Annotated in this window: 212 protein-coding genes and 1 tRNA gene (2 of these 213 cut by a window edge); 113 read left to right on the top strand and 100 right to left on the bottom strand. The window is 66.5% G+C overall.

Annotation, left to right across the window (positions count from 1 at the left end; all coding sequences use genetic code 11):
• Together ACNI3R_RS13680 and ACNI3R_RS13675 are read right to left on the bottom strand one after the other, a co-directional pair.
• Positions 1 to 258: the 5' portion of a choice-of-anchor A family protein gene (locus ACNI3R_RS13680; protein ID WP_426184189.1), read on the bottom strand. The gene continues 807 nt to the left of window position 1, outside the view; the window shows 258 of its 1,065 coding nt (coding positions 1–258); its start codon is at positions 256 to 258; the stop codon falls past the left edge of the window.
• Positions 259 to 547: 289 nt separating this feature from the next.
• Positions 548 to 1,198 (bottom strand): TerC family protein, encoded by a 651-nt coding sequence (locus ACNI3R_RS13675; RefSeq protein ID WP_426184187.1) that lies wholly within the window; start codon positions 1,196 to 1,198, stop codon positions 548 to 550.
• Between the two features lie 109 nt (positions 1,199 to 1,307).
• Here ACNI3R_RS13675 and ACNI3R_RS13670 point away from each other — a divergent pair, with 109 nt between their 5' ends.
• Positions 1,308 to 2,480, top strand: coding sequence for a hypothetical protein (locus tag ACNI3R_RS13670; RefSeq protein WP_426184185.1), 1,173 nt, complete (start codon positions 1,308 to 1,310; stop codon positions 2,478 to 2,480).
• Between the two features lie 10 nt (positions 2,481 to 2,490).
• Here ACNI3R_RS13670 and ACNI3R_RS13665 read toward each other — a convergent pair whose 3' ends face one another.
• Positions 2,491 to 3,402, bottom strand: a complete 912-nt coding sequence (locus tag ACNI3R_RS13665) for a zinc transporter ZntB (RefSeq protein ID WP_426184183.1) — start codon at positions 3,400 to 3,402, stop codon at positions 2,491 to 2,493.
• Positions 3,399 to 4,172, bottom strand: a complete 774-nt coding sequence (locus ACNI3R_RS13660; RefSeq protein ID WP_426184181.1) for a precorrin-2 dehydrogenase/sirohydrochlorin ferrochelatase family protein — start codon at positions 4,170 to 4,172, stop codon at positions 3,399 to 3,401. The genes ACNI3R_RS13665 and ACNI3R_RS13660 overlap by 4 nt, the downstream gene beginning before the upstream one ends.
• An 87-nt stretch (positions 4,173 to 4,259) precedes the next feature.
• Here ACNI3R_RS13660 and ACNI3R_RS13655 point away from each other — a divergent pair, with 87 nt between their 5' ends.
• Positions 4,260 to 5,255: an aldo/keto reductase gene (locus ACNI3R_RS13655; protein ID WP_426184208.1), complete on the top strand. Its 996-nt coding sequence runs from the start codon at positions 4,260 to 4,262 to the stop codon at positions 5,253 to 5,255.
• Positions 5,256 to 5,286: 31 nt separating this feature from the next.
• Here the strand turns inward: ACNI3R_RS13655 and galU are convergent, their stop codons facing one another.
• The 4 genes from galU to argH all read right to left on the bottom strand — a co-directional run bounded on the left by galU (position 5,287) and on the right by argH (position 9,166).
• Positions 5,287 to 6,156, bottom strand: coding sequence for a UTP--glucose-1-phosphate uridylyltransferase GalU (gene galU / locus ACNI3R_RS13650; protein WP_426184179.1), 870 nt, complete (start codon positions 6,154 to 6,156; stop codon positions 5,287 to 5,289).
• A 10-nt stretch (positions 6,157 to 6,166) separates the two neighbouring features.
• Positions 6,167 to 7,438, bottom strand: a complete 1,272-nt coding sequence (lysA, locus tag ACNI3R_RS13645; RefSeq protein WP_426184177.1) for a diaminopimelate decarboxylase — start codon at positions 7,436 to 7,438, stop codon at positions 6,167 to 6,169.
• 100 nt (positions 7,439 to 7,538) lie between these two features.
• Positions 7,539 to 7,793: a hypothetical protein gene (locus ACNI3R_RS13640; RefSeq protein WP_426184175.1), complete on the bottom strand. Its 255-nt coding sequence runs from the start codon at positions 7,791 to 7,793 to the stop codon at positions 7,539 to 7,541.
• Entirely contained in the window at positions 7,790 to 9,166 is a 1,377-nt protein-coding gene (gene argH, locus ACNI3R_RS13635) for an argininosuccinate lyase (protein ID WP_426184173.1), read from the bottom strand. The genes ACNI3R_RS13640 and argH overlap by 4 nt, the downstream gene beginning before the upstream one ends.
• Positions 9,167 to 9,182: 16 nt before the next feature.
• On the opposite strand from argH, the gene ACNI3R_RS13630 reads away from it, so the two are divergent.
• The gene (locus ACNI3R_RS13630) at positions 9,183 to 9,731 is read left to right on the top strand and encodes a TlpA family protein disulfide reductase (protein WP_426184171.1); all 549 of its coding nucleotides are present in this window, start codon (positions 9,183 to 9,185) and stop codon (positions 9,729 to 9,731) included.
• Between the two features lie 128 nt (positions 9,732 to 9,859).
• Positions 9,860 to 10,930: an AI-2E family transporter gene (locus ACNI3R_RS13625; protein ID WP_426184169.1), complete on the top strand. Its 1,071-nt coding sequence runs from the start codon at positions 9,860 to 9,862 to the stop codon at positions 10,928 to 10,930.
• Between the two features lie 47 nt (positions 10,931 to 10,977).
• Here ACNI3R_RS13625 and ACNI3R_RS13620 read toward each other — a convergent pair whose 3' ends face one another.
• Positions 10,978 to 11,355 carry a VOC family protein gene (locus ACNI3R_RS13620; protein WP_165323448.1) on the bottom strand — a complete coding sequence of 126 codons (378 nt, stop codon included), beginning with the start codon at positions 11,353 to 11,355 and terminating at the stop codon, positions 10,978 to 10,980.
• A 143-nt stretch (positions 11,356 to 11,498) separates the two neighbouring features.
• On the opposite strand from ACNI3R_RS13620, the gene ACNI3R_RS13615 reads away from it, so the two are divergent.
• Both ACNI3R_RS13615 and ACNI3R_RS13610 read left to right on the top strand, forming a co-directional pair.
• Positions 11,499 to 12,284, top strand: a complete 786-nt coding sequence (locus ACNI3R_RS13615; RefSeq protein WP_426184166.1) for a DODA-type extradiol aromatic ring-opening family dioxygenase — start codon at positions 11,499 to 11,501, stop codon at positions 12,282 to 12,284.
• Positions 12,285 to 12,440: 156 nt separating this feature from the next.
• Positions 12,441 to 13,223, top strand: a complete 783-nt coding sequence (locus ACNI3R_RS13610) for a sulfite exporter TauE/SafE family protein (RefSeq protein ID WP_426184164.1) — start codon at positions 12,441 to 12,443, stop codon at positions 13,221 to 13,223.
• A gap of 101 nt (positions 13,224 to 13,324) precedes the next feature.
• Here the strand turns inward: ACNI3R_RS13610 and ACNI3R_RS13605 are convergent, their stop codons facing one another.
• On the bottom strand, positions 13,325 to 13,669 hold the full coding sequence (locus tag ACNI3R_RS13605) for a PilZ domain-containing protein (protein WP_426184162.1): 345 nt from the start codon (positions 13,667 to 13,669) through the stop codon (positions 13,325 to 13,327).
• Between the two features lie 226 nt (positions 13,670 to 13,895).
• Here ACNI3R_RS13605 and ACNI3R_RS13600 point away from each other — a divergent pair, with 226 nt between their 5' ends.
• From ACNI3R_RS13600 to ACNI3R_RS13580, 5 genes are all read left to right on the top strand, one after another.
• Complete coding sequence (locus ACNI3R_RS13600; RefSeq protein ID WP_426184160.1) at positions 13,896 to 14,387, top strand: hypothetical protein; 492 nt, start codon at positions 13,896 to 13,898, stop codon at positions 14,385 to 14,387.
• A gap of 95 nt (positions 14,388 to 14,482) precedes the next feature.
• Positions 14,483 to 14,785 carry a YggT family protein gene (locus tag ACNI3R_RS13595; protein WP_426184158.1) on the top strand — a complete coding sequence of 101 codons (303 nt, stop codon included), beginning with the start codon at positions 14,483 to 14,485 and terminating at the stop codon, positions 14,783 to 14,785.
• 26 nt (positions 14,786 to 14,811) lie between these two features.
• A complete protein-coding gene (locus ACNI3R_RS13590) occupies positions 14,812 to 15,099 on the top strand; it encodes a DUF167 family protein (RefSeq protein ID WP_426184156.1) in 288 nt (95 codons plus the stop codon).
• Positions 15,096 to 15,989, top strand: coding sequence for a bifunctional methylenetetrahydrofolate dehydrogenase/methenyltetrahydrofolate cyclohydrolase FolD (gene folD, locus ACNI3R_RS13585; RefSeq protein WP_426184154.1), 894 nt, complete (start codon positions 15,096 to 15,098; stop codon positions 15,987 to 15,989). The genes ACNI3R_RS13590 and folD overlap by 4 nt, the downstream gene beginning before the upstream one ends.
• A gap of 21 nt (positions 15,990 to 16,010) precedes the next feature.
• Positions 16,011 to 16,652: a MarC family protein gene (locus ACNI3R_RS13580; RefSeq protein ID WP_426184205.1), complete on the top strand. Its 642-nt coding sequence runs from the start codon at positions 16,011 to 16,013 to the stop codon at positions 16,650 to 16,652.
• A gap of 21 nt (positions 16,653 to 16,673) precedes the next feature.
• On the opposite strand, the gene ACNI3R_RS13575 is transcribed toward ACNI3R_RS13580, so the two are convergent.
• The gene (locus ACNI3R_RS13575) at positions 16,674 to 18,488 is read right to left on the bottom strand and encodes an AcrB/AcrD/AcrF family protein (protein ID WP_426184152.1); all 1,815 of its coding nucleotides are present in this window, start codon (positions 18,486 to 18,488) and stop codon (positions 16,674 to 16,676) included.
• 273 nt (positions 18,489 to 18,761) lie between these two features.
• Between ACNI3R_RS13575 and ACNI3R_RS13570 the strand changes: the two genes are divergently transcribed.
• The 3 genes from ACNI3R_RS13570 to ACNI3R_RS13560 are packed head-to-tail and all read left to right on the top strand — an operon-like array spanning position 18,762 to position 20,898.
• Positions 18,762 to 19,178 carry a GtrA family protein gene (locus ACNI3R_RS13570; protein WP_426184150.1) on the top strand — a complete coding sequence of 139 codons (417 nt, stop codon included), beginning with the start codon at positions 18,762 to 18,764 and terminating at the stop codon, positions 19,176 to 19,178.
• Complete coding sequence (locus tag ACNI3R_RS13565; RefSeq protein ID WP_426184148.1) at positions 19,175 to 20,167, top strand: glycosyltransferase family 2 protein; 993 nt, start codon at positions 19,175 to 19,177, stop codon at positions 20,165 to 20,167. The genes ACNI3R_RS13570 and ACNI3R_RS13565 overlap by 4 nt, the downstream gene beginning before the upstream one ends.
• Positions 20,167 to 20,898: a class I SAM-dependent methyltransferase gene (locus ACNI3R_RS13560; RefSeq protein ID WP_426184146.1), complete on the top strand. Its 732-nt coding sequence runs from the start codon at positions 20,167 to 20,169 to the stop codon at positions 20,896 to 20,898. Before ACNI3R_RS13565 ends, ACNI3R_RS13560 begins: the two co-directional genes overlap by 1 nt.
• On the opposite strand, the gene ACNI3R_RS13555 is transcribed toward ACNI3R_RS13560, so the two are convergent.
• The 4 genes from ACNI3R_RS13555 to ACNI3R_RS13540 form a co-directional block, all read right to left on the bottom strand.
• Complete coding sequence (locus ACNI3R_RS13555) at positions 20,826 to 22,442, bottom strand: hypothetical protein (RefSeq protein ID WP_426184144.1); 1,617 nt, start codon at positions 22,440 to 22,442, stop codon at positions 20,826 to 20,828. The two genes, ACNI3R_RS13560 and ACNI3R_RS13555, sit on opposite strands and share 73 nt — an antisense overlap.
• A 71-nt stretch (positions 22,443 to 22,513) precedes the next feature.
• Positions 22,514 to 24,283, bottom strand: coding sequence for a hypothetical protein (locus ACNI3R_RS13550; RefSeq protein WP_426184142.1), 1,770 nt, complete (start codon positions 24,281 to 24,283; stop codon positions 22,514 to 22,516).
• A gap of 55 nt (positions 24,284 to 24,338) precedes the next feature.
• Positions 24,339 to 25,898 carry an NAD(P)/FAD-dependent oxidoreductase gene (locus ACNI3R_RS13545; RefSeq protein ID WP_426184140.1) on the bottom strand — a complete coding sequence of 520 codons (1,560 nt, stop codon included), beginning with the start codon at positions 25,896 to 25,898 and terminating at the stop codon, positions 24,339 to 24,341.
• Positions 25,899 to 25,974: 76 nt separating this feature from the next.
• A complete protein-coding gene (locus tag ACNI3R_RS13540) occupies positions 25,975 to 27,603 on the bottom strand; it encodes a histidine kinase famiy protein (RefSeq protein ID WP_426184138.1) in 1,629 nt (542 codons plus the stop codon).
• A 215-nt stretch (positions 27,604 to 27,818) separates the two neighbouring features.
• Here ACNI3R_RS13540 and ACNI3R_RS13535 point away from each other — a divergent pair, with 215 nt between their 5' ends.
• Positions 27,819 to 30,119, top strand: a complete 2,301-nt coding sequence (locus ACNI3R_RS13535; protein WP_426184136.1) for an FdhF/YdeP family oxidoreductase — start codon at positions 27,819 to 27,821, stop codon at positions 30,117 to 30,119.
• 9 nt (positions 30,120 to 30,128) lie between these two features.
• Here the strand turns inward: ACNI3R_RS13535 and ACNI3R_RS13530 are convergent, their stop codons facing one another.
• Both ACNI3R_RS13530 and ACNI3R_RS13525 read right to left on the bottom strand, forming a co-directional pair.
• Entirely contained in the window at positions 30,129 to 33,068 is a 2,940-nt protein-coding gene (locus ACNI3R_RS13530; RefSeq protein ID WP_426184134.1) for a PAS domain-containing protein, read from the bottom strand.
• 211 nt (positions 33,069 to 33,279) lie between these two features.
• Positions 33,280 to 35,595: a TonB-dependent receptor gene (locus ACNI3R_RS13525; protein WP_426184132.1), complete on the bottom strand. Its 2,316-nt coding sequence runs from the start codon at positions 35,593 to 35,595 to the stop codon at positions 33,280 to 33,282.
• Positions 35,596 to 35,775: 180 nt separating this feature from the next.
• Here ACNI3R_RS13525 and ACNI3R_RS13520 point away from each other — a divergent pair, with 180 nt between their 5' ends.
• A complete protein-coding gene (locus ACNI3R_RS13520; RefSeq protein WP_426184130.1) occupies positions 35,776 to 36,624 on the top strand; it encodes an SDR family NAD(P)-dependent oxidoreductase in 849 nt (282 codons plus the stop codon).
• Between the two features lie 26 nt (positions 36,625 to 36,650).
• Here ACNI3R_RS13520 and ACNI3R_RS13515 read toward each other — a convergent pair whose 3' ends face one another.
• The gene (locus ACNI3R_RS13515; RefSeq protein WP_426184128.1) at positions 36,651 to 37,886 is read right to left on the bottom strand and encodes an MFS transporter; all 1,236 of its coding nucleotides are present in this window, start codon (positions 37,884 to 37,886) and stop codon (positions 36,651 to 36,653) included.
• Positions 37,887 to 38,048: 162 nt separating this feature from the next.
• On the opposite strand from ACNI3R_RS13515, the gene ACNI3R_RS13510 reads away from it, so the two are divergent.
• Positions 38,049 to 39,605, top strand: a complete 1,557-nt coding sequence (locus ACNI3R_RS13510; protein WP_426184126.1) for a glycosyltransferase family 39 protein — start codon at positions 38,049 to 38,051, stop codon at positions 39,603 to 39,605.
• A gap of 45 nt (positions 39,606 to 39,650) precedes the next feature.
• Here ACNI3R_RS13510 and ACNI3R_RS13505 read toward each other — a convergent pair whose 3' ends face one another.
• Positions 39,651 to 40,868, bottom strand: coding sequence for an argininosuccinate synthase (locus tag ACNI3R_RS13505; RefSeq protein ID WP_165325166.1), 1,218 nt, complete (start codon positions 40,866 to 40,868; stop codon positions 39,651 to 39,653).
• 147 nt (positions 40,869 to 41,015) lie between these two features.
• Between ACNI3R_RS13505 and ACNI3R_RS13500 the strand changes: the two genes are divergently transcribed.
• On the top strand, positions 41,016 to 41,474 hold the full coding sequence (locus tag ACNI3R_RS13500; RefSeq protein WP_426184124.1) for an EF-hand domain-containing protein: 459 nt from the start codon (positions 41,016 to 41,018) through the stop codon (positions 41,472 to 41,474).
• Between the two features lie 23 nt (positions 41,475 to 41,497).
• On the opposite strand, the gene ACNI3R_RS13495 is transcribed toward ACNI3R_RS13500, so the two are convergent.
• A complete protein-coding gene (locus tag ACNI3R_RS13495; protein WP_426184122.1) occupies positions 41,498 to 42,229 on the bottom strand; it encodes an energy transducer TonB in 732 nt (243 codons plus the stop codon).
• Positions 42,230 to 42,373: 144 nt separating this feature from the next.
• On the opposite strand from ACNI3R_RS13495, the gene ACNI3R_RS13490 reads away from it, so the two are divergent.
• Positions 42,374 to 43,006, top strand: a complete 633-nt coding sequence (locus tag ACNI3R_RS13490; protein WP_426184120.1) for an EF-hand domain-containing protein — start codon at positions 42,374 to 42,376, stop codon at positions 43,004 to 43,006.
• Between the two features lie 55 nt (positions 43,007 to 43,061).
• Here ACNI3R_RS13490 and ACNI3R_RS13485 read toward each other — a convergent pair whose 3' ends face one another.
• The 3 genes from ACNI3R_RS13485 to rlmN all read right to left on the bottom strand — a co-directional run bounded on the left by ACNI3R_RS13485 (position 43,062) and on the right by rlmN (position 45,784).
• A complete protein-coding gene (locus tag ACNI3R_RS13485; RefSeq protein WP_426184118.1) occupies positions 43,062 to 44,288 on the bottom strand; it encodes a class I SAM-dependent methyltransferase in 1,227 nt (408 codons plus the stop codon).
• A gap of 129 nt (positions 44,289 to 44,417) precedes the next feature.
• On the bottom strand, positions 44,418 to 44,600 hold the full coding sequence (locus tag ACNI3R_RS13480; protein WP_165323471.1) for a hypothetical protein: 183 nt from the start codon (positions 44,598 to 44,600) through the stop codon (positions 44,418 to 44,420).
• Complete coding sequence (gene rlmN / locus ACNI3R_RS13475) at positions 44,600 to 45,784, bottom strand: dual-specificity RNA methyltransferase RlmN (protein WP_426184116.1); 1,185 nt, start codon at positions 45,782 to 45,784, stop codon at positions 44,600 to 44,602. Before rlmN ends, ACNI3R_RS13480 begins: the two co-directional genes overlap by 1 nt.
• A gap of 156 nt (positions 45,785 to 45,940) precedes the next feature.
• Between rlmN and ACNI3R_RS13470 the strand changes: the two genes are divergently transcribed.
• From ACNI3R_RS13470 to ACNI3R_RS13460, 3 genes are all read left to right on the top strand, one after another.
• Positions 45,941 to 46,120: a hypothetical protein gene (locus tag ACNI3R_RS13470; protein ID WP_426184114.1), complete on the top strand. Its 180-nt coding sequence runs from the start codon at positions 45,941 to 45,943 to the stop codon at positions 46,118 to 46,120.
• Between the two features lie 101 nt (positions 46,121 to 46,221).
• Positions 46,222 to 46,620 carry a hypothetical protein gene (locus ACNI3R_RS13465; protein ID WP_426184112.1) on the top strand — a complete coding sequence of 133 codons (399 nt, stop codon included), beginning with the start codon at positions 46,222 to 46,224 and terminating at the stop codon, positions 46,618 to 46,620.
• A gap of 154 nt (positions 46,621 to 46,774) precedes the next feature.
• Complete coding sequence (locus ACNI3R_RS13460) at positions 46,775 to 48,184, top strand: methyl-accepting chemotaxis protein (RefSeq protein ID WP_426184110.1); 1,410 nt, start codon at positions 46,775 to 46,777, stop codon at positions 48,182 to 48,184.
• 66 nt (positions 48,185 to 48,250) lie between these two features.
• Here ACNI3R_RS13460 and ACNI3R_RS13455 read toward each other — a convergent pair whose 3' ends face one another.
• From ACNI3R_RS13455 to ACNI3R_RS13440, 4 genes are all read right to left on the bottom strand, one after another.
• Positions 48,251 to 48,853 (bottom strand): hypothetical protein, encoded by a 603-nt coding sequence (locus ACNI3R_RS13455; RefSeq protein ID WP_426184108.1) that lies wholly within the window; start codon positions 48,851 to 48,853, stop codon positions 48,251 to 48,253.
• Complete coding sequence (locus tag ACNI3R_RS13450; RefSeq protein ID WP_426184106.1) at positions 48,850 to 49,488, bottom strand: hypothetical protein; 639 nt, start codon at positions 49,486 to 49,488, stop codon at positions 48,850 to 48,852. Before ACNI3R_RS13450 ends, ACNI3R_RS13455 begins: the two co-directional genes overlap by 4 nt.
• A gap of 202 nt (positions 49,489 to 49,690) precedes the next feature.
• Positions 49,691 to 50,341, bottom strand: coding sequence for a hypothetical protein (locus tag ACNI3R_RS13445; protein WP_426184104.1), 651 nt, complete (start codon positions 50,339 to 50,341; stop codon positions 49,691 to 49,693).
• Positions 50,342 to 50,662: 321 nt separating this feature from the next.
• On the bottom strand, positions 50,663 to 51,661 hold the full coding sequence (locus ACNI3R_RS13440; protein WP_426184102.1) for a DUF4272 domain-containing protein: 999 nt from the start codon (positions 51,659 to 51,661) through the stop codon (positions 50,663 to 50,665).
• A 226-nt stretch (positions 51,662 to 51,887) separates the two neighbouring features.
• Here ACNI3R_RS13440 and ACNI3R_RS13435 point away from each other — a divergent pair, with 226 nt between their 5' ends.
• The gene (locus ACNI3R_RS13435; RefSeq protein WP_426184100.1) at positions 51,888 to 52,226 is read left to right on the top strand and encodes a hypothetical protein; all 339 of its coding nucleotides are present in this window, start codon (positions 51,888 to 51,890) and stop codon (positions 52,224 to 52,226) included.
• A 47-nt stretch (positions 52,227 to 52,273) separates the two neighbouring features.
• On the opposite strand, the gene ACNI3R_RS13430 is transcribed toward ACNI3R_RS13435, so the two are convergent.
• The 3 genes from ACNI3R_RS13430 to ACNI3R_RS13420 all read right to left on the bottom strand — a co-directional run bounded on the left by ACNI3R_RS13430 (position 52,274) and on the right by ACNI3R_RS13420 (position 56,940).
• On the bottom strand, positions 52,274 to 54,049 hold the full coding sequence (locus ACNI3R_RS13430; protein ID WP_426184203.1) for an AMP-dependent synthetase/ligase: 1,776 nt from the start codon (positions 54,047 to 54,049) through the stop codon (positions 52,274 to 52,276).
• 82 nt (positions 54,050 to 54,131) lie between these two features.
• A complete protein-coding gene (gene ggt, locus ACNI3R_RS13425) occupies positions 54,132 to 55,838 on the bottom strand; it encodes a gamma-glutamyltransferase (protein WP_426184098.1) in 1,707 nt (568 codons plus the stop codon).
• A 67-nt stretch (positions 55,839 to 55,905) separates the two neighbouring features.
• Entirely contained in the window at positions 55,906 to 56,940 is a 1,035-nt protein-coding gene (locus ACNI3R_RS13420; RefSeq protein ID WP_426184096.1) for a quinone-dependent dihydroorotate dehydrogenase, read from the bottom strand.
• 306 nt (positions 56,941 to 57,246) lie between these two features.
• Here ACNI3R_RS13420 and ACNI3R_RS13415 point away from each other — a divergent pair, with 306 nt between their 5' ends.
• From ACNI3R_RS13415 to dapD, 12 genes are all read left to right on the top strand, one after another.
• Positions 57,247 to 57,651, top strand: a complete 405-nt coding sequence (locus ACNI3R_RS13415; protein WP_296618729.1) for an SUF system Fe-S cluster assembly regulator — start codon at positions 57,247 to 57,249, stop codon at positions 57,649 to 57,651.
• A gap of 4 nt (positions 57,652 to 57,655) precedes the next feature.
• Positions 57,656 to 59,128, top strand: a complete 1,473-nt coding sequence (sufB, locus tag ACNI3R_RS13410; protein ID WP_426184093.1) for a Fe-S cluster assembly protein SufB — start codon at positions 57,656 to 57,658, stop codon at positions 59,126 to 59,128.
• A 186-nt stretch (positions 59,129 to 59,314) separates the two neighbouring features.
• Entirely contained in the window at positions 59,315 to 60,058 is a 744-nt protein-coding gene (sufC, locus tag ACNI3R_RS13405; protein ID WP_426184091.1) for a Fe-S cluster assembly ATPase SufC, read from the top strand.
• A gap of 157 nt (positions 60,059 to 60,215) precedes the next feature.
• On the top strand, positions 60,216 to 61,298 hold the full coding sequence (locus ACNI3R_RS13400; RefSeq protein WP_426184089.1) for a SufB/SufD family protein: 1,083 nt from the start codon (positions 60,216 to 60,218) through the stop codon (positions 61,296 to 61,298).
• Positions 61,295 to 62,509, top strand: coding sequence for a cysteine desulfurase (locus ACNI3R_RS13395; RefSeq protein WP_426184087.1), 1,215 nt, complete (start codon positions 61,295 to 61,297; stop codon positions 62,507 to 62,509). Before ACNI3R_RS13400 ends, ACNI3R_RS13395 begins: the two co-directional genes overlap by 4 nt.
• A complete protein-coding gene (locus tag ACNI3R_RS13390; RefSeq protein WP_426184085.1) occupies positions 62,506 to 63,009 on the top strand; it encodes an SUF system Fe-S cluster assembly protein in 504 nt (167 codons plus the stop codon). The genes ACNI3R_RS13395 and ACNI3R_RS13390 overlap by 4 nt, the downstream gene beginning before the upstream one ends.
• A gap of 26 nt (positions 63,010 to 63,035) precedes the next feature.
• Entirely contained in the window at positions 63,036 to 63,398 is a 363-nt protein-coding gene (locus ACNI3R_RS13385) for a HesB/IscA family protein (protein WP_426184083.1), read from the top strand.
• Between the two features lie 157 nt (positions 63,399 to 63,555).
• Positions 63,556 to 64,194, top strand: a complete 639-nt coding sequence (locus ACNI3R_RS13380; RefSeq protein ID WP_426184081.1) for a cytochrome b/b6 domain-containing protein — start codon at positions 63,556 to 63,558, stop codon at positions 64,192 to 64,194.
• Positions 64,195 to 64,203: 9 nt separating this feature from the next.
• Positions 64,204 to 64,728, top strand: a complete 525-nt coding sequence (locus ACNI3R_RS13375) for a helix-turn-helix transcriptional regulator (protein WP_426184079.1) — start codon at positions 64,204 to 64,206, stop codon at positions 64,726 to 64,728.
• Positions 64,725 to 65,417, top strand: a complete 693-nt coding sequence (locus tag ACNI3R_RS13370) for a VIT1/CCC1 transporter family protein (protein ID WP_426184077.1) — start codon at positions 64,725 to 64,727, stop codon at positions 65,415 to 65,417. The genes ACNI3R_RS13375 and ACNI3R_RS13370 overlap by 4 nt, the downstream gene beginning before the upstream one ends.
• Positions 65,418 to 65,481: 64 nt before the next feature.
• On the top strand, positions 65,482 to 66,150 hold the full coding sequence (locus ACNI3R_RS13365) for a pyrimidine 5'-nucleotidase (RefSeq protein ID WP_426184075.1): 669 nt from the start codon (positions 65,482 to 65,484) through the stop codon (positions 66,148 to 66,150).
• 11 nt (positions 66,151 to 66,161) lie between these two features.
• A complete protein-coding gene (gene dapD / locus ACNI3R_RS13360; protein ID WP_426184073.1) occupies positions 66,162 to 66,986 on the top strand; it encodes a 2,3,4,5-tetrahydropyridine-2,6-dicarboxylate N-succinyltransferase in 825 nt (274 codons plus the stop codon).
• A 119-nt stretch (positions 66,987 to 67,105) separates the two neighbouring features.
• On the opposite strand, the gene argB is transcribed toward dapD, so the two are convergent.
• Positions 67,106 to 68,011, bottom strand: coding sequence for an acetylglutamate kinase (gene argB, locus ACNI3R_RS13355; RefSeq protein ID WP_426184071.1), 906 nt, complete (start codon positions 68,009 to 68,011; stop codon positions 67,106 to 67,108).
• A 68-nt stretch (positions 68,012 to 68,079) separates the two neighbouring features.
• Positions 68,080 to 68,736, bottom strand: coding sequence for a queuosine precursor transporter (locus ACNI3R_RS13350; protein ID WP_426184069.1), 657 nt, complete (start codon positions 68,734 to 68,736; stop codon positions 68,080 to 68,082).
• A gap of 102 nt (positions 68,737 to 68,838) precedes the next feature.
• Here ACNI3R_RS13350 and ACNI3R_RS13345 point away from each other — a divergent pair, with 102 nt between their 5' ends.
• Together ACNI3R_RS13345 and ACNI3R_RS13340 are read left to right on the top strand one after the other, a co-directional pair.
• Positions 68,839 to 70,095, top strand: coding sequence for a NupC/NupG family nucleoside CNT transporter (locus ACNI3R_RS13345; protein ID WP_426184067.1), 1,257 nt, complete (start codon positions 68,839 to 68,841; stop codon positions 70,093 to 70,095).
• Positions 70,096 to 70,158: 63 nt separating this feature from the next.
• The gene (locus ACNI3R_RS13340) at positions 70,159 to 70,284 is read left to right on the top strand and encodes a hypothetical protein (RefSeq protein ID WP_426184065.1); all 126 of its coding nucleotides are present in this window, start codon (positions 70,159 to 70,161) and stop codon (positions 70,282 to 70,284) included.
• Positions 70,285 to 70,394: 110 nt separating this feature from the next.
• Here the strand turns inward: ACNI3R_RS13340 and rpoN are convergent, their stop codons facing one another.
• From rpoN to ACNI3R_RS13310, 6 genes are all read right to left on the bottom strand, one after another.
• Positions 70,395 to 71,933, bottom strand: coding sequence for an RNA polymerase factor sigma-54 (gene rpoN / locus ACNI3R_RS13335; RefSeq protein WP_426184063.1), 1,539 nt, complete (start codon positions 71,931 to 71,933; stop codon positions 70,395 to 70,397).
• A gap of 23 nt (positions 71,934 to 71,956) precedes the next feature.
• Complete coding sequence (lptB, locus tag ACNI3R_RS13330) at positions 71,957 to 72,733, bottom strand: LPS export ABC transporter ATP-binding protein (protein WP_426184061.1); 777 nt, start codon at positions 72,731 to 72,733, stop codon at positions 71,957 to 71,959.
• 158 nt (positions 72,734 to 72,891) lie between these two features.
• Positions 72,892 to 73,404 (bottom strand): LptA/OstA family protein, encoded by a 513-nt coding sequence (locus ACNI3R_RS13325; protein ID WP_426184200.1) that lies wholly within the window; start codon positions 73,402 to 73,404, stop codon positions 72,892 to 72,894.
• 20 nt (positions 73,405 to 73,424) lie between these two features.
• The gene (gene lptC / locus ACNI3R_RS13320; RefSeq protein WP_426184059.1) at positions 73,425 to 74,114 is read right to left on the bottom strand and encodes an LPS export ABC transporter periplasmic protein LptC; all 690 of its coding nucleotides are present in this window, start codon (positions 74,112 to 74,114) and stop codon (positions 73,425 to 73,427) included.
• A 42-nt stretch (positions 74,115 to 74,156) separates the two neighbouring features.
• Complete coding sequence (locus ACNI3R_RS13315; RefSeq protein ID WP_426184057.1) at positions 74,157 to 74,774, bottom strand: ribonuclease D; 618 nt, start codon at positions 74,772 to 74,774, stop codon at positions 74,157 to 74,159.
• Positions 74,775 to 74,810: 36 nt separating this feature from the next.
• Positions 74,811 to 75,572 (bottom strand): TerC family protein, encoded by a 762-nt coding sequence (locus ACNI3R_RS13310; protein WP_426184055.1) that lies wholly within the window; start codon positions 75,570 to 75,572, stop codon positions 74,811 to 74,813.
• Between the two features lie 376 nt (positions 75,573 to 75,948).
• On the opposite strand from ACNI3R_RS13310, the gene ACNI3R_RS13305 reads away from it, so the two are divergent.
• Entirely contained in the window at positions 75,949 to 76,761 is an 813-nt protein-coding gene (locus ACNI3R_RS13305) for a cold-shock protein (RefSeq protein ID WP_426184053.1), read from the top strand.
• Positions 76,762 to 76,863: 102 nt separating this feature from the next.
• On the opposite strand, the gene msrB is transcribed toward ACNI3R_RS13305, so the two are convergent.
• Complete coding sequence (gene msrB, locus ACNI3R_RS13300; RefSeq protein WP_426184051.1) at positions 76,864 to 77,349, bottom strand: peptide-methionine (R)-S-oxide reductase MsrB; 486 nt, start codon at positions 77,347 to 77,349, stop codon at positions 76,864 to 76,866.
• A gap of 149 nt (positions 77,350 to 77,498) precedes the next feature.
• On the opposite strand from msrB, the gene queG reads away from it, so the two are divergent.
• Entirely contained in the window at positions 77,499 to 78,647 is a 1,149-nt protein-coding gene (queG, locus tag ACNI3R_RS13295; protein ID WP_426184049.1) for a tRNA epoxyqueuosine(34) reductase QueG, read from the top strand.
• A 37-nt stretch (positions 78,648 to 78,684) separates the two neighbouring features.
• Positions 78,685 to 79,557 (top strand): 3-hydroxyacyl-CoA dehydrogenase family protein, encoded by an 873-nt coding sequence (locus ACNI3R_RS13290; RefSeq protein ID WP_206335947.1) that lies wholly within the window; start codon positions 78,685 to 78,687, stop codon positions 79,555 to 79,557.
• A 34-nt stretch (positions 79,558 to 79,591) separates the two neighbouring features.
• Here ACNI3R_RS13290 and ACNI3R_RS13285 read toward each other — a convergent pair whose 3' ends face one another.
• The gene (locus ACNI3R_RS13285; RefSeq protein ID WP_426184047.1) at positions 79,592 to 81,010 is read right to left on the bottom strand and encodes a helix-turn-helix domain-containing protein; all 1,419 of its coding nucleotides are present in this window, start codon (positions 81,008 to 81,010) and stop codon (positions 79,592 to 79,594) included.
• A gap of 134 nt (positions 81,011 to 81,144) precedes the next feature.
• Between ACNI3R_RS13285 and ACNI3R_RS13280 the strand changes: the two genes are divergently transcribed.
• The 8 genes from ACNI3R_RS13280 (at position 81,145) to ACNI3R_RS13245 (ending at position 92,486) form a co-directional block, all read left to right on the top strand.
• Entirely contained in the window at positions 81,145 to 82,677 is a 1,533-nt protein-coding gene (locus tag ACNI3R_RS13280; protein ID WP_426184045.1) for an acyl-CoA carboxylase subunit beta, read from the top strand.
• A 30-nt stretch (positions 82,678 to 82,707) separates the two neighbouring features.
• Positions 82,708 to 83,895 carry a beta-ketothiolase BktB gene (gene bktB, locus ACNI3R_RS13275; RefSeq protein WP_426184043.1) on the top strand — a complete coding sequence of 396 codons (1,188 nt, stop codon included), beginning with the start codon at positions 82,708 to 82,710 and terminating at the stop codon, positions 83,893 to 83,895.
• Positions 83,896 to 83,966: 71 nt separating this feature from the next.
• Entirely contained in the window at positions 83,967 to 84,404 is a 438-nt protein-coding gene (gene mce / locus ACNI3R_RS13270; RefSeq protein WP_426184041.1) for a methylmalonyl-CoA epimerase, read from the top strand.
• Positions 84,405 to 84,423: 19 nt separating this feature from the next.
• Entirely contained in the window at positions 84,424 to 86,571 is a 2,148-nt protein-coding gene (gene scpA / locus ACNI3R_RS13265; RefSeq protein ID WP_426184039.1) for a methylmalonyl-CoA mutase, read from the top strand.
• A gap of 145 nt (positions 86,572 to 86,716) precedes the next feature.
• Positions 86,717 to 87,838, top strand: a complete 1,122-nt coding sequence (gene bioB / locus ACNI3R_RS13260) for a biotin synthase BioB (RefSeq protein WP_426184037.1) — start codon at positions 86,717 to 86,719, stop codon at positions 87,836 to 87,838.
• 62 nt (positions 87,839 to 87,900) lie between these two features.
• Positions 87,901 to 89,883 (top strand): acetyl-CoA carboxylase biotin carboxylase subunit, encoded by a 1,983-nt coding sequence (locus ACNI3R_RS13255; RefSeq protein ID WP_426184035.1) that lies wholly within the window; start codon positions 87,901 to 87,903, stop codon positions 89,881 to 89,883.
• A gap of 254 nt (positions 89,884 to 90,137) precedes the next feature.
• Positions 90,138 to 92,057, top strand: coding sequence for a methyl-accepting chemotaxis protein (locus tag ACNI3R_RS13250; RefSeq protein WP_426184033.1), 1,920 nt, complete (start codon positions 90,138 to 90,140; stop codon positions 92,055 to 92,057).
• Positions 92,058 to 92,135: 78 nt separating this feature from the next.
• On the top strand, positions 92,136 to 92,486 hold the full coding sequence (locus ACNI3R_RS13245) for an energy transducer TonB (protein ID WP_426184031.1): 351 nt from the start codon (positions 92,136 to 92,138) through the stop codon (positions 92,484 to 92,486).
• 31 nt (positions 92,487 to 92,517) lie between these two features.
• Here the strand turns inward: ACNI3R_RS13245 and eda are convergent, their stop codons facing one another.
• The 5 genes from eda to zwf are packed head-to-tail and all read right to left on the bottom strand — an operon-like array spanning position 92,518 to position 98,188.
• On the bottom strand, positions 92,518 to 93,129 hold the full coding sequence (gene eda / locus ACNI3R_RS13240; RefSeq protein WP_426184029.1) for a bifunctional 4-hydroxy-2-oxoglutarate aldolase/2-dehydro-3-deoxy-phosphogluconate aldolase: 612 nt from the start codon (positions 93,127 to 93,129) through the stop codon (positions 92,518 to 92,520).
• The gene (locus tag ACNI3R_RS13235) at positions 93,126 to 94,091 is read right to left on the bottom strand and encodes a glucokinase (protein WP_426184027.1); all 966 of its coding nucleotides are present in this window, start codon (positions 94,089 to 94,091) and stop codon (positions 93,126 to 93,128) included. Before ACNI3R_RS13235 ends, eda begins: the two co-directional genes overlap by 4 nt.
• Entirely contained in the window at positions 94,091 to 95,911 is a 1,821-nt protein-coding gene (edd, locus tag ACNI3R_RS13230; protein WP_426184025.1) for a phosphogluconate dehydratase, read from the bottom strand. The genes ACNI3R_RS13235 and edd overlap by 1 nt, the downstream gene beginning before the upstream one ends.
• A 55-nt stretch (positions 95,912 to 95,966) precedes the next feature.
• Entirely contained in the window at positions 95,967 to 96,671 is a 705-nt protein-coding gene (gene pgl, locus ACNI3R_RS13225; protein WP_426184023.1) for a 6-phosphogluconolactonase, read from the bottom strand.
• A 59-nt stretch (positions 96,672 to 96,730) separates the two neighbouring features.
• Positions 96,731 to 98,188 (bottom strand): glucose-6-phosphate dehydrogenase, encoded by a 1,458-nt coding sequence (gene zwf / locus ACNI3R_RS13220; RefSeq protein ID WP_426184021.1) that lies wholly within the window; start codon positions 98,186 to 98,188, stop codon positions 96,731 to 96,733.
• A gap of 161 nt (positions 98,189 to 98,349) precedes the next feature.
• Between zwf and ACNI3R_RS13215 the strand changes: the two genes are divergently transcribed.
• From ACNI3R_RS13215 to galE, 9 genes are all read left to right on the top strand, one after another.
• Entirely contained in the window at positions 98,350 to 99,141 is a 792-nt protein-coding gene (locus ACNI3R_RS13215) for a GNAT family N-acetyltransferase (protein WP_426184019.1), read from the top strand.
• Positions 99,142 to 99,261: 120 nt separating this feature from the next.
• Positions 99,262 to 101,262: a TonB-dependent receptor plug domain-containing protein gene (locus ACNI3R_RS13210; protein ID WP_426184017.1), complete on the top strand. Its 2,001-nt coding sequence runs from the start codon at positions 99,262 to 99,264 to the stop codon at positions 101,260 to 101,262.
• A gap of 78 nt (positions 101,263 to 101,340) precedes the next feature.
• Positions 101,341 to 102,639, top strand: coding sequence for a dicarboxylate/amino acid:cation symporter (locus ACNI3R_RS13205; protein ID WP_426184015.1), 1,299 nt, complete (start codon positions 101,341 to 101,343; stop codon positions 102,637 to 102,639).
• 33 nt (positions 102,640 to 102,672) lie between these two features.
• Positions 102,673 to 103,782, top strand: a complete 1,110-nt coding sequence (locus tag ACNI3R_RS13200) for a sensor histidine kinase (protein ID WP_426184013.1) — start codon at positions 102,673 to 102,675, stop codon at positions 103,780 to 103,782.
• The gene (locus ACNI3R_RS13195; protein ID WP_374648618.1) at positions 103,779 to 104,579 is read left to right on the top strand and encodes a LytR/AlgR family response regulator transcription factor; all 801 of its coding nucleotides are present in this window, start codon (positions 103,779 to 103,781) and stop codon (positions 104,577 to 104,579) included. Before ACNI3R_RS13200 ends, ACNI3R_RS13195 begins: the two co-directional genes overlap by 4 nt.
• A gap of 73 nt (positions 104,580 to 104,652) precedes the next feature.
• On the top strand, positions 104,653 to 105,504 hold the full coding sequence (locus ACNI3R_RS13190; protein ID WP_426184010.1) for an HpcH/HpaI aldolase/citrate lyase family protein: 852 nt from the start codon (positions 104,653 to 104,655) through the stop codon (positions 105,502 to 105,504).
• 134 nt (positions 105,505 to 105,638) lie between these two features.
• Positions 105,639 to 107,693 (top strand): PAS domain S-box protein, encoded by a 2,055-nt coding sequence (locus tag ACNI3R_RS13185; RefSeq protein ID WP_426184008.1) that lies wholly within the window; start codon positions 105,639 to 105,641, stop codon positions 107,691 to 107,693.
• Complete coding sequence (locus tag ACNI3R_RS13180) at positions 107,690 to 108,316, top strand: response regulator transcription factor (protein ID WP_426184006.1); 627 nt, start codon at positions 107,690 to 107,692, stop codon at positions 108,314 to 108,316. The genes ACNI3R_RS13185 and ACNI3R_RS13180 overlap by 4 nt, the downstream gene beginning before the upstream one ends.
• 67 nt (positions 108,317 to 108,383) lie before the next feature.
• Entirely contained in the window at positions 108,384 to 109,394 is a 1,011-nt protein-coding gene (gene galE / locus ACNI3R_RS13175) for a UDP-glucose 4-epimerase GalE (protein WP_426184004.1), read from the top strand.
• Here galE and ACNI3R_RS13170 read toward each other — a convergent pair whose 3' ends face one another.
• Both ACNI3R_RS13170 and ACNI3R_RS13165 read right to left on the bottom strand, forming a co-directional pair.
• Positions 109,395 to 111,386, bottom strand: coding sequence for an O-linked N-acetylglucosamine transferase, SPINDLY family protein (locus ACNI3R_RS13170; protein ID WP_426184002.1), 1,992 nt, complete (start codon positions 111,384 to 111,386; stop codon positions 109,395 to 109,397).
• Between the two features lie 233 nt (positions 111,387 to 111,619).
• The gene (locus ACNI3R_RS13165; RefSeq protein ID WP_426184000.1) at positions 111,620 to 112,276 is read right to left on the bottom strand and encodes a glutathione S-transferase; all 657 of its coding nucleotides are present in this window, start codon (positions 112,274 to 112,276) and stop codon (positions 111,620 to 111,622) included.
• A 135-nt stretch (positions 112,277 to 112,411) separates the two neighbouring features.
• Here ACNI3R_RS13165 and ACNI3R_RS13160 point away from each other — a divergent pair, with 135 nt between their 5' ends.
• Both ACNI3R_RS13160 and ACNI3R_RS13155 read left to right on the top strand, forming a co-directional pair.
• A complete protein-coding gene (locus ACNI3R_RS13160; RefSeq protein ID WP_426183998.1) occupies positions 112,412 to 113,629 on the top strand; it encodes a polyhydroxyalkanoate depolymerase in 1,218 nt (405 codons plus the stop codon).
• Positions 113,630 to 113,929: 300 nt separating this feature from the next.
• Entirely contained in the window at positions 113,930 to 115,900 is a 1,971-nt protein-coding gene (locus tag ACNI3R_RS13155) for an OPT family oligopeptide transporter (protein WP_426183996.1), read from the top strand.
• Positions 115,901 to 115,915: 15 nt separating this feature from the next.
• Here ACNI3R_RS13155 and gluQRS read toward each other — a convergent pair whose 3' ends face one another.
• On the bottom strand, positions 115,916 to 116,773 hold the full coding sequence (gluQRS, locus tag ACNI3R_RS13150) for a tRNA glutamyl-Q(34) synthetase GluQRS (protein WP_426183994.1): 858 nt from the start codon (positions 116,771 to 116,773) through the stop codon (positions 115,916 to 115,918).
• A gap of 173 nt (positions 116,774 to 116,946) precedes the next feature.
• Between gluQRS and ACNI3R_RS13145 the strand changes: the two genes are divergently transcribed.
• Together ACNI3R_RS13145 and ACNI3R_RS13140 are read left to right on the top strand one after the other, a co-directional pair.
• Positions 116,947 to 117,513 (top strand): HNH endonuclease, encoded by a 567-nt coding sequence (locus ACNI3R_RS13145; protein WP_426183992.1) that lies wholly within the window; start codon positions 116,947 to 116,949, stop codon positions 117,511 to 117,513.
• Between the two features lie 120 nt (positions 117,514 to 117,633).
• Positions 117,634 to 117,972, top strand: a complete 339-nt coding sequence (locus ACNI3R_RS13140; RefSeq protein ID WP_426183990.1) for a PilZ domain-containing protein — start codon at positions 117,634 to 117,636, stop codon at positions 117,970 to 117,972.
• Positions 117,973 to 117,990: 18 nt separating this feature from the next.
• Here the strand turns inward: ACNI3R_RS13140 and ACNI3R_RS13135 are convergent, their stop codons facing one another.
• Positions 117,991 to 119,133 (bottom strand): M14 family metallopeptidase, encoded by a 1,143-nt coding sequence (locus ACNI3R_RS13135; RefSeq protein WP_426183988.1) that lies wholly within the window; start codon positions 119,131 to 119,133, stop codon positions 117,991 to 117,993.
• A complete protein-coding gene (locus tag ACNI3R_RS13130) occupies positions 119,130 to 119,744 on the bottom strand; it encodes a DUF4136 domain-containing protein (RefSeq protein ID WP_426183986.1) in 615 nt (204 codons plus the stop codon). Before ACNI3R_RS13130 ends, ACNI3R_RS13135 begins: the two co-directional genes overlap by 4 nt.
• 264 nt (positions 119,745 to 120,008) lie before the next feature.
• Between ACNI3R_RS13130 and ykgO the strand changes: the two genes are divergently transcribed.
• The 3 genes from ykgO (at position 120,009) to ACNI3R_RS13115 (ending at position 121,245) form a co-directional block, all read left to right on the top strand.
• Entirely contained in the window at positions 120,009 to 120,134 is a 126-nt protein-coding gene (gene ykgO / locus ACNI3R_RS13125) for a type B 50S ribosomal protein L36 (protein WP_003046794.1), read from the top strand.
• An 8-nt stretch (positions 120,135 to 120,142) separates the two neighbouring features.
• The gene (locus tag ACNI3R_RS13120; RefSeq protein ID WP_426184197.1) at positions 120,143 to 120,757 is read left to right on the top strand and encodes an HAD family hydrolase; all 615 of its coding nucleotides are present in this window, start codon (positions 120,143 to 120,145) and stop codon (positions 120,755 to 120,757) included.
• A 194-nt stretch (positions 120,758 to 120,951) separates the two neighbouring features.
• Positions 120,952 to 121,245: a carboxymuconolactone decarboxylase family protein gene (locus ACNI3R_RS13115; protein ID WP_426183978.1), complete on the top strand. Its 294-nt coding sequence runs from the start codon at positions 120,952 to 120,954 to the stop codon at positions 121,243 to 121,245.
• Positions 121,246 to 121,277: 32 nt separating this feature from the next.
• Here the strand turns inward: ACNI3R_RS13115 and ACNI3R_RS13110 are convergent, their stop codons facing one another.
• The 4 genes from ACNI3R_RS13110 to pyk all read right to left on the bottom strand — a co-directional run bounded on the left by ACNI3R_RS13110 (position 121,278) and on the right by pyk (position 125,516).
• Entirely contained in the window at positions 121,278 to 122,870 is a 1,593-nt protein-coding gene (locus ACNI3R_RS13110; RefSeq protein WP_426183977.1) for a S10 family peptidase, read from the bottom strand.
• Positions 122,871 to 122,926: 56 nt separating this feature from the next.
• Positions 122,927 to 123,073, bottom strand: coding sequence for a hypothetical protein (locus tag ACNI3R_RS13105; protein WP_426183975.1), 147 nt, complete (start codon positions 123,071 to 123,073; stop codon positions 122,927 to 122,929).
• 162 nt (positions 123,074 to 123,235) lie between these two features.
• Complete coding sequence (locus ACNI3R_RS13100; RefSeq protein WP_426183973.1) at positions 123,236 to 124,024, bottom strand: hypothetical protein; 789 nt, start codon at positions 124,022 to 124,024, stop codon at positions 123,236 to 123,238.
• 34 nt (positions 124,025 to 124,058) lie between these two features.
• Positions 124,059 to 125,516 (bottom strand): pyruvate kinase, encoded by a 1,458-nt coding sequence (pyk, locus tag ACNI3R_RS13095; protein ID WP_426183971.1) that lies wholly within the window; start codon positions 125,514 to 125,516, stop codon positions 124,059 to 124,061.
• 212 nt (positions 125,517 to 125,728) lie between these two features.
• Here pyk and ACNI3R_RS13090 point away from each other — a divergent pair, with 212 nt between their 5' ends.
• The 7 genes from ACNI3R_RS13090 (at position 125,729) to ACNI3R_RS13060 (ending at position 131,720) form a co-directional block, all read left to right on the top strand.
• The gene (locus tag ACNI3R_RS13090) at positions 125,729 to 125,992 is read left to right on the top strand and encodes a DUF2312 domain-containing protein (RefSeq protein WP_165323549.1); all 264 of its coding nucleotides are present in this window, start codon (positions 125,729 to 125,731) and stop codon (positions 125,990 to 125,992) included.
• Positions 125,993 to 126,441: 449 nt separating this feature from the next.
• Positions 126,442 to 127,299, top strand: coding sequence for a 3-methyl-2-oxobutanoate hydroxymethyltransferase (gene panB, locus ACNI3R_RS13085; protein ID WP_426183969.1), 858 nt, complete (start codon positions 126,442 to 126,444; stop codon positions 127,297 to 127,299).
• A 118-nt stretch (positions 127,300 to 127,417) separates the two neighbouring features.
• Complete coding sequence (locus tag ACNI3R_RS13080; RefSeq protein WP_426183967.1) at positions 127,418 to 128,137, top strand: tetratricopeptide repeat protein; 720 nt, start codon at positions 127,418 to 127,420, stop codon at positions 128,135 to 128,137.
• A gap of 5 nt (positions 128,138 to 128,142) precedes the next feature.
• Positions 128,143 to 129,477, top strand: a complete 1,335-nt coding sequence (locus tag ACNI3R_RS13075) for a PQQ-like beta-propeller repeat protein (RefSeq protein ID WP_426183965.1) — start codon at positions 128,143 to 128,145, stop codon at positions 129,475 to 129,477.
• An 85-nt stretch (positions 129,478 to 129,562) separates the two neighbouring features.
• Positions 129,563 to 130,939, top strand: coding sequence for a ribosome biogenesis GTPase Der (der, locus tag ACNI3R_RS13070; protein ID WP_426183963.1), 1,377 nt, complete (start codon positions 129,563 to 129,565; stop codon positions 130,937 to 130,939).
• Positions 130,940 to 130,941: 2 nt separating this feature from the next.
• Positions 130,942 to 131,193, top strand: a complete 252-nt coding sequence (locus ACNI3R_RS13065; protein ID WP_426183961.1) for a sulfurtransferase TusA family protein — start codon at positions 130,942 to 130,944, stop codon at positions 131,191 to 131,193.
• An 83-nt stretch (positions 131,194 to 131,276) separates the two neighbouring features.
• Entirely contained in the window at positions 131,277 to 131,720 is a 444-nt protein-coding gene (locus ACNI3R_RS13060) for an Hpt domain-containing protein (RefSeq protein WP_426183959.1), read from the top strand.
• A gap of 87 nt (positions 131,721 to 131,807) precedes the next feature.
• Here the strand turns inward: ACNI3R_RS13060 and bfr are convergent, their stop codons facing one another.
• Positions 131,808 to 132,287, bottom strand: coding sequence for a bacterioferritin (gene bfr, locus ACNI3R_RS13055; RefSeq protein WP_426183957.1), 480 nt, complete (start codon positions 132,285 to 132,287; stop codon positions 131,808 to 131,810).
• A gap of 203 nt (positions 132,288 to 132,490) precedes the next feature.
• Positions 132,491 to 132,661: a (2Fe-2S)-binding protein gene (locus ACNI3R_RS13050; protein ID WP_296622516.1), complete on the bottom strand. Its 171-nt coding sequence runs from the start codon at positions 132,659 to 132,661 to the stop codon at positions 132,491 to 132,493.
• Positions 132,662 to 132,788: 127 nt separating this feature from the next.
• Here ACNI3R_RS13050 and ACNI3R_RS13045 point away from each other — a divergent pair, with 127 nt between their 5' ends.
• Complete coding sequence (locus tag ACNI3R_RS13045; RefSeq protein WP_426183955.1) at positions 132,789 to 133,574, top strand: methyltransferase domain-containing protein; 786 nt, start codon at positions 132,789 to 132,791, stop codon at positions 133,572 to 133,574.
• 9 nt (positions 133,575 to 133,583) lie between these two features.
• Here the strand turns inward: ACNI3R_RS13045 and ppc are convergent, their stop codons facing one another.
• Both ppc and ACNI3R_RS13035 read right to left on the bottom strand, forming a co-directional pair.
• Positions 133,584 to 136,265, bottom strand: a complete 2,682-nt coding sequence (gene ppc / locus ACNI3R_RS13040; protein ID WP_426183953.1) for a phosphoenolpyruvate carboxylase — start codon at positions 136,263 to 136,265, stop codon at positions 133,584 to 133,586.
• Between the two features lie 64 nt (positions 136,266 to 136,329).
• Positions 136,330 to 137,043 (bottom strand): dienelactone hydrolase family protein, encoded by a 714-nt coding sequence (locus tag ACNI3R_RS13035; RefSeq protein WP_426183951.1) that lies wholly within the window; start codon positions 137,041 to 137,043, stop codon positions 136,330 to 136,332.
• A 169-nt stretch (positions 137,044 to 137,212) separates the two neighbouring features.
• Between ACNI3R_RS13035 and gpmA the strand changes: the two genes are divergently transcribed.
• From gpmA to ACNI3R_RS13020, 3 genes are all read left to right on the top strand, one after another.
• A complete protein-coding gene (gene gpmA, locus ACNI3R_RS13030; protein ID WP_426183949.1) occupies positions 137,213 to 137,899 on the top strand; it encodes a 2,3-diphosphoglycerate-dependent phosphoglycerate mutase in 687 nt (228 codons plus the stop codon).
• Between the two features lie 137 nt (positions 137,900 to 138,036).
• Positions 138,037 to 138,525, top strand: coding sequence for a 5-(carboxyamino)imidazole ribonucleotide mutase (purE, locus tag ACNI3R_RS13025; protein WP_426183947.1), 489 nt, complete (start codon positions 138,037 to 138,039; stop codon positions 138,523 to 138,525).
• On the top strand, positions 138,522 to 139,592 hold the full coding sequence (locus tag ACNI3R_RS13020) for a 5-(carboxyamino)imidazole ribonucleotide synthase (protein WP_426183945.1): 1,071 nt from the start codon (positions 138,522 to 138,524) through the stop codon (positions 139,590 to 139,592). The genes purE and ACNI3R_RS13020 overlap by 4 nt, the downstream gene beginning before the upstream one ends.
• Positions 139,593 to 139,613: 21 nt before the next feature.
• Here ACNI3R_RS13020 and ACNI3R_RS13015 read toward each other — a convergent pair whose 3' ends face one another.
• The 3 genes from ACNI3R_RS13015 to ACNI3R_RS13005 form a co-directional block, all read right to left on the bottom strand.
• The gene (locus ACNI3R_RS13015) at positions 139,614 to 140,099 is read right to left on the bottom strand and encodes a PAS domain-containing protein (RefSeq protein ID WP_426183943.1); all 486 of its coding nucleotides are present in this window, start codon (positions 140,097 to 140,099) and stop codon (positions 139,614 to 139,616) included.
• A gap of 108 nt (positions 140,100 to 140,207) precedes the next feature.
• A complete protein-coding gene (locus tag ACNI3R_RS13010) occupies positions 140,208 to 140,504 on the bottom strand; it encodes a hypothetical protein (protein ID WP_426183941.1) in 297 nt (98 codons plus the stop codon).
• Entirely contained in the window at positions 140,501 to 143,392 is a 2,892-nt protein-coding gene (locus ACNI3R_RS13005; RefSeq protein WP_426183939.1) for a M16 family metallopeptidase, read from the bottom strand. The genes ACNI3R_RS13010 and ACNI3R_RS13005 overlap by 4 nt, the downstream gene beginning before the upstream one ends.
• A 195-nt stretch (positions 143,393 to 143,587) precedes the next feature.
• Between ACNI3R_RS13005 and clpB the strand changes: the two genes are divergently transcribed.
• Positions 143,588 to 146,167 (top strand): ATP-dependent chaperone ClpB, encoded by a 2,580-nt coding sequence (gene clpB / locus ACNI3R_RS13000; protein WP_426183937.1) that lies wholly within the window; start codon positions 143,588 to 143,590, stop codon positions 146,165 to 146,167.
• Positions 146,168 to 146,221: 54 nt separating this feature from the next.
• Here clpB and ACNI3R_RS12995 read toward each other — a convergent pair whose 3' ends face one another.
• From ACNI3R_RS12995 to ACNI3R_RS12980, 4 genes are all read right to left on the bottom strand, one after another.
• Entirely contained in the window at positions 146,222 to 146,524 is a 303-nt protein-coding gene (locus tag ACNI3R_RS12995; protein ID WP_426183935.1) for a hypothetical protein, read from the bottom strand.
• Between the two features lie 49 nt (positions 146,525 to 146,573).
• Positions 146,574 to 147,755, bottom strand: coding sequence for an aspartyl/asparaginyl beta-hydroxylase domain-containing protein (locus ACNI3R_RS12990; protein ID WP_426183933.1), 1,182 nt, complete (start codon positions 147,753 to 147,755; stop codon positions 146,574 to 146,576).
• Positions 147,752 to 149,785, bottom strand: coding sequence for a tetratricopeptide repeat-containing sulfotransferase family protein (locus ACNI3R_RS12985; protein ID WP_426183931.1), 2,034 nt, complete (start codon positions 149,783 to 149,785; stop codon positions 147,752 to 147,754). Before ACNI3R_RS12985 ends, ACNI3R_RS12990 begins: the two co-directional genes overlap by 4 nt.
• A 138-nt stretch (positions 149,786 to 149,923) precedes the next feature.
• Positions 149,924 to 153,034, bottom strand: a complete 3,111-nt coding sequence (locus tag ACNI3R_RS12980) for a TonB-dependent receptor domain-containing protein (RefSeq protein ID WP_426183929.1) — start codon at positions 153,032 to 153,034, stop codon at positions 149,924 to 149,926.
• 264 nt (positions 153,035 to 153,298) lie between these two features.
• Between ACNI3R_RS12980 and ACNI3R_RS12975 the strand changes: the two genes are divergently transcribed.
• Entirely contained in the window at positions 153,299 to 153,838 is a 540-nt protein-coding gene (locus ACNI3R_RS12975; protein WP_426183927.1) for a hypothetical protein, read from the top strand.
• A 31-nt stretch (positions 153,839 to 153,869) separates the two neighbouring features.
• Here ACNI3R_RS12975 and ACNI3R_RS12970 read toward each other — a convergent pair whose 3' ends face one another.
• Genes ACNI3R_RS12970 through xseA form a run of 3 tightly spaced genes read right to left on the bottom strand, consistent with a single transcriptional unit; the run spans position 153,870 to position 156,476 of the window.
• Complete coding sequence (locus tag ACNI3R_RS12970; RefSeq protein WP_426183925.1) at positions 153,870 to 154,760, bottom strand: M23 family metallopeptidase; 891 nt, start codon at positions 154,758 to 154,760, stop codon at positions 153,870 to 153,872.
• A complete protein-coding gene (locus tag ACNI3R_RS12965) occupies positions 154,757 to 154,954 on the bottom strand; it encodes a DUF2093 domain-containing protein (RefSeq protein WP_296622224.1) in 198 nt (65 codons plus the stop codon). The genes ACNI3R_RS12970 and ACNI3R_RS12965 overlap by 4 nt, the downstream gene beginning before the upstream one ends.
• 43 nt (positions 154,955 to 154,997) lie before the next feature.
• Positions 154,998 to 156,476, bottom strand: a complete 1,479-nt coding sequence (gene xseA / locus ACNI3R_RS12960; protein ID WP_426183923.1) for an exodeoxyribonuclease VII large subunit — start codon at positions 156,474 to 156,476, stop codon at positions 154,998 to 155,000.
• Here xseA and purD point away from each other — a divergent pair.
• From purD to ACNI3R_RS12945, 3 genes are read left to right on the top strand one after another with little or no spacing between them, the layout of a single operon-like run.
• Complete coding sequence (purD, locus tag ACNI3R_RS12955; protein ID WP_426183921.1) at positions 156,475 to 157,755, top strand: phosphoribosylamine--glycine ligase; 1,281 nt, start codon at positions 156,475 to 156,477, stop codon at positions 157,753 to 157,755. The genes xseA and purD overlap by 2 nt on opposite strands.
• A gap of 49 nt (positions 157,756 to 157,804) precedes the next feature.
• Positions 157,805 to 158,347: a hypothetical protein gene (locus ACNI3R_RS12950; protein WP_426183919.1), complete on the top strand. Its 543-nt coding sequence runs from the start codon at positions 157,805 to 157,807 to the stop codon at positions 158,345 to 158,347.
• A gap of 7 nt (positions 158,348 to 158,354) precedes the next feature.
• Complete coding sequence (locus ACNI3R_RS12945) at positions 158,355 to 159,410, top strand: glycosyltransferase family 61 protein (protein WP_426183917.1); 1,056 nt, start codon at positions 158,355 to 158,357, stop codon at positions 159,408 to 159,410.
• A gap of 29 nt (positions 159,411 to 159,439) precedes the next feature.
• Here the strand turns inward: ACNI3R_RS12945 and thiE are convergent, their stop codons facing one another.
• The 6 genes from thiE to tkt all read right to left on the bottom strand — a co-directional run bounded on the left by thiE (position 159,440) and on the right by tkt (position 166,036).
• Positions 159,440 to 160,153 carry a thiamine phosphate synthase gene (gene thiE, locus ACNI3R_RS12940; RefSeq protein ID WP_426183915.1) on the bottom strand — a complete coding sequence of 238 codons (714 nt, stop codon included), beginning with the start codon at positions 160,151 to 160,153 and terminating at the stop codon, positions 159,440 to 159,442.
• Between the two features lie 165 nt (positions 160,154 to 160,318).
• Positions 160,319 to 161,215 (bottom strand): fructose bisphosphate aldolase, encoded by an 897-nt coding sequence (locus tag ACNI3R_RS12935; protein ID WP_426183913.1) that lies wholly within the window; start codon positions 161,213 to 161,215, stop codon positions 160,319 to 160,321.
• A gap of 66 nt (positions 161,216 to 161,281) precedes the next feature.
• Entirely contained in the window at positions 161,282 to 162,475 is a 1,194-nt protein-coding gene (locus ACNI3R_RS12930; protein WP_426183911.1) for a phosphoglycerate kinase, read from the bottom strand.
• Between the two features lies 1 nt (position 162,476).
• Positions 162,477 to 162,932, bottom strand: a complete 456-nt coding sequence (locus tag ACNI3R_RS12925) for an MOSC domain-containing protein (RefSeq protein WP_426183909.1) — start codon at positions 162,930 to 162,932, stop codon at positions 162,477 to 162,479.
• A 104-nt stretch (positions 162,933 to 163,036) separates the two neighbouring features.
• A complete protein-coding gene (gene gap / locus ACNI3R_RS12920) occupies positions 163,037 to 164,044 on the bottom strand; it encodes a type I glyceraldehyde-3-phosphate dehydrogenase (protein WP_426183907.1) in 1,008 nt (335 codons plus the stop codon).
• Positions 164,045 to 164,068: 24 nt separating this feature from the next.
• Positions 164,069 to 166,036, bottom strand: coding sequence for a transketolase (gene tkt / locus ACNI3R_RS12915; protein WP_426183905.1), 1,968 nt, complete (start codon positions 166,034 to 166,036; stop codon positions 164,069 to 164,071).
• 143 nt (positions 166,037 to 166,179) lie between these two features.
• Between tkt and ACNI3R_RS12910 the strand changes: the two genes are divergently transcribed.
• From ACNI3R_RS12910 to ACNI3R_RS12870, 9 genes are all read left to right on the top strand, one after another.
• Positions 166,180 to 166,392, top strand: coding sequence for a hypothetical protein (locus tag ACNI3R_RS12910; RefSeq protein ID WP_426183903.1), 213 nt, complete (start codon positions 166,180 to 166,182; stop codon positions 166,390 to 166,392).
• The gene (locus ACNI3R_RS12905) at positions 166,392 to 166,724 is read left to right on the top strand and encodes a cell division protein ZapA (RefSeq protein ID WP_426183901.1); all 333 of its coding nucleotides are present in this window, start codon (positions 166,392 to 166,394) and stop codon (positions 166,722 to 166,724) included. Before ACNI3R_RS12910 ends, ACNI3R_RS12905 begins: the two co-directional genes overlap by 1 nt.
• 201 nt (positions 166,725 to 166,925) lie before the next feature.
• A complete protein-coding gene (locus ACNI3R_RS12900) occupies positions 166,926 to 167,552 on the top strand; it encodes a 5-formyltetrahydrofolate cyclo-ligase (protein WP_426183899.1) in 627 nt (208 codons plus the stop codon).
• Positions 167,549 to 167,761 carry a DUF2842 domain-containing protein gene (locus ACNI3R_RS12895; protein ID WP_426183897.1) on the top strand — a complete coding sequence of 71 codons (213 nt, stop codon included), beginning with the start codon at positions 167,549 to 167,551 and terminating at the stop codon, positions 167,759 to 167,761. Before ACNI3R_RS12900 ends, ACNI3R_RS12895 begins: the two co-directional genes overlap by 4 nt.
• Before the next feature lie 81 nt (positions 167,762 to 167,842).
• Positions 167,843 to 168,874 (top strand): GGDEF domain-containing protein, encoded by a 1,032-nt coding sequence (locus ACNI3R_RS12890; RefSeq protein ID WP_426183895.1) that lies wholly within the window; start codon positions 167,843 to 167,845, stop codon positions 168,872 to 168,874.
• A 124-nt stretch (positions 168,875 to 168,998) separates the two neighbouring features.
• The gene (locus ACNI3R_RS12885) at positions 168,999 to 171,062 is read left to right on the top strand and encodes an NAD(+) synthase (RefSeq protein ID WP_426183893.1); all 2,064 of its coding nucleotides are present in this window, start codon (positions 168,999 to 169,001) and stop codon (positions 171,060 to 171,062) included.
• Positions 171,063 to 171,094: 32 nt separating this feature from the next.
• Positions 171,095 to 171,757: a hypothetical protein gene (locus ACNI3R_RS12880; protein WP_426183891.1), complete on the top strand. Its 663-nt coding sequence runs from the start codon at positions 171,095 to 171,097 to the stop codon at positions 171,755 to 171,757.
• Positions 171,754 to 172,251, top strand: coding sequence for a hypothetical protein (locus tag ACNI3R_RS12875; protein ID WP_426183889.1), 498 nt, complete (start codon positions 171,754 to 171,756; stop codon positions 172,249 to 172,251). The genes ACNI3R_RS12880 and ACNI3R_RS12875 overlap by 4 nt, the downstream gene beginning before the upstream one ends.
• On the top strand, positions 172,248 to 172,688 hold the full coding sequence (locus ACNI3R_RS12870; RefSeq protein WP_426183887.1) for a hypothetical protein: 441 nt from the start codon (positions 172,248 to 172,250) through the stop codon (positions 172,686 to 172,688). Before ACNI3R_RS12875 ends, ACNI3R_RS12870 begins: the two co-directional genes overlap by 4 nt.
• A 28-nt stretch (positions 172,689 to 172,716) precedes the next feature.
• Here the strand turns inward: ACNI3R_RS12870 and gspD are convergent, their stop codons facing one another.
• From gspD to gspG, 5 genes are read right to left on the bottom strand one after another with little or no spacing between them, the layout of a single operon-like run.
• Positions 172,717 to 174,768, bottom strand: coding sequence for a type II secretion system secretin GspD (gene gspD, locus ACNI3R_RS12865; protein WP_426183885.1), 2,052 nt, complete (start codon positions 174,766 to 174,768; stop codon positions 172,717 to 172,719).
• Positions 174,769 to 174,779: 11 nt separating this feature from the next.
• Positions 174,780 to 175,607, bottom strand: coding sequence for a type II secretion system protein N (locus tag ACNI3R_RS12860; protein WP_426183883.1), 828 nt, complete (start codon positions 175,605 to 175,607; stop codon positions 174,780 to 174,782).
• Positions 175,604 to 175,990 (bottom strand): type II secretion system minor pseudopilin GspI, encoded by a 387-nt coding sequence (gene gspI / locus ACNI3R_RS12855; protein WP_426183881.1) that lies wholly within the window; start codon positions 175,988 to 175,990, stop codon positions 175,604 to 175,606. Before gspI ends, ACNI3R_RS12860 begins: the two co-directional genes overlap by 4 nt.
• Positions 175,987 to 176,433 carry a prepilin-type N-terminal cleavage/methylation domain-containing protein gene (locus ACNI3R_RS12850; RefSeq protein ID WP_426183879.1) on the bottom strand — a complete coding sequence of 149 codons (447 nt, stop codon included), beginning with the start codon at positions 176,431 to 176,433 and terminating at the stop codon, positions 175,987 to 175,989. Before ACNI3R_RS12850 ends, gspI begins: the two co-directional genes overlap by 4 nt.
• Before the next feature lies 1 nt (position 176,434).
• Positions 176,435 to 176,911, bottom strand: coding sequence for a type II secretion system major pseudopilin GspG (gspG, locus tag ACNI3R_RS12845; protein WP_426183877.1), 477 nt, complete (start codon positions 176,909 to 176,911; stop codon positions 176,435 to 176,437).
• A gap of 79 nt (positions 176,912 to 176,990) precedes the next feature.
• On the opposite strand from gspG, the gene gspL reads away from it, so the two are divergent.
• From gspL to ACNI3R_RS12825, 4 genes are read left to right on the top strand one after another with little or no spacing between them, the layout of a single operon-like run.
• Complete coding sequence (gene gspL / locus ACNI3R_RS12840; RefSeq protein ID WP_426183875.1) at positions 176,991 to 178,025, top strand: type II secretion system protein GspL; 1,035 nt, start codon at positions 176,991 to 176,993, stop codon at positions 178,023 to 178,025.
• Positions 178,022 to 178,528: a type II secretion system protein GspM gene (gspM, locus tag ACNI3R_RS12835; protein WP_426183873.1), complete on the top strand. Its 507-nt coding sequence runs from the start codon at positions 178,022 to 178,024 to the stop codon at positions 178,526 to 178,528. Before gspL ends, gspM begins: the two co-directional genes overlap by 4 nt.
• Positions 178,525 to 179,979: a type II secretion system ATPase GspE gene (gene gspE / locus ACNI3R_RS12830; RefSeq protein WP_426183871.1), complete on the top strand. Its 1,455-nt coding sequence runs from the start codon at positions 178,525 to 178,527 to the stop codon at positions 179,977 to 179,979. The genes gspM and gspE overlap by 4 nt, the downstream gene beginning before the upstream one ends.
• A gap of 6 nt (positions 179,980 to 179,985) precedes the next feature.
• Positions 179,986 to 181,206 carry a type II secretion system F family protein gene (locus tag ACNI3R_RS12825; protein ID WP_426183869.1) on the top strand — a complete coding sequence of 407 codons (1,221 nt, stop codon included), beginning with the start codon at positions 179,986 to 179,988 and terminating at the stop codon, positions 181,204 to 181,206.
• A 29-nt stretch (positions 181,207 to 181,235) separates the two neighbouring features.
• Here the strand turns inward: ACNI3R_RS12825 and gspN are convergent, their stop codons facing one another.
• Positions 181,236 to 181,991 carry a type II secretion system protein N gene (gspN, locus tag ACNI3R_RS12820; RefSeq protein WP_426183867.1) on the bottom strand — a complete coding sequence of 252 codons (756 nt, stop codon included), beginning with the start codon at positions 181,989 to 181,991 and terminating at the stop codon, positions 181,236 to 181,238.
• Between the two features lie 17 nt (positions 181,992 to 182,008).
• Here gspN and ACNI3R_RS12815 point away from each other — a divergent pair, with 17 nt between their 5' ends.
• The 4 genes from ACNI3R_RS12815 to ACNI3R_RS12800 are packed head-to-tail and all read left to right on the top strand — an operon-like array spanning position 182,009 to position 184,807.
• Positions 182,009 to 182,998 carry a penicillin-binding protein activator gene (locus tag ACNI3R_RS12815; RefSeq protein ID WP_426183865.1) on the top strand — a complete coding sequence of 330 codons (990 nt, stop codon included), beginning with the start codon at positions 182,009 to 182,011 and terminating at the stop codon, positions 182,996 to 182,998.
• Entirely contained in the window at positions 182,995 to 183,564 is a 570-nt protein-coding gene (locus tag ACNI3R_RS12810; protein WP_426183863.1) for a PulJ/GspJ family protein, read from the top strand. The genes ACNI3R_RS12815 and ACNI3R_RS12810 overlap by 4 nt, the downstream gene beginning before the upstream one ends.
• Positions 183,561 to 184,448, top strand: a complete 888-nt coding sequence (locus ACNI3R_RS12805; RefSeq protein ID WP_426183861.1) for a type II secretion system minor pseudopilin — start codon at positions 183,561 to 183,563, stop codon at positions 184,446 to 184,448. Before ACNI3R_RS12810 ends, ACNI3R_RS12805 begins: the two co-directional genes overlap by 4 nt.
• Before the next feature lie 14 nt (positions 184,449 to 184,462).
• Positions 184,463 to 184,807 carry a gamma-glutamylcyclotransferase family protein gene (locus ACNI3R_RS12800; protein WP_426183859.1) on the top strand — a complete coding sequence of 115 codons (345 nt, stop codon included), beginning with the start codon at positions 184,463 to 184,465 and terminating at the stop codon, positions 184,805 to 184,807.
• A gap of 42 nt (positions 184,808 to 184,849) precedes the next feature.
• Here the strand turns inward: ACNI3R_RS12800 and ACNI3R_RS12795 are convergent, their stop codons facing one another.
• The 13 genes from ACNI3R_RS12795 to metX form a co-directional block, all read right to left on the bottom strand.
• Complete coding sequence (locus ACNI3R_RS12795; protein ID WP_426183857.1) at positions 184,850 to 187,018, bottom strand: TonB-dependent receptor; 2,169 nt, start codon at positions 187,016 to 187,018, stop codon at positions 184,850 to 184,852.
• A gap of 45 nt (positions 187,019 to 187,063) precedes the next feature.
• Positions 187,064 to 187,243, bottom strand: a complete 180-nt coding sequence (locus ACNI3R_RS12790; RefSeq protein WP_426183855.1) for a hypothetical protein — start codon at positions 187,241 to 187,243, stop codon at positions 187,064 to 187,066.
• Positions 187,240 to 188,400, bottom strand: a complete 1,161-nt coding sequence (locus ACNI3R_RS12785; protein WP_426183853.1) for a PepSY-associated TM helix domain-containing protein — start codon at positions 188,398 to 188,400, stop codon at positions 187,240 to 187,242. Before ACNI3R_RS12785 ends, ACNI3R_RS12790 begins: the two co-directional genes overlap by 4 nt.
• Before the next feature lie 141 nt (positions 188,401 to 188,541).
• Positions 188,542 to 191,238, bottom strand: a complete 2,697-nt coding sequence (locus ACNI3R_RS12780) for a TonB-dependent receptor domain-containing protein (RefSeq protein WP_426183851.1) — start codon at positions 191,236 to 191,238, stop codon at positions 188,542 to 188,544.
• A gap of 79 nt (positions 191,239 to 191,317) precedes the next feature.
• On the bottom strand, positions 191,318 to 192,841 hold the full coding sequence (locus tag ACNI3R_RS12775) for a hypothetical protein (protein ID WP_426183849.1): 1,524 nt from the start codon (positions 192,839 to 192,841) through the stop codon (positions 191,318 to 191,320).
• Positions 192,842 to 192,969: 128 nt separating this feature from the next.
• Positions 192,970 to 193,608: a prolyl hydroxylase family protein gene (locus ACNI3R_RS12770; protein ID WP_426183847.1), complete on the bottom strand. Its 639-nt coding sequence runs from the start codon at positions 193,606 to 193,608 to the stop codon at positions 192,970 to 192,972.
• A 78-nt stretch (positions 193,609 to 193,686) separates the two neighbouring features.
• The gene (arsH, locus tag ACNI3R_RS12765; protein WP_426183845.1) at positions 193,687 to 194,442 is read right to left on the bottom strand and encodes an arsenical resistance protein ArsH; all 756 of its coding nucleotides are present in this window, start codon (positions 194,440 to 194,442) and stop codon (positions 193,687 to 193,689) included.
• The gene (arsB, locus tag ACNI3R_RS12760; RefSeq protein WP_426183843.1) at positions 194,439 to 195,497 is read right to left on the bottom strand and encodes an ACR3 family arsenite efflux transporter; all 1,059 of its coding nucleotides are present in this window, start codon (positions 195,495 to 195,497) and stop codon (positions 194,439 to 194,441) included. The genes arsH and arsB overlap by 4 nt, the downstream gene beginning before the upstream one ends.
• Positions 195,498 to 195,499: 2 nt before the next feature.
• A complete protein-coding gene (locus tag ACNI3R_RS12755) occupies positions 195,500 to 196,024 on the bottom strand; it encodes an arsenate reductase ArsC (protein ID WP_426183841.1) in 525 nt (174 codons plus the stop codon).
• Positions 196,025 to 196,034: 10 nt separating this feature from the next.
• Complete coding sequence (locus tag ACNI3R_RS12750) at positions 196,035 to 196,367, bottom strand: ArsR/SmtB family transcription factor (RefSeq protein ID WP_426183839.1); 333 nt, start codon at positions 196,365 to 196,367, stop codon at positions 196,035 to 196,037.
• A gap of 84 nt (positions 196,368 to 196,451) precedes the next feature.
• A complete protein-coding gene (locus ACNI3R_RS12745) occupies positions 196,452 to 198,113 on the bottom strand; it encodes a M28 family metallopeptidase (RefSeq protein ID WP_426183837.1) in 1,662 nt (553 codons plus the stop codon).
• Between the two features lie 82 nt (positions 198,114 to 198,195).
• Positions 198,196 to 198,783, bottom strand: a complete 588-nt coding sequence (metW, locus tag ACNI3R_RS12740; RefSeq protein ID WP_426183835.1) for a methionine biosynthesis protein MetW — start codon at positions 198,781 to 198,783, stop codon at positions 198,196 to 198,198.
• Positions 198,780 to 199,907, bottom strand: a complete 1,128-nt coding sequence (gene metX / locus ACNI3R_RS12735; protein ID WP_426183833.1) for a homoserine O-acetyltransferase MetX — start codon at positions 199,905 to 199,907, stop codon at positions 198,780 to 198,782. The genes metW and metX overlap by 4 nt, the downstream gene beginning before the upstream one ends.
• Before the next feature lie 91 nt (positions 199,908 to 199,998).
• Here metX and hisC point away from each other — a divergent pair, with 91 nt between their 5' ends.
• Positions 199,999 to 201,105, top strand: coding sequence for a histidinol-phosphate transaminase (gene hisC, locus ACNI3R_RS12730; protein WP_426183831.1), 1,107 nt, complete (start codon positions 199,999 to 200,001; stop codon positions 201,103 to 201,105).
• Positions 201,105 to 202,010 (top strand): prephenate/arogenate dehydrogenase family protein, encoded by a 906-nt coding sequence (locus ACNI3R_RS12725; RefSeq protein WP_426183829.1) that lies wholly within the window; start codon positions 201,105 to 201,107, stop codon positions 202,008 to 202,010. Before hisC ends, ACNI3R_RS12725 begins: the two co-directional genes overlap by 1 nt.
• A gap of 20 nt (positions 202,011 to 202,030) precedes the next feature.
• Here the strand turns inward: ACNI3R_RS12725 and ACNI3R_RS12720 are convergent, their stop codons facing one another.
• Genes ACNI3R_RS12720 through ftsE form a run of 4 tightly spaced genes read right to left on the bottom strand, consistent with a single transcriptional unit; the run spans position 202,031 to position 204,853 of the window.
• Entirely contained in the window at positions 202,031 to 202,717 is a 687-nt protein-coding gene (locus ACNI3R_RS12720; RefSeq protein WP_426184195.1) for a lysophospholipid acyltransferase family protein, read from the bottom strand.
• A complete protein-coding gene (locus ACNI3R_RS12715) occupies positions 202,717 to 203,250 on the bottom strand; it encodes a YdcF family protein (protein WP_426183827.1) in 534 nt (177 codons plus the stop codon). Before ACNI3R_RS12715 ends, ACNI3R_RS12720 begins: the two co-directional genes overlap by 1 nt.
• Positions 203,247 to 204,158 carry a cell division protein FtsX gene (locus ACNI3R_RS12710; protein WP_426183825.1) on the bottom strand — a complete coding sequence of 304 codons (912 nt, stop codon included), beginning with the start codon at positions 204,156 to 204,158 and terminating at the stop codon, positions 203,247 to 203,249. Before ACNI3R_RS12710 ends, ACNI3R_RS12715 begins: the two co-directional genes overlap by 4 nt.
• Complete coding sequence (gene ftsE, locus ACNI3R_RS12705) at positions 204,158 to 204,853, bottom strand: cell division ATP-binding protein FtsE (protein ID WP_426183823.1); 696 nt, start codon at positions 204,851 to 204,853, stop codon at positions 204,158 to 204,160. Before ftsE ends, ACNI3R_RS12710 begins: the two co-directional genes overlap by 1 nt.
• A 99-nt stretch (positions 204,854 to 204,952) precedes the next feature.
• Here ftsE and ACNI3R_RS12700 point away from each other — a divergent pair, with 99 nt between their 5' ends.
• The 3 genes from ACNI3R_RS12700 (at position 204,953) to ACNI3R_RS12690 (ending at position 207,079) form a co-directional block, all read left to right on the top strand.
• Positions 204,953 to 205,717 carry an MJ0042-type zinc finger domain-containing protein gene (locus ACNI3R_RS12700; protein WP_426183821.1) on the top strand — a complete coding sequence of 255 codons (765 nt, stop codon included), beginning with the start codon at positions 204,953 to 204,955 and terminating at the stop codon, positions 205,715 to 205,717.
• A 76-nt stretch (positions 205,718 to 205,793) separates the two neighbouring features.
• Complete coding sequence (locus ACNI3R_RS12695) at positions 205,794 to 206,894, top strand: 6-phosphofructokinase (RefSeq protein ID WP_426183819.1); 1,101 nt, start codon at positions 205,794 to 205,796, stop codon at positions 206,892 to 206,894.
• A 98-nt stretch (positions 206,895 to 206,992) separates the two neighbouring features.
• Positions 206,993 to 207,079, top strand: a tRNA-Leu gene (locus ACNI3R_RS12690).
• Between the two features lie 129 nt (positions 207,080 to 207,208).
• Here ACNI3R_RS12690 and ACNI3R_RS12685 read toward each other — a convergent pair.
• Together ACNI3R_RS12685 and ACNI3R_RS12680 are read right to left on the bottom strand one after the other, a co-directional pair.
• Complete coding sequence (locus tag ACNI3R_RS12685) at positions 207,209 to 209,158, bottom strand: alpha/beta hydrolase family protein (RefSeq protein ID WP_426183817.1); 1,950 nt, start codon at positions 209,156 to 209,158, stop codon at positions 207,209 to 207,211.
• Positions 209,159 to 209,312: 154 nt separating this feature from the next.
• Entirely contained in the window at positions 209,313 to 209,708 is a 396-nt protein-coding gene (locus tag ACNI3R_RS12680; RefSeq protein WP_426183815.1) for a hypothetical protein, read from the bottom strand.
• Positions 209,709 to 209,817: 109 nt separating this feature from the next.
• Between ACNI3R_RS12680 and ACNI3R_RS12675 the strand changes: the two genes are divergently transcribed.
• Both ACNI3R_RS12675 and ACNI3R_RS12670 read left to right on the top strand, forming a co-directional pair.
• Positions 209,818 to 210,276 carry a helix-turn-helix domain-containing protein gene (locus tag ACNI3R_RS12675; protein WP_426183813.1) on the top strand — a complete coding sequence of 153 codons (459 nt, stop codon included), beginning with the start codon at positions 209,818 to 209,820 and terminating at the stop codon, positions 210,274 to 210,276.
• Positions 210,276 to 211,559, top strand: coding sequence for a type II toxin-antitoxin system HipA family toxin (locus ACNI3R_RS12670; protein ID WP_426183811.1), 1,284 nt, complete (start codon positions 210,276 to 210,278; stop codon positions 211,557 to 211,559). Before ACNI3R_RS12675 ends, ACNI3R_RS12670 begins: the two co-directional genes overlap by 1 nt.
• Before the next feature lie 432 nt (positions 211,560 to 211,991).
• Here the strand turns inward: ACNI3R_RS12670 and ACNI3R_RS12665 are convergent, their stop codons facing one another.
• Complete coding sequence (locus ACNI3R_RS12665) at positions 211,992 to 212,471, bottom strand: Lrp/AsnC family transcriptional regulator (RefSeq protein WP_426183809.1); 480 nt, start codon at positions 212,469 to 212,471, stop codon at positions 211,992 to 211,994.
• A 268-nt stretch (positions 212,472 to 212,739) separates the two neighbouring features.
• Between ACNI3R_RS12665 and ACNI3R_RS12660 the strand changes: the two genes are divergently transcribed.
• From ACNI3R_RS12660 to ACNI3R_RS12620, 9 genes are all read left to right on the top strand, one after another.
• Positions 212,740 to 214,236: a S10 family peptidase gene (locus ACNI3R_RS12660; RefSeq protein ID WP_426183807.1), complete on the top strand. Its 1,497-nt coding sequence runs from the start codon at positions 212,740 to 212,742 to the stop codon at positions 214,234 to 214,236.
• Positions 214,237 to 214,250: 14 nt separating this feature from the next.
• Entirely contained in the window at positions 214,251 to 215,219 is a 969-nt protein-coding gene (locus tag ACNI3R_RS12655; RefSeq protein WP_426183805.1) for an ornithine cyclodeaminase family protein, read from the top strand.
• On the top strand, positions 215,216 to 217,321 hold the full coding sequence (locus ACNI3R_RS12650; RefSeq protein WP_426183803.1) for an amidohydrolase family protein: 2,106 nt from the start codon (positions 215,216 to 215,218) through the stop codon (positions 217,319 to 217,321). The genes ACNI3R_RS12655 and ACNI3R_RS12650 overlap by 4 nt, the downstream gene beginning before the upstream one ends.
• Complete coding sequence (locus tag ACNI3R_RS12645; RefSeq protein ID WP_426183801.1) at positions 217,311 to 218,804, top strand: S10 family peptidase; 1,494 nt, start codon at positions 217,311 to 217,313, stop codon at positions 218,802 to 218,804. Before ACNI3R_RS12650 ends, ACNI3R_RS12645 begins: the two co-directional genes overlap by 11 nt.
• A complete protein-coding gene (locus tag ACNI3R_RS12640; protein WP_426183799.1) occupies positions 218,801 to 220,135 on the top strand; it encodes an APC family permease in 1,335 nt (444 codons plus the stop codon). The genes ACNI3R_RS12645 and ACNI3R_RS12640 overlap by 4 nt, the downstream gene beginning before the upstream one ends.
• 80 nt (positions 220,136 to 220,215) lie before the next feature.
• Positions 220,216 to 221,409, top strand: a complete 1,194-nt coding sequence (locus ACNI3R_RS12635; RefSeq protein ID WP_426183797.1) for a pyridoxal phosphate-dependent aminotransferase — start codon at positions 220,216 to 220,218, stop codon at positions 221,407 to 221,409.
• Positions 221,410 to 221,671: 262 nt separating this feature from the next.
• Positions 221,672 to 223,945 carry a TonB-dependent receptor gene (locus ACNI3R_RS12630; RefSeq protein WP_426183795.1) on the top strand — a complete coding sequence of 758 codons (2,274 nt, stop codon included), beginning with the start codon at positions 221,672 to 221,674 and terminating at the stop codon, positions 223,943 to 223,945.
• Positions 223,946 to 224,146: 201 nt separating this feature from the next.
• Positions 224,147 to 225,814, top strand: coding sequence for a peptidase M61 (locus ACNI3R_RS12625; protein ID WP_426183793.1), 1,668 nt, complete (start codon positions 224,147 to 224,149; stop codon positions 225,812 to 225,814).
• 45 nt (positions 225,815 to 225,859) lie between these two features.
• Positions 225,860 to 226,118, top strand: the 5' portion of a protein-coding gene (locus ACNI3R_RS12620; RefSeq protein WP_426183791.1) for a calcium-binding protein. It continues 392 nt past the right edge of the window; 259 of the gene's 651 nt are visible here — the first part of the coding sequence; it begins with the start codon at positions 225,860 to 225,862; its stop codon lies beyond the right edge, outside the window.

Here is a 226,118-nt window from a genome sequence, read left to right as displayed (position 1 = left end):
CGTGCCATATTGGCTGGCGGGGATATTGTTGTTCTGGATCGTGAAGTTGCTGCCGGCCGTGAAGCTGCCGCCGACATAGACCCTGCCGTCGACATGGTTGTACGACTGGAAATTGTTGAAGGAGACGACGTTCCATTCCTTCATCGCCGCGATGCCCGTCGAGATCGACTGTCCGACCAGCGCAGCTTGCGCCGCTCCCGCAGACAGGATGGCCAGGGCTCCGGCGATGAGCATCGGAAGCTTGAGGAACGGACGCATTACAATACTCCACGGCGTCGGTTGCGAGGCAGAGCCCCATCAGTCGAGAACAGCCAATACTCCATTCCCGGTATCATTTCCAGTAACAAATGCAGGAACTGGCGAAGATTGGCGCCACTTGAGTTGTAAAAAACTCCGACACTTTTGTATCAAGAAGCCGCAATCATGTATAGCTGAAGTCATAACGAAGTAAAAAAACGAATAAACCGTAAACTATTGCAACGGCAAAGCGCAAAAAAAGCCCCCGCACGGGAGTGCGAGGGCGGAGAATGCGGTACCGAAGGCCTGGTCAGGTCAGAAGCGGGACGACCTGGTGCCAGCCTTCCCAGATCATCTTCACCGCGACATAGAGGATCACGATGAGGCCGACATAGGCGATCCAGCGATAGCGCTCGATATATTTGGCGATGACGTTGGCGGCGACGCCCATCAACGCGACCGACAGCAGCAGGCCGATCACCAATATCCCGGGATGCTCGCGTGCAGCGCCGGCGACCGCGAGCACATTGTCCAGGCTCATCGACACGTCCGCGACCGCGACCGCCCAGGCGGCGCCGAGGAAGGTCTTGGACTGCGGGATGCCGTCATGCTCGGTCGGATCGTCGCCTGCGTGCATGCCCGAATGTCGGATTTCGCGGAACATGCGCCAGGCGACCCACAGCAGCAGCAAGCCGCCGGCGAACACCAGTCCGACGATGTTCATCAACCTGCTGACCGACACGGCGAAGATGATGCGGAGCACCAGCGCGGCGACGATACCGATCAGGATGACCTTGCGACGCTGGCCTGCAGGCAGGCCCGCAGCAAGCGCGCCAACGACAATCGCATTGTCGCCGGCCAACATGACGTCGATCATCAGCACTTGCAAAAAGGCCGACATGGCCGCCGGGCTGGTGATATTCGCGAAATCCGCGACGATATGGTTCCAGAGTTCGAGCATGTGACCTCAGTAGCCGAAACGCCATTTCTGTCGAGACTGTTCCGGCGTCCGCTTGCATAAGCCGGGCTTGCGCGCCATGGGGCGCGCTAGCTCTCTGACAGGGACCAGGATGCCGTCGATCATGGTGGCGAAGCGCGATACCCCCTTCCGCCTGTGCTTCCTGTTCAACGCCCAGCGTCATCAGATGCTGCACGGCCTGTCGACCGCCGCCTTGCTCGGCCGCCGCAGCGACATGGAGGTGTCCATCCTCTCGCCGGCCCCAGGCCATCTCGACTATGCCCGCTGGCTGGTCGATCGCCTGGGCGGAAGTTCGATCCGCTATGAAGGCTTGCAGTCGTCCCTGCTCGAAGGCGCGCGGCGCCTGACCGGCGCGGCGGTTCCGCCGAAGATATTGACGCTGATGGTCCTTGCCCGCCGCTTGCGGCATTATGATGCCATCGCCCTGCCCGAGCGCACGTCGATCGTCCTGAAACGGCTGGGCGTGCGGCATCCGCGCTTCATTCATCTTGACCATGGTGCCGGCGATCGCGCCGCCGGCTTCGATCCGCGCATCCGTCTGTTCGATTTCGTTCTGATGGCGGGGTCCAAGCACCGCCGGCGGATGCTGCGCGACGGGCTGATCCGGGAAGGCGCGCATGCGGTGGTCGGCTATCCCAAGTTCGAAGCCGCCGACGCCGCGCGCGATCCGGCCTGGACACCCTTCCCCGGCGATGATCGGCCGGTGGTTCTCTACAACCCTCATTTCTCCGAGCTGGGATCCTGGCAAGTCATGGGTGCCAAGCTCATGGCTGCCTTTGCCGCGCAGGATCGCTATAATCTGATCGTCGCCCCGCATGTCAGACTGCTCGACGGGCAGCGCGCGCGCGCGCGGTGGCAGCCGCTGTTCGACCGCTATCGCGGCCATCCGCGCATCCATGTCGATCCGGGCAGCGACCGCTCGATCGACATGAGCTATACCAGCCTGGCCGACCTCTATGTCGGCGACGTCAGCAGTCAGGTCTATGAATATCTGCGCGAGCGGAGGCCCTGCCTGTTCCTCGATGCGCATGGCGTCGACTGGCGCGAAGACGAGAATTACGCGCATTGGCATTTCGGCCCGGTCGCAGGTGCCGACGCCGACATCATCGCTGCCGTCGACCAGGCGTTCGCCTCGCACGAATCCTATCGGGCGGTGCAGGACCAGGCCTATGACGAAACCTTCGATGCATGGGGCGAGAGCGGTTCGCAGCGGGCGGCCGACGCCATTGCCGGCTATCTCCAGAGCCTGACCGTCGTCCGCTGAACCCCGGCTGCTAAACCCGAAACCAGCGCGCCGCCACAAAGCCAAGCCCAACCGCGAGCCCGACGAAAAGGCTGAACCCCGTCACCACCCAGAAGGAGGCGGGATGATGGGCATAGGGAATGCCGTCGACATTCATGCCGAACAGTCCGGTGACGAAGGTCAGCGGCAGGAAGATCAGCGCGACGATCGCGACGATCAGCGAGCGGCGATCGATCTTCTCGGCGCGCAGGTCGGTGATCTGCTCGTGCAACAGCGCCGACCGCTCGCGTACCGCCTCGAGCTCCTCGCTCATCCGCGCGAAACGGTCCGCTGCTTCGCGCAGGTGGACCCGGTCGTCATCTTCCAGCCAGTCCTGTGGCAGCTGCGCCATCGCCTCCAGCGCCTGCCGCTGGGGCACGATGAAGCGGCGATAGCCGATCGCCGCCGAGCGCGCGCGAGCTATGTGGCGGCGCAGGTGGAGCGTGTCACCCGACAGGGAGAGCTCACACTCATCGACCTGGTCGCCCAGATCGGCGACGACCGGATCGAGCCGGAGGCTGATTTCGAGCGCCAGTGCGGCGATCAGGTCGCCGGGATCGCAATAGGCCCCCTGCTCCATCCGTTCGCGGAGCTCGTCGAGCCCCGCCAGCTGGCGGAAACAGACTGAGACGACGCGGCCCCGCTCCGCCCACATCCGGATCGAGACGAGCGCATCGCCGTCGTCATCGGGGTGGAGGCGCAGGCCGCGCAGGTTGATGAGAACTCCCTCGCCCATCGACTGGCAGCGGGGCCGCGTTTCCATCGCCAGCAGATTCTGGCGGACTGTGTCGGGCAACGCCATGTCCGCTCGATCGAGCGCCGCCGTCGCCTCGCTCTCGCGGCCGTCGATGTGGATCCAGCGAAAGGGCGCGACATCCTTGCCGATCGACCATCCCGGCGTCATCGCACCCTCTCCAGATCGAGCGACAGGCCGGGGCCGGGCGCGGGTGGCGGTGCATCGCAGGCCAGCCGCTCCGCATCGGCGCGGGCGCGGTGGAGGATGGCGGGCGCGATATCGGCGCGGTGGAAGATACGGTCGGCCTGCCCCAGCAACCGCGCCTCGCGCAGCGTCAGATCGTCGGGATGATCGGAACGGAGCCGGATCCGCACGAGCCGGTCACCGACCTCCTCGGCTTCGGCCACCAGCCAGTGCGACACCGAGGCTGCGGCGCCGTCGCGAAAGGGATCGATCGGGCCGCCTTCGGCCAGCCCGGCGTCGATGGCGCGCCGCCGATCGTCGGGGGCTGGCCAGCGGCGGCGGATCGCCTCACGGGCTTCGTAGAGCGCTTCGGCAAGCCGCCCTACCCCGGCGGGCAGCAGCGTCTCGAGCCGCTGGCGCAGCACCTTGCCCAGCCCGGCCGAGCGGCCGCCGGTGCCGATCGCGACGATCACCGGATCGCGGTCGACGATGGCGGGTGTGGTGAAGTCGCACAAAGCCGGCCGGTCGACGACGTTGACGAGCAGGCCGCGCGCCTTGAGCCGGGCGGCGACGGCCTCGCCCTCCGCAGCCTCTTCGCAGGCGACGAAGGCGATCCGGGCAGCACGATCCTCTTCGCCGACCGGGATCGCCCCGGCACGCTCGATAAGCCGTCGCTTGGCATCGGCGGTCCCGCCCTCGCCGACCAGGATCACGGGACGTCCTTGCAATGACAGGAAAAGCGGCAGGCTGTGCATGATCCGCTTGTCGCCCGCACAGCCTATTTTGCCAAGCTGCTTCCGCCGTGGCAGGGCAGAGCAGGTGTAGCACAAAAGGAAATCATGATGCAGGCGAAGCGCGCAGTCGGCCCCTTTTCGGTCAACCCCATGGGCCTGGGCTGCATGAGCCTGAGCGCTTCCTATGGACCGCAGCCCGACGAGGCCGGATCGGAGCGTCTGCTCCACCGTGCGCTCGATCTGGGCGTCGACTTCCTCGATACGGCAGCGATCTATGGCAACGGCCATAATGAGACGCTCGTCGGACGGACGCTGAAGGCGCGCCGCAGCGAGTTCGTCCTCGCCTCCAAATGCGGCTTCCGCGCCACGCCGGACAATCCGCGCGCGGTCGACGGATCGCCGGCCTCGATCGCCGAGACGCTCGACAAGAGCCTGCAGCGGCTCGGCCTCGACCATATCGACGTCTATTATCTCCACCGCCCCGATCCCAAGACCCCGATCGAGGAGTCGGTGGGGGCGCTGGCGAAGGCGGTCGAGGCGGGCAAGATCGGGTCGATCGGCCTGTCGGAATGTTCGGCCGACCAGCTGCGCCGAGCGCATGGCATCCACCCCATCGCTGCGCTGCAGACCGAATATTCGCTGTGGACGCGCAATCCGGAAATCGCGGTGCTCGACGCCTGCCATGCGCTCGGCACGACCTTCGTCGCCTTCTCGCCAGTCGGGCGTGGCTTCCTGGCGGGGGCGATGGCGCCGGGCTGGCAGCCGGCCGACGGCGACCTGCGCGGCACGATGCCGCGCTTCCAGGAACCCAATCTCAGCCATAATCTCGAACTTCTGCGCCAATTCGCAGATATCGCGACGCAGATCGGATGCACTCCGGCGCAATTGTCGATGGCGTGGCTCCTGCACCGCGATCCGACGCTGGTGCTGATCCCCGGCACGAGCAGCGTCGCCCATCTCGAAGAGAATATGCGCACCGTGGACGTGCGGCTCGACGCCGGACGGATGGCCGCGCTCGACGCGCTGATCAACGAGCGGACGGTGGCGGGCAGCCGTTATGGGCCCGCCATGCAGGCGACGGTCACTACCGAAGAGTTCGCCTGAGCCCGGCTGCGGCATTCCGCCGCGCGCCCCGTCAGACCAGCGTCTTGATGAAGGCCTGGATCGACTCGCGCAGTTCGGGGCGCTCGAGCGCCAGCGCGATATTGGCCTGGATGAAACCGGCATTGTCGCCGCAGTCGTGGCGCTCGCCGTCGAAGGTCAGCGCGTGGAAGGGCTGCGTTCCGATAAGCTTGGCCATGGCATCGGTCAGCTGGATCTCCCCGCCGGCCCCACGCTCGCCCTTGTCGAGCAGCGCGAAGATTTCGGGCTGGAGGATATAACGGCCGACGATCGCAAGACGCGACGGCGCGGTCCCGGCGGCTGGCTTTTCGACCATCCGCCGGACCTCGGTCACCGCGCCTTCGCTCATGCCCGGATCGACGATGCCATAGCGGTGGGTATGCTCCTCGGGCACTTCGAGCACCGCAACGACATTGCCGCCCTTGGCTTCATAGGTCTCGACCATCTGCTGAAGGCAGGGTGAAGCCGGGTTCCACAGCAGCTCGTCCGGCAGCAGCACGGCGAACGGCTCGTCGCCGACCAGATCGCGTGCGCAGGCGACCGCATGGCCGAGGCCCAGCATCTGCTGCTGGCGGATGAAGGCGGCGTGGCCGGGCGTCAGCCGCGTGGCTTCGAGCCGGTCGAGAAACTCGGTCTTGTTCTTGGCCGCCAGATCGCTCTCGATCTCATAGGCGGAATCGAAATAGTCCTCGATCGCATATTTGTTGCGACCGGTGACGAAGATCATCTGCTCGATCCCGGCGGCGCGGGCCTCGTCGACCGCATATTGGATCAGCGGACGGTCGACCACCGGCAGCATCTCCTTGGGCACGGCCTTGGTGGCCGGCAGGAAGCGGGTGCCGAAGCCCGCGACCGGGAAGATCGCCTTGCGAACGGGTTTCATCGTCTCTCCCTCACATCCACGGCGGAAGCTGGTCGGCGGCGATCAGCGCCTCGATCGGCTGGCGCTCGCGCACCACCGCCCAGTCGTCGCCCCGAACCAGCACCTCCGGGGTCAACGCGCGGCTGTTATAGGTGTTGCCCATGGTCGCGCCATAGGCGCCTGCCGTCATGAAGCTCACCAGATCGCCCGGCTCGACCGCATCCATGACGCGCTTCTTGGCGAAAGTATCCCCGCTTTCACAGATGGGACCGACGATGTTCGCCGTCATGTCGGCACCGTTCGGCGTAACGCTGCGGATATCGTGCCAGGCGTCGTAGAGGCTCGGCCGCATCAGATCGTTCATTGCGGCGTCGACGATCACGAAAGGATCGGTCACGCCCTGCTTCACCCGGATCACCCGCGTGAGCAGCACGCCGGCGTTGCCGACGATCACGCGGCCCGGCTCGAACAGCAGGCGCACGTCCCAGCCGGCCGTCACTTCGCGCACCATCGCGCCATAAGCGGCGGGGAGCGGCGGCACCGGCTTGGCGGGGTCATAGGGCACGCCGAGTCCGCCGCCGAGGTCGGCGGTGACGATCGCATGGCCGGCGGCGCGGAGGTCCGCGATCAGTGCGCCGATCTTCTCGAAGGCGGCGCGCGACGGGGCGAGGTCGGTCAGCTGGCTGCCGATATGGACCGCCACGCCCCGCACCGACAGGCCGGGCAGCTCGGCCGCGCGGGCATAGGCGGCAAGCGCGCGGTCATAGGCGACGCCGAATTTGTCCTCCGAGCCGCCGGTCGAGATCTTGGCATGGGTGCCGGCGACGACATCGGGGTTGATCCGGAAGGCGATCGGCGCCTCGACGCCCATGGCGGAGGAGACCTCCGACAGCATCTCGGCTTCGGGTTCGGACTCGATGTTGAACTGGAAAATGCCCTCGGACAAAGCGAGACGCATCTCGTCGGCGGTCTTGCCGACGCCGGAGAAGACGATCTTCTCGGCGGGGATGCCGGCTGCGCGGGCGCGCAGCAGCTCGCCACCCGACACCACGTCGGCGCCCAGGCCGAGGCCGGCGAGCGTCGCCAGCACCGCCTTGTTGGGATTGGCCTTCACCGCGAAGGCGATCAGCGGGCCGTCGGGACCCGATTCGACCTGCGCCAGCGCCTCGCGAAACACCGCCACATGGCGTGCTATCGTCGCCGAGGAATAGACATAGACCGGGGTGCCCACCGCCTCCGCGATCGCCGGCAGCGGCACGCCCTCGGCATGCATCACGCCGTCCTTAAGCTCGAAATGGTCCATCTCGTCCCCGTTGTCGGGCGGGTCAGGCCCTGCCCGCAAATGGCCGCGTACCGAGTCCTTCGGCACGGGCGGCGTTGGATATCGTCTGCCGGTGTTGCGATCAGCCCGGCGGCGGCAGGTTGAAACGGTCGTCCGGCCGCTCTTCCGACCGGCGTAGCACGTCGTCGCTGCGCACCGGCCGCGACTCGACGGGAGGGGTCAGCAGGTCCTGCACCGTCGGCTGGGTCGCGGCCGTTGCGGGCTTGGACGGCAGGGCCTTGCCCTCGGGCGGGCGCAGCACATCGCGCTTGCCGCACCCGGCGAGCAGCAGCAGCGCGATGGCTGCGGCGCAGGCGGCGTAGCGGCGCGCGCTCATGCCGCGATCCCCAGGCGTGCCTTGGCGTCGGCGATGCGCTGGCGCACCTGCGACGGCGCGGTGCCGCCATGGCTCGCGCGGCTTTCGACCGAGGCGTCGACCGACAGCGCCCGATAGACGCGCTCGTCGATCCGTTCGTCGATCGACTTGAGCGCCTCGATCGGCAGCTTGTCGAGCGCCAGCCCCTCGCGCTCGGCGAGCTTCACGGCGGTACCGGTAATGTGGTGCGCCTCGCGGAAGGGGATGTCGGCGACGCGGACCAGCCAGTCGGCGAGGTCGGTCGCGGTCGAGAAGCCCTGCTCGGCCGCCTGGCGCAGGCGCGGGGCGACGAAGGTCGCGGTCTCGATCATGCCGGTCATCGCCGCGATCGACAGAGCGAGCAGGTCGTGCGCCTCGAACACCGGCGGTTTGTCGTCCTGCATGTCCTTCGAATAAGCGAGCGGCAGGCCCTTCATCGTCATCACCAGCGCGGTCATGCAGCCGGCGATGCGCCCCGAATGGCCGCGCACCAGCTCGGCCGCGTCGGGGTTGCGCTTCTGCGGCATGATCGAGGAGCCGGTCGAATAGCTGTCGGGCAGCTTGACGAAGGCATAGGGCTGGCTCGCCCAGATGATGAACTCTTCGGCCAGCCGCGACAGGTGCAGACTCAGCTGGGTCGCCGCCATCAGATAGTCGAGCGCGAAATCGCGGTCGCTGACCGAGTCGAGGCTGTTGTCGGTGGGGCCATCGAAGCCCAGCGCTTCGGCAGTGCTGTGACGGTCGATCGGAAAGCCGGTGCCCGCGAGCGCCGCCGCACCGAGCGGGCAGCGGTTCAGCCGCTTGCGCGCGTCGGCGAAGCGGCTGCGGTCACGGCCGATCATTTCATAATAGGCCATCAGATGATGGCCGAGGGTCACCGGCTGGGCGACCTGCAGGTGGGTGAAGCCTGGCATGACGCTCGCGGCATGTTCGTCGGCGCGCGTCACCAGCGCGACCTGCAGCGCCTGGAGCCCGGCGTCGACCGCATCGATCGCGTCGCGCACCCACAGCTTGAAGTCGGTCGCGACCTGGTCGTTGCGCGACCGTGCGGTGTGAAGCCGTCCCGCCGGCGCGCCGATCAGTTCGGCCAGCCGGCCCTCGGTCGCCATGTGGATGTCCTCCAGCGCGAGGTCCACCGGCACGCCCTTCTCGGCATATTCGGCAGCGACCGCGTCCAGCCCGCGCACGATCTCGGCGGCATCGGCCTCGCTGACGATCTTCTGCGCAGCCAGCATCGCAACATGCGCCTTCGATCCGGCGATATCCTGTTGCCAAAGTCGCTTGTCGAACGGGATCGAAGCGTTAATCTCGCGCATGACTGCAGCGGGGCCTTCGGCGAAGCGCCCTCCCCACATCTTGTTGGAGTTGTTCGTGCGGCCGTTGATTGCCTGTCTCCTCGCTCTGGCGCTGGCCGCCTGCGATAGTAAACCCAAGGACGCCCCGCAAGGCGGCGTACCCGCCGAATCCGTAGGCCGCGTCGATATTTCGCAGCGCGGCAAGGAAATGCCCGCGATCCCCTTCGCCGACGAGAAGGGCGGCCCCGCGACCCTGACCCAGTTTCGCGGCAAGCCGCTGATGGTCAATCTGTGGGCGACCTGGTGCGCGCCCTGCGTCGCCGAGATGCCCGCGCTCGACCGGATGGCCCAGGAAGAAGAACGCTTCCGCCTGATCACGGTCAGCCAGGATCTCGAAGGCGCCAAGGTCATCGGCCCCTTTTTCGAGCAGAAGGGCTTCAAGGCGCTGACCCGCCATTCGGACCAGCAGAATGTCCTGATGCAGGCGCTCGGTACCGAGACGCTGCCGACGACCGTCTTCTATGACGCGCAGGGCAAGGAGCTGTGGCGCGTCTATGGTGCGATGGACTGGAATGGCGCGCCCGCGAAGAAGCTGATCGCCGACGCCGTCGCCCCGGCCAGCTGATCCGCCCCCGCGCGCAACTCTGCCCGGTCGGAGGGAAAATATGCGTCCGATGGAACCGTCACGAAAGCCGTGGCATTTTGCCTGACAGGAGCGGTCCCCGACGCTGGGGATCAGGGTGGGAGTGACGCATGGACGCGGGGGAACGGAAGCCGATTCGCTATGAGCAGGGGACTTTCCTGCTGATCGTGCTGCTGGTGAGTGTCGGTTTCGCGGTGGTCATCGCCCCGCTTTTCGCATCGATCCTGTGGGCACTGGTGCTCACCATCCTCTTCTATCCGGTCAACAAGGCGCTGCAGGAGCGCATGCCGGGCAAGGAAGGGTGGGCAGCGTTCCTTACCCTGTTGCTGATCACGGTGATCGTCGTGCTGCCGGCGCTGTTCCTCGCCTCGGCGCTGATCGACGAACTGCTGACCTTCTACGCGAAGATGCAGTCGGGGCAGGTCGACCTGGCCCAGCTGTTCGGCCAGATGACGGCGGCCTTGCCCGACTGGGCAGAAAATCTGCTGCGGCGTTCGGGCTGGACCGACTTCGATCAGGCCCGGCGCCAGCTGACCGAGGCGCTGAGCGGGAGCTTCGGTGCGCTGGCAGGACAGGCGCTGCTCGTCGGACAGCAGGCGCTGCATTTCACCCTGATCATCGGCGTGATGCTCTACCTCGCCTTTTTCCTGCTGCGCGACGGCGAAGCGCTGGGCAAGACGGTGGTCGAGTCGGTGCCGCTCGAACCGCATCAGCGCAATGCGCTGGTCCGCAACTTCATCGTGGTCACCCGCGCCACTATCAAGGGCAGCATGGTCGTCGCCATCGTCCAGGGCGCGATTGGCGGCGTGGCGATCTGGGCGCTGGGGCTGCAGGGCGCGCTCTTGCTCGGTACGATGATGGGCATTGCTTCGCTGATCCCCGCCGTGGGCGCCGGTCTCGTCTGGGTCCCGGTCGCGCTCTATCTGCTCGCTACCGGCGCGGTGGTGAAGGCGATCATCCTCGTCGGCCTCGGCGTGCTGGTGATCGGCATGGTCGACAATATCCTGCGCCCGTTGCTCGTCGGTCGCGACACGCGGCTGCCCGACTATGTCGTGCTGATCACGACGCTGGGCGGTCTCGAGGTGTTCGGGATTCATGGCCTGGTCGTGGGGCCTGTCATCGCCGCGATGTTCATCAGCGTCTGGACCATCTTCGCCGACGCCCGCGCCCGCGAAGCCTGATCCCGACATAAAGCCCCCGGCGCCGTGAAAGCGCCGGGGAACCATCGTCAGCCCATGCGGTGCAGGGCGCAGAGCTTGTTGCCGGCGGGGTCACGCAGATAGGCGAGATAGAGGTCGCCCATGCTGCTGGGACGGACGCCCGGGGGATCCTCGCAGGCGCTGCCACCTGCGGCCAGACCGGCGGCGTGCCAGGCATCGGCCTGCTCGGGGCCGGACACGGAGAAGCCGATCGTGCTGCCATTGCCGGGGCCGGCCGGCTCGCCATTGATGGGCTTGGTGATGGCGAAGATGCCGGTCGGGGTCATCCAGAACACGCGGTCATCGCCGCCCGCACCGGGGGCTACGCCCAGGACGCCGAGAATGGCGTCGTAGAATTTCTTCGATGCCGCGATGTCGTTCGCACCGAGCATGATATGGCTGAACATGGAACGTCTCTCCTTGTGCCGGCGACCCCCCGGCCGCCGCGCGGCAAGGATTGGCACGGACTTCGGGACCTGTCGATGATCCCTGCGGGGAAGATCGGGACAGCTGCCTTGCAATGCGCGACAGGCCGACCGATCTTCCGCGCATGACGATGCCCAGTCTCTACATTCCGCATGGCGGCGGCCCCTGTTTCTTCATGGACGATCCGCAAGGCATGTGGACCGGCATGGAGCGCTTCCTGCGCGACCTTGCGGGCCTGCTGCCCGAACGCCCGCGCGCGATCCTGATCGTCACTGGCCATTGGGAGACCGAGGGGTTCCGGCTGACCGGAACCGCGCGGCCCGATCTCGTCTTCGACTATTATGGCTTTCCCGAGCACACCTATCGGCTGCGTTATCCGGTACCGGGAGATCCGGCGCTGGCCTCACGCGCCGCAGCGCTGCTGGAGGGCGCCGGACTTGCAGCCGGCGTCGATCCCGATCGGGGGCTCGACCATGGCGCGTTCGTACCATTGATGGTCGCTTTTCCCGATGCCGATATACCGGTGGTCGAGATGTCGCTCGACCGGAAGCTCGATCCGCTGCTCGCGGCGCGGGCCGGTGCGGCGCTGCAGCCGCTGCGCGACGAGGGTGTGCTGATCGTCGGCGCGGGCATGAGCTTCCACAATATGAAGGCCTATCGCCAGGCCGGCGCGGCAGAGCCTTCGCGCCTGTTCGACGACTGGCTCGGCACGGCAGTCGAAGGGCCGGCCGGCGCGCGCGCCCAACGTCTGGCCAGCTGGGCCGACGCCCCCGCCGGTCGCTATGCCCACCCGCGCGAGGAGCATCTGCTGCCGCTGATGGTGGCGGCGGGCGCATCGCAAGGCCCCGGGAAGAAAATCTATGGCGAACCCGTAATGGGGACGATGATATCCGGTTTCCGCTTCGACTGAGGCGGTCGCCGCCTGGCGCATTCGAAGTTTCTCTTGCGGCTGGCGAAGAAGAACTGGCCCGCCTTTGTCTTGTCGATTAATTTGATTGAGATAAGGACGGAGACATAGCGGGGGTGGCATTCGGCCTATCGTCCGGTGCTGGGGAGAAAAGCTGCCATGTTCGTGTTGCCCGAACTGACGATGGAGCAAGTCCACTCGATCCTGCCCTTCATCGGCGTCGGCTTCGTCGCGCAGCTGGTCGATGGCGCGCTGGGCATGGCGTTCGGCGTGATCACCAACACCCTCCTCGTCAGCATCATGGGCGTCGCCCCGGCGCGCGCCTCGGCCAGCGTCCATCTGGTGGAAAGCTTCACGACGGCGGCGTCGGCGATCAGCCATGTCTATCACCGCAATATCGACTGGAAGCTGTTCAGCCGGCTGGCCGTGCCGGGGATGCTCGGCGGGATCACAGGGGCCTATCTGCTCGCCAATGTCGACGCATCGGTCGCGCGGCCCTTCGTCATGGCCTATCTGACGGGCATCGGCGTCTATCTGCTGTGGCGGTCCTGGCGGATGAACCATGGCGGCGAATATAAGGCGGCCAAATTCGTCGAGCCGCTCGGGCTGACCGGCGGCTTTCTCGACGCGGCCGGCGGCGGCGGCTGGGGCCCGGTGGTGACGTCCAACCTGCTCGTGCAGGGCACCGAGCCGCGTTACACGATCGGCACGGTCAACACCGCCGAGTTCTTCCTGACGACGACGATCTCGCTGACCTTCATTCTGACGCTGGGCCTGGAGGCCTTCTCGATCGCGGCGGTCGGCCTGATCATCGGCGGCCTGCTGGCCGCGCCGCTCGGGGCGATATTGGCGAAGAAGATCGAGGCGAAGCGCCTGTTGCTGCTGGTCGGTATCGTCTTGACGGCGACCAGCCTCTACAGCCTGTGGCGTGCGCTGCACTGAGGCAGCGGACGGTACGCAATGCTACACTTACCGGATTCCGGCGGCGTCCTCTCCATTGCAGCGCGCTGGCCTGAGCACCGCTGGCGGAAAGAACTCGGGACTTAAGCCGCCAGGATCGATTGCAATTCATGCGGACCGAGCGGCTGGGCGAACTTGACGCCGATCGACCGGCCTTCCGCCCACATCACCCGGCCGAGCCGTTCGAGACGCGGCCAGTGCAGCCAGACGAGGTCGCGGATATTCTGCGTCTCGGGCAGTTCGATCCGCGCGCCGCCGCGCGACAGATCGAGCACGCGCACAGGCACCATCTGCCCGCCCGACATGACCGTCCCGAAGATCAGCGTCTCGTTGCGCTCGCTGCGCCGCCGGTCCGCATCGTTGGCTTCCGACTGGCCGGTGATCCGGGCCAAAGCGTGGCGGGAAATATCCTTCAACCGTTCGAGCATCCGTCTCTTCCTCGCGGATATCGTGGATCCGCCGCTGTCGTTCCTGTTGATGCTCCAGTCGCACAAGCGGGCCTTGCGCGGCCATTCGGGATTACCCGCAATCCTTTGCGGATTGTACGGAGGAGCGGGCGGGGCGTTGGCCTATCCTGTGTCCACTGTCGGCATTGCGCCACGGCGATGGCCTGATATGTTCCGGTCTTGTTCCAAAGCGACTCGGGGGAAGGCCATGGCCGAGGACGACAGTTACGATCCGCATCATGCCATGGTGAGTGGGCACCGGATCCCGCTGCCGGTGCTCGGCATCCTCCGCGACAACGAGCTTTGCTATTTCGACGATGCGTGGTTGCTGCGCGAATTTCCCGAATATGTCGCGGCAGACGACATCCTGACCGGGATGGAGATGTTCGACGACGATGGCGGCCATTGGCGGGTGCGCGCGGTGCGGCGGGTGTCGCCGGCGCCGGGGCCGCGCCGCTGGTGGCAATTCTGGCCCTTCTGGAAAGCGCCCAATGCGATCCTGGAGTTCGATCTCGACCGGCTCGACGATGTCGATTTCAAGACGGTGCGCGACAGGGTGATCAAGCTCACCAAGGTCGCGATGGCCGACGACGAGCCCGAGGACCGCAAGGAGGTGCTGGCCAATCTGCGCCGCGCTGAGGACCTCAAGGATCTCGCCGAGGAACTGGGCCTGCCCGATTGCGTGGGTTTCTTCGACTGACGCGCGACGTCGGCGGGCTCTGACGGTTGCCCCATCGCCCGCGCGCCCTTACATCGGGCGATGACGCCATGAGGGTCATTCGCGAAGGGGCTTAGATGCTGGTTCTCCTGTTGCAGATCGTGAACAAGCTGCTGGATGTGTTCACCTGGATCGTGATCATCCAGGGAATCATGTCCTGGCTCGTCGCCTTCAACGTGATCAACACCTATAACGACTTCGTCCGGCAGGTTCTTTTCGCGCTGCAGAAGATCACCGAGCCCGTCTATCGCCCCGTGCGCCGCATCATGCCGGACTTCGGCCAGCTCGACCTGTCGCCGCTCGTCGTCCTGCTGCTGATCTACATCGTGCAGATGGTAATCCGCTACGGCATGGTCCAGGCGGCTGCGGCGGGCGTCTGACGGCCTGGACTCAGACGGCGGACGGATTGAAGCTCGCCGTCCGCGTCACGCCGCGCGCCGGTCGGGACGCGATCGAAGGCGTGGTGCGCGGCGATGACGATCGCAGCTGGCTTTCGGTCAAGCTCTGCGCAGCACCGACCGATGGTGCGGCGAACGAGGCGCTCGTCCGGCTGCTGGCCAAGGCGCTGGCTATTGCACGTCGGGACGTGACGCTGGCCAGCGGCGCCACATCGCGTCTAAAGAGGCTCGAAATACAGGGTGATCCGGCGCGCCTCGCGGCCGCACTCGAAACCATCGTCAGGGACAAGGCATGAGCGCGGACATCATCGACGGCAAGGCATTCGCGGCAGGGCTGCGCGGGCGGGTGGCGGCGCTGGTCGGCCCGTTTCGCGCGGCGACGGGACGTGCGCCCGGCCTCGCGGTCGTGCTCGTCGGCGAGGATCCGGCCAGCCAGGTCTATGTCCGCTCGAAGCACAAGGCGACGGTCGAGGCGGGGATGGAGAGCTTCGAGCATCGCCTGCCGGCCGATGCGACGCAGGACCAGCTTCTCGCGCTCGTGCGCCAGCTCAACGAAGACGAGCGCGTCGACGGCATCCTTGTCCAGCTGCCGCTGCCCGCGCCGCTCGACGAGCAGCAGGTGATCGCGACGATCGACCCCGACAAGGATGTCGACGGATTCCATGTCGTCAACGCCGGACGGTTGGCGGTGGGCCAGCCCGGCTATGTCCCCTGCACCCCGCTCGGCTGCCTGATGCTGCTCAAGGATCGGCTCGGCGATCTGTCGGGCCTGAACGCGGTGGTGATCGGCCGCTCCAACATCGTCGGCAAGCCGATGGCACAGCTGCTGCTGGCCGAAAGCTGCACCGTCACCGTCGCGCACAGCCGCACCCGCGATCTGCCCGAGGTCGTCCGGCGGGCGGACATCGTCGTCGCGGCGGTCGGCCGCCCCGAAATGGTGCGCGGCGACTGGATCAAGCCCGGCGCGGTGGTGATCGATGTCGGCATAAACCGCGTCCCCGGCGCGGAGCCCGGCAAGACCCGGCTGGTCGGCGACGTCGCCTATGACGAGGCGGCGGCGGTCGCCTCCGCCGTCACCCCCGTCCCCGGCGGGGTCGGGCCGATGACGATCGCGGTCCTCCTGCGCAACACGCTGGTCGCCGCCCACCGCCGCGCGGGCGTCGAGCTGGCTTCGGACGCGATCTGAATGTCGCTGTTCGAGCCCGATATGCTCGCGCTGTTCCTGTCGGCCTTCGTGACCCTGTTCGTGGTCATCGACCCGCCGGGCTGCGCGCCGATCTTCGCCAGCCTGACGCGCGACGCACCGCATGGGCAGCGGCGCTCGATGGCGATTCGCTCGACCGCGATCGCGACGGTGCTGCTGCTCGTCTTCGCGCTGGTGGGGGAGAAGTTGCTGGCGACGCTGGGCATCAGCCTCGACGCCTTCCGCATCGCCGGCGGCATCATGCTGTTCCTGATCGCGCTGGAGATGGTGTTCGAGAAGCGCACCGAGCGCCGCGAGGGCCGCGCCGACGAGATCAGCCGCAAGGCCGCCGAGGAGCGCCGGCCGATCGAGGACATCTCGGTCTTCCCGATGGCGATACCGATGATCGCCGGCCCCGGCTCGATCGCGACGGTCATGCTGCTCGTCTCGCGCAGCCACGGGCTTCAGCAGACCTTCGTCGTCCTCGCCGCTCTGGCCGCCGTCCTCACGCTCACCCTAGCCGCCCTTCTCGCGGCGGGCCCGCTGATGCGCGTGCTGGGGCCGAAGCTCGAAGCGATGATCACCCGCGTGCTCGGCGTGCTGCTCGCCGCGCTTGCCGCGCAGTTCGTGATCGACGGGATCAGGACCTCGTTCGGCATCGCCTGAGCGGCGCGCGCCCGCCTTCGGTCAGCGGACCATCTTCCACAGGCGGAAGGGCGAGTTGGCCGGCAGTTCGACCGGCTGGAGCCAGTCGGGTACCGCTCCGTCGATCAGCTGACTGTAGAAGCCCTGCGGCGCACGCGCGCGGTAAATGGTCGATTCGGCCATGCCGGGGCAGAGCAGCAGCATCGTCGCACCCCGCCGTCGCATGACCTCGTGCGCCACCTCGGGCGAGGTTGCGCGGAAAGCGTGGTGGACGTCGAGAATCGCAGCTCCATTGCGGTGATAGGGGCCGGCGACCGCACTGTGTTTCGTGATCGCGATCAGGCGCGGTCCCAGGTCGACGAAGGTCAACATCGTCGCGCGGGGCAATGCGTCGAGCTGGGCGAGCGCGGGCAGCGTCACGCAGCGGCGCGGCTTGCCTTCGGTGCGCGCGACGACCTTCTCGCGTTTCTGCTCCTTGGCCGACTTGGGCAGCATCGCGGCGAACTGCGCAAGCTGTCCGGAGAGCGCGAAGAAGACGAGCAAGGTCCCGCCGACGCGGACGAGCGAGGAGCCCGAATCGAGAAGGCGCGGCAGCAGCTGCCAACCGAGCCAGGTCGCGCCGAACACCGCCAGCAGCTGCGCCTGCGGGCCGAAGCGCGACTGCCAGGCGAGGCCGGCGGTCGCCAGCAGGCTGAGCAGCGCCAGCGTCGCCCAGACCGGCCCGGCGGCGGTACCGCGCGAGCGCCATGCCGCCAGCATCGCGCCGATCGTTCCGATGATCGGCAGCCAGCTGGTCTGCAAGGCGTCGCGCCAGGGCTTGGCATAGATCGGCTTGACCTCGCGGATGTGCGAGAACCAGAGCCGCTCGAGCTCGGGCGAAATCGCTTCGGGCCGCCCCAGACATTGCGGGAAGCTGCCCGCGTAGAAGCCGGCAATGGCCGCACCGGCGAGGAACAGCAGCGCGAGCCTGAGCATCCGGCGGTCGCCGCGCAGGAAGCTGAGCGCGGTCATCAGCGCCGATGTCAGCAGCAGGGTCGACAGATAGACCGGCGACAGCACGTCGCAGACCATCGCGCGATTGTCGTTGGATGCGAAGGCCGCGAAGCCGATCGCGCAGCCACCGCCGAGCGACACCGCATAGCTGCGCAGCCGCTGCGCGTCGTCTGATGCGCCGATGATCGCCCAGCGCAGCGCGATCGACGCCCCCGCCACCGCCATCAGCGGAATCAGTTCGAGTCCGATGCTGAGCGAGAAGGCGCTCGCCGCACCGGCTAGCACGCCGCCGCGCCGGGCCGAGGGATCGGCGATGCCGGCCACGACGACCAGCAGCGAGGCCAGCTGCCAGCCATGATGGTCGATCCGCAGCGGCATCCACATGAACAAGGTCGTCTGGGCGCACATCAGGATCGCGAAGGCGACCGGGTAGGCGCGCGGATGGATGACCCGCCGGGTGGTGATCACCAGCGCCCACAGCGCGGGGGCGAGCGCGAGCATCGGCGCGACCGCGACCGCAATGCGTTCTGCGGTGAACGCCCCGAACAGCGGCTGGAACAGCAGGATCAGCCCCGCGATCGGCAGGTCGACGATCCGCGACCAGTGGACGTTGAGCCCCTCGGGGGGCGCCAGCTTGTACTGGCGCAGGTCGAACCAGCCCTGCCCGCCCAGCCAGGCTTTGACCTCGGCGAGGCGCAGATTGTCGTCGGTGTCGCTGAGCGCCAGCCAGCGGATCTGGCCCCATTTATAGGATAGGAAATAGAGGCAGGTGCCGAGGAAGAGCACGACCAGCATCATCCGCCAGTGCCGCTCGATCCACGCCATCATGCGGTCTTCGAAAGCGGTCTCGGGCTGGTCCTGCATCGCGCCCGCTTAGGACGAGCTTGCACCTGCCGCAACGGCCTTGGCGCTCCTTCGCAAGGCTCGTTGCGCTATTGTTAGGCTGGCGTTCAGCTTCGGAATGCTGTGTTTCCGCTCATCCGGAAACGGACACGCGGGGATCGGACTGGCAATTTCCACCCCACGGGAGGCGCTCCTTCGGGGTTCCCTTGCCCCGGGGAGCGTGTTCCTCCGATGTCGGCACCTCCGGTCGCGGACCGCTTGTCGCTCCAGCGCTTTTGTGGAAGAGCGCGACCGATGTCCGACATCCCGATCCTGTCCCGCGAGCGCATGGCCCTGCTCGGTCAATTGGTGCGCTACGGCGTCACCGGTGCGCTGGCCTCGGTCGTCAACATCGGCATCTATCATGCGCTGGTGCGGCTGGCCGGGATGCACCCCAATCTGGCCTGGACCTTCGGCTTCGTCGGGGCGGCCGCCACCGGCTATGTTATCCATGGCAAATGGAGCTTTCGCGGCCATGGTTCGCGCGACCGGCAGACGGTCCGCATCCTGCGCTTCGCGATCGTGTCGCTGATCAGCTTCGCGCTCAACAGCCTGTGGGTGTGGCTGCTGGTCCAGCATATGGACCTTCCGATCTGGGCCCCCTATCCCCTGGTGCTATGCGTGACCCCGCTTCTCGTCTTCTGGCTGAACCGCCAATGGGTGTTCGAATGAGCACCCCGCTTGCCTCGGTCCCACTCCTGTCGGTGATCGTCCCCGTCAAGGACGAGGAGGAGGCGATCGCGCCCTTCGTCGCGCGCATGTCGCGGGTGCTCGACGCGCTCGCCGATCCCGAGGGGCGGCCGATCGCGTGGGAAATCCTGTTCGTCGACGACGGCAGCAGCGATCGGACGATGGCCGCGATTCTGGTCGCGCACGAGGCCGACTCCCGCGTGATGGCGCTGTCGCTGTCGCGCAACTTCGGCAAGGAAGCGGCTTTGTCTGCGGGCATCGACAATGCGCGCGGCCAGCTGGTCATTCCGATCGATGTCGACATGCAGGATCCGCCCGAGGTGATCGGGGAGATGATCGCCAAATGGCGCGAGGGCTATGACGTCGTCTATGGCGTGCGGCGCAGCCGCATGACCGACAGCCTGCCCAAGCGGCTCACCGCCGATCTCTATTATCGGGCGCACAACTGGCTTTCGAAGGACAAGATCCCCGAACATGCCGGCGACTTCCGCCTGCTCGATCGCCGCGTGGTCGAGGTGATCAAACGGATGCCCGAGCGCAACCGCTTCATGAAGGGGCTGTTCGCCTGGTCCGGCTTCCGTCAGACGGCGGTCGAATATGACCGGGCGGAGCGCGCGGTGGGCACCACCAAGTTCAACTATTGGAAGCTGTGGCAGCTGGCGATCGACGGGATCACCTCCGCCTCGACCGCGCCGCTCCGGGTCTGGTCCTATGTCGGCGCGCTCATCGCGGTCGTGGCCCTGGTCTATGCGGTGTTCATCGGCGTCCGTACGCTGATCTACGGTGCCGATGTCGCGGGCTATCCCTCGCTGATGGTCGCCACCCTCTTCCTCGGCGGCGTCCAGCTGCTGTCGCTCGGCATCCTCGGCGAATATGTCGGCCGGATCCTCGTCGAAACCAAGAAGCGGCCGATCTACATCGTCCGCGACCGGATCGGCTGCCCCGATCCCGAAGCCAGGGACCTCGCCTGATGGACCGCGCCGCCTATGACCGGATGGCCGAGATCGACAAGGACCATTGGTGGTTTGTCGCGCGCCGCAAGATCATCGCCGCGCTGATCGAGCGCCACCGCCCGAAGCCGGGCCCGCTCCGCATCCTCGAAGTGGGTGCCGGCACCGGCTCCAATCTCGCTTTGCTCCAGCGCTTCGGCACGGTCGATGCGATCGAGCCCGATGACGATGCGCGCGCCTTCGCCGAACAGCGCAGCGGGCTGTCGATCAAGGGCGGCTATCTGCCCCATGTGCCGCTCGACGATGGCGCTTATGATCTGATCGTGCTGCTCGACGTGCTCGAGCATATTCCGCAGGACGTCGATGCGCTCGCCTATCTGCGGACCAAGCTCGCGCCGGGCGGGCGGATCCTCGTGACCGTGCCGGGCGCGCCGTGGATGTGGAGCGCGCATGACGTCGCGCACCATCATCAGCGCCGCTACACCGGACAGCAGCTGCGCGAGACGTTCGAGCGCGCCGGCCTCGCGCCGCGCTTCCAGTCGCATTTCAACACGCTGCTCTTCCCGCTGATCGCGCTGGTGCGCCTGGTCGGCAAGATCACCGGCAAGGAGGGCGGCGACGATGCGATGCCGTCGCGTCCCGTCAATGCCGTGCTGACCGCCCTGTTCGGGGCGGAACGTCACTGGGTAGCGAGCTTGAGCATGCCCTTCGGCGTGTCCATCGCGATGGTGGCGGCCCCGACGATACGGTAGAGCGCCCCGCGCTCGCCGCCGTCCCAGACCAGCTTCAGGGTCGGGTCGTTGACCGGCCAATGGTCGCGCGACGCGTTGATCAGCCACAGATAATCGAACGCCTGGCGCGGGAAAAGCGCCAGCGAGCTTTCGATGCTCCGCGCCCAGCGCGCGCGGCAATGGCGCGGGCGCATGACCTGGGTCGGATCCTCCGCATAGCCCTTGGCGGGGGCATAGGCGATGCTGAGCAGTTGCGCGCCCGGCATCGTCCACTGGCCGTTTACGAAGGCCTCGCGCCGGACGATCGCCATCGCGCCGAGATGTTCGAGGCGCGGCGACTCCCAGCGCGACAGGCAGGGCAGTTCGACCAGCGCGAACACCCGGCTGTGGCGTTCGACATGGTCGAGCGCCTTGAGCTGGCTTTCCTGGAAATCGGAGAAGGCGGCGAAGCGGTCGGTCGACTGCCACACCCGCACGCCGAAGATCAGCAGCGCGAGGATGGCGACCGCGTTCAGCGCGGTCCGGTTGGTGAAGCGCGGGACCAGCCCGATCACCCCGACCGCGACGACATAGGGGGCCAGCCGCATATCGGCATAGGCCGATCCGATCACGATGCGCGGCATCAGCACATAGGCGATGACGAGGACCAGCGTCGCCACGCCCAGCGTGCGGCGCATGTCGAAGCCGATCTGGCGCCAGCCGATCGTCGTCAGTCCGAACAGCACCAGCAGGATCAGCGCACCGACCAGGGTGATGTCGAATGTCATCCAGTGGTTGCGCAGCGACGAGATCAGATAGACATATTTGGCTTTCCAGTTGAACCAGTCGGTCGTCTGGCCCTGCACGTCGCCTGAGCGCCAGGCGATCATCAGCAGCATCGGCGGTGCGAGCGGCAGGCAGTGGAGGCTGCCCCGCCACAGCGATTCGACGAAGCCGCGCCCCTCGACGTCGCGCATGCGGACGATTTCTGCGGAGAAAGCGAGCAGCCCCAGCACGCCCCAGGCGAAACCATGCGCCAGCCAGATCAGGCAGCCGAGCGGAAGGAAGATGATTGCGCGCAGCCGGATCCGGCTCATCCGCGCGAGGCAGAGCCATAGCGCGAAGGCGTTGAGCGCCAGCGCCATGGCGAAGACATAGTTGATGAAGCCCCACTGGAAGGGCCAGCAATAGGCGAAGGGCAGGACGAGCCCGGCGGTCGCCGGCAGCCGGCCATGGACTTCGCGCGCTACGAGAAGCAGGCCGGTGACGGTCAGCGCCGGGACCGACATCACGATCAGCTTCACGCCCAGCTCGAGCCCGAACAGCTTCGACATCGGGATGATCAGCAGGTCGACGCCGAGATTGCCCATCAGCGCCCAGCGGAATCGATAATATTCGGTCAGCAGCGGCGAGGACGGGTCGGCGAGCTCGACGCGGTAGCGGCCCATATGGCCCATCAGATCGACCAGCGGCGGCACCGGCGGATGGATCAGCGGCACGACCGCCAGCAGCGCCACGAGGACGATGTACCAGCTGCTCGTCCACCAGCCGGACGGGGGCGTTACAGGTGGGGTGGACCGGAACATCGCGCTTCGCCCTTATGTCGGGGCGCGGGCGACGGCAAGGGGGCAGCGACGGGGGCGGAACCGCGTTCGCCTCAGCCGATACGCCGCCACAGTCTGAGGGTGCTGCCCGGAAGCGGTATCGGGCGCAGCCATGCGGGCGGACGCCCGGTCAGCAGCATCGCCATCAGCCCATGGGGCGCCGCCTTGGCATAGATGCCGGCTTCGCTGCCCGCCGGGTCGATCAGCAGCAAAGTCATCGACCGCTCGATCATCAGGCGGTGGGCGACTTCGGGCGGGCCCGTGAAGGCATCGATCACGCGTCGCATGGCCGGCGCGCCGCGATGGTGGCTACTCGCCGCATAGCTGTGTGGCGTCAGCAGCAGCAGACGCGGGGTCAGGTCGAGCCCGGTCAGAACCCGGCTGGGTGGCAGCTGTGTCAGTACCGACAGGCCGGTGCAGGGCGAGAGGCAGCTTTGAGCGGGCGTAGCATCTGCTACAGCAGGCGCCTCGCGGAATTGAGCGCGGAGCAGCAGCAGGCTTTCCCCGACGGCCATCGCCCCGATCGGCGACAGCGCCATGATTGCGAGCACACTGCCCGCGATGCGGACCGGGGACAGAGGGTGTCGTCCGGTGCGGTCGAGCGCCCGCGCCAGCAGCCAGGCCGCACCCGGAAGCGCGCAGGCCTGCGCGAAGCCGCCGGTTCGCTGGACGAGCACCGACAGCAGGAAGGAGCCGGCGGCCAGCGCCAGCATCGTTGCCCAGTCGCGGACTCCGGCGTCGCTGCGTGGCGCCGCACGCCAAGCGAACAAGCTGCCGGTCAGACCGACGAGCGGGAAGAGCAGCAACAGCATGGCGTTGCTCGGCGCCTGCTGCCAGATCGGCAGGCCTTCCGGAACATTCTCGTACCAGAAGCGCCGGACGACCGGATCGAGCTGGCCGAAGGGGCCGGCGAGACAGGCGGGCGCCATCGTCATCAGCAACCCGGCGCCCACCGCTGCGGCGGCGGCAAGAAGGAGCAGCTTCGCCCTTAGGCCTCTCTCTTCTGCCGACCATCCACCGAGTCCCGCCACTAGCGGTGTCGCAGCCAGCGGACCCAGCCAGGCCGGACTCACTGCGTCGCACCAGGGGCGTGACCACGCGGCCAGATCGTGGGTCGCAGCGAACAGCGCAAGCGTCCCGCTCCCAAGGGCGACAGCGAAGGCGGGGAAGCGGCCATCCTCCTTGCCCGCCGTCCAGCGCAGCGCCAGCAGCAGGCCGAGCAGCCCTGCCATCGGCAGCGCTTCCAGCGACACGGCGAGCCACAGCGCGGTGGCGATCCCCGACAGCAGCCCGCCGCGCACCGCCCTGCGATCGAAAGCGGCGGCAATGGCGGTCAAGCCCAGCATCGTCTGCCAGCCATGATGGTCGATCCGCAGCGGCAGCAGGTGAAACAGCATCAGTGGCGCGGTGGTGCCCAGCATCGCAGCGAGCAGCGCCGTGCGCCGGTCGGCCAGCCGCGCCGTGAGAAGGGCGATGGCGCCGAGGAGCCCGCCCAGCGTGACCAGCGGGACGAGCATCGACGCGAGCCTTTCGGCCGCGCCGCTCCCGATCAGCGGCTTGGCGAGCAGGATGATCGCGGCGAGCGGCAGGTCGACGAGGCGCGACCAGTGCATCGGAACGCCACCCGGCGGATCGATCCGATATTGGGTGACGTCGAAGAAACTCTGCCCGTTCAGCCAGTCGCGCACCTGCTGCAGCCGCAGATAATCGTCGGGGTCCCACATTTCGAGCGGACCGACATGCGGCCACGCCATCGCGGTCAGGATGGCGGAGGCAAGCAGCCACAGCGCAACCACGCCCAGAATGAGGCGCGAGCGCGACATGGCGTCCTTCGCGTCCGGGTCATCGGCTAGCGCCGCCATGGCGGTACGATCGGAATCAGGCGGCCTTGCGGCCCGGCAGGCGGGTCGGCACCAGCCGTTCGGAGGCGAGCGCGGCCTTTACGCCCGCTGCATCGGTCCCGTCGGCCAGCGCCTCCTCGCCCTCGCGGCCGGCCTCGTGATATTCGGCGTCCTCGTTGACCGACCAGACATCGTGGCGGCGCGTGCCGGCGGCGATGTTCCGTGCGGTCAGCATCGCCGTCATCATCGCATGGTCCTGGTTGTTGTAGCGGTGCATGCCGTTGCGGCCGACGAAATGCAGCGTCGGATAGCGGCCTTCCAGTTCGGTGCGGACCGTCGCGACATTGTCGGCATAGGCGTCGTCATAGACCGGATAGGCCTTTTCCTGGCGGACGACGGCGCCGCCGACGACCTGCCGGGGATCGCACAGACCGAGCTCGGCCAGTTCGCGCTTGGCGAGTTCGACCAGCGCCTCGTCGGACGAGGACCAGAGCCCATCGCCTTCGAAGCAAAAATATTCGAGCCCGACGCAGGCGAGCGCGGGATCGGGCACCATCTCGGGCGACCAGCTGCGGAAATTCTGGATGCGGCCGACCTTCACCCGGTCGTCGTGGATGTAGATCCAGTTGTCGGGGAACAGATCCTCCGACCGGATCATCAGCGCGACCGTCAGGAAGTCGCGATAGTTGAGCGACATCGCCTGGGGCAGGCTCTCGGGCAGCGGGTGGAGACGCGTGGCAAGCTCGCGCATCGGCGCCGAGCTGATCACATGGTCTGCGGTCATCAGCGTCAGCCGCCCGGCCTCGTCCATCGCCGCGATCCGCCACAGGCCGGCGGTCTCGTCCCACGACAGCTGGTGGAGCCGGTGGCCCATCAGCAGGCAATTGCCCTGGTCGAGGATGCGGTCGCGCGCGGCGTCCCACATCATGCCGGGGCCCTTGCGCGGATAGCGGAAGCTTTCGAGCAAGGTCTTGGCCTGCATGCCGTCATTGGGCTTGCGGTTGAGGCCCAGCGACCGGCGGATGCCGTCGAGCACGGCCTTGCCGAGGCTCAGCCCCTTGATCCGCTGCGCCGCCCAGTCGGCCGACATCTCGCTGCACGGCATGCCCCAGACCTTCTCGGTATAGGTCTTGAAGAAGATGCCGAACAGGCGCGACCCGAACTGGTTGACCACCCATTGCTCGAAGCTGCGCACCTCGCGGTGCGGGAACAGCTTCCAGCGGAAGAAGCTCGCCATGCACAGGGTCGACTGGATCAGCCCCAGATTGCGCAGCGCTTCGAAGGCGCGCAGCGGGTAGCTGTAGAATTTGCCGCGATAGAAGATGCGGCTCATCCGTGGCCGCTCGATGAAGTCGTCGGGAAGCAGCTCGTTCCACAGATCGACCACCTCGCGCGACTTGGAGAAGAAGCGGTGCCCGCCGATGTCGAAGCGAAAGCCGCGATGCTCGACGGTGCGGCTGATTCCGCCCACCTGCTTCGGGTCTTTCTCGACCAGGGTGACGGTGAAGCCCTGCTTGCCGAGCAGATAGCCCGCCGTGAGGCCCGCCGGCCCCGCTCCTATGATCGCGACGTCGACATGATTGGTGGCGCGGGCCATCTGGCTTCCCCGAAATTCCTATGGGGACAGCCATGGCCGCAGAGCCGTTAGAACATGGTTAACAGCGACGATCCGCTCAGCCGACTCCGGTCGGCCCGTCCATGACGATGCGGATCTTGGTCGCGAGATCGGAACGTCGATAGGGCTTGTTCAGAATGTCGAACTCGTCGGCCCGCACGTCGATCCGTTCGAGCGCGGTTTCGGCATAGCCGGTGGTCAGCAATATCTTGAGATGCGGCCTTTGCCTGCGCGCCTGGCGGGCGAGTTGGACACCGTTGAGCCGACCCGGCATGACCAGGTCGGTGAACAGCATCTCGATATCCTCGTCGCTGTTCAATATCTCGCTCGCCTCCATCCCGTTGGCGGCGCGCAGGATATGGTAGCCGAACTGTTCGAGCACCTCCTGCGCATAGGCGGCGACATCGGGCTGGTCCTCGACCAGCAGGATCGTCTCGGCGCCCCGTGCGCGCTCGCCCCGGCGCGAGGGACGGCTTCCTTCGGGTTCGATCGGGCCGTCCTCGCATGGGAAGAGCAGGCGAACCTTGGTACCGGCGCCCTCGTCTGATTCGACCAGCAAGGCGCCGCCCGACTGGCGCGCGAAGCCATAGACCATCGACAGGCCGAGGCCGGTGCCCTTGCCCTGTTCCTTCGTGGTGAAGAAAGGCTCGGTCACTCGTGACAGCACGTCGGGGGTCATGCCGGTCCCGGTGTCGCTGATCGTCACCTGCGCATAATGGCCGGGTGGTAATTGGGCGAGGGTCACGCTGCCGTCGCGCACCGCCACGGTTGCTGTTTCGATCGAGATGGTGCCGCCGCCGGGCATCGCGTCACGGGCGTTGATCACCACGTTCATGATGGCCAGTTCGGCCTGGGTGGTGTCGATGCGTGCATTGCAGGCATGGTCCGAAAGGCGTCGTTCGATCTTCACCTTGTCCGGCAGCGTCCGCTCGATCACGGGCATCAGCTGATCGACCATCTCGTTTATGTTGATGATCCGCCCGTCGAGCCGCTGCTTGCGGGCGAAGGCCAGCATCTGCTGGGTCAGCGAGCTGCCGCGCTCCGCCGCCTGCGAAATCGCCTCCATCTGGCGCCGGGCCTTGGTGAAGTCGAACCGGTCGGGCTGTTCGAGCCGGTTCTTCAATATGTCCGAAAATCCCTGAATCACGGTCAGGAGATTGTTGAAATCATGCGCGATCCCGCCGCTCAGCTGGCCGATCGCTTCCATCTTCTGCGCCTGGCGCAGCGCGTCCTCCGCATCGCGCCGGCGACTGACGTCGAGCTGCGAGCCGAAATAATAGATGAGCTTGCCGTTGCGGTCGAACACAGGCGAGACGAACAGCGCATTCCAGAAGCTGGCGCCGCTTTTCTTGTAGTTGAGGATCTCGACGGCGGTCTCGCGGCGCTCGGCGATCGCGCGGCGGACCTCGGCGACGGTGTCCCGGTCGGTGTCCGGCCCCTGCATCAGCCGGCAGTTCTTCCCGATCAGCTCTTCCCGCGTGTAGCCCGTCATGTTCAGGAAGGCCGGGTTGGCGAAGACGATCGGATGGTCCGGCGCATGCGGATCGGTCACGATCATCGGCATGCGCGTCGCCCGCACCGCCGCGAAGAAGATCGCGTTGTGCTCGTCGCGCATGTCCGGATTGGCGCCCGCGCTCTGCAACGGGGCGGGTCCGCCGGGTGGCATGTCCGAACGATCGTGCGTCACATATCCTCGCTGTACACCGGGGCCCATTACGCCGGGCCCGTTCTGAACGTTCAAAGCCCCCGATGGTTCAGCGGCTTGCCCCGTCAAAAGGAACAGGTAGGTTCGCATCGAGGGCGCCGGAACAGTCGATCGGCGCCGCTGGTTCCGCCTTCGTGCGGCAGGGGCCGGAAGCCTCGCCGGGCAAAGAGGTGGACTGATCGAGGATGAGGTGCAGCATGGCGGACGACCAACCGGCACAGGCGGCCCTCATCGCGCCGACGGTGGCCTATCGCGGGCCGGTCGGCGGCTGGGGCTCGGTGCGCGGCATGATCGGGACACTGAGATCGTCCGGCGCCAGCGCTGGCGCGCTTGCGACCCTGGCCGACCTCAACAAACCCGGCGGGACGATGTGCACCTCCTGCGCCTGGACCAAGGTCCCCAATCCTGGCCTCGTCGAGTTCTGCGAAAATGGCGCCAAGGCCACACTGTGGGATCTGACCAGCGATCGTTGCACGCCGGATTTCTTCGCAAGCCACCCCGTATCGGAGATCGCGCGCTGGTCGGACTATGATCTGGAGCGAGTGGGCCGGCTGACCCATCCGATGCGCTACGACGCGGGGACCGATCGCTATGTCGAAACCGGCTGGGACGAAGCCTTCGCCGCGATCGGCGCCGAACTCCGGCGTCTCGAGCCCAAGTCGACCACCTTCTACGCCTCGGGCAAGGCGGCGCTCGAAGCCTCCTATCTCTACGCGCTGTTCGCCCGCATCTATGGGCACAACAACCTGCCCGACAGTTCGAACATGTGCCACGAGACGACCTCGGTCGCGCTCAAGGCGGTGTTGGGCACGCCGGTCGGAACCTGCACCTTCGACGACCTCGCGCATTGCGATGCCATTTTCTACGTCGGCCAGAATCCCGGCACCAATTCGCCGCGCATCCTGCACCCGCTCAAGGATGCGGTCGATCGGGGCTGCCGGATCGTCGCCTTCAATCCGCTCAAGGAGAAAGGGCTGATCGCCTTTGCCGATCCGCAGAGCCCCGCCGACATGCTGCTGGGGCGTTCGACCCCGATCGCCAGCCAGTATGTGCAGGTCCGTCCTGGCGGGGACATCGCCGCGCTGACCGGGGTGGCGAAGCATGTTCTCGCGCTCGACGCCGAAGACCGCGCGCGGGGTGGCGCCGGCGTGCTCGATCGCGCCTTCCTGGACCACCATTGTCATGGTCTCGACGACTGGCTCGCTTTCGTCGAACGCAGCGATTGGACCGATATCGAGCGACAGTCGGGGGTCGGCCGGGCGGAGCTGGAGACGGCCGGCGCCATCTATGCAGCCTCCGAACGGGTCATCGGCATCTATGGCATGGGCCTGACCCAGCATGTCCACGGGTCGCAGGCGATCGGCGCTCTGGTCAACCTGCTGCTGTTGCGCGGCAATGTCGGGCGGCAGGGCGCCGGGTGCCAGCCGATCCGGGGCCATAGCAATGTCCAGGGGCAGCGGACGGTCGGCATCACCGAAAAGCCCGAACTCGCCCCGAACGACAAATATCGCGAGCTGTTCGGGTTCGAGCCGCCGATGGACAAGGGGCATAATACGGTCGAGTTTCTCGAAGCCTTGCTGGCGGGCGAGGCCCGGGGATTCATCGGCCTCGGTGGCAATCTGGTGCGGGCGGTGCCTGATCAGGATCGCGTCGCCAAGGCGTGGAGCCAGCTGGACCTGACCGTCCATGTCGCGACGCGGCTCAACCGGACGCATCTGCTGCCGGGGCGTTCCTCCTGGCTGCTGCCCTGCCTCGTCCGCGCCGAGGAGGATATCCAGGCCGGCGGTCCGCAACAGGTGAGCATGGAGGACAGCTTCAGCCATATCCATGGCTCGATCGGCAGGCGCACCCCCGCCAGCCCGCACCTCCGGTCGGAGGTTGCGATCGTCGCCGGCCTCGCCAAGGCCACGCTCGACCCTCATGACAGGCTGCGGTGGGACGAATGGACCGCCGATTATGGCCGCATCCGCGACCTGATCGCGCGCACCTGGCCCGACCAGTTTGCGGACATGAACCGCCGGATCAACGAGCCCGGCGGCTTCTATCGCGGCAACAGCGCGCATGACCGGATCTGGAAGACCGAAAGCGGGAAGGCGCAGTTCACCCTGCCCACCTCGCTCGACAGCGCCGATCTCGCTGATCGCCCAGGCCGATTCCGGCTGATCACGCTGCGATCGAACGACCAGTTCAACACCACCGTCTATGGCATGTCCGATCGGCTGCGCGGCATCGAGGGCGATCGCATGATCGTGATGATGGCACCGGCCGACATGGCCGCGCTGGGACTGGAGAGGGGGCAGCGCGTGACCCTGGTCGGGGACGCTGCCGACGGCATCGCCCGGACGGTCGAGGGGCTGGCGGTGATCCCCTATGACCTGCCGCGCGGCGCGCTCGCCGGCTATTTCCCCGAGCTCAACCCCTTGTCACCGCTGTCGCGGCACGATCTGGCCTCGGGTACGCCAGCCGCCAAGGCAATCCCGGTCCGCATCCTCGCCTGACCGTCGTGTTCAGCGGCCTGAGCGGTCTGCCATGATGTCCTGAATCCGGGCTGCGAGCGTGTCCATCGGGAAGGGCTTGGTGAGCAACGCCATATTGGGTGCGAGCTGCCCATTGCCGATCACGGCGTTCTCGGCATAGCCGGTCATGAACAAGATGCGGAGATCGGGGCGCAGCTGCAGCGCCGCATCGGCGACCTGCCGTCCGTTCATCCCATTGGGCAGGCCGACGTCGGTGATCAGCAGATCGATATGCGGGGTGGCATAGACCGCAGCAAGCGCCCCAGCCCCATCGGCGGCCTCCACGACGTTGTAGCCGAGCTCCTCGACCACCTCGACGACCAGCATTCTTACGGTCGGCTCGTCGTCGACCACCAGCACACAGCCCGCGCCGCGTTTGGCCTCGGCCAGGGGCGCGGTCGGCGGCGGCCCGGCTTCGCTGTCGGCGACGCTGCTTTCGGCGTGGCGCGGCAGATAGATGCACATCGTCGTGCCCAGTCCGGCCTCGGTGTAGATGCGCACCTGCCCACCCGACTGGCGTGCGAAACCGTAGATCATCGACAGGCCGAGTCCGGTCCCCTCGCCCATCGGCTTGGTCGTGAAGAAGGGGTCGAAGGCGCGGGCGGCGACTTCGGGCGGCATTCCCGTGCCGGTGTCGGTGACGCAGATCGACACATATTGGCCGGGGTCGAGATCGCGTTCGCGCGCGGCGCGCTGGTCGAGCCATTTGTTGGCGGTTTCGATCGTGATCCTGCCGCCCTCAGGCATGGCGTCGCGTGCGTTGATGCACAGATTGATGATAGCGTTTTCGAGCTGGTTGGGATCGACCAGCGTCGTCCATAACCCGGCCTTGCCGACCGTCTCCACCGTGACCTCTGGGCCGACTGTGCGGCGGATCAGTTCCTCGAGGTCGAAGATCAGCCGGTTGACGTCGGTCGGCTTGGGATCGAGCGTCTGGCGCCGGGAGAAGGCGAGCAGCCGATGGGTCAGTGCCGCTGCGCGCTTCACCGCGCCCTGCGCGGCGATCGAATATTTCTCCAGCTCGTACACGCGACCCTGGGCGATGCGGATCTGCATCATCTCCAGAGCGCCCGATATACCGGTCAGCAGATTGTTGAAATCATGCGCGAGTCCGCCGGTCAGCTGGCCGACCGCTTCCATCTTCTGCGACTGGCGCAAAGCCTCCTCGGCACGGTCGCGCTCGGCGGCCGTCGCGGCGACTTCGGCCTGCAGGCCGATCTTCTCGCGGTGCAGCTGGCGTTCGACGGCCTTGCGCGCCGAGACGTCCTGCATAGCACCGACCATGCGCAGCGGCGTTCCCGTCGCATCGCGCAGCACATAGCCGCGGTCGAGCACGTCGGCATAGCTGCCATCCGCCCGGGCGAAGCGATATTCGTCGGTCCAGTCGGTGCCCGATGAGTCGATCACCGCATGGATGCTGCGATCGATACGGTCGCGATCTTCCGGGTGGATATTGGCGATCCACCAGGCGCCGGTCGGCTGCACTTCGGAGGGCAGATGGCCGTAGGCCCGATGAACCGCCTCGTTCCAGATCACCGTGTCGGTGCGGAAATCCCAGTCCCACACCGCGTCATTGGTAGCGCGCCCAGCCAGGCGCAGACGCTCTTCAACCTCGCGCATTGCGGCGTTGGCCAGGCGGTCGCGGGTCACGTCCTGCACCGTCCCGATCAGGCGAACCGGTCGGCGCCCATCGAAAAAGGCGAGGCCGTGGGCCGCTACGTGGCGCAGCTTGCCATCTTCGATGCCGATCGTGCGATATTCGACCTCGAAATCGTGGCTGCCGTCGGGATCGAGCGAGGCCACGACGGCCTTGTGCGCGTGCTCGCGGTCGTCTGGATGCAGGCCGGCGAGAAAGGTCGTCTCATAGGATATGTCCTTGCCGGGACTGACGCCGAACAGTTCGCGGCAGCGATCATCCCATTTCAGCGTCTGTTCGCCCGGCCGATAGTCGAACCGGCCGAGCCGCGCGGCGCGTGTCGCGAGTTCGAGTTCCTCGCGGCTGCGTTCCAGCGCCCGCTCGGTACGACGGCGCTCGGTGATGTCGTAGAAGAGTACGGCGACATGGTTCTTGTCGGGATCGTCGATCCGGTAAGCGCTGACGAGATACCAGCGATCGTCGAGCGCCTTTGCGGGCAATTCGATCTGCGCGGTCCGTCCGCTCCGCGCGACCTCGCCATAGAAATCGAACCAGTGCTGCTCGTGCTGCGGCGCGATCTCGCGCATCCAGCGCCCGGATGCGTTGGCGATGCCCGTATAGTGCGCGAAGGATTCGTTGACCTCGAGGAAGCGGTAATCGAGCGCCTCGCCCTGCTCGCCGAACATTACCTCGATGACGCAGAAGCCGGCATCGATCGAGTTGAACAGGCTGCGATAGCGATGTTCGCTGAGGCGCAAGGCTTCTTCGCTGCGAACGCGGTCGGCAGCTTCGCGGATGCGTACAGCGACATCCTCGACCAGCGAGACCTCGGCGGTTTCCCAGCTCCGGGGTGCCTGCATGTTGACGTAGAGCAGGCTGTCCAACTGGCCATTGCGCATGATCGGACAGACGATCGCCGCGCGGGTGTCGATGGCGGTCCAGCTCCGGTCATGGCCGGCACTCAGCGGATGGATCGTCACATCGTCGATAACCAATGTCCGGCCGGCGCGGAGCTCGGCCATCAGCGCGTCGCCATAGCCATCCATCGGGCGCAGCCGGCCGTGGAGATTTTCGAGCCGTCCGCCCGAATCCGCTTCAATGCGGCTCAAGCCGCCATTCATGCCGAGCGTGGCGAAGCCGCAGCGATCGGCCCCGAGGCGATCGGCGAGCATCCGCGATGCGGCGTCGAGAATCGCCTGCGCATCGGTGAGACCGCGCAGCCTGTCGAGGAAGGCGAGCTGGAACGCCTGTCTTTCGAGCAGTTGCTCGCGGCTCAACTGTTCCGATCTCGGCATTCTTCCCCCAACGACCCCAGCCCACGACGGGTTCCTCCGGCGGATTAGCACCAGCGCAACCGTCATGGGAGCCGACAGATGGATCGGCCTGCGCCGCGCCCGCAAGGAGCGGCAAGGCAGAAATGTGCAGGCGTCGCGATTGTTCCGCTGCCGAAGAGAGAAGGGCCGCCCACGCGAACGGGGGCGGCCCTTCGGAGCTTTCTGCGCCGTTTTAGAACTCGGCGGTCAGCCTCGCACCCCAGGTCCGGGGCCGGTTGAAGATCGCCGTTGCCAGCGAGCCGAAGTCGGTCGCGAAGCTGTAAAAGCGGTTGTTGGTCAGATTTTCGCCGAACAGCTGAGCGGTCAGCTTCACATTGTCGCCGGCAGGAATGTCGGACAGGATCACCCGGGCCGACAGCTCCTTCTGGGTTCCCGTCCGGAAGCCCTGCAGCGTGGGCGCGAGCGAGTCGATCACCGCCAGACGCGCGCTGCTCTTGGTCGAATAGTCGACCCGGAAGGTCGCGACGCCCATCGGCATGGGTGAGGTCTTCACCTGTGCCCCGACATGGGTCGACCATTTGCTCAGATAGGCGAAGTGCGCGGTCGAACCGACATTGGTCACCACGCCACCGACGATCTGGTTATACTCCTTATATTTGGGATCGACATAGCCGACATTGCCGTCCAGCTGGACATGCTCGCCCAGCAGCAGTGCGCCTTCGAGTTCGAAACCGCGATAGCGCGCCTTCGCCGCGTTCACGATGAAGTTGGTGCGTGTCACGCTGTTGAACTGGTTCACCTGCAGATTGTCATAATCGATCTGGAAGACGTTGCCGTCGAAGCGCAGATGGCGATTGAGTGCGGTCAGCTTCCAGCCCAGTTCATAGGTGATCGCCTTTTCGGGATCCCAGCCGGGCGACCCTGGTGCCAGGGCGTTGAAACCGCCCGCGCGGAAGCTCGACGCGATCCGGCCATAGGTCATGAAGCCGGGGACCCAGCGATAGCTGATCGAGCCGCTATAACCGAAATTGCCCCAGTCGTTCTTGCCCGTCTGGTTGGTGGTCGTGGTCGTGGTCGTCGTCTGGACGATACCCGTCGCGATCTCGCGCTTGTCCTTGGTATAGCGGCCGCCCAGCGTAACCTCGAGCTTCTCTTCGAGCGAAGCGGGCTTCCACTTCACCTCTCCGAAGGCCGCATAGGACCTCGTGGTCTGCTCATAGGTCACGCTGCGGTCGAGACGGATCCAGGCCGCGCCGACCGGCGAGTTGAGCACGGTGGTGACATTCTCGTTCACCTTCTCCCACCAATAATAGAGACCCAGCACATATTCGAAGTCGGCGAGGTCGCCGGCGACCTGGACCTCCTGGCTGAACTGCTTCTGCGTGCCTGCGTTGGTCGGCGCCGCATGGACGCTGATCGGCTCGACGCGCTGGGCGGGATTGCGCGGGTTCAGGACGGTGCCGAGAATGAAGCTGCCGCCCAGATAGTTGCGCAGATGCTGATCGATTTCGGCATAGTTGCTGATCGACTTGAGCTGCGCGGTTTCGGCGATCGGATAGGTCAGCGTCAGCGTGTCGCCCCAGCTCTTGATCACCGCATTGCCCTGCACGCGGGGATCGCGAAAGCTCAGGTCGAGCGCCTTGCGGCTGAGCACCAGCGGCGGACCCGACGGATTGGCTGCGGCCGAGTTGGTATAGGCCGTAATGGCTGCCGGCGTGCCGCCGATCGCCTGCCAGGCGGTGAAGGACTCGTTGCGCGCATAGCGGAAGCGGTTGTCTATCTCGAGATCGCCGAGCGATCCCGCAAGGGCCGTGGTCAGGCCCAGATCCTTTTCGTTGCCGCCCCAGTCTGACCTGGACAGTCCGGGCGTGCGCACCCAGCCGTCGCGCTGGCGCCAGTTGGCGGCGATCTTCAGGCGCCAGTCGGACTGCCCGATCGCACCGGTCTGGAGTACGCCCGAGAGCATCTTGTCGTCATAGCGGCCATAGCCGACCGAGATCTTGGCGCTGGGTTCGTCGGTCGGCGCCTGGGTGACGAGCATGATCGCGCCGCCGGTCGTGTTGCGGCCGAACAGCGTGCCCTGCGGCCCGCGCAGCACCTCGACCCGTTCGAGATCGGGCAGATCGAAGGCGCCGCTGGTCGCACGCGGCGTATAGACGCCGTCGACATAGAGAGCGACGGCAGGTTCGGTGTAGAGCGTGGTCGACAGCGTGCCGATGCCGCGGATGAACACGACCGGCGCGTTGGCGCTGCCCGACCCTTGCGTGATCTTCAGGTTCGGGGCGAGGTCCGCGAGCGCGCTCAGCCGGGTGAGGACCCGCTGCTCGATGTCCCTGCCGCTGATCGCGGTGATCGGCAGCGGGGCAGTTTCGGCCCGCTCGGCGCGCCGCCGCGCCGTCACGATGATGTCGGCGAGACCGCCTTGGCTCGCGCCGGTGTCGGCCTGATCCTCGGCCATCGCCGGGACCGACAACATGCCGAGGAAGGCGGCGGACAGCGCGGTACCACCGCGCAGTACGGACGTGATTCGACTCCTGGTAGCTTTCATCTTCCCCTCCTTTGGCGCGTCCCTGCGGGCGTCGCCTTTCTCCTGTGCCGGAAGCCCACCGGCCTTGCTTCACATCGCTTCTGTCCGGTCTCTCGCCGCCGTCGATGATCTCGCGATTGACAACCTATCAATCATGATAATCTTATCAAGAATAAACATAGCAACGACGAGAGGCTGGACATGAAGGATTTCAAAGGTCGCGTGGCCGTGATCACCGGTGCGGCGAACGGCATCGGCCGGGCGCTGGCGGAGCAGCTGGCGGCGGAAGGTGCGCGGCTGGCGCTCATGGATATCGAGGCCGACACGCTGGAAATGCTGTGCGCCGAGCTGTCGGGCAGGGGCGCCGAGGTGTTCGCGCGGGCGTTCGACATTGCGGACTGGGAGGCCAGCGAGGCCTTCGCGAAGGACGTGCTGTCCCATTTCGGTACCGTCAATCTGGTCATCGCCAATGCCGGGGTGACGACGGTCGGCCGCCCTGCGGTGACCCTGTCGATCAACGACTGGCGCTGGGTGCTCGGCACCAACCTGTTCGGCGTGATCCATGCGATCCAGCCCTTCCTGCCGACGCTGATGGGGCAGGAAGGCTCGCACATCGCGATCACCGCCTCGGGCGTCTGTTCCTTCACCGGCGTGGCCCTCAACGGCCCTTATTGCGCCAGCAAGGCGGCGGCGATTTCCTATGCCGAGACGCTGTACCGCGAACTGGCCGCTGCCAACCCGCCGGTCGGCGTCACCGCGATCTGCCCCGGCACCACGCTCGCCACCTTCCAGCGCTCGGAAGAGCGGCGGCCGGCGCATCTGCCCGATCTTGCCGAAACCGACCCGATCCCGCCGGTCTTCCGCGAGATGCTGGCCAAGATCCGGGCGGATGGTCTGACCTCGGACGAGGTGGCGCGTCAGTCGATCGCGGCGATCCGGGAAAACCGCTTCTACGTCATCACCCATCCCGAGAACGGCCATATCGCAGCGGCGCGCGGCAATGATGCGGCGGCGGCACGCAATCCGTCGGTCGGATTGCCGGGGTCCTGAAGACCGGTCCGGGCGGGGCGTCGCGATCAGGCGACACCCGCCGGGGCCTGGGCCGCCTTGGAACGCAGCCCTGAAACGAGCGCCAGAATGCATCCGGCGAGGGTCAGCAGGCCCACCCAGGCGATCGCTGTTCGCAGACCGAACAGGATGATCACCGGCCCCAGGACCAGCGGATTGATCGCATCGGCGAGAAATTGACAGCTGACGACCAGTCCGGCTGCCTGCCCGCGAAGCTCTGGCTGGGCGCGCTGGAGCAGCAAATTGCTCTGATAAGGAAAGAGCAGCCCATTGCCGATGCCGAGCAGGGCCAGGCCGATGGCAGCGGCCGCCATGTCCTGCGCCCGGGCGAATAGCAGCAGGCCACTGCCGATGATCGCGAGGATCGCGAAGGGCAGCATGCCCATGCCGATCAGGCGGCGTGCCACCGGAAACAGGATCGCCGTTGCAAAGATCAGCCCCTGGTTGATGCCCATCATCTGCGCGCGGCCTTGCGCGCTGTCGATGCCGATCTCGGCGAGCAGGAAACTCGACTGCGAATTGGTGGTGAAGGCGGTCATGTTGACCAATATGACGAAAGCGAAGACCGGCCAGAGGGCGGCTAGCCCACGCCAGTCGCGTCCCTGCGCGCTTGCTTCCCGTGGACCCTGAACAGATGGGGCAGAGCAGGTCGCGACCAGCGCGAACATCAGCCCGGCGATCAGCGGGAAAAGCAGGAAGGACGAGCGCCAGCCATAGGCGTCGGCGATCCGTCCGGAGGCGATCATCGCGATGATGCCCAGCGCGGCGGCGCCCGCGACCGACCAGCCGAGGACGCGCGGGCGCATCGCCTCGGGCACGCGCTCGCCGACCAATGCGGTCGATGCGGCGGCGATGACGGCAGCGACGATCCCGATCAGCAGCCGCGAGCCCACCAGCAGCGGCAGGCTGAGGCCATAGCCCGCAACGCCGATCAGGCCATAAGCGATGAGCCCGCCGAGAAAGACCGTGCGCGGCTGGAAATGGCGGAACAGGAACCCTGCGACGAAGCCGCCCATAACGAGCCCCAGCATCGGCATGGCAATGAGCATCTGCACCGCCACCGCGACATCCGACCCGCCGCCGCCGCCCATATCGCGCGCGATATTGGGCAGAACGGGAATGACCACGGTCAGCATCGCGCCGACCAGGAAGGACCCGAGCGAGAGGGTCGCGATGCCCAGGATGGCACGGGGCGACAGCGGCACGGCCGGCACCGGCTGTTCGTCGGGCGGAATGGCTACCATCGACACCCCTCCATCATCTGTCGGCCGTCTGTCGCGGCTCGATCCTAGCGATGACATGTGGGCCCAGGGCGTACCCGCCCAATATCGGCATTGTTCCGATCGCAGCACGCGAACGGCGTCCCCCTCTGGCGCGGGTGGGGTCGACTGGCCTATGCGCCGGTCATGACTCCGTCGGCCCCCGCTCGCTTTCTCTTCTGGCCGCTGCTGCTGGCGATCGTCCTGCTCGCCTCATGGGCGCGCGGCTGGGGCATCTGGCTCGAGCCGATGTGGCTTGACGAGGCCTATAGCGCCTATGCCGCTGCGCAAGGCTGGGATTTCCTGTGGCATGTGGTTCCGCGCTACGAGACGCACCCGCCCTTCTACTATTCACTGTTGCGCGCCTGGACGCTGATCGCAGGGGATGGTCTCGTTGCGCACCGACTGCTCGGGCTGGTCTGCGGGATGCTCAGCCTGCCGCTGATCGGGCTGGCCGCCGCCCGCCTCGCGCGCATCGCGGGGGCCGATCGCCGTCTTGTAGTGCTTGCTACGTTGCTGCTCGTCGCGGTCTCGCCCGTAGTGGTCGAAATGACCCGCGAGATCCGTCCCTACCCCGCGATGATCCTGACCTACGCCGGGGCCTGTCTCGCGCTGCTGCACATCGCCGAACGGCGCGAGGCGGATCTGTCGCTCCTCAGCCGGGCCTATCTCGCCTATCTCGGCTGCACCGCGTTGATCCTGTGGCTGCACAATCTCGGTCCGCTTTATGCCGCAGCGCTTGGCCTCGCTCTGCTCTGTGTGATCCGGTTGCGCACGATGGCAAAGGCCGACTGGCTCTGGCTGGCAACCGGGGGACTTCTGGTGCTCGCTGTCTGGTTGCCGGCGCTGTTCATCCTGCTCGATCAGGCGCCCGAGTGGATCAAGGCTACCTGGCTGCATTTCTCCACGCGCGACCTGTGGCGCCGCGCGACGATGCTCTACACCGGGCCGCGCGATGACATGCGGGCAGCCGCTGCAATCCTCCTGCTCCTCGGCGGGGCGCTGCTCTGGCGCGCACCGCGCGGGCGTCCGCTGCTGGCTGCGCTGGCGGTGCTCGCCTTTCTGCCGCTGCTGCTGTCGCTGCTGATCTCGGCGACGATCACCCCGGTGTTCATCGTCCGGACGATGACCGCATTGGCGACGCCGGCGCTGCTCCTCATGGGGCTGGCCATGGGTTGGAGCCGGGACCGGTTCGGCTGGATGTTGCCCATCGCCGCGCTGCTGTGGCTCGCCATCGCCCAGTTCGGCATGGTTGCCGCGACGCGGGCGCATCCGCAGGGCGACTGGTATCGCGCGGTCGCCTGGCTGGAGCCGCGCTTCTCATCGGGCGATCAGCTGTTCGCCTATCCGAACGAGGGCGCCCTGCCCTTTGACCGCGCCGCGCGCGATCGGGGTCTGGCGATGCCCAGCCGGCCGATCCCGACCGCGATTCCGACGCTGAACCCACCTCCCGGCAGCTGGTATGTCAGCGGGTCGCGCGGCGTGCCGTCGCTTGACCGCGCCCATCTGCGTGGCATAGCGCAGGAGCCGGCGACGCGGGCGGTGCCGACGATCTGGCTGCTGCGGCTGGGACCCTGGGCCTATGACAAGGGCGACGTCTTCCTCGAGGAACTGTCGCGCGGCCGGGTCGAGGTCGGGCGCTATCGTGAGGGGCCGATCGATATCGTCGGCCTGCGCCGGGCCGATCTCGCACCCGAACGATAGAGGTCGAACGGAGCGACGGCGCCCGGAAGCGCCGCCACCTGAAGCTCAACGCCCGTCGCGACGGCCGAGCAGGCGCAGGCGCAGCGCGTTGAGCTTGATGAAGCCCGCCGCGTCGCGCTGGTCATAGGCGCCGGCGTCGTCCTCGAAGGTGACGACTTTTTCCGAATAGAGCGTGTTCGGCGACTTGCGGCCGACGACATAGACGCCGCCCTTGTACAGCTTGAGCCGGACCGTGCCGGTCACCTTCTCCTGGCTGTGGTCGATCGCGGCCTGCAGCATCTCGCGCTCGGGCGAGAACCAGAAGCCGTTGTAGATCAGCTCGGCATAGCGCGGCGCGAGCTCGTCCTTGAGGTGGGCGGCGCCGCGGTCGAGGGTGATCTGCTCGATACCGCGATGGGCGAGGTGATAGATGGTGCCGCCCGGCGTCTCGTACATGCCGCGCGACTTCATGCCGACGAAGCGGTTCTCGACGAGGTCGAGGCGGCCGATGCCATGCTTGCGGCCATAATCGTTGAGCGTCTCGAGCAGCGTCGCCGGGCTCATGCCGACGCCGTTGATCGCCACGCCGTCGCCGCGCTCGAAGTCGATCGTGATGAACTCGGGCGCGTCGGGCGCGTCCTCCGGGTTGACGGTGCGCGAATAGACATAGTCGGGCACCTCCTCCCACGGATCCTCGAGCACCTTACCCTCGGACGAGGTGTGGAGCATGTTGGCGTCGGTCGAGAAGGGCGATTCGCCGCGCTTGTCCTTCGGCACCGGGATCTGGTGCGCTTCGGCGAAGGCGATCAGCGCGGTGCGGCTGGTGAGGTCCCATTCGCGCCACGGCGCGATCACGCGGATGTCGGGAGCGAGACCATAATAGCCGAGCTCGAAGCGGACCTGGTCATTGCCCTTGCCGGTCGCGCCATGGCTGACCGCATCGGCGCCGACCTGGCGCGCAATCTCGATCTGGCGCTTGGCGATCAGCGGGCGGGCGATCGAGGTGCCGAGCAGATAGAGGCCTTCATACAAGGCGTTGGAGCGCATCATCGGGAAGACATAGTCCCGCACGAATTCCTCGCGCAGGTCGTCGATGAAGATGTGATGATCGGGCACGCCCATCAGCTTGGCCTTGGCGCGCGCCGGCTCCAGCTCTTCGCCCTGGCCGAGGTCGGCGGTGAAGGTGACGACCTCGCACTGGTAGGTCTGCTGCAACCATTTCAGGATGACGCTCGTGTCGAGCCCTCCCGAGAAGGCCAGAACCACCCGCTTCACGTCGCTCATCTCGATCTCCAAGCCGCATCAAAGGCGCGGCGCCCTTGCCATGCGGGGCGCTGCCATTCAAGCTGATAGCGTTTTTCCATGGCGGAGCAGTGTCGGGTGTCGTCTCTTCGGTGGCTTTTGTCGTTGGCGGTGGGGGGAATCACCGCGATGCTGACTGCGACGTCTGCTGCCCAGGCCCAGCAACTGCCGATGACCCGCGAGGGGCTGGATGCAGCGCTCGTTCAATATTTCGCAGGCGCGGATCGCAATGGCGACCGCCGCATCGACCGGCCCGAGGCCGCCGAAGCGCTCGGCTACGCCCGCACTTTCCTTACCACCAAGCTGGATCTGGAGCCCTTCGTAATGGACGTCGCTCCCGATGGCAGCGCGCGCCTCTCTGTCAACGGTAAGGGACCCCTGAGCACTGCTGGGATTATGGACATCGCCTACCGCATTGTCGATCGTGACGGCGATGGCACGCTGTCCATCCATGAGATCCAGGCTGCCGGCCGTGCGGCTTTCGACGCAGCCGACCGCGACCATGACGGCATCCTCGACGAACGAGAGCGCGCGGCCGCTGTGGAAAAGATGACGTTGTTTCGGAAGACATTGTCCGCAGTTCAGTGAGCAAGGCCCGCGGCGGTCAAACCTTACCAATTCTCCGGCACCTGCCAGCGCACATTCTGCCAATCCACAGCTTCCACCGGGTTTCCCACTGCATCCCGCGCCGGCTTGTATCGTCCGCGCAGCTGGAACAGCCGGCAGGCATAGGCATCGAGATCTGGCCTTTCGCTCGATACGGAGGCGGTGCAGTGTTTCACACGCCCGTCGGTCGAAACCAGAAGCATCAGCCGGGATGTCACTATCTCATCCCTTCGCATCGCGCCCTTAGGAAGATCATAGAGCGAGACCCAGTCCCCATAGCCTGCGGCAGGTTGTGGGCCAGCTGCCTTGCTGGAACCGGCATCGATCGCCGTTTCGCGCGCTTCCCAAGTCTTTGTGAACTCGAATATGCCATCGACGGGGCGCTTCTTGTCGTCAAGCGCCGGCCGAAACCGACCCTGCACCATAAAGACCGAGCATGTAAGGGTATCGAACACGGTTGATCCACTGGGAACGAGCGGTGCGCAGTCCGTCGCGCGCCCTTCTGCTGAGACTGTCACCTTAACATGAACGCGAATGCGTTCACCGCGCTTCAGCAACCCTGGTGGAACCTCCTGCCATTTCATCCAGGCACTTGGATTGTACGCCGTGGGCGGCAGGGCAAACGCGCCGGGGCTCAAGCATAGTGCGATCGGCAACCAAAATCGTTTCACCATACACCCCCTGAGAGCTGAAAAGCTTCCGGCATCCGTTAATTCGGTATATTTCAGCTTCGACACAAGAATTTCAGTCGCGAACTATGGCTGCAAGTTTCCTCCTTCAAAAGGCATCACAGGACGGACCGGCATCTCCCCCCTGTTCATGCCGCTCCGTCCACCCTTTTCCCGTCTTCGGACGTTTGGATCGCAGGAAGGATGCAGGACATGACCAGGACAAGATTGATCGGCGCGACGGCGCTCGTTTCCATGCTCGTGGCGGGAGTGGCGGTTGCCGCGCCCGGCCGGGACGGGCCGCCCCCGCCACCCAAGACCCGCGCAGAGGCGCAAACGCGTGTCACCGAGATGTTCAAGCGCCTCGACACCAATGGCGACGGCTTCGTCACCAAGGCCGAGATGGATGCTTCCCGGGCCAAGATGCGCGAGGCTTTCGCCGAGCGGCGCGACGAACGCCGGGGCGAGAAGTTCGCCAAGCTCGACAAGGACGGCAGTGGCAGCGTGTCGAAGGACGAGTTCCTCGCACCCCCGCCGCCTCCCCCGCCCGGTGAGGGCGACGGTCCGCGCGGCCGCCACAAGGGTATGAAGCGCCACCATGGCGGCATGATGATGGGCGGCGGCGGCTTCTGGTTCGACCGGGCCGACGCGAACAAGGACGGCAAGGTCAGCCTCGCCGAGGCGCAGTCGTCTGCGCTCGCCATGTTCGACAAGGTGGACAGCAACCGCGACGGCACGATCAGCCCGGACGAGCAGCGCGCGGCGCGGGATGCCATGCGCGCAGAGTGGAAGGCGAAGCGCGGCGAGCGCGGGCCGGATGCTCCGCCCCCGCCCCCGCGCGGCTAAATCTCACGGCCACGAATGAAAAGGGCCCGTGCTCCGGCGCGGGCCCTTTTTCGCGTCAGCGTGGCAGTCGCCTTTCGGTGTCGATCATATAGTCGCGCGTGATCGGCAGGGTCCGCCGGTTGCGGACATATTGAACCTGATAGTTGCACAGATTGCCGTGGTAGAAGGCGGCGCGGGCACCCGCGAGGTAAAAGGTCCACATGCGGTAGAAGCGCTCGTCGTACAGCGCGACGATCGCGTCGCGGGCAGCGACGGTGCGGTCATACCAGCGGTCGAGCGTCATGCCATAATGGAGCCGCAGCGTCTCGACGTCGGTCACGATCATCCGTGCGGGCTCGCTTGCGGCGACGATCTCGGACAGGGCCGGATTATAGCCGCCGGGGAAGATATATTTGAGGGTGAAGGCGTCGGTCTTGCCGGGTACGCCCAGCCGCCCGATCGTGTGGAGCAGCATCACCCCATCCTCGGTCAGCAGGTCGCGGCACTTGGCGAAGAAGGTCTCATATTGCGGCACGCCGACATGTTCGAACATGCCGACCGAGACGATCCGGTCGAACTTGCCCTCCAGCGCGCGATAATCGATCAGCTCGAACTTCACCCGGTCCGATACGCCGGCATCCGCCGCGCGCTGGCGTGCGACCTTCAGCTGTTCCTCCGACAGCGTGATGCCGAGCACGTCCACGTCGGCAGCACGGTTCAGATAGAGCGCCATGCCGCCCCATCCGCATCCGATGTCGAGCACCCGCTGGCCGGGGCTGAGGTGGAGCTTGGCGGCGATATGCGCCTTTTTGTCGGCCTGCGCCGTGTCGAGATCGACATCGGGACCGGTGAAATAGGCGCAGCTATATTGGCGATCGGCGTCGAGGAAGAGGTCGTAGAGCCGGTCGTTGAGGTCGTAATGATGCGCCACGTTCGACTTGGACCGCGTCGCCCAGTTCACGCTCTGGACCATCGCCCGCAGCCGGTCGCGTATGAGATGGCGGAAGGTGCCGCGCAGCGTGATGCGGCCCTCTTCCCAGCGGCCATTGGCGCGAACCAGGTCGACCAGGTCGCGAATGTCGCCCTGCTCGATCACGAGGCGGCCTTCCATGAAGGCTTCGGCTGCATGCAGATGCGGGTTGCGGGCGATGAAGGCGGGAACGCCCCGGTCGACGAATCGGATCGTGACCGGCTTGAGGGCGGGATCGGGCGTGCCGTAATGGCGGGCTTCACCGTCGGCGAGGATGATTGTCATCTCCCCACGTTTGAAGAGATGGCCGGCAAAACGATCGAACAGCGACATGGGCAGCCTCCAGCCACGCCATAAGAACGTCGCCGGGCGCCCGGCGCAAGAGGCGCGTCGGTTAAAATAGCGTAATAAAGCGGCGGAATATCCGGGGCTTGGCTGCGTAGCCAGCCCCTGCTGAAGCGATCAGCGCAGCTTGGCGATCGACAGTCCGTCGGCCTTGGCGCGGTCCTTGGTCGATTCCTCGGACCGCTTGAGCGCCTTGGCGATGGCCTTCAGTGCCATGCCCTTCTTCGCCAGCGTGTGCAGCTTCTGGACCTCGTCGGTGGTCCAGGGCTGGCGATGCCGTTCGAAGCGATCGCCCGACATCAGCCCAGCGCCGCCTGCTTCTCGGCGGCCATGCGGTCCAGTTCGGCGCGGCTCTTCTTTTCGGAGGCCGATTTGAGCTGCCCGCAGGCCGCCATGATGTCGCGGCCGCGCGGCGTGCGCACGGGGGCGGAAATTCCGGCCTTGAAGATGATGTCGGAGAAACGCGCGATCCGGTCCGGATCGGAGCAGGCATAGTCCGCGCCCGGCCAGGGGTTGAAGGGGATCAGGTTGACCTTGGCCGGCAGCTTATACTTGCGAATCAGCCGGACGAGTTCGTGCGCGTCCTCGTCGCGGTCATTCTTGTCCTTGAGCATCACATATTCGAAGGTGATGCGCCGGGCATTATTGGCGCCGGGATAGTCGGCACAGGCCTGCAGCAGTTCCTCGATGCCATATTTGCGGTTGAGCGGGACGATCTCGTCGCGCACGTCCTTGGTGATGGCGTGGAGCGATACCGCCAGATTGACGCCGATCTCCTCGCCGGCGCGCGCCATCATCGGCACCACGCCCGCAGTCGACAGGGTGATGCGCCGTTTCGACAGAGCGAGCCCGTCGCCGTCCATCACGAGCTTGAGGGCATCGCGGACATTGTCGAAATTGTAGAGCGGCTCGCCCATGCCCATCATGACGATGTTGGTGAGCATGCGCCCCTCGGGCTGCGACGGCCATTCGCCGAGCGCGTCGCGCGCCAGCATAACCTGCCCCACAATCTCGGCCGGGGTGAGGTTGCGGACCAGGCGCATCGTGCCGGTGTGGCAGAAGCGGCAGTTGAGCGTGCAGCCCACCTGACTCGACACGCACAGCGTGCCGCGGTCGGCGTCCGGGATGAACACCATCTCATAATCCTGGCCGTCGTCCGACCGGAGCAGCCATTTGCGCGTGCCGTCGGTCGAGACCTGCGCCTCGACCACTGCGGGGCGCGAGACGACGAAGCGCTGCTCAAGCCAGACCCGCATGTCCTTGGCGATGTCTGTCATCACCCCGAAATCGGTCGCGCCGCGATTGTAGATCCAGTGCCAGAGCTGTTTCGCGCGCAGCTTGGCCTGGCGGGGTTCGAGCTGGGCGGTCTCGAGCGCCATGCGCAGATCGTCGCGCGACAGCCCGAGCAGATCGATGCGACCGTCGCTGCGTGGCTTCAGATCGCGCGGAACGGGCACAGGATCGATGTGGCCGGGAATCGGCATGGCGACAGGCTGGGGGTGATTCATGCAGCGCATATAGGCGATTCGCCCACATTTTGCCACTGCGCCCGGTCCTGCGGTCCTGCGCGGCATAGGTTTAGGAACAATACTAATCGTTCGGCGGACCGCCGCCCTGCATTCTGAAGCTCAGGAAAGCGCATGGACCGAAACGACATCATCGCCTTTTTCAACCTGCGCCGCGCCGAGGAGGAGCGGTTGAAGGCCGCACGCGCCACGTCCTCGCGGGCGCGCGAAGCGCATCTGGAAATGGCCCGGATGTTCGAGGACCGTGCCCAGCAGGTGCTCGCCGCCGAACCGGCCGACGTCCGCCCCGCCTGATTTCACGCCCCGACCGACGCTCCGCCGCGCGCATTTTGCTTCCGCGCCGCCGTACAGCCTGTATAGCGGCGCGTCGGAGCCGAGCCCCACGGAGAGACGAAGTGACCAGATCCGCCGCCGAGGTTATGCACGACGTGATCGTCGCCGCCGTCATTGACGGCCTCGGTGCCTTGCGTACGGCGTCCAAGGGGGTACCGAACGCGCTGCTGCGCGATCTGGCGGCCATTCATCCGAACACCACCTTCAAGGACCTGCCGGCCGACCTGCAGGCCTCGATCCAGACCAGTGTCCGCTCGGCTTTCACCAAGCTCCAGTCGGAGGGCTATACGGTCCTCAATCCCAAGGTCGCTGGCGTGAGCCCGCGCCAGCCGCGCCCTCAAGGCACTGCCCCGTCGGGACGCGGGCCGGGTGGACCCGGACATTCCGCAGGTGCTCGCGACCAGCAACGGCGTCCGCGCCCGGACCGGGGGCCGTCAGGACGTCGCACGCCGCAGAAGTAATCGACTTGCCGGCACCGAATCGATGGCTCCTGGCGTTGAGCAATATGTACCATGGTGCATGTAGGAACACCCCCGGACCTGAGCGGTGATTCATGCTTTGCAAAGGATGCCTGACCTACAAGTCCTGCCGGGAAACACTTGGGTGGGGATTGTGATGCTGTGGTTTGAGAAGCATCTGCCTGTCAGGCGCAAATTGTCCGTGGCCTTTGCGAGCATCATCGCGATCCAGGCCGTTCCGTCTCTGATAGTAGCAACGTCGTTGGGGCGTCCGCTGTTTGGCCTGTCCTATGGCGGGGCCCTGCTGATCCTTGCGGTCACGGCCTTGGCGGCGGGACTTGCCGTGTCCTTCCGCAAGGCGACCGCCGATCCTTATGTGTCGACCGTCGAACGCATGGAGGCTTTGGCCGAAGGCGATCTCGATACGCCGGTCGATTATGTCGACTATCAGGATTGCGTCGGCCGCATGGCCCGCGCGATGCACAAGTTCAAGGAAGCGGCGCTGGCCCGCATCCGCGCCGAGGCCGAACTGCGCGCCTCGATGCAGCAGCAGGACGTCGTGGCCTCGCTCAGCGAAGGGCTTCGCAATCTCGCCGCCGGCAATTTCGGCCATCGCCTGTCGAACCCTTTCCCGACCGAATATGAGGCGGTGCGGATCAACTTCAACGAAGCTGGCGACGCGCTTCAGGCGGCGATCGGCGAGGTCAACGAAGCCGCACAGCGGATTCGCACCGGCTCTGCCGAGATCAGCCAGGCTTCCGATGACCTGGCACGCCGGACCGAGGGTCAGGCCAGCTCGATCGAAGCCACCGCGCTGACGATGGAGCAGCTGGCCACGGTCGTCCGCAGCTCCGCCAAAAGCGCGGCGGAGGCCGAGAAGGTCAGCGCCACCGCACGGGTCAGCGCCGAAAATGGCAGCGACGTCGTCCGCGACGCCGTCCGCGCCATGGGGGCAATCGAGAAGTCGAGCCAGGAGATCGCCCAGATCGTGACGGTCATCGACGGCATCGCCTTCCAGACCAATTTGCTGGCGCTGAACGCGGGCGTCGAGGCGGCGCGTGCGGGCGACTCGGGCAAGGGTTTTGCCGTGGTCGCCAACGAGGTTCGCGCCCTCGCGCAGCGTTCTGCGGACTCCGCGAGCGAGATCAAGTCGCTGATCGAAAAGAGCGCCCAGCAGGTGAAGCAGGGCGTGGAACTGGTCAGCCGTTCGGGCAAGGCGTTCGACACGATCCTGGAAGGTATCGGCACGACCTCATCGCTGGTCCGCGACATAGCCGGCTCGGCCACCGAGCAGGCCGAGGGGATCAGCAAGGCCAATGTGGCGGTTTCGGATATCGAGAAGGCGACCCAGCAGAACGCCGCGATGGTCGAGGAGGCCAGTGCCGCCGCCCGCAGCCTGTCGTCGGAAGCCGATACGCTCGGGCGGCTGGTGCAGCGCTTCGGCTTTGCCGAGCAGGCGGCGCCGATCGCGCAGCCGGCTCGGCGCGCAGCAGCCCCCGCGCCTCGCTTTCAGGGCAACGCCGCGTTGAAGACGATCCCGGAGGTCGACGGCTGGCAGGAATTCTGATCCGACCGATCGGACTAGGTTGACGACGGGCGGGGCTGCTCCATGCGGCTTCCGCCCGTCATCGATTCAGGCGACCGGACCTTGTCGCCGCTCGCCCCAGGCGATGCGCCCCAGGCTCAGCAACACCAGCCCGCACAGCGCCGCGACGCTATAGGCGTTGAGCCGGAAGAAATCGGCATATTGGGCGGCATCGAAGCGACCGAACGGCGTACCATAATGGTCATGGAGCAGCGCCGCTCCAGCTGCCGCAGCCCAGATGCCGATTGTCCAGCGCCGTTCCCGGCCGCGAAAGGCGAGCAGGCCGATCAACGCGCAGGCGATCAGGAACAGTTCGACCCCCGAGGCTACGCCGAACGCCTTGGCGCTGACGACGCCATTGCCGATTCCCGCCAGCGGCAACAGCGCCCGGCCCGCCGCGGCATGGCGCCGGGCGACCGCCGGCACGGCAAGGAAGAACGGGGTCGACAGGAAGGTCCAGACGGATACCCACCAGTCGCCACCGACAGCCCAGAGCAGATAGAGCGGATAGATTGGCTGGTTCGATGCCACCGCCAGGGCGATCCAGTTGCAGGATTCGGCGCGCGGATCGGGATGCGCCGCATAGCTGCGCAAACGGCCGAGCAGACCGGTTGGCCCGGCCGGCGGCACGTTCCCGGACTGGTCGTTCACCGCTCGCCGATCAGGTCGGGAAAGCCGTAGCTCTGCGCCACCAACATGGTGTGGGTGCCCGCCACGTGCGGCGCGACCTGCACCACCTCGCGGGTGTAGCGCAACAGGTTGTACGGGTTGCGATATTGCGCCGAGATCAGGATGTCGAAGGCGTTGGAGCCGTGGATGATGCTGGCGTTGACCAGCAGCAGCGGCAGCTTGCCGTCGTCGAGATTGTCGGAGATCCACCCGCGCGACCGGCGGACGATCTCGCGCACGATCGCCTCCTGGCTCGGCTCCTCGCCCTCGCGCCGAGCCTCCCAGGCCAGCCGCTCCTCGCGCAGCGAGCCAAGGTCGACCGACACGGCGATCATCCCCTGTTCGGGCAGTTGCACCTTGTCGGCATGGCCGCGCGGCCAGAGCAGCTCGCCCACCGTGCCGTCGCTGACCATGCGCGTCAGTGTCCGCGCGGCCGCCTGCCGTTCGTGATCGCTGAGCGCTTCGCCCTCGCTCCGGCCATGGACTGCGGCCAGCGCCGCGCTGTCGAGCAGGCCCTGCCGATCGTGCAGGCGTGGAAACTCCGCCGCGATCGCGCGCAGGATGCGCTCCGAAGCCGCCGCCGGGCGCTCTTTGCCTGATTCGCCATCGTTCTTCATGCGCCCCCCAGAGACATGCTATTTTGGAACCTGCCAATCGAAAAGGATGCGGAAGCCTCTTCTATTCCCAACTGTATGATGCAGGCAGTACAGCGAGCGCGTAAGACTGTCCATCACGACCATTCCCGGCGGGGAGGGGATCGTTCGATCACTGACCGGGTGCCGGGCTGTGCAGCGCAGTATCTTGGCGCACACAAGTGGATCACCGCGCCTCCTGACGTCTGGGTTGCTCCGATTTCAAACGTTTCACGCCGTCCACTGCGTCCGCGGCAACCGCTCCTGTCGCGAGAGCGACGGTCTTCTGAACGTCGTTAGTGCCATGCCAGAGTTTGCCGGCGACACCATAAGCGGGCAATGGCCCACGCCCGTGAAGCCGGTCGTGGATCTCCATCGGCACGACCTTCAAATTGATCGGATGATTGCGCCAGAGCCCTTCGGCGTTGCGCTGGGCGGCCTGGATCGGTCCCAGCTGCGTGAACCCTATCGTGTGATGGACCTCATATCGACCGTCAGGATGATAGCGGGTCGAGCCATCCGGAGCGAGCCTGGAGCGGACCTCTCTAAGGGGAGGCTGCAAGTTTGCGGCACGAGCCCCTCTCGGGCGAGCCAATCCTTCGACTTTTCGAATTCGCTGTTGTTGCGTAGCGGCTCTCGCCAGAAACTCACCCCTGCGAAACTTGTTGATCGCCTGTACCTGCCGCGCGACCCGCGCCATGGGGCCCATCGGCGTCATCTCCAGTGCCAGCATGGCAGCATTGAAGGCCGCTCCCCGATAATCGCCCTTTCTATAGTCCCGTTCCATTTCCCGAAGCGGACCGACGACGGGTATGAAGGGTTCGACGGCGCGTGCCATTTTCAGCCCTGCTTCGGCGTAATCTTCGAGGGTCCAATCGACTTGCTTGGGTACAGGGAAGACTGGATTCTTCGGTTTTGGGTGGTAATGCCATCGTGTCGCTCCGAAACTGAACGCCGACGGGCGCAGGCGACAACGGTGGCTGTCGACGCAGGCTGCCCTCGGCAGATCAAGGGGATGTTTCGAAGCAGGGGACCTGTCCGTCCAACCGGATGTCCCGCAACTGCTCCGTTAGGCAGTGCGTGACAGGCCATTCCCTACATAGAAAGAACAGACGCTGAAGGGCTGCTAACCGCGCGGCCGTATGCGTGCAGTCGCCGTTCAACTCCAGTCGATACGATCGGGATTGATGATCCATTGCAGCGCGATGGAGCGGCCCTCCGCGACATAAGCGACCAAAGCCTGCCCTTCATCGTCCTTATTCTGTGCCAGCATGCGATCGGCTGCGCGCATGAGCTCGGTTTGCCGCTCGGCGAGCGCCGCGATCTCCTCGGCCGGGCGAAGGGTCGATGCGCGAATCTCTTCTGCGGTCCGGTTCCCACCCGGCGGCATCATCGAGACGATCGCCGGAAGATCGGCTTCGATCTCGGTAGGCTGTTGCGACACCGGCAGGTCGTATAGGCCGAGCGCCCAGAGCAGCGCGGCCAGACGTTCGATTTCGATCGCCGAACCAAAGCGCTGCTCGTCCGGCAGATTGTCTACGGTGAGCAGGTCGAGTTCCGACGGGGTTATGTCCGCAAACTGCTCTTCGATGATCCAGTCGAGCAAGGGCGCGCGATCGGCCCCATGGACCGCCAGCACCACCGCCGACAGGACGAGCGCCCGCGTCGCAACCTCGGCCTGCGAGCGGACTGCGACAGGGCCGTCACCGCGCAGCAGGCGGCGGCCCTGCGCACGGACCAGCAGCGGAAACGCGGCGCTGGCGAGCGCCTCCATCGTCTCGGCCGACCGCGCGGCGAGCACGTCGTCATCGTTCGCCTCGAACAGGGAATCGGCAAAGGCAAGGATGCGGGCGCGCGTGTCATCGAAGGATCGGACGGGCCCGGGCGTGAGCATCACTTCGGCCGGCGCATCGTCGTCTTTCGCTCGGCCGAACTGCCACCATTTGCGCGGCGCCGGCGTCCTTTCGACGACCCCCGTCACGGTCCAGCTACGGCCAGCGGAATCGACTATCTCAAGGCCGAGATGACGACCACGCTCGGACAGCCAGCCGGTCTTGCCGCGGAGCAAACCGATCGCCTGAAATGGCATCGGATCGCCATCGACAGGAAAGCCCAGCACCGGAAAGCGGAGGTCCGCATCGATCAATCCTAGCGTCATAGTTGCCCTCCGAATCGGAACATAGGAAGAACGATAACGCCATCACGAGTTTATTCCAGATGGGAGAGGTGATTCCCCGACCTTCTTGTTGAAAATGGCTCGCGGCATGGGAAACGCTGCCGATCCGCAGTCAGTTATGCCGCCATGCATAAGCTCGGCATTTCTTCTATCCTGCCGGTTCTGCTGCTCGTCGGTTGCAACGATCGAGAGACCGCAGGCGTGAACAATGCCACGACGGCCCCCGCCATCGATAGCGGGCGGACGGAACCGCCACCTCCGTCCCACCATGCTGGTGCCGACATTTCCGAAGCGCGTTCGGGCCTGCCACCGGTCTCCCACCATCCACCTGACGATTCTCCCAAATCTGCTGCAGGGCAGGACGGAAGGCGCGGCCGGGTCATCATGGTACACCCTGCCCATCATCGTCAGTGGCCATGACCGCGATGGCCGGTCAATTCGCTATGAAGGTGGTGCCGTGCCCAGGCGGGTCAACACTGTTGATGGTGCCAGCGCCGCGCAGCGACGCTGGTATTTCGAGCGGCTGACGCTCGATCGGACGCACTGACGCTGCTCGCCCTGCGGGAGGCCGTATCGGGTCCCGTCCGAAGCGACTCATGCCCGATAGAGCGCGTCGAGCCGTTCCCCATAGATCGCCCGGATCGCGTGGCGGCGGTTCTTGAGCGATGGGGTCATCTGCTGGTTCGCGATCGAGAAGGGCTCGTCGGCGATGACGATGCGGCGGACCTTCTCGATCACCGACAGGTCGACATTGACCCGGTCGACCGCCGCCATCAGCGCGCGGTGCAGTTCGGGGTTGTCGCGCAGCTTGGCGAGCTCAGGCGACAGGCCGCGCTCGGCGGCCCAGCCGGCCAGCCATTCCTGGTCGGGGACGATCAGGCCGACGATATAGGGGCGGCGGTCGCCCGAGACCATCGCCTGGGCGATCTCGGGCTGGAGCGTCAGCATGCCTTCCAGCTTCTGCGGCGCGACATTGTCGCCCTTGTCGTTGACGATCAGATCCTTCTTGCGGTCGGTGATCTTGAGGCGGCCCTTCTCGTCGAGATGGCCGACATCGCCCGAATGCAGCCATCCGTCCTTCAACACGCGCTCGGTCTCGGCCTCGTTGCGCCAGTAGCCGGCCATCACCAGCTCGCCCCGGATCAATATCTCGCCATCCTCGGCAATCCTGACCTCGACGCCCTTCATCGGGGGGCCGACCGTGTCGAGCTTGATCCCGACCTTCGGCCGGTTGCAGGAGACCACCGGGCCGGATTCGGTCTGGCCATAGCCCTGAAGAAGGGTCAGCCCGAGCGAGGAGAAGAACTGCCCGACCTCGGGGTTGAGCGGCGCACCGCCCGACACCAGCGCCTTGATCCGGCCGCCGAACCGCTTCTGAACCTTCGGTTTCAGCAGAGCATCGATGGCGAGCTTATAGGGATAGTCGGTCAGGCGCAGCTTCTCGCGCGTGCCGAGTTCGAGCGCCTTGTCGAGCAGCTTCTTGCCGATCCCGCCCTGTTTCTCGACTGCCTTGATCAGGCGCGCGCGCAGCATCTCGAACAGGCGCGGGACCACGACCATGATTGTTGGCCGCACCTCCTCGATATTGGCGGCGAGCTTCTCCAGTCCCTCGGCATAATAGATCTGCCCACCCAGCCCGATCGGCAGAAACTGCCCACCCGAATGTTCATAGGCGTGGCTGAGCGGCAGGAAGGAGAGGAACACCTCATCGCCCCAGCCGAAATCGGTCTGGAGGATGTCCAGGCACCCTTCGACATTGCACAGGATCGCGCCGTGATGCTGACGCACCCCGCGAGGCGCCCCGCCGGTGCCGCTGGTGTAGATCAGGCACGCCAGATCCTCCCGCCGCATGTCGAGGGCCCGGGCGGCGGCGGCCTGCACATCGGCCGCTGGATCGCCCGCGAGCGTGGCGAAGTCGAGCGTGCGGACGGCGGTCTGCGGCATCGGCTCCATGCCGATCAGGAATTCGCAGGTCGATGAGCGCACGATCGCCGGCAGCAGCATCTGCGCCAGCTTCGCGGTCGACACGATCGCCGCGCGGGCGCCGCTATTCTCCAAGATATGGGTGTGATCGCGCTCGGTGTTAGTCGTGTAGGTCGGCACGGTGACGCAGCCGGCGGCCATGATCGCCAGGTCGGCGATGCAGAATTCGGGGCGGTTCTCGGAGACGAGGACGACACGGTCCCCGTCCTTCAGGCCCTGCGCGCGCAAAACGGCGGCGAGCGAGGCGACGCGCCGGGCGACCTCGCCCCAGCTCAGCGCCTGCCATTGGCCGCCTTCCTTGGCCCACAGGAAAGGCGCGTCGCCCTTCTCCGCCGCGCGCGTGAAGAACATGGTGACGAGGTTGGGAAAACGCTCGAAGCTACGCATCATCTCTCCTGCCCCCGCGGATCTGGCCGCTCTGAAGCGGGGTATAACGCCGAAATCGGCCTTTGCACCCGCTTCCTGCGGCTTATTGTGACAGGGCGACGCCCGGACTGCGGGGGTCGGCCGCGCCGGTCCAGCCGGTCTTGGTGCTTTGCAAGATGGTCAGTTTCGACGGTATGTCGCCGACGCTGACCGTCTCGCCCAGCTGGGTGAGGCCCGGCACCAGCGCCTCGAGCGGGCTGTTGCGTTCGACCACCAGCGCGGGACCCCGGAAGAAGATATTGGGCAGCGCGATCGCCTGGTCGGCGGGCAACCCCCAGTCGATCGCCCCGATCATGGCTTTCAGCGTGTGCATGATGATCGTGCGCCCGCCGGCCGAGCCGAGCGCGAGCCACGGCTTGCCGTCCTTGCCATAGACGATCGTCGGCGCCATCGACGACAGCGGCCGCTTGCCCGGCTGGACATGGTTCGGGACCAGACGGCCCTTGTCATAGGGATCTTCGTTGAAGTCGGTCAGCTCGTTGTTGAGGAAGAAGCCGCCTGCGACGAGCGAACTGCCGAACGGCCCCTCCACCGTCGAGGTCATCGAGACGATGTCGCCGCGATCGTCGACAGCGACGAAGTTGGTGGTGCCCTGCTCGGCGGGTGCTTTCGTCATCGCGAGCGGCTCGGCGCCGGGCGGCGTTCCGGGTGGATAGCTGCCCAGTGTCTTGTCGGGCGAGATCAGCTTCGACCGCTCGGCGAGATAGGCCGGGTCGAGCAGGCCGGCGACCGGCACCTTCACGAAATCGGAATCGCCGAGCCAGGCGTCGCGGTCGGCATAGGCCAACCGCATAGCTTCGCCGATCAGATGCCAGGCGACCGGCGAGTCTTTGCCGAGTTTGGCGAGGTCGAAGCGCTTGAGCATGCCGAGGATCATCAGGTCGGTGATCGCGCCCGACGACGGCAGGCCCATCCCGCAGATGCGGTGGCCGCGATAGCTGCCGCAGACCGGCGCGCGCAGCTTGGCGCGATAGGCCGAGAGGTCGCCGACCGTCAGTGTCGTCGGGTTGCGCTTCGACCGGCCGACCGCCTGGCTGATCTGGTTGGCGATCTCGCCCTTGTAGAAGGCGTCGGGACCCTTGGCGGCGATCGTCCGCAGCGTAGCGGCGAGCGCCGGATTGCGCACCGTCTCGCCGGTCGTGAGCGGGCGGCCATCCTTCCAGTAGATGGCGCGGGCCTCGGGGAAATCGGCCCAGAGTTTCTCGAACTGCTTGAGGCGATAGGCGAGGGTGCCCTGCACCGTGAAGGGGCCGGGTCTGTTGTCGGGCAGCAGCGTATAGCCCTGTTCGGCCAGGCGGATCGCCGGTTCGAACAGCTTGGCCCAGGGCAGCTTGCCCCAGCGTTTGTGGGTTTCCGCCATCAGCGCGATGTTGCCGGGGATGCCGACCGAATAGCCACCGGGCACCGCCTGCATATAGGGCAGCGGCTTGCCGTCGGCGCCGAGGAAGCGGTCATGGCCGGCCGAAGCGGGGGCGGTCTCGCGTCCGTCGACCGTTTCCAGCTTGCCGGTCTTGCCGTCATGGTGAAGCAGGAAGCCGCCGCCGCCGATGCCCGAGGACATCGGTTCGGTTACGGTCAGGGCAAGCATGATCGCCATGGCGGCGTCGGCAGCGCTGCCGCCTTTGCGCAAGATTTCCTGTCCGGCGGCGGCGGCGCGCGGTTCGGCGGCCACGACGGTGCCGGCTTCGGCGGTGACCGGCGCGACGAGAAGCGCGACGGCGGCGAGAGCGGTGAGGGCGCGGTGCAGCATGGCCCGAGCTTAGAGCCGGATCAGGCCCGGCGGAAGCGCTTTGCGCGCGGCTGCGGCGACGGTGCGATCAGCCCTGGCCGACGGCCTCGGCGACCGAAGCGAAGCCGTCGCGCTCGAGCAGTTGCGCCAGCCCCCGGTTTATCCGCCGCGCAAGGCCGGGCCCTTCATAGACGAGCGCCGAGTAGAGCTGGACGAGGCTCGCCCCCGCGCGGATGCGGGCATAGGCGTCCTCGGCCGAGGCGATCCCGCCGGCGGCGATCAGCGGCATCGTGCCGCCCGTCGCCCGGCGGAAGTCGGCGAGCCGGCGCGCGGCCAGTTCGCGCAGCGGGGCGCCCGACAGGCCGCCGGTCTCCTGCCCATGACGCGAGCGCAACGGCGGGCGTGAAATGGTGGTGTTCGACACGATCAGCCCGTCGAGCTCGAACTCGGCTGCGATCTCGGCGATGTCGTCGATGTCGGCGGGTTCGAGATCGGGGGCGACCTTCAGGAAGACCGGCGGGCCGCCGGCGGGGCGGGCTTCCATCACGGCAGCCAGCAATTCGGTCAGCGCGCCGCGATCCTGCAGCGCGCGCAGCCCTGGCGTGTTGGGCGAAGAGATGTTGACCGTCAGATAGCGTGCCACCCCGGCCATCACACGCACGCCATTGGCATAGTCGGCAATGCGGTCGGCGGCGTCCTTGTTCGCGCCGATGTTCACCCCGACGATACCGGGCCGGTGGTTGCGGCGCAGCAGCCGCTCGAATGCCGCTGCCTGGCCGCCATTGTTGAAGCCCATGCGGTTGATCACCGCCCGGTCCTCGACCAGGCGGAACAGCCGGGGGCTGGGGTTGCCCGCCTGCGGGAAGGGGGTGAGCGTGCCGACCTCGGCGAAGCCGAAGCCGAGCGACAGGATGGCGTCGGGGACCTGCGCGTCCTTGTCGAAGCCGGCGGCGAGGCCGACCGGATTGGGGAAGCGCAGTCCGGCGACCGTGCTGGCAAGGCGGAGATCGTCGACCGGCAGGGCGCCGTGCGGCTTCAGCCGCAGTGCCCGGATCGTCGCCCGGTGCGCGCGTTCGGCTTCGAGGGTGAACAGGAGCGGGCGGAGGGCGGCGTAGAGCGACATGGCGGCCGCTTAGCGCGCCCTGTCGCCGGCGTCATGCCCAACTTGCCGATAGCGACTGTCTACCGCCTAAAAATGCCTGCCTGCGGGAATAGCGACCCCGTCGCCGCGTACATCCGCTGCACGCTCTCGAAAGAGGGTGGGCGATCCCCACCCGGCTGCGTACGGCCCCCGAAGCAGCCGGACCGAGCCGCCCTGCCTGGCCCAAGAGGCAGGGCGGTTCACCCCCACTTTCCCTTGACGGGAACCGGGTGAGCGCCCATCTGCCTAATCGGATCGAATCAGTCCGATTGGAAGCGAAACCCCGCAATGCGCCTGTCCAGCCTTGCCGACTATGCCGTCGTGATGCTGTCTGCCGCCGCCCGGCACGGGCAGGGCGAAAGGCTGACCGCGACCTTGCTGTCGGACGAGACGGGCGTGCCTCTGCCGACCGCGCAGAAGCTGATGGGCCGGCTGGCCCAGGCCGGCTTGCTGGTCTCGGCGCGCGGCACCGGCGGTGGCGTCCGCCTGGCGCGCGATCCCGCGGCGATCAGTCTGGCGGACATCATCGAGGCGGTCGAAGGCCCGATCGCGATGACCGCCTGTGTCGACGATCATCGCCACGACTGCAGCCTCGAAGGCGCCTGTCGGGTGAAGCCGCACTGGTCGGTGGTCAACAACACCATTCGCGGCGCCCTGGGCGGCGTCAGCCTCGAAACCCTGTCGAGGGCATGAAATCATGAGCGACGTACGCAACAAGGCGGCCCATGAGGCCGCAGAACGCGCCTCCAACTATGAGTGGGGCTTCTCGTCGGAGATCGAGCAGGACTTCGCGCCCAAGGGGCTGAGCGAGGACACCGTCCGCTTCATCTCCGCCAAGAAGAACGAGCCCGAGTGGATGCTCGAATGGCGGCTGAAGGCCTATCGCCACTGGCTGACCATGACCCCGCCCGACTGGGCGAAGCTCAACGTCCCGCCGATCGACTATCAGGACGCCTATTATTACGCCGAGCCCAAGGCGAAGAAGGCGCTCGGTTCGCTCGATGAGGTCGATCCCGAGATCCTCAAGGTCTATGAGAAGCTCGGCATCCCGATCGAGGAGCAGAAGGTGCTCGCCGGGGTCGAGGGCAGCCGCAAGGTCGCGGTCGACGCCGTGTTCGACAGCGTGTCGGTCGCCACCACCTTCCGCGCCGAATTGGAGAAGGCCGGGGTCATCTTCCGCTCGATCTCCGAAGCGATCCGCGAATATCCCGATCTGGTCCGCAAATGGCTGGGCAAGGTCGTGCCGATGCACGACAATTATTTTGCGACGCTCAACTGCGCGGTCTTTTCCGACGGCACCTTCGTCTACATTCCCGAGGGCGTGCGCTGCCCGATGGAGCTGAGCACCTATTTCCGCATCAATGCGGAGAATACGGGGCAGTTCGAACGCACGCTGATCGTCGCCGACAAGGGCAGCCACGTTTCCTATCTCGAAGGCTGCACCGCGCCGATGCGCGACGAGAACCAGCTCCACGCCGCCGTGGTCGAACTGGTCGCGCTCGACGATGCCGAGATCAAATATTCGACCGTGCAGAACTGGTACCCCGGCGATGCCGAGGGGCGCGGCGGCATCTATAATTTCGTGACCAAGCGGGCATTGTGCCAGGGGCGCAACAGCAAGGTCAGCTGGACCCAGGTCGAGACCGGCAGCGCGATCACCTGGAAATATCCGAGCTGCGTTCTCGCGGGCGAGAACAGCGTCGGCGAATTCTACTCGGTCGCGGTCACCAACAACCGCCAGCAGGCCGACACCGGCACCAAGATGATCCATCTCGGCAAGGGATCGAAGTCGACGATCGTGTCGAAGGGCATCTCGGCCGGCCACAGCGACAACACCTATCGCGGGCTCGTTCGCGTGGCGCCCACCGCCGAGGGCGCGCGCAACTTCACCCAGTGCGACAGCCTGCTGCTGGGCGACCGCTGCGGCGCGCACACCGTGCCCTATATCGAGGTCAAGAACCCCTCGGCGCAGATCGAGCATGAGGCGACGACCTCGAAGATCAGCGACGACCAGCTCTTCTACGCGATGTCGCGCGGGCTCGATCAGGAAGCCTCTGTCGCGCTGATCGTCAACGGCTTCGCCAAGGAAGTGCTCCAGCAGCTGCCGATGGAATTCGCGGTCGAGGCGCAGAAGCTGCTCGGCATTTCGCTCGAAGGCAGCGTCGGATGATCGACCGCCGTCCCCACCCCAACCCCTCCCCTGAAGGGGAGGGGCTTTATCCCACACACATGATTGAGCTTCGCGATGAGGCGCGCCGTCTGATCACCCCTCCCCTGAAGGGGAGGGGCTGCAGACGAATGCCTTCATCCAGCACACCACGAATAGCGCGGTCTCCTTTTCACCCGAGTGCAAACCATGTTGAAGATTGAAAACCTCCACGCCGAAGTCGACGGCAAGCCGATCCTCAAGGGGCTGACCCTGTCGATTGGGCCGGGCGAGATCCATGCGATCATGGGCCCGAACGGCGCGGGCAAGTCGACCCTGTCCTATGTCCTCGCCGGTCGCCCCGGCTATGAGGTCACCGAGGGCAGCGTGTCGTTCCAGGGCGAGGACCTGCTGGAGAAGGCGCCGCACGAAAGGGCTGCCGCCGGCCTGTTCCTCGGCTTCCAATATCCGGTCGAGATTCCGGGCGTGTCGAATGTCCAGTTCCTGCGCGAGGCGCTCAATGCGCAGCGGCGGCTGCGCGGTGAAGAGCCGCTTTCGGGCGCTGACTTCCTCAAGCGCGCGCGCGCCCAGGCCGATGCGCTGGGGCTGAACATGGACATGCTCAAGCGGGCGGTGAACGTCGGCTTCTCGGGCGGCGAGAAGAAGCGCAACGAGATGGTGCAGATGGGCATCATCGACCCGGCGCTGGCGATCCTCGACGAGACCGATTCGGGCCTCGACATCGACGCGCTGCGCACCGTCGGCGAGGGCATCAACATGATCATGCGCAAGCCCGACAAGGCGGTTCTGCTGATCACCCATTACCAGCGCCTGCTCGACTATGTGAGGCCGGACTTCGTCCACGTCCTCGCGGCCGGCCGGATCGTCCGCACCGGCGGCGCCGACCTCGCGCTCGAGCTCGAACGCGAAGGCTATGGAGCGATCGCGGCGTGACGACGACGATCCAGATCCTCCCCGGCACGGGGAGGGGGACCATCCGCAGGATGGTGGAGGGGGCGTCCGACCTCCCGTCCATCGCTGCCGGGCTGGTTCTGCGCTGCCCCTCCACCGGCTTTGCCGGTTCCCCTCCCCGTTCCGGGGAGGAATGGGCATGACGCTGAGCCTTCCCTCTGCTCGTGACGAGGCCTGGCGCTGGTCCGATCTTTCGGGGCTCGAAGCGCTGGCATCCTCGCCTGCGCGCGGGCTTGCGGTGGACGTCGCCGGTCTGTGGATCGGCAGTGGGCCGCGCCTGCTGTTCGTCGACGGGCGCTATGACGCCGAAGGCAGCAGCCCAGGCCCGGTCATGATCGGCGTGGTCGATGCGGCGTCCGCCCATCCGCTCGGCCGTCTCGCGCAGGGCGCCGGCTGGACGCTGACCCTCGCCAGGGATGCTGTCGCGGGCGCGCCGTCGATCGAGATCGTCCATGTGGCGACCGGCGGGGCTAACCATGTTCCGGCCAGCATAGAGCTCGCCGAGAATGCCCAGGCCTCGATCGTCGAAACCCATGTCGGCGACGGCTGGGCGAACCGGCTGACCCGCATCGCGCTGGGCCGCTCGGCGCGGCTGATGCGGGCGATCCGGGTCGTGCAGGAAAGCGGCTTCGTCTCGCTGCGCGACGAAGCGCGGCTGGATGCAGGGGCCAGCATCGTGACCACGCTGCTCGGTGCCGGCGGAGCGGGAACCCGGCTCGACGCCGAGATTCGCATCGAGGGGCCGGGCGCCTTCGCCGAACATGGCGGTGCGCTGCTGGCGCGCGGCGAGCAGCGTCATGACGCTGCTGTCGTGGTCCACCATGCCGCCGCCGAGGGCACGAGCCGCCAGCTGTGGCGAGCGGTCGCCGACGATCGCGCGACGACCAGCATGGCGGCGCGGGTCGAAGTGGCGCGTGATGCGCAGAAGACCGACGGCGAGCAGAGTCTGCGCGGGTTGATGCTCAAGCGCACCGCCACGGTGAACCTCAAGCCCGAGCTGGAGATTTTCGCCGACGACGTGAAATGCGCGCATGGCGCCACGGTCGGCGAGCTCGATGCACAGGCGCTGTTCTACATGACGTCGCGTGGGATCACGCCCGATCGCGCCCGCGCGCTGCTGACCCAGGCCTTCATCGCCGACGCGCTGTCGCGGATCGGCGACGAGGCCGTGCGCGAGGCGTTCCAGGCGGATGCCGAGGCCTGGCTGGAGGAGAGAGCATGAACGCGATCGCCGACATCGCCAAGACGAGCCGCCGGGCGGACTTTCCGGGAATCCCCGATGGCTGGCACTATCTCGACACCGCTGCCACGGCGCAGAAGCCGCAGGCGGTGATCGATGCCATCGCGCGCGGTTATGGCGAGGACTATGCGACCGTCCATCGCGGCGTCTATCGCCGCTCGGCCGACATGACGATCGCCTATGAGGCGGCGCGCCAGCGGGTCGCCCGCTTCCTTAACGCGCGCAGCAACGATGAGATCGTCTTCGTGCGCGGTGCCACCGAGGCGATCAACCTGGTGGCGCAAAGCTGGGGCGTGTCCACGCTCAAGGCCGGCGACCGCATTCTGCTGTCGCAGCTCGAGCATCATTCGAACATCGTCCCCTGGCAGCTGCTGCGCGAGCGCACCGGTGTGGAGATCGACGTCTGCCCGCTGACCGCCGACGGCCGGATCGACCTCGACGCGGCCGAGGCGATGCTGACCGATCGGCACCGGCTGGTGGCGCTGGCTCATGTCTCCAACGTGCTGGGCTCGACCCTCGATGCGCGTCGGGCGGCCGATCTGGCGCACCGCGTCGGCGCCAAGATACTGATCGACGGCTGCCAGGCCGTGCCGCGCATGACGGTCGACGTGCAGGCGCTCGATTGCGACTTCTATGTCTTTTCCGGGCACAAGCTTTACGGCCCGACCGGCATCGGCGCGCTGTGGGCGCGGGGCGAGCTGCTCGAGGCGATGCCGCCTTATCAGGGCGGCGGCTCGATGATCGACCGCGTAACCTTTGCTGCGACCAGCTGGGCGCCGCCACCACAGCGTTTCGAGGCAGGGACGCCGCACATCGTCGGCGCGCTCGGGCTGCACGCCGCGATCGACTATGTCGCCGCGATCGGGCTCGACGCGATTGAGGCGCATGAAAAGGCGCTGGTCGCGAAGGCGCGCGATGCGCTGTCGGCGATCAACAGCGTACGGCTGTTCGGCCCCGCCGATTCGGCCGGTATCGTCAGCTTCGCGATCGAGGGGGTGCATCCCCACGACATCGGCACCATATTGGACGAGGAAGGCGTGGCGATCCGCGCGGGGCATCATTGTGCTCAGCCGCTGATGGACCATCTCGATCTGCCGGCGACGGCGCGGGCGAGCTTCGGTATCTATAATGACGAGGATGACGTGGCCGCTCTGGCGCGCGGGATCGAACGTGTGACGCGGATATTCGGATGATGGACGAACAGACCAACGACAGCGGCAAGATCCTGACCGAGGAGGTCGAATCGGTGACGCCACCGCCCCGGGCACGGGTCGATCTCGACGCACTCGAGGCCGAGGCGCCGGCGGCACAGCCCGCCCGCAAGCCCGACTATCTCGATGGCTTCCTCGCGCAGCGGCCGCAGGCCGAAGCGGCGGCGGGCGAGCCGGGCGGTGAAATCTACGAGGGCGTCATCACGGCGCTCAAGGAGATCTTCGATCCCGAGATACCGGTGAACATCTACGACCTCGGGCTCGTCTATGGCGTCGAAGTCGCCGACAATGCCCATGTCGTCGTCACGATGACGCTGACCACGCCGCACTGCCCGGTGGCCGAGTCGATGCCGGGCGAGGTCGAACTGCGCGTCGGCGCGGTGCCGGGAGTCGGGTCGGCCGAGGTCAACCTGATCTGGGATCCGCCCTGGGACCCGCAGAAGATGTCCGATGAAGCGAAGCTCGAACTGGGAATGCTCTGAACGCCCCGCTGGGGATGGAGACTGAAATGACCGCGACCACCACCACGACCCGCGCCCGCCCCGCCGCGCTGATCCTGACGCCATCGGCAGAGGCGCGCATCGCCAAGCTGATGGAGACGGCGCCGGAGGATGCCATCGGCGTCAAGCTGTCGACCCCGCGTCGCGGCTGCTCGGGGCTTGCCTATTCGGTCGACTATGTGACCGCGGCCGATCCGTTCGACGAGAAGATCGAGACATCCGGTGGCGACTTCTATGTCGATGGCGGTTCGCTGCTTTATCTGGTCGGCTCGACGATGGACTGGGTCGAGGACGATTTCTCCGCAGGCTTCGTCTTCCAGAACCCCAATGCCAAGGGCATGTGCGGCTGCGGCGAGAGCTTCACCGTCTGACTCGATACGGCTCGGGGCGAGGGTGGCCCGGATAGCCGCGCTTCACCAGAATGCGCCGGTAAGCGGCTGCTTATACCCCCTCCCGTAAGCTCCTTGCGGATGGCGCGGACCCGTGCCCCGACAGAGATGGTCTCCCACGATGTACAGGAGACCGCCGATGACGACGAACCATCATGACGAGACCCGCGAAGTAGCGCTGCGACCGCGCCGCTGGGATCCATTGGTCAAGCTCACCCACTGGTCGATCGTCGCAGCGATCGTCGCCAATGCCCTCTTCACCGGGGAAGGCAGCTACGCCCATGTGCTGGTTGGCTACGGCCTGGCGGCCCTATTAGCCCTGCGGCTCGTCTGGGGCCTGGTGGGGCCGGCCGAGGCCCGGTTCACGGCCTTCCCGCCAAGCCGCCGCCGCGCGATCGCGCATATCCGTGAAATCGCCAGCGGGGATCGCAGGCCTCATCCCTCGCACAATCCGCTCGGGGCGCTGATGGTCTATGCCATCTGGGCGACCCTGCTGGTGATCATTGCGAGCGGCGCCATCATGACTGAACCGCGCCTCTTCAGTCCGGCGGCGACGGCCCAAGCGATCCCGTCCACCGCAGCAAGCGCGCTCAGCGACGAGTCCGAGGATGAGGACGAAACTGGCGAAGAGCGGGAGGAGGGCGCGCTCGGCGAGGTTCACGAGGCAGCCGTGACGCTGCTCTACGGATTGATCTTGCTGCATATTGGCGGCGTCCTGTTCGAAAGCCGCCGGCAGGGCCGGAACCTGACGCTGGCGATGCTACCGGGGCGGGGCTAGGCTGTCGCCATGCCGAGCGCCAGACAAGCACAGCTGCACCGCAGGACCTTCGCGACGACGCTGGTGGTGGCGCTTCAGGCACTCGCGACGATGCTGTTCCTGCTGGACTTGCTCGGCGACATCGCTGCGGAGGGCTGGAGCGCCCATCTGGCGGTGGAAGCCGCCGCTGCGGTAGCGCTGCTCGTCGGAGCGGTAGCCGGAGCGCTGCAGATTCGCGCGCTGATCGAGCAGGCGCGGCAGGACGACCTCGCCGTGGCGCTCGCGCGCGGCACTGTCGCCGCGTTGGTGCAGCTGCGCTTCACGGAATGGCGACTCACGCCTGCCGAGGCCGATGTCGCGCTGTTTGCGCTGAAAGGTGCCGACGTCGCCGAAATTGCGCGGCTGCGCGGGGCGGCCGAAGGAACGGTGCGGGCTCAACTGTCGCGTATCTATGCTAAGGCCGGGGTCGGAGGTCAGTCGGCGCTGGTTGCATCGTTCCTGGATGACCTGCTCGACCCGGGGCCTAACACTGCCGGGAAGGACGAGATTGCATGAGGCGGCACAAGGAATCGCATCTCGTTTCGCGGATCGGCTGGCTGCGCGCCGCCGTTCTCGGGGCGAATGACGGCATCGTCTCGACGGCGAGCCTGATCCTCGGGGTGGCGGCTTCCGGAGCCGAGCGACCGGCGCTGCTGGTTGCCGCGACGGCCGGTCTCGTGGCCGGCGCCATGTCCATGGCTGCGGGCGAATATGTCTCGGTGAGTTCGCAGGCCGATACCGAAGCCGCCGATCTCGGGCGCGAGCGGGTCGAGCTGGCAACCGATCCGCTGATGGAGCAGCGCGAACTCGCGGCCATCTATGTCGGTCGCGGGGTCGATCCGGAAACCGCCGACAGGGTGGCGGCGCAGATGATGGCGCACGACGCGATCGGCGCCCATGCGCGCGACGAGCTCAACATCACCGAGGTGACCGCCGCGCGGCCCGTCCTCGCCGCGCTGGCGTCGGCCGCGACTTTCACCGCCGGGGCGCTGCTGCCGGTTCTGCTGGCGGCGGTCCTGCCGATGGCGTGGATGGTGGCGGGCGAGGCCACGGGCTCTATCCTGTTCCTCGCCTTGCTCGGCGCGCTCGGTGCCCGCGCGGGCGGGGCGACGATCGGCAGGCCGGTGCTGCGGGTGGTGTTCTGGGGCGCGCTCGCCATGGCGCTGACTGCCGGCATCGGGCGACTGGTGGGCACGGCGGTCTGACGACAGGCGGGGCGACGTGCCTGTACGGTTGCCACCCCTTGTCCAAGCGGCTACTCGCGCGGCCATGGACACAGCGCTTCGCCACATCGACGCCTGGATCTTCGATCTGGACAACACGCTTTACCCGGCGTCGGTGGATCTGTTCGGGCTGATCGACGTGCGTATGGGCCTGTATGTCCAGCGGCTGCTGGGGGTCGACCCGGTCGAGGCCAAGCGCGTCCAGAAGCAGATGTTCCGCGAGCATGGCACCACATTGTCGGGGCTGATGCAGAGCCACGGGATCGACCCGCACGAATTCCTCGCCTTCGTTCACGACATCGAGATGGACGTGCTGTCGGAGGATCGCCGGCTGATCGACGCGATCGCGAAGCTGCCCGGCCGCAAGCTGATCTTCACCAATGGCGATGCCGATTATGCCGGCCGGGTGCTGCAGAAGCTGGGCCTGTCGAAGAGCTTCGAGGCGATCCACGACATCCACGCCTGCGCCTATCAGCCGAAGCCGCATGCCGCGAGCTATGCGTCGATGGTCGAGGCCTTCGGCATCGACCCGCGCACGTCGCTGTTCGTCGAGGACATGGCCCGCAATCTGAAGCCGGCCAAGGCGATCGGCATGACCACCGTGTGGGTCAACAACGGCTCCGAATATGGCGACCACGAGGCCGACCACAGCTTCATCGATTATGAGATTCGCGATGTCGGGCACTGGCTCGACGAACTGACAGCCACGCTTTGAGGGGAAACGACATGAGCGCCGATCTGCAGCAGATCATCGAAAAGGCCTGGGACGAACGCGAGGGCATCGGCTTCTCGACCAGGGGCGAGGTCCGCGACGCGGTCGAGACCGCGCTGGGCCTGCTCGACTCGGGTGAGCGGCGCGTGGCGGAGAAGGGCGAGGGCGGCTGGACGGTCAACCAGTGGCTCAAGAAGGCGGTGCTGCTGTCCTTCCGCCTCAACGACATGGAGCTGATCCCCGGCGGCTGCGGCGGCACCAGCTGGTGGGACAAGGTCCCTTCGAAGTTCGCCGGCTGGGGTGAGGCCGAGTTCCGTTCCGCCGGCTTCCGCGCCGTGCCCGGCTCGATCGTCCGCCGCGGCGCGTACATCGCCAAGGGTGCGGTGCTGATGCCCAGCTTCGTCAACCTCGGCGCCTTCGTCGGCGAAGGCACGATGGTCGACACCTGGACGACGGTCGGCAGCTGCGCGCAGATCGGCCGCAACGTCCATCTGTCGGGCGGCGTCGGCATCGGCGGCGTGCTCGAGCCGCTGCAGGCCGGCCCGGTCGTGATCGAGGACGACTGCTTCATCGGCGCCCGCTCGGAAGTGGCCGAGGGCGTGGTGGTCGAGCAGGGCGCGGTGCTGTCGATGGGCGTCTATCTCGGCGCCTCGACCAAGATCGTCGACCGCGCGAGCGGCGAGGTCTTCATCGGCCGCGTGCCGAGCTATTCGGTGGTCGTCCCCGGCACTTTGCCCGGCAAGGATGGTGGCCCCGGCCTCTATTGCGCGGTGATCGTCAAGCGCGTCGACGCGAAGACGCGGTCCAAGACCGGCATCAACGAACTGCTGCGCGACTGAGGCTTGGGATGTCCCTCCCTTCCGGGGGAGGGATGTCGCGGGGTGCGCAGGAAGAGCTCGCTGTCGCTCGCACCCACCCCTTCCCCCTCCCTTGAAAGGGAGGGGCTTATTCTTTTTTGTCAGCCCATGCCGATCAGGGTGCCGGCGCCGCGCTTGGTGAAGGCTTCGATCAGCATCGCGTGGGGTACGCGGCCGTCGAGGATGACGGCGGCGTCGACCCCACCCTCGACCGCATCGACGCAGGTTTCGAGCTTGGGGATCATGCCGCCCTGGATCGTGCCATCCTCGCGCAGTTCCGCGATCCGGCGCGGGTTGAGTTCGCGGATCAGCTGCTTTTCCTTGTCGAGCACACCGGCCACGTCGGTGAGCAGGAACAGGCGTGCCGCACCGAGGGCAATCGCGATCGCGCCGGCCATGGTGTCGGCGTTGACATTATAGGTGTGCCCGTCCTCGCCGATCGCGATCGGCGCGATGACCGGGATCATGCCGGCCCTGGACACGGTGTCGATCACGCGGCGGTCGATGTCGGCCGGCTCGCCGACGAAGCCGAGGTCGACGACCTGCTCGATATTGCTGTCCGGATCGCGCCGCGTGCGGCTGATCTTCTCGGCCACGACCATGCGGCCGTCCTTGCCCGACAGACCGACCGCGCGGCCACCCGCCTGGGAGATCCAGGAGACGATCTCCTTGTTGATCGAGCCGCACAGGACCATCTCGGCCACGCGCGCGGTCTCCGCGTCGGTCACGCGCAGGCCGTCGACGAAGCTGCTCTCGACGCCCAGGGTCTTCAGCATGCGGCCGATCTGCGGGCCGCCGCCATGGACCACGACCGGGTTGATCCCGACCGCCTTCAGCAGGACGATGTCCTCGGCGAAGTCGCGCGCGGCCTCGGGGTCGCCCATGGCGTGGCCGCCATATTTCACCACGAAGGTCTCGCCCGCATAGCGCTGCATATAGGGCAGTGCTTCGGTGAGGGTCTCCGCCTTGGCGAGGAGGATCGGGTCGGGGCTGTGATCGGTCGACATGGCGCGCCCCTTAGCGGAGCCGGGCCCCGGGATAAAGCATCGCTTTCGGCCTGTACTGGCTCGTTCGGTCAGCCGCGTGCGTCGATCCGGCGGCCGGCGACGACGAAGGCGGTGATCAGCGGCGGCACCAGCACGATCGACAGGACGACCTTGGTCAGCATCTGCCCGCCCATCAGGCCCAATATCTCACGCTCGCCGTAAAAGCTGATGGTGATGAACATGATCGTGTCGGCGATCTGGCTGATGACGCTGGCGATCATGCCGCGCAGCCAGACGAAGCGTCCGACGCCGCTGCCCTTCAGCCGGTCGAAGATCAGGACGTTGAGCGTCTGCGACAGGCCATAGGAGATCAGCCCGGCGATCATCATCCGCGCGCCCTGGCCTACGACGATCGGGAAAGCCTCGACCGCCGGCGGATACATGCCGGGATCGGTCGGCAAAGCGAGGACCAGCTGGATCAGCAGCGCAGAGATGATCAGTGGCAGGAAACCCCAGCGGACGAGCGAGTCGGCCACCGTCCGGCCATGGAGTTCGGCGACCGCGCTGCCCATGACGACCAGCAGCAGGAAGGCGAAGATGCCGGCCTCTACGGCAAGCGGGCCAAGCGCCACCTGCTTCACCCCGAGCACGCCGGCGATGCAGACCATCCCGCCATAGAAGATCGAGATGATGAAGAGCGAGCGGGGCGGGCGGGCGTCCTGCGCCGGCGGGGTGGGGGCGGTCATGCCGCACTGCTAACGGCTTTGCGGCGGCGGCGAAAGAGCGCTTGACCGGCGCTGCGCGCTCGACAAGGTGGGCCTTTCTTGGCGCTTTGGGGATGTTTCCGGATGACGAAATGGCTGACCGGGCTGGCCGGCATCGTGCTGATCCTGCTCGTGGCGGTGGCGCTGTCGTCCGACCGGAAGGCGATCCGCCTGCGCGTCGTCGGATCGGCCTTCGCGCTGCAGGCGGGAATCGCCGTGCTCGTCCTCTACGTTCCCTGGGGCCGTGCGCTGCTCGGCGGAATGGCGGCAGGCGTGTCGAGCCTGCTCGGCTATGCCCAGTCGGGCACCGATTTTCTGTTCGGTTCGCTGGTCAAGCCCGAGATCGGCGGGAACAGCTTCGCGCTAGCCGCTCTTCCGGTGATCATCTTCTTCGCCTCGTTGGTCTCGATCCTCTATTTTCTCGGCATCATGCAGTTCGTGATCCGCTGGGTCGGCGGCGCGATCGAGAAGGTGACCGGCGTGTCGAAGGTCGAGTCGCTGTGCGCGGCGGCGAACATCTTCGTCGGGCAGAGCGAGTCGCCGCTCGTCATCCGGCCCTATCTGGCCGGCCTCGCACCGCACCAGATGTTCGCGGTGATGGTCACCGGCATGGCCGGCGTCGCGGGCACGATCCTTGCGGCCTATGCGGCGATGGGAATCAGCGTCGACCTGCTGCTGGCGGCGAGCTTCATGGCGGCGCCGGGCGGATTGCTGATGGCCAAGATCATGATGCCCGATCCGGTCCAGCCCGAGGGGCGCTCGGCCGACGCGCTGGAGGAGGAGGCGATCGCGATCGCAGAGGCCAATGAAGAGGGCGAGCGGCCCGACAACATCATCATGGCGGCGGCGCTCGGTGCGCAGACCGGCGTGCGGATCGCGGTTTCGGTCGGGGCCATGGTTCTGGCCTTCGTCGGTCTCGTGGCGCTTGCCAATGGGCTGCTCGGCCAGGCAGGGGCGCTGTTCGGGCATCCGACGCTCAGCTTCCAGCAGATATTGGGCTTCATCTTCGCGCCGATCATGGTCCTGCTCAACATTCCCTGGGACCAGGCGCAGATCGTCGGCGGCCTGTTCGGCGAGAAGGTGACCCTCAACGAATTCGTCGCCTATATCCATCTCGGCCAGATCAAGGACACGCTGAGCCCGCACAGCGTCGCGGTGACCACTTTCGCCTTGTGCGGTTTCGCCAATTTCTCCTCGATCGCGATCCAGATGGCGTCGGCCGGCAGCCTCGCGCCCAACCAGCGTCCGATGATCGCGCGGCTGGGTATCAAGGCGCTCGTCGCCGGCAGCCTTGCGAACCTTATGTCGGCGGCGCTGGCGGGACTTCTCATCGCCTCCTGAACCCGACCCCGCCTGCTCCGTTACGCCTCTATCGTCACGCAGGTTTCCGGCAGGAGCAAGGACATGAAATGCGCATTGGCGATCGGCGCGGCTGTTGTCGTGGCGGTGCCGATCATGAGCCTGTCGGCGAGCCCGGCGCAGGCGCCCGGGGGCAGTCGGGTCGCGCTCGATCTGTCGGGGCTCGGATGAACGGCGGATTCCGCTGCTCAGGGTGAACGGGTCCGCGCGGTTACCGTGGAAGGCATAGCGACGCTCGCAGGTCTGTCCGGCTGATGTCGAACAGGGCGGTGTAGCGCCTGCTACGCCGCCTTCATCGCCCGTTGACGGCGACGCTGGACCGAAGAGCCGAGGCCGATCGCCTCGCGATATTTGGCGACGGTGCGGCGGGCGAGGTCGAAACCCTTCTCGCGCAGCAGTTCCACCAGCTTGTCGTCGGACAATATGTCGTCGCCCTCGGCGGCGATGAGCTTCGCGATCTGGCTCTTCACCGCTTCGGCCGACACCGCATCGCCGCCATCGGCGGCGGCAACGCCCGAGGTGAAGAAATATTTGAGTTCGTGCAGCCCGCGCTCGCAGACCAGATATTTGTTCGACGTCACCCGGCTGATCGTCGATTCATGCATGCCGACCGCATCGGCGATCGTCTTCAGCGTCAGCGGGCGGAGATGCTCGACGCCGTGCAGGAAGAAGGCTTCCTGCTGCTTGACGATCTCCTGCGTGACCTTGACGATCGTCCGGGCGCGCTGGTCGAGCGCCTTGACCAGCCAGTTGGCGGAGGTGAGGCATTCGCCCAGCCAGGCCTTGCTGCTCTTGTCCTGCGGCCCGCTCGACAGTTCGCTATAATAGCTGCGGTTGACGATCAGCCGGGGCATGCTCGCGCTGTTGAGCTCGATCGCCCAGCCGTCCCCTTTGCGGCGGACGAAGATGTCGGGCGTCACCGGGGCCGCCGGTTCGCCGCCGAAGCGCAGACCGGGCTTCGGGTCATAGCCGCGCAGCTCGCGGATCATGTCGGCCATGTCGTCTTCGTCGACGCCGCACAGGCGGCGAAGCTGCGGAATGGCGCCGCGAGCGAGCAGGTCGAGATTGTCGATCAGCTTGGCCATGGCGGGGTCGTAGCGATCGGCCTCGCGCGCCTGCAGCGCGATGCACTCGGCGAGCGAGCGGGCGCCGACGCCGGTCGGGTCGAGCGTCTGGATGACCGAGAGGACGCGCTCGACATCGAACAACGGCACGTCGAGCGCCTGGGCGATGTCGAAGGTCTGCCCTTCGAAATAGCCGGCCTCGTCGATCAGGTCGATCAGCCGGACCGCTATGGCGAGGTCCGCGCCGGACAGCAGCTCACCGGCCTGGGCGAGGAGATGATCGTGGAGCGACAGCCCGGCCGAGGCGCTCTCGCCGGGATCGGGTGCGTCCTCCGACAGTCCTCCGGAGGCGCCCTGGACGCCGAGCGAACCATCCATGCCCTGCATCGAATCGCTGGGGCTGTCATGGTGGAAGGTTTCGGACACGTAATCGGCGTCCAGCGGGGCGTCGGTTACGCCATTGCCGGCCTCGATCAGCCGGTCTGCGGTCGGCGCATCGTCGAAATCGCCGAAGCCGTCGGGAGCCTCCCCGCCGTCGCCGCTATCGAAATCGGGCACCTCGAAACTGTCGTCGGCATCTCCGCCGTCGCCGCGCTCGCCACCCGATTCGAGCAGCGGATTCTTCTCGATCTCCTCGGCGATGAACGCCTCGACTTCGAGGTTCGACAGCGCCAGCAGCTTGATCGCCTGCTGCAGCTGCGGCGTCATCACGAGCGACTGGCTCTGCCGCAGATCGAGGCGGGGCCCCAGTGCCATGGTTCAGAGCGCCGGTGGCATCGTCAGAGCGAAAAGCCCTCGCCCAGGTAGAGGCGACGGACATTGGGATCGGCGACGAGCGCGGCAGGGCTGCCCTGGAACAGCACCTTGCCGTCATAGATGATGCAGGCACGATCGACGATGTCGAGCGTCTCACGGACATTGTGATCGGTGATCAGCACGCCGATGTCGCGACTCTTGAGGTCGCGCACCAGATCGCGGATGTCGGCGATCGAGATCGGGTCGATGCCGGCGAAAGGCTCGTCGAGCAGCATGATCGACGGATCCGCCGCCAGCGCGCGTGCGATCTCGCAGCGGCGCCGTTCGCCGCCCGACAGCGCCATCGCCGCCGAATCGCGCAAATGGGTGAGGTGAAACTCTTCGAGCAGCGAATCGAGTCGCTCGGCCCGCTGCTTCTTGTCGGGCTCGACCAGCTCGAGCACCGCCATGATGTTCTGGCTGACCGACAGGCCGCGAAAGATCGAGGTTTCCTGCGGCAGATAGCCGAGCCCCAGGATCGCCCGGCGATACATCGGCAGAGTCGTGATGTCGTCGCCATCGAGCAGGATGCGGCCTGCATCGGGCCGGACCAGGCCCATCACCGAATAGAAGCAGGTCGTCTTGCCCGCGCCATTGGGGCCGAGCAGGCCGACCACCTCGCCGCGCGCGACGTCGAGCGAGATGTCGCTGAGCACCTGTCGCCGGTCGTAGCTCTTGGCGATCGACACGACCGACAGACCGCGCACCACGCCGGTGCCGTCGGAGCCGGCAGGTCGTTCGAGGGTGGCAGAGTCGGTCATTGTCGGATCATCCCGGCGAAGGCTTCGCGTTGCGCCTGATTAGACGACCCCGCTGCCCATGGAAACTGGCAAGCTTCGTGCATGGATATTTTTGGCGCCGGTCGGGGGAGCGGGTGCGACGGTTCGAGCCGAGCCGGACGGTATCGCCCGGTCGAGCGTCAGTTCTGCGACCGCGGCGGGGGCGTGAAGCGGCCGGTCACGCGACCGCCGCCGCTGCCCGAACTGCCGCCGTCGAGCGAGGCCTGGCCGCTGTTCATGTTGATGACCAGCCGGTTGCCCTTGGTCTCGCCCTTGCCCGCACGGCTGACGGTGACGCCACCGATCATCGTGACCAGGCGGGAGCGCAGGTCGTAGATCGCATATTGCGAACGCGCGGTTTCGGTCGCGGTGGTCAGGACGACGCTGCCCGATGCATCCATCCGGTTGACCTGGGTCTGGTCGGCCGAGGTGTAATTGATCGTGACGCGGGCAGCGCGCAGCGTCATGTCGCCCTGCTTGACCTCGACATTGCCCGTCAGGATCGCCCGGTCGCTGCGGTCCTGCAACTCGATGCGGTCTGCGGCGAAGTCGACCGGGGCGTTGGCATTGTGGTTCTTGAGCGAGGTCGCGGTCTGCGCGGCGAGCGGAAGCGCGGCCAGCGACAGCGTCGCGACCAGCAGCCTTTTCGCCATCCGCACCCGTCCGATCACGCTCAGCCTCCGTTGTTCGCCCCAGCGCCCTTACGAGCGGGAGCCTTGGGCGCTGCTGTGGCGCTTCGCTGGTCGATATGCAAGCGCGCTCGGCCTTCGAGCACCACGACGCGGGCGTTCAGATCGGCGGTGAAGCGGTCGCCCGAAAAGGTCCCGACATTCATCCGGCCGTCGACCGGTCCCTCGCTCGCCACCTTGCGGGTCTTGAGGTCGATGCCGACGTCGCGTGTCTCGATAGTGTAGCCGTCGGCCGAGTTGAAATGGACAGGTCCGTCGATCGCGACCTTCTCGCTGTCCATGTCGTAGCGGCCATTATTGGCGATGATTCGGGCCGGACCCTCGGGAAGCTGGATCTGTGCTGCGAGCTTCTGCATCCGCACCACCGGATCGCGCGAGGTGGTCTGCACCGCCGAGCCGGCCGTCAGCTGGAAGGCCTGCCCCTTCGCGTCCTGGCCGCGATAGGTTGCCGTGGTCACCCGCATCCGCTCGCGCGCCACCGCGACGCGGTCCTTTGCCAGCACGAAGCTGATATCGCGTCCTACGGTCAACGGGGCGATGGCGAGCAGGATCACCAATGCTCCGACCGCAACGGGCAGCACCAGACGCAGGATCCCGATCAGCCGGTCGTGCCGGCTGCCGCTGGCAGCCCAGAGCTGGCGCTGGCTGCGGACACGATCGGCGAGTTCGGACATGCGTCGGAGCTCCGTCAGGCGTCGGCGCGGGTGCGCCGGCGATCACACATGCGCGAAGATGTCGATCTCCGGCCAGCCGGCGAGGTCGAGCTCGGCGCGGGCCGGAAGGAAATCGAAACAGGCCTGGGCCAGCGCGGTGCGACCCTCGCGGGCCAGCCGTTCGTCCAGAATCGTCCGCATCGCGTGCAGATAGCGCACGTCGGAGGCCGCATAGTCCTTCTGCGCGTCGGACAGGTCGGGCGCGCCCCAGTCCGAAGACTGCTGCTGCTTCGACACGTCCTGACCGAGCAGTTCGCGGACCAGTTCCTTCAGCCCATGGCGGTCGGTATAGGTGCGGATCAGGCGCGACGCGGTTTTGGTGCAATAGACCGGGGCCGCCATCACGCCGAGATAATGCTTGATCGCGGCGAGGTCGAAGCGGGCGAAGTGGTAGAGCTTCAGCCGCTCGGGATCGGCGAGCACCGCGCGCAGATTGGGGGCCGCATAATCGCTGCCGGCGGCGAAGCGCACGAGATGCTCGTCGCCGCGTCCGTCCGAAATCTGGACGAGGCAGAGCCGGTCGCGCGGGGTGATCAAGCCCATCGTTTCGGTATCCACCGCGACCGGGCCGGGGCCCAGCGCGCCCTCGGGCAGGTCTTCCTGATGCAAATAGACTGTCATCGCGTCGCCATAAGGCGCGGAGCGACCGAGGGCAACTTACTTCCCGGTCCCGTCGTCGGCCGCGCGCTTGCGCCGCCGCCGGTTCCGCTGGACCATGTTGAGCCCCTCCACGCCCGCCGAAAAGGCCATCGCGGCGTAGATATAGCCCTTGGGTACATGCACCCCGAAGCCTTCGGCGATCAGCGTCATGCCGATCATGAACAGGAAGGCGAGCGCGAGCATGACGATCGTCGGGTTCTTCTCGATGAAGCGCGACAGCGGACCGGCGGCGGTCATCATCGCGATCACGGCGGCGATCACCGCGACGAACATGATCGGGACATGATCGGTCATGCCGACCGCCGTGATGATCGAATCGATCGAGAAGACGAGGTCGAGCAGGATGATCTGGAAGATCACCGCGCCGAAGCCGAGCGCGGCACTTTTGCCGTCGAACATCTCGCCTTCATCGTCCTGGTCGACATTATGATGAATTTCCTTGGTCGCCTTCCAGACGAGGAAGAGGCCGCCTGCGATCAGGATCAGGTCGCGCCAGGAGAGCGGCTGGCCGAACAGTTCGAACAGTGGGCGGGTCAGGGTCACGATGAACGCGACCAGGCTCAGCAGCGCCAGGCGGAGAACCAGCGCCAGCGAGATGCCGATCATCCGGGCCTTGGCGCGATAGGCGTCGGGCAGCTTGTTCGTCAGGATCGAGATGAAGATCAGATTGTCGATCCCGAGCACCACCTCCATCGTGACCAGCGCAGCCAGCGCGGCCCAGTTGGCGGGATCGGCGAAGATGGCGAAGATGTCCGACATGATGTCCTTGCGGATTCGGGGGGATTCGCGGCCGGTAACGTATTCGCCGTCGCGAAGGTTCCGGGCACGTAAAGACCGCAATGTTCTGCCCGCTGCGACTCGGGGGATCAAGACCCCCGACAGCGGTGCCGGAACGCCGCTGCTTCATGGATAATCTACGAAAATACGGTAACATTTTCGGTCTGTCGGCCTTTTGGACCGAATTGACGTGAGCTGAACGGGCGCCATGCCATGAAACCGCTCGCAGTATCGCCCTCTTTGCTTTATGTCTGTTGGATGGCGCGGATGGTTTTTGCGTGCCGGAAGGATGACGTGCCCACGCCCGGCGCCACGTCCTTTCGTTGAATGGGGCGAGATTCGGGAAGAATTGCAAGGCATGGGTTTCGATAGAGGTAGGCGCGGTCCGCGCGGCGGCAGGGACAAGCGCGATGGCTTCGGTGACGACAGCTTCGGCGGTTACGGCGGCGGCGGCGGCGGCTATGGTGGCGGCGATCGTTTCGGCGGTGGCGGCGGCTACGGTGGTGGCGGCGGTGATCGTTTCGGCGGTGGCGGCGGCTACGGTGGTGGCGGCGGTGATCGCTTCGGCGGTGGCGGCGGCTACGGCGGCGGCGGCGGCGGTGGTTTCCGCGGCGGCGGTGGCGGCGGCGGATTCCGTGGCGGCGGTGGCGGCGGTATGCCGGCCCAGGTCATCGGCGAAGGCAAGGGCGTCGTTAAATTCTTCAACGGACAGAAGGGCTTCGGCTTCATCGTTCGTGACGATGGCGGTGAGGACGTTTTCGTTCACATCTCTGCCGTCGAGCAGGCTGGCCTGACCGGTCTTGCCGAAGGACAGCCGCTCGAGTTCACGCTCGTCGATCGTGGCGGCCGTATCTCGGCAACCGACCTGAAGATCGATGGCGAGCCGATGGCCGTCGAAGATCGCGGTCCGCGTCCGGCAGCCGGCGCAGGAGCCGGCCCGGCCCGTCAGCTGACGGGTGAGAAGGCCAGCGGAACGGTCAAGTTCTTCAACGCAATGAAGGGCTTCGGCTTCATTCAGCGCGACGACGGACAGCCCGACGCATTCGTTCACATCTCGGCCGTCGAGCGTGCCGGCATGACGAATCTCAACGAAGGCGACCGCCTCGAGTTCGAACTTGAGGTAGATCGTCGCGGCAAATATGCCGCGGTGAACCTTTCGCCGCTCAGCTGATCCTCGGACCAGCGAGACAAGATAGGCCCGGCTTCCCCAGGGAGCCGGGCTTTTCTTTGTCCGGTTTCGCGCGAAAACCGCGTCCGTTCAGCCGCGCTGACCTCAGGCCGTCTTCGGCACGAAGTGCATCGCCACGCCGTTCATGCAGTAGCGCTTACCCGTCGGCGGCGGCCCGTCGTCGAACACATGGCCCAGATGGCCGCCGCAGCGGCTGCAATGCACCTCGGTGCGCGGATAGCCGATCTTGTAATCGGTCGTGGTGCCGACCGCGCCGGGCAGCGGTCGGAAGAAGCTCGGCCAGCCGGTCCCGCTGTCGAACTTGGTGAGCGACGAGAAGAGTGGCAGATCGCAGCCTGCACAAAGGAAGGTCCCCGAGCGCTTCTCCTTGTCGAGCGGGCTCGTATAGGCGCGTTCGGTCGCCTGCTCTCGCAGCACGGCATAGGCTGCGGGGCTGAGTTTCTTGCGCCATTCCGACTCGCTCATCGTCACCGCGAAGCGCTTGCCGGGAGCCGAGAAGGCGCGCCCGCCCAGAGCTGCGCCGATGACAGTAACTATGCCCGCGCCGAGCATCATCCGCCGATCGATCATGACCTTGTCTCCTCTGGAGCGTTTTCCCGTCAGGTGAGCCCACCTGACGATCCGGAAAGCGCGCTAAACCGCTCGGGCCCGGATATGGGCACAGGGAAGATACGCGACAAGCGTGGCCCCGGTTACGTTCGCCCCTTAAAGAGGCGGTGATGACCCTCGATCCGAACAATGTGCGCGATGCGATCCGGGCCCAGGCGGAGGCGCTCGGCTTCGCTGCATGCGGCTTCGCCCGGGCGGATGCCGCACCCGAGGCGGCAGAGCGTCTGGACCGCTGGCTCGAATCGGGTGCGCATGGATCGATGGAATGGATGGAGGCCCGGCGCGACCAGCGCGCCCGGCCGCAGGCGCTGTGGCCCGGCGCGCGCAGCCTGATCATGCTCGGCATGAGCTACGCGCCGAAGGAAGATCCGCTGCGGCTGGCCGGCGAGGCGGGGATCGGTCGGATATCGGTCTATGCGCAGGGCAGCGACTATCATGACATCGTCAAGAAGGCGCTCAAGGCGCTGGCCCGCTGGCTGGTCGATCAGGCCGGCGGTGAACTGAAGGTTTTCGTCGACACTGCGCCGGTGATGGAAAAGCCGCTCGCAGCTGCCGCCGGAATCGGCTGGCAGGGCAAGCACAGCAACCTCGTCTCGCGCGACCACGGCAGCTGGCTGTTCCTCGGCGCGATCATGACCAGCCTCGACCTGCCCCCCGATCCGCCGCATGACGACCGGTGCGGCAGTTGCGACGCCTGTCAGCGGGCCTGTCCGACCGATGCTTTTCCGCGACCCTATGTTCTCGATGCGCGACGCTGCGTCTCCTATCTTACCATCGAGCATAAGGGACCGATCCCCCCCGAGCTGCGTGAAGGCATCGGCAACCGCATCTATGGCTGCGACGATTGCCTGGCAGTCTGCCCCTGGAACAAGTTCGCGCAGGCGGGCGCTGCCAACCGCGCCTTTGCGGCGCGCGCGGAACTGGCCGTGCCCGCGCTGGAAGACCTGCTCGGGCTCGACGACGCCGGCTTTCGCGCCGTTTTCGCGGGTTCGCCGATCAAGCGTATCGGGCGCGACCGGATGATGCGCAACGCGCTGGTGGCGGCGGGCAATGACGGGGGCAGGGAGCTCGCCAAGCCGGTGGCTGCGCTGCTCGCCGACCCCGCTCCGGAGGTTCGGGGCGCCGCGATCTGGGCGCTGGCCCGCATCGATCCGATCCGGCTCGCCGCCGAGGCCGGCGTCCGCCGGAACTGTGAAAATGACCAGCAGGTCCTGAGCGAATGGGATGTTGCGATTGCGAAGGCGTCCGAGCGGAGATAACAGCCACGCCGAGTCAGTGAAATCGGGAGACAGGATGATGGTGGATATCGTCGGGGTCGTCGGCGCGGGGCAGATGGGTGCGGGTATCGCGCAGATCGCCGCACAGGCCGGAATCAAGGTGCTTCTCTCCGACGTGTCGCTCGAGGTCGCGGCCAAGGGCAAGGCGGGTATCGTCAAGCAGCTCGATCGCGCCGTGGAGCGCGGCAAGCTCGACGCCGCCAAACGCGATGCGACCGTCGCCCTGCTCGAGCCGGTTGCCGATCTGGAGCCGATGCGCGCCGCCGACCTGATCATCGAGGCCGCGACCGAGCGTGAGCCGATCAAGCGCACCATCTTCGACAATATCGGCAAGGTGCTCGCTCCCAATGCTATCCTCGCCACCAACACCTCGTCGATCTCGATCACACGTCTGGCGCAGGCCGCGCCCGATCCCGCGCGCTTCATCGGCATGCACTTCTTCAATCCCGTGCCGCTGATGCCGCTGCTCGAGCTCATCAAGGGCCTTGCCACCGGTTCGGCCGCCGTCGAGATCGCCGAGGAATTCGGCCGCAAGACCGGCAAGACCACGATCCTGGCCGCCGACAGCCCCGGCTTCGTGGTCAACCGCATCCTGTTGCCGCTGCTCAACGAAGCCTGCTTCGCGGCGGGCGAGCGTCTGGCCTCGATCCCCGATATCGACGCCGGCATGAAGCTCGGCTGCGGTCACCCGATGGGCCCGCTGACGCTGGCCGACATGGTCGGCCTCGACACGATCGTCGAAGTGCTCAAGGTGTTCCAGGCCGATTTCGGAGATCCGAAGTACCGCCCGGCGCCGATCCTGGTGAAGATGGTCGAAGCCGGCTGGCTCGGTCGCAAGACCGGCAAGGGCTTCTATGATTATTCGGGCGAAACCCCGGTCCCGTCCTTCTGATGACAAACAGGGCGCGACTATGTGGTCGCGCCCGTCAGGCGAGCCGATAGGGGACGACGTCGCGATTGTCGGCGTCGACCGTGATCGGCTGGCCCGCCGGGGGAAAGGCTCGCTGGTCGCAATGCGGCCGCGGGCACAGCCGGCACGAAATGCCGATCGGGGTGGCTGCTCCCAGATTGGCGACGTCCAGCGCATCGGCATAGATGAAGTCGCGCGCATGCTCGACCTCGCAGCCGAGCGCCACCGCGAAGCGACGCGGTGCACGGGTGAAGCTGCCCGACGGCTTCACCAGACCCTTGGCCATCGAGACATAGCGCACCCCATCGGGCATCTCGGCCAGCTGGACCAATATGCGGTCGGGGATCGCCACCGCCTCGTGCACGATCCACAAGGGACAGGCGCCGCCGAAGCGGGCGAATTGCAGCCGCGTGGCCGAGTGCCGCTTGGTGATGTTGCCGGCCATGTCGACCCGGCAGAAGAAGAAAGGGATGCCCCGCTCGCCGGGTCGCTGCAGCGTCGACAGGCGATGGCAGGCCTGCTCGAAGCTCACCCCGAAGCGCTGGCACAGTCGGTCGATGTCATGGCGCAGCGCCCGCGCCGTCTCGCGGAAGCGGCCATAGGGCATCAGCAGCGCGCCCGCCGCATAATTGGCAAGGCCGACCGACAATAGCGGGTGCGCCTCCTCCGCCCTCAGCCGCGCTTGCGCAGCGACGGCGGCGATCTGCCAGCGGAACTCCAGCTGGGCCAGCTGATGCGCCATGGTGAAGCGCCGCGTTTCGGGCGGCTGGGCCGAACCGATGGTGAGGAGCCCGCGGGCCCGGTCGAAGCGGCGCAGCATGCCGCCATCGTCGGCGGCAATCACCGTGTCGACGCCGTGGCGCTTCTTCAGCGCATGGGCGAGCAGCGCCTCGGGCAACGGCTCTGCGGCGAACTCGTCGGCCAGCGCCTCGGCCGCGCGGTCGATATTGTCGACATAATTGCCGGCCTCGTGAAACCAGTCGCGCACCTCTTCCCAGGGCAGGCGATCGTCCCCCGGCACGCCGCTGGCGAAGCGGTCGTCGTTGAGCTGCAGGCGCTCCTCGGCCCGGCGCTTGGCATCGTGCAACCGGATGAACTGGTCGGCGAACAGAGGCTGCTGCTCGATCAGCCTGTGCAGTACCTGCGGCTCGACCCCGGCCCCCGCGAACAGCGGATCGGCCAGCGCCTCGCGCACGCCGGCGAGGCGTCGGTCGCTGTCCTCGGCCGCGTTGTTGGCCCAATCGATCGGGAAGGCGGTGGCGAAGGCCTCGTTCACGGCGGGCGTGATCGGGCGGTCATCATTTTCGAGTTGCGACAGATAGGAGACCGACAGGCCGACGCGTGCGGCCATCGCCGCCTGGCCGAGCCCGACTTTCTGTCGCAACTGCTTCAACTCGTGGCCCGCGAAGAGACGGGTACCGGTTCGCCGTGCCATGACTCCTCCCGAGACTCGCCTGTGCAAGTATTTGCAAACTGGCAATTCGCAAATCCGCAAGTTCACATTTGCCTTATCGGCGAAAGCTTGGAAAGGGGGCGCCACTACGAATCCGAAGGGAGCATTGGACCCGAATGCTGGCGATCCTGCAGAAGCTCGAGGAAAAGCGCGCGGCGGCGCGGCTCGGTGGCGGACAGAAGCGCATCGATGCGCAGCACGCGAAGGGCAAGCTGACGGCGCGCGAGCGCATCGAGGTGCTGCTCGACGCCGACTCGTTCGAAGAGCTCGACATGTATGTCGAGCATAATTGCACCGACTTCGGCATGGAGGCCGAGCATATTCCGGGTGACGGCGTCGTCACCGGTTCGGGCACGATCAACGGTCGCCTCGTCTTCGTCTTCAGCCAGGACTTCACCGTCTATGGCGGCGCGCTGTCCGAGCGGCACGCGCAGAAGATCTGCAAGATCATGGACATGGCGCTGAAGGTCGGCGCCCCGGTCATCGGCCTCAACGATTCGGGCGGCGCCCGCATCCAGGAGGGCGTGGCCTCGCTCGGCGGCTATGCCGAGGTGTTCCAGCGCAACATCCTCGCTTCGGGCGTGGTGCCGCAGATCAGCGTGATCATGGGCCCGTGCGCAGGCGGCGCGGTCTATTCGCCGGCGATGACCGACTTCATCTTCATGGTGAAGGACAGCTCGTTCATGTTCGTCACCGGCCCCGACGTGGTGAAGACCGTCACCAACGAGGTCGTCACCCAGGAGGAACTGGGCGGTGCGGTGACCCACACCACCAAGACCTCGGTCGCCGACAACGCCTTCGAGAACGACATCGAGGCGCTGCTGAGCGTGCGCGATTTCGTCGATTTCCTGCCGCTGTCGAACCGGCACGAACTGCCCACCCGGCCGACCGACGATCCCTGGGATCGCCTGGAGCCGAGCCTCGACACGCTGATTCCGGACAGCGCGTCCAAGCCCTATGACATGAAGGAGCTGATCGCGAAGGTCGTCGACGAAGGCGATTTCTTCGAGGTTCAGCCCACCCACGCTCCGAACATCGTCATCGGCTTCGGCCGTATCGAGGGGCGCCCGGTGGGCATCGTCGCCAATCAGCCGATGGTGCTGGCGGGCGTGCTCGACATCAATTCGTCGAAGAAGGCCGCGCGCTTCGTCCGCTTCTGCGACGCCTTCGACATTCCGATCGTGACCTTCGTCGACGTGCCCGGCTTCCTGCCCGGCACCGCGCAGGAGCATAACGGCATCATCAAGCATGGCGCCAAGCTGCTCTTCGCTTATGGCGAGGCGACCGTTCCCAAGATCACCGTCATCACGCGCAAGGCCTATGGCGGCGCCTATGACGTGATGGCCTCCAAGCATCTGCGCGGCGACCTCAACTATGCCTGGCCCACCGCCGAAATCGCGGTGATGGGCGCCAAGGGCGCGGTCGAGATCATCTTCCGCAAGGACATAGGCGACGCTCAGAAGATCGCCGAACGCACCAAGGAATATGAGGATCGCTTCGCCAACCCGTTCGTGGCGGCGTCGAAGGGCTTCATCGACGAGGTGATCATGCCGCATTCCACGCGGCGGCGGATTGCCCTGGGTCTTCGCAAGCTCAAGAACAAGAGCCTCGAAAACCCCTGGAAGAAGCACGACAACATCCCGCTCTGAAGAAGCGGGGGTCATTTGCAGGAACCGAACATGGCCCAATTCGAAGACATCTACATCGTCGGCGGCGTACGGACCGCGATCGGCGACTTTGGCGGCGCGCTGAAGGGCTTTTATCCGTCCGACCTCGGCGGCCTCGTCGCGACCGAAGCGTTGTCGCGGGCCGGCGTGGCGCCGGCCGATGTCGGCCATGTCGTGTTCGGGCAGGTCATGCCGACCAGCGCCAAGGATGCGATGCTGGCGCGCACCATCGCGCTCAATGCCGGCGTTCCGGTCGAAGTCCCCGCGATGACGCTCAACCGCCTGTGCGGCTCGGGCATCCAGGCGATCGTCTCGTCGGCGCAGATGATGCAGCTGGGCGAAGCCACCATCACCCTCGCCGGTGGTGCGGAATCGATGTCGAACGTGCCCTATCATGACCATGGCGCCCGCTGGGGCGTGAAGATGGGCAACAACACCCTCGTCGATGCGCTGGTGCAGGGCCTGCAGGACGCGAGCGGCGGCTATCATATGGGCATCACCGCCGAAAATTGTGCCGATCGTCACGGCATCAGCCGCGAGGAGCAGGACGCACTCGCGGTCGAAGGCCATCAGCGGGCGGCCCGCGCGATCGCGGAAGGGCGCTTCAAGACGCAGATCCTCCCGGTCGAGATCAAGAGCCGCAAGGGCACGACCGTCTTCGACACCGACGAGCATGTCCGTGCCGAGACGAGCCTCGAGACCCTCGCGAAGATGAAGCCGGCCTTCAAGAAGGACGGCAGCGTCACCGCCGCCAACGCCTCGGGCATCAACGACGGTGCGGCCGCAGTCGTGCTGGCGACGGCGGGCGAAGTCGAGAAGCGCGGCTTGAAGCCGCTGGCGAAGATCGTCGCCTGGGGCCATGCCGGTGTCGAGCCCGACTATATGGGCGAAGGCCCGATCAAGGCGGTGCCGATCGCGCTCAAGCGCGCCGGGCTGACGCTCGCCGATATGGACGTGATCGAGGCCAACGAGGCTTTCGCTGCGCAGGCGCTGTCGGTCGCCAAGGTGCTCGGCTTCGACCGCGAGAAGCTGAACCCCAATGGCTCGGGCATCGCGCTGGGCCATCCGGTCGGCGCCACCGGCACGATCCTGACGGTCAAGGCCGCCTATGAGCTCGAGCGGATCGGTGGACGTTATGCGCTGATCACCATGTGCATCGGTGGCGGCCAGGGCATCGCCCTGATCATCGAACGCGTCTGACGAAGGGCCGGATCGGCCGGCGCTTGGGCGTTTCCGGTCCGGGACCCGCAGGGATATAACGGGATATCGAGATGAAACTGGGCCGTCTTAATCATGTCGGGGTCGCCACCCCCTCGATCGAGAAGAGCATCGCCTTCTATCGCGACGTGATGGGCGCGGAGGTCATCCGCGAACCGTTCGACCTGCCCGCGCAGGGCGTGAAGGTCTGCTTCGTCGATACGCCGAACACGCAGATCGAGCTGATCGAGCCGCTGGGCGAGGCCTCGCCGATCCACGGCTTCCTCGCCAAGAACCCGGCCGGCGGCCAGCATCATCTCTGCTATGAGGTTCCCGACATCCATGCCGCCAAGGCCTGGTTCGAGGACAAGGGCGCCAAGGTGCTCGGCGAGCCGCGCATCGGCGCGCACGGTACCTATATCTTCTTCGTCCACCCCAAGGACATGGGCGGCGTGCTGACCGAGATCATGGAATCGCCCGGCGGCCCGAACGACCCCGGCGCCGGCCACTGAGAAACCCGAGGAAGCTGCGATGAGCGACAAGACGCCCGATCTGGCCCAGTGGGAGGCCGCTGCCGCCAAGGAGGTCAAGGGCAAGGACCTGACCTGGAACACGCCCGAGGGCATCGCCGTGAAGCCGCTCTACACGGCGGACGACGTGGCCGATCTCGACCCCGGCCTGCCCGGCTTCGCGCCGTTCACGCGCGGCGTGCGCGCGTCGATGTATGCCGGACGTCCCTGGACGATCCGCCAATATGCGGGCTTCTCGACCGCCGAGGAATCGAACGCCTTCTATCATCGCAACCTGAAGGCCGGACAGAAGGGCCTGTCGGTCGCCTTCGACCTTGCCACCCATCGCGGCTATGACAGCGATCACCCGCGCGTGACCGGCGACGTCGGCAAGGCCGGCGTCGCGATCGACACGATCGACGACATGAAGATCCTGTTCGACGGCATTCCGCTCGACCAGATGTCGGTGTCGATGACGATGAACGGCGCGGTCATTCCGATCCTCGCCTTCTTCATCGTCGCCGGCGAGGAGCAGGGCGTGCCCATGGCCCAGCTCGACGGGACCATCCAGAACGACATCCTCAAGGAGTTCATGGTCCGCAATACCTATATCTACCCGCCCGAGCCGAGCATGCGGATCATCTCGGACATCTTCGCCTTCACCTCGGCGAACATGCCCAAGTTCAACTCGATCTCGATCTCCGGCTACCACATGCAGGAAGCCGGGGCGACGCAGGTGCAGGAGCTGGCCTTCACCATCGCCGACGGCATGGAATATGTGAAATATGGCGTGGCCTCGGGCCTCGACATCGACAAATTTGCCGGCCGGCTGAGCTTCTTCTTCGCGATCGGCATGAACTTCTTCATGGAGATCGCCAAGCTGCGCGCCGCGCGCGTGCTGTGGCACCGGGTGATGACGAAGCTCGGCGCCAAGGACGAGCGCTCGAAGATGCTGCGCACCCACTGCCAGACGTCGGGCGTGTCGCTGACCGAGCAGGATCCGTACAACAACGTCATCCGCACGACGATCGAGGCGATGGCGGCGATGCTCGGCGGCACCCAGTCGCTTCACACCAACGCGCTCGACGAGGCGATCGCGCTGCCGACCGATTTCTCGGCCCGCATCGCGCGCAACACCCAGATCGTCATCCAGGAAGAGACCGGGATGACCAAGGTCGTCGATCCGCTGGGCGGCTCCTATTATATCGAGAGCCTGACCCAGCAGCTGGTCGACCGCGCCTGGGAGATCATCGAGAAGGTCGAGGCCGAGGGCGGCATGGCCAAGGCGGTCGCCGCGGGCTGGCCCAAGGCGATGATCGAGGAAGCATCGGCCGCCAAGGCCGCGCGGATCGACCGCGTCGAAGAGGTGATCGTCGGCGTCAACAAATATAAGCTGGCCGAAGAAGATCCGATCGACATTCTCGACGTCGACAATGTCGCGGTGCGCGAGGCGCAGATCCGTCGCATCCAGATGGTCAAGGCCGGTCGCGACGAGGCGAAGTGTCAGGCGGCGCTGGCCGCGCTGACCGAAGGTGCGAAGGGCGGAGACAATCTCCTTGCGCTTGCCGTCGACTGTGCCCGTGCCCGCGCCACCCTTGGCGAAATCTCGTCGGCGATGGAGGCTGTCTTCGGCCGCTTCGACACGACCCCGAAGCCGGTCAAGGGCATCTATGGCGCCGCTTATGGCGACGACCGCGCCTGGGCCGGCCTGATCGACGGGGTCGACGCGATTACCCGCCGCAAGGGCCGCAAGCCGCGCATGCTGGTCGCCAAGATGGGCCAGGACGGTCATGACCGCGGCGCCAATCTGGTGTCCTCGGCCTTCGGCGATCTCGGGTTCGAGGTCGTCGCCGGACCGCTGTTCCAGACCCCGAAGGAAGCCGCCGATCTGGCGCTGAAGGCCGATGTCGACGTGGTCGGCGCGTCGAGCCTCGCCGCCGGCCACAAGACGCTGATCCCCGAGCTGATTCAGCATCTCAAGGATGCCGGCCGGTCGGACATCAAGGTGATCGCGGGTGGCGTCATCCCCGCGCAGGACTATCAGTTCCTCCGAGATGTGGGCGTGCAGGGCATTTTCGGCCCTGGCACCAATCTGGTCAGCGCGGCGACCGAAGTGCTGCGGCTCCTGGGCCATAATCAGCCCCCCGAGGGCGTGGAGGCGGCCGAGTGACCCTGCGATTGGCTCCAGCAAGTTTTTGGTTAGCGCTGTGGGTTGGCCCTTTGCTATTCGCTGGGCAGCGATATCCGCTTTGCCGGTCGGATGAAGACATGCTCGTTCCCGGCTGCACCTTTGCTCTCTTCAGGAAGTGGTTCCGATGACGAACAGCGCCGATATGAGCCCCGCCCCTTCAGGGGAGGGGTTGGGGTGGGGTCTCTCCACCAGCTCCGACCTTGCCTTTGCGGGGAGGCCCCACCCCCCGACCCCCTCCCCTGAAGGGGCGGGGGAGGTACGCCACGACTGGACCCGCGAGGAGATTGCGGGGCTGTTCGACATGCCCTTCAACGACCTGCTGTGGCAGGCGCAGACGGTGCACCGGCAGTATCACGATGCCAATGCCGTCCAGCTGTCGACGCTGCTGTCGATCAAGACCGGCGGCTGCGCCGAAAATTGCGGCTATTGCAGCCAGGCAGCGTCGAACGAGACCGAGCTCAAGGCCTCGAAGCTGATGCAGGTCGAAGAAGTGCTGGCCGCCGCCCGAGAGGCCAAGCAGTCCGGATCCGAACGTTTTTGCATGGGCGCAGCCTGGCGCAGCCCCAAGGACCGCGACATGGACGCGATCGTGGCGATGGTCGAGGGCGTCAAGGCGATGGGCCTGGAGACTTGCATGACGCTGGGCATGTTGTCCGACGATCAGACCGAGCGCCTCGCTGAGGCCGGCCTCGATTACTACAACCACAATCTCGACAGTTCGCCGGAATATTACGACAAGGTCGTCACCACCCGCACCTATGACGACCGCCTCCAGACGCTGGAGCGCGTGCGCAAGGCCGGGATCAACGTCTGCTGCGGCGGGATCGTCGGCATGGGCGAAGACCGCGCCGACCGCGTCGGCTTCATCCACGCGCTGGCGACCCTGCCCGATCATCCGGGTTCGGTGCCGATCAACGCGCTGGTTCCGGTGAAGGGCACGCCGCTGGGCGACATGCTCGAAGGCCTGCCCGAAGCGCGGATCGACGATATCGAGTTCGTCCGCACGGTCGCGGTCGCGCGGATCACCATGCCCGCTTCGGTCGTGCGCCTGTCCGCCGGCCGCGAGAGCATGGGCGATGCGACCCAGGCGCTCTGCTTCCTCGCGGGCGCGAATTCGATCTTCACCGGCGACCGATTGCTGACCACGGGCAACCAGGGCAGCGACGCCGACAGCCGCCTGTTCGACAAGCTGGGCCTGAAGGGCTCGATCAACGACACCGCGCCGGAAGCCCTGGCTGCGGAATGACATCACGCCGCCGTCCCTTGGGGCGGAGGACACTGATACGGGATAGGGAAGCGACGACGCCCATGTTCAAGAAGATCCTGATCGCCAATCGCGGTGAAATCGCCTGCCGCGTCATCAAGACCGCCCGCCGCATGGGCATCAAGACGGTCGCCGTCTATTCGGATGCCGATGCGCGCGCACCGCATGTCGAGATGGCCGATGAGGCGGTTCACATCGGCGCTTCGCCCGCTTCCGAATCCTATCTGATCGCCGACAAGATCATCGCCGCCTGCAAGGCGACGGGCGCCGAAGCCGTGCACCCCGGCTATGGCTTCCTGTCCGAGCGGACGAGCTTCGCCGAGGCGCTCGACGCCGCCGGCATCGCCTTCATCGGCCCGCCGGTCGGTGCGATCGCGGCGATGGGCGACAAGATCGAATCGAAGAAGCTGGCCAAGCAGGCCGGCGTCAACGTCGTCCCCGGCTTCGTCGGCGAGATCGAGGACACCGACCACGCGGTGCGCATCGCCAACGACATCGGCTATCCGGTGATGATGAAGGCGTCTGCGGGCGGCGGCGGCAAGGGTATGCGCCTCGCCTATAGCGAGAAGGATGTCCGCGAGAATTTCGAGAGCGTGAAGCGCGAAGGCCTCGCGAGCTTCGGCGACGACCGCGTTTTCATCGAGAAGTTCATCGAGAGCCCGCGCCACATCGAGATCCAGGTGCTCGGCGACAAGCACGGCAATATCCTCTACCTGAACGAGCGCGAGTGCTCGATCCAGCGGCGCCACCAGAAGGTCGTCGAAGAGGCGCCCTCGCCCTTCGTTTCGCCCGAGATGCGCAAGGCGATGGGCGAGCAGGCCGTCGCTCTGGCGCGCGCCGTCGGCTATTACAGCGCGGGCACGGTCGAACTGATCGTGTCGGGCGCCGACAAGACCGGCCAGGGCTTCTACTTCCTCGAGATGAACACCCGTCTCCAGGTCGAGCATCCGGTCACCGAATATATCACCGGCCTCGACCTGGTCGAACAGATGATCCGCGTCGCCTATGGCGAGAAGCTCGCCCTCACCCAGGACGATGTGAAGATCAACGGCTGGGCGGTCGAGAACCGTGTCTATGCCGAGGATCCCTATCGCGGCTTCCTGCCGTCGACCGGCCGCCTCGTCCGCTATCGCCCGCCGGCCGAGGTCGATCATGTCCGGGTCGACGACGGCGTCTATGAGGGCTCCGAAATCTCGATGTTCTACGACCCGATGATCGCCAAGCTGGTGACCTGGGGCGAGACGCGCGAGGCCGCGATCGACAAGCAGATCACCGCGCTCGACCGGTTCGAGATCGACGGCATCGGCCACAATATCGATTTCCTCTCGGCGCTGATGCAGCATCCGCGTTTCCGCTCGGGCAACATCACCACCGGCTTCATCGCCGAGGAATTCCCCGAGGGCTTCCAGGGTGCGCCCGCCAGCGACAAGCTCAGCCTGCAGCTTGCGGCGATCGCCGGCGTGCTCGCCAGCATCGACGCCGCCCGCGCCGCACATATCGACGGACGCCTCAACGGCCCGGCCGAGCCGTCGGCCAGCTGGGTCGTCACGCTGGACGGTGTCGAACGCACGGTCGAGATCGCGGGTGATGCGGTGACCGTGGATGGCACGTCGGTGGTGGTCGACGCCCCCTATATTCCGGGCCAGCGCCTGGTCGAGGCGGTCATCGATGGCGAGGGCCTGTCGCTGCGTGTCGAACGCAAGCGGACCGGCTGGACGTTCACCACGCGTGGTGCAAGCCACAGCCTTCGCGTGCTGACGCCGCGCGTTGCCGCCTTGTCGCACCACATGATCGACAAGGTGCCGCCGGATCTGTCACGTTTCCTGCTGTGCCCGATGCCGGGTCTCGTCACCGCGATTCACGTGGGCGAGGGTGCCAAGGTCGAGGCAGGCCAGCCGCTGGCTGTAGTCGAGGCGATGAAGATGGAGAATATCCTGCGCGCCGAGAAGGCCGGAACGGTCAAGTCAGTGGCCGCCAAGCCGGGCGACAGCCTGGCTGTCGACGCCGTCATCCTCGAATTCGAATAAACCGCAATCGGCAGAGTCTGCCCACCGGGCGGGCGCCATCATCGACGATATCTTGCTGACCCGGGGCGGAATTCCGCTCCGGGTCATGGTTTATGCGGTGTTAGCCATAAGTCATGTAAGCATAAGAAATGGCGGCATCTTCGCGAACCGCCCGCGCCGGCCCTTACGAATAATCAATAATCTTGCGGTTACTACCTTGTCCGAAGCGGAGGGGACGATTCGCATCGTCTTCCCTGGCCAAGATGGAGGTAGAGATGGGACTACTGGCCCGGTTCGGGATCGGTGCGAAAATGGGGCTGGCATTCCTGCTTATGCTGGGAATGCTGGCGGGCCTCGGCGCCTTCGCGGTCATGAAGATCGGCGAAGTCAACGAGCGGTCGAACGAGATGCGGACGCAGTGGCTTCCCGCTACGAAGCTCGTGGGCGACATTCACGCCTATACGTCGCAATATCGCATCAGCCAGGGCCTCCACGTCATGTCGGAGGACGAGGCAGGACGCCGCAAGGCCAGTATCCAGCTGCGCAACGCCGACAAGGCGATCCGCCGCATGCTCGACGACTATGCGCCCTATGCCAAGGGTCCCGAGCAGACCGCCGCCTATGACGCGTTGAAGTCGAGCTGGGAAGAGTATCTCGCGTCCAACGCCCAGCTGACCCAGACCGCCGAATCGGGCGATGCGGCCGCAGCCGTGGCGCTGTTCCGCGGCGACAGCCTCGACAAATTCTACGCCGTTGAGGACAATATCCTCGCGCTGGTCGATCTCAACGACAAGGGCGGCCAGACCGCTTCGCAGTCGGCCGCCGCCATCTACGCCAAGACTCGCACATTGGTCATCCAGCTGATCGCTGGCTCGCTCGCTCTCGCCGTCATCCTGATGATCATGCTGCTGATCGGCATCGCCCGTCCGCTATCGAAGATGAGCGCCGCCGTCCGTTCGCTGTCCAATGGCGACCTGTCGGTGTCGATCCCAGCGCTCCGTCGTCATGACGAGATCGGTGGCCTGGCCCGCGCTCTGGATGGTTTCAAGGCGCTGTTCGCCGCCGAACAGGAGCGTGCTCTGGCCGACCAGCGCCGCGCTGCCGAGGAACTGGCCCAGGCCCAGGCGACGCAGCGTACGGTCGAGCTCATCGGCGCCGGCCTGTCGGCGGTGGCCCATGGCGACCTCACCGTCCGCGTGCCGAACGATGCCCAGGGACCGCTCGCCCAGCTGCACCACGATTTCAACGAGGCACTCGACCGTCTGTCGACCACGATCACCGAGATCATCGATGGCTTCGGCACGATCCGCTCGGGCACCGGCGAAATCGCCCAGGCGGCGCAGGACCTGTCGCAGCGCACCGAGAGCCAGGCCCACTCGCTGGCGCGGACGGCCAGTGCGCTCGAGCAGTTCATGGGCACCGTCCGCCTGACCGCCGGCAACGCCCGCGAAACCAGCGAGAAGGTTGCGGCAGCCCGCTCGGCCGCCGAATCGATGGGCACGACCGCTCGTCAGGCGATCGAAGCGATGCGCACGATCGAATCGTCGAGCCGCGAGATGGAGGAGATCGTCTCGACCATCGACAACCTCGCCTTCCAGACCAACCTCCTGGCGCTCAATGCGGGCGTCGAGGCGGCCCGCGCGGGCCCGGCCGGTGCCGGCTTCGCGGTGGTCGCGACCGAGGTCCGTGTTCTCGCCCAGCGTTGCACCGACGCAGCCGGCAAGATCCGCGACCTGATCGCCACCTCGGGTCACCAGGTCGTCAGCGGTGTGGAACTGGTCGAGCGTTCGGGTTCCGCCCTGGGCACGATCGTCGAGGAGTTCGGCCAGGTCGCCGACCTGATCGCCGAGATCGCCGCCGCCAACGAGCAGCAGGCCACGGGCCTCAACGAGATCAACGCCGGCGTGTCCTCGATGGACAATGCGACCCAGCAGAACGCCGCGATGGTCGAGGAAACCAATGCCAGCGTCCAGAGCCTCTCTGCCGAGGCGCAGCGGCTCGCCGATCGTGTCGGCGGCTTCCGCACCGGCCAGCAGGCTCCGACGCGCCGGGCACCGGCGCGACCGGCACCGGCTCCGCGGGTTTCCGCACCGGCACCGACGCGCGCTGCTGCCCCGGCCAAATGGGCCAGCCCCGCTCCGGTTCACGGCGCGCTCGCACTGAAGGTCGAGGAAGACGACTGGACCGAATTCTGATCCCCCTCGGACGGCGGAGTATCCGGATCCGTCGCTCCACCCACCCCACCCCCAATAGTTCCAATCACGGAGGGCAATGTGACTGTACGCTTTCGTAATCTCCTCATCGGTTTGACGGCTGCGACGATGGTCGCCGGCGCGGCGAATGCCGCGGCGACGCCCGAATGGACGGCGCGCATCCGCCAGATGATCGCCTCTAAGCAGGATTATCCGAACGCTGCCCAGATGCGTGGCGATGAGGGTACCGCCAAGGTCAAGCTCGACGTCTCCGACGACGGCTCGGTCGCTGCGGCTTCGATCGTGCAGCCCTCGGGCTCGGCCCTGCTCGACAAGGAAGCCCTCGCCGCGATCAAGCGCGTCGGCAATTTCCCGGCTCCTCCGGGCGGTGCGGTTTCGGTCGTGGTCCCGCTGACCTGGAAGCTTCAGTAAGCTTCACAGGTCGCAAGACGAAGGCGGGCGGTCAGCGCGGCAGCAATGCCGCGGCGGCCGCCCGCTTGCGTATTTCGGCCACATCGGGTTCGCCCGCCGGCACCACCCAGCTGCCGCCGACGCATAGGACGGCGTCGAGCGCCAGCCAGTCGCCGGCACTCTGTTCGGTGATCCCGCCCGTCGGGCAGAAGCGCGCCTTGAACAGCGGCGCCGCGAGCGCCTTGAGCGCAGGAATGCCGCCATTGGCGGTGGCCGGGAAGAATTTGAAATGGGTCAGCCCCATGTCGAGCCCGCGCATGACGTCGCCCGCATTGGCGGTGCCGGGGAGGAAGGGTATGCCGCTGGCGATCGCGGCATTGGCCAGCGGATCGGTCAGCCCGGGCGAAACCAGGAAGCGCGCGCCGGCATCGACGCTGGCCTTTACATCGTCGGGGTTGAGCACCGTGCCGGCGCCGACGACCGCGCCCTCGACCTTCGCCATCTCCCGGATGACGTCGAGCGCTGCGGGGGTCCGCAGCGTGACTTCGAGTGCGGGCAGGCCGCCCTCGACCAAAGCCTCGGCGATCGGCCGGGCATGGGCCACGTCGTGAATCACCAGCACGGGGATCACCGGTGCCAGCATCATGATGTTTTCGACGGTCATGCCAGTTCCTCTTGATAAGCGGCGGCGGCACCCAGCAATCCCGCTTCGGGATGACGGGCGAGCCTGATGGGAAAATGGCCCATGCGGGCCTCGAACCGTCCCTTGGCGCGGAACCGGTCGTGGAAGAGCGGCCCTTTCAGCCGGGCCTCGATGCGGTTGGCGAGGCCGCCGGTCACCACCACGGCGTTAGCGCCATGCGCGAGCGCGAGATCGCCGGCGACCGCGCCGAAGGACATGACCAGACGGTCGAGCGCCTGTGCCGCCAGCGCATCCTCTCCGTCGATCGCAGCCTGCCAGAGCGAGGCATCGTCGCGCGGCACGATGGCAAGCCCGCCGACCATCGCGAGCGTCTCGTGAATGTCCGACAGCGCCGGGCCCGAGACGATCCGTTCGATCGAGACGCGGCGATGCCGCTCGCGCAGGCGGGCCAGCAGCCTCTCCTCGAACCCGTCCAGTGCGGCGAAGTCGAGGTGGCCGCCCTCGGTCGGCAGGACGATGCGCCGTCCATGGCGACGGACGAGCTGAGCGACGCCGAGGCCCGTGCCGGGTCCGATGACGGTGGTCACGCCGGTCTCGGGCACGGGTCCGTCCGGTCCGCCCAACGGCACCAGCTCCTGTTCGGTCAACACGCCCACCGCCGCCGCCATGGCGGCGAAATCGTTGATCAGGGTCAGGCTGCGCAGCCCCAGCTCGTCGGCCAGGGTCGAGGGGCGGATCGTCCAGCTGTTGTTGGTGAAACGGATCAACTCACCCTCGATCGGGCCGGCGATGGCGATGCAGGCGGCATCGGGCAGGCTGCCGCCTTCGTCGCGCGCGAAGGCCGCCCAGGCGTCGGCGAGGCCGGCATGGTCGGCGGTGCGATATTTGCGCGGCGTGCCGAGCGTAGGGCGCCGGTCGCTATGCAGCTCGGCGATGGCGAAACGGGCGTTGGTCCCGCCCAGGTCGACGGCGACGAGCTTCATCAGAGCCCGGCCGCTGCCAGCATCGCCGAAGCCCCGCGCTCGGCCGCATCGGCGCCCGCGCGCATGAAGGCGAACAGCTCGCGCCCGGTTCCGCTCGCCGGGGGTGGGGGCGATGCCGGTTCGCGCGCTTCCCATTCGGCCGCATCGACCAGCACGCTGATCTCGCCTTTGTGACCGCACAGGCGGACGATGTCGCCGTCGCGCAGTCTCGCGATCGGGCCATGCGCCAGCGCCTCGGGGGTCAGGTGGATCGCCGCCGGCACCTTGCCGCTCGCCCCCGACATGCGCCCGTCGGTGACAAGCGCGACGCGATGGCCGCGATCTTGCAGCACCCCCAGCGGGGGGGTCAGCTTGTGCAGTTCGGGCATGCCATTGGCCTGCGGTCCCTGGAAGCGGACGACGACGACGACGTCGCGGTCGAGTTCGCCCGCCTTGAAGGCCGCGGTGACCTGATCCTGATCGTCGAAGATGCGCGCGGGCGCCTCGATCGTCCAGCGTTCGGACGCGACCGCGCTGGTCTTGAACGTGCCCCGGCCGAGATTGCCCTGAACGAGACGCATGCCGCCATCGGGCTGAAACGGATTGGAGACCGGACGCAACATGGTCTCGTCGCGCGGCAGGGCAGGGGCGGGCGCCCAGGTGAGGGTTTCGCCGTCCAGCGTCGGATCGGCGGCATAGTCCCCCAGATCCTTGCCGGCGACGGTCAGTATGTCGCGGTGGAGCAGCCCGCCGTCGATCAGCGTGGCGATGACATAGGCCATGCCCCCCGCCGCCTGGAAATGGTTCACGTCGCCCGAACCGTTGGGATAGACCCGCGCGATCAGCGGCACCGCCGCCGACAGCCGGTCGATATCCTCCCAGTCGATCACGATGCCCGCTGCGCGCGCGATGGCGGGCAGGTGGATGACATGGTTGGTCGAGCCGCCCGTCGCCAGCAGGCCGACGGCCGCGTTGACGATCGCCTTTTCGTCGACGCAGCGGCCGAGCGGGCGATAGTCGTCGCCGTCCCAGCCGATCTTGCCGAGCCGGTGGACAGCGGCACGGGTCAGCTCCTGGCGCAGCCTGGTGCCCGGATTGACGAAGGCCGCGCCGGGGATGTGGAGGCCCATCACCTCCATCATCATCTGGTTGGAATTGGCGGTGCCATAGAAGGTGCAGGTGCCCGCGCCATGATAGGAGGCGGATTCGGCCTCGAGCAGTTCCTCGCGGCCGACCTTGCCCTCGGCATAGAGCTGGCGGACGCGCTGCTTTTCCTTGTTGGCCAGACCGGAGGGCATCGGGCCGGCGGGGATCAGGATCGTGGGCAGATGCCCGAAGCGCAGCGCGCCGATCAGCAGCCCCGGCACGATCTTGTCGCAGATGCCGAGCAGGGCTGCGCCTTCGAACATGCCATGGCTCAGCGCGACGGCGGTCGAGAGGGCGATGGTGTCGCGACTGAACAGCGACAGCTCCATGCCTTTCTGCCCCTGGGTGACGCCATCGCACATGGCGGGGACGCCGCCTGCGACCTGCGCGGTCAGGCCGGCCTCGCGCGCCCACAGCTTCATCTGGTCGGGATAGCGACCATAGGGCTGATGCGCCGACAGCATGTCGTTATAGGCGGTTACGATGCCGATGTTCATCGCGCGGCCGTCGCGGATCGCCGCCTTGTCCTCGCCCGAAGCGGCGAAGCCATGCGCCAGATTGCCGCAGGACAGGCGCGGACGGTCCACGCCCGTGTCGCGCTCGCGCTCGATCAGGTCGAGATAGGCCTGACGGCCTGGCCTGGACCGCTCGACGATCCGGGCGGTGACGGCCTCGACGGCCGGATGCAAAGTCATCGTTCCCACTCCCTCGCTGGGACCGGGCCGGGCGCGCCTCGTCGCCCGTCGCCGGTCATGCGCACCAATGAATGTCGATCGCCTGCTCGGCGTCGGCCAGAACCCGTCCGATCGGCAGCGGCGAGCCTGCGCCGTCCTTGATCGCGCGTTCGAGCAGCGTCTTCTTGTCCTTGCCGGTGACGACCACGGTCAGCGTGCGCGCCGACAATATGGCGGCGCGGGTCAGCGTCACGCGGGCGACGGGCGCCTCGGCGGGCAGCGGATCGGGCAGCACGCCCACCGCGCGACGCGCCTTGGGTGCGTCCAGCGCCTCGTCGAGATCGGGACCGGCGAAGATCGAGGCGGTGTGCCCGTCATTGCCCATCCCCAGCCAGACCAGATCGGGCGGCCAGGGCAGTTCCTGCAGCCGCGCATCGGCGGCCCGACCGGCGGCCTTATGGTCGGGGGCCTTCTCGCTGATGAAGGGGATGACGCGGGCGCCCTTGGGCAGGAAAATGCGCGCCAGCATCGCCGCGTTCGACAGCGGATCGGTCATCGCCACGATCCGGTCATCGGTCGGGACGATCATCACCTTCTTCCAGTCGATCCTGGCCTTGGCCAGCTTTTCGTAGATCGGGACAGGTGTGCGTCCGCCCGGCAGGGCGAGCAGGCATTGTCCGCGCGCATCGAGCGCCGATTCGACGATGAAACCGATATCGCCGGCTACCGCTTCGGCCAGTTCCTCGGCATCTTCATAGTCCCACCATTCGGCTTCGATCATCAGTCTTTCCTTTCATGGCCGCCGCTTCACGCATTGGCCGTGTCGCGCGCTGCGGCGCCTCAATCGTGCCAGGTGACCCCGTCGCGCTCGGTCAGAGCAATCGCAGCGGACGGTCCCCATGTCCCGGCGGTGTAGGGCTTGGGCTTCATCGAATTGGCAGCCCAGCCTTCGCGGATCGCATCGATCCACTCCCATTGGGCCTCTACCTCGTCGCGCCGGACGAACAAGGTCTGGTCGCCCTCGATCAGGTCGAGCAGCAGCCTTTCATAGGCGATCCGACGCCGGCTGTCGGCGAAGGCGTTGGGCATCGAGATGTCGAGCGGCACCTCGCGCAGGCGGATGCCGTCGCGATCGAGGCCGGGTTCCTTGGACATCAGCATCAGCCGGACATTCTCGTCGGGCTGCAAACGGATGATCAGCTTGTTGGGTTGCAACATCGCGCCGCGCCCCTCGAAGATCGAGTGGGGCACGCTCTTGAACCGGATGAAGATCTCCGACTGCCGGCTGGGCAGGCGTTTGCCGGTGCGCAGGTAGAAGGGCACGCCGCGCCAACGCCAATTGTCGATGTGCGCCTTGAGCGCGACGAAGGTTTCGGTGTCCGACGGCTTGCCCAATTCGTCGAGATAGCCCGGTACCGGCCCGCCGGCCATCGCGCCGGGGCCATATTGGCCGATCACGCTGTGGGTCGCCACGGTGGCGCGGTCGATCGGGCGCAACGAACGCAGAACCTTGACCTTCTCGTCGCGGACCGAGGTCGCGTCGAACTGCGCAGGCGGCTCCATCGCGACCAGCGCGAGCAGCTGGAGCATGTGGTTCTGGACCATGTCGCGGATCGCCCCGGCTCCGTCGTAGAAGCCGACCCGGCCTTCGAGGCCGACGGTTTCGGACACCGTGATCTGGACATGCTCGATCCCGCCGGCGCGCCACAGCGGCTCGAACAAGCTATTGGCGAAGCGCAGGGCGAGCAGGTTCTGGACGGTTTCTTTGCCCAGATAATGGTCGATGCGGAAGGTGCGATCCTCGGGGAAGACCGCCGCGACGGCGTCGTTGATCACTCGGCTGGACGCCATGTCGTAGCCGAGCGGCTTTTCCAGGCCGATGCGTACCCCGTCACCGGCGAGACCGGCGTTGGCCAGGCCCTCGATCGTCGAGCCGAACAGCGACGGCGCGGTCGACAGGAAGATCGACAGGCCCCGCTCGGTCGAACCCACACGCTCTGCAAGGGTCGCGAAGTCCTCTTCCTTCGACGCGTCGACCGGTACATAGCTGAGCCGTTCGAGAAAGGCGGCCAGCGCGTCGTCGTCGAGCCGTTCGGTTGGCACGAAGCGGCGCAGCGCGGTGTCGGCGAAGACCCGAAACTCCGTATCGGTCATCACGGTGCGTGCTGTGCAAACGATTGCAAGCGCGGGCGCCAAAAGACCCTCGGCGGCCAGTCCGTAGAGTGATGGCAAAAGCATGCGCTGCGATAGATCGCCGGTCGCTCCGAACAGAAGCAGCTTCTCGCTGGGTGTCGTCACCAGTTGGTCTCCCTCGTTTTCGCCGGCCCTATCCGGCGCCGCGCTCCGCGCCATGTAACGCAGTTGGAACGCCTGTGTAGCAAATGGATCGCCGCGCGGTAGCGGCCATGACGCATGGCCCGATTATTACCCTCCCATAGTTGCAGAAAGGGGACGGGTCCATGGCGCAGGCACTATCGTCGGCCGGTTCGGGCGAGCGGCGGCTGTCCGTAAGGCTGGCACGCGACGAAGCCGATATCGTCGCCGCCCAGCGGCTGCGCTATGACATATTCTTCCGCGACATGGGCGCAGCACGCGATGCCTTCGCCGACCTGCGCGACATCGATCCTTATGATGGCCTGTGCGATCATCTGCTGGTCGAGGATCAGGGCCGGCCGGGCAGCCCGGTGGTCGGCACCTATCGTCTGCTTCGCCAGAGCGTCGCCGAGGCGCATGACGGCTTCTATTCGGCGCATGAGTTCGACCTGTCGCCGGTGCTGGCGCATGGCCGCCGGGAGGGCATGGAACTGCTCGAGCTCGGCCGCTCTTGCGTTGATCCGGCCTATCGCGATGCCGGGACGATCCAGCTGCTGTGGCGCGGAATCGCCGATTATCTGCAGCGCCATGCGATCGGCTATATGTTCGGGTGCGCGAGCTTTCCCGGCGTCAACCCGGCCGAACATGCCGAGGGTCTTTCGCTGCTCGCGCACAATCATATGGCGATGCCCGAATTGCGGGCCCGGGCGATCGGCGATCAGGCGATCCCGCTCGCGGCGCTGCCGATCGGTGGCTATGACCCCCGTATCGCGCTGCGGCGCCTGCCGCCGCTGATCAAGGCCTATCTGCGGGTCGGCGCGGAGATCGGCGACGGCGCCTATATCGACCACGCCTTCAACACGATCGACGTGTTCGTGCTGGTCCCCGTCGCGCGCATCGCCGCGCGCTATGCCCAGCGTTTCGAGGTCGCCGCCTGACTTTTTCGCTGCGTCCGGGTGCTGCTGCCCCACGAAACGCATTGACGCGCCGCCACCAGGATGGTGATCCGCCTTCCCAGACCATGAGGGAGGATCGTCTTGCGGCAGGCCCGCTTATTGTTGAGCGCCACCATCTTGGCGGCACTGGCGCACCCGGCCTGCGCGGCGGAGGACGAAACCATCATCGTTTCGGGCTACGGCCTCGATCGTTCGCCCGGCGATGCCGCCTATGATGTGGTCAGCATCGATCGCGACCGCCTGACGCTGTCGGCCAGCGGGCGGATGGAAGACATATTGCGCGATGCCGCCGGCTTTCAGCAATTTCGCCGGTCGGATTCGCGGTCGGCCCACCCGACGAGCCAGGGTGTGACGCTGCGCGGTCTGGGCGGCAATGCGGCGACCCGCGCGCTCGTCCTGCTCGACGGGGTCCCCGTGATCGATCCGTTCGGCGGCTGGATCAGCTGGGCCGCGCTCGATCCGGCGCGGATCGGCCATGTCCGCGTCACGCGCGGGGGCGGAAGCGGCGTGCAGGGCGCCGGCGCGCTCGCCGGGACGATCGAACTGACGAGCGTCGGCGGCGATGACGCGCCGCGCGTCGATGCCGGGCTGGCCTATGGCAGCCGCAACTCGCTCGATGCCGATGCGACCGTCACCACAGCGCTCGGCGGGGGCTTTGCGATGATCTCGGCCGGCCATGCTCGGGGCGACGGCTTCGTGCCGATCGTCGCGGACGACCGGGGACCGATCGACCGCGCGGCGCGCTATCGCCAGAGCCGGGGTTCGGCGCGGGCTGTGATCCCGGCGGGCGAGGATGTCGAACTGCAGGCCAATGGTTCCTTCCTGCTCGACCAACGCGATCGCGGGGTTCCTTTCACCGGCAATGCCAATCTGGCGGTGGACGCCTCGCTGCGCCTCGTCGGGCGTGGTCGTTGGGGCTGGGAGGCGACCGCCTGGCTCCAGCACCGCGAATTTTCGAGCGGCTTCGCGAGCATCGGCGCGCGCCGGGCGACCGTTACCCAATCGCTCGACCAGTATAATGTCCCCGCCAACGGGGTCGGCGGCCGTTTCGAACTGCGGCCCTGGCTGGGCGAGGGGCGGACATTGCGGCTGGGCGGCGATCTGCGCCATGTCAGCGGCCGGACCGAAGAAGTGGTGGTCGCGACCAATGTCGGCCGCGTCGCGGGCGGCGAGCAGCGCATCTATGGCGGCTTTGCCGAACTGGCGCTGCTGCCGGCGCCGGGCCTGACGCTGACCGCGAGCGGCCGGATCGACCGCTGGGAATTGCGCGACGGCCGGCGGACAGAGATCAACCGCAACAGCGGCGCGCTCGTGGCGGCGAACAGCCAGCGCTATGCCGACCGCTCGGGCACCGAAACGACGGGTCGTGCAGGCATTGCCTGGAACCCGCCGGGTCTGGCGGCGGTGCAGCTGCGCGGTGCCGCCTATAGCGGCTGGCGCCTGCCGACGCTCAACGAACTCTATCGCCCTTTCCGCGCGGGCAATGACAGCACCATCGCCAATCCGCTGCTCGACCCGGAGCGGGTGGAGGGGATCGAGAGCGCCTTGTCCTATGCGCCGCTGCCCGGCTGGCGCGCCTCGGTGACGCTGTTCTGGAACAAGCTCGACGACGCCATCTCCAACGTCACGATCGCGGCGAATACGCGCCAGCGCCAGAATGTCGATGCGATCCGCAGCCGGGGCATCGAGATGGAGGCGATGGGCACGCTCGGCGAATGGCGCCTCTCGGCCAGCTATTCGCACATCGATCCGCGCGTCCGCGCCCGTGGTGCTGCGGCGGCACTGGCAGGGCTGCGTCCGGCACAGACCCCGCGCGATCAGGGCAGCGTCCAGCTCGAATGGAACCGACCCGGTACGGCGCGCGCGGGGGTCACGGCCCGCTATATCGGCCGCCAGTTCGAGGATGACCAGAACAGCCGGCAGCTGCGCGATGCGCTGACCTTCGATGCGGTCGCGTCGGTGGTGCTCGGCGGCGGGCTGACCGCCGAAGTGCGTGCGGAAAACCTGGCCGACACGCTGGTCGAGGCGACGGTCGGTGCCGACGGCACGATCGAACGCGCGACGCCGCGTACCCTGTGGCTGGCGCTGCGCTACGTTCGCTGACGTGTAGCCGATGGCCGGGATTGATGTTGGCGTGCCGATGTGGTGCGGTCGGCCGATCCACTGGAGGACCTTCCCGCGATGATCATCGACACGGCCGACGCCCCGGTTGCCCGGCCGCCCTTCTGGCGCTCGCTCTATGCACAGGTGCTGGCGGCGATCGTGCTCGGCGTCGCGCTGGGCTGGCTGGCGCCCGACATCGGCGAACAGCTCAAGCCGCTCGGTGATGCCTTCATCAAGCTGGTGAAGATGATCATCGCACCGGTGATCTTCCTGACGGTCGTCACGGGGATCGCAGGGCTCGGCCATCTTGGCGAACTCGGTCGCGTCGCCGCCAAGGCCTTCGGCTATTTCCTGACCGTATCGACGCTGGCGCTGATCGTCGGCCTGATCGTCGCCAATGTCGTCCAGCCCGGCAGCGGCCTGCATATCGCGCCGGCCTCGCTCGATGCGAGCCACGTCGCCGACTATGCGCAGAAGGCGCACGACCAGACGCTGCTCGGCTTCCTGATGGGAATCATCCCCGACACACTGCTGTCGGCGATCGCCAAGGGCGAGATATTGCAGGTGCTGTTCGTCGCGATCCTGTTCGGCATCGCGCTGTCGCTCGTCGGCCCTCGCGCCAGCCCGGTGCTCGACCTGCTCGAAACGCTGACGCTGGTCATCTTCCGGCTGGTCGCGATCCTCATGAAGGCCGCACCGATCGGCGCCTTCGGCGCGATGGCCTTCACCATCGGCAAATTCGGTGTGGGCACGCTTGCCAATCTCGGCGGGCTGATCCTCTGCTTCTACCTGACCTCGGCGCTGTTCATCCTGGTCGTGCTGGGTCTGATCGCGCGCCTGTCCGGCTTCTCGATCCTGCGCCTGATCGCCTATCTGAAGGACGAACTGCTGCTGGTGCTCGGCACGTCAAGCTCGGAAAGTGCGCTGCCCAATCTGATGACCAAGATGGAGCAGGCGGGCTGTGCCAAGCCTGTCGTCGGGCTGGTCGTGCCGACCGGCTATTCGTTCAATCTCGACGGCACCAACATCTACATGACGCTGGCCGCGCTGTTCATCGCGCAGGCCTGCGACATCCATCTGTCGCTCGGCGACCAGATCAGCCTGCTGCTGGTGGCGATGATCTCGTCCAAGGGGGCCGCCGGGGTTACGGGCGCGGGTTTCGTCACACTCGCGGCGACCTTGTCGATCGTGCCTTCGGTTCCCGTCGCGGGGATGGCGCTGATCCTGGGCATCGATCGCTTCATGTCCGAATGCCGCAGCCTGACCAACTTCATCGGCAACGCCGTGGCGACGGTGGTCGTCGCCCGCTGGGAGGGGGCGCTCGACCGCGAGAAGCTGGCCGCAGCGCTTGGCGGCCGCGACGTCCGGCGAGGCTAAACAAACGGCTTCGCATCGGCTAAGCCAGCGGCGATGCCACTTACGCTCATCGGCTCGAAGCCGTTCTTCGACGACAAGAACCATGCCTTCTGGGTGCTCCAGTCGGCGGGCTGGACGGGCTATTTCGTCCTGCGCGCGCTTGGCGGGCTCGCCAATAATATGGGTCTGCTGTTCGTCGTCCCCACCGCCCTGTCGACCGCCACCGGCTATTCGCTGACGCTGCTGATGGCCTCGGCCTATCGCCGGCTGATCCGGCTGCGGCCGATCGTCACCTGGTCGGTCTCGATCCTCATATTGGTGCTCGCCTCGGCGACCTTTTCCTCGATCGAGACCTGGGCGCATGCGACCTTCTACCGCCCGCAGGAAATGCCGAAGGGCATCCAGTTCTTCGGAGCGATCCTGCTCGATCTCGCGCTGCTGGCGGCCTGGTCGGCGCTCTATTACGGCATCAATTTCTACCTGCTGCTCGAGGAGCAGTCCGATCGGGTCGAACGGCTCGAAAGCCAGGCGAGTTCGGCACAGCTGGCGATGCTGCGCTACCAGCTCAATCCGCATTTCCTCTTCAACACGCTCAATTCGATCTCCACTCTGGTGCTGCTCAAGGAGACTCAGCGGGCCAATGCGATGCTGTCGCGGCTGTCCTCCTTCCTGCGCTACACCCTGGCGAACGAGCCCGAGGGCACGGTCAGTCTGGCCCAGGAGGTCGAGACGCTGAAACTCTATCTCGACATCGAGAAGATGCGTTTCGAGGACCGTCTCCGCGCGAGCTTCGACGTCGATCCTGCCGCTGCCGAGGCGCGCTTGCCGTCGCTGCTGCTCCAGCCGCTGGTCGAAAATGCGATCAAATATGCCGTCACCCCGCTGGAGGAGGGCGCGGACATCAATGTGACCGCGCGAATCACCGGCATGGAACCGGAGCGCCGTCTGGTCATTACGGTCACGGATACTGGCCCGGGGTTGACCGATGGAGTGACGCGTCCCACCTATTCGACAGGCGTCGGTCTGGCGAACATTCGCGACAGGCTGGCGCAGGCATATGGCACGGACCAAAGATTTGAGGTCCAGACTGACCGGGCGGAAGGGTTCGGGGTCGTTATCGACATCCCCTTCCACACCGCGAAACAGCGCAAGGACAATGCATGACGATCCGCACCATTCTCGTCGATGACGAGCCCCTGGCCATTCAGGGCCTGAAGCTCCGGCTGGCGCCGCACGAGGATGTCGAAATCATCGAAACCTGCCTGAACGGCCGCGAGGCGATCCGGGCGATCAAGACCCACAAGCCCGATCTTGTCTTCCTCGATATCCAGATGCCCGGCTTCGACGGCTTCTCGGTGATCCAGGGCCTGATGGAGATCGAGCCACCGCTGTTCGTCTTCGTCACCGCTTATGAGGACCATGCGATTCGGGCCTTCCAGGCGCAGGCGCTCGACTATCTGCTCAAGCCGGTCGACGAGCAGCGGCTTGCCGACACGCTCGATCGCGCTCGGCAGCGGCTCGTCGAGAAGAAGGGTGTCGAGGAGGTCGGGCGGCTCAAGGAAGTGCTGGCCGAGGTCGCCCCCGACGCGGTCGACACGCTGGGTGAAGGTGACGAGGCGCCAGCCTCGAACCGCTTCGAGAAGATGATCAACATCAAGGATCGCGGCAAGATCTTCCGCGTCGATGTGGATTCGATCGAGCGGATCGATGCTGCCGGCGACTATATGTGCATCTATACCGGCGACAACACGCTGATCCTGCGCGAGACGATGAAGGATCTGGAAAAGCGGCTCGACCCGCGCCGCTTCCAGCGCGTCCACCGCTCGACCATCGTCAATCTCGATCTGGTGCGCGAGGTGAAGCCGCACACCAATGGCGAGTGTTTCCTCGTGCTCGACAGCGGCGCACAGGTGAAGGTCAGCCGCTCCTACCGCGAGGTCGTCGCCCGCTTCGTCCATTGACGACGGCCGTCCTGCGGCTGGAGGGTTGATCGCGGGGCCGGATGCTTTCATGCGGAACCCGAAGGAGTTCCGCATGACCGTCAGACCTCGCCGCAGCGCCCTCTACATGCCCGCGTCCAACCAGCGCGCGATCGACAAGGCCCGCGACCTTCCTTGCGACGTCGTCATCCTCGACCTGGAGGATGCGGTGGCGCCCGAAGCGAAGGAGGAGGCGCGCGCCAATGCCGTTCGCGCGGTTCGGGATGGCGGTTTCGGCGAGCGTGAGCTGGTGATCAGGGTCAATGCGCTGGGCACGCCCTGGGCGCAGGACGATCTGGCCGCCGCCGCCGCTGCGCGGCCCGATGCGATTCTGGCGCCCAAGGTCGGCGATGCCGAGACGGTCCATCGCTATCTCGCCGCGCTGGTCGACGCGCCGCCGACGACGGGCTTCTGGGCGATGGTCGAGAGCTGCCGGGCGGTCTTCCGGCTCGATGCGATCGCAAACGCCATGACGGCGCGTCCTGGCGCCTTCGTCCTGGGCACCAATGATCTGGCCAAGGAGATGGGCGCGCGCCTGACGGTCGAGCGCACCCCTTTCCTGGGGATGATGGCAATGGCCGTCGCGGCTGCCAAGGGCCATGGGCTGGCCGCGCTCGACGGTGTCTACAACGCGTTCGACGACGAGGCCGGTCTCACCCGCCAGTGCGTCGAGGCGCGGGCTTATGGGTTCGATGGGAAGACCCTGATCCATCCGCGCCAGATCGACGCCGCCAACCGCGCCTTCAGCCCGGACGAAGCCGAGATCGCCTGGGCCCGCGCTGCGATCGCAGCGTTCGATCTGCCCGAAAATGCGGGCAAGGGCGCGGTCCGGGTCGGGGGCGAGATGGTCGAGCGGCTGCATCTCGACCAGGCCCGCGCGATCGTCGCGAGTGCTGCGAGAGGCTGACGGCCTGCTGTAAACTCGTGGCTTCCCCGTAGTTCCGCTTCCGCGCACGATTCGCAGAACGAAGGGAAAGACCCGAAGGGGGAAAGAAGACGCGGGCCTTACCCCTCCTGCCGCGCGCCGTATCGCGCATGGCTATGGATCGCCGGACCATCGGTCTTTTGGCGATTTTTGCGCTTGTCCTGTTCGGAACGCTGCTCCGCGCCGCCTACATCACGCCGCCGTTCCACATTGCCGACGTGATTCAGATCGTCCTGCTGTCGCTGCTCGCCTTCTCCGCGCTGGTCGGCGCGGTGTGGACGGCCCACGCTCGTGCGGTCGTCTCGGCCGAGATCGAGCAGCGCGAGCTGTCCGAAGCGCTCGAACTTACCGCAGTGATGGTGGTCGATGATTGCGGGGTGATCCGTCACTGGTCGCGCGGCTGTGAGGAGCTGTACGGCTGGCTGGCGATTCATGCCGTCGGTGCGCGGCGTGTCGATCTGCTCTGCAGCCGGTCGCGGCAGAGCCTCAAGGGCCTCTGGTCCAGCCTGCTGCGCGAAGGCCGGATGACCAATGAGATGGTCGAATATCACCGCGACGGTCGGCAACTGATCGTTCACGACAATATCAAGCTGCTCGACCGGGGTGATGGCCGCCACGAGGCGGTGATTGCCGTGACCGACGTCACCGAATGGCGCAAGGCGCAGGATGCGCTGCGGCTCAGCGAGGCGCGCCTGGCGACCGCCGTGTCGGTCCAGGGCATCTTCATCTACGAGATCGACCTGCCCTCGCGTCGCCCGATCTGGACCACGCCGGGGGAGATGTTTTTCGGCCAGCCGCTCGAAGGTCCGCTGTCGCCTCGGCCTGTCGACGAGCCTGGGCCTGAACATTATGTCCATATGCGCAAGGCGTTGGAGGCGATCGAGGCGAGTGGGCACGACCGCGTCCATTTCGATTTCGAGTTCGACCATCCCCGGCGCGGCAAGCGCCTTGCCGAGGGCTGGGCACGGATCATCCGTGATCTCGACGGTCGTCCGTTGCGTCTGCTCGGCACCCATCTCGACGTTACCGAACGGCGCGCGCGCGAACGGGCGTTGCGTTCGGGCGAGGCCGAGCGCGAGGCAGTCCTGGCGACCGTTCCCGACGCTATGTTCGTCTGCAATCAGCGCGGCGTGGTGCGCGTGTGCAGCGCGTCCGCCTGCAGGCTGCTCGGCTATTCGGAGGAAGAACTGATCGGACGGCGGCTGGTCGACCTGATCGAGGATGATCGCGGCCGGTCGGCGATCCGGCGCGATCTGCGGGCTGCGCTGCACCGCGGGCTGGAGGCCGATTGGCCGTTGCCGATCAGTCTGCGGCGCGCGGACGGGGAAATCCTGCCCATGTCCTTCGTCATCGGCCAGACCCGCATCGACGGGGCGCGGCTGTTCGTGGTGTTCGGGCGCGACATGCGCCCGGCCATCGCGACCGAGGAGCGCTTCCGGCGAATGAACAACGACCTCGCCCAGGTGTCGCGCCTCGGCATGATGGGCGAGATGGCGGCGGTACTGGCCCATGAGCTCAGTCAGCCGCTGTCGGCGGTCGTCAATTTCCTCGGCGCGGTCGACCTGATGCTCGGGTCCGCCGGGGAAAAAGACCCCGAGAGACTCCGCCATGCGGTCGTGCGGGCGAGCGAACAGGCTGCGCGCGCCGGAGAGATCATAAGGCGGCTGCGGGCCTTCATCCTGCGCGGCGAGGCGGACATGCGGGCCGAACTCCTCCCCGCGCTCGCGCGTGAAGCGGCTGCGCTGGCCTTGTTCAACAGCGGTGCCTTCGGCATCCGCCTGCATTACGAGTTCGAACGGGAAGACCGGCATGTTCTGTGTGACCGCGTGCAGATTCAGCAGGTTCTGGTGAACCTGATCCGCAACGCGGCGGATGCCATGGCCGCCAAGGGCAATGGCCCGCATGACCTCACCATCGCCACCACATTAGCGAGAGACGATTTGATCGAAGTTCAAGTGCGGGATTCCGGCCCGGGTGTCGCACCCGAAATGCTCGAACGGCTGTTCCGGCCGTTCGCGACGACAAAGCGCGAAGGCCTCGGCTTCGGCCTCGCCATATCGCGTCGCATCATCGAGGCGCATGGCGGCCAGCTGTCGGCGGCCTCGGTCCCCGGCGGAGGTGCGGTGTTCCGCTTCACCCTGCAGCCGATGAACGCGGAGGCGGCACGATGACCGAACGCCACGTCTATGTCGTAGACGACGACGACGGCCTGCGCGCCTCTGTCGAGATGCTGCTCGAGGCGGCAGGCGGCTTCGTCACCTCGGGCTTTCCCTCGGGCGAGACCTTCCTCCAGGATCTGGCGCGGCTGGAAGCGGGCTGCGTGCTGCTCGACCTCAACATGCCGGGGCTCAACGGGCTGGAGGTGTTGCGCCTGCTGCGCCAGCGCGACCGACGGTTCGAGACGATCCTGCTTACCGGCCAGGGGGACATCGGCATCGCCGTCGAGGCGATGAAGGCTGGGGCGATCGACTTCATCGAGAAGCCCTATGACAATCGGATGCTGCTCGGGGCTCTCGCCGCCGGCTTCGCCCGGATCGAGGATCGCGAGCGCGAGGAAAGCGCGATCCAGTCCGCGCGCGAGGGGATAGAGCGGCTCACCCCGCGCGAGCGCGACGTGCTGCTCGGCCTGATCGACGGCAAGGCGAACAAGATCATCGCCTTCGAACTCGACATCAGCCCACGCACGGTCGAGATTTACCGCGCCAATCTGATGGACAAGCTGGGCGTGCGCAGCGTCGCTGAAGCGGTGCGGATTGCCTTTGCGGCCGGGCTGGTGTCGGTCCTGCCCAAATAGCGGCCTGCGCAGGGAACGACCCGGAAGGTCATTTGACCGGTCAAGCGACGCGGGATAGGTCAAGGCCATGACCAGTGCAGCGCCCCGGCCCTTCTCCGTCCTCGTAACCGGCGGCGCCGGCTATATCGGCAGCCACGCGGTCCTGGCGCTGCTCGACGCCGGTTGGGAGGTGTCGGTGCTCGACAATCTCGTCACCGGCTTCCGCTGGGCGGTTGACCCGCGCGCGCGCTTCCATGAGGGCGACATCGCCGACGAGGCGCTGGTCGCCCGCATCCTGGCGGAGGATGGCATCGGCGCGATCCTCCACTTCGCAGGGTCGGTGGTGGTCCCGGAATCGGTCGCCGATCCGCTCAAATATTATCGCAACAACACCGCCAACAGCCGCACCCTGATCGAAAGCGCGGTGCGGGGCGGGGTGCGCCATTTCCTCTTCTCGTCGACCGCCGCGACCTATGGCACCCCCGACAGCATCCCGGTGCGCGAGGATATGCCGACGGTCCCGATCAACCCCTATGGCATGTCGAAGCTGATGACCGAGGCGATGCTCAAGGACGTGGCCGCCGCGCATCCGATCAACTATGGCGCGCTGCGCTATTTCAACGTCGCCGGCGCCGATCCGCAGGGCCGCACGGGCCAGTCGACGGCGGGCGCCACCCATCTGATCAAGGTGGCGGTCGAAGCGGCGCTCGGCCGGCGGGCCGAGGTGGCGATCTTCGGGACCGACTATGCGACCCCCGACGGCACCGGTGTGCGCGACTATATCCATGTCAGCGATCTCGCCGACGCCCATCTGCACGTGCTCGACACGCTGATCGCCGATCCGGCGCAAAGCCATGTTCTCAATTGCGGCTATGGTCGGGGCTTTTCGGTGCTCGAAGTGCTCGACTCGGTCGATCGCATCGCCGGCAGCAGCATCGTCCGCCGCATGGAGCCGCGCCGCGCGGGCGACCCCGCCGCGCTGATCGCCGACAACAGCCGCATCCTCGCGACGACCCCCTGGCGCCCCCGCCTCGCCGAGCTCGACACGATCGTCGCCCATGCCCTCGCCTGGGAAAGGACACTGGCCGCGCGCGGCTGATCAGGGGGCGATATCGATATGGTCCGGCGCGGAGCCTGACCGGTGGCGGGCGATGGCAGCCTCAAAGGCCTTTTCGATGCCGCGCGCGAAAGATGCGCTGTCGAACAGTGGCCCTTGGTCACGCGCCTGCACGAGCCTTGCCTTTAGCGCTGCAAGGCGTTCGGGCTCGCGGCTGAGTGCGATGGCGAGGTCGCGGTAGGAGCTCTCGTCATCAGTAACCAGCTCGTCCAGTCCCGTCGCTCTCAGCAGACTGGCGCCCACCCGGGCCGCAAAGGCCTTTCCGCGCTTGGTAATCACAGGCGTCCCGGTCCAGAGCGCATCCGCTGCGGTGGTGTGGGCATTATAGGCGAAGGTGTCGAGGAAGAGGTCGGCGAGGGCATGTCGGGCCAGATGGATTTCGAGCGGTTGCCGGCCTGCGAAGACCAGTCTTTCGGGATCGACGCCAAGCCGTTGCGCTTCCCGCCTCAGATTGCGGGTGGCCATATCATTGTCCGACAGCAGCCAGAGGACCGAGCCTTGGACCTCGCGCAGGATACCCATCCAGCTGGCGAAGGCGTCCCCGCAGATCTTGAAGCTGTTGTTGAAGCAACAGAAGACCGCCCCTCGATCGGGCAGGCCCTGTGACGCCCTGCTCGGCGTCGCTCCGCCGATCGGACGGCTGCGGTCGTTGGGCTGGTAGCTGTGCGGCAGCCGGATGACCTTCTCGCTATAATGGCGCTCGCTGCCGTGCGGGATCACCATGGCGTCGGCGACGATATAGTCGATGAAATCGCAGCCCATCGAGCCCGGATAGCCGAGATAGGCCATCTGCACCGGCGCTGCCCCATGCGCCATGATTCCCGGCCGCGCCTCCTGCGTATAGCCCTTCAGATCGACGGCGACATCAATCCCGAGCCGACGGGCAAAAGCAGCAGCTTCGGCATCGGTTGAAGCCGAAACATCGTGAAAATACTCGACAGCTGCCACCACTCGGCGTCGCATCGGGTCATCCCGCTGAGGGCCATAACAAAAGGCATGAACCTCGAAGCGGTGGCGATCATGTGCTTCGAGCATGCCGGCCATGAGCAGCATCGTCGCATGGTTGTGAAAGTCCGACGAGAAATAGCCGATGCGGATCCTGTCGCTGGGCGGAGAGGCGAAGGTGGCGGCGATCCTGGCCGGATAGCTGTGGCGGGCCCAGTTGCGAGATCGGGCGAGACCGCGTTCGGGATCGTCGTCCAACGCCAGCAGCGTGAAGGGCGTCACGGCACTCCCTTCGATGCCCAGCGTCGCTAGCCGGCCTTCATCGAGCTCGGACCAGTCGCAGCCATGCGCCCGCACGAAAGCGAGCCGCGCCGCTGTGCTTTGGTCGTCGGGAGCGAGCCGTAAAGCCGCTTCATAGCTGGCTCGCGCCTTGTCCAGCTGTTTCAGTTCATGGGCCACGTTGCCGCGATTGGCATGAATGGCCGGATTTTCCGGCGCCAAGGTGCTGGCCCGATCGAGACAGCCCAGCGCGTCTTCGAGTCGACCCGACAGGTGAAGGCAATTGCCCAGGTTGCACCAGGCGTCCGCATGTTCGGGCTGAAGTTCGATCGCGCGGGTAAAGCTGGCGCAGGCCTCATCCAGTCGCTGGAGTTCGCTCAACGCATTGCCCAGATTATAGTGAGCCGCTGCGAAATCCGGCTGCGCCGCAATTGCGCGACGAGAGGCCTCGACAGCGCCGGCATGGTCGCCCCGTTCACGGAGGATGACCGCCCGGTTGCAGTGCGCTTCGGCAAAGTCCGGCGCGGAACGGATTGCCGCGTCGAAGTCCGCCAGCGCCTCGATACTGCGCCCCAGTGCATGATGCGCGAGGCCGCGGTTCGACAGCGCATCCCGAAAGTCCGGCTGGATCAGCAAGGCCCTGTCATAATGGGTGATCGCTCCCGCATGATCGCCAACCCCCGCAGCGATAGCTCCGGCCAGATTATGGAGCGCCGGCTGATCGGTCACGACTGCCAACAAAGATGGCATGATGTGTCCGGCTGCATCGAAGCGACCGGCAGAAAAATGGGCGATGACATCCCGCAGCATGGAAGGGACATCGACAGGCGCGTTCATTCGGTGGGGCTCCCGCAAGTGACGGGCCCGACCAAAGCAGGCTGGGGTTAAGTAAAGTTAACCATAAGTGGCGCAGGCGTAGAGACTGCGCCAGAATGGATCAATCCGACGATAGGCTGCGTCGCAAATACAGAAGTGGCCCTCCGTCAGAACTCCGCGTCGAGTTCCTCGACCTCTTCGGGCTCCTCCAGCGCGGCCTTGGTCCATTGCTGCATCAGGGGCCAGGCGATGATCGTGTCGCGATAGGCGGCGCAGGCGGGAGCGAGCGGGACGGCATAGGTGACGAAGCGGGTCGCAACGGGGGCGAACATCGCGTCGGCGACGGTGGGCGCCGCGCCGAACAGCCAGGGGCCGCCATAGCGCTCCAGGCAATCCTGCCAGATCGTCTCTATCCGCTCGATATCGGGCCTGGCGCCGGCGAAGAGGCGGAAGCTTTCGTGGCGGCTGCGCAGGTTCATCGGCAGCGCCGAGCGGAGATTGTGGAAGCCCGAATGGATCTCGCCCGAGATCGACCGGCAATGCGCGCGCCTCAGCGTGTCGGCGGGATAGAGGCCCGCCTCGGGAAAGCGCTCATGCAGATATTCGGCGATGGCGAGCGTGTCCCAGACGCTGGCACCCTCATGCGTCAGGCGCGGCACCAGCACCGACGGCGACAGCAGCAGCAGCTCGGCCCGTTGGCCGGGCGCATCGATCGGCACCATTTCCTCGCGCAGGTCGAGCCCGGCCATGCGGCACAACAGCCAGCCGCGCAGCGACCAGGACGAATAGTTGCGGCTGGACAGCGTCAGGACGGCTTGCGGCATCGGCACCCCCTATCTGGCGACGAGCATGCCACCAAAGAACAGCAAGCGTCAAAATTATATGGCGCAGTGCAACATTAAAATATTGGCAGCCGGCCAAAGTGCTGGCTTATTGTTTCGACAAGGGGGCGGCCGGCGATGTTGTACCAGTTCTTCCAGACCATGACCGACCTCGCCACCCCGATGCGGCTGATGGCGGAGGCCGGTCTGCGCACCCGTCCCATGTGGGGGGCGCTCGCGCATGCGCCGCTCGCCAACAGTGCCTATGCCGCGCTCGACATGATCGCCAACACCCGCCTGACCGCCGATCGCCCCGCTTATCGCATCGCCAGCGCGCTGTGCGGCAATGGCGAGGTGCCGGTGCGCGAGGAACTCATCGCGGCGACGCCCTTCGGCGATTTGCTGCGCTTCGCCAAGCCCGCGCAGGCTGTCGAGCAGCCCAAGGTGTTGCTGGTCGCGCCCATTTCGGGCCATTTCGCGACGCTGCTGCGCAATACGGTCGAGGTGCTTCTGCGCGACCATGACGTCTATATCACCGACTGGAAGAATGCGCGCGACGTACCGATGTCTGCGGGCGACTTCGGCTTCGACGACTATGTCGACCATATCGTCCATTTTCTCGAGGAAATCGGTCCGCCCGTGCACATGGTGGCGGTCTGCCAGCCCTGCGTTCCGGCGCTGGCGGCGGTGGCGCTGATGTCCGAGGACGCCAATCCCGCATGTCCGCGCAGCCTGACCCTGATGGGCGGGCCGGTCGATGTCCGCATCAATCCGACCGCCGTCAACGACCTCGCCACCGGCAACAGTTTCGAGTGGTTCGAGGAGAATCTGATTCACAATGTGCCGCTGCGCTATGAAGGGCGGGGGCGGCGGGTCTATCCCGGCTTTCTGCAGCTCAGCGCCTTCATGGCGATGAACTCGGGCCGCCATTTCGAGCAGCATCGCACGCTCTACCAGCATCTTGCCGACGGCGAGGAGGAGCAGGCGCGGGCGATCCGCGACTTTTACGACGAATATTTCGCGGTGCTCGACCTCACCGCCGAATTCTATCTGGAGACGATCGATCGGGTGTTCCAGCGGGCCCTGCTCGCCAAGGGCGAACTCGAGCATCGCGGCCGGCGGATCGACTGCGGACGCATCCGCCGTACGGCACTGCTGACGGTCGAGGGGGAACGCGACGATATCTGCGCGGTCGGGCAGACCGCCGCCGCCCATGATCTCTGCTCGGGCCTGCGCCCACATATGAAACGCCATTATCTGCAGGCCGGCGTCGGCCATTATGGCGTGTTCAGCGGGCGTCGCTGGGAAAGCCAGATCTATCCGCAGGTGCGCGCCCACATCCTCGCCGCGTCCTGAACGCCAAACCGCATCTGGCCCGGTTTCGGCTCGCTCAGACAAAAAAGAGGCCGGTCCCGAGGGGCCGGCCTTGAAAGTTTTAGGAGAGGATGCCTGAAAGGCCTGATCTTTGTGCGCCTGCGAACATGATTCGGCAAGCAAAAAATGTGCACCTGCGAAAAGAAAGCGCAAAGGTTTGAATCTGCCATTTTTTCGTGTTTCACTCTTGTCAGTTCACTGCACCTGCGTTGAACTCAGGACGCCATTGTCAGGATGGCTGTGGGGGCGCATTCAGGCGGTGGACGGCAGCGAGGTGTGCGAATGACGGCGAAATCCGGCCAGATGGTGCGGGAGCTCACGCTGCGCGGCGTGCTGCTCGGTATCGCGATCACCTTCATCTTCACGGCGGCCAATGTCTATCTCGGGCTCAGGGTCGGCCTGACCTTCGCGACCTCCATCCCCGCCGCCGTCATCTCGATGGCGCTGCTGCGGATGGTGCGGGGCAGCACGATCTTCGAAAACAACATCGTCCAGACGGTGGCATCGGCGGCGGGCTGCATCGCCTCGATCATCTTCGTTCTGCCCGGACTCGTGATGATCGGCTGGTGGCAGGGCTTTCCTTTTTGGCAGACCTTCCTGCTCTGCGCGTCGGGCGGCATGATGGGGGTGGTCTTGTCGGTGCCGTTGAGGCGTGCGCTCGTGACCGGATCCGACCTGCCCTATCCCGAGGGTGTCGCGGCGGCCGAGGTGCTCAAGGTCGGCACCCAGACCGTCGAGGGTGCGGCCGAGGCACGGGCCGGGCTGCGGACGATCGGGCTGGGCTCGCTCGCCTCGGTCGGCTTTGCTTTGCTGGGCGCGACCAGGCTGGTTGCGGCCGAAGCGTCGACCTGGTTCCGCATCGGCGGCACGTCTGCGGCCACCGGCATCTCCGCTTCCCTGTCCTTCGCGCTGCTGGGCGCCGGCCATCTTGTCGGCCTGTCGGTCGGGCTTGCCATGGGGCTCGGGTTGCTGATCGCTTTCGGCGTCGCCACCCCGATCTTGTCGGCAATCGCCGCCGCGCCGGGCCCTGCCGAAGACGCCGCGCTGGCGGTGTTCGGCGGACAGGTGCGCTTTTTCGGCGCCGGGGTGATCGCTGCCGCTTCGATCTGGACGCTCGGCAAGCTCGCCCGCCCGCTGTGGCAGGGCATGGCCGACGCGGTTGCCGCCTCGCGCCGCCGCAAGGCCGAAGGTGCGCTGCTGCCGATCGAAGAGCGCGACATGCCGGTCGGCTGGCTCGCCATCATCGTTGCGCTGGTGGCGCTGCCGATCCTCGCGCTGCTGTGGCATTTTCTGCGCAGTGGTCCGCTCGCCGGCATGGCGCTGCCTTTGTCCTTCGCTTTCTACATCTATGTCCTGCTGATGGGCGGCTTCGTCGCGGCCGTGTGCGGCTATATGGCCGGGCTGATCGGCTCGTCGAACAGCCCGGTATCGGGGCTCGCCATTCTAGCGGTGCTGGGCTCGGCGCTGCTGCTGGCGGTGGCGGTGCGGCCGCTGGCGGGGGCTGATGCGGTTCCGCAGCTGGTCGCCTTCGCGCTGTTCGTGACCGCGCTCGTGCTCGCCTGCGCGGTGATCGCCAATGACAATCTTCAGGATCTCAAGACCGGCCAGCTGATTGGTGCCACGCCCTGGAAGCAGCAGGTTGCCCTCATGATCGGCACGCTCGCCGGCTCGGCGGTGATCCCGCCGATCCTCGACCTGCTCAACCGCGCCTATGGTTTCGCGCCGCTGCCGGGCACGGGGTTGCCAAGCCCCGCCTCACCGCTGCCCGCCCCGCAGGCAACGCTGATCGCGGGGCTCGCGCGGGGCATATTGGGCGAAGGGCTCGACTGGAACATGATCTTCCTCGGCGCGGGCGCAGGTCTCGTGCTGGTCGCGCTGGATGCGCTGCTCGGCCGGCGCGGGTTGCTGCGCCTGCCGCCGCTGGCGGTAGGCATCGGCATCTATCTGCCGATGTCGGCGACCTTGCCGGTGGTGATCGGTGCAGTGATCGGCCATCTTTACGACCGGCGCCATCGCGAGGGCGCCGCGCAGCGGCTGGGCGTGCTGCTCGCGTCGGGCTTCATCGTCGGCGAAAGCCTGTTCGGCGTGCTGCTGGCCGGTCTGATCGTCGCGACCGGTAGCGGCGAACCGCTGGCGCTGGTGGGCGGCGGGCATCCGGGCGTCGCCATGGCGGCGGGGACGCTGCTGGTCGTGCTGCTGCTGGCGCTGCTCTACCGGGCAACGGCCCGCACCGCCGCGCGCATCGGCGGCTGAGCCGGGCTTCTCCGATCAGGCCGTGTCGCGCGCCTCGCGCAGCTGCGCCAGGATTGCGGCCGGGTCGGCCCCCGCTTCGCGCATCGATGCCAGCGAGGGTGATCCCGCGCGCTTGGCGAGGCGATTGCCGTCTGCGTCGGTCAGCAGGCCATGATGATGATAATGCGGTGTCGGCAGCCCGAGCAGCGCCTGGAGCAGGCGGTGGACATGGGTCGCCTCGAACAGATCGCGGCCGCGCACCACGTCGCTGATGCCCTGCGCCGCATCGTCGACCGTGACGGCCAGATGATAGCTGGTCGGCGCGTCCTTGCGCGCGAGGACGACGTCGCCATGGATGTCGGGCCGGGCGGTCACGCTGCCGGCTTGCTCATCGTGCCACTGAAGCGGCCCCGCCAGCGCGGCGGCGCGCATGCAGTCGAGCCGCCAGGCATGGGCCTCGCCCGCGGCGATCCGGGCGGCGCGCTCGCCGGCCGACAGCGTGCGGCAGAGCCCCGGATAGAGCGGGCCATCGGGGCCGTGCGGCGCGCTGGCGCTGGCGGCGATCTCGGCGGCGATCCGCGCGCGGGTGCAGAAACAGGGATAGACGAGGTCCATCGCCTTCAGCCGGTCGAGCGCGGCGGCGTAGAGCGGCAGGCGTGCCGACTGGAACAGGGGTGGCCCGTCCCAGTCAAGGCCCAGCCAGCGCAGATCCCCGATGATGCCCGCGACATGCTCGGGCCGGCAGCGGCCCGGATCGATATCCTCGATCCTCAACAGGAAGCGCCCACCGGCGGCGCGGGCAAGGTCGTGGGCACGCATCGCCGAATAGGCATGACCCAGATGCAGACGCCCTGTCGGGCTCGGCGCGAATCGGGAAATCAGCGGCCCGTGCATTCGGACTCTTGACGAGGAGTCAACGGAAATGCTGTCATGCCCATGTCACGCTTTCCGGCGAAAGAGTGGCCACAGAGGACGCGGCCGGTTCGGCCATAGGCGTTCCGGTGTGCGAACGGAAGGTCGAGGGCGAAGCGACCGGTTCTCCACTTTGCGGGAGGCCTGGTTCGACCATGTACCACTCCGATCTTATGCGCCATCCGGACAGTTGCCCGGCGCTCGTCCTCAATGCCGACTATACCCCTCTCAGCTATTATCCGCTGTCGCTGTGGAACTGGCAGACGGCGATAAAGGCGGTTTTCCTCGAACGGGTCGACATCGTCTCCCAATATGACCGCGAGGTGCGCAGCCCGAATTTTGCGATGAAGCTGCCCTCGGTCATCGCGCTGCGCCAATATGTGCGCCAGTCGGAGCACCCGGCGTTCACCCGCTTCAACCTGTTCCTGCGCGACCGCTTCTCCTGCCAATATTGCGGCGCCACGACCGACCTGACCTTCGACCATGTCATCCCGCGCGCCCAGGGCGGGCGCACGACCTGGGAGAATGTCTCCACCGCCTGCGCGCCGTGCAATCTGCGCAAGGGCGGACGCACCCCGCGCCAGGCGGGCATGCGCCTGTTCGAGACGCCGCGCCGGCCGACCAGCTGGGAATTGCAGGAAAATGGGCGCAGTTTCCCGCCCCATTATCTGCACCAGAGCTGGCGCGACTGGCTCTACTGGGACATCGAGCTGGACGCCTGACTCCGCTGGCCAGATTGGCCGTTGCTCGTCCGGGGCGACCTCAGTAATACCCCTTAGGCGATCGCGATCGATGGCGACCAGCGGCGGGGGCCGTGGGGATCGGCGCGGCAGGGGAGATCTATGTTTTCTTCGGAAGTGGTGGTCCGTGAAGGTCGATGCCGCAGGACGGCGCCCCGGCATGCCGCCGCATTCGAAACCCAGATTCGCCTGAGGACGGCAAGCCGCGCGCCCTGCCGCATCATCGACATTTCCTCGGGTGGTGCCCGGCTGCGCCTCTATCAGGACCTCGAACCCGAAACCTCGATCGGCCTGGCGCTGCCCGGACGGGGATTGGTCGACGCGCACATCGTCTGGGCCGACGGCCGCGAGGCGGGTTGCCGCTTCGATCGCCCGCTCGACGAGGCGACGGTGGCACTTCTACAAGAGAGTGCGACCGAACGCGGGGCGGGGCGCGCCTGAACCGCGCGGCCGGCGCGGTCAGCCCCGCGCCGGCAGTTCGTCCAATATCTGGTGAAGCGCGTCGAGGCAGGCGTGACCCAGCCGCATCGACCGTTCGGGCGACCAGCCATGCTCGGGATCGGGCAGGTCGTCATTCTCCTTGAACGGCATTTCCAGCGTGGTCGACACGCAGCCGAAGCGCTGGGCGAGCTGGTTGGTCGACATCGCCAGATTGGCCTTGCCTTTGGGCGCGACGCCATAGCCGTGGCGCGTCTGGAAATCGGGCGTGCAGCGCGCCAGCGTGTCGCGAAACAGATGATAGAGCCGGCCCTGATCCTCGGTCCAGTTCGGTATGCCCTCGAAACCCGCGATGAAGGCGTGCGGGATCGCCTCGTCGCCATGGACGTCCATCGCGAAGTCGACCCCGGTCTGGTCCATGCGCTGGAGCACGCACAGCACTTCGGGGCTGCGCTCGGCGGTCGGCGCGGCCCATTCGCGATTGAGGTTCACGCCCGCCGCATTGGTGCGCAGATGGCCGCGCCGCGATCCGTCGGGGTTCATATTGGGGACGATGTGGAAGGTGGCGCGGCGGCGCAGGCTGCGCGCGACCGGGTCATGCGGATCGGTCAGCCGCTCGAGTGCGCCCTCCATCCACCATTCGGCCATGGTCTCGCCCGGATGCTGGCGCGCGTAGAGCCACACTGTCTTCGGTCCCTCGCCGAGGGTCAGCAGGTCGATGTCCTGTCCGTCGAGCGTCTCGCCGATCCGCTCGTGGCGGACGCCCGGCCGGCCGGCGATGCGCGCGACCAGGTCATGGTGGCGTTCCATCGAATAGGGCGCGAAATAAGCGAGCCAGACGGCGTCGGCCTCGGGCGTGATGCGGATCGTCAGCGCGCCGTCAATATAGTCGGTATCCACCCGGCGCCACGTCTCGCGGTCCGAAGAGGCGCAGGCGCGATAGTTGGTCCAGCCCTGGGGATAGGCCGCGCCACCGGCATTGCCGATGCGCAGGACCAGCGGAACCCCCTTCGCCCCGGTCAGGCGGAAGTGGAACCACTGGTAGAAGTCGGACAGGTGGTCCTTGTAGATGGCCAGGTCGAAGCGGTTTCCCTCGCGACCGAGGACCGAGATGTTGCCGCTGTCGAAGCGGCTCGAAATGGCGATGCCGTCAAATGCTGTCATTTTACCGTGATAGTCTCGCCCGAACGGCCGGGGAAGTCCCTGAACAGAGCCGAGGCGAGCCGAGAGACGGCGGCCTCGGGTGCCGATTCGGGCGCGCCGTCGCGCGAGATGGTCTCGGCGCGGCCTTCCCAGATGATCGTGCCTTCCGAGCGGCGCTTGATCTGCACCGACAGGCGGGTGGCGACGTCCATCCGCTCCTTCGACTTGCCGATCGGGAAGCTGACCGATCCGCCCAGGCCCACGCCGGTGCCGCCGCCCCAGCCGCCGCCGCTGCCGCCGCCCAGGCCGATCGACATCGACGATCCACTGCGCTGGCCGGTCGGGCGCCAGTTGCGCTCGACGTCGACCACCGCGACCTGTTCGGACCTGGCGATGTCGGGTGCGATGCTGAAATTCTGGCGCTGCAGCTCCGACGCGACGATGCGGGCATAGGTCTGGAACTCCAGATCCTTGGCCAGCGTCGGGTCGCGTGACGTCACCGCGATCTCGCCCGACGCGATCGGCTGGCCCAGATGGAAACGGGTCACGCGGACCTCGGGGGTCTGCGCCGCACAGCCGGCCAGCGCCGCCGCGCAACCGAGCAGGATCGCCTTGGACACAATCGACTTCATACAGAACCTCCCGGCCGATGCTCTCCGGCCATGCTCCGATCTCAACGCCGCAGCGTCGTTTTGGGTGCATCATGAAAACTGGACTGTCCATGAACGATTCGCCGCGACAGGGGATGGAATATGGTCCAGGACGATGGAAACGGGGCCGATTTGCACGATGAGCACGGGCGGCCGGGCAAAACAGACATTGACTCATCGGCGGCCAGACCATAGGGGGACGCCTCGTTTTTCAACATATCAGGTTAGAAAGCAGGCGCGTTCGCCATGAAGATCCGCAATTCGCTCAAGTCCCTCAAGGACCGTCATCGGGATAACCGCGTGATCCGTCGCCGTGGCCGCACCTATGTGATCAACAAGACCAACCGCCGCTTCAAGGCGCGTCAGGGCTGATCACCCCGCTGGTCGAGGGTCGCACGCGCGCCGTCATCTTCGATGTCGGCAATGTGCTCTACGACTGGAACCTCCGGCAGTTCTTCGAAAAGCTCGTGCCCACGCACGAGCTCGAACTGTTTCTGCGCGATGTCGTCACGCTCGACTGGCACAACCAGCATGATGCCGGCCGGCCCTTCGCCGAGACGAGCGCCGAGCTGATCGCGCTGTGGCCGCGCTTCGCCGAGGCGATCGCGGCCTTCGGTCCCCGCTTCTCCGAGACCGTCACCGGCCTGTTGCCGGGCATGGGCGATATCGTCCGCGCGCTGCACGCGCGCGGCGTCCCGCTCTATGCCATCACCAATTTCAGCGACGAATTCTGGCCGCCCTTCCGCACCCGCGAGGCGGCGATCTTCAATCTGTTCGAGGATATCGTCGTGTCGGGCACCGAGCGGCTGGTGAAGCCCGATCCCGCCATCTACCGGCTCGCGCTCGACCGTTTCGGCCTCGCGCCGCACGAGGCGATCTTCATCGACGACCGCGACGACAATGTCCGCGCCGCCGAGGCACTGGGCATCGCCGGCCATCATTTTCAGGGCGCGATCCCGCTGCGTACCGAGCTGGAGCGTCGCGGCCTGCTCTGACCGCTGGACAGGTCTCCCAAAGTTTTTTCAGCCTTTGACCTCGATCAAATGCGAATCACGCGCGCCGCGCGAAACTCCTCTCATCGAACGAGGAGACAGCGACATGATCGGCTTCATCGGTGACCATTATCTCTATCTGCCGGTGGCGGCGGCCGCGCTCTTCATGCTGGTGGTGAGCGTCGTCAGCATCGAGGATGCTTTCCGCAAGCATTGACCCCTTTCGGCCTGGCCGGAAACGGCGGCGTCTACATCCCCTCCTCCTGGACGCCGCCGTAAGAATCGCCCGACCCCTCTCGGGCAAGCAGGCCTATGACGAGGCCTTCTGGGACGAGATACGCGCGGCCTTCAGCGCGGCCGAGATCGCCGACCTGATCGCCTCCTGCGCGAAATGGCTCGGCCTCGGGCGGATCAACGCGGTGCTGGGGCTCGCCGTCGCCTGCCCGATCCGGATCGCCCCGCCGCGCCATGCGGAGCGCGTGCCGGCCTGATTGCTATGGGCTGATCGGGGCTGGCGGGAGGATCAGCGTCCGCCCGCGCTCCGCTGGATGAAGGCGGCGACATCGTCGTGGATCGCCTGCAGCGACGGCGCGTGGAGATAGACCATGTGGCCCGACGGATAATAGCGATAGTCGATATTCGCCTGCAGCGCGGGCGGCACCGGCAGGTGGCTCAGTTCGTAGCGCCCCGCAAAATAGGGCGTCGACACGTCAAAATAGCCGCCGGTCACCAGGATCTTCATCGCCGGGTTGCGCTTCATCGCCACCGCCAGGTCGGGCAGGACGTTGGGCAGCGCGATCAGCGGCTTTCCGCTGCCCGGCGGCTGATGCTTATAGTCCCAGCTGCCATAGATATCGATGCCGGAGCGAAAGGGCCGCCCCGCGCCATAGCGCAGCGTGCCGCGCGCATAATCGTTGAACGCCGCGACATAGGCCGCGCCCACCGCCGCGCTCTGCGGGTCGTAGCCGGCGAGCTTCGACAGCGGGTCGATCGTATAGCCGGTGAAGCGTGTGTCGAGCGTGCCCGTGGTCAGCCCCTGGTCGAGCAGCAGCTCCTTCTGCATCGCGCCATATTCGATGCGGAGATTGCTGCGCAGCAGATAGGCGGTGGACAGGCCGGTATAGGCCGACAGCTTCGCCGCGATCGCCTGCCGCTGCGCCTCGGGCAGCGCATTGCCCTGCATCAGCGCCAGCGCATAATCGGTGGTGGCGAAGCGTTCGACCTCGGTAAGGAAGGCCTTAAGGTCGTCGGGGCGGTCGGCGACGCGGCGATGATACCAGGCGGTCGCGGCATAGGTCGGCAGCGACACGACATAGGGCAGGTCGACGCCGGGGTTGGTCTGCGGATCGTCGGGGACCAGGTCCCAGTTGAGGATGTCGGACAGCAGGATCACCCCGTTCAGGTCGACGTCGACATCCTGCAGAGCCTTGGTCATCCCCGCCGCCCGCATCGTGCCGTAGCTTTCCCCGAACAGATATTTGGGCGACGACCAGCGCCCGTGCCGGGTGAGGAATTGCGTGATGAAATCGGCAAAGGCGTGGATATCCTGGTCGACCCCGTAAAAGGCCTTGTCCTTGTCCTTCCCCCGCGTGCGGCTGAACCCGGTGCCGGGCGCGTCGATGAAGACGAGGTCCGACGCGTCGAGCAGCGAGAAGGCGTTGTCGACGGTGCGATAGGGCGCACTCGTCACCTGCCCCGCATCCCCGGTGACGACCCGGCGCGGGCCGAAGGCGCCCATGTGCAGCCACACCGTCGACGACCCCGGCCCGCCATTGAACAGGAAGGTGATCGGCCGCGATCCCGCCGGCCCGCCGGTGCGGACATAGGCGGTGTAGAACATCGACGCCTCGGGCGCGTCCTTGTCCCCCGCCTTCGCCTCGTCGGCGTCATGGTCCTTCGGGTGGACGATCAGCGTCCCCGCAATCGCCTGATAGGGAATGCGCGCACCCCCGACCGTGACGCTGCCACTGCTCCGCACTTCCTCAGGCGCCCATGCTTCGGGCGGGGCGGGGGTGGCCGAAGCCGGCGCCTTGTCCGCCTTCTCCTCAGGCGCGGCGCCGAGGGGTGTGCCGCCCAGCAGCAGGGCGGCTACGGCAAAGGCGGTGACGGGTTTCATGACGGCTCCCCCGAAGGATATGTTTGGAAGAGGTGTGGCGGAAGCCAAGGGAGCTTTCAATCGAGGTGGCTGCAAAAATTGTGGCGGTCGTCCCAAACGCCGCCTGCATCAAGGCACTGATCGATATTGATGAAGCCGTGCAGCCACCAGCCGAGATAAAAGGCCGCCAAGATCGCGACCGTGGTGATTATTCGCCGTCGCATCCTCAGTACCTTTCCTGCAAAGCTAAACGCCGAAGCGGATGACATACCATCCGACATTGACAGGTTTCGATCTCTTACCCCCAACCGTACTTTTCAGATACATCGAGCCGTCTGGAAAGGAGGAGAAGTGAACGGTCTTGCGGGACAAGAAAAACGCCGCGATCACTCGTTCGCGCGATAGCTTTCTGGATCGGGGCCGCAAGTCATATCAATATAGGCCGGATCACTGTCCCGACTAAAATCCCGGTCATCCGACCGCTTCATCCGCAGCCAAATCGTCGCTGTCCCATACTCACCGAGCACATCGCTGAACGAAAGCGTGGCAGAGTACCGTCCCCGGGCGGCTCGCCACTGTATGCCCTGTGATCCGCCTATACTGCCTGTATCGGCGTCGAAGTTCGCGGCGGCTCCGGCCATTTCCGCAGGCCAAGCAATGGTCCAAGTCGGCGGAGTATCGCCATGTCGATGCTTGGTTAGAATCAACTGAGTCGACCGCATCGCGTCGCGACGAAAGTCTACCGACGGATGATCTTTCTCACAGACATAGGAAATCGATCCGGTGGATAGGCGCATCTCATGTTCATGGAGTGCGCGTTTCTCGAGCACTTTGGCAGTTGTCATCAGTAATGCAATTGCTGCGAGGGTAGAGAGAGGTGCAGCGGCACTGACAATGAGCGCGCCTGCGCGTCGGGAGTAGCGGCCGCGAACCGCGCGATAGATAAGCCATGCCAACGCTGGAGGCTGCATCAGAGCAATGATCGAGACGCCTACCATCGCCCAACTCCCGCTTGGTTTGCGGAGTAGCGGTTGGTGAATCAAAGCCTCTAAGCTTCTGGGCCATATCAAAACGGCGAGGAGCAGCCATCCAATCGAGAGCGCGAGCATTCCCCAAAATGCGAGACGCCACGCAAAGTTGCGTTGAATGACTGCAGGGAAATCGCGTTCGCTCATCTACTTCCTGATCTCATCCTCGCAGATAGAACCCCTACCCCCCATAGCCCTTCAACTCATCCCCCGTCAGGCGGACGACATGGATCATGTTCGTCGAGCCCGGCGTGCCGAAGGGGACGCCGGCGACGACGACGATGCGGTCGCCGGCTTGGGCCAGCTTGTGGCGCAGGACCATGCGCTTGGTCTTGGCGACCATCTCCTCGAAGCTCGCGACGTCGCGGGTGCGGACGGCGTGGGCGCCCCAGAGGAGGCCGAGGCGGCGGGCGGTCGCCGCCTGCGGGGTCAGCACCATCAGCGGCACCATCGGCCGCTCGCGGGCGATGCGCCGCGCGGTCGAGCCCGACAAGGTGAAGCAGACGATCGCGCTGGCGGACACGGTGTTAGCGATGCTCGCGGCGGCCTCGGCCAAGGCGTCGGCGGTGGTGGCGTCGGGGAGCGTCTCGGTAAAGTGCAGGCGCGCGGCATAGCCGGGGTCGCTTTCGACCGACATGGCGATGGCGTTCATCATCGACACCGCCTCTTCCGGCCACTGGCCGCTCGCCGATTCGGCCGACAGCATCACCGCGTCGGCGCCGTCATAGATGGCGGTCGCGACGTCGGACACTTCGGCGCGGGTGGGCGAGGGCGACTGTATCATCGATTCGAGCATCTGCGTCGCCACCACGACCGGGCGGCCCATGCGGCGCGCGGTCTCGACGATGCGCTTCTGCATCGGCGGCACGCGCTCGGGCGGCAGCTCGACGCCCAGGTCGCCGCGCGCGACCATCACCGCGTCGGCCAGCTCCAATATCTCCTCGAGCCGCTCGACCGCCGCCGGCTTCTCGATCTTCGCGAGCAGCGCCGCCTTGCCGCCGATCAGGCGGCGGGCCTCGGCGACGTCCTCGGGCCGCTGGACGAAGGAGAGCGCGATCCAGTCAGCGCCATGTTCGCAGGCGAAGGTCAGGTCGCGGCGGTCCTTCTCGGTCAGCGCGGCCATCGGCACGATCACGTCGGGGACGTTGAGCCCCTTGGCGTTGGACAGCGCGCCGCCGACCTCGACCAGCGTGTCGATCCAGTCGGCATGGACGTTGCGCACGCGCAGGACCAGCTTGCCGTCGTCGAGCAGCAGGCGGGTGCCGGGTTTCAGCGCCTCGAAAATCTCGCGATGGGGCAGTTCGACGCGGGTCGCGTCGCCGGGCGTCGGATCGCGATCGAGCCGGAAGGGCTTGCCGGTCTCGAGCATCACGCGGCCCTCGGCGAATTTGCCGACGCGCAGCTTGGGGCCCTGCAGGTCGAACAGGATCGTGGTGGTGCGGCCGAACTCCTTCTCCATCGCGCGGATCGCCTGCACCAGCGGCACCTTGTCCTCATGCGTGCCGTGGCTCATGTTGATGCGGAAGGCGTCGGCGCCGGCCTTGAACAGGCGCGCGATCATTTCGGGCGAGGCACTCGCCGGGCCGAGCGTGGCCAGCACGCGAACCTTGCGCTGGCGGGGGGAAATCTGGCTCTCCACGTGTCTTTTCCTGATCTCAATCGGGGGAGGATGCGACAGGGGATAGACCGGCCTGTGGAGATGACAACCCCCTCCGTCATGTCAATGCTATCGATTGCGTAATCCGCCGGCCCATGCGACCGGTCGCGGCCCGTCCGCTTATTCTCCGTTGAGCGCGGGGGCGGCTGCCTCTACAGCGTCTCGCCTTCACCGCATGCAGGGATAGACGAATCATGGCCGAAGCCGACACGACCGAAGACAAGGGCAGCATCGCAGCGCAGGAGCTGCGTCTGTTCGTCGAGCGGGTCGAGCGCCTGGAAGAGGAAAAGAAGGGCATCGCCGACGACATCAAGGACGTCATGTCCGAGATGAAGAGCCGCGGCTACGACACCAAGATCGTCCGCAAGCTGCTCGCCATCCGCAAGAAGAAGAAGGGCGAGCATGAGGAAGAGGCGATGATCCTCGAAACCTACATGGCTGCGCTGGGGATGCTCTGAGGGATTGACCCTCAGACGCCGGGCGTCCAGAATCCGTAGATGCTGGCTTCCCGGAAGCGCCGGGTCTGGCGCCGGAGCCTGCCAGGGCTCTGCAAGGCCAAGGGCCGCCCGAGCTTATGCGAGGATAGCCAAGTGGGGCGGATGCCCCACGCCCGGCGCTTGAGGGCCAACCTCACACAACATGTACATGTTCCGACGCCGGGCCTAACGTCGGAGCCCGCAGGGCACCGCAAGCGCGACCGCGCGCCCGAGCTTATGCGAGGATAGCCAAGGCCACGGACGTGGCCGCCGGCGCTTGAGGCCCGGTCCTTCAAAACATGTACATATTCCGACGCCGGGCCTAACGTCGGAGCCCGCGAGGGCTCCGCAAGGCCAAAGGCCGCCCGAGCTTATGCGAGGAAGCCAAGTGGGGCGGATGCCCCACGCCCGGCAATTGAGGGCCAGATATAATGTCCACCTTCCAGATCGACACCGCCACCAGCCGCGCGAACCCGACGCCGGCGCCGATGAAGCGGCTGACCGTGCCCGCGATCCGCGCCGCCAAGGGCAAGCAGCCGCTGGTGATGCTGACCGCCTACACGATCCGCATGGCGCAGATCCTCGATCCGCATTGCGACATGCTGCTGGTCGGGGACAGCCTGGGGCAGGTGCTCTACGGCTTGCCGTCGAGCCTGCCGGTCAGCCTCGACATGATGATCGCGCATGGCGCGGCGGTCGTGCGCGGCAGCTATCACAGCCTGGTCGTCATCGACATGCCGTTCGGCTCCTATGAGGAAAGCCCCGAACAGGCGTTCCGATCGGCCGCGCGGGTGATGAAGGAAACGGGTGCGGCGGCGATCAAGCTGGAAGGCGGGGAGGCGATGGCCGAGACGATCGCCTTCCTCTGTGCGCGCGGCATCCCGGTCGTCGGCCATGTCGGGCTGACCCCGCAGGCGGTCAATGCACTCGGCGGCTATGGCGCGCGCGGGCGCAGCCAGCAGGAATATGCCAAGCTGATCGGCGATGCGAAGGCGGTGTCCGAGGCCGGCGCCTTCGCGCTGGTCGTCGAAGGCGTGGTCGAACCGCTGGCGATCGAGATGACCCGCGCGATCGACATACCGACGATCGGCATCGGCGGATCGGCCGAATGCGATGGCCAGGTCCTCGTGATCGACGACATGCTCGGCATGTTCGACCGGGTGCCGCGCTTCGTGAAGAAATATGCGCAGCTCGCGACGGAGATCGACGCCGCCGTCGCCGAATATGCCGAAGACGTGCGCGCGCGGCGCTTTCCGACGGCCGAGCAGACCTATCAGCCCAAGGCCTGACGGCTCCGGCGTCCGTTCATCGCCGATATCTATTGGCTATGGCACCCCTCTATTGGCTATGGCACGGGGCCCTGTCGCCCGCTAAGAGGGCCGGCACCGCCTGTTGTGGAGACTGTTCTTGGCCTCATTGCCGCCCACCGAGGACGCATTCGTCCGTGAAGTCGACGAAGAGCTTCGCCAGGAGCAGCTCCTCAAGGTCTGGAAACATTATGGCAAGCTGGCGCTGATCGCGGTCGCGCTGTTGCTCGCCGGGCTCGCGGCCTTCCTCTTCTGGCGCGCCGAGCAGCAGAAGGCGGCGGAAAAGCAGGGCGAGACGATGGGCGCGCTGATCGCCGACGTGCAGGCCGCGCGCAAGACCGACGCTGCCAAGAAGGCCGAGCAGCTGATCGCCGAGGGCGGACCCGGCTATCGCGTATCGGGCCTGATGACCAAGGCCGCGCTGGCTTTCGACCGGGGCGACGCCAAGGGCGCCGCCGCGATCTTCGCGGGCATCGCCGCCGATGAGGACGTCGCCCAGCCCTATCGCGACATCGCGCTGATCCGTCAGACGCTGCTCGAATATGACACGCTGCCGCCGCAGCAGATCATCGACCGCCTGAAGCCGCTGACGATCGAGGGCCAACCCTTTTTCGGCACGGCTGGCGAGATGACCGCCATTGCCATGCTCCAGCTCAACCGCACCGCGGAGGCCGGGCGTCTGCTCGCCGCCGTCGCGCGCGACAAGGAAGCACCCGACACGCTGCGCGTCCGCGCCGCACGCCTCGCCACCAGCCTGGGCGTGAACGTCGACGAGGCCGCCGCGACCGCGACGGCGACTGCCCCCGCTGACAAGGATTGATCCGAATGAACCGTAAGCTTTTCGCCGCAGCCGCGGGGTTGGCGATCATGACGACCCTTGGCGGTTGCGGCATCTTCGGCGGCGGCGAGCGCAAGAAGCCCAAGACCCCGGTCGTCGGCCAACGTATCGCCGTGCTGACCTCGGACACCGACATCGAGGCCGATCCGACGCTGGGCGTCGTGCCGGTCACCGTGCCGACCGAGCAGGTGAACCCCGAATGGCCGCAGCCGGGGGGCAATGCCGCCAAGGCGATCGGCCATGTGTCGCTGGGCCAGCAGCTTTCGGTCGCGTGGAGCCGGAAGATCGCCGGATCGACGAGCAAGGCGCGCCTCGCGGCCGGCCCGGTCGCAGGCGGCGGTCGCATCTATGTGATCGACGTCGACGCGCGCATCCATGCCTTCGACCAGAAGACCGGCGCGCCGGTCTGGGAAGCCGTGCTGGGCGACAAGAACGGCAACAAGGCGTCGCTCTTTGGTGGCGGCGTCAGCTATAATGCGGGCAAGGTCTATGCCACCAACGGCGTCGGCGACACTGCCGCGTTCGACGCCGGAACCGGCAGCCAGCTGTGGAAGGTCCATCTCGGCGGCCCACTGCGCGGCGCCCCGTCGATCGGCAATGAGTCGATCTACGTGATGAGCCAGGACAACCAGCTCTACGCGCTGAAGGAAGCCAATGGCGAGACGCTGTGGACCGCCAGCGGCAGTCTCGAAAACGCCGGGGTGTTCGGCGCGGGTGCCCCCGCCATCGGCCAGGGCACCGTGATCGCCGGCTTCTCTTCGGGCGAGCTGACCGCCTATCGCTACGAAAATGGCCGCGTCGTGTGGCAGGACTCGCTGTCGCGGACGAGCATCAACACCTCGGTGGCGAGCCTCGTCGACATCGATGCCTCGCCGGTGATCGACCAGGGTCGCGCCTATGCCATCGGCGAGGGTGGCCGCATGATCGCGATGGACATCCTGACCGGCCAGCGGCTGTGGGAGGTCAATGTCGGCGGCCTCGAAACCCCGGTCGTGGCAGGCGAATGGATCTTCGTGGTCACCGACGATGCGCGCCTGCTGTGCATCACGCGCACCGGCGGCCGCATCCGCTGGCAGACCCAGCTGCCGCGCTGGAAGAATGTGAAGAAGAAGAAGAACGCCGTCAGCTGGTCGGGCCCGATCCTGGCCGGTGGCCGCCTGATCCTCACCAACACGCTCGGCCAGCTGGTCGAGGTCGGCGTCGCCGATGGCGCTGTCGGCCGGACGACCAAGCTCGGCGACACCATTTATGCGTCGCCGATCGTTGCCGACAATATGCTGTTCGTGCTGACCGACGGCGGCAAGCTGGTCGCCTATCGCTGATCGCGGGCGCGGGGCTTCCGGCTCCGCGCCGCACAGCTGAAGACTCGGGCTAAACAAAAGGCTCGCGGCCCTGTATGGGGCCCCGATGAAACATCTCCCCACCGTTGCCATCGTCGGCCGCCCGAACGTCGGCAAGTCGACGCTGTTCAATCGTCTCGTCGGCAAGAAGCTCGCTCTGGTCGACGATCGTCCCGGCGTGACGCGCGATCGGCGCGAGGGCGATGCGTCGCTGCTCGGCATGGAATTCAAGATCGTCGACACGGCGGGCTTCGAGACCGACGATCCCGAAACGCTGCCCGGCCGGATGCGCGCGCAGACCCAGGCCGCCGTGGACGAGGCCGACGTCGCCCTGTTCATGATCGATGCGCGCGCCGGCCTGACCCCGCTCGACGAGCAGATCGCCAACTGGCTGCGCAGTTCCAACACGCCGGTGATCGTCATCGCCAACAAGGCCGAGGGCAAGGCCGCAGAGCATGGCATCTACGAATCCTTCGGCCTTGGCCTGGGTGAGCCGGTGCCGCTGTCGGCCGAGCACGGCGAAGGCATTGTCGACCTGTTCGATGCGCTGCGCCCGCATGTCGAGCGCGAGGAGGAAGAGGGTTTCGACGAGGAGGAAGACAGCGAGGACGAGGAAGCCCGCGGCCCGCTCAAGCTCGCCATCGTGGGGCGCCCCAATGCCGGCAAGTCGACCCTGATCAACCAGATCCTCGGCGAACAGCGGATGATCACCGGACCAGAGGCCGGCATTACCCGCGATTCGATCGCGATCGACTGGGACTGGCATGCGCCCGATGGCCAGGTCCGCAAGGTCCGCCTGATCGACACCGCCGGTATGCGCAAGCGCGCCAAGGTGCAGGACAAGCTGGAGAAGCTGTCGGTCGCCGATGGCCTGCGCGCGGTGGATTTTGCCGAGGTCGTCGTGCTGCTGCTCGATGCGACCCTCGGGCTCGAGGCGCAGGACCTGCGCATCGCCGACAAGGTGCTGCAGGAAGGCCGCGCCCTGATCATCGCTTTGAGCAAATGGGATGTGGCCGTCGATCCGCCGTCCTTGTTCCAGGGCGTGCGTGCGGCGCTCGACGAGGGGTTGGCGCAGGTCAAGGGCCTGCCGCTGCTGACCGTCTCGGGCGCGACCGGGCGCGGCGTCGACCAGCTGCTGCAGGTCGCGCATGAAACGCGCGAAGCCTGGTCGCTGCGCGTCTCCACCGGCCGACTCAACCGCTGGTTCGAAAAGGCGATCGAGGCCAACCCGCCGCCGGCGCCGGGCGGCAAGCGGATCAAGCTGCGCTATCTGACCCAGGCGCGCACGCGGCCGCCGAGCTTCATTTTGTTCGGGACGCGGGTCGATCAGCTGCCGGAGAGCTATCGCCGTTATCTGGTCAACGGCATCAGGCGCGAGCTGGGCTTCGGCGCGGTGCCGGTGCGGCTGACCGTGCGCGCGCCGCGCAACCCCTTCGACGATTGACGGTGACGCGGATCGACGCGCGCGGCATGCGCTGTCCCTGGCCGGTCGTCCGTCTGGCCAGGGCCGTGCGTGAAGGTGCGTCCGAGGTGCTCATCCTGGCCGACGATCCGATCGCGCCGGGCGAGATTGCGGCGCTCGCCCAGGCGCGGGGCTGGGGCGTGGTCGCGGCGGAGGAGCCGCATGGCTGGCATGTGTCGGTGCCGGCCCCCCGAACGGTGCCCCTCTCTTCGCAGCTGCAGCGGAAAACGGTCTAATACGATAGTCTTAGAGTAACCGCTCGTTTACGCCACCCGCCTAGGATGAGTCGGACCTGGCAGGGTGCGAACAGGGACGAGACATGGCTCATAGCGGCATGCGTGTGGTGAACTGGACGACGTTCGGCGAGACCCGCGATCTGATCGGCAGCGATTTCGCGCGGATCCTCGGCTATTATCGCGAGGACGCCGCCAAGTGCGTCGTCGCGGTGGAGCAGGCCTACAAGATCCGTGACGCTGTCGCGATGGTCCGTCCGGCCCATACGCTGAAGGGCGATTCACTGCAGTTCGGCGGAGAGGCGCTCGGTGCGCTGGCCGAGGAGATCGAACATAGCGCCCGCCGGAGCGTCGAGATGCAGGCGCCGCCTGAGAAGCTCGATGACGAAATTCTGCGCTTGCGCCCGATGTTGATCGAGACGCTTGCGCAGTTCGAGCGGGAGATGGCGCGGTGCTCGGTGCCTGCCATGCCGACGACACCCTTCCGGCGACCCGCCATGGCAGCGGGGTTCGGACGCAAGCAGGGCTGAACGCCGAAACGGCCGCTCCAGGGGGCGGCCGTCGACTTGGTTTGCTCTTCCGAACCGCCCGGTGATCTTACCTGACGGGAACCCCCTCTATTCGTGCGCCGGCTTCGACTGAAGCTGGATGTAGTTCTGGATTCCCATCCGTTCGATCATCTCGAACTGCTTTTCGAGCATGTCGACATGCTCTTCCTCGGATTCGAGAATCGACTGCAGCAGATCGCGCGTGCCGAAGTCGCGGACCTGCTCGCAATAGACGATCGCTTCCTTGAGCTGCGGGATGGCGTCATTCTCCAGCGCGAGGTCGGCCTTGAGCACCTCCTCGACCGTCTCGCCGATGCGAAGCCGGCCAAGCATCTGGAAATTGGGCAGGCCGTCGAGAAACAGGATGCGTTCGGCAAGCCGGTCGGCATGCTTCATCTCGTCGATCGATTCCTCATATTCGCACTTGGCGAGCCGCGCGACGCCCCAATGTTCGAGCATCCGGAAATGCAGGAAATATTGATTGATCGCGGTCAGCTCGTTCTTGAGCGTCTCGTTGAGAAATTCGATGACCTTTGCGTCACCCTTCATGTGGACCTCCAATGTCGTCGAGCCGTTCGATAGACGAAATGCCCGATCCTGTGAAGGGTTCCGATCGAATAATTTCCAAATTATTCAAATATAAACAAGGGTTTGCAGCTGATATTCATTCGCAGCGAAAGCGAAAGTCATTCTCACCCAAATAAAAAGGCCGCCCATAAGGCGGCCAGGGGAGGAATGCTGGTGCGGGCAGCTCAGACGGCGACCGACTCTTCCTCGATGATGCTGCGGGCGAAGGGCAGGCATTGCCCGCAGCGCGGGCGCCGACCCAGCGTCTGATAGGCGCTGCGCGGGCAGCTGGCCCCCTTGCGGGCGGCGTCCCGGACATCGGATTCACGAATCGCGTTGCAGATACAAACGAGCATTCGGCACCTCTCGAATCGATGTTTACGGCTATTGCGACTGACTATCAATAGTTTTTGATGGCCTATGCCCCGCTTCGTCGCATCTTCGCGCTTCCCCTTGGCGGCCGGAGCCGATAGGCGCCCCGCCATGGCCGGAGACAGTGATCGCAGCGCGACCGTCGCAACCGCTTTCGGGCGTGCTCGCGATTATGACTCGGCGGCTCGCGTCCAGCGTCTGGTGGCCGACGACCTCGCTCGCCGCATCGCCGCAGCGGGTGTCGCCGAACGGCCCGACATATTGGAGCTGGGGTGCGGGACCGGCTTCCTGACGGCTGCGCTGCGAGGTGCACCGACAGGCGCCCGCTGGACCATCACCGATCTGTCCCCCGCGATGGTGGAAAGAGCCCGGCTCTCGATGGCCGATGCCTTGGGGGCCGATGCGCGCTGGCTGGTGCTCGACGGCGAACGCGCCGATAGATCGCTGGGCCGCTTCGACCTGATCACCTCAAGCATGGCCTTCCAGTGGTTCGAGGATCTCCCCGGCGCGATCGGGCGGCTGGCGTCGATGCTGAAGCCCGGCGGCCTGCTCGCCTTCGCGACGATGGCGGACGGCAGCTTCGGCGAGTGGACCTCGATCGTCGAGGCGCTCGGTTGGCCGCGCGCAACACCACACTATCCGTCGGCCGAAACGATCAGCGCGATGGTCCCCGCCGGATATGACGTGCGGATCGAGCAGGTCGTCTTTCCGGATCCGCAGCGCGACGCCCGGTCCTTCCTGCGCGATCTCAAGACGATCGGGGCCGGCACTCCTGCACCCGGCTATCGGCCCTTGCCGCCGGCCGTCCTGCGCGAGGCGATGGCGCGCTTCGATGCCGGGCCGCGCATGGTGAGCTACGCGATCGCCTTCTGCCTCGTACGCGCGCCCGGCGCCTGACGGACGCGATCAGCCGCTGTTGCGCAGCGCCGTGGCGATGGCGTTGATCGACAGTTGAATGCCCTCGCGCACGCGGGGGTCGTCCTCGCCCGACCGGTGCCGCTTGAGCAGTTCGATCTGCAGCAGATTGAGCGGCTCGATATAGGGCAGGCGCAGCCGGATCGACTGGTCGAGCGACGGGTTCTTCTGCAGCAGCCGGGTCTGGCGGGTGATCGACAGCAGAGCGTCCTGCGTCATCTGCCATCCGTCGCGGATTTGGCCGAAGATCGCCTTGCCCATTGCCTGATCCTCGACCAGCGCGACATAATGTTCGGCGATGTCCATGTCGGACTTGGCGAGCACCATCTCCAGATTGGCCAGGGTCGACTGAAAAAAGGGCCAGGCTTCGAGCATCTCACGCAGCAGCCCGATGTCATTGTGGCCCTTCAGGCCATGGCCGACGCCGAACCAGCCCGGCAGCATGACGCGCGCCTGCGCCCAGCTGAACACCCAGGGGATCGCGCGCAAATCCTCGATCCGGTCGCTCTTGGTGCGGCTGGCGGGGCGGGAGCCGATCTTGAGGTCGGCGATCTCCGCGATCGGGGTCATCTGGCGGAAGAACTGGCGGAAGCCTTCGGTCTCATAGACCAGACCGCGATAGGCCTTGAACGCGCGTCCCGAAATCTCGTCCATCGCGGCGAAGAAGCGCTTGGCGTCCTTGGGTGCCAGCGCCTCCTTCTCGAGCGAGGCCAGCAGCGTGGCCGAGGCCATGGCCTCCAGATTGGCCGAGGCGCTCTCGCGCGTGCCATATTTGGCGGCGATCACTTCGCCCTGTTCGGTGATGCGGATGCGGCCCTGGACCGTGCCGTGCGGTTGGGCGAGGATCGCCGCGAAGCTCGACCCGCCACCGCGCCCGACCGCACCGCCACGACCATGGAACAGCTGGATTGCGCTGCCGGCCTTGGCGAAGACCGGCTTCAGCGCGCTCGATGCCTCGTGCAGGCTCCAGACCGAGGTCAGATAGCCGCCATCCTTGTTCGAATCCGAATAGCCGACCATCACCTCCTGATGGCCACGCGCCGCCGTGACCGCCGCGACCTCGGGCAGGCCGAACCAGCGGGTCATCACCTCGGGCGCGCGCTGGAGATCGCCGATCGTCTCGAACAGCGGCACCGCCATGATCGCCGCCATGGGCGGCTCGCCGGGCACATAGAGGCCGGCTTCCTTGAGCAGGATGTTGACCTCGAGCATGTCCGACACGCTCTCGGCCTTGGAGATCAGATAGGTGGTGATCGCCTCGCGGCCGTAGAGACGATGAGCCTCGGCCGCCGCCTCGACGATCGCCAGTTCGGACAGCGTTTCCTCGGCATAGTCGCCGAAGGGCGTGCGCAGCAGGCGCTTCGAGGCCAGTTCGGTCCGGAGCAGCGCGACGCGCCCCTCTTCGTCCAATGCCAGATAGTCGTTCTCGACCCCGGCGACCTTGAGCAGGTCCGCGATCACCCGCTCATGCACGTCGGCATTTTGTCGCATGTCGAGCGTGGCGAGGTGAAAGCCGAAGGTCTCGACCGCGCGGATCAGCCGGCCGAGCGCGCCGCTGCCCGACAGCGACCCCGCCCCGGTCCGGTTGAGGGCGTGGGCGATCTCCACCAGGTCGGTGCGCAGCTCGGCCGGGGTCTGATAGGGCCCCTTCTCCGCATCGGTTGCGGGCAGCCGGCCCGGCAGGCGGCCGGTCAGCATTTCATAGGTCTTGGACAGGCGCGAATAGATGCCGGTAATCGCACGGCGATAGGGTTCATCGCTGCGCGCCGAACTCTTGTCGCCCGAAGCCTCGGCGAGTTTCTCGACCTCCCACGTGACCTCGGCCAGTTCGGTCGAGATCGACAATTCGGCGCCGAGCAGGTGAAGCTCGTTCAGATAATAGCCGATGACGGTTTCGGCCGCGCGGGACAAGGCAAGGCGCAGCGATTCCGCCGTCACGAAGGGATTGCCGTCGCGGTCGCCGCCGATCCAGCTGCCGGGGCGCAGGAAGCTGGCGGGGCGATGGCCGAGCGCGCGCTGCCAGCGCGAATAGAGCGCGGGCAAAGTCGGCAGGAAGATGTCGCGCAGATAGGCCAGCGCGGTTTCCACCTCATCGGCGACATAGAGCCGCTCGCGTCGCAGCGGGCGGGTCTGCCACAGCAACGCGATCTGACGGTAGATCGCCTGGTCGATCAGGTCGCCATCGGCGGTTTCGGTCCGGCCGATGTCCTTGAGCATCATCAACTCGGCGATCTTGTTGCGATGATCGATCATGCTCTTGCGCCGCACCTCGGTCGGGTGGGCGGTCAGCACGGGGGCGATCAGCGCCTGCTCGAGCATTTCGACGACCTGCGAGCGCGATATGCCTTCGGCTTCGAGGCGGTCGAGCGCCGAGGCGACGTCGGCGCCCGGTTCGGCGGCAACGCCCTGCCGGTCTTCGGCGAGATTGGCGAGCATCGAGAAGAGCATGAAGCCGCGAACGAAGGCGAGCGTGTCGTCGAGCGTCAGCGCCTCGAGCCCGGTGTCGATCTCATGCGAACCGACGATCCCGCGCGCGCGGTCGACCGAGGCGGAGCGGATATATTCGATACGCCGGAACAGCGTCTCCCCGCCATAGGCCTTGATGACATCGCCGAGCAGGCGACCTAGGAAGCGGATATCCGGGTTCTGGGTGATGGGCGGGGCGCTGGACATGCTCGAATGCTGCGCCGCAATATGAGCGTCGTCAATAGCCAGCCTGTCCGGGTCGCCGCGCTCCTTATCCATCGATTGCGAAAAGCTCGTCGAGGAAGTTGCGCATCGCCTGCCAGCTGCGTCGGTCGGCCCGTGGGCTGTACATCTCCTCCCGCGCCGGGTTGGTGAAGGCGTGGACGGTGTGACCATAGCTGTGCAGCTGCCAGTCGGCGCCGGCCTCGGTCAGTTCCTGCGACAGCGCGAGGACCGTTTCGGGCGGGTCGAGCGGATCGTCCCAGCCATGGAGCACCAGCAGCTTCGCGCTGACCTTGGCGTTGGGGAAGGGAGGCGCGTCATAGACGCCATGGAAGCTGACGACGCCTGCGACCTCGGCGCCGGCGCGCGCGAGGTCGAGCACGCATTTGCCGCCAAAGCAGAAGCCGATCGCCGCGACGCGCGCGGGGTCGCCGGGGCCCCCGGTTTCGCGCGCCATGCGCAACGAGGCGGCCAGGCGATCGCGCAGCAGGCCGCGATCGGCGTCCATCTCGCCCATGCGCGCCAGCGCCTCGTCGAAATCGCGCGGCCAGTTGCCGAGTCCATAGACGTCGATCGCCACCCCGACATAGCCGAGTTCGGCGAGCGAACGGGCCTTGGCTTCCTCGAAGCCGGTGCGGCCCATGAAGGTACCGGCGACGATAACGATAGGCCGCAGGTCGTCGCTGCCGTTGTCCCAGGCGGCATAGGCCTCGAACGCCACCCCTTCATGCTCGTACCGGATCGTGGTGTTCGCGATGGCCATGTCATGCGCTCCGATGTCGTGGATTGGCGCCTATTCAGGCGAGGAAGCACCGATTTGCAAGGGTGACAGGAAGGCAGCGGACCACTAAGAGGCCCGTTCCGTCTCTTACGGTCGATGCTGCGGCGTCAGGCAGGGCTCTTTCCCGCCGCGCCGCCAAGAAGGGAAAGTGATGCCGACGCTCGTCCTTATCCGCCATGGTCAGTCCGCATGGAACCTCGAAAACCGATTCACCGGCTGGTGGGACGTCAACCTGACCGAGCAGGGCATCGCCGAAGCCACAGCGGCCGGCGAATTGATGGCCGCCAAAGGCCTCGACTTCGACCAATGCTATACCAGCTTCCAGACCCGCGCGATCAAGACGCTGAATCTCGCGCTCGAGGCGATGGGCCGGCTATGGCTGCCGGTCGAGAAGGACTGGCGCCTCAATGAGCGCCATTATGGCGGCCTGACCGGCCTCAACAAGGCAGAGACAGCCGCCAAACATGGTGACGATCAGGTCAAGATCTGGCGCCGCAGCTTCGACATTCCGCCGCCGGTGCTGGAAGAGGGCGGTGAGTTCGACCTGTCGAAAGACCGCCGCTACGCCGGTATCGCCATCCCGAACACCGAAAGCCTGAAGGACACGATCGCTCGTGTTCTTCCCTATTGGGAGCAGCGGATCGCCCCCGATCTGAAGGCCGGCAAGCGGGTCGTCATTTCGGCGCATGGCAATTCGCTGCGCGCGCTGGTCAAGCATCTGTCGCATATTCCCGACGACGAGATCACCGAGCTGGAGATCCCGACCGGCCAGCCGATCGTCTATGATCTGGACGACGCCCTGAACGCGCGCGACCGCTATTATCTGTCGGAGCGCTGAGTATATTCTTCCCCTGCCTCGGCGAGGGAGGGGGCCACCCATGAGGGTGGTGGAGGGGCGATCCACCGTCGCGCATTCCCCTCCACCGCTTGTGGCGGTTCTCCTCCCCGTTCCGGGCGGAAAGATTGGGAGTGACAATGGCAGACGCACCGTTGATCGGGATCATCATGGGGAGCCGGTCCGACTGGGAAACCATGTCCCACGCCGCCGCGACCCTCGACGCGCTTGACGTGCCTTATGAGACGAAGGTCGTCTCGGCGCACCGTACCCCGCAGCGGCTCTATGACTATGCCACCTCGGCGGCTGGGCGCGGGCTAAAGCTGATCATCGCGGGCGCGGGCGGTGCGGCGCATCTGCCGGGCATGGCGGCCGCCATGACGCGCCTGCCCGTTCTCGGCGTTCCGGTCGAATCCAAGGCGCTCAAGGGCATGGATAGCCTCCTTTCGATCGTCCAGATGCCCGGCGGCATTCCGGTGGGGACGCTCGCGATCGGCAAGCCCGGCGCGATCAATGCCGCGCTGCTCGGCGCGGCGATGCTGGCTACTAACGACGAAGCCCTCGCCGCCCGGCTCGATGCCTGGCGTGTGCGTCAGACGGCGGACGTCGCCGAGGAGCCGTTCGATTGAGCGCGGCCCTCATCCCGCCCGGCACGACGATCGGCATCGTCGGTGGCGGCCAGCTCGGCCGCATGCTCAGCATGGCCGCTGCCCAGCTCGGCTATCGCTGCGCGATCTTCGCACCCGAGCCGAGCGGCCCCGCCGCCGATGTGGCGGCGCGCTGGGTCCAGGGCAATTATGACGATCTCGACGCGCTGCAGGCCTTTGCCCAGAGCGTCGACCTGATCACCTATGAATTCGAGAATATCCCGGTCGGCCCGCTGGAGGCACTGCGCGTGCCGCTCGCACCGCACCCGCGCGCGCTTGCGACCGCGCAGGACCGGGCGACCGAGAAGGCCTTCGTGCAGGCGATCGGTGGGCGACCCGCCCCATGGGCGGTGGTCAGCAGCCGCGAGGATCTCGACGCTGCGGTCAAGCAGATCGGTGCTCCCGCGATCCTCAAGACGCGGCGTTTCGGCTATGACGGCAAGGGCCAGGCACGGCTCAAGACCGCCGCCGATGCCGACGAGGCCTGGGCCTCGCTTGCCTGGGAACCGGCGGTGCTCGAAGGCTTCGTCGAGTTCGAGCGCGAATTCTCGATCCTGGTCGTGCGCGGCCGGGACGGGACGATCGCAACCTGGGATCCTGTGCTCAACGTCCATGAGGACGGGATATTAGCGCTGTCGACCGTTCCGGCGAGCCTGTCAGAGGCGACCGTCGAGGCGGCCAAGGCGCTGGCCGGCAAGATCGTGACCGAGCTCGACTATGTCGGCGTGCTGGCGATCGAATTTTTCGATACCGAAGCCGGTCCCGTGTTCAACGAAATGGCGCCGCGCGTCCACAATAGCGGCCATTGGACGATCGAAGGCGCGGTGACTTCGCAGTTCGACAATCATATCCGCGCCATTTGCGGTCTGCCGCTCGGTTCGACCGCACGCGCCGCGCCGCGCGTCGAGATGCGCAACCTGATCGGCGAGCAGGCCTCGCATTGGGACCTGATCCTGTCCGATCCGGCCGCGCACCTGCACCTCTACGGCAAGGGGCAGGCCCGCCCAGGCCGCAAGATGGGGCACGTCACCAAGCTGTTCTTCGACTGACGTCAGCGCCGACCTGCGCGGTCAACCTCCGCCAGCCGTCCGATATTCGGCGCTGACGTCGCGCTTGAAGCCCTGCAGTCGGACGGGCTTCGACCCGGCGCACAGCGGCGCACCCACGATGCGCATCCAGCGGATTCCGCCATCGGCGGGGCGCAGTTCGACATCGAGGGTGAAGCCGCGTCGATGGCGCAGCGCATAATCGCGAAGCTTCTCCACCGCCGCCCGCGACGGTTCGGCATAGAGGCGCAGCGCCTCCGATCGCACGACCGGTCGTCCGCGCGGCAGGCCGAACAGATCGTACACGCCCTCGGACCAGCTGAGGCTGCCATCTGCCAGATCGCAATCCCAGAGGCCGATCCCCTTGCGGGCCAGCAGTGGCCGATCGAGCGCGGGTACGATCGCCTGTTTGCCGCTCCAGCTGAACACGCAGCCAAGGTCGAAGCGCTGGGCGCGCTCGAACAGCGGCCAGCTGTGCGTCAGCGGAGAAGGGTCGAGCGATGAACCCAAAGATGAGCCTCCCGTCGATCGGAACGGGGATTATGCGCGAAATCCCTAACAGTTCGTGACTGTCGAAAGGTCGAGCTGCGGGTGGTGTTGTCCCTTGGCGGGACGGCTTCAGCCTCGGCGCACCCCGGTCATCTCGGCCTTGCCGAAGGCGCCCATCGTTACCGTGCCGGACAGGCGGTCGCCCTCGACGACCGCCTTGCCCACCAGAGTCATGCGCATCGGCTTCTCGGTCGGCATCTTCCAGATGAGCCGATCGCCTTCGATGCGGCCGTCGATCACGGGCAGTTCGCCGACGTCGGCGACGTTGCTGCCCGTGAAGCGATCACCGTCGCGGACGATGGTGAAGACCGACGCCTGCTCGCCGAACGGCGCCTTGGTCACGCAATCCCAGATCTCGGTGCTCACTGACCGACCTGCATCTTCTCGACCGGCAGGCCGAGGTCCTCAAGCTGCGGCTCGACCTTGGCGGCGTCGCCGACGACGATCCAGATCAGATCGTCTGGGCGGATCGCCTTGCGGGCGGCGGCATCGAGATCGGCGGCCTTCATCGCGCGGTAGCGGGCCGGCAGCTTCTCATAATAGTCGTCGGGGCGGCCGAGCGTATCGAGCGAGATCAGCGCGCCGAGCAGGTCGCCCGATGTCTCGAACGAGCCGGGGAGCGAGCGGATCTGGTTGTTGATCGTGCGATCGCGCTCTTCCTCGGTCACACCCTTGGTGGTCAGGAACTCCTTCATGTCGGCAATGGCCGCAGCGATCGAGGCACCGGTCTTGTCCGTCTGAACCGGAGCGATGACGTAGAGCGGCATCGTCTCCCGCAGCATCTGGGCCTGGGTGAAGGCACCGTAAGCCCAGCCCTTGTTCTCGCGCAGGTCCATGTTGAGCCGCGAGAGGAAGCTGCCGCCGACCACCTCATTGGCCGTCACCAGGTCGAGCGGATCGTCGACCCCGCGCGTCGGCAGCAATTCGCCGGCGAGGATGTAGCTTTGCGGGCTCTGCGGCCGGTCGATCAGGACGATGCGCGCCGGACGCGCCATGCGGTCCATGCGGAACTGCTTTTCGCCCTTGGGCGCAGCGGGCTTCGCCCAGCTGCCGAAGCGCGCCTCGAGCAGCGGCTTGAGTTCGTCGAGGGTGGTGTCGCCCGTCACGAAGATGCGTGCATTGTCGGGGCGGAGCCAGCGGTCGTGGAAGGCCAGCAGGTCGGCGCGGGTGACGGCCTTGACGCCCTCCTCGGTGCCGCTGCCCGACATCGGTACGCCATAGGGGTGGAGCTTGCCGTAGAGCAGGCTCGGCATGATGCGCCGGGCGATGCCGCGCGGCTGGGCATTTTCGGCAGCGATGCCCGCCAGCACCTGATTGCGCAGTCGCTCGATCTCGGCGGGCTCGAAGGTCGGGCGCTGGATCACGTCGGCGAGCAGGTCGAGCGACGGCGCGAGATTGGCCTTGAGCGCGAACATCGAGACATTGGTGCGATCCATCGTCGCCGAACTCGCGATCTGCGCGCCCAACCGCTCCTGGGCTTCGGCGAGCGCGATCGAGTCGCGCTTGCCGGCGCCTTCGTCGAGCAGCGCGAGGGTGAGCCCCTGCGTGCCCAGCTTTTCCTTCGGATCGGCGGCATGGCCGGCATCGAAGCTGACCGACATGCGAATGGTCGGGACGGTCGTGCGGCGTGCGAACACCACCGGGATGCCGTTGGACAGGGTGGTGCGCTCGATTGCGGGGAAGGTCAGGTCGTTGATCGCCTCGACCGGCGGGGGCGATGAGCGGTCGACCGCAGCGGTCGGCCGATGCGTCATCGAGATGGCGGGCGCGGCGGCTCCCCCCTCGAAGCGCGGGCTGCGATAATAGCGTGGCGCCATCGACCCGCCCTCGGGCGATCCCTTGGCCGCGCCGCCGGCGATCGCCATGTCCTGCGGGGTCCGTTCGCCCGGTTCGACCACCAGGCGGAAGGCTGGCCGCATCAGCCACTTCTGCAGGGCGGCCTTGATCGTCTGGGGGGTCGCAGCGGCGGCGGCGGCGAGGTCCTTCTTGTACTTTTCGGGATCGCCGGAATAGACCGCGCCCTCGGCGAGCGTTACCGCCTTGCCGCTGAATCCGCCGACCGTTTCGAGGCCGGAAATCTCGCCGGCCACCTGGCGCGTCGCGGCGCGCTGCACCTCGTCGGCGGTCGGGCCGGTGCGGACATAGTCGGCGATCAGCCGGTCGAGCTCGGCCGCGACCTTGGCCGCGTCGACGCCGGGCTTCACGTCGGCGGTCACCTCGACCAGCGACATCTTCTCGAACTGCTGCACGCCTGCGGTCACCGAAACGGCGGTCTTGTCCTTGCGGACCAGCGCATTGTCGAGGCGCGAGGAGGCAAGCCCGCCGAGAATGTCCATGCCGAGGTCGAGCGGGATCAGGTCGGGATCGTTGAGGCCCGGCACCACCCAGTTGCGATAGATGCGCGTCTGGGCGACGCGGTCCTTCATCACCTGGTCGACCGGCGCCTTCAGCGTCGGGATGATGACGGCGGCGCGCGGCGTCTCCGGCCCGCGCGGAATGTCGCCGAACCATTTGGCGACTTTCGCCTTGGCGGTCGCCACATCGATATCGCCGGCCAGCACGAGCACGGCATTGTTCGGGCCATAATGCGAACGGAACCAGGTCTTGACGTCGTCGAGGCTGGCCGCATCGAGATCGCTCATCGAACCGATGGTCGAATGGCGATAGGGGTGGCCTTCGGGGAAGAGCGCGGCGAGCTGGGCATATTCGACGAGCCCATAGGGTTCGTTGTCGCCCTGGCGCTTCTCGTTCTGGACGACGCCGCGCTGGTTATCGAGCTTCGCCTTGTCGATCGCCCCGACCAGATGGCCCATGCGATCGGATTCGAGGAACAGCGCGAGATCGAGCGCGCCGGTCGGCACCGTCTCGAAATAGTTGGTGCGGTCGAACCAGGTGGTGCCGTTGACGTCGGTCGCGCCGACCGACTCGAGCGGCTTGAAGAAGTCCTCGTTCGCGTTCTCGGAGCCGTTGAACATCAGATGCTCGAACAGATGCGCGAAGCCGGTCTTGCCGGCGGGCTCGTCCTTCGACCCGATATGGTACCAGACCGACACGGCGACGACGGGGGCCTTGCGGTCGGTGTGGACGATCACGCGCAGGCCATTGTCCAGCGTGAAGCTCTGATAGGGGATGTCGACCTGCTTCACGAGGTCTGCGACGGGTACCGGAGCCTTGGGCGTGGCGGCGATGGAAGATGTGCTGAGAGCGGTCGCGAACAGCAGGGCGACGACGGGGCGAAACAGGCTGCGACGCATTCGGGAACTTTCCGGATGGGGGAAGATTGCCGCTCAATCTAGTCTTTGCCGCCAAGGGTGCAATATCCATGCAATACGCCGGTCGGACGAAGCGGGGCCTTCATCGAACTGGCGGCGAGGCATGTTAGCGCGGGAGCCACTTGTGTTGCACAAAAGCCACACCATATCGTGGGTCATGGAAGGCAGGGATCAGGCATGAACCTCGAAAAATTCACCGACCGTTCGAAGGGCTTTCTCCAGTCCGCGCAGACCGTCGCGATCCGGATGAGCCATCAGCGCATCTCCCCCGAACATCTGCTCAAGGCGCTGCTCGAGGACGAGCAGGGCATGGCGACCGGGCTCATCAAGGCCTCGGGCGGCGACCCCGCGATCGCATTGCGGGCAACCGACGCCGCGCTGGCACGCGTGCCCTCGGTCAGCGGCAGCGGCGCACAGCAGACCCCTGGGCTCGACAACGACCTCGCCCGCGTCCTCGACCAGGCGGAGCAGGTCGCGCAGAAGGCGGGTGACTCCTATGTCACCGTCGAGCGGATGCTGCTCGCGCTGGTGCTGTCGTCGACCACGGCGGCCGGCAAGGCGCTGGCCGAGGCCGGCGTGCGAGCCGAGGCGCTCAACGGGGCGATCAACCAGCTGCGCGGTGGCCGCAGTGCCGACACCGCGAGCGCCGAGGATCGCTATGACGCGCTCAAGAAATTCGCCCGCGACCTGACCGCTGCCGCCCGCGAGGGCAAGCTCGACCCGGTGATCGGCCGCGACGAGGAGATCCGCCGCACGATCCAGGTGCTCGCGCGCCGGACCAAGAACAACCCGGTGCTGATCGGCGAACCCGGTGTCGGCAAGACTGCGATCGCCGAGGGCCTCGCGCTGCGCATCGCCAATGGCGACGTGCCCGATGGTCTGAAGGACCGCAAGGTGATGGCGCTCGACATGGGCTCGCTGATAGCCGGCGCCAAATATCGCGGCGAGTTCGAAGAGCGGCTCAAGGGCGTGCTCGACGAGGTCAAGGGCGCCGAGGGCCAGATCATCCTGTTCATCGACGAGATGCACACGCTGATCGGCGCAGGCAAGTCCGAGGGCGCGATGGACGCCGGCAATCTGCTCAAGCCCGCGCTCGCGCGCGGCGAACTGCACTGCATCGGCGCGACCACGCTCGACGAATATCGCAAATATGTCGAGAAGGACCCGGCGCTGCAGCGGCGTTTCCAGCCGGTATTTGTCGGCGAGCCGACGGTCGAGGACACGATCTCGATCCTGCGCGGGCTCAAGGAAAAATATGAGCTGCACCATGGCGTGCGGATCACCGACGGGGCGATCGTCTCGGCGGCGACGCTGAGCAACCGCTACATCACCGACCGCTTCCTGCCCGACAAGGCGATCGACCTGATGGACGAGGCTGCCTCGCGTCTGCGCATGGAGGTCGAATCGAAGCCGGAGGAGATCGAAAATCTCGACCGCCGCATCATCCAGCTCAAGATCGAGCGCGAGGCGCTGAAGAAGGAAACCGATGCCGCCTCGCGCGACCGGCTCGAGGCGCTCGAGGCCGACCTTGTCGAACTGGAGGAACAGTCGGCCGAACTCACCCAGCGCTGGCAGGGCGAGAAGGAGAAGATCAACGCCGAGGCGAAGCTCAAGGAGCAGCTCGATGCGGCACGGATCGAACTCGACCAGGCGCAGCGCCGGGGCGACCTCGGTCGCGCGGGCGAGATCAGCTATGGCGTGATCCCAGGGCTCGAGCGCGAACTGGCGGAGGCGCAGTCGGCTTCGGCCGGAGCGATGCTGCGCGAGGAAGTGACGAGCGAGGACATCGCCGGGATCGTCAGCCGCTGGACCGGCATTCCCGTCGACAAGATGCTCGAGGGCGAGCGCGAGAAGCTGCTCGCGATGGAGGAAGAGCTCGGCCGCCGCGTGATCGGGCAGAAGGATGCGATCGAGGCCGTGTCTCGCGCCGTGCGTCGCAGCCGTGCCGGACTGCAGGACCCCAATCGTCCGCTCGGCAGCTTCCTGTTCCTCGGTCCGACCGGAGTCGGCAAGACCGAACTGACCAAGGCGCTCGCCGAATTCCTGTTCGACGACAGCGCGGCGATGGTCCGGATCGACATGTCCGAGTTCATGGAGAAGCATTCGGTCGCCCGGCTGATCGGTGCGCCGCCCGGCTATGTCGGCTATGAGGAGGGCGGCGTCCTGACCGAGGCCGTCCGCCGCCGGCCCTATCAGGTGATCCTGTTCGATGAGGTCGAAAAGGCGCATGGCGATGTGTTCAACGTGCTGCTGCAGGTGCTCGACGACGGGCGGCTGACCGATGGCCAGGGCCGCACGGTCGATTTCTCGAACACGCTGATCATCCTGACGTCGAACCTCGGCAGCCAGTATCTCGCCAATCTCGGCGACGATCAGGCGGTGGAGACGGTCGAGGATCAGGTGATGGACGTGGTGCGCGCCCATTTCCGGCCCGAATTCCTCAACCGGCTGGACGAGATCATCCTGTTCCACCGGCTGGGCCAGGAGCATATGGGCCCGATCGTCGACATCCAGGTGGGGCGCGTCGGCAAGCTGCTCAAGGATCGAAAGATCCGACTCGAACTGAGCGACGGCGCCCGGGCCTGGCTCGGGCGGGTCGGTTACGACCCGGTCTATGGCGCGCGCCCGCTGAAGCGCGCGGTGCAGAAATATCTGCAGGACCCGCTGGCGGAGGCGCTGCTGCGCGGCGAGGTGCCCGATGGTTCGACCCTGCGGGTCGGCGAAGGGGACGGGCGACTGACGCTGGACGTGGCATGAGGCAGAGGGGGCGGGGTCAAGGCCCCGCCCTCAAGACATTGATCGGCGGTCGGATCAGTTGCCCTGGGTGCCGCGAACCCGCTGTGCCCCATCGATGCTCATGCGGTCAGCCCGGCGCTGCTCTGCCCATTCGCTGCTGGTCATGCAGACCTTGTTGGCCTTCAGTCGGGAGCCAAGCACCTCGACCGATCGGCAAATCATTCTGTTGGCCTTGGACGATGCAGCGGCATCGTCGGTCTTCGTGGCAGGTGCACTTGCACTCGCACTTGCATTTGCATCGGTCGCGGGGGCCTGCGCAGCCAGTTCAGCTCCGGAAAAAGCCAGCAGCAAGGCAATCATGTGGGATGCGGACATCATGTCCTCCTCGTGGCACCAGGGTGTTGCGGTAAGTCGTCGAACATCTGTTTCATTTAGCAGGCAAATTTGGTGGTTCAAAGGGCGGCTCGCCGCTGTCTGCGCCGATGATCGCGCCGATAGCCCGACGTTCGGTTTCGCTCAGATCGGGATGCCAGATGTCGAAGATCAGCACGATCCTGAGGTGGTCGCTGGGATTGCTCGCCTCATGCTCGATCGTATCGTCGAAGATGAAAGCCTCGCCCTCGCGCCATGGCCGTGTTTCGGCGCCAACGCGAAACCAGCATCCCTCGGGAACGATCAGCGGCAGGTGGCAGAGCAGCCTGCTGTTGTTGATGCCGTTATGCGGCGGGATGAGCGTGTGGGGAGCGAGAAGAGAGAACATCGCGGTGGGCGACGAGCCCGGAATGTTCGGCTGTCCGACTTTGTCGAGGATGGCCATCGTGCGTGGGCAGCTGTCCGCGTTACGGGCCACCCGCTTTCCGTTGTGGATCAGATGAATGGCTGTCCAGTCGGGGTTCCGGTTAAGCTCTGCCCATTGTGCGAGCGGCTCATGGTCCGGATATTGGAGATAAGGGATAAGCTCTGCCCGGCTCGATCGCAGCAGCGCTTCGACTTCCATGCGGATCTCTGACGTGGCCGCTTCGAGGTCGGCGAGCCATGGAAAACGGTGTCTGGGGTGAAATTCGCGTTCGGACAGTCCCGGATAATGATATTGAAAGGGCTCCGATCGATAGATCCTCGTCTTCCGCAGAATATTGTCGCGGAAGCGGTCGAGTTTGGCCCGATCATCCGGGGCCGCGCCGCCGGAAGCGGTTCGGGCGGCATCGTCCATCGCCTTCGCGCGCTGCTCGACCCACTGATCGCGAAAGCTCTCGCCTGCGGCGATCGTCCTTGCGACCATCGGTGGCAGGTCGCCCTCCGGCTTCTGCGCCAGCGCATGGTCCCAGGCACGGCCTGCCTCCGGGTCACCGATGCGCTCGAGCAGACTGGCGCGCATTGCCAGCGCGGTGAAGTCCAGCGGGGCTGTCGCGAGCGCCCGATGAACCGCATCCAGCGCGCGACGCGGCTGTTTCAAGGCACGCCGAAGCCCGGCGAGGCGCAGCCATATCGACGAAGGCGCGTCGCCGCCGGCCAATATCTCCTCAAGCAACGCGGCTGCGCGGGCGATCTCGCCCCGCCGCACCAACTCGTCTGCTTCGGCAAGCCGGACGGGATCAGGCTCCGCCGTCATGCGTCTGCGACAGGCCAGCCGGGGATGCGCGCGTCGTCCAGCGAATAACCGAACTGGTCGATCCATGGCGAAAGCGCCTTCAGCGCGGGGCTTAGGTAGGGCGTGTAGCGGGCCCAGCGGCCGGACGACCGCGAGTAAATCGGTTCGACAACCTGGGCATAGCTGGCAGTGCGCACAGCACCCCGCCGCCGCGCGGCATCCTGATGGTCGACGCCCTGATCTGGCCAGGCCAGGTCAAGCCAGTCGAACAGGGGCTTCAGCTCTCTGGCGGAATCGATCACCAGCCTCTCGTAAACCACCTCGTGGACAGGGATGTCCAGCAAGGCGCGGGCCTTTTCCCAATGCCGGAACGTCAGCTCATACAAAGCCGCAGCGTCCTCAAGGTCGAGAAAATTGGCCATCGCGTTGTTGATGCGGAAATTGGTGATGTAGCAGCTCAGCAGCACGTCGGCCGGGTGGCGCAATGCCAGAATGAAGCGCGCATCCGGAAAGAGCCGGCGCGCAACGGCGACCTTGTTGAGGTGCATCGGGTGCTTATCGATCACCAGCCGCTGGCCGATCGGCCCCGACATGGCCTCGATCCGAGCGAAATAGGCGTCGCGTGCGGCCTCGATAGACTGGGCTTCGGCCGCAGGAAGCGCCGCTATGCCGCCCAGAGACTGCTCGGCCTCGACGAGGAAAGGCTGCTCCTCGAGCACGAGCACCGAGGGATCGCTCATCAGCATCGTGTCCAGCAGCGTCGTACCGGAACGCGGAAATCCTACGAGGAACACAGGGCTCCGTCGCTGGTCCGGCGACGGTCCCTCGCTCCAGCCGTCGATCCACTCGCGAGAGAGCAGCTCTTCTGCCTGATAAATGGATTCGCGATACTCTCGGGCGCGCTCGCGAGGCCGGGTGGGATCCGCCTGCCAGTGCCGGTTCATCTCGCTGAAGGTCGCGAAGGCCTCGTCATATCTGCCAAGGCGGTCGAGTACGGTGCCGCGCAGATGGAGAAGGCGTCCGGAAACGATCGCCTCGCCGGCCTTTTCAAGGGCGAGGCGCGCCTCCTCGAACTGGCCCGCGCGTTTGAAGCGTAATGCCTCGATAAAGGAAAGGCTTTGCTCGTCGGCCTTTCCGGCCAGCGCGCGATCATGGAGCGAGTCCAGCTCCTTCTCCCGATTTACCCGTTCGTAGAGCGAGGCGAGCCCGACAAATGCGGGGCCGAAGTCCGGCGCTACGCTGAGGGCCGCCTCATACCCCTCCTCGGCGATCTCATATTGATTGTGGCGTGCGGCTTCCTGGGCATGATCGGTGAGGATCTTGGCGTCATGGGGCGCCAGTTTGGCAGCTTCCGAGAGCCTGACATAAGCCTGCTCCTCCAGCCCTGCCTCACGGTAGAGATTATAGAGCGCGAGGACGGGCCGGACATCGTCAGGATATTGGTCGACCGCACTTTTGAAGACGGCTTCGGCTTCGTCACCGAGGCGGGCCTCGATCAGCGTGTTGCCCAGGTTGAGCAGGATCGGCGCGGAGTCGGGGGCGAGGTCGCGCGCCGTGCGGAGCGCATCGAGCGCTTCGTCGCGGCGCCCCAGGGCATTGAGGGCGTTGCCCAGATTATTCCATGCGCCCCAGTCGTCCGCGACGCGCTCGACAATCAGGCGATAGCAGGCGACGGCCTCTTCGAATGCGCCCGCTTCCTGGTGAAGATAGCCGGCAAGCCTTGCGAGCCGGAGGCTGCCGTCGGCGACCATATTGGCAGTGTCGCAGAGCGTCAGAACCTCTTCCGCCCGTCCAATTCGAAACAGAGATTCTGCGAGATTGGCGCGTACCACGGAGTCGCCGGGCTTGGCGCGAAGCGCCACGCGCAGATAGTCGACGGCCGAGTCAAAGCGGCCCCGGTGATGCTCGACCGCACCGGCCAAGGCAGCCAGGACGGGATCGGGCCGAACCTTCCACGCTTCGGCAGCAACTGCAGCAGCTTCATCGAGCCGATTGGCGCGGGCCAGGCCGACGATCTGGTTCAGCACAGGTGATGCGGTGGTGTCGGACATGCGTGATATTTCTCACCGGATGGATTGCTGCGGGGCGAGCAAGGAGAGGTCCGGCCAGCGTATCTCCCATCTCCCCCAAAGAAAAGGACGGCGGTTTCGGGAGAAACCGCCGTCCAGATCAGCCGTTGATGGCCAGAGTTAGAAGTTCAGCGTGATGCCGGTGTAGATGTAACGGCCGAGCGCATCGTAGGTGCCCGGATAGGTGTTGCCGTTACAGGTCGTCGCCGCGCAGCCGCTGGCTCCGAAGTTGCCGCTTCCCGAACCAACCAGCGGAGGCTGACGGTCCATGATGTTGTTGGCACCAACGCGCCAGGTCATGCGGTCGTCCAGATCCACCGTGAGGGCCAGATCGAAGTAGCTCTGCGCCTTGATCTTGGCGTCGAAGTCATAGAACGGACCAGCGAGCGACGCGCTCGGGCTCTGGAACTCGATCTTGACCGACGAGAGGTAACGCCATGCCAGCGACAGGCCGATACCATTCTCCATCTGATAGGTCGCACGCGCACGATGGCGCCACTTCGGCAGCGGGTTTCCGCAGGTCTGGCCGAAATAGCCCCTACAATCGTACAGTTCGGTCAGGCCGTTATCGACGACATAGCTGTCGAGCAGCGTACCGGCGATGTTGAACGACAGGCGACCGGGGCCGATGTTGCGGGCATAGCTGCCGTTGACTTCGTAACCCTTGGTCTGGATGCCGCCGACGTTCGTGGGAATGTTGCGGACAAAACCATCCGGGGTCAGCCACAGAGAGCCTGCCGGGTTACGATTGACCAGTGCGCAAGCTTCCAGGTTCTGGTCGTTCACGCACGATGCCTGGATCGCATCCGAACCGAAGCCCTGGATGAAGTCCTTCACCTTGATGTCGAAATAGTCGACGCTGAGCGAGAAGCCCGGCAGGAAGGTGGGCTGGAACAGCACACCAACGGTCTTGGTGGTCGACTTTTCCGGGTTCAGGTTCGGGTTGCCGCCGATCAGGCCGTTATACTGCTGAGCAGGATTGGCCGTGACCGTCTGACCGATGCGAAGGCCCTGGGCAAGACAGCCGACGTCGGCCGCCGTGATCGCACGGCCGGCGCACAGATCGCTGGTTGCATCGAGTCCGACGATCTGCGGGGCAAACAGCTCCTGGATGTTCGGAACGCGCGCCGCCTTTGCGAAGGTACCGCGGATTTTGATGTCCCGGACCGGAGCGAAAGCTGCCTCGAGCTTGTAGGTGTCGGTCTTGAAGCTGCGGCCGTTCGAGGTCTTGTACTTCGAATAGCGATAGGCGCCGTTGAAGCTCAGCTCGTAGATGAAGCTGTCCTGGATCACCGGAATGTTGACCTCGCCGAACAGTTCGCGGACGTTGTACGAGCCCGAGACCGGCGGCGTAGCCGCGCCCTGGCCGGACAGATCGCCGGTCGAGAACGCGTTGTCCGACTGCAGATCCAGGGCGTCCTTGCGATACTCGGCGCCGATGGCGATGTTCACGCCGTCGTTCGCCCAAGGCGTCTTGAGGCCATATTCGCCGAGCAGACCCGTCAGCTGGCCGCTGAGGACCTGCTGCGAGGTGTAGCCCTTGAGGAAGCCCGTGCTGCTCAGATAGTTGACGGCTGCCTGCGAAACATTGCCGCTGAAGATGTCGTAAGGAACGCAGTTCGGATCGGCACCCGTCAGGACCGAGCGGCAGACGACGGTGCCGTTGGGGCCGGCAACGGCGTCGAGTGCATTGCCCAGACGACGGATCGAGAACTCGTTGCTGTAGACCTGCGAATAGTTGGTACGGCCATACTGATAATAGGCATCGTACGACCATGCCGGGCTGAGATCGCCACGCGTACCGAGCACCGTGCGGAACGCCGTGTGCTGCAAGTCGTTGATGCGGGGACCGCCTTCGACGTTGCGGCGCAGCAGCTGCATGAAGCCCCTGTTGTAGGTCGCGCCGGTAATGGGATCGGTGTAAGCGATCGGGCCGGGCGCTGCCGTGCCGAAAATGCCCTGATACAGGCCGGTTGCGAGCGGGAAGCTGCCGATCTGGCCGACGATCAGATTGTTCGGCGCGCAGAGCTGGCCACGCTGGTTGGCCGACAGCAGCGGGTTGTCGCAGTTGATCGTGAGCGTGTTGCCGAAGTTACCCGACGGCGCGATCTGCGCAACGGTGCGGTCATCCATGAACATGAATTCCATGTACGGATGGATGGCTTCGCTGATCTCATAATCCGCGAACACGCCGGCGGTGTAACGCTCGTCGGGGCGCTGGAAATGGTTGGTCGGAGCGAAGTTGAACCGATCGACCACGCCCTGGTTCAGCACGCCCGGGCCGAAGGTGCCCACTGTCGAGGACGAGGTGTCGTTGGTGTAGAAGATCGCCGTACCGGGACGGTTGGTCAGCGAGCCACCGCACTGGAGCGGTGCAGACGGGGTGAAGCCGCCCGCGAGGCTGTCGTTTTCCTGGATGGTGCAGGCGCTGTAGTCACGACGCGACTGCAGGATAGGACGGGTCTTGCGATAGCCGAAATAGGCGGTTGCGCGGCCACGGCCTTCGTCGAAGTTCAGACCGAACGAGATCGTCGCATCGAAGTTGCCGCCGTCGACGACATTGCCCTTCGGATAGTCGAAGCCGGCGAAGCCTGCGTTCTGGCGGGCGTTCAGCAGCGGCGGGGTGACCTTGTTGCGGTTCTTGTGCTGGTTGACGCCGTAATTGGTGTCGATCCGGAAACCTTCGAAGTCGGTGTCCATCACGAAGTTGACGACACCGGCGACGGCGTCGGCACCGTAGGTGGCGGAGGCGCCGCCCGTGAGGACGTCGACGCGCTTCACGAGCGCCGCGGGAATGAAGTTCAAGTCGGCGGCCGAGCTGGTCGAATTCGGGTCGCCCGTCATCAGGCGGCGGCCGTTGATCAGCACGAGGGTGCGCGACGAGCCGAGGCCGCGAAGGTCGACCGTAGCGGTACCCGTCGCGCCATTGGCGAGCGTGTTGGTCTGGCTCGCGACAACCTGCGGCAGCGAATTCAGAAGGTCTTCGGTACGGGTGGTACCGCTGAGCCTGATTTCGGTGGCATCCACCGCCGTCACCGGCGACGCAGCCGTCAGATTGGGGTTTGCGATACGGCTGCCCGTCACGACGATGACGGACGAATCCTCAGCCTCGGCAGCCGCTTCCGGGGTCGCCTGGGCGAATGCCGGCGCAGCGAGCGCGATGCTCAGTGCAAACGAAGCTGCGCTGCAGCTCAGCCCGAAACGGCTGACCTTGTTGATATTAGTGGTCACTTTCCAGTCCCTTTTCTGGAGTGAGCGGGCCGAATCGTCGGCCCGAGCTCAACCCTCACGAAAAAGCGCAGGCGCTGGCACACCATACACAGCTCGTTCGGGTATCTCGCTGATGTGCAAGAAATCTGATCAAGCTGTAAAGCGGAGGTTAATCCGGAGAGGCATGTTGGGCCGCTGTTGTCGTATTTATGCAACAGTGGCGAAACGGCATTGCGTCGATCTGGTGCAACATGGTTATATTGTTTCAAAGGCAGGAGGATTAGGATGAAAAAGGGGCATTTTTCGGCGCTTCTCGGGCTATCTGCGCTGGCTGTCGCGACCGCCGTGCCCGCAGCGGAGAAGATCCGTGATCGCCCCGAACTTTTCCGCAATCTGATCGACTGTCGCGGGATTGCCGACAACGTCCAGCGGCTCGCCTGCTATGACCGGTCGGTCGGCGCGATGGAGGAGGCCGAGAAGAAGAAGGATCTGGTCGTCGTCGACCGCAAGGAGATCCGCGAGACCAAGAAATCGCTGTTCGGCTTCACCTTGCCCAAGCTGTCGCTGTTCAGCAGTGGGAACGAGAAGGAAGATGCGGCCGATGAGGTGCAGGAAATCGAAAGCACCGTCGTTGGCGCCCGCATGACCAGGGCGGGAGACTGGACGCTCAACCTCGCGAATGACGCAGGCACATGGAACACCATGGGCGTCCTCAAAGCGCCCCCGCAGACAGGGGACAAGGTCAAGATACGCAAGGCCTCGCTGGGCAGCTATCTCGGCTCGGTCGGCATCAGTCGGGGTGTCCGTTTCCGCCGCGTCGAATAGGCGCGCGCCTATCGCAAGCCGGCCACCGCCTTCAGGGCATCGGGCCGGCCACCGGCGCGGGATCGACCCGGGCATCGCGCCATTTGAGCGACCAGTGCAGGTGCGGGCCCGTGGCCCGTCCGGTCATCCCGATCGCGCCGAGCAGCTGGCCTTGGCGGACAGTCTGTCCGACCGCGACGTCGATGCGCGACAGATGCAGGAAAGCGGAGTTCAGCCCCATGCCATGGTCGATCATCAGCAGATTGCCTTCGAGCGAGAAGGGTGCTGCCGCCGCGAGCACCACCACCCCATCGGCGGGCGCCACGATCGGCGTACCGGTCGGCCGGGCGACGTCGACCCCGGAATGGAAACTGCCCGGTTCGCCGGCATAGATGCGCTGCGATCCGAACAGTCCGCTGATCCGGCCCGTCACCGGCCAGATGAAGCGTTGTCGCCAACCGCCGATATCATGGGTCTGCGCGCGCGCGGCGGCGATCTGCTCCAGCTCGACCTTGCGGCGGGCGAGGAATTCGGGGGTCGGCGTCGTGCCCTTGGGCAGGGTCGGCAGGGACTCGATCTGCCAGCCATGCGGCGCAACGGCGAGGCGCCGCCGCCAGATGGTGCCATCGGCCATCACGGCTTCGAGCGCGGCTTCGGCTTTGCCATCGCGATCGAAGCCGATCAGGAAGCGTCCGTCGGCGGCAACAGCGACAGCTTTGCCATCGAGGCTCAACGTCGCGGTGCCCGGCGGGAGTTGACCGAACGCCAGACTGCCTTGCTCGATGCGGCCCGACAATCCGAAATCGGCATTGTCGACGATGCGGGCCGGGGGGACGGGCACGGCGGAAGGCACCGGTGCCGATGGCGGGACGAGCGACGGCGCGCAGCCCGCAACGAACAGGAGCGACGGCAGGGCGGCGAGCGCGAGCCGCGCTGGGTTCAAGCCTGCAGCTCCGCCTGGGTCGCCTCGACCGCGCTGGCATAAGGCTGCTGGCGCGCCACGCTCCAGTAGCGCAACTCGTCGAGCGGGATCGCGACGCCCGACACGGCACAGACGACATGGTCGCCGCCGGTGAGAACGCGGAAGCCGTTGGCGAGATAATGGAGCCGGGCCTCGCGGCCCGCATTCATCAGCATGGGTCAATCCTCCGGGAGGTCATATGGCCGCGATGGGCCGGGACTAAAAGAGCTTTTGCTGGCGCGGAGCGTCTTCCGCCACCGTCCGGGCGCGGGCTGGCGGCCTAGGCGGCGGGCGATCCTCCTCACCGTCGACGCGCGCCTCGACCGAGCCGTCGGCGAAATGCAGCGTCAGCAAGCCTGCCTCACGGGCTGCCGCTGTCGAGGTCAGCACGCCGCCGCCCCGGCGCTCGACCCGGACATAGCCGCGCTGCAGCGGCCGGTCGGGGTGCAGCTGTTCGGCGAGGCGCCACAGCTGGTCGAGTGCCGCGCGATTCTGATCGATCTTGGCGCGGATCGGTCGGTCAGTGAGGCGGACCGAAGCGAGCCGCTCGGTCGCGCGCTCATATTTGCGGTCGAGCAGCGAAGGACGCAATGCCCCGGCGGCATGGGCGAGGTCGCTGCGCGCGTGGGCGAGACGCTGGCCGAGCGCGCGGGGCAGACGATCGGCGACATCGTCGAGGCGTTGCTGCTGCCCGGCGAACAGCCCGTCGAGCGAAGGAAAGCGGTCGACCACGGCCTCGAACCGTTCGTCGGCCCGCTCGCGATAGCGCCGCGCCAACCGCTCGGCGCGCGCGCCGAGTTCGCGCACATGATGGGCAAGATCGGCGCGCACCGGCACCGCCATTTCGGCCGCCGCGGTCGGGGTCGGCGCGCGGCGATCAGCGGCGAAGTCGGCAAGGGTCGTATCGGTTTCATGTCCGACCGCCGAGATGACGGGGATCGGCGATTCGGCGATCGCGCGGACGACCTCCTCCTCGTTGAACGCCCAGAGATCCTCGATCGAGCCGCCGCCACGGCCGACAATCAGCAGGTCGGGGCGGGGCACCGGGCCATCGGGCGCAAGCGCGCCGAAACCGCGCACGGCCCGCGCGATCTGGGGTGCTGCCGCATCGCCTTGCACCGCGACCGGCCACAGGATCACATGGCTCGGGCAGCGGTCGGCGAGGCGGTGAAGAATGTCGCGAATGACGGCTCCGGTCGGCGACGTCACCACGCCGATCACGCGCGGCATGAAGGGCAGGGGCCGCTTGCGCTCCTCGTCGAACAGGCCTTCCGCCGCAAGTTGCCGCCGGCGCTGGTCGAGCAGCGCCATCAGCGCGCCCTGGCCCGCCAGTTCCATGCGGTCGATCACGATCTGATATTTGGACCGGCCGGGGAAGGTGGTGAGCTTGCCGGTCGCGATCACCTCGATCCCGTCCTCGGGGCGGAAGCGCAGCGTGGCGGCCTGCCCCTTCCAGACCACCCCATCGATGCAGGCGCGCTCGTCCTTCAGGCTCAGATAGCAATGGCCAGAACTATGCCGCTTGAAGCCGGAGATTTCGCCTCGCACCCGCACGAAGCCGAAGGCATCCTCGACCGTCCGCTTCAGCGCGCCGGATAATTCCGACACCGACAGCGCGGGTGCGTTGTCGCCCGGCTGCTCCTCGGCTAACAGGCGGGGCCTGTCGCTTGGGGGCACGCCTGGGAGAAACTCGTTCATGATCGTCCTGCTGTTGGGATCGGGGGGCCGCGAACATGCGCTGGCCTGGAAGCTCGCGCAATCGGACCGGCTCACCAAATTGTTCGCCGCGCCGGGCAATCCCGGCATAGCCCAACTTGCCGAATGCGTCGATCTCGATCCGACGCACCCGGAGTCCGTGCTGGCCTTCGCGCGGGAGGAGAATGTCGGCCTGGTGGTGATCGGGCCCGAGGCGCCGCTGGTCGCCGGCCTGGGCGATCTTCTGCGCGCGAATGGCATCCTGACCTTCGGCCCCAACCGCGAGGCGGCGCAGCTCGAGGGCTCCAAGGGCTTCACCAAGGACCTCTGCCGCCGCGAGAATATTCCGACGGCGGCCTATGGTCGCTTCTCCGATGCGTCCTCGGCCAAGGCGGCGCTCGACAGCTTCGGCATTCCGGTCGTGATCAAGGCCGATGGGCTGGCGGCCGGCAAGGGCGTGGTCATCGCCGAGAGCCGTGCCGAGGCCGGGAATGCGATCGACGACATGTTCGGCGGCAGCTTCGGCAGCGCCGGTGCCGAGGTGGTGGTCGAGGAGTTTCTGACCGGCGAGGAAGCGAGCTTCTTCGCGCTGACCGATGGGACCACCGTCGTCCCCTTCGGCTCGGCGCAGGACCATAAGCGCGTCGGCGACGGCGACACCGGGCCGAACACTGGCGGCATGGGCGCCTATAGCCCGGCGCCGGTGCTGACCCCCGAGCTGGAAGCGCGGACCATGCGCGAGATCGTCGAGCCGACGGTCCGCGCAATGGCGGCGGCCGGCATTCCCTATTCGGGCGTGCTCTATGCCGGGCTGATGCTGACCGCCGAAGGCCCCAAGCTGATCGAATATAATGCCCGCTTCGGCGACCCGGAATGTCAGGTGCTGATGCTGCGCCTTGAGGATGATCTCGTGACGCTGATGCTCGCGGTCGCCGAGGGCCGCCTGCACGAAATCGCGCGTCCCAGCCTGTCGCCGAACAGTGCGCTGACGGTGGTTATGGCCGCCAAAGGCTATCCCGGCACGCCGGCGAAGGGCGGGCCGATCCGCAATGTCGAGGCGGCCGAGGCGAAGGGCACCAAGATCTTCCATGCCGGCACCGCGATCAAGGACGGCGAACTGGTCGCCAATGGCGGACGTGTGCTGAACGTCACCGCGCTGGGCCGGGATATCGGCGAAGCGCGCGACACCGCTTATGCCGCGGTCGATGCGCTCGATTTCGCGAGCGGCTTCTGCCGGCGCGACATTGGGTGGCGCGAACTGGCACGGCAGCGGAACGGTTGACGCTCACGGGCGTTCGCAAAAGGTCAAGTCAACGAGGGATTTCGGGGGTATGTCGAACGCTACGCTGATCATCGCCACGCTGGTCGCCATCATTGCGATCGCGGGGCTCTTCCTGTTGCTGCGCAAACCCAAGCAGCGCGTGTCGCTGAGCGATGCGCCCGCGCCTGTCTCGACCCGGTCGGCCGAGCCGGCACTCGCGGCCGCGGTGATCGCCACCCCGTCGCCCGCAGCTGCGCCGACGCCTGACGAGGTGAAGGTGGAAGAAGGCCATGGCGTGGTCGACAGCGCCGCCGCTGCGATCCTCGACGTCGCGACACCCATATTGGGCGTCGATGCCCATCCCGACCTGCCCGCCGACGAGCTGACGCGCATCAAGGGCCTGGGTCCGAAGGCCAAGACGGTGCTCAACGGCATCGGCATCCATCGTTTCGATCAACTCGCCGCGCTCGATCCGGCGCAGGCGGCCGAAGTCGATGCCCGCCTCGGCGCGTTCAAGGGCCGCATCTTCCGCGACCGCTGGATCGACCAGGCCCGCTATCTCGAACAAAATGACATTGCCGGCTTTGAGAAGGAGTTCGGCAAGCTGGGTTGATAGAGGGGTGACCGGGGGAACCGCCGAGGGTGTGACAGGGGCTGCTGCGGCACTGGCGCCGGTCGTGGTGCCGCGCTGGGAGCCGGAGATCTTTGTGTCGGATGCGGTGACGCCGTCAGCGCAGCTCGACATTTGGACCTATCGTCCCCAGTCCAAATTCACCGCGCCCGAAATCCGTTTCAGCGAGCCGCAGCCGCTGATGACGATCGGCGGCAGCTTCCTGACCCTGGCCGAGCGGGATGGGCTGGTTTCCAGCTCGACCTATCTGAACGATGGGCGCTGGCGCGAGGCGTTGGCGGCGGCCGGTTCTTTCCTTCCGATCGAGGGGACGGTGCTGGTTGCGGGCAATGCCGTGACCAGGAACCATTATCATTGGCTGGTCCAATGTCTTGCGCCGATCCTGATCGCCGAGCATCTTGGCGTGGCGCCGGGGTGCCACATGCTCGTTCCGTCCCTGACGCCGCTACGGCGTGAGAGCATAGTCGCGGCATCGATCTCGCCCGACCGTGTCGTCGAGCTGGCACCGGGCGAAGTCGCGCTGCCGGCGCTCGGCATCCACAGCAACCTGACCGGGGGCGATTTCGCCTTCTGTCCTCATCCGACCCTCGTGGCCGCGTTCGACCGGCTGATGCCGCCGCCCTCGCCATCACCTTTTGCCGGTCAGCGCGTCTACATAGCGCGGTTCGATGCGTGGAAGCGCAAGATGGTCAATGAAGAGGAGCTGCGCGACCGGCTGGAAGCGCTCGGTTTCGTAACGCTACTGGCTTCCGAATTGAGCTTCGCCGACCAGATGGCACTGTTCCGCGACGCCGATACCATCGTGACCCAGCATGGCGCGGCGATGACCAACATTCTTTTTACGCCGGGCGCTGCCGGCCCCAGGGTGATCGAGCTGCACCAGGAGAATTATCTGCACATGGCCTTTCTGAAGCTCGGTCAGGTCAAGCGGCTACGCTACTCCGCGATCATCAACCCGATGGAGACGGGAGGACCGGACGCCCATCGATCGACGTGGCGGGCAGACTTGCCGTTGATCGAGCGGGTCGTGGAGCAGCGGGCCTAGGCGCTTGAGGAGGCCGGTCGCCGGGAGATTTAGCCGATACCCTCCAGCGCCGCGAACTTTTTCACGGCTGCCGCTGGCCCATCCGGATCGTTCCAGACCGCGCCCGATACTGCGAGAAAATCTGCGCCTGCCGCGATCAGCGGTGCGGCATTTTCGGCCGTGATCCCGCCGATCGCGACACAGGGCAGCTCGAACACGGTCGACCACCAGCCGAGGATGGACGGCTCGGGCCGATGCTCAGTCTCTTTGGTCGTGGTGGGATAGAAGGCACCGAAGGCGACATAGTCGGCCCCGGCTTCGCCCGCTTCCATCGCGAGATGGCGGCTGTCGTGGCATGTGACGCCGATCTGGGCCTGCGGTCCGAGTTGCGCGCGCGCGTCGCGCGGATCGCCGTCGGCCTGGCCGAGGTGGACGCCATCGGCTTCGAGGCGCTTCGCAAGGCCGATCGAATCATTGATGATGAAGGCGACATCGCGCGAGGCGCAGACCGCCTGCAGCGGACGGGCGAGATCTGCGATGCGATGGTCGTCGATGCCCTTGAGGCGCAGCTGGAAGGCGGCCACGACCGGTGCGGCATCGAGCGCAGCCGCCAGCGTCTCCGCGAAACCATCGTCGATCGACGGCGGCGAGATCAGGTAGATCTTGCACGGCGGCCGGCTGTCGTCGCGGTCGAACCGGTCTGCAAATGCAGGATCGAGCCGGAGCTCGTCCTCGTCGAAATCATCGATGTCGTTCGTGGTCATGCCTATCACTTAGCCACAAACGTCATTCCCGCGAAGGCGGGAATCCACCGGGTCGGTTGACCGACCCTCTGGCGATCCGGAGTGCGTTCGCCGGTGGATTCCCGCCTTCACGGGAATGACGGAAAGAGGAGGGGGGCGATGGCTACCACCCCCCAGACTCTGAATTCAGGCGGTCTTGCTGGTCGACGCCGTGTAGATCTCGTCGATCGCGGCACCGAGCGATGCGTCGAATTCCTCGTCGCTCATCTGTGCGCGGAGATCTTCGAGCAGCGCACGGCTGAAGCTCGCGATCACGCCGCGGTTCTTCGCCAGTTCGGTGCAGGCGTCGGGGCGGCTATAGCCACCCGACAGCGCGACGACGCGCAGCACGCGCGGATGATCGACCAGAGCGTCGAACAGGCCCGCCTTCGCCGGCAGCGACAGCTTGAGCATCACCTTGTCATCGCCGGTCATCGCGTCGAGCGCCTTGGTCAGCTCCTCGAGCAGGATCTGGTCGGCTTCGGCGCGCTCCGGGCTCTTGATGTTCACCTCGGGCTCGATGATCGGCATCAGCCCGCCGGCGAGCACCTGCTGGCCGACTTCGAACTGCTGCCTGACGATCGCGGCGATGCCCTCGCGGTTGGCGAGGTTGATCACCGACCGCTCCTTGGTGCCGAAGACGCCGAGGCCCTTGGCCCGCGCCAGCAGCGCATCGAGGCCCGGCATCGGCTTCATCAGCTGGACGCCATTGGCTTCGTCCTCAAGGCCCTTGTCGATCTTGATGAAGGGGACGACGCCGCGCGCGTTGAGCACCTGCGGAACGGGCTTGCCGTCGGCCTGGCCGTCCATCGTCCGCTCGAACAGGATTGCGCCGATCACCTTCTCGCCGGTGAAGACGGGGGAGGTGATGATGCGGGTGCGCATCGCGTGGATGAGGCCGAACATCTCCTCTTCGGTCGACCAGGCGCCTTCCTCGACGCCATAGCCCTTGAGGGCCTTGGGCGTCGAACCGCCGCTCTGGTCGAGCGCCGCGATGAAGCCTTTGCCGTCGGCGATCGTCTTCGCCGTCTCCTGATCGAACATGGGTGATTATCTCCTGTCTGTCTATATTTGGGGGCACCGTTGCGGCGTCCCCCGGATATACGGGTCTCAGGCTTCGAGCGCCTTCACCCCCGGAAGTTCCCGGCCTTCCATCCATTCGAGGAAAGCGCCGCCGGCGGTCGAAACGAAGCTGAAGTCGGCCGCGACGCCGGCATGGTTGAGCGCCGCCACCGTATCGCCGCCGCCAGCGACCGACACCAGCGAGCCGCCCTTGGTCAGCGCCGCCGCCGTGCGGGCGAGCGCGACCGTGGCAGTATCGAAAGGCGCGATTTCGAACGCGCCCATCGGCCCGTTCCACACGAGGGTCCGGCAGGTCTTCAGCGCATCGCCGAGCGCTTCGACCGCCGCTGGTCCGACGTCGAGGATCATCTCGTCGGCGGCGACTTCGTGGACGTTCACGGTCCGCACCGGCGGATTGGCGCGGAATTCCTTCGCCACGACGACGTCATAGGGAAGGTGGACGATGCATTCGGCCTTCTCGGCGGCGTCGAGAATTTCGAGCACGGTGTCTTTCAGGTCATGCTCGCACAGCGACTTGCCGACATCGATGCCGCGCGCGGCGAGGAAGGTGTTGGCCATGCCGCCGCCGATGATCAGATGATCGACCCGGCTGACCAGATGCTTGAGGACGTCGAGCTTGGTCGACACCTTGGCGCCGCCGACGACGGCGGCCACCGGATGCTCGGGCTTTCCGAGCGCCTTTTCCAGGGCTTCCAGCTCGGCCTGCATCGAACGGCCGGCGAAAGCCGGGAGCAGCCGCGCGAGGCCTTCGGTCGAGACATGGGCGCGGTGCGCGGCGGAGAAAGCGTCGTTGACGTAGAGATCGCCCAGCTTCGCCATCGCTTCGGCGAGTGCGGAGTCGTTCTTTTCCTCGCCCTTGTGGAAGCGGGTGTTCTCGAGCAGTGCGATGTCGCCCGGCTGCAACTGCGCGACCGCAGCTTCTGCCTCTTCGCCACAGCAATCGCCGATGAAGCGGACTTCGCGGCCCAGAACCGAGCGGAAGGCGCCGGTGACGAGGGCCAGGCTCATGTCCGGATTGCGTTCGCCCTTGGGCCGGCCGAAATGGGCGAGGACCAGCACGATCGCGCCCTTGTCGGACAGTTCGGCGACCGTCGGCGCGGCGGCGCGCAGCCGCGTGTCGTCGGTGACCGTGGCGCCGTCCATCGGCACATTGAGATCTTCGCGGACCAGCACGCGCTTGCCGCGCACGTCGCCGATGTCGTCGAGTGTCCTGAAAGCCATCTTATCCCTCGATTTCAACAGTGTCGCCGAGGGCGATATGTCCGCCCTCGATCACCCGGGCGATGCGTCCGCCCCTCCACTCGGGTCGTAGCGCGCTCTGCAGCCCGTCGGCGACCGCGTCCATCCGCCGACACGGGTCGCATTCGCCCGTGATTTCGAACAGCGCCGTCCCGATACGCAGCATGGCGCCGGCCGCCTGCGGCAGGTCTATGCCTTCGACCAGCAGATTGGCGCGGCGCTGTTCCCAGGACACGGGGATGCCGAGTTCGGCAATCGCTGCCGCCCAGTCTTCGGCACGCAGGATCGTGACCTGCCGCCGGTTGGACTTGCCGGGCCGGATGGCGCCACGATGATCGCCGTGCACGCCGGTGGCCAGGCCGATCTCGACGGCATCGACGGTTTCGAGCGGCCCATGGGCGCGGCTCTTCCGTGCGATCCCGATCAGCCGGCCTGCCATGTCAGAAGGCCTGTTCCGTCCACGCAGCGGGTCCGACCGCCACGGCCGCGGCAAGGCGGCCGATGGCGGCGGGCGCCGCGCGGAAGGCAGGCCCTCGGCTCAACTCAGAGCAGCTTGCCGATCGCGCCGGCCGTGTCGACCATGCGGTTCGAGAAGCCCCACTCATTGTCGTACCAGCTGAGCACGCGGACGAGCTTGCCTTCGATGACCGAGGTCTCGAGGCTGTCGATCGTCGACGAATGGGCGTCGTGATTGAGGTCGATCGAAACGAGCGGCTCGTCGGTATAGCCGAGCACACCCTTGAGCGGGCCTTCGGCCGCTGCCTTGAGCAGGGCGTTGACTTCTTCCTTCGTCGTTTCGCGCGACGGGGTGAAGGTCAGGTCGACGACCGAGACGTTCGGGGTCGGCACGCGGATCGCCGAGCCGTCGAGCTTGCCCTTCAGTGCAGGCAGCACCTCGGCGACCGCACGGGCAGCACCGGTGGTGGTCGGGATCATCGACATCGCGGCGGCACGGGCGCGGCGCGGATCCTCATGGATCTGGTCGAGAATCTTCTGGTCGTTGGTATAGGCGTGGATCGTGGTCATCAGGCCGCGCTCTATGCCGATCGCCTCGTGCAGGACCTTGGCGAAGGGCGCGAGGCAGTTGGTGGTGCACGACGCGTTCGACACGATGATGTGGTCGGCGGTCAGCTGCTCATGGTTGACGCCGAACACGACGGTCAGGTCGACTTCCTTGCCAGGCGCCGAAATCAGCACGCGCTTGGCGCCGGCATCGATATGCGCCTGTCCGCCCTTGCGGTTGGTGAAGAAGCCGGTGCACTCGAGCGCGATGTCGACACCCTGGGCGGCGTGCGGCAGCTTGGCCGGATCGCGTTCGGCGGTGACATGGATGCGCTTGCCGTTGATGATCAGGTCGTTGCCGTCGACCTCGACGGTGCCGCTGAACTTGCCATGGACCGAGTCGCGCTTGAACAGCAGGGCATTGGCCTTGGCGTCGGCCAGATCGTTGATCGAGACCAGCTCAAGGTCGTGATCGGTGCGCTCGAGGATGGCGCGCGCCACATTCCGACCGATGCGACCGAAGCCGTTGATTGCAACCTTGACTGCCATGTGCCGAAATCTCCTGCGGTTTGTTTAGTTGCTGAGCGCCCCGATGATCTGGGGAGCGATCTTGTCGGCGGTCAGGCCGAAATGATCGTAGAGCGCCTTGACCGGGGCCGAGGCGCCGAAGCCGTCGAGGCCGAAGCGCAGGCCCTTGCGGCCGACATAGCGTTCCCAGCCGATGGTCGTGCCGGCTTCGATCGAGGCGAGCAGCACGCCCTCGGGCAGGATCTCGTCGCGATAGGCCTCGGGCTGCGCGTCGAAGCGTTCCCAGCTCGGCATCGAGACGACGTCGGCGCCGAAGCCGGCATCTTCAAGCTTCTGCGCGGTGGCAAGGGCGATCTCGACCTCGGACCCGCTGGCTATCAGGACCACCTTGCGCGCCGCATCGGCGGTCTTCAACCGGTAGGCGCCCTTGGCGGACAGATTTTCCGACACGTCGGTGCGCAGCTGCGGCAGGCCTTCGCGCGACAGGGCGAGAAGCGACGGGCCGTCGGCCTTCTCCAGCGCCAGCGCCCAGCATTCCGCCGTCTCGACGACGTCGCACGGACGATAGGTGTCGAGGTTCGGCATCACGCGCAGGCTCATCATATGCTCGACCGGCTGATGGGTCGGGCCGTCCTCGCCGAGGCCGATCGAGTCATGCGTCATGACATAGACGACGCGCAGCTGCTGGAGCGCCGAGAGGCGGATCGCCGCGCGGCAATAGTCGGAGAAGACCAGGAAGGTGCCGCCATAAGGGATCACGCCGCCATGGAGCGCCATGCCGTTCATCGCGCAGGCCATGCCGAACTCGCGGATGCCATAATAGACATAGCGGCCGGCATAATTGTCGGCGGTGAACGGCGCCTGCGCCTTGGTCTTGGTGTTGTTCGATCCGGTCAGGTCGGCCGAACCGCCGATCGTCTCGGGCAGCTGCTCGTTGATCGGGCCGAGCACCATTTCCGATGCCTTGCGGGTCGCGACCTTCTGCGGGTTGGCGGCGAGATCCTGGAGATAGGCGTCGAGCGAGAAGCCGGCCGGCAGCTTGCCCGCCATGCGGCGCTCGAACTCGTCCTTCTGCGCGGAGGCGGCGAGGCGCGCCTGCCAGGCCTGATGTTCGCCGACGCTGCGCTGCCCTGCTTCGAGCCAGGCGGCCTTGATATCGTCGGGAACGACGAACGGCTCGGCGGTCCAGCCGAGATGGGCGCGGGTCGCGGCGACCTCGTCGGCACCGAGCGCCGACCCGTGGGTCGCCGAGGTGCCCTGCTTGTTGGGCGCACCGAAGCCGATGACCGTACTGCACTGGACGATCGACGGGCGCGGGTCGGCCTTGGCCGCTTCCAACGCCTGGGCGATGCTCGCCGCGTCATGACCGTCGCACGAGACGGTGTGCCAGCCGGTAGCGGCATAACGCGCGAGCACGTCCTCGCACGAGCTCATCGACACAGCGCCGTCGATCGTGATCTTGTTGTCGTCCCACAGGACGATCAGCTTGCCGAGCTGCAGATGGCCGGCGAGGCCGATTGCTTCATGGTTGATGCCTTCCATCAGGCAGCCGTCGCCGGCGATGACCCAGGTGCGGTGGTCGACCAGATCGTCGCCGAACACCGCGTTCAGGTGCCGCTCGGCCATCGCCATGCCGACGGCGGTGGCAAGTCCCGAACCGAGCGGGCCGGTGGTCGCCTCGACGCCCGCGAGCTCGAAATTCTCGGGGTGGCCGGCACATGGGCTGTGCAGCTTGCGGAAATCGCGGATGTCGTCGATCGTCGGCCGCGCATAGCCGGTCAGGTGCAGCAGCGAGTAGATCAGCATCGAGCCATGGCCCGCCGACAGCACGAAGCGGTCGCGATCGGCCCAGTCGGGCTTCGCCGGATCATGCTTCAGGTGACGGGTGAACAGCTCGGTCGCGACGTCGGCCATGCCCATCGGCATGCCGGGGTGCCCCGAATTGGCGGCCTGCACCGCATCCATCGAAAGGGCGCGGATGGCATTGGCAAGCTGCCGCGGTGCAATCGTCATGGTCTACCTTCTGTGCGGACGGGCGGGATCGTCGGTCGAACAGGGCTCGCCTGTTCGCGCGGCCCCTTTGTCGTGCCAAAGCGGTATCGTCAACCTTGGGGAAGCCTTGCGGGGCGGCGCGAGGCTGCTATTCCATCGAATCGATGACAGACCGCCGCCTGATCCTTGCCCTGGGCCGGCTCGAACGCGCGATCGCCCGTGTCGAAGCCGGAATAGAATCCACCCCCTCGACCCAGTCCGGATTCGGCCATGACGAGAGTGAGGCTCTCTATCGTCTGGCTGAACGCCACCGCACCCTCCGCGAGACGACCGAGTCGGCGATCGAGCGGATAGACCGCCTGCTGGAGAAATATTGATGGCCGACGTCGACGTCGAAGTCGCCGGACGGCGCTATCGCCTGAGCTGCCGCGATGGTGAGGAAGACCATCTGCGGGCGCTGGTCCACATGGTCAATGGGAAGGCGCAGGACATCACCGGGGCGCTGGGGGACATGACGGAGTCGCGCACGCTGCTGTTGTCGGCTCTGCTGCTCGCGGATGAGGTCAACGATCTGCGCGGTGCGGCTGCGGTGGCGCGGAACGAGGTTGCGGCCAATGCGGAGCCCGATCCCGCTTATGCCGTAGCTATCGAACGGATCGCCGAACGGGTCGAGCGGCTGGCCGAGCAGCTGGAGCGGCCGACGGTCTGAGCCGAGGCGGCGCGTCGCACCTTGAGACTCGGACGCTGTCGTCCTACATGAAGGGCGGCGGGTTCTGCCCGGCACGAGCTGCAGAGAACATCCCTGAGGCGATTCACATTCCTAGGGGGCTGTCCCTGCCCGGATCCTGGTCCGGAACATATGGTCCCCACCTGATGCTACTGGCGTCAGAGGATATTCCAGCAAACGACCATGGCGGTCCCGCCACCCGCCCTTCCTCGCCGGTCCGGTGACATGACGAACCATCCCACCGCCAAGGCCGCGCAGAGAAAGGCGTTGCGCGCCGCCCGCGACGCCTATGTCGGGGCCTTGTCCATCGAGAAGCGCGCCCGTCTCGAAGCGGATGCTGCAAGCGCGCTGATGCCGCTGCTCGCCGGCTCCACGGCGGTTGCATTCTACGTCGCGCTCGGCAGCGAGATGGGGTGCGCGGCGGCGATCGACGCTACGGCGCGGGCGGGGTTCGCGGTGCTTCTCCCGCGCGTGACGGGTCCGGGCTCGGATATGCATTTCCATCTCTGGTCGCCGGTCGATCCGCTGGAACGCGGATGGCGCGGACTGCTCCAGCCATCGGCGGATGCACCGCTGAGGGAGCCCGATGCGATCGTCGCTCCTTTGGTTGGATTCGACTCGCGACTCATGCGCCTGGGCCAGGGGGGCGGTTTTTACGATCGCGCCTTCGCCCTACGGCCAATGGTGAAAAAAATCGGGTTCGGCTGGTCGGTGCAGCAAAGCTGCGCCATAGCCGGCGATCCCTGGGACGTGCCGCTGGGCGCAGTGGTCACCGAACGGGGGCCGATCGAGCCGGAGGAAAGAGGGTGAACGAACCGAGCTGGCGCAAGCCCACAGGCATCTTTCTGATCTTGCTGCTGATTCTCGTCTGGGCGGTGATTGTCGCTACGGCATCCTCGTGGATCGGGGAGCAGCATATGCTCGTCCAGCTGCTGATCTACGTCGTGGCCGGCATCGTCTGGATCGTCCCGTTGAAGCCGCTTCTGGCCTGGATGGAGACGGGCCGCTGGAGGCCGTGACGCCGTAATATTACGGTGCGGCATTAACCGGATGTATCGAATCTCGCACTATCCCCTGGTGCCAGGATCAGGGGTGTAGTTGTGCGCGAGGAACGTATAGCCGAGAAGTCAGCGGAGCGCGCCGAATGGCGCCGACTCTACGACATGATCGGTAAATTGTTGTTCGACCATGGGCTCGAACCGTCGCCGGCCAATTTCGAAATGTGCCACCGCTATCTGTCTGGGCGGGATGGCGAATTCAATGCGATGATCGATCGCGCCATCGCCAAGGAAGGCGGCCTCAACGAGGCCGTGGCTGCGGCGATCTCGGCACGGATCGACAGCGGCCTGTCGACCGACGAGCTGTCGCGGATCGCGACCGAGGCACAGGGCTTCCTGGAAGAAATGTCGTCGATCCTGACGCGTTCGGGCGATGATGCGCGCGACTATGGCCAGGCGCTCGCGCATGAGGCTGCCGGTCTGGAGGCCGATGGCTCGCCGGCGCAGGCGGTCCAGAAGCTGGTCGGGCTGACCCGGTCGATGATCGACAAGGCGCAGGCGGCCGAGGAGGATCTCCGCCGGACCGAGGCGCAGATGAGCGTCATGCGCAAGGATCTGGCTGCCGCCCATCACCGGGCCAACAGCGACCCGCTGACCGGCCTGCCCAACCGGCGTGCGCTCGACCATCATTTGCGCAATGCCTTCGAAAAGGCGCGGCGAGGCGATACGCCGCTGGCACTGGCGATCTGCGACATCGACCATTTCAAGCAGTTCAACGACACCCATGGCCACCAGATCGGCGACGAGGTGATCAAGTTCGTCGGCTCGTCGCTGGGCCGGGCGGCCAATGGCGACGTGTTCGTCTCGCGCTATGGCGGCGAGGAGTTCGTCGTCGTGTTCGAACGCGGGGCAGCGGATGGTGCGGTGGCCGTGCTCGACAAGATCCGCTCCGCCATCGCCGCGCGCGAGCTGAAGGTGACGCACACCGGCCAGTCGCTCGGCAGGCTGAGCTTCTCGGGCGGTCTCGCCGAGCTCAACGTCCATGATTCGCCGGGGTCGATCCTCAAGCGCGCCGATGCGGCGCTCTATCAGGCGAAGCAACTGGGCCGGAACCGCATCCACACCGCCGACTGAGCGACACAGGGGCGCGCGCAGGCGCTGGGTGTTGGCGCTGGGCTGCGCCTTCCTCTATGGGGCAGGTGAGTTTTTCGTCGCAGGGGTGCGTACCCGGCGCGAAGGCAGCCGATCGGGAGCCCTGATGTCCGAAGCCGCGTCCTTCTTCTCGATTCACCGTCATGGCTTCGTCCGGGTCGGGGCGGGTACGCCGCTGGCCAGCGTCGGCGATGTCGGCGCCAATGCCGATGCGATACTCGATCTCGCGCATCGTGCCGATGCGGCGGGCGTCGATCTGCTCGTCCTCCCCGAGCTCTGTCTGTCCTCCTATGCGATCGACGATCTGCATCTGCAGGACGCACTGCTCGACCGGGTCGAGGTCGAACTGGCCCGGATCGTCGAGGCGAGCGCGATGCTCGCGCCCGTGCTGCTGGTCGGCGCGCCACTGCGCCGTTCCGGGCGGCTCTACAATTGCGCGGTGGTCGTGGCGCGGGGCCGCCTTTTGGGCGTCGTGCCGAAGAGCTTCCTGCCCAATTACCGCGAATATTATGAGAAGCGCTGGTTCGCGCCGGGCCATGGACTGGTCGGGCTCGACATGGCGCTGTGCGGACAGCGCGTGCCCTTCGGCGCCGATCAGATTTTCGCGGCCGAGGACCTGCCGGACTTCGTCTTCCACGTCGAGATCTGCGAGGATTATTGGGCACCGCAGCCGCCGTCGACCGCCGGGGCGATGGCGGGTGCGCTGATCCTCTGCAACCTGTCCGCCTCGAACATCATCGTCGGCAAAGCCCGCGAGCGGGCGATGCTTGCCCAGTCGCAATCGGTGCGCGCGATCGCTGCCTATTGCTATTCGGCCAGCGGGCCGGGCGAGAGCACGACCGACCTTGCCTGGGACGGTCAGGCGATGATCCACGAGCTGGGCACGATGCTCGCCGAATCGACGCGCTTCGGCCTCGACCCCGAACTGATCCTGGCCGATGTCGATGTCGAGCGGCTTCGGCTCGAGCGGATGCGCAACGGCACGTTCAACGACTGCGCGACCGTTGCCGGGCATCCAGAGACGCGCTTCCGCCGCATTGCCTTCACCCATAGGCCGCACGGCCGAGACGTTGGGCTGGCCCGGCCGGTCGCGCGCTTTCCCTTCGTGCCGACGGACGCCGCCGAACTCGATGCCGACTGCTACGAGGCCTTCAACATCCAGGTCGAGGGACTGGCCAAGCGCTTCCGCTCGACCGGCGGCAAGGCGATGGTGATCGGCATTTCGGGCGGGCTCGATTCGACCCATGCCCTGATCGTCGCGGCCAAGGCCTGCGACCGACTGGGCCTGCCGCGCACCACCATTCGCGGCTACACCATGCCGGGCTTCGCGACGGGCGACGCCACCAAGGCCAATGCCTGGGCGCTGATGCGCGCGCTCGGCATCACCGCCGAGGAGATCGATATCCGCCCGGCGGCGCGGCAGATGCTGACCGACCTGGGCCACCCCTTCGCCGATGGTGAACCGCTCTACGACATCACTTTCGAGAATGTGCAGGCGGGGCTGCGGACCGACTATCTGTTCCGGCTGGCCAACCACCATGGTGGCTTCGTCGTAGGGACCGGCGATCTCAGCGAACTGGCGCTGGGCTGGTGCACCTATGGCGTCGGCGACCAGATGAGCCATTATGGCGTCAACGCCGGGGTGCCGAAGACGCTGATCCAATATCTGATCCGCTGGTGTGTCCGCACCGACCAGTTCGATGCCGCCACCGACGCGATTTTGCTGTCGATCCTCGGGACCGAAATTTCGCCCGAACTCGTCCCCGCCGACGCGAATGGCGCGATCCAGAGCACCGAGGCCAGGATCGGCCCTTATGAGCTCAACGACTTCTTCCTCCACCATGTCGTGCGGCAGGGGCTGAGGCCGTCGAAGATCGCCTTTCTGGCCTGGCATGCCTGGCGCGATGCGCAGGCAGGGCTATGGCCGGCGGGGCTGCCGGTGGAGGCGCGCAATCTATATGATCTGGCGACGATCCGAAGCTGGCTGGAGAAATTCCTCTTCCGCTTCTTCACGATCAGCCAGTTCAAGCGATCGGCGCTGCCCAACGGACCCAAGGTCTCGGGCGGCGGCGCCCTGTCGCCGCGCGGCGACTGGCGCGCGCCGTCGGACGGCACGGCCAAGGTCTGGCTCGACGAACTGGCGGCGGCGCTCGACGGCGTCGAGGACTGAGGCAGCGGGGACCCATCGTGTCGCGGGACGAGATGATTCGCTTTCGCTGCGTCATGCTCCGGCGCAGCGGAGCCTCCGAAATCCGGGTCGTGCGCGCGCCCGATGCGGCAACCGCACGGGCGGTATTGGAGACGCGCGGGCTGCAGCCGGTCAGCGTCGAGGCAATCGGGCCGAGCCTGGTCGATGCCGTCGCACAGAAGCTGCGCGGCGGCTGGCACTGGCCGGTACCGCAGGTCGGCGGAGCGTCCGAACGCTCCTGGCCGGAGTTGGCCTGGCGAACCGCGCTCCTCATCTCGGCGATCCCGGTGCTGACGGCCGGTCTGGCCTGGAGCTGGACCGGTGTGGACCGGCTGCGCATAGCATGGATCGAACGGCGCGAGGCCACGCTTCTGACGGCGCAGGCCCGCCTGGCGACGGTCGAGCGGACCCGTCATGGCGTCGATCGGGTCGCGGGCGTGCCGCCGCTGAGCGCCATCGCCGCGCAGCTGGCAGCGACGCTGCCGGAGGATGCCGGGATCGAATCGCTGTCGCTGACGCCCGAAGGCGAAGTGCTGGTCGAGATCGTCACCCCCGATCCCGACGCCCTGCGTTCCGCACTCGCCGAAGATCCGCTGCTGGCGTCGCTTGGCGAGCGGAGCCAGAGCCGCACCGATGCCGGCACGATCCGGGTCGGGTTCGAAGGGCGACTGCGATGATCCGCCTGTCCGTCCCGCGCTATAGCCGGAAGCATCTCGCCCTGCTGTTGGCTGTCGTCGCGCTCTCCACTCCGCTCGCCGGGCTGGGGCTGGCGAGCCTCGAACGCAGCCGGGGCGATCTTCTCCGGCTGCGAATGCGCGCCGCAATGGGCAGCACGCTTCCGCAGCCGCTCTTGCCCAAGGGGCTCGGTTTTGCCGGGCGTGACCGGGCGGAGGCGCAGGCCGCCTTCGTCGCCACCCTGCGCCGTGCGGCGGGGGACCGGCGTTTGCTGCTCGAACGGCTGGCGCCGCTGCCCGCCAATGCGCGCATGCCGGCCGAGCTGTCGGCCGACCTGATCCTGTCGGGTCCCGAGGCGGACGTTCTGGCCGTGGTGCGCGACTTGGAGGCGGGCAGCCCGCTGGTGCGCTTCGCTTTCTGGCGGCTGGCACGGACGGGTCCGGCGGAGACGGCGGTGCGGTTCGAGGCCCGCGCGATCGGGTGGCACGAAGGATGAGCGGCCGGCTGCTCTTCGGGCTGGCGGCGGGGCTCGTTCTGGCGATGCCCGCCTGGCTGCTCTACCGGGCCCAGCCCGCTTTGCCTGTGCTGCCCGCGCCCGGTGAAACCGTCCTGCCGGTCGCCGCGCCCGATGCCGGGCCGTCGCGGCGGCTGTTCCTGGACCCGCTATCGCCCGCGCAGGCGGCGCAGGCAGAGGATGCGCCGCAGCTGGTCGGCGTGGTGGGGCGCCTTCCCGACAATGCCATCGCTATGGTTCGCTCGCGCGACGGCAAGACCGCCACGTTGGCACCAGGGCAAAGCCACGAGGGCTGGACGCTGGTCACCCTGTCGACCGACGCCGCACTGTTCGCGAAGGGCGACCGCCGCGTCCGATCCTTCCTCGCCGCCGATGATCCCGAGCCCGACGTCGACGAGGACGCGCCGCTCGACCGGTGATCGACGGGTGGCGATCAACCGCCGCCGGTCAATAGACGCCCGAGATTTCCAGCGGCAGGCGCGCACGCGGCGGTTCGAGCAGCAGCGGCGGATGCTTGCCGAGCATCGCCTCGTCATAGCGGGTGCGCGCATATTTGGCGTCGGTCACCGCCTTGGCGGCGGCCTGGTCGCGCAGCACGGTGGGCTTGAGGAACACGAACAATGTCCGCTTCAGCTGGCTCTCGCGGCGCGATTTGAACAGTTCGCCCGCGATCGGGATGTCGCCCAAAATGGGTACCTGGCTTTTGACCCGCGTGCGGTCGTCGCTCATAAGCCCGCCGAGAACGATCGTCTGCCCATCGTCGGCCAGCACCGTCGTCTGGATGCTGCGCCGGTTGGTGATGAGATCGGCCGCGCCGGTGACGGCAGCGACGAGCGAGGAGACTTCCTGCGCCACTTCGAGACGGACGACATTGCCCTGGTGGATGCGCGGCACGACGCGCAGCGTCAGGCCGACGTCCTGCCGCTCGATCGTGGTGAAGGGGTTGAGCGAATTGCCGTCGGTGGTGAAGCTGCCGGTGCGGAAGGGTACATTCTGGCCGACCACGATCTCGGCAGGTTCGTTGTCGAGCGTGGTGATGCTCGGCGTCGACAACAGATTGGCGCGGGTCGACTGGCCGATCGCCTGCAACAGCACCGAGAAATTGTCGCCGAAGCTGATGCTCGCCGATCCGCCATTGGGCAGCACGGCCACCGCCGCCGGTGCACCGATCGCGCCCAGGATCGTCGACAGCGAGACGCCGGGGCTGGTGAAGGAGGTCGCCGCACCGTCACCGCGGTTGAGCGCTGCTGCGCCGACACCCAGCTGGACCGCCAGCGATTCGGCTTCGTCGCCGCTGATTTCGACGATCACTGCCTCGATCAGCACCTGCGGCCGGCGCACGTCGAGCTGGCTGATCAGAGGCTCGACCTCGGCGATGGCGGCGGGGGTGCCGCGCAGCACGATCGCGTTGAGCTCGGGGGCGGGCTGCACCGTCAGGTCGGGGGTCGAGAAGCCCTTGGCGGGCGTGTCCGCGCTCGGACCGCTGCTCGACGGCGCCGCCGCAGCCGCAGCTTCGGCGAGACCTCCGAGCGAGGATGCAGCCGATCCGAGCGATGAGGTGGAAGCGGAGCGCGAAGAGGCGTTGGTGCGGCCGATGCTGGCCCGCCCACCCGCGACCGCCTTGGCGACCGGATTGGTGACGCTGCCCTGCTCGCCGAGCACGCCCTGCAGCACCGCCGTGACCGATTCGGCGTCGCCATTGTTGAGCCGGATCATCCGGGTAATCGGAACGCCGGCACCCGGCTTGTCGATCGTGGCGGCGAGGCGCCGGGCCTCGGAGATCAGATTGGGTTCGCCGCGCAGCAGCACCATGTTGCTGCGCTCGTCGGCCACGACGCGCGGGCCGCCGGTCTGGCTGCCGTCCCCGAACACGCCCTGGATCGCCGTCGCGACATCCTTGGCATTGGCGTAGCGCAGCGAGATGCTGTCGAAACGCCCACCGCCGCCGCTGTCGAGCGCGCGCGCCAGCTGCTCGATGCGCCGGACATTCTCGGCATAGTCGGTGACGATGATCGCGTTGGGCGAGGTCGTCGCCTCGATGCTGCCGAACTGCGCGACCAGCGGGCGGAACACGCGCGCGGCCTGTTCGCCTGAGATATTGTGGAGGCGGACCATCCGCGTGGTCACGTCCTGCGCGTTCAGCCGCCCGCCCGAGCCGGCGTCACGGATCGCCGAGGCCTGCGGGATGATCCGCCAGGAGCGACCCGACTTCACCGCCGCGAAGCCGTGGACGCGCAGCACCGACTGGAACAGGTCCCACACCCCGTCGACCGACAGCGGCTCGGCCGAGGTGACGTTGACCGTGCCCTTGACCGCCGGGTCGAGGATCAACGTGCGGCCGGTGATACGCGAGATCTGCTCCGCCACGTCGGAAATCTCGACCGCGCGCATGTTGACGACCACGTCGGCGGCGCCCGGTGCGGACTGCGCCAGGACCGGCGCGCCGACCAGCGAGGCGGCGACCAGAGCGGATAGGGCGGTGCGGGCGTACAGGGACACGGATCGGTTCCTCAACGGAGGGCAAAGGAGAAAGTGACGCGCTTGCCGCCGCGCATGACCTCGACCTGGGCAGGTCCGGCGGCCATGATCTGGGCAAGAAGCTGGCGGTCGGCAGCGACGGCGGTGGCCGGCATGCCGTTGATGCGCTCGATGACGTCGCCGGGCAGCAGCCCCGCGTCGCGCGCTTCGGGCGATGGCGAGGTGCCGACGCGATAGGCGCCGCCCACGGGGGCCGCGCCGAGACGGTCGAGCAGCGAGAGCGGACCGCCGGCTGGAGCGCCGGGCGATGGAGAGCCGGGGGCGAAGGCCTGGAGCGGCTGGCTGCCCGAACCGTCCGACGGGCCGGTCGTCGGGACCGCGCCGGGCGGCGGCGGGGGCACGGCCGCTGCCGGCGCCTGACCATTGGCCGAGATGCGCGGAAGGTCGAGCCGCTCAAGGCGACCATTGGTCCGCAGCAGCACCTTGTCGAAGGCGATCGCCTCGATCGTGGCACCACCCGGTACCGACTGGCCGACGACATAGGCGACCGGCTGGCCTCCTGTCGGGGCGATCAGTGCGGAAGAGGCCGAGGCCGGGTCGGCAAGGACGATCCCGCGCAGCTGGAGGGCGAGACTGGTCGGTGGGGCCGACGAGGCATCGGGCTGCCCGAAGGGCGCGAGCGCGAGCGCGGGGGCGATGTCGACCGGTCCTCCCTGCACTGCGGCGACCGGTGCGGTGGCGGGCCGGGCGGTGCTGGCGCCGAACAGATGCCAGGTCGTGATGCCCAGTGAGACGGCGACCGATGCGATCACCAGCGCGGTAAAGATGTCGGCGGCGCGGGATGCCTGGCGTGGGGTCATCGGGTGGTCGTCCCCCGGTCGCGAAAGCCGTCGAGCGTGACGATCGGGTCCGTATCGCCGGGCGCGGCGACCGACACTGCGAGCTTGGCGAGGTCGGGATCGTCGGTCGTCGTCTCGGCGACGGTCACGCTCCAGCGATTTCCCAGCATGTCGACGCTCTCGGGCGAGGTCGATGCGCCGGGCAGCGAGAGTTCGGCGAGCCGGTTTTGCGCGACCAGCTGTGCGGCGGCGCGACGTTCAAGGCTGCGGATCGAGTCGACATGCGCCTCGGCTGCGCGGACGAGGCCGGCGGCGGCGATGGCGAGGACGAGCAGCGCCACCAGCGCCTCGATCAGCGAGAAGCCTTCCTCGCTCGGAAATGGGGGCCTAGGCGCCTGCGTCATGCAGCGGGCGCCGGGATGGGCGTGGCCGACAGGCCATCATAGACGACCATCCAGCGGTCGTCGCCCGAGCGCAGCCCGATGCTCGCCGGAACGCCGGTGCCGTCGACGCCCAGCATCAGCGGCGGCCTGCGCCGGCCCATGTCGATGCGGATGCCGGCGGGCAGGCGATGGCGGCCATGCGCCGCGTCATCGCCACTGGCCGATCCCTCGAAGGCATAGCCGCGCTCGTCCCAGGTGAAGGCGACGGGCCGGTCGGACACCATCGCCTCGTCGGCGACCGACTGGAGCCGGGTCGACAGGCGGCGCGCTTCGGCCTCGACGCTCGGCGCGCGCGTGGCGGCGCCGATGCCGAGCACGGTCGCGCCCGCCGCGATCGCGATGATCGCGAGCACGGCCAGCATCTCGACCAGAGTCATCCCCGATTCGCCCCCCTGCGGCTGCATCTCAGGGTGCTTTATCACTCAGATCGGCATCGAGTCCCTCGCCACCGGGCTTGCCGTCCTTGCCGAGGCTCAGCAGTTCGAAGGTGCCGCCAGTGTTCCGATAGACATAGGGGCGGCCCCAGGGATCGACCGGCACCTGCGCCAGATAGCCTTCCGACGACCAGTTGCGCGGCAGCGGCTCGGTCGTCGGCTTCTTCGACAGCGCCGCCAGCCCCTGGTCGCTGCTGGGATAGTCGCCATTGTCGAGGCGGTACATCTTGAGCGCGGCGGAGATGGTGCGCAGGTCGGTCTTGGCCACCGTCACCCGCGCCTCGTCGGGCCGGCCGATGACATTGGGCACGATCAGCGCCGCGACGAGCGCTATGATCGCGAGCACCACGATCATCTCGATGAGGGTGAGGCCGGCTTCCGGATCGGAAATGGCGCGACGCGGCTCTTGTTCGGCCTCGTCATGAAATTGTTGCGAAACTATGATCATGGCCGCGCTATGAGATACATCCATGAAAACCATGTTACAGTCGCCTAGCATAGCGCCCGGACTGGCGCGGATAAAAAATATGCTGGCGGGTCCGGCCTCGGGCGCGGCATGGGCCTGCGACGCGGGCGGCTGCCGTCCGCTGGGCCTCGATGCCCCGCGCGACGTGCTGCTCGTGCCGGCGGAGGATGTTCTGTTGCTGCCGGTGGCATTGCCTTTGCCATCGCCGGCCAAGCGCCTCGCAGCGCTTCCCTACGCGATCGAGGATCGGATCGCCGAGCGAATCGACATGGTGCACCTCGCGCTCGGGGGACAGGCGCCGGGTGGCGAATGGTTGGCGGCGGTCGTCGCACCCGAGGCGATGGCGCGGTGGATCGCTGCGGCCGAGGCGGTCGGGCTTTCCTACGCCGCGCTGCTGCCCGACGCGCTGGCCCTGCCGCTGCCCGACGCCGGGCGCTGGAACGTGCTCCGCGATCCGAGCGGACGCATCCTCGTTCGCCAGCCCGACGGCGGGGGCTTTGCTGCCGGCGAAGCGCTGTTCCTCGCCTTGTGGGTCGCCGCCGGGCGGCCCGAATGCGACGAGCAGGCAGGCTTCGGTCCGATCGGGCCGATCCTGCTCGACCTGCGGCAGGGGGCGTTTGCGCGGCCGCGTCAGGGGCTGTCCGCCACCGGACGGCGCGTCGCGCTGGTCGCGGCTGCCGGGCTGCTCGCCCATGGCGCGATTGCGGCGGCCGATACGCTGGCGCTCAAGTCGATTGCAGCGAAGCGTGGTGCCGAACTGACCGCCCAGCTGGCGACCACCGCACCCGGTCGCTACGGCGGTACCGATCCGCGCGAGGCGGCGATGGTCGCGGCCGAGCTGATTCCGGCCGGCACCACGGCTCCGCCGGGCAGCTTCCTGCCCTTGCTGACCCGCAGCTCGGCGGCGCTCGCGCCCTTCGGCTCGACGGTGCGCATAAGGAGCATGGCCTTCGATGCCGTCCGTCAGCGCCTGCAACTGGACGTCGATCTCGCCGACCCTGCGGCGCGGGGCAGCGTCGTGAAGGCACTCGGCAGCGCGGGGCTGCAGGGCCGTTTCGAGGGCGCCACCCTCATCATCGCCGGGGGAGGCGCATGAGCCGTTTCGATTTCGCCACGCTGTTTCCGACCGCAGAGCCGGCGCGGCAGAAGGCCTTGGCGTGGTGGGGCGCACGCAGCCGCCGCGAGCAGCTGTTGCTCGCGCTGCTGTCGGCCCTGCTGATCCTGTGGCTGTTCGCCACGATGCTGGTGCAGCCGCTGGTCGAGACGCGCCGCCAGGCGAACAACGATATCCGCACCTATGAGAGTCTCGCCGCGCGTCTGCGCAGCGCCGGCCCGATCGGTGCCGCGCCCGCGCAGCCCCAGATGAGCGGTACGCCCGCAACGATCCTCTCGACGACCGGCGCACAATATGGCGTCGTCCCGGTGGTGAATGGCAGCGGCAGCGAGGTGCGCGTAACGGTGGTCGATGTGCCTTATGAGGCGCTGATCCGCTGGATCGCCGCCTTCGAGGGATCGAGCTCGCTGCGCGTCGTCGGCCTGCGCGTCGATCGCCGTCCGGTCAGCGGGTCGGTCTCCGCCGAACTGACGGTGCGCGCATGACCGCGCTTCCTTATGGCTTCGCGCGGCGGCACGGCGTCCTGATCGACGGGGCCGAGGACGCCGTTCGCTGTCTCTTCCGGCCGGGCGCAAGCGCCGAGGGCCTGCTCGAGGTGCAGCGCCGCTTCGGTGGCGCGATCCGGTTCGAGCCGGTCGGCGACGAGGCGTTCGAGGGCGCCGTGGCGGCGGCCTATCGCGACGGCATGGCGGGGACGATGGATCTCGCCGACACCGACGATCTCGCGACGCTGGCCGACAGCGCGGCGGCGGTCGACGATCTGCTCGACAGCCGCGACGACAGCCCCGTCATCCGCCTGATCAATGCGCTGCTGCTGCAGGCGGTGCGCGATGGTGCGTCGGACATCCATGTCGAGACGCAGGAGAAGCGGCTGATCGTCCGCTTCCGCGTCGACGGCGTCCTGCGCGACGTGGTCGAGCCCAAGCGCGCGCTCGCCCCGCTGCTGGTCAGCCGCATCAAGGTGATGGCGCGGCTCGACATCGCCGAGAAGCGGATCCCGCAGGATGGCCGCGTCACCCTGCGCGTCGGCGGCTACGACATCGATGTCCGCGTCTCGACCATCCCGACCCAGCATGGCGAGCGCGTGGTGATGCGCCTGCTCGATCGCGGCAGCACCGGGCTGGAGATCGATGCGCTGGGCATGTCCGAGCGCGACCGCGAGGTGTTCCTGCGCCTGCTCGACCGCCCGCACGGCGTGCTGCTCGTCACCGGGCCGACCGGATCGGGCAAGACGACCACGCTCTACACCGCGCTGACCCATCTCAACGACCGCAAGCGCAACATCATGACGGTCGAGGATCCGATCGAATATGAGCTGGCGGGCATCGCCCAGACGCAGGTCAACGCCAAGACGGGCATGACCTTCGCACGCGGCCTGCGCGCGATCCTGCGCCAGGACCCGGATGTGATCATGGTCGGCGAAATTCGCGATCAGGAGACCGCCGAAGTCGCGGTCCGATCGTCGATGACGGGCCATTTCGTGCTGTCGACGCTCCACACCAACAGCGCGATCGGATCGATCACCCGGCTGATCGACATGGGGGTCGAACGCTATCTGCTCGCACCGATGGTGGTCGGCCTGATCGCCCAGCGGCTCGTCCGCCGGCTGTGCGAACATTGCCGCTGGCAGGACCGCGCGACCGAGGCGGACTCGATCCTGCTCGGCAAGGCGCTGAAGCCCGGCAAGAAAATCTGGCGCGCGCGGGGCTGCGACGAGTGCCATGGCGAAGGCTATAAGGGCCGCATGGCGCTGTACGAGGTCGTTGCGGCCGACGACGAGATCCGCCGGATGATCCATGACGGCGCGTCCGAAGCCGAGCTGACCGCCGCCGCGCGGCGCGAGGGGCCGAGCCTGCTCGAGGACGGCATTGACAAGCTGCGCGCCGGGCTCACCACCGTCGAGGAAGTCGCCCGCGTCGTCCAGGACGAAGGGTAAGCCGCCATGCCCGCCTTCGCCTATCGCGCGGTCGACCCGCGCGGCGCCGCCAAGCAGGGCGTGATCGAGGCGTCGAGCGCGGCGGCCGCACGTCAGCTGTTGCGCGACCGCGAGTTGCTGCCGACCTCGGTCGAGGCGGCCACGGCCCAGGCGGCGGCCAGCGGCGGCGGCTTGCGCCTGTTCCGCCGACGCATCGGGGCCAAGGCGCTGGCGACGGTCACGCGACAGATCGCGACGCTGGTCAGCAGCGACGTCAATGTCGAGCAGGCGCTCAAGCTGGTCGCCGAATCGGCCGAGAGCGCCGCGCTGCGCTCGCTGCTGCTCGACGTGCGCGGCGCGATCCTCGACGGCTACAGCTTCGCGGCAGCGCTGCGCCTGCACCCGGCGACCTTCCCCGAATTCTTCACCGCGTCGGTCGCGGCGGGCGAACAGGCGGGCAAGCTGTCCGAGGTGCTCGCCCATCTCGCCGACTTCGTCGAGGCGCGGCAGCGCAACCAGCAGAAGATCCAGCTCGCGCTGCTCTATCCTGCGCTGCTTGCGGTGGTGTCCTTCGGGATGATGGCGCTGCTCATGGTCTATGTCGTGCCCGACATCGTCCGCGTCTTCATTTCGCGCGGGGCCGACCTGCCTTTCCTGACCCGCGCGCTGATCGCCATTTCGAGCGGGTTGCAGAGCTTCGGCCTGCCATTGCTCCTGCTGATCCTGGGTGGGGCCTTCCTGTTCGGCCGCTGGCTGCGCCTGCCCGCCAACCGGCTGCGCTTCGATCGGACGCTGGCGGGAACCTGGCCGATCGCGCGCTTCAGCCGGCAATATAATGCGGCGCGCTTCGCCGCGAGCCTCGCCACGCTGGTGCAGAGTTCGGTGCCGCTGGTCGACGCGCTCAACGCGGCGGCGGCGGTGACCCCCAATCTCCATTTCCGGCAGGCCGCGCTGCGCGTTGCCGAACGGGTGCGTGAGGGCGCCAGCCTGCAGGCGGCGATGGGCGAATCGGGCATCTTCCCGCCGATGCTCGTCGCGATCGTCGCCAGCGGCGAGAATGGCGGACAGCTCGGGCCGGCGCTCGCGCGGGCGGCGGCGGAACTGGAACGCGAGCTCGAGGCGATGGCGTCGATGCTGGTGGCGCTGGTCGAACCGATGGTGCTGCTGATGATGGGGGGGCTCGTCCTGCTGATGGTCCTCGCCATCCTGCTGCCGATCATCAACCTCAACAATATCGTGGGCATGTGACCATGGCCGCGCCCGCCGAGACCCCGGCGCTAGAGGTCGCTCTCGATCGTCATGCCGCCCGGCGGCGAGAGGAAGGGCAGCGCGGCCGCACCTTCGGCGGTCACCGACAGGCTGATCCGGCCATCGGGGTTCAGCGCGCCGAGCAGATAGGCGGGCTGGGGCTGGCCGGTCGGCGCGAGGGTCAGGCGGGTCAGTTCGCCGTCGCCGATCGCATCGAAGCGCAACGGCGGCACCGCGACGGGAGCCGCGCCCGACGGGCCCTGGCAGCTGCCGGGCTGGGTATCGATCCGTCCCTCGGCAATGCGGGTACCGCCACCGATGACGATCCGGCGCAGGTCGACCGCCATCGGCAGGTTGCAGGTGAAAGGTGTCTGCAGCAGCGGCGCGAGCAAAGCGCCATCGGCGGTGCCGCGCACGTCGCTGAACATCACCCGGCCGGGACGGAGAACGGCGGTGCCGACCAGCGTGTTGATCCCGCCCGACAGCCCGAAATCGACCGCATAGCCGAGGCCCGTCAGGCTGCGCAGCGGCGACCAGCGCCAATTGACCGTCGACGCGCCAATCGGCGCGGCGCCGCTCCAGATGGTGCCGCCGGCACCGGCCAGCGGGACGACCAGTGCGGCGGGCAGGGTCGCGATCAACGTGGCGAGATAGACGCCGATGCCCAGACCGGCAAAGGCCAGCGTGCGGCGACTGGGACGGTAGCGTGAAGGAATATCGGATGGACCGCCAAAGACGTCATCTTCTGCGGCTCCTGCCGTCAGCGCTGCTTCTGGGGTCGGCATCGTCCTCATGGTCTCCGTTGCTGGCGGCGGCGCGCGGCAAGGCCGCCAAGCGCCCGCCGGCGGCGCTGCTGCTGCCCTTGAGCGGCCCATCGGCCACGCTGGGCGTTAGCATGCAGCGGGCGGCGATGCTCGCGCAATCGCCGCTGTCGAAGCCGCAGGACCTGATGATTCTCGACACCGGCGGCACGGCAGCCGGGGCGACAGCTGCCGTCCAGTTGGCCGTGAAGCGCGGGGCGCGGATCATCATCGGCCCGCTGTTCGCCGAGGAAAGCCGCGCGGCCGCGCAGGCGGCGGGCGGGGTGCCGCTGATCAGCTTCAGCAATGACGAGGATCTGGTCGGCAGCGGGGCCTTTCTGCTCGGCATCACGGCCAGCCAGAGCGTCACCTCGATCCTGCGCTATGCGCGCGGCCGGGGCGTCAAGCGGGTGGCCGTGCTCGCCGGCCCCTCGCGCTGGTCGGCGCAGGGCGTCGCCGCCGCCGAACGGCTGCGCGGGGCGGCGGGGCTGGAGGTGACGCTGTTGCCGGCGGATAGCGCGCCCGAGCAACTGCGATCGGTGCTCGCGCGCAGCGGCTCGGGGCTCCCTGACGCGGTGCTGGTGACCGAAAGCGGGGATGCCCTGCTCCGCGCGGCGCGGTCGCTGCAGGATGGCGATCCCCAATTGCTCGGAACCCAGCAGGCGCTCGATCTTTCGCCCGGCGCGCTGCGCGGTGCGTGGTTGACCGGGCCGGACCCCGCTTCGATATCCGACTTCGCCCAGCGTTATGGTTCGGCGGGCGCGGCGGGTCCCGGCCTGCTCGCCGCGCTGGCCTATGACGGGATGTCGATCGTCGAGGCGTTGCGCGCCGGTGGCGTGGTCGATCGGTCCGCGCTGTCTGCGGTGCCGTCCTTCGCCATCGCCACCGGGCCGATCCGTTTCGCCGCCGACGGCCATGCTGCGCGCGAACTCGCGGTGCTGGTCGCTGGGCCCGACGGTTTCACCGCCGTGGACAAGAGCGGGTCGCTATGATCGATGGCGACGCCCCCTCGCCCGTTGCGGCGGGCGAGGCCGGCTTCACCCTGATCGAACTGATCATCTCGCTCGCGCTGTTCGGGCTGATCGCGATGGCGGGTCTCGCGCTGGTCGACGCGCTGATGGGCATCCAGAGCCGCACCGAAGGCCGGCTCGACCGGCTGGCCGAAATCCAGCGGGCGATGTTCGTGATCGACAATGATCTGTCGCAATTGTCGGCCGGCCCGCTGACCGGGGATGCCGCCTCGCTGAGCTTCACCCGTCCGCTCGCGGCGGCGGGCGGGGTGCCGGTGCAGGTCCGTTATCAGCTGGGGGCCGGGACATTACTTCGTAGCGCGCGCGGCAACGGCCTGCCACAGGGTGCGCAGCGGGTGATGCAGGGCGTGGCCTCGCTGCGCTGGAGCTATCTCGCGCCCGGCGGCGGCTGGACCGACCATTGGCCTGCCTCGCCCGACGAGGCGAAGAGCTGGCCGCTGGCGGTGGCGGCGGACATGGTTCTCGCGCCCGGCGGCAGCGTGCAGGGGCGGGTGCGGCGCGTCGTGGCGCTGCCCGTGCATCCATGACCGCGATACGGCGGCCACCCGAGGGACGCGAGCGTGAGGCGGGGATGATCCTCGTCAACGTGCTGCTGTTCGTCGCCATAGCCAGCGGCATCCTGTTGCTGATGATCTCGGCCGAGGACACGGGCCTCGAACGCGGCCTGCGGATGCGCGAGGCGGCCCGCGCGCAGGCGATCGTGCGCGGGGCCGAGGTGTCGGCGGTCGTGGCGCTGCGCCGCGACGCACTGGTCGCGCCCGACACCGACAATCGCGGCGAACCCTGGGCCGCGCTGGCGGAAACCGCCGCGCCGATCGAGGGCGGCAGCTTCGATCTCGCGATCGAGGATGCGCAGGGCCGCTTCAACGTCAACGCGCTGATGCAGCCCGATCCGGTCGCGCTCGGCCTGCTCGGCAAGATCGCGGCAGCGGTGGGGATGAGCCCCGACCAGGCCGACAAGGCGGTGGTGGCGATCCGCCTGGCCGGTCCGGTGACCGATCTGCGCCCGCTTGCCGCGATCGGCCTGCCCCCGGCGCAACTGGCGCGCCTCACTGGCCTCGTCACGGCGCTACCTTATGAGAGCAAGATCAACCTGAACGCGGCGAGCGCCGACCTGCTGGCGATCCTGTCGGACGATCCGATGGCGGCAGGACGGCTGGTCGCGCTGCGTGAGCGGCAAGGTTATGTCACCGCCGCCGACATGGCGACGCTGAACATGGCGATGCCGCAGGGAACGGGGCTGACCTCGAACATGTTCTGGGTGCGCAGCCGCGTTCGTATCGGCGACACCAGCCAGCAGCTGACCAGCCTGATCGCGCGGCGCGATGCGCCCGATGGCGGCAAGGCGGCGCTGGTGGTCGGGCGCTGGTGGGGCGCATCGGCGCCGCTCCAGGCACCACGCCTGCGATGACGAAGGGCAACACCATGAGCGAGGCGCGCGACGAACGTCTGGCCTGCTACGGTACGCTGGCGCCTGGGCGGTCCAACCATCACCAGCTCGCCGGGCTGCGCGGCGCGTGGCGCACCGGCAGCATCGCGGGCCGGCTGGTGCCGGAGGGCTGGGGGGCGTCGCAGGGCTATCCGGCGCTGCTGCTCGATCCGTCCGAACAGCGGGTCGAGATCCACCTGTTCGAATCACCCGATCTGCCGCGCCACTGGCGCCGCCTCGATGCGTTCGAGGGTCCCGGCTATGTCCGCACGGCCGTCGCGATCGATACCGAAGACGGGCCGGTCGAGGCATGGATATATCTGGGGGCCGGCCGGCCCTGACGGCTGAGCCGGGGGCGCCGCTCGGGCGGCGCCCCTCGACGGTTACAGGTCGATCGACGCCGACAGCTTGACGGTGCGCGGCGCGCCCTGGAGCAGGTCGGAGCGGAAGGTGTCGAAGGACGATGCCCAGTAGCGCTTGTTCGCGACATTATCGACATTGAAGCGCAGGGTCAGCGGCTTGTCGGCGACGACGGTGACGAAGCGCGCGCCGATGTCGACCCGCGTCCAGGACGGCAGTTCGAGCGTGTTGGCGTCGTTCGCCGCCTGCTCGCCGGTGTGGACGACCCGGCCCGTCAGGGTCAGGCCGGGGGCGAAGGGCAGGTCCCATTCGACATTGGCGTTGACCAGATAGTCGGGCACGCCGGGCGCCTTGTTGCCCTGATTGAGGCCGTCTTGGGTACGGCGCAGCTTGGCGTCGATCACCGAGGCACCGCCGATCAGGCGCAGCCCGTCGACGATCTCCCCTTCCATGCTGAACTCGATGCCGCGATTGCGCTGCTGCGCGAAGACGCCATAGACGAGCGAGCCGGCAGTTCCATCGGCGATGGCGCTGGGCCGTGGGCGATCGATCGTGAACAGCGCGAGCGAACTGTTGATCCGGCCGAGGCTGAGCTTGCCGCCGACCTCATATTGGGTGGTCTTGGTCGGTGCGAAGGTCTCGCCCGCGTTGCGGACCGGCAGGCCGTTGACGACCGTCGGCGCGACGGGGCCCGCTTCGAAGCCCTGCATCCGGTTGAAGAAGAGCGAGACGTTCGGCACCGGCTTGAACACGATGCCGGCGACCGGGGTGATCGCCGATTCGTCGTAGGTGCCGGTCAGCGCCCCACCGAAATAGGAATAGCTTTTCTGCCGGATCGACTGGAGGCGCAGGCCGCCGGTGATCAGGATGCGGTCGTCCCACAGGCCGATCGTGTCAGACGCGAACAGACTCCACAGCCGGGTCCGCGCGACCGGGAAGGGATCGTCCAGATCGCCACCGACAAGGCTCGACGAGGGGATCGGTACCTCGACGGCGTTGTAGAGATTGGTGGCAAAGCCCGCGAAGCCGGGTCCGTAGAGGAAGTCATAGGCGTTGCGGTTGACCTGCCACAGCATCGACCCGCCCAGGTTGATCTGGTGGGTGACGCCGCCGCCCGCCAGCCTGATGCGGATGCCCGCCTGGGTCGCTTCGTTGTTGTCGGTGCGGGGGACGTAGAGGGCGTTGCCGTTGGCCGCGCCGGTCGTCGCGTCGAGCACGGTGATGCCGCCATATATGCCGTCTTCCATCCCGTCGCGGGCGCCGACCGAGGCGTAGAGCATGGCGGCGTCGGACAGGTCATATTCGATCTTGGCGATGCCGAAGACGTCGCGCAGCTTGGAATAGGTCCAGGGCTGGGCATAGTTGGCGCTCGCTTTGGGCACGCGCGGGATGACGGCGGTGCCGACGGTCACCTTGGGGCGCAGGCCGCGCACCTTGACCCGCTGATAGGCGAGGTCGAGCGACAGGCGCAGCGGTCCCGAGTTGTAATCGAGTGCGCCGCCGATCGTGTAGGTCGAGCGGAACTCGCCATCGATCGCGACATCGCCGGTGCGCGCGACGCCGGTCACGCGAACGCCGAGATCGCCGATGCGGCGCGCGACATCGAAGCTGCCGCCGACATGCGAGTCTGCCGTATAATTCGCCGTCACCCGGGTCAGGTCCTGGGTCGCGCGCTTGGGGATCAGGTTGACGCTGCCGCCCAGGCTCGAGCCGCCCGGTGCCGCCCCGTTGAGGAAGGCGCTGGCGCCGTTCAGCACCTGGACCGAATCATAGAGCTCCGGCGCGATCAGCTGGCGCGGCGCGATGCCATAGAGGCCGTCGAGCCCGACATCGTCGCCGAAGACGGGGAAGCCGCGGATCAGGAACTGCTCGGCGGCATTGCCGAACCCATAAGTGATGCGGATCGACGGATCATTCTCCAGCACCTGGCCGAGCGTCTGGGGCTGCTGGTTGAGGATCAGCGCCGCATTGTAGCTCTTGATCGAGAAGGGCACGTCGGCGGCATCCTGGTCGCCCAGCACCCCCAGGCTGCCGCGCCGGGTCACCTCGGTCTGGTTGGCCTTCTGCGCGGTGACGATGATGTCGCGATTCTCCTCGGTCCCCGCCTGCTGGGCGAAGGCTGCGCCGGTCGTCGACAGGGCACTGCCGGCCGCCGCCGTCAGCAGGAGGGAGCGAAGCTTGGATGCGGTCACGGAAATCCCTTTCGAACGATACATTGTCTTGTGTGATGATGGCCGTCAGGAGCGCCGTCTGGCGCAGGCCCACAGGATCGCGGCGATCGGGCTGGCAAGCGCGCCCCAGGACAGAGCGTCGCGCCAGCCATCACCGGTCAAAGCCGCAACCAGGCCGACGATGCTGAGCATGGCCAGCAGCAGCGGCAGGGCGAAGATCGTGGCGAGGGGCTGGCCCGCCTTCATGCGCCGGCGACCATGGCGCCGCCCGTCTCTACCTCGCGCAGCCGCGATTCGAGCGACATGTGGCGCTTGCCGAGCCACAGATAGAGGCCTGAGCCGAGAACGATCGTCGTGAACAGGTCGAGCAGCGCCCACAGGATCTTGAGCGGCAGGGCGCCATAATCGCCGAAGTGCAGCGGCTGCGAATAGCTGAGCGCCAGCGCATACCAGGGCATCGGGCGTGCGTCGGTGAGCGTGCCGGTTTCCGCATCGATCAGCGCCGGGGTCAGCGCCCGCTCGGTCAGCGGCGTCGCTCCCTGGAAGAAGACGGCATAATGATGCTTGCTGCTGTAGCTGCCGCCGGGAAAGGCGATGAACTGCGGATTGTTGCCGGGCAGGACCTTCCGCGCCTCGGCCATCGCCTTGTCGAGCGAGCCGTATCGCGACGGGTCGAGCGGCTTTCTGTCGCCATAAGCCTTGGTCATCGCGGTGAGTTCGGTCGACTGCCAATATTGCAGGATCGGAGTCGCCAGCGTGTTGATCACCCCGGTCAGGCAGACGACCGCCATCCAGGCCAGCGCGGTGACCCCCAGCAGATTATGATAATCGAGCCATTTGAGGCGGGTGCTGCGCTGTGTGCGGACCGTGCCGAAGGGCAGCTTCCGCATGAAGGGCGCATAAAGCACGACCCCCGAGACCAGCGCCACGACGAACAGCATGCCCATGAGCCCCAGGAAGAGCATGCCGGGCAGCCCCAGGAACATGTCGGTGTGCAGCTGGAGCAGGAAATGCATCACGCCGCCTTCGTCGAGCTTGCCTTCGGGCGCGCCGCTAAGCCGGTTCCACAGCTGCACCGTCATCTGCCCGGTCGGCGAGTCCGGCGCGGGAGCGGTGGTGACGGTCATCGACGAGCGCTCATTGTCGAACGCCATGAAGACCGGAACCTCGCCCGGTCGTGCGGCGAGCGCTTTGGCGAGCATGGTGTCGAGCGGAAGGAGCCTCGGATCGGTGCCGGAAGACGGCGGCCCGGACGGGGCGGCAGCGCCTTCGGTGAGGCGGTCGATCTCGTCGTGGAAGATCAGGGGAAGACCGGTGATGCAGAGCATCAGCAGGAAGGCCGTGCAGAGAATGCTCGTCCACTTATGGATCAGAAACCAGGCGCGGATCGTCGAGCGGGTCAAAATCTGCCAATCGGTAAATGAGATCGATTAGCAATAGCATAGAAGTGGTGTGCCGGACGCGCAAGCTGGCCTGGGCCTTCGAGACACGAAAAAGGGGCGCGGAAGCCGGTGCCTCCGCGCCCCTCTTTTCGTTCGTCCGGATCAGAAGTTGGCGGTCAGACCCAGCGAGAAGGTGCGGCCGATATCGTACCGGTTGAGATAGATGATGTTGCTGCCCGACTTCTGGAACTCGCGATAGTCGGTGTTGGTCAGGTTGCGGGCCTCGATCTTCAGCTCCATGTCGGTGCCCAGCAGCTTGAAGCCCTGGCGGCCGACGAGGTCGAAGCGGAAGCCGGGACGCTCCTTGATGTCGGGCTGGCGCGACGTGCCCTGGATCGGACCGCGGTTGGTCACCCGCTCGCTCGCATAGTTGAGCAGGGCGGTGATCTGCGACAGGCTCTCGGTATCCTCGAAGCTCAGCTGCAGGTTGACGATGTGGTCCGACTGGCCGGTCAGCGGCGCGCCGTTCTGGAACAGTGTGCTGGCCGCAACCGGCGACAGGTCCGGTCCGATCACGGTCGAGTCATCCACCTTCAGCTTCGACTTGGTGTAGGTGTAGTTCGCGATCGTGACGATGCGCTTCGTCGCGAAGAAATCACCGCTCAGGAAGTCGAGCGGGAAATGCTTCTCGAGCTCGAACTCGGCACCGTAAAGCTGTGCTTCGGGTGCGTTGGCGAAGCCGGTCCGCAGCGCGCCGCCGCCCGCGAAGAAGGCTGCAGCCTCGATCGGGTTGTCGATCTTCTTGAAGAAGCCGGCCACGGAGAAGCGCTGGTTGCGGTCGAAATACCACTCATAGCGCGCTTCGGCGTTGTAGAGCTGCGAGTCGGTCAGGAAGGGATTGCCGGTGAACTGGCGATCGCTGTCGAAGTCCTGATAGATCTGGCGCGCCAGCTCACGGAACTGCGGGCGGGCGATCGTCTTCGAGGCCGCCACGCGGAATTGCATGTCGTCCCTGAAATTATAGGTCAGGGTCAGCGCCGGCAGGAAATAGCTCTTCGACAGGGTGGTGCCCGGTCCGGCGTCGGGGGTGACGACCTGCTCCGCATCCTCGTAGCGGACACCCGCCTGGACGCGCAGCTTGTCGGTCGCCTCGATCTCGGCCTGGCCGTAGCCGGCGTGGATGCGCAGGCCCGCGCGATAGGCGCGCGACCCCTCCGCGCCCGACACGTCGCGCAGCTGGATGTTGTAGGTGTAGATATTATAGTCCGACAGCAGATAGTCGGGGCGCAACTGTGCGACCGCCTGATCCAGAGCGCCGGCGGGCCGGAAGAACTGGAACTGGTAGCGGTCCGACTGGCGCTTCGTGTCGTTGAACGAATAGCCCGCCGAGATCGTGCCGCGCAGCGCGCCGTCGAGCTTGTAGGACAGGTCGCCGCTGGCCGCGTAGACGTCTTCGTTCAGATCGCTGAAGGCGATGTCGGCCGACTGGCCGCCCGAGGCGAGGTTGTTGATATAGTCGCCCACGCCCGCATTGTAATTATAGCTGAAGCTGCGCTCATAGGGGCTCTCGCGCTGCGAATTGGCATAGGTGCCGCGCAGGTCGATGCTGAGCTTGTCGAAGCGGAGTTCGGCGACCGCCTGGGTGTCGATCAACTGGCGTTCGAACCAGAAGGTGTTCTGGCGGATCAGCGAGGCCGGCTGACCCTCTTCCTGGTCCTCGACGTTGCGGTTGAAACCGGCCGACAGTCGACCCTGCTTGACCGTGTCGCGGATGAACAAGTTGGTCCAGCGGAATTTGTGGTCGTTCACTTCGGCGCCGAGGCCGAGCAGGCCGTTCACTGTCACGTGGTTCTCGGTGATGACGGTCTGGAACTGGGTCTGCGGAATGCCGGCAAGGTCCGGGTCGATCGACGACTGCTGCAGCACGTCGCGGGTGCGCCAGCTGTTGCTGAAGCCGAGGCCTGCGAGGATGCCGATGCGGCCGCTGTCGGTGTCCATCGCGGTGCCGCCGGTCAGGTCGGCCGAGAAATTGGCCGGGATGTTGCGGTTGCGCTGGAGCAGCGAGGTGCTGGCATTGGCAAGGCTCGCCGCGAAGCCCTGCAGGTCGGCGGCGCTATAGTCGCTGCCCTGGACGATCGGCTTGGTGCCCGACGCCTTGATCGCCGACTTCAGGCCCGCCGGAATGTCCCGGGTGCCGTCGTCGAAGCCGAACCAGTCATAGTCCGAACCATAATAGGTATAGCCGAGCTGGCCGGTGGTCTCGGTGTTGCCTGCGATCGAGCCGCCGATCGACAGAAACGGCTCTTTCGGGATCGCCTTGGTGGTGAGGTTGATCACGCCACCGCCGAACTCGCCGGGATAATTGGCCGAATAGCTCTTCTGCACCAGCGACGAAGCCAGAATGCTCGTCGGGAAGATGTCGAGCGGAACGACGCGCTTGAGCGGCTCGGGGCTCGGCAGCGGCGAACCGTTGAGCAGCGCGAGCGAGTAACGGTCGCCGAGGCCGCGGACATAGACGAAGCCGTTGCCGACGACCGAGAGGCCGGTGACGCGCTGGAGCGCGCCGGCAATGTCGCCGTCGCCGGTGCGGGCGATGTCCGCCGAGGAGAGAACCGAAATGACCTGCGGGGTCGTGCGGATCGTGTTCTCCTGGCGGCGGCCGGTCACGACGATGTCGCGATTGCTGGCGCCCAGAGTCGAGATTTCGACCTGCTCGTCATCGTTGGTCGTGGCCTTCGCCGGTGCGGCGGAGGTGGTGGGAGCGGCGGTGGTCGGCGCAGCCTGCGCGAGCAGCGCGGCCGGCGACATCAGTGCCGTCGAGACAAGAAGCAGGCGCCCGAAGGCGAGAGGCGTGGTCATGTGGGTTCCCCGTTCGGAATGAGCGAACGGGCGGCGAGCGCTTTCGCGACCGCCGCCCGTCTAGTCAGTGCAAGCGCGGTCAGCTCGGGATCGAGGTGCACGACCCGCTGGTGCTGCCGAACGACGCGGTCGAGGAGTTGCAGGTCCAGCCCGCATACCAGGTGTCGGTCGAATCTCGCACCGCGCCGATGTACGTCGTGGTGACGAAGAAGCTGCTCAGCGTGCGGGCGTCGAACGGCGTCACTGCGCGCTCATTGGCACCGTCGATGAAGGTACCGGTCAGCGACGGGACGAAGGCGGCGTTGTTGTTGGTGCCGGCGTTGAAGATCGTCTGCACGGCGGCTTCGTTGCCATCTGCGCGGAAGGCCGCGGTGGCGCAGGAGAGGACGACCGAGCGGAAGACCGGCGGGCCGACATCGTCCAGCGACGCATCGGCGGCGCGGGTGGTGGTGCCGTTGGTCTCGTCGATGTCGAGGCACGAACCGGTGCCGGTCACGACGCCATTGACCATCGTATAGTCGGTGCCGCCGCGCAGCAGCATCACATTGCCGCCCTGAACGGTCGAGCGCTGGACGAAGGTGAAGTTGGCGAGGCGCGTGTTCTGACGCGGCTGCGCATCTTCGTTGCCGTTCGAGTCGGCTTCGATCATCGAATCGCCGTTCGAACCGTCGCGCTGGACGCCGATCACGAACTGGATGAAGCCCTTATAGCCGAGGTCGGTATCGAGCGCGTCATCGTCGGAGCCGGTCATCACCAGATATTTCAGATTGGCGCGGCCACCGAATATCTCGATGCCGTCGTCCGAACTGTTGTGGATCTGGATGTGATCGAGGGTGGTGCCGCTGCCGACGCCGCCGAGCGTCAGGCCCTGCAGCTCATTGCCCGAAGCGATGGCGAAGCCCGAATAGCGGATCTGGACATATTGCAGCGTGCCGCTGTTGTCGTCGGCGACCGCGCCGCCATAGAGCGAGCTGGTCGTGCCTTCGATGACCTGCTGGCACTGGGCCGAGCCGCCGGCGACCGCGGTGTTGCAATCCGAGATCGGCGCGCGGCCGAGCAGGATGATGCCGCCCCACAGACCCTGGCTGCTGTCGGTGGTGGTGCCGAGGACGTTGTCGCGGGCGGTGAAGATGATCGGAGAGCTGGCGGTGCCGATCGCGTTGAGGCGCGAGCCGCGGTTGACCACCAGATAATCGTTGCCCGACGAAGCGAAGACCGTGACGCCCGGCTGAATGGTGAGGGTGACGCGCTGGCCGCCGGTTGCGGCACCATCGCCGCCGATGTCGGTGCCGACATTGACGGGGCCCGAGAGCGAGTAGATCACGCCGGGCAGCTTCTGCAGCGTGTAGTCGGCGGAGATGCGGCCCGACAGCTCACAATTGCGGAAAGCGGTGGTGACGGTGCCGCGGTCGATCGTGCCGGTCGGGCAGCTGGCTGCGGCCTGACCCGGTGTCGGCGTCGGCGTGGGGGTCGGCGTCGGGGTGGGGGTTGGCGTCGGGGTGATGATCACGCCCTCGCCCGGCGATGCGACGTCGTCGGCGCCGCCGCAGGCGGTCACCGCCATCGCACAGCTGAGCATGAGGATGGTGCGGAACTTCTTCATGATTGCCCCTTCGTATTGAACCAGAGGCGGGTGCCGACTCCCGGGCCGCCTTACCGGACTCGCCTCTAGTGGGGCTGGATGGCGTCGCGATTACGCAAGCATGACAGTTTCGAGACAGTCCGGGACGTTCATCCCCGGTTCGGCCAGGGCCGTTCGCGATACCATTTGGTGATCACATATTTGCTGCCGCTGCGCACCTTCATGCCCGCGTGCAGGGTCCAGTCATTGGGCTTGCCGGCCCGGTCGACATTCGCCCAGACCACCAGTTTTCCGGCCTCGGGCTGGATGATCTTGTCGAGCCGGCGGAAGCGGGTCGCGCCGCCGGCGGCGGGCCTGTTCAGATAGATCATCGCCGTCCAGCTGCGCTGCCCGGTCTCCCCGCAATAGGTCAGATAGTCGGCGCCGGTCGGCTCGAAATAGTCGGTGTGATCCCGAAACTCCTCGCCCACGTCATATTTCTGGCCCTGGATCGGTTCGCCCAGCGCCGGGTCGATCCCGAGCGTGTCGGCAATGTGCCGGTCGAGCGTCCGGGCGAGGTCGCTCGCCGGATCCATGTCGCAGGTCTTGCTCGTCCGGAAATAGTCGATGCCCTGATCGTCGGCGATCGTGGACGGGCGATTGTCCCGGTCGATGACAGCGATGACGTCGGCGCATTGCACCGGCGACAGAAAGTCGCGGATCATGAACAGGTCGATCTTCGGGCTCGGCAGCTTCTGCGCACCGAGGGCCCTCAGGCGGTTTGCGACGGGCGAGACGAGGTCGGTCATATGTCCGCTTCTAGCCGCTCGGTGCCGTACGATGCCATATCGCTTGTCATCGAACCGTCACGCCGACGACGCCATCGATCAGGTGCGGCCGGTGGCGGCAGCCGCCAGGCCGGGTGCGGCGCGGTCGGCGACTTCCTTGCGCTCCGAATAGCGATCGACGAGCTGGGCGGCGTGCGGACGCAGCAATATCGTGAAGCGCACCAGCTCCTCCATCACATCGACGATCCGGTCATAGTAAGTCGACGGCCGCATCCGCCCCGCCTCGTCGAACTCCTTATAGGCCATGGCGACCGACGACTGGTTGGGGATGGTGACCATTCGCATCCAGCGCCCGAGCAGGCGCATCGTGTTGACCGCGTTGAACGATTGCGAGCCGCCCGAAACCTGCATCAGCGCGAGCGTGCGCCCCTGGGTCGGCCGCATGCCCCGCAGTTCGAGCGGCAGATGGTCGATCTGTGCCTTCATCAGCCCGGTGATCGCACCATGGCGTTCGGGGCTGCACCAGACCTGCCCTTCCGACCAGTTCGACAGCGCGCGCAACTCGTGGACAGCGGGGTGATCGTCGCCCTTCACCTGGTCGGGCATGGGCAGGTCCGACGGATCGAAGATGCGTGTTTCCGCCCCGAACAGGCGCAGCAGGCGGGCCGCCTCCTCAACCGCCAGCCGGGAGAAGGAGCGTTCGCGCAGCGAGCCGTAGAGCAGCAATATGCGTGGCGGCGAAGCGTCGTCACCGAGACCGGATGCAGGCCGTTCGAGCACATGCTCGCGCCGCAAGGCAGGCAGGCTGTCGGGATCGGGCAGCGAACGAAGCCGGTGAAACCCCATGTCGGTCATGCCTGCGCACCTTTCTCATACCAGCTGCGGCTGCGTTTAACGAGGGAGACGACCGACAGCATGACGGGAACCTCGACCAGCACGCCGACCACCGTGGCGAGCGCAGCGCCGGATTGCAGCCCGAACAGCGAGATCGCGGCAGCGACCGCAAGCTCGAAGAAATTGGAAGCACCGATAAGCGCTGCGGGTGCCGCCACGCACCAGGCCACGCCCAGCCTGCGCGACAGCAGATAGGCGATGCCGGCATTGGCATAGACCTGCACCAATATCGGTACGGCGATGAGCGCGATGACGAGCGGCTGCTGCAGGATGGCATCGCCCTGGAAGCCGAACAGCAACACCAAGGTCGCGAGCAGCGCCGCCATCGAGAGCGGGCCGAGGATGCGCAGCGCCTGTTCGATGCCGCCGCGCGCGCCGAGCCAGCGGCGCAGCATCTGTGCCAGCGCGACCGGTACTATGATGTATAGCGCAACCGAGGTCAGTAGCGTCGCCCAGGGAACGGTGATCGACGCGACGCCGAGCAACAATGCCACGATCGGCGCGAACAGCAGCACCATGAGCACATCGTTCAGCGCGACCTGGCTCAGCGTGAAGGCGGGATCGCCATCGCAAAGGTTCGACCAGACGAAAACCATGGCGGTGCAGGGCGCTGCAGCAAGCAGGATCAGCCCGGCGATATAGGAGGATATCTGGCCCGCTGGGAGCAGCGGGGCGAACAGCCAGCCGAGAAAGACCGTGCCCAGCAACGCCATCGAAAAGGGCTTCACGCCCCAATTGACGAACAGCGTCACGCCGATGCCGCGCCAATGGCGCCCGACCGCGCCGAGCGCCGAGAAATCGATCTTCAGCAGCATCGGTATGATCATCAGCCAGACGAGCAGCGCGACCGGGATGTTGACCCGCGCGATCTCGGCGGCGGCTATGGCGCGGAAGGCGTCGGGGAACAGATGACCGACGCCGATCCCCGCGACGATGCAGAGCGCGACCCACAGCGAGAGATAGCGTTCGAAGCGGTTCATTGGTGACGGAGCGGGGGCTGGGCTGTCCGTGGTCATGATCAGTGGTTCAAGGCGCCGGACGACGCTCCTTCGGACCTTCCGATCTCGCGCAGCTTCTCGCGCAGGGCGATCCGGTCGAGTCCTTCGATCGGCAGCGCAATCAACAGCGACAGGCGGTTCTCGATCAGGCGCAGCGCATGACGAAACGCTGCTTCGCGCGTCGCGTCATCGCCGATCGTGTCGGACGGGTCCTCGATGCCCCAATGCGCGGTCATCGGATGGCCTGGCCAGATGGGGCAGCTTTCGCCAGCGGCGGAGTCGCAGACGGTGAAGATGAAGTCGAACTGCGGGGCATCTGCGCCGCCGAACTCGTCCCAGCTTTTCGACCGCAGCGCCTCGGTCGGATAGCCGAGCTTGCGGAGCAGCGCCATCGCGTCGGGGTTGACCTCGCCGCGTGGGCGACTGCCGGCCGAATAAGCGCGAAAGCGATCTCCGCCCATCCGCGTCAGCGCGCTTTCGGCGAGGATCGACCGGGCCGAATTGCCGGTGCAGAGAAACAGGACATTGTAAGTCGGCGCGCTCATGGCGGGTCCTTCAGCAGCAGGGGGAGAGTTCGGCCAGGATCGGCGCGCACAGCTCGGCATTGCCGCCGCAGCAGTCCTGGAGGAGGAACAGAACCAGCGTCCGAAGCTGGTCCAGCCGGACGCGGTAGATGATCGAGCGGCCGTCGCGCTCGGACTGCAGCAGTCCGGCGCGGGAGAGGATCGCCAGATGGGTCGACAGCGTGTTCGGCTGGACGTTCAGCGCGCGGGCGATGTCGCCGGCTGGCAATCCGTTCGGCTCGGCGCGGACGAGCAGCCGGAAGATATCGAGCCGCGTTTCCAGCGCGAGAGCGCCGAGCGCAGCAATGGCCTGAGTCGTTTCCATATTTCGACGATTATCGAACTATACACTATACGTCCAGTCGGCTGACGCGCGCGGGCCGGATGCTTGTCCGGCCCGCGCCGTGGTTCAGGGTCGCTTCGCCTTGGCGGCCTTCGGCGCGAAAACGTCTCCGAAGAAGTCGCCTGTGTACCAGAGCGGCGGTGTGTCGGCGTCGGCCATGGCGCGCATGATGCGATAATTGGCCTCGGAGAAGCGGGCGGCGGCATCCCAGTCGATCGCCTGCTGCATGTCGTCGTCGGGATGGTGATAGGCCCCGGCCAGGAAGCTCTTCCACTTCGCCTCGCCGCCATTGGCGAAGCCGGTCGCGAGGAATACCGCCGGTACGCCTTGTTTGACGAACATATAATGGTCCGACCGGACGAAAATCGTCTCGGCGGGCATCGGATCCGGCGACAACGCGATGCCCATCGGCGCGACCGCCTTGGCGACGATCGGGCCGAGGGTCGAATGGTCCGCCCCGAAGGCGGTGACGTCGGTGAAGGGATAGAGCAGCAGCGGCATGTCGAGGTCGACATTGCCGACGATCGAGGCGATCGGTACCGACGGATGGCGTGCGAAATAATCGGCTCCCAGCAGGCCCTTCTCCTCGCCGGTCGAGGCGAGGAAGATCAGCGAGCGGCGCGGCTTGGACGGCGCTTCGGCTGCCGCTTTTGCGACCTCTAGCATCGTCGCGACGCCGGCGGCATTGTCCAGCGCGCCATTGTTGATGCGATCGGTATCGGACGTGTCGTCCGACTTAGCCGGGACAATGCCGACATGGTCGAGATGCGCCGAAAGGACCACATATTGCGCCTTCAGCGTCGGGTCGCTGCCGGGCAGGATGCCGACGACATTGGGGCTCGTCACCCGCGTCGTCATGCTCTGGCTGCGGATGCGGACCTTGGTCTTGAGCGCGAAGCCCTTGGGGCGACCACCCTCCTTGTCGGCCACCGCGCGGATGGCGGCGAGCGACTGGCGTCCGCCTGCGAAGACGGCTTCGGCGGCGGGATCGTTGAGCGTCGCGCCGATGCGGATGCCGGGCGCCTCGTCGAAAGCCTTGCCGTTCGAGCCGACCCAGGCGAAGTCCGGCTCGTCTGCGAAGTGCAGCATCTGTGGCCAGGGGCGGGTCTTCTTCGACAGCAATGTGCCGACCGTCAGCATGCCGATCGCACCATGATCCTGCGCCGCCTTCGCCTTGGTCGCGCCGACATGGGCGCCTTCCTCGCTTGGAACGCCCTTGGGATAGCCGCGCAGGACGACGACGATCTTCCCCTTGACGTCGAGCCCGGCATAGTCGTCGATGCCGAGGCGCTTGTCGTATATGCCATAGCCGACGAACACCAGCGGGGCCGTGATGTCGAGATCGGGCTCGTTGGGGCTCACACCGACGATGACGTCGCCGCCATGCGTCCACATCTGCGGAGCGCCGCCGGGGCCGCTCACCGTCACCGTGGCCGGAGTCGCACCGCGCACGGTCTTCTGCAGCGTCACGCGCTGATACCAGCTCCCCTTGTCCCCGCCGGGCTGCAGGCCGAGTGCCTCGAAGCGGCTGGCGACATAGCGCGCGGCGATCTCATGGCCCCGGCTGCCGGTGTCGCGGCCTTCGAGCAGGTCGTCGGCGAGGAAGCCGACGGTTGCGCGGAAGCTTTCGGGGCGGAAGGCCGGATCGGCCGGAGCGGGGGCGGCAGCGCCGATCGGCGATGCGATCAGGGCAAGGGCGGCAAGCGCGCCGATAAGATGCGTATTCAAAAGGAAACCTCGTCTGTCGGGTCAGGCACCCGACCCTAAAGCGGGCCTGCGCCATGTCCAGTGCCTGTCGGTCGGGGCAGGCTCAGCGGCTCACCAGGAAGACGGCATGTTCGGCGCGCAGATTGGCGGCCGCGGCCCCGCGCCGCCGGCTGCCGGTCAGGAACCAGGCCTGCTCGACGGTGATGCCGCGTTCGCGCACGAAGGCGCGGAAATCGTCAATCGTCAGCTGGTGGATGTTCTGCGTCTCGTACCAGCTGACGGGAAGCGCCGGGGTCACCGGCATGCGCCCGCCCCAGGCCAGGCTCAGCCGGACCCGCCAATAGGCGAAATTGGGGAAGGAGACGAAAGCGCGCCGGCCGATCCGCATCAGCTCCTCGAGCACCTTGTCGGGCGCGCGGGCGGTCTGGAGCGTCTGGCTCAGGATCGCATAGTCGAACGCCTTGTCGGGATAGTTGACCAGGTCGGTATCGGCGTCGCCCTGGATCACCGACAGACCCCGGCCGACCGCTGCCGAGACATTGCCCCGGTCGATCTCGATCCCGCGTGCGTCGCAACCGCGAGCGCGTAGTACCGCCATCAGTTCGCCGTCGCCGCAGCCGACGTCGAGCACGCGTGCGCCTGGCTTCACATGGTCGGCGATGACAGCGAGGTCGGGCCGCAACTCGCTCACCGGTTTTCTCCCGCGCGCAGGAAGCCGTCGACGACCCGGTACAGCTCGGGCACGTCGAGCAGAAAGGCGTCATGACCGAAGGGCGAGCTCAGCTCGACGAAGCTGACCGGCGCACCTGCGGCGTTCAGCGCGTGGACGATCGCACGGGATTCCGCCGTCGGATAGAGCCAGTCGGTGTCGAAGCTGACCAGGCAGAAGCGGGTGTGCTTGCAGCCGGCAAAGGCATTGGCGAGCAGGCCGCCATGCTCCTCCGCCAGATCGAAATAGTCCATCGCCCGGGTGATATAGAGATAGGAGTTGGCGTCGAACCGGTCGACGAAGCTGATACCCTGGTGGCGCAGATAGGACTCGATCTGGAAGTCGGCATCGAAACCGAAGCTCTTGGCGTCGCGCGCCTGCAGGCGGCGGCCGAATTTCTCGGTCAGCCCCGCTTCGGACAGATAGGTGATGTGCGCCGCCATCCGCGCGACGGCGAGGCCCGATGCCGGAGGATCGCCCTCCGCATAATAATCGCCGTTGCGCCAGCGCGGGTCGGCCATGATCGCCTGCCGCCCGACCTCGTGAAAGGCGATATTCTGCGCCGAGTGGCGCGCGGCCGAGGCGATGACCACGGCGGACAGCACGCGCTCCGGATAGGTCGCCGCCCATTCGAGCACCTGCATCCCGCCCATCGAGCCGCCGACGACCGCCGCGAGCATCCGCACGCCGAGATGGTCGAGCAGCATCGCCTGCGCCCGCACCATGTCGCGGATCGTGATGACCGGAAAGCGCATCGCATAGGGGGTGCCCGTCACCGGGTCGACGCTGGCCGGCCCGGAACTGCCGAGACAACTGCCCAGCACATTGGCGCAGACGATGAAGTGGCGCGCCGGGTCGATCGGCTTGCCGCTGCCGACCATGCGTGTCCACCAGCCCGGCTTGCCGGTGATCGGGTGGGTCGAGGCGACATGCTGATCGCCGGTCAGCGCATGGCAGATCAAAATCGCGTTCGAGCCGGCCGCGTCGAGCGTGCCATAGGTTTCATAGGCGATCGACACGGGCGAGAGGCGCGCGCCGCCATCCAGCGCCAGCGGGCCGGGCAGAGTCACGGAACGGGCAAGGCCGAAACGGCTGTCGTCGCTCATCGGGACTTGGGCGCTAGGCCCGCCGTCCGGGGCTGTCAACGGCCCGCCCGGCCCATTGCGGCGGGCGGGCTTCGCCCTTAAAGCGCTGCGCATGACTCAGACCCTAGCGCCCAAGCCCTGGATCGACGCGATCGCGCCTTATGTTCCGGGCCGATCGACCACCGACGACGGCCGCAAGGTGGCCAAGCTCTCGTCCAACGAAAACCCGCTCGGCACGAGCGATGCGGCCCGGCAGGGCTTCCTCGCCGGTGCGGCCTCGCTCGATCGCTATCCCGACGCTTCGGCGGCGGCTCTGCGCGAGGCGATCGCGGCGGCCCATGGCGGGCTCGATCCCGCGCGGGTCATCTACGGCACCGGTTCGGACGAGATCTTGCATCTCGCCGCCGGCGCCTATGCGGGTCAGGGCGACGAGGTTCTGTTCGTGCGCTACGGCTTTTCGGTCTACCCGATCGCGACGCGCCGGGTCGGCGCGGAACCGGTGCAGGCACCCGACCGCGATTATGCGACCGATGTCGACGCGTTGATCGCGCACATCACGCCGCGCACGCGGGTCATCTTCCTCGCCAATCCGAACAATCCGACCGGTACCTATACCAGCCGGGCGGACATCGCGCGGCTCCACGCGGCGACGCCGGCCGACTGCCTGCTGGTGATCGATCAGGCCTATGCCGAATATCTCGAGCCGGAAGATGACGACGGCGCGTTCGAGCTCGCGCAGAGCGCCTCCAACGTGCTCGTCACCCGCACCTTCTCCAAAATCTACGGGCTGGCGGCCGAGCGGATCGGCTGGGGCTATGCCAGCGCGCCGGTGATCGATGCGCTGCACCGCATCCGCGCGCCGTTCAACGTCACCACCGCCGGCCAGATGGCGGCGATCGCAGCGCTGGGCGACACCGATTTCGTGACGCGCAGCCGCGAGCATAATCTGCGCTGGCGCGACTGGTTCGAGGCGGAGATCGCCAGCCTGGGCAACAAGGGCCTGCGTGCGGTGCCCAGCAAGGCCAATTTCTCACTGGTGCTGTTCGAAGGCAAGCTGACCGCCGAAGCCGCCTATAAGGGACTGATGGACGCCGGCTACATCGTCCGCTGGCTGCCGGGACAGGGCCTGCCCCATGGCCTGCGCATCACGATCGGCACCGAGGAAGAGATTACCGGCCTGACGGCGGCCCTGCGCAGGCTCGTCGAGGCGGCCGGCTGATGCTGCCTTTCGCGCGCGTCACCATCATCGGTCTCGGTCTGATCGGCTCGTCGATCGCCCGTGCGGTGCAGGCGCAGATGCCGACCGTGCGGCTGACCGGTCATGACGCGAGCCCCGAGGTCCGCGAACGGGCCCGGCGCATCGGCTTCGTCGACGACGTCACCGACACGGCCGGCGCCGCTGTGGTCGATGCGGACCTCGTCATCTTCTGCGTGCCGGTCGGCGCGATGGCCACGGCAGCAGCCGAGATCGCCGACGACCTGCCCGCCGATGCGATCGTGAGCGATGTCGGCTCGTCCAAGGAAAGCGTGCTGGCGGCGCTCGGCGCAGCGCTGCCCGGCGCGACGATCATCCCGGCCCATCCGGTCGCCGGCACCGAGAATAGCGGCCCGGATGCGGGCTTCGCCACGCTGTTCAAGGGACGCTGGTGCATCGTCACCCCGCCCGAAGGAAGCGATCCGACGGCGGTCGAGCGGGTGTCCGAATTCTGGCGGCGGATGGGCGCCAATGTCGAGACGATGGACCCGCGCCATCATGATCGCGTTCTGGCGGTCACCAGCCACCTCCCGCACCTGATCGCCTATACGATCGTCGGCACGGCATCGGACATGGAAGAGGTGACCCAGAGCGAGGTCATCAAATTTTCGGCGGGCGGCTTTCGCGACTTCACGCGCATCGCCGCATCGGATCCGACGATGTGGCGCGACGTCTTCCTCAACAACAAGGACGCGGTGCTGGAAATGCTCCAGCGCTTCTCCGAGGATCTGACCGCGCTGCAGCGCGCGATCCGCTGGGGCGATGGTGACACGCTGCACGAGCTGTTCAGCCGGACCCGGACGATCCGCCGGTCGATCATCGAGCAGGGTCAGGACGACGCCAAGCCGGACTTCGGCCGCTCGCACTAAGCGTTCGCCGGAGCGAGAGGCTATGCCTCCAGCGTGTTGATCGCGGCGTGGACGCTCCGCTCGACCTCGTCGCGCGGCAGGCCAGTCGGAATGGGGTCGCCCAGACGGATGGTGATGATGCCGGGCCATTTGCGGAAGCTTTCGCGGGGCCAGACCCGGCCGCTGTCGAGTGCGATCGGTACGACGGGCAGACGAAGCTGCTTGTAGAGGCCGGCGAAGCCCGGCTGCAGCGGCGGCTGCTCGCCGGGGAGCACGCGCGTCCCCTCGGGAAAGATCAGCACCGACCGGCCGGCTTCGCGTGCGTCGGCTGCCGCCCGCATCATCCGCCGCAGCGCCTTGGCGGAGCCGGCCCGGTCCACCGGTATCACGCCCTGCCTGCGCGCGATGGAGCCGAACAACGGAATGTCCGCCAGCTCGCGCTTCATAACGGTGGCGGGGCCGCCCAGCGCGCGGAGCAGTTCGATCGTCTCGAACATCGACTGGTGCTTGGAGGCGAACAGGCAGGGCCCGGTCGGCAGCGTCCCTTCGAAACGGACCCGGATGCCGAGGATCGTGCGCGTCGCCCAGCCGTGGAAGCGTGCCCATCGCTGCGCCTGGCCCCGCACCGCCGCATCGCCGAACGGCACCAGCAGGAAGGCGGTGAGCACCGCGACGGCAGTCCCCGTATAGAAAATCAGCGCGAACAGCGCCGAGCGCAACCCGATCATCATACCCCCACCAGCGCGGCGAGCCGCCGCAGCACATATTTATTATATTCGCGAACCAGATCGGACAGCGCCGGCTGGGTCGGCACCGCATCGGCGACGATCGTCAGCCCATCCGGCGCCATCGCCTCGAGGTCGAAACGGGCGCGGCGCATGTGCCAGTCCGATGTCACCAGCCGGATGCTGCGATAGCGGTTGCGCGCGATCCAGCGGGTCGCCTCCTCCGCATTGGACCGCGTGTCGACCGATTCATGGCCAAGGTCGACGCAGCAGTCGACGAGCGCCTCGGGTGCCTTGAATTGCACGGCCAGTTCGTGCGGGCGGACACGGCGGTCGGTTCCGGACACGAGCAGCCGCTTTGCTCTTTTCCGCGCGAGCATGTCCAGCCCGCGCTCGATCCGTCCGCGCCCGCCCGTCGTGACGACGATGCCCTCGGTGACCACGGCGTCGCCCGCCGGCTGCGGCAGGAACAGCGCGAACGCCATGAAACCCAGAATCCACAGCAGCAGGAGGGCGGACAGGCTGCGGACGATCATAGCCGCTTCCTGAGCGCGAGGATGATGGTGAGGCGCGCCGCGAGCATGGCGAGCAGCGTACCGGCAAGCGGCAGCAACGCCAGCACGAACCATGCGAAGCCGGGCAGCGCGACCGATCCGATCAGGTCCGATCCGACCTGCGCGATGCGGTCGCCGACCGCGAGGATCACCAGGGAGGCGAGCAGCAGCCCGACAAGCCCGCCGAACAGCGCATCGGTCGCGATCCGCCGCTGGAAGAGCTGGGCGATCTGCGCGTCGGTCGATCCCAGATGGTGCATCACGTCGATCGTCGCCTGATGCGTGTTGAGCGCGGCGCGGGCGGCGAGGACCACGGTGAAGGCGGCGGCGGCAGCCATCAGCAGGACCAGTACCATCGCGAGCCAGCGCAGCGCGCCGATCAGCCCCGAGAGCGGCGCCAGCCACTGGGCATGATCGTCGACACGCGCCTGCGGAGCGATGGCCTTCACTCGCGCGGCGACCGCAGGAAGCGCCTCGCGCGCGCCTTCGGCGAAGACGACGTCGATCATCGCCGGTACGGGCAGATCGCTGTCGGCGAGGCCCCCGCCCAGCCAGGGACGCAGCAATTCGGTGATCTCGGCCTCGCCGATTCGCCGCACCGAGGCCACGCCGGGCTGCTCGGCGATCATTGCAACGAGCCGGTCGGCGACGGCGTCGCGCCGCGGCTGGTTGGCGTCGACGATCTGGATCGTCGCCTGGGCATAGACATGGCTGTCGAGACCACGCGCCGCATAGCCAAGCGCCAGGCCGGCCGCCGCCGCCAGTACCATCAGGAACATCATGATCGCGATGACCCAGGGCATCGGACCCGACAGCCAGCCCTCGGGCAGGATACGCCGGCCCGCCGCGCTGGTCAGCCAATTGCCCGATCCGCGTCCGAACAGCGCCATCAGTGCGCCGCTCCGATGGGCTGGGCCAGACGCCCCTTGTCGAGCTTGATCAACTGCGCATTGCGCACACGCGGGATCAGGTGGAGGTCGTGGGTGGCGACGACGATCGTCGTGCCCAGCTTGTTGAGCGCTTCGAACAGATAAAGCAGCCGGCCCGCCATGTCCGGGTCGACATTGCCCGTAGGCTCGTCCGCGACCAGGATTTCGGGCCGGCCGATCACCGCGCGGGCGATCGCTACGCGCTGCTGCTCTCCACCCGACAGGGTTGCCGGCTTGGCATGGGCGCGACCCGAGAGCCCCACCCATTCGAGCATCTCGCGCACAGGCGTATCGATGTCCGCCTCGGCGACCCCGTTCACGCGCAGCGGCAGGGCGATATTCTCATAGGCCGAGAGATGATCGATCAGGCGGAAATCCTGGAATACCGTACCGATCCGGCGACGGAAGCCGGGGATGCGCGCGCGCGGCAGGGTGACGACGTCCTCGCCGAACATCCGGATCAGGCCCCGGCTCGGCCGCTGCGCCAGATAGATCATGCGCAGCAGCGAGCTCTTCCCCGCGCCCGACGGGCCGGTGAGAAAATAGAAAGCGCCGGCCGCGAGGTCGAAGCTCAGATCGCTCAGCGTCTCCATGGCGGAGCCATAGCGCAGCCCGACATTTTCGAACTGGACGATATTGCTGGCCCCCGGCCTCATCCTGTCGATCCCTCGCACATGGGCGGAGCCATGGCACAGCACAGGCGCGCCCGCAAATGCTTGCAGCCGGAGTCGTCTAGGGTCTAGTGAAGGGCATCCATGATACTGATCTGCCCCGCCTGTAACACCCGCTACCTTGTGCCCGACGCCGCGATCGGGGCTTCGGGCCGCCAGGTCCGTTGCGCCAGCTGCAAGCATAGCTGGTTCCAGGATCCGCCGTCGCTGGCGCTCGATGCGGGTGCCCGGTCCGGCGACAGCGGCGCTTCCGCCCCGGTTGCCCCCGCGTCCCCGGCTCCGGCCGCGCCGACGACGGTCGAACCCGTCCCGCCCGCAGCAGGACCGGCGAGCGAAGTGCCCGAGAATGAGGTGCAGGCCCGCTATGACGGCCCGCGCGAGGTGGCGCCGATCCATGACATCGTGCCGGCCGGCCGCCGTCGCCGGAACACCGCCAGGCTGCTGACCATCGCCTCGATCATCATCGCTCTGCTGCTGCTGTCGGGCATCGGCGCCGTGGTCGCCGTCGGACCGGACAAGCTGGCGGAAAAGCTCGGCATCGTGCCTGCGCCCGTGCCGCTGGTGATCGAGATGACCGGCAAGCCCGAACGGCGCGAGACCGCCAGCGGCAATGAACTGCTCGCGGTCACCGGCAAGGTGGTCAATCCAACCGACCAGCCGCAGACGGTCCGCGACATCCGCGCCGAGCTGCGCGATACGCAGGGCCGTACCGTCTATAGCTGGACGATCACGCGGCCCGTGCCGATGCTCGCACCCGGCGCTTCCGCCGAGTTCGACAGCGCGGCGGTCGACATTCCGCGCGGGGCCAAGAATCTGCACCTGAGCTTCATCGGGCCGACCGGCAGCTGATCCTGGCCGCCGGCGCGGAACAAGCCGTCGCGGATGCGGTTCGGCTCGGGACCACGGACAGGAGGATAGCCGGACGATGCGCATCGGAGTTTTGACAGGCGGCGGCGACGTTCCGGGGCTCAACCCCTGCATCCGATCGATCGCGCTGTCGGCGATCGATCGTGGTTGGGACGTCATCGGTTTCCGGCGCGGCTGGCAGGGCTTTCTCGAAATCGATCCTGCCGATGCGGACAGCGTCGCAGCGCACAGCATCCGCCTCGACCGCGAGGCGGTGCGCGGGATCGACCGCGTCGGCGGGACGATGCTCCACACATCGCGCACCGATCCGCGCACCGTGGCCGGCGGCGACCGGACCGCGCATGTCCTGAAGGTGCTGGAAGCGCTCGGCGTCGACGCGCTGATCACCCTGGGCGGCGACGGCACGCTGCGCTTTTCGGCGCACCTGTCGCAGCAGGGCTTTCCCGTCGTCTCTATCCCCAAGACGATGGACAATGACGTGTTCGGCACCGACTATTGCATCGGCTTCTCGACGGCGATCACGCGATCGGTCGACGCGATCAACGCGCTGCGCACCACCGCCGAGAGCCATGAGCGGATCGCGATCGTCGAACTGTTCGGCCGGCGCTCAGGCGAAACCGCGCTGCTCGCCGGTTTCCTGGCGCAGGTCGACCGTACCGTTATCGCGGAGGTACCGGCCGATCCCGATCGGCTGATGGCGCTGCTCGCCGAAGATCGTCGCAGCCGGCCCGGTGCCTATGCGATGTGCGTGATCTCCGAAGGCGCGAAGCTCAACGGCGATGGCGACAGCGACGAAGAACGGCGCCTGTCCGCCACCCAGCGCAGCGAGCAGGCGGTCAGCCGGCGGCTGGCGCTGATGATCGAGCAGCGCTCGAAAGAGGGTACGATCGTCCAGCAGCTCGCTTATCTGATGCGTTCGGGCGATCCCGACGCGCTCGACCGGATGGTCGGCTTCGCCTTCGGCGGTCTTGCGATCCAGACGATCGAGCGCGGCGAGACGGGCCGGATGCTGGCGCTGCGCGATGGCAACTACACCCATGTCCCGATCGACACGCTGCTCGGCGGAACCAAGAGCGTCGACGTCGCGGCGCTCTACGACCCTGTGCGCTACCGCCCCAAGCTGACCGACGTGCAGGGCATGCCGATGTTTCTCTACTGATTTGGGAAAAGCGGGATTCAACTGTTGCGCCCCGTCTAACCCTTTGCTAGTGGCGCGGGCCTGCCAGCGTCCCGGGTGTCCGGGTCCCTGTTCGATGTGCGGTCGTGGCGGAACTGGTAGACGCGCAACGTTGAGGTCGTTGTGGCCGAAAGGCCGTGGAAGTTCGAGTCTTCTCGACCGCACCATCATCCTGAAATATGAAGAGTTTTCCCTTCGGGGGGCGGATCGGTCGGCCCCAGGTCGCCGAATTGACGACTATTGCCGCACTGATCGTCGAGAGCGTGGCTCCGGTCATGGGTGGACGGCAGCGATGCTCAGTCGGCGGGATTGTTCTTCTGCACGAAGGCCACAGCTGCCTCCAGCATCTGCTTGCGCGTCGTGGCCCGCGATAGCCAGTGGTCTTCGCTCGGCAGCGTGACCAGTTCATAAGGCTTGGCTGCGGCCTTGAGCGCATCGGCCATGGCGCTGCTCTGACTGAACGGCACGACCACGTCGTCCTTTCCATGAATAAGCAGGATTGGCGCATCCGCGTCGCGTGCATGTCGGCGTGGCGACACAGCCGCGAAGCCCGATGGATCGCCGAGACTCTCTTTCAGCTGGCTCATGAGCATCGGATTACGGCCGCTTTCGCGATAGTCGGTCCAGTACATGTCGGCGAGGTCACTGACGGGTGCCACCGCGACGGCGCATCGATAAAGCCCCTTTTGCAGCGTCACGCCGGCAAGCGCGGCATAGCCGCCATAACTGCCGCCGACGATGCAGGCGCGTTTTGGATCCACGATGCCGCGCCGGGCGAGCTCGGCGAGACCATCGGAGATGTCGGTCTGCATCTTGCGGCCCCACTGGCCGTAACCCGCACGGCGAAATGCATCGTCGCGATTGGTCGAGCCGCGAAAATTGGGTTGAAAAACGGCATAGCCGCGCGAGGCGAAGGCCTGCGCTTGCCAGTCGAAAACGGCATCGTCCCTGGCGTGAGGACCGCCATGGGGTAGCATCACGACGGGCAGGTTCTTCGCCTCGCGCCCTGGTGGCAAAGTCAGAATGCCGTCGAGCGCCAGGCCGTCCGATGCCCTGTAGGCGACGGATGAGATCGCGCCAACCGCTTCGGGTCTGATCAGCGGGTAGTTCTCGCCCGCCAGCTCCGCCCGGCGCTGCGCGACGTCGACGACGTACCAGGTACCGCTGTCGCCGTTGCCGCTGGTCTCGACCAGGAAATGACTGAAACTGGGCGTCCATTCGACGATGCGTACTTTCACGCCGGGAAAGGCACGATAGACCTTTGCGACGATCTCCTGCTGCGCTGGATCGAACAGGACCGGCTTGGCCTCTGGTCCATTCGCCATGTAGCCCAGCATTCTGCCATTTGTAGGATCGACGAAGCTGCGGTCGATGCTCACATCGGCGAATACCTCCCGGATCATGCCGCCCGACAGGGGCGCTTCGTACCAATGGGTATTGCCGTCGGCTTCACTCTCGGAAGCATAGATGACACCGCTGCCGTCTCGGTTGAAACTGATCAGCCTGACATCGCCTGTTGGGTTGGTGCCGGTGGCCACTGCCTCGCCGGTGGCGTTCACGATGGTCCAGCGGCGGTTGATATGACCTATATCGAGTGTTGCCGCGACCTCGCCCTTGTCATCAATTAGCCAATCCGCCCGATGATCCGCGCTTGCTGCTCGGGCGATGCGGCGCGGCGAATTGCTCTTCAAATCGACGGCGAAGAGCGCCGGGCGGCCATGATCGAAGGTGAAGCGGCCGCGGTTGAGACTCGACTTCAGTTCGATGCCACCGAAATAGCCCAGCCAGTCGCCGCCGATCCGGCGAATCCCGCGCTGGCCGAAGATCGCGTGGATGATCGCCGGATTGCGACCGAACACCAGTTGCGGCGGCTTTCCTTCCGTAGAGACGATGATCGCGCCAAAAATTTCAGTTTTGGCGACGGTATATTCCGGATCAAGATCCTCTGCGGCGCTGGTGATAGCCATGACCATGTCCTCGCCCGCCCAGCGTATGTCCCGCAGCTTGGTGTCGTTTAGTGGGGCCGCAGCGAGGACCTCACGTTGCGCGCCCAAGACTACCAGCTTGCGCTCATCGCCCACGCGGCCGGCAATAGCGATGCCCGTCCCACTGGGCGATATCGACATAGCCTCGATGCCCGGAAGGTCGCCATAGACGGCGAGCGCCGGCGGCACTTCAGCCCATGCTGACTTGATGACAAAAAGACCGAGAGCCAGAGCGGCTGCAGGGAAGATGGTTCGTTTCACCTGTGCAATTCCCCCGAGCTTAGTTCTGTAGATTTGCAAAAGCGTGTCGGGACTGCAAGGCGCCTCCTGCCGTCCGGGTCAGAAGAGCCGGAACCGGTTTCTCAGTGCCCAGAAGCGGACGCCGGGTCGCCCGAGGTTTCGATCTGGGGCCTGCTCAGCCGACGTCGAAGCGCGCGCCGTCCCACAGGCTCCGCTCGCCCTCGTCGAGGCGCGTCACCGGCCTGTCCTTCGCATCGAACACCATCGTCTGCGGCGCATCCGGCCGGTGCAGCGGCCAGTCCGCGCCCGGCTTGCCGCTGCGGATGAACGATATCCAATGGGCGTGCATGCGGCGGGCGAGTGCTTCGGCTGCGGGGCCTTCGGGGCCGAGGAAGGCGCTTTGCGGGTCGCGGACCTTGTCCCACACCAGCGGCAGTTCGGAGCCGTGGACGGTACAGCCGGCATTCTGCGCCGCGCCGCCCGGAGGCCTTGCCCTCGGCGCATCAGTAGCGTCTCCCGGTGGGTGATCGGACCGGCCGGTCTCGAAGCTGACCGGACGCGCGCCATCCACAAGCGGTGTAGCGTCCGGTCAGCTTCGCGGGCGGCTGCCGGAGGTCCTCGAAGACGGTTGGATTGCGACCTTCAGCCTATCCAGATTCCGAGGACTGACACAGCGATACATGTTACGGAATTCCGAGCATCATGTAGCATTGTACGGAATACCGGTTGATAGTCAGAAGAATCTAAGTAACGTAATTCCGGGTGATCATTATAAATGTACGGTATTCCGTATGCATGTTGCTATTTTTTCGACATTGGGTGAACAGCTGCGCAGGCTGCGTGTGGAACGAGGCTGGTCGCAACCCGCATTGGCAGAGCGTCTCGGTCGCAGTCGGCCGCGCATCTCCGAGCTCGAGCGCGACCTCGCCAGCAATCGGCTGGGCCGCGATCGGCTGACGCTCTTCGCCGATATCTGCGATGCGCTCGATGTCGTACCGGTGCTGGTACCCAGGGCGCGCGCCGAGGAGGTCTTGCATCTGGTCGGGACGTCCACATCAGGGGACAGGCGGGCAGGGCCGGTCCGGTCCTCTTTTGACGAACTCTTCGTTGATCTTGGTGATGAGGAAGAGGCCGACTGATGGCCAAGGCTGCCGCCGTCCTCGGCGTCCATCTGCTCGACGCGGGGCGAGGTGCGATACGCGCGGGCAGCTTGACCCGCGACACCGATGGCGGCGTCATGTTCAACGTCGCCGAGACATATTTGCGCGATCCCTTGCGCCCGATCCTCAGTCTGGGCTGGCTCGATCCGGAATCAGAGGATCGAACCCGTGACCGTCTCGCATCGCGCAGTGACAAGATTGGGCTGCACGGCTCGGTGCCGCCCTGGTTCGACGGCCTTCTTCCCGAAGGCGCCCTGCGCGACCTGGTCCTGACAGAGATGGGGCCCGGCGACCATGACCAGTTCGATGTGCTGACCCGACTGGGAGCCGATCTTCCCGGCGCCGTTCTGATCATGCCCGAGACGGAGGCGCCGCTTTCGGCCGGGCCGCTTCACCTCGAACGGGTGGAGGGATTCCAGGCTGTCCGGCCTGAAGGCGTGGTCAAATTCTCGCTTGCAGGCATCCAGCTCAAATTCACCGCCAATCCCGAGGGCGAGCGGCTGACCCTGCCCGGAAGCGGCGATAGCGGGCGCTGCATCATCAAGGTCGCAAGCGATCGCTATGCCGGCCTGCCCGAGGCGGAGCATGGTGCCATGACGCTCGCCCGGATGATCGGGGTCGACACCGCACCCTGCCGCCTCATGCCGCGCAGCGCAGTCGATGGCGTGCCGGAGGAACTGCTTGCGCATGGCGACAACATCCTGGTTGTCGATCGGTTCGACCGCGGCGCGCAGGGCGAGCGGATTCACATCGAGGATGCCGGCCAGATCATCGGCGCGGTCGGCGATCGCACATATACGATGGCGAACACCGACACGGTGATCAACATGGTGAACCGGTTCAGCAGCGACCGCCGGGCCGACATCCTCGAGGCGGTGCGGCGGGTGGTCGCGGACATATTGCTCGGCAATGGCGATAATCACCTCAAAAACTGGTCGTTCCGCTTTCCGGCCCCGGGGGAAGTGCGGCTGTCGCCGGCCTATGACATCATACCCACAGTCCTGTTCATCCCACATGACAGGCTCGCCCTGCGCTTCGTGCGTACCCATAGATTCGAGGCGGTCGACATGCACCGTTTCGAGCATGTGGCGCGCTTTCTAAGGGTCGAGCCGAAATGGATCACCCGCGAGGTCAGAACGACCATTGAACGCGCGCTCGACCTTTGGCCGAAGGCCGCGCCCGAGGTGCTGGGCGAGCGCTGGGCAGAGGCCCTGCTTGCTCGCCTGGACAGGCTGCGCCTCGTGCAGGAAGCGCGCGGCTGATCGCGCTGTGCCTGGGGGACGTGCTGTGCACCTATGTCCTGCGAAATCCAGGATCGGCGGCGGACCATCCAGGTAGCGGTAGCGCGAGCCTGCCACGAACGGCCCTTCCGACCCGCGCTCTGACGGACCGATGCCGGCTCTTCCGCTGGCCCATCGTTCTCAAGAGTTGGGGCCGGGAAAGCCCAGCGCGTGTCACCCGGACCAACGTCTGGCCATGTGCAAGAGGCAGTCGACGGCGGGTGGCACTTCCAAACCCGTCACAGGGAGGAGAAGGCAAACCGAACATGCGGTCGGCCGTTCTTGTCTCTTCTGGTCCAAGGCTATTATATCCCCGCAGGCGCGCTCGCGCCGCGCCGCGCCGAGGCGCTGCCGTCAATGTGCCGGCCCGTCTGCTGTCCTGACCGAACATGGCGACGTGCGGCCGGTCGCGTCTCAGAATCGGCTTCTGCGCACCGGGATCGCGGTCGTCTGCTTGATTTCCGACAGGGTCACCGTCGACTGGACATCCTGGACGCCGGGCAACTTCAGGATCACCCGGAAGATGAACTTCTGATACCAGTCGAGCGATTCCGCGATAATCTTCAGCATCACGTCTCGCTCGCCGAAGATGGTGTGGCACTCGACGATCTCGGGCGTGTTCTCGACCTTGCGATTGAACTCTGCGCGAAGCTCCTCGCTCAGGGTCACCATCTTCAGGGTTGCGAAGATGTAGAGGCTGTCGCCGAACTTCTTGCGATCGAGCACGGCCACCTGCCCGACGATATAGCCCTCGTCGCGCAGCCGCTGGAGCCGGCGCCAGCAGGGCGATTGCGAAAGGCCCACGCGCTCCGCCAGTTCGGCCGTGGAGAGCGCCGCGTCCTTCTGGATCTGTTCCAGGATCTTGATGTCGATCGGCGTCAGCGCTTCGCTCATGATACCCCCCAGCTTCCGCCTCAATATCTCCGGCAGCAGCTGTCTTTGCGCAACATAAATCTACCCGCAATTCGGGCCATGCCGACTAAGCTTGCCTGTAAGGGTCGTGGTTCCCGGCATGGCACCATGGCAGCAAGACAGGTTGCGGAAGGGTCTGGCGGCGATGCCGCCGGATTTTCTATGCAGTCGAGCAGCATGTCCGGCACAACTTCGCATAATCATTTCGCGATGGCGCCCATAAATTGCTCGCTCGGAGGGTTTCTCGCGCATGAGATTCAGAACAGCTGTCGGCCGCGCCATGCTCGCTGCAAGCGTCGGACTGTGCGCCGCCATGGCGCAACCGGCAGCAGCAGCGCAGGGCGATGTCCGGACGGTAGTCGAACCGGTCGACCATCCGGCTGTCGTCACGAAGCACAAGGGCCGGTTTGGCGGGCAGACGATCACCTACACCGCAACCGTCGCGGGGCTGCCGGTAACGACCGCCGCTGGTCAGGGGGCCCGGATCGTCAGCTTCGCCTATACCCGCGACGGGATCGATCCGGCGACCCGGCCTGTGATGTTCCTGTTCAACGGCGGTCCGATCGTCGCCTCCCACTATCTCCACATCGGTGGCATCGGTCCGAAGCGCGTGGCCTATCCGGACGACGTGAAAGCAGATCCGTCGACCTTCGCCCTTGTCGACAATGTCCATTCGCCGCTCGATGCGGTCGACATGGTCTTCGTCGATCCGGCTTCGACCGGTTTCAGCCGGGTCGCGGCGGGAACCGATCCCCGCGCCTATTTTTCCGTCAGGACCGATGCTGCCCAGTTCGTCGCCTTTATCCGCGCCTGGCTGAAGGTGCATGGCCGCGAACGCTCACCCGTCTATCTGACGGGGGAAAGCTATGGCACCAACCGCGCGGCCGAGATCGCCGGGATATTGGCCGACGGCGCCGAGCCGCTGAAGCTGGCCGGCATCTTTCTCTATGGCCAGGCCGCCAATATCGTCGAATATTCCCAGCGCCCCGCCAATGTCACAAGCTATGTCGCCTCGCTGCCCACCATCGCCGCGATCGCCTATTATCATGGCAAGGCCGACTGCAGGGGGCGCACGCTCGAAGCCTTCCTCGCCGACGCGCGCAGCTTCGCGAAGGGCGACTATCTGACCACTCTCTATCAGGGCAGTGCTGCGTCCGATGCCGACCGGCGTCGCGTCGCTGATCGCCTCGCGGAATTCAGCGGCCTTTCCGCCGACTGGTATCTGGCCAATGGGCTGAAGATCACCAAGGAGCGCTATCGGGTCGAGCTGCTTCGCGACCGGGGGCTGCTGCTCGGTCGATCGGACGCGCGCTACACCGCGCCGATCACCGAGCAGGGCAATGGCCCCGATCCGGCCGACGTGCTGGCCCAGGGCGTGCAGAGATTCATGCCCATTTATCTGCGCGAGGATCTCAAGGTCGATTGGAAGGATCCCTATGTCCCGGCGGTCGAGATCGGCAGCCTCGAAGACTGGATCTGGGGTGAGGGCTCAAGCCCCTTCGCCGACTGGCCATATTACAAAGGCATCAGCAAGATGATGGCGCTCAATCCCGATTTCCGCCTGCTGATCGGCAATGGTATCTATGACACCCAGACCACGATGGGGGCGGCCGAACTGCTGGCGACCCAATCGGGCTGGGACCCGGCGCGCGTGACGCTGCGCTATTATGATGGTGGCCACACCGGCTATTCGGTGGCGGCGACCGCCAGGGCGATCGGCGGCGACATCCGCGCCCTCGTTCGCTGATCCGGGAGATACTTATGAGCATCGCCTTCTACGATAGCGAACAGGTCGAGCGGCTGCTCGACTATCCCGGCTGCATCGCGGCGATGCGCGAGGCGATGCGCGGCCTGTCCGAGGCGGGCAAGGCACAGCCGCTGCGCCAGATCATTCCCATATCCGAAAATGCCACCATGGGTCTGATGCCGGGCGATCTGCCCGCGATCGACCGGTTCGGCGCCAAGCTGCTCAGCATCGCTAAGGACCCCGACCGGCCGGGGCGGTCGCGCCATCTGGGGGTGGTGGTGTCCTTCTCCGCGACCACCGGCGAACTCGAGAGCCTATGCGATGCCGATGCGGTGACGGCGATCCGTACCGCCTGTGCGACGGCGGCGGCGACCGATGCGTTGGCTCGATCCGATGCGCGCGTGCTGGCGGTGTTCGGCACCGGCCTGCAGGCGGAGACCCATGTCCGCGCGCTGCGCCATGTGCGCAGCTTCGACCGGGTGCTGCTTTGGGGGCGTTCCTTCGACACCGCGGCCGCGCTCGCACGCCGGCTTTCGACGGAGCTCGGCCTGTCGGTGGACCCGGTCTCCGACGGACGGAGCGCCGCCGAGCAGGCCGACGTCATCTGTACGGTCAGCGGTTCGGCCGAGCCGATCCTGCTGCGCGCATGGGTCCGCGACGGGACTCATGTGAACCTCATAGGGTCGAGCTATCTCGGCCCGGTCGAGGTCGATGCCGCACTGGTCGCCGCCAGCCGCTATATCGCCGATTACCGGCCGGGCGTTCTGGCCCAGTCGGCCGAACTCGCGGTCGCCCGCGCGGCGGGGCTCGTCACCGACGATCATGTCGTCGGCGAGATCGGCGAGGTTCATGCCGGCACCCTGATCGGGCGTGAAAGTGCGAACCAGATCACGATCTACAAGTCGCTCGGCCATGTCGTGCAAGATCTGGCGGCGGCGGCCTATATCCACGCCCGCGCCACCGGACGGGTTTCCGCCGCATGAGGAAACCAGCCCTTTCCGCCCTGCTGATACCGTTGCTCATCGGCGTCTCGACGGCCGCCTTGGCCGCCACCGAGCGGCTCTCGATCGTCGCCAATGGCGAGCAGGTCGGGTCGGTCGTGATCGACAGCCAGGGCGACCGCACCGTCGTCGACTATCGGGTCGACAATAATGGCCGCGGTCCCAAGCACAGGGAGGAACTGAGCTTCGGCCCCGATGGCGTGCCCGTCACGTGGACGATCAGGGGCACGTCCCTGATGGGCGGCACAGTCGACGAGAGCTACCGCTTCTCCGGCGGCCGCGCTCTGTGGAGCAGCCAGGCCGATTCCGGAAGCATCGCGGCGAAACGGCCGCCGCTCTACGTGGTCAACGATGGCAGCCCCTATGCGACCTGGGTCTATGCCCGCGCCGCGCTCGCCCGACCCGATCACAGCATCCCGGTGCTGCCCTCCGGCCGGATCACGATCGAGAAGCTCAGGACGTTCGAGATCGGCGAGGGCGGCGCCGCGGTCGAGGTCACGGCGTGGCGGCTCACCGGGGTACAGCTCAACCCCAGCTATCTGCTGCTCGATAAAGAGCTGAAGCTGTTCGCGCTGTTCGGTCCCGGCACCGAAGGCACGACGGTCCGCGCGGGATATGAGGCCGCTGTCCCGATGCTCGGCAAGCTGGGCGTCGAACTGGAGACCGAGCAGGCGCTAGCGCTCCAGCAGAAGCTCGCACATCGCTTCGACAGCCCCGTCCGCATCCGCAATGTCCGCATCTTCGACCCCGACAGCGGCAGGCTGTCTCCGCTGTCGACCGTCGTGGTGATGCGGGACAGCATCACGCAGGTGATCGCCGACGATCGCCTGCCGGTTCCCGAGGATCAGGCGGTGATCGATGGCGAGGGCGGCACCCTCTATCCCGGCCTGCACGACATGCATTCGCACGCGACCCTGTCTTCGGGCCTGCTCTATCTGGCTGCCGGGGTCACCGCGACCCGCGATATGGGCAACGACAACGCATTCCTTCAGGATCTGCTGAGCAAGATCGATACCGGGCAGGTCGCCTGGCCGCGCATCCAGCCCAACGGGTTCATCGAGGGCCGCAGCCCCTATTCGGCCCGTTTCGGTTTCATCCCTGCATCGATCGACGAGGCGCTGAAGGATGTCCGCTGGTACGCCGATCGTGGTTATGCAGAGATCAAGATCTACAACTCGATGAATCCGGACTGGGTCGGGCCGATCGCCGCCGAGGCCCACCGGCTGGGTATGCGCGTCACCGGCCATGTTCCGGCCTTCGATACGCCCGACCGGGTGATCGAGGACGGCTATGACTCGATCGCGCATCTCAACCAGCTCATGCTGGGCTGGATATTGCGGCCTGGGGAGGATAGCCGCACGACGCTGCGCCTGACCGCGATGGCGCGCGGCGGATCGCTCGATCTCCGATCGGAGCCGGTCCGGAAAACCGTTCGCCTGATGCAGCAGCGGGGTACCGCACTCGACACCACGGTGGTCATCCTCGAACAGCTGATGATGAGCCGCGCGGGACAGGTGCCGATGGGGCAGGAGGACTTCCTCTCGCACATGCCGATCGGTTTTCAGCGCTATCGCAAACGCTCCTTCGTCACGATCGCCGACAAGGCCGAGGCCGACGCCTATCAGGCGGGCTATGACAAGATGCTCGAGACGGTCGGCATGCTGCACAAACAGGGGATTCGGCTGCTGCCCGGTACCGACGACGCGACCGGCTTCTTCGTCCTGCGCGAGCTCGAGCTTTATGTGAAGGCGGGTCTCACGCCGGCGGAGGCGCTGCGGACCGCGACCCTGGGCGCTGAGGAGTTTCTCGGCCGCACCGATCGGCTGGGGACCATCGCCCGAGGCAAGCTGGCGGACTTCGTGCTGGTGCCGGGCGATCCGACGCGCGACATCGCCGCGATCCGGCGGCCGCGCATGGTGATGAAGGGCGGGACGGTCTATTTCCCCTCCGAAATTTACACCGCGCTGGGGATAGAACCCTTCACCGTCGCCCCGACCATTCGCCCCGCATCGACGAGCACGGCTCCCACTGACCGCAGTGACCCGGTCGGATTCGGCTATGGGGACCATATCCATGATGATTGATCGCGTCCTGATCGGTCTGACGATCGGGCTGGCCCCGCTTCCGGCAATCGCAGGTCCGCCCCCGCCGGCTGTTTCAGAGGGTGCCGATGTGCAGCCGCGCATTTTTCGATCAGAGGGGCGCGGGGCCTTTGGAGGGACGACGCTGCGCTACAGCGCGGCGGTCGAGGAGTTCCGCCTTCCGGGCGCGAGCGTCTTCGTCACAAGCTATGTGCGCCGCGATGTCGGCGAGCCGGCGGACCGGCCGGTGGTTTTCGCCTTCAATGGCGGTCCGGGTTCTGCGTCGCTGTGGTTGCATCTTGGCCTTCTGGGGCCGCAGCGTGTCGATTTCGACGATGAAACCCGGCCGCAGACCGTCGCGCCCTTTACCACCGTGGACAATGTCGACAGTCCTCTCGACGTCGCCGATATCGTGCTGATCGACCCGCCCGGCACCGGCTACAGCCGCGTCCTGTCCAACGGCAAAACCACCGACTTTTATGGTGTCGAGCAGGATGCCGGTGCGATGGTGCAGGTCGTCGAGCAGTGGCTGAGCCGCCACGGCCGCATCAACGCGCCGAAATATCTTGTGTCGGAAAGCTACGGCACCGTCCGTGCGGCGGTGATGGCGCAGATGATGGCGGGTGGCCCGACCCAGACCGGTCGCATGGACGGGCTTACCCTCAACGGGGTCGTTCTGCTGGGTCAGGCGATGGACATGCAGCGTACCGAAAGCGATCGCGCCTATCTCTCGATCCTTCCTTCGCTTGCCGCCACCGCCTGCCATTTCGGCAAGGGCCCGGCGGGGTGCACCCCAGCCAGCCAGGTCGAGGCGGCGAGGCGCTTCATTGAAACGACATACCTCCCGGCACTGTACGCCGGCTCCCGCCTGCCCACCGACCGCAGAGCGGCGGTCGCGCATGAGCTGGCGACGCTGGTGGGGCTGGACGAGAAGGACCTGGTCCCCGCAGACCTGCGCATTGACGGCGGCGCCTTCGCGAAGCGGCTGCTCGTCGGTCAAGGGCAGCGACTGGGCCTCTATGATGCGCGCTTCACCTTGCCCCTACAGGGGGCGGGGGCCGATCCGGTCGCGGATGATCCGGCGATGGGCCAATATGTGCCGGGATTCGTCGGAGCCTGGGCCGATTATGCGGTAAAACGTCTCAGGGTCGATCTCGACATTCCCTATGAACCGATCGCCTTTCGCGAGGTCAACGGGCGCTGGGATTATGGTTTCGGACCGGGGGTGCCGATGGGAAGAAATTATGCGCTCGATCTCGCCACGGCCATGAACCGCAACCCGGCGATGCGGCTGATGATCGGTACCGGCTATTATGATCTCGTGACCCCGCTCGGCGAGGCCGATTATGTGCTGACCCATTCCGGTATTCCGCTCTCCCGGACGAGCGTGCGCCGCTATGAATCGGGGCACGCACCCTATCTTGGCGCCAAGGCGCGAACCGCACTGGCCGCCGATCTGCGCGCCTTCCTGGTCGGCGCGAAGTGACCGCGCCCGCCGATCGCGCGACGCTGCGCAAGAGCGTCGGACTCGTCGGCGTCGTCACCTTCGGTGCCGGCACCGCCATCGGGGTTTCGATCTTCTCCATTCTCCAGCCGACCGCTGCCGTCGCCGGATCGGGTCTGCTCGCCGCGATCGGTGTCGCGGCCTTGCCGATGCTGGTCTTTGCCGTCGCCTATGCCTATCTCGGCTCGGCGCTGCCGGTGTCGGGCGCGTCCTACGAATGGCCGACGCGCTTCATCCATCCGGGTGTCGGCTTCATGATCGCCTGGCTGCGTGTCATCGCCAATGTCGGCGCGCTGACGATCCTGTCACAGGTGATGGTCAGCTATCTCGGCATGGTCTTTCCTATCCCGCTCAAGCCGGCGATGGCGGTGGCGATAAGCGGCGTCTTCGCGCTCAATTATGTAGGCGTGTCGATCGCGGCGAAGGTCCAGGCACAGCTTATGGCGCTGCTGCTGATCATTCTTGCCGTCTTCGTCGGGACGGGGCTGCCGCACTTCGACCCGGTCCTCGTCGGCAATCCGCTCAACGCCCCACCGCTGGCGATCCTCGCGGTCGTGCCGCTGATGATCTCGCTCTTTCTGGGGATCGAGTCCGCCGTCGAGATCGGGGAGGAGGTGCGCGACGCGCAACGCAACGTGCCGCTCGGTATCGCGCTTGCGATCGGCGTCACTGCGCTGGTCTATGGGCTGGTCGCCCTGACCGCGCTCGGCCTCATCGGACCGGAGAAGCTCGCAGTGAGCCAGGCACCCTTGCTCGAGGCGTCGCAGGTGGTGCTGGGCGACCTGGCGGTCCCGCTGATAGTCGGTGCCGCCTGCCTCTCGATCATCAAGTCGATGAACGCCGCCACGCTCACCTTCTCGCGCAGCCTGTTCGCCATGGGCCGCAACGGGGCACTGCCGCGGGGGATCGGCGCGGTCCACCCCCGCTTCGGGACGCCGCACCGGGCGATCCTGCTCGGCTATGCCTGCGCCATGACCGGGCTGTTCCTGCCACCCAGCCTCATCTTCCTGCTGCTCGCGGTAAATGTCCCGACCATGCTCAAATATATGGCCTGCTCCTACTCGGCCACGGTCGTCGCGCGCCGACATCCGGAGATCCATGCCCGCTCGGCCCTGCGCCTTTCTCCCCGAACGGTCGTTGCCGTCGGTTATGCGGGAGTGATCTGTGCCCTCCTGGTCGGGATCTTCGGGATCGAGGCCGACCCGCGTCCCTATATGCTGGTCGGCGCCTGGCTGGTCGTCGGTCTGGTCTACTGGTTCGCCAAGCGGTGGTTCGAGGCGCGCGGCAAGGGCAGCCGCGCTTTGGGTGGTTAAGCGATCAAATTATGCGCAATGCCGCGCCGCCTTCGCGAGATAGAATAATTACTGCCGGCCGTCGGCGGTAGAGAGGCGTCATGTCGAACCTGTTATCCACGCCAATGCCGACGCCGCCCTCCGACGCAGGAAGCTATGCGGACTGGGTCCGTGCCGCACTGGCTACCGCTCGCCAGCGCCAGGGCAGTGCAGTCAGCCTGTTCGAAAGCTCGGTGCCCGAACCGCGCGAGTTGCTGCGCCACACCGTGCTGGAGGCGGTCGAGCCCCAGTTCTCGCGCTATTATGTTAGCGCCTTCGGTGACGGGAATCCGTTCGTTCGCGACATGCTCGCCGAACGCTACGCGGTCGACCGCAATCAGATTCTGTGCACCACCGGTGCCACTGGCGGCCTGTCGCTGATCTATCGCGCTTTCGTGAAGCCCGGCGACCATGTGCTGATCGAAACCCCGGGGTTCGACCTGTTTCGTCACCTGGCAGAGGCCTCTGGCGCTTCGATCGACTGCTTCCACCGCCGCGGTGACCGTTTCGCGATCGATATTGCCAAGGTCGAGGCACTGCTGCGCCCGAATACCCGACTGGTGGTCCTGTCCGATCTGCACAATCCCTCGGGCATGGCGGTTGCACCCGATGTGCTGCAGGGACTGGCCGAGCTCGCCGAACGGCGTGGCTTTCTGCTGGTGGTCGACGAAGTCTATGGCGACTATGCTGCGCATGAGCGTCGTGCAGGTCCGGCTTCGGCGCTGTCCCCGGCGGTCGTCAGTCTGTCGAGCCTGACCAAGATCTATGGCTTGGGCGTACTGCGCTGTGGCTGGATCGTCGGTGCGCCGGAGGTGCTCGAACCGCTGCGGCGCCTTAACGGTCGCGTGGAGTTCGGCGTGTCGACCTTGTCGCACGCGATCGCTGCGCATGTCATGTCGAGCGGAGCCGAATTCGAACAGCATTCGCGCAGCTATGTCGAACGCTGCCGGCCGCGTTTCCAGGCGTGGTTCGACGACATGGTGGCCGGGGGTTTGATGGGCGGAGCGTTGCCGGATGACGGTTGCATCTGTTTCCCGTCGCTGACCGGCATCACCGATAGCCGCGCCTTTTCCGAGTGGTTGATCGCGCGCTGCGGCGTCATCGTCGCGCCGGGGGAATATTTCGGTGCGCCGGGCCATGTCCGTATCGGGTTTTGCCAGGAGGACGATAAGCTGGAGGCCGGCCTGCGCGGCCTGGAAGAGGGGCTGCGCGCCTATGCGCGAGCGCCTCGAGCCGGTCGGTCAGGGCTGACCTGACGCCAGCTCGGCGCCCAAGCCGGTAAATCTTGATCCAACTCGGCGGCTGTCGGCGAAAATCTATGCGCGAAGCCGGTCCACAGGTTCGAATCAGAATAAATATGGCGGACGACGACGGCTAATTTGTTGCGGCCTCGGTTAGGGATGCTCGCAAGTCCGACGACGATAGTTGCGGGTGGCGAACGGGCCCGAGGCGTAGCGCGCGAGGCGGCTGGTCCAAGGGGGCGGCGGCGATCCGTGGGTTCAGTGGAGGTACGAAAGAATGAAGACCTTTAAACAAGCCATCTCCATGTCGGCAGCGGTCGTCGCTCTTGCAGCGTCGATGCCGGCCGTCGCGCAAGACAAGCGCCCGGCGGACGACAACGCCGCAGGTGACATCGTCGTGACCGCGCAGAAGCGTGCCGAGCGCTTGATAGACGTGCCTGTGGCGATCAGCGCGATTTCCGCCGACACGCTCACCTCGCAGAACATCAACCGTCTGTCCGAATATTTCGATCGGGTGCCCGGCCTGCAATATTCGAACCAGCGCGTCGCAGGTCTTGCGCTGCGCGGCGTTACCACCGGTGGCGCTACGGCACCGACCGTTGCCCTGCTCGTCGACGATGTCCAGTTTGGCGGTACCACCGGCACCGGCCAGCCGCCGCTGCCGGATTTCGATGCGAGCGCGGTCAGCCGGGTCGAGGTGCTGCGCGGCCCGCAGGGTACGCTTTACGGTGCGTCGAGCCTCGGCGGGCTGATCAAATATGTGCTCAAGGAGCCCGATCTTCAGGCCTTTTCCGGTCGTGTCGAACTGGGCGGCACCGCCGTATCGCATGGCGACACCGGCTATGCGCTGCGCGGTTCGGTCAACGTTCCGATCACCGACTGGCTGGCGGTGCTGGGCAGCGGCTTCAAGCGCGAGGACGCTCCCTATCTCAACAATGCCAATCCGCAGGCTTTGAAGGCCAAGGACGTCAACACCCGGGACGTCTGGGGCTTTCGCGGCGCCGCGCTGATCAAGCCGGCCGACAATTTCCGCCTGGTCCTCTCCGCGCTGCGGCAGAAGACCGATGCGATGAACAGCGACCTTGCGATCACCGCGGGCGGCGTGCCGGTGTGCGTCGCCTGCACGCTTGGCGCAGCGCCGATCCCGGCGACCGCCCGGACCACCTTCGAGCCGGTCTATGGCGACCTCACGATCCGCTCGCTCGATTCGATCAACAAGGCCAAGTTCCAGCTCTATTCGGCGCGCGGGGAACTCGATCTCGGCGGCGTCACGCTGACCTCGATCAGTGCATGGAGCCGGGCGGACAATGTCATCACCAGCGACGTGACCAATGTCTTCGGCGGCCTGCTGCGGTCGCTCTACGGCCTCGCGACGCGGCCGACCGTCCAGATCGCCAACGCCGACAAGACGCATAAATTCTCCCAGGAAGTGCGGCTCGGCGGCGATATCGGCACCAGTTTCACCTGGCTCGCCGGGGGCTTCTACACGGTCGAGCATGCCGCGACCAACCAGACGCTGATTGCTTCGGGCAGCCTGACCGCCACGCCCTATATCGGAACCGGACCCGGCACCTATCGCGAATATGCCGGCTTCGGCGACCTCACCTGGCACGCGACCGACAAGCTCGATATTCAGGTCGGCGGCCGCTACGCGCACAACAAGCAGCATAACGAGTCCACCCTGATCACCTCGGCCCAGACCGCACCCGTTTTCGGCTCGGGCACCACGATCGCGGACTCCAGCGACAGCGCCTTCACGTGGCTGATCTCGCCGAGTTACCATTTCTCGCGCGACATCATCGCCTATGCCCGCGTCGCCACCGGCTATCGGCCCGGCGGTCCCAACATTGCCGCTCCGCCGTCGGTTCCGCAGTCGTTCGGCTCGGACAAGGTCATCAACTATGAGCTGGGCTTCAAGGGCAAGGTCGTTCCCGGCCTGCTGACGATCGATCTTTCGCTGTTTCAGATCGACTGGAAGGACATCCAGCTTCAGGGCACCGATTCGATCAGTTCGCTCACCTTCCTGTCCAATGGCGGCAAGGCGCGCAGCCGCGGTCTCGAGTTCGCGACCACGCTCACCCCATGGGCGGGCATGACGATCGATACCAACCTGACCTTCACCGACGCGACCTTGACCGAGGATCTGCCGACCATCGTCAACGCGACGGGGCTGCGCGGCCTCGATGGCGATCGTCTGCCATTCTCGGCCCGCGTCGCCGCCAACATCACCGCGAACCAGAGCTTCCCGCTCGGCGACCGGCTCGAGGGAACCCTCGGGTTCACCGTCGTCTATCTGGGCGATCGTGCGGGTACTTTCGTCACCAATGCGGCGAACGCGACCCGTCCGCGCATCACCCTGCCGGGCTATACCACCGTGGACGTTCGCGGTGGCCTGACCTTCGACGAGGTCTGGGGCGCGAACGTCTATGTCCGCAATCTGTTCGACAAGCGTGGCGTGGCCGCAGCGGACAACCGCAACGGCGTCAACGTGCCGACCGCGCTGTTCATCCAGCCGCGCACCTTCGGCCTGACGCTGACGCGGTCCTTCTGATTCGTGCGGGGGGCAGCGCTCCCGCGATAGGAAAGGGTGATGCGCACGTCGTGGAAGGTGCGCATCTTTTCGGGGGGCGGTATCGAGGTTGAGATGATGCAAGGATCGACGATCGGGATTTTTCTGACGGCCTTTTCCTTGCCTCTCGCCCTGAGCGCGGCTTCCATGGCAGGTGCGGCGGAACGACACGGTTCCCTTGCCGTGACGCTGGCGCCCATCGCCGCACCCGCCGCCCCGACGACCGTCGGTTCGGTCACCGTGACGCTCCGCTTCGAAGGCCTGACGTCCGCGAAGGGCGAGCCGCTGCTGCGCCTGCCTATGGTCAGCAGCAATGTCGACAGCGTCGCGACCGTCATCACGTCCATCGACGCCCGTGACGCGAAGGGCCCGCTGCATCTGGTTCATCGCGACGTCGACTTGCCCGAAACCGGCATGCGCGATGCCGTTGGAGGCGGTCCATCGCGCGAGTGGATCGCGGACAGGACCGTCGAAGGCCCGGTCACGCTACGCTACAGCCTGCCCGCCCATGCGACCCTGCCGCCGCGCGGGCCCGCGCCGCCTTTTTCCTTTTCCGCTGATGGCGGCGGGGTATCGGCCGCTGGGCACGTCTTCCTGCTGCTGCCGCCGGGCGATCATCAGTACCGGACCACCTATGGCTGGGACCTGTCCCGCGCGCCGAGAGGCAGTCGGGGCGTCAGTTCGCTGGGCGAAGGGACGGTGACTGCCGCCGAACCGCTCGATGGCGAACAGATCCGCATGAGCTTCTTCATGGCCGGGCGGATCGGCACCTATCCGGCGAAGGTCCCGAGCGGCGGTTTCTTCGGCGCGTGGCAGGGGGCTCCTGCCTTCGACGCGAGCAGCCTGCTCGCCTGGACCGGCACGCTCTACGATCATTATGCCCGCTTCTTCGGGCAGAAGACATCGCCGCCCTATGGCGTGTTCCTGCGCTACAACCCGATCAACGCGGGCGGGGGCGTAGGCCTGTTCCGGTCCTTCGTGACGACCTTCGGCCGGGGCAAGGGATCGAACGCCGAGAAGATCAAGCTGACGCTGGCGCACGAGATGTTCCACACCTTCCAGCCCTTCATCGGCAACCCGGCAGGGCTCGAATCCTCCTGGTTCGGCGAGGGGCTGGCAACCTACTATCAGGCGTGGCTGCCCTTCCGTTTCGGCATGATCGGGCCGGAGGCGTATATCGCCGACGTCAACTGGACGGCCGCGCGCTATTATAGCAGCGCGATGGCGACGGTCCCCAATGCCGAGGTGCCCAAGCGGTTCTGGGCGGACACCCGCATCCGCACGCTGCCCTATGATCGCGGCATGCTCTATTTTGCGACGGTCGATGATGCGATGCGCAAGGCGTCGGGCGGCCGCAAATCCCTCGACGATCTGGTCTTCGCGATGCTGGCGCTCGAAAAGTCGGGCAAGGTCACCGACAATGGCGACTGGGAAAAGCTGCTCGCCGTCGATCTCGGCCCAAAGGCGGTCGAGGCTTTTCGCGCCTTTCTCGCCGGAGCAATGCCGTTGCCCGCGTCCGATGCCTTCGGACCATGCTTCCGCCGGTCGACTGCGAAGCTGCGGCGCTACGAACTGGGCTTCGCGACCGACGTGCTGGCGCAGCCGAAGCGGATCGTTCGCGGCCTGGTGCCTGGATCGGCCGCCGCACTTGCGGGGCTCAGGGATGGTGACGAGATCGTCGATCCCGTGCCGCAGGATGGGATCCAGGGGGAGCAGACCGAACTGCTCCGTCTCCGCATCCGTCGAGGCGCGCGCGAGTTTCCGGTCGCCTATCTGCCGAGGGGCGAGACCGTGGAAGTCTATCAGTGGGTTCCGGCGGCCGACAAGATGGACGAAGACTGCGCACAATAGGCAGTTCGTGCTGCGCAATATATTCGGGAAATGAGGCTCCAGGTCGTGGCGTGCTGGCACGGTCATCGTCGCGAAGGAGCAGCGGCCAGCGGTGGACTCGATGGCGGAGATTATCTGTACGGGTCGGATGGTTCCGACTATCTTCAGGGTAATGCCGGCAATGATATGCTCGAAGGTGGTACCGGTCCGGACCGTATCAATGGCGGTGCCGACAATGACGAAATCCTCGGCGACTTCGGCAACGACAGCATCGACGGCAATCGTGGCGATGACAGGATCGATGGAGGTTATGGCGACGACTTGC

The sequence above is a fragment of the Rhizorhabdus antheiae genome (genome assembly GCF_049889055.1).
In the GTDB taxonomy this organism is placed as follows: Bacteria; Pseudomonadota; Alphaproteobacteria; order Sphingomonadales; family Sphingomonadaceae; genus Rhizorhabdus.
The sequence above is the reverse complement of the archived record's forward strand: the minus strand, read 5'-3'. Positions and strand labels throughout refer to the sequence as shown.

Coding starts and splice junctions, on each gene's coding strand:
- ACNI3R_RS13675 (WP_426184187.1), bottom strand. CDS start 1,198: ATGCTCGAACTCTGGAACCATATCGTCGCGGATTTCGCGAATATCACC.
- ACNI3R_RS13670 (WP_426184185.1), top strand. CDS start 1,308: ATGCCGTCGATCATGGTGGCGAAGCGCGATACCCCCTTCCGCCTGTGC.
- ACNI3R_RS13665 (WP_426184183.1), bottom strand. CDS start 3,402: ATGACGCCGGGATGGTCGATCGGCAAGGATGTCGCGCCCTTTCGCTGG.
- ACNI3R_RS13660 (WP_426184181.1), bottom strand. CDS start 4,172: ATGCACAGCCTGCCGCTTTTCCTGTCATTGCAAGGACGTCCCGTGATC.
- ACNI3R_RS13655 (WP_426184208.1), top strand. CDS start 4,260: ATGCAGGCGAAGCGCGCAGTCGGCCCCTTTTCGGTCAACCCCATGGGC.
- galU (WP_426184179.1), bottom strand. CDS start 6,156: ATGAAACCCGTTCGCAAGGCGATCTTCCCGGTCGCGGGCTTCGGCACC.
- lysA (WP_426184177.1), bottom strand. CDS start 7,438: ATGGACCATTTCGAGCTTAAGGACGGCGTGATGCATGCCGAGGGCGTG.
- ACNI3R_RS13640 (WP_426184175.1), bottom strand. CDS start 7,793: ATGAGCGCGCGCCGCTACGCCGCCTGCGCCGCAGCCATCGCGCTGCTG.
- argH (WP_426184173.1), bottom strand. CDS start 9,166: ATGTGGGGAGGGCGCTTCGCCGAAGGCCCCGCTGCAGTCATGCGCGAG.
- ACNI3R_RS13625 (WP_426184169.1), top strand. CDS start 9,860: ATGGACGCGGGGGAACGGAAGCCGATTCGCTATGAGCAGGGGACTTTC.
- ACNI3R_RS13620 (WP_165323448.1), bottom strand. CDS start 11,355: ATGTTCAGCCATATCATGCTCGGTGCGAACGACATCGCGGCATCGAAG.
- ACNI3R_RS13615 (WP_426184166.1), top strand. CDS start 11,499: ATGACGATGCCCAGTCTCTACATTCCGCATGGCGGCGGCCCCTGTTTC.
- ACNI3R_RS13610 (WP_426184164.1), top strand. CDS start 12,441: ATGTTCGTGTTGCCCGAACTGACGATGGAGCAAGTCCACTCGATCCTG.
- ACNI3R_RS13605 (WP_426184162.1), bottom strand. CDS start 13,669: ATGCTCGAACGGTTGAAGGATATTTCCCGCCACGCTTTGGCCCGGATC.
- ACNI3R_RS13600 (WP_426184160.1), top strand. CDS start 13,896: ATGGCCGAGGACGACAGTTACGATCCGCATCATGCCATGGTGAGTGGG.
- ACNI3R_RS13595 (WP_426184158.1), top strand. CDS start 14,483: ATGCTGGTTCTCCTGTTGCAGATCGTGAACAAGCTGCTGGATGTGTTC.
- folD (WP_426184154.1), top strand. CDS start 15,096: ATGAGCGCGGACATCATCGACGGCAAGGCATTCGCGGCAGGGCTGCGC.
- ACNI3R_RS13580 (WP_426184205.1), top strand. CDS start 16,011: ATGCTCGCGCTGTTCCTGTCGGCCTTCGTGACCCTGTTCGTGGTCATC.
- ACNI3R_RS13575 (WP_426184152.1), bottom strand. CDS start 18,488: ATGCAGGACCAGCCCGAGACCGCTTTCGAAGACCGCATGATGGCGTGG.
- ACNI3R_RS13570 (WP_426184150.1), top strand. CDS start 18,762: ATGTCCGACATCCCGATCCTGTCCCGCGAGCGCATGGCCCTGCTCGGT.
- ACNI3R_RS13565 (WP_426184148.1), top strand. CDS start 19,175: ATGAGCACCCCGCTTGCCTCGGTCCCACTCCTGTCGGTGATCGTCCCC.
- ACNI3R_RS13560 (WP_426184146.1), top strand. CDS start 20,167: ATGGACCGCGCCGCCTATGACCGGATGGCCGAGATCGACAAGGACCAT.
- ACNI3R_RS13555 (WP_426184144.1), bottom strand. CDS start 22,442: ATGTTCCGGTCCACCCCACCTGTAACGCCCCCGTCCGGCTGGTGGACG.
- ACNI3R_RS13550 (WP_426184142.1), bottom strand. CDS start 24,283: ATGTCGCGCTCGCGCCTCATTCTGGGCGTGGTTGCGCTGTGGCTGCTT.
- ACNI3R_RS13545 (WP_426184140.1), bottom strand. CDS start 25,898: ATGGCCCGCGCCACCAATCATGTCGACGTCGCGATCATAGGAGCGGGG.
- ACNI3R_RS13535 (WP_426184136.1), top strand. CDS start 27,819: ATGGCGGACGACCAACCGGCACAGGCGGCCCTCATCGCGCCGACGGTG.
- ACNI3R_RS13530 (WP_426184134.1), bottom strand. CDS start 33,068: ATGCCGAGATCGGAACAGTTGAGCCGCGAGCAACTGCTCGAAAGACAG.
- ACNI3R_RS13525 (WP_426184132.1), bottom strand. CDS start 35,595: ATGAAAGCTACCAGGAGTCGAATCACGTCCGTACTGCGCGGTGGTACC.
- ACNI3R_RS13520 (WP_426184130.1), top strand. CDS start 35,776: ATGAAGGATTTCAAAGGTCGCGTGGCCGTGATCACCGGTGCGGCGAAC.
- ACNI3R_RS13515 (WP_426184128.1), bottom strand. CDS start 37,886: ATGGTAGCCATTCCGCCCGACGAACAGCCGGTGCCGGCCGTGCCGCTG.
- ACNI3R_RS13510 (WP_426184126.1), top strand. CDS start 38,049: ATGACTCCGTCGGCCCCCGCTCGCTTTCTCTTCTGGCCGCTGCTGCTG.
- ACNI3R_RS13505 (WP_165325166.1), bottom strand. CDS start 40,868: ATGAGCGACGTGAAGCGGGTGGTTCTGGCCTTCTCGGGAGGGCTCGAC.
- ACNI3R_RS13500 (WP_426184124.1), top strand. CDS start 41,016: ATGCTGACTGCGACGTCTGCTGCCCAGGCCCAGCAACTGCCGATGACC.
- ACNI3R_RS13490 (WP_426184120.1), top strand. CDS start 42,374: ATGACCAGGACAAGATTGATCGGCGCGACGGCGCTCGTTTCCATGCTC.
- ACNI3R_RS13485 (WP_426184118.1), bottom strand. CDS start 44,288: ATGTCGCTGTTCGATCGTTTTGCCGGCCATCTCTTCAAACGTGGGGAG.
- ACNI3R_RS13480 (WP_165323471.1), bottom strand. CDS start 44,600: ATGTCGGGCGATCGCTTCGAACGGCATCGCCAGCCCTGGACCACCGAC.
- rlmN (WP_426184116.1), bottom strand. CDS start 45,784: ATGCCGATTCCCGGCCACATCGATCCTGTGCCCGTTCCGCGCGATCTG.
- ACNI3R_RS13470 (WP_426184114.1), top strand. CDS start 45,941: ATGGACCGAAACGACATCATCGCCTTTTTCAACCTGCGCCGCGCCGAG.
- ACNI3R_RS13460 (WP_426184110.1), top strand. CDS start 46,775: ATGCTGTGGTTTGAGAAGCATCTGCCTGTCAGGCGCAAATTGTCCGTG.
- ACNI3R_RS13450 (WP_426184106.1), bottom strand. CDS start 49,488: ATGAAGAACGATGGCGAATCAGGCAAAGAGCGCCCGGCGGCGGCTTCG.
- ACNI3R_RS13445 (WP_426184104.1), bottom strand. CDS start 50,341: ATGGCACGCGCCGTCGAACCCTTCATACCCGTCGTCGGTCCGCTTCGG.
- ACNI3R_RS13440 (WP_426184102.1), bottom strand. CDS start 51,661: ATGACGCTAGGATTGATCGATGCGGACCTCCGCTTTCCGGTGCTGGGC.
- ACNI3R_RS13435 (WP_426184100.1), top strand. CDS start 51,888: ATGCCACGACGGCCCCCGCCATCGATAGCGGGCGGACGGAACCGCCAC.
- ACNI3R_RS13430 (WP_426184203.1), bottom strand. CDS start 54,049: ATGCGTAGCTTCGAGCGTTTTCCCAACCTCGTCACCATGTTCTTCACG.
- ggt (WP_426184098.1), bottom strand. CDS start 55,838: ATGCTGCACCGCGCCCTCACCGCTCTCGCCGCCGTCGCGCTTCTCGTC.
- ACNI3R_RS13420 (WP_426184096.1), bottom strand. CDS start 56,940: ATGTCGCTCTACGCCGCCCTCCGCCCGCTCCTGTTCACCCTCGAAGCC.
- ACNI3R_RS13415 (WP_296618729.1), top strand. CDS start 57,247: ATGCGCCTGTCCAGCCTTGCCGACTATGCCGTCGTGATGCTGTCTGCC.
- sufB (WP_426184093.1), top strand. CDS start 57,656: ATGAGCGACGTACGCAACAAGGCGGCCCATGAGGCCGCAGAACGCGCC.
- sufC (WP_426184091.1), top strand. CDS start 59,315: ATGTTGAAGATTGAAAACCTCCACGCCGAAGTCGACGGCAAGCCGATC.
- ACNI3R_RS13400 (WP_426184089.1), top strand. CDS start 60,216: ATGACGCTGAGCCTTCCCTCTGCTCGTGACGAGGCCTGGCGCTGGTCC.
- ACNI3R_RS13395 (WP_426184087.1), top strand. CDS start 61,295: ATGAACGCGATCGCCGACATCGCCAAGACGAGCCGCCGGGCGGACTTT.
- ACNI3R_RS13390 (WP_426184085.1), top strand. CDS start 62,506: ATGATGGACGAACAGACCAACGACAGCGGCAAGATCCTGACCGAGGAG.
- ACNI3R_RS13385 (WP_426184083.1), top strand. CDS start 63,036: ATGACCGCGACCACCACCACGACCCGCGCCCGCCCCGCCGCGCTGATC.
- ACNI3R_RS13380 (WP_426184081.1), top strand. CDS start 63,556: ATGACGACGAACCATCATGACGAGACCCGCGAAGTAGCGCTGCGACCG.
- ACNI3R_RS13375 (WP_426184079.1), top strand. CDS start 64,204: ATGCCGAGCGCCAGACAAGCACAGCTGCACCGCAGGACCTTCGCGACG.
- ACNI3R_RS13370 (WP_426184077.1), top strand. CDS start 64,725: ATGAGGCGGCACAAGGAATCGCATCTCGTTTCGCGGATCGGCTGGCTG.
- ACNI3R_RS13365 (WP_426184075.1), top strand. CDS start 65,482: ATGGACACAGCGCTTCGCCACATCGACGCCTGGATCTTCGATCTGGAC.
- dapD (WP_426184073.1), top strand. CDS start 66,162: ATGAGCGCCGATCTGCAGCAGATCATCGAAAAGGCCTGGGACGAACGC.
- argB (WP_426184071.1), bottom strand. CDS start 68,011: ATGTCGACCGATCACAGCCCCGACCCGATCCTCCTCGCCAAGGCGGAG.
- ACNI3R_RS13350 (WP_426184069.1), bottom strand. CDS start 68,736: ATGACCGCCCCCACCCCGCCGGCGCAGGACGCCCGCCCGCCCCGCTCG.
- ACNI3R_RS13345 (WP_426184067.1), top strand. CDS start 68,839: ATGACGAAATGGCTGACCGGGCTGGCCGGCATCGTGCTGATCCTGCTC.
- ACNI3R_RS13340 (WP_426184065.1), top strand. CDS start 70,159: ATGAAATGCGCATTGGCGATCGGCGCGGCTGTTGTCGTGGCGGTGCCG.
- rpoN (WP_426184063.1), bottom strand. CDS start 71,933: ATGGCACTGGGGCCCCGCCTCGATCTGCGGCAGAGCCAGTCGCTCGTG.
- lptB (WP_426184061.1), bottom strand. CDS start 72,733: ATGACCGACTCTGCCACCCTCGAACGACCTGCCGGCTCCGACGGCACC.
- ACNI3R_RS13325 (WP_426184200.1), bottom strand. CDS start 73,404: ATGGCGAAAAGGCTGCTGGTCGCGACGCTGTCGCTGGCCGCGCTTCCG.
- lptC (WP_426184059.1), bottom strand. CDS start 74,114: ATGTCCGAACTCGCCGATCGTGTCCGCAGCCAGCGCCAGCTCTGGGCT.
- ACNI3R_RS13315 (WP_426184057.1), bottom strand. CDS start 74,774: ATGACAGTCTATTTGCATCAGGAAGACCTGCCCGAGGGCGCGCTGGGC.
- ACNI3R_RS13310 (WP_426184055.1), bottom strand. CDS start 75,572: ATGTCGGACATCTTCGCCATCTTCGCCGATCCCGCCAACTGGGCCGCG.
- ACNI3R_RS13305 (WP_426184053.1), top strand. CDS start 75,949: ATGGGTTTCGATAGAGGTAGGCGCGGTCCGCGCGGCGGCAGGGACAAG.
- msrB (WP_426184051.1), bottom strand. CDS start 77,349: ATGATCGATCGGCGGATGATGCTCGGCGCGGGCATAGTTACTGTCATC.
- queG (WP_426184049.1), top strand. CDS start 77,499: ATGACCCTCGATCCGAACAATGTGCGCGATGCGATCCGGGCCCAGGCG.
- ACNI3R_RS13290 (WP_206335947.1), top strand. CDS start 78,685: ATGGTGGATATCGTCGGGGTCGTCGGCGCGGGGCAGATGGGTGCGGGT.
- ACNI3R_RS13285 (WP_426184047.1), bottom strand. CDS start 81,010: ATGGCACGGCGAACCGGTACCCGTCTCTTCGCGGGCCACGAGTTGAAG.
- ACNI3R_RS13280 (WP_426184045.1), top strand. CDS start 81,145: ATGCTGGCGATCCTGCAGAAGCTCGAGGAAAAGCGCGCGGCGGCGCGG.
- bktB (WP_426184043.1), top strand. CDS start 82,708: ATGGCCCAATTCGAAGACATCTACATCGTCGGCGGCGTACGGACCGCG.
- mce (WP_426184041.1), top strand. CDS start 83,967: ATGAAACTGGGCCGTCTTAATCATGTCGGGGTCGCCACCCCCTCGATC.
- scpA (WP_426184039.1), top strand. CDS start 84,424: ATGAGCGACAAGACGCCCGATCTGGCCCAGTGGGAGGCCGCTGCCGCC.
- bioB (WP_426184037.1), top strand. CDS start 86,717: ATGACGAACAGCGCCGATATGAGCCCCGCCCCTTCAGGGGAGGGGTTG.
- ACNI3R_RS13255 (WP_426184035.1), top strand. CDS start 87,901: ATGTTCAAGAAGATCCTGATCGCCAATCGCGGTGAAATCGCCTGCCGC.
- ACNI3R_RS13250 (WP_426184033.1), top strand. CDS start 90,138: ATGGGACTACTGGCCCGGTTCGGGATCGGTGCGAAAATGGGGCTGGCA.
- eda (WP_426184029.1), bottom strand. CDS start 93,129: ATGACCGTCGAAAACATCATGATGCTGGCACCGGTGATCCCCGTGCTG.
- ACNI3R_RS13235 (WP_426184027.1), bottom strand. CDS start 94,091: ATGAAGCTCGTCGCCGTCGACCTGGGCGGGACCAACGCCCGTTTCGCC.
- edd (WP_426184025.1), bottom strand. CDS start 95,911: ATGACTTTGCATCCGGCCGTCGAGGCCGTCACCGCCCGGATCGTCGAG.
- pgl (WP_426184023.1), bottom strand. CDS start 96,671: ATGATCGAAGCCGAATGGTGGGACTATGAAGATGCCGAGGAACTGGCC.
- ACNI3R_RS13215 (WP_426184019.1), top strand. CDS start 98,350: ATGGCGCAGGCACTATCGTCGGCCGGTTCGGGCGAGCGGCGGCTGTCC.
- ACNI3R_RS13205 (WP_426184015.1), top strand. CDS start 101,341: ATGATCATCGACACGGCCGACGCCCCGGTTGCCCGGCCGCCCTTCTGG.
- ACNI3R_RS13200 (WP_426184013.1), top strand. CDS start 102,673: ATGCCACTTACGCTCATCGGCTCGAAGCCGTTCTTCGACGACAAGAAC.
- ACNI3R_RS13195 (WP_374648618.1), top strand. CDS start 103,779: ATGACGATCCGCACCATTCTCGTCGATGACGAGCCCCTGGCCATTCAG.
- ACNI3R_RS13190 (WP_426184010.1), top strand. CDS start 104,653: ATGACCGTCAGACCTCGCCGCAGCGCCCTCTACATGCCCGCGTCCAAC.
- ACNI3R_RS13185 (WP_426184008.1), top strand. CDS start 105,639: ATGGATCGCCGGACCATCGGTCTTTTGGCGATTTTTGCGCTTGTCCTG.
- ACNI3R_RS13180 (WP_426184006.1), top strand. CDS start 107,690: ATGACCGAACGCCACGTCTATGTCGTAGACGACGACGACGGCCTGCGC.
- galE (WP_426184004.1), top strand. CDS start 108,384: ATGACCAGTGCAGCGCCCCGGCCCTTCTCCGTCCTCGTAACCGGCGGC.
- ACNI3R_RS13170 (WP_426184002.1), bottom strand. CDS start 111,386: ATGCCATCTTTGTTGGCAGTCGTGACCGATCAGCCGGCGCTCCATAAT.
- ACNI3R_RS13165 (WP_426184000.1), bottom strand. CDS start 112,276: ATGCCGCAAGCCGTCCTGACGCTGTCCAGCCGCAACTATTCGTCCTGG.
- ACNI3R_RS13160 (WP_426183998.1), top strand. CDS start 112,412: ATGTTGTACCAGTTCTTCCAGACCATGACCGACCTCGCCACCCCGATG.
- ACNI3R_RS13155 (WP_426183996.1), top strand. CDS start 113,930: ATGACGGCGAAATCCGGCCAGATGGTGCGGGAGCTCACGCTGCGCGGC.
- gluQRS (WP_426183994.1), bottom strand. CDS start 116,773: ATGCACGGGCCGCTGATTTCCCGATTCGCGCCGAGCCCGACAGGGCGT.
- ACNI3R_RS13145 (WP_426183992.1), top strand. CDS start 116,947: ATGTACCACTCCGATCTTATGCGCCATCCGGACAGTTGCCCGGCGCTC.
- ACNI3R_RS13140 (WP_426183990.1), top strand. CDS start 117,634: ATGTTTTCTTCGGAAGTGGTGGTCCGTGAAGGTCGATGCCGCAGGACG.
- ACNI3R_RS13135 (WP_426183988.1), bottom strand. CDS start 119,133: ATGACAGCATTTGACGGCATCGCCATTTCGAGCCGCTTCGACAGCGGC.
- ACNI3R_RS13130 (WP_426183986.1), bottom strand. CDS start 119,744: ATGAAGTCGATTGTGTCCAAGGCGATCCTGCTCGGTTGCGCGGCGGCG.
- ykgO (WP_003046794.1), top strand. CDS start 120,009: ATGAAGATCCGCAATTCGCTCAAGTCCCTCAAGGACCGTCATCGGGAT.
- ACNI3R_RS13115 (WP_426183978.1), top strand. CDS start 120,952: ATGCTTTCCGCAAGCATTGACCCCTTTCGGCCTGGCCGGAAACGGCGG.
- ACNI3R_RS13110 (WP_426183977.1), bottom strand. CDS start 122,870: ATGAAACCCGTCACCGCCTTTGCCGTAGCCGCCCTGCTGCTGGGCGGC.
- ACNI3R_RS13105 (WP_426183975.1), bottom strand. CDS start 123,073: ATGCGACGGCGAATAATCACCACGGTCGCGATCTTGGCGGCCTTTTAT.
- ACNI3R_RS13100 (WP_426183973.1), bottom strand. CDS start 124,024: ATGAGCGAACGCGATTTCCCTGCAGTCATTCAACGCAACTTTGCGTGG.
- ACNI3R_RS13090 (WP_165323549.1), top strand. CDS start 125,729: ATGGCCGAAGCCGACACGACCGAAGACAAGGGCAGCATCGCAGCGCAG.
- panB (WP_426183969.1), top strand. CDS start 126,442: ATGTCCACCTTCCAGATCGACACCGCCACCAGCCGCGCGAACCCGACG.
- ACNI3R_RS13075 (WP_426183965.1), top strand. CDS start 128,143: ATGAACCGTAAGCTTTTCGCCGCAGCCGCGGGGTTGGCGATCATGACG.
- der (WP_426183963.1), top strand. CDS start 129,563: ATGAAACATCTCCCCACCGTTGCCATCGTCGGCCGCCCGAACGTCGGC.
- ACNI3R_RS13060 (WP_426183959.1), top strand. CDS start 131,277: ATGGCTCATAGCGGCATGCGTGTGGTGAACTGGACGACGTTCGGCGAG.
- bfr (WP_426183957.1), bottom strand. CDS start 132,287: ATGAAGGGTGACGCAAAGGTCATCGAATTTCTCAACGAGACGCTCAAG.
- ACNI3R_RS13050 (WP_296622516.1), bottom strand. CDS start 132,661: ATGCTCGTTTGTATCTGCAACGCGATTCGTGAATCCGATGTCCGGGAC.
- ACNI3R_RS13045 (WP_426183955.1), top strand. CDS start 132,789: ATGGCCGGAGACAGTGATCGCAGCGCGACCGTCGCAACCGCTTTCGGG.
- ppc (WP_426183953.1), bottom strand. CDS start 136,265: ATGTCCAGCGCCCCGCCCATCACCCAGAACCCGGATATCCGCTTCCTA.
- ACNI3R_RS13035 (WP_426183951.1), bottom strand. CDS start 137,043: ATGGCCATCGCGAACACCACGATCCGGTACGAGCATGAAGGGGTGGCG.
- gpmA (WP_426183949.1), top strand. CDS start 137,213: ATGCCGACGCTCGTCCTTATCCGCCATGGTCAGTCCGCATGGAACCTC.
- purE (WP_426183947.1), top strand. CDS start 138,037: ATGGCAGACGCACCGTTGATCGGGATCATCATGGGGAGCCGGTCCGAC.
- ACNI3R_RS13005 (WP_426183939.1), bottom strand. CDS start 143,392: ATGCGTCGCAGCCTGTTTCGCCCCGTCGTCGCCCTGCTGTTCGCGACC.
- clpB (WP_426183937.1), top strand. CDS start 143,588: ATGAACCTCGAAAAATTCACCGACCGTTCGAAGGGCTTTCTCCAGTCC.
- ACNI3R_RS12995 (WP_426183935.1), bottom strand. CDS start 146,524: ATGATGTCCGCATCCCACATGATTGCCTTGCTGCTGGCTTTTTCCGGA.
- ACNI3R_RS12990 (WP_426183933.1), bottom strand. CDS start 147,755: ATGACGGCGGAGCCTGATCCCGTCCGGCTTGCCGAAGCAGACGAGTTG.
- ACNI3R_RS12985 (WP_426183931.1), bottom strand. CDS start 149,785: ATGTCCGACACCACCGCATCACCTGTGCTGAACCAGATCGTCGGCCTG.
- ACNI3R_RS12975 (WP_426183927.1), top strand. CDS start 153,299: ATGAAAAAGGGGCATTTTTCGGCGCTTCTCGGGCTATCTGCGCTGGCT.
- ACNI3R_RS12965 (WP_296622224.1), bottom strand. CDS start 154,954: ATGCTGATGAATGCGGGCCGCGAGGCCCGGCTCCATTATCTCGCCAAC.
- purD (WP_426183921.1), top strand. CDS start 156,475: ATGATCGTCCTGCTGTTGGGATCGGGGGGCCGCGAACATGCGCTGGCC.
- xseA (WP_426183923.1), bottom strand. CDS start 156,476: ATGAACGAGTTTCTCCCAGGCGTGCCCCCAAGCGACAGGCCCCGCCTG.
- ACNI3R_RS12950 (WP_426183919.1), top strand. CDS start 157,805: ATGTCGAACGCTACGCTGATCATCGCCACGCTGGTCGCCATCATTGCG.
- thiE (WP_426183915.1), bottom strand. CDS start 160,153: ATGACCACGAACGACATCGATGATTTCGACGAGGACGAGCTCCGGCTC.
- ACNI3R_RS12935 (WP_426183913.1), bottom strand. CDS start 161,215: ATGTTCGATCAGGAGACGGCGAAGACGATCGCCGACGGCAAAGGCTTC.
- ACNI3R_RS12930 (WP_426183911.1), bottom strand. CDS start 162,475: ATGGCTTTCAGGACACTCGACGACATCGGCGACGTGCGCGGCAAGCGC.
- ACNI3R_RS12925 (WP_426183909.1), bottom strand. CDS start 162,932: ATGGCAGGCCGGCTGATCGGGATCGCACGGAAGAGCCGCGCCCATGGG.
- gap (WP_426183907.1), bottom strand. CDS start 164,044: ATGGCAGTCAAGGTTGCAATCAACGGCTTCGGTCGCATCGGTCGGAAT.
- tkt (WP_426183905.1), bottom strand. CDS start 166,036: ATGACGATTGCACCGCGGCAGCTTGCCAATGCCATCCGCGCCCTTTCG.
- ACNI3R_RS12910 (WP_426183903.1), top strand. CDS start 166,180: ATGACAGACCGCCGCCTGATCCTTGCCCTGGGCCGGCTCGAACGCGCG.
- ACNI3R_RS12905 (WP_426183901.1), top strand. CDS start 166,392: ATGGCCGACGTCGACGTCGAAGTCGCCGGACGGCGCTATCGCCTGAGC.
- ACNI3R_RS12900 (WP_426183899.1), top strand. CDS start 166,926: ATGGCGGTCCCGCCACCCGCCCTTCCTCGCCGGTCCGGTGACATGACG.
- ACNI3R_RS12885 (WP_426183893.1), top strand. CDS start 168,999: ATGTCCGAAGCCGCGTCCTTCTTCTCGATTCACCGTCATGGCTTCGTC.
- ACNI3R_RS12880 (WP_426183891.1), top strand. CDS start 171,095: ATGATTCGCTTTCGCTGCGTCATGCTCCGGCGCAGCGGAGCCTCCGAA.
- ACNI3R_RS12875 (WP_426183889.1), top strand. CDS start 171,754: ATGATCCGCCTGTCCGTCCCGCGCTATAGCCGGAAGCATCTCGCCCTG.
- ACNI3R_RS12870 (WP_426183887.1), top strand. CDS start 172,248: ATGAGCGGCCGGCTGCTCTTCGGGCTGGCGGCGGGGCTCGTTCTGGCG.
- ACNI3R_RS12860 (WP_426183883.1), bottom strand. CDS start 175,607: ATGACCCCACGCCAGGCATCCCGCGCCGCCGACATCTTTACCGCGCTG.
- gspI (WP_426183881.1), bottom strand. CDS start 175,990: ATGACGCAGGCGCCTAGGCCCCCATTTCCGAGCGAGGAAGGCTTCTCG.
- ACNI3R_RS12850 (WP_426183879.1), bottom strand. CDS start 176,433: ATGCAGCCGCAGGGGGGCGAATCGGGGATGACTCTGGTCGAGATGCTG.
- gspG (WP_426183877.1), bottom strand. CDS start 176,911: ATGATCATAGTTTCGCAACAATTTCATGACGAGGCCGAACAAGAGCCG.
- gspL (WP_426183875.1), top strand. CDS start 176,991: ATGCTGGCGGGTCCGGCCTCGGGCGCGGCATGGGCCTGCGACGCGGGC.
- gspM (WP_426183873.1), top strand. CDS start 178,022: ATGAGCCGTTTCGATTTCGCCACGCTGTTTCCGACCGCAGAGCCGGCG.
- gspE (WP_426183871.1), top strand. CDS start 178,525: ATGACCGCGCTTCCTTATGGCTTCGCGCGGCGGCACGGCGTCCTGATC.
- ACNI3R_RS12825 (WP_426183869.1), top strand. CDS start 179,986: ATGCCCGCCTTCGCCTATCGCGCGGTCGACCCGCGCGGCGCCGCCAAG.
- gspN (WP_426183867.1), bottom strand. CDS start 181,991: ATGCCGACCCCAGAAGCAGCGCTGACGGCAGGAGCCGCAGAAGATGAC.
- ACNI3R_RS12810 (WP_426183863.1), top strand. CDS start 182,995: ATGATCGATGGCGACGCCCCCTCGCCCGTTGCGGCGGGCGAGGCCGGC.
- ACNI3R_RS12805 (WP_426183861.1), top strand. CDS start 183,561: ATGACCGCGATACGGCGGCCACCCGAGGGACGCGAGCGTGAGGCGGGG.
- ACNI3R_RS12800 (WP_426183859.1), top strand. CDS start 184,463: ATGAGCGAGGCGCGCGACGAACGTCTGGCCTGCTACGGTACGCTGGCG.
- ACNI3R_RS12790 (WP_426183855.1), bottom strand. CDS start 187,243: ATGAAGGCGGGCCAGCCCCTCGCCACGATCTTCGCCCTGCCGCTGCTG.
- ACNI3R_RS12780 (WP_426183851.1), bottom strand. CDS start 191,238: ATGACCACGCCTCTCGCCTTCGGGCGCCTGCTTCTTGTCTCGACGGCA.
- ACNI3R_RS12775 (WP_426183849.1), bottom strand. CDS start 192,841: ATGAAGAAGTTCCGCACCATCCTCATGCTCAGCTGTGCGATGGCGGTG.
- ACNI3R_RS12770 (WP_426183847.1), bottom strand. CDS start 193,608: ATGACCGACCTCGTCTCGCCCGTCGCAAACCGCCTGAGGGCCCTCGGT.
- arsH (WP_426183845.1), bottom strand. CDS start 194,442: ATGACCGACATGGGGTTTCACCGGCTTCGTTCGCTGCCCGATCCCGAC.
- arsB (WP_426183843.1), bottom strand. CDS start 195,497: ATGACCACGGACAGCCCAGCCCCCGCTCCGTCACCAATGAACCGCTTC.
- ACNI3R_RS12755 (WP_426183841.1), bottom strand. CDS start 196,024: ATGAGCGCGCCGACTTACAATGTCCTGTTTCTCTGCACCGGCAATTCG.
- ACNI3R_RS12750 (WP_426183839.1), bottom strand. CDS start 196,367: ATGGAAACGACTCAGGCCATTGCTGCGCTCGGCGCTCTCGCGCTGGAA.
- metX (WP_426183833.1), bottom strand. CDS start 199,907: ATGAGCGACGACAGCCGTTTCGGCCTTGCCCGTTCCGTGACTCTGCCC.
- hisC (WP_426183831.1), top strand. CDS start 199,999: ATGACTCAGACCCTAGCGCCCAAGCCCTGGATCGACGCGATCGCGCCT.
- ACNI3R_RS12725 (WP_426183829.1), top strand. CDS start 201,105: ATGCTGCCTTTCGCGCGCGTCACCATCATCGGTCTCGGTCTGATCGGC.
- ACNI3R_RS12720 (WP_426184195.1), bottom strand. CDS start 202,717: ATGATCGGGTTGCGCTCGGCGCTGTTCGCGCTGATTTTCTATACGGGG.
- ACNI3R_RS12715 (WP_426183827.1), bottom strand. CDS start 203,250: ATGATCGTCCGCAGCCTGTCCGCCCTCCTGCTGCTGTGGATTCTGGGT.
- ACNI3R_RS12710 (WP_426183825.1), bottom strand. CDS start 204,158: ATGGCGCTGTTCGGACGCGGATCGGGCAATTGGCTGACCAGCGCGGCG.
- ftsE (WP_426183823.1), bottom strand. CDS start 204,853: ATGAGGCCGGGGGCCAGCAATATCGTCCAGTTCGAAAATGTCGGGCTG.
- ACNI3R_RS12700 (WP_426183821.1), top strand. CDS start 204,953: ATGATACTGATCTGCCCCGCCTGTAACACCCGCTACCTTGTGCCCGAC.
- ACNI3R_RS12695 (WP_426183819.1), top strand. CDS start 205,794: ATGCGCATCGGAGTTTTGACAGGCGGCGGCGACGTTCCGGGGCTCAAC.
- ACNI3R_RS12675 (WP_426183813.1), top strand. CDS start 209,818: ATGTTACGGAATTCCGAGCATCATGTAGCATTGTACGGAATACCGGTT.
- ACNI3R_RS12670 (WP_426183811.1), top strand. CDS start 210,276: ATGGCCAAGGCTGCCGCCGTCCTCGGCGTCCATCTGCTCGACGCGGGG.
- ACNI3R_RS12665 (WP_426183809.1), bottom strand. CDS start 212,471: ATGAGCGAAGCGCTGACGCCGATCGACATCAAGATCCTGGAACAGATC.
- ACNI3R_RS12660 (WP_426183807.1), top strand. CDS start 212,740: ATGAGATTCAGAACAGCTGTCGGCCGCGCCATGCTCGCTGCAAGCGTC.
- ACNI3R_RS12655 (WP_426183805.1), top strand. CDS start 214,251: ATGAGCATCGCCTTCTACGATAGCGAACAGGTCGAGCGGCTGCTCGAC.
- ACNI3R_RS12650 (WP_426183803.1), top strand. CDS start 215,216: ATGAGGAAACCAGCCCTTTCCGCCCTGCTGATACCGTTGCTCATCGGC.
- ACNI3R_RS12645 (WP_426183801.1), top strand. CDS start 217,311: ATGATGATTGATCGCGTCCTGATCGGTCTGACGATCGGGCTGGCCCCG.
- ACNI3R_RS12635 (WP_426183797.1), top strand. CDS start 220,216: ATGTCGAACCTGTTATCCACGCCAATGCCGACGCCGCCCTCCGACGCA.
- ACNI3R_RS12630 (WP_426183795.1), top strand. CDS start 221,672: ATGAAGACCTTTAAACAAGCCATCTCCATGTCGGCAGCGGTCGTCGCT.